We start from the raw sequence: 230,686 nt of genomic DNA on the forward strand, positions 1-230,686 counted from the left end.
TAGCAGCTAACAATCTGTTTAAGAGTGATTCGCAACGCTTGGCATTTTTGCTATGCGTTGCGATTTGTGTTTTAGGTGGTATGCGGCGGCTTCGGTATTGCATTGCTCACACCTTAACAGGGCGTTATGTTGCCGAACAATTCAATATGGTATGGTGCTCTTTAATTATTCCTATTTTAGAGTGCCGCTATGTTTTTTGAATCACAGTCTGAATTAGACAAGTCCACCGAGATGCCTTCTGAGGATGCTCCGGCTGAACTTCATATTACAAAAGCCATCGAAAGATTTTACTATCGAAAAAATACGACTAATGACGTAAAAGTAAACGTTTTCAAGTTGGAAGAACTTTATAATATGTATCAGCAACAGCAGGTTGAGTTGAAAGAGTTGAAGCAAAAAATGAAAGATGCGAGAAAACTGCTAAAGCTTTGAGTAATCAACATAACAATCTGTTCAAGAGGGATACGCAACGCGTGGCATTTTCAATATGCGTTAGTTTTAGTGGTTAAGGTGGTATGCGGGAGCTTCTGTATTGCGTGCCTCACACCTTAACAAGGCGCTATGCAACACGAACATTTCGAATTTCGTCCCTATTCACACATATGCTACAAGTTTTGACTTTCTACTGGTGTAAGATGTGCTTCATTGTTCATATGGAGGAAGTTAAACATGGAAAAGTGTCCAGCAATTGTCGGTGTTTTTTTCGATGATAAAAGCTTAGCCGCGATGGACAGAATAAATGAGCTACATGAATTTGAGAAAAGTGCGCAATTCTTTATCTCACTTGGAAACTTAATTAATATCTTTGGTGGAAATGTAGTCAAGGGAGCAGGGAGTAGTGGTGTAACCAAAGCTATCTCTGCAATTCCAGCAAGCGATACTATACATAAAGCACGAGATGTTAGTATCGCAGTCGGTAGAGGCGTTTCTTCTGATGCAGGGCAAACCGCGTGGAATATAACCCAAGCAAACTGGGAGTATTACTTCAAATCCTACAGTGCCCTTACCGTTATTAAGCTTAGACAGATTGAAAACATTGCCACAGAACAAGCCTTAGAGCATGTAACAGACAGAAAGCAGTACAGGTTTTGGAAAGCTATATCTGATGGGTGTAAATTATGAGAATAGCTCTTACATTTTTTTTAATGGTATTCTCAATTATTTCCAATGCAGGTCAAAGTGTTGAAGATAAGCTATTCACTGACTTAAATAATGCAATAGATGCTTTGGGTTCTCGGATAGCCATTTGTAGTAAGAACTCAACGAAAAATAAACCCGATGAAGAGACCTTAAAATTTGCAAAGCAAAGACTTGAGGAACTTACTCCGGTATTAGCTCACATTAACTATTTAGCGATTGAACGCTGTAGTTTTAGTGAGAAAAAAGAACTGGCGTACAGCATGGTAATTGCAAGAAACAATGCTAAACGTCAGAGCACTTTGGAATTAGTTGAAGCGACGGAGAAATTGACATTTTCATTTAATACAGAATCGCAAGCCAAGTTTGATGCTTTAAGTGGGGACACCAAAACGTTTTTAACAAAAAGCAGTTTTTTCAGCAAGCCATTTGACGTATTAGCATTCTACGAAACGGTTGCTGACATGTAAGTGTTGCATAACAAAGTATTTAAGAGTGATTCGCAACGCATGGCATTCTCACTATGCGTTGAGTCTAGTGTTTAAGGTGGTACTCGTTGGCTTCAGTATTACTTCATTCACTCTTTAACGCGGTCCTAAAGTTGGCGTAAAAAACGTTATGCTCAGTTTCATTTAAGTTAGTGATGCCTCTATTAACGATAAGACGGATCTGTTGCAGCAAGACTATTCTGTTAATTTCATTGGTTTTATAGCTAAGGTAAGAGCAATGAAAAAACTAGATTAAGTTAAATTAAATCTAAAACGAATAAAGCAAATGGGGGAGACAACGTTAGGGAAGTTGACTATTGAGGGCGTGAGTAAAAGTTGGTTTGTATTGGAGCCTGCTGGACCAGATTCCATAATTGAGGGATCCGACAAAAGGATCAAAGCCGGCACTTATAAATTACTCCCTTACAGCTCACCGAAGTATCCAAATGTATATGAACTACGAAATGTTCCGGGTAGAACGTATATTCTAATCCATGCTGGAAATTATCACAAAGACACTCTTGGGTGTTTGATGCCTGGTAAAACGTGGGGGAGTGTGACTAAGTCACATTATTACGTGGGTAATAGCAAGTCGGCGCTAAAAGAAATTTTTACTGAAATCGCTAGCTATAAAAAAATCTCCATAAATATATCTAATCAGTTGGAGCAGCAATAATGATGAGGAATATAGCAATGCTTATGGTGTCTGTTTTTTGCTCAGGCTTACTGTATGCTAAACCCCCAGAAGTAAGTCTCTTACATAACTGGATGATAGAAAACTACAAATCTATTGAATTAAACCTTTCAGAAAGAAAAACTACGGAAATGGTTCCTACACTCTTTTCTTTGGTAGAAATTTGGAAACATAGAGACGGAGCTATTTCTGGAGAAGTTTCGCCTTTGCTGTTGGTTGCGTTAGCAGCAGAGCCTCAGAATACTCTACTTTTACTATCCGGAAGCCCTGAGTCTTTTGATAAATGGTTAAATGAGTTAGAAGGGATGGTGTTTACTGATCACACAGGCAGGGAGATGGTTCGATTAGAAAAGCTAAGACTTGATGTACTAGCAACAATGAAATCTTACTCTAAAAAACAACCGGATAATTTTAAGCCAATGGTTGAAGCACTAATTGAAAGGCTGGAGGTTATAAAAGTAAGCGTGGTAGATTAACCTAGTATTAGTAACCAGCTAACAGAGCATTTAAGAGTTATTTCCGTCCGTTCAAGATTGAGTTTCGGTTTACAGTGTAATGGTTTGGCTTGGTGGTCGCGTTGCTCACATTTCAACAACGCCCTATGTTTTAGGAGAAAACATGAAGATTGAGGTGCATGAAATATCACCCAATGAAAAGGAATTGATTCAAAACTTGCTGCAATTTTACGAGTACGAATTCTCAATATATGAAGAAGATGATGTTGATGAGAAAGGTTATTTCGAGATTGCAGATGTTGATGAATACTTCGAAATTAAAGAGTACACACCATTAGTAGTGCGAGTCTTGGGACAACCAGCTGGTTTTGTCATTGTTAATTCAGACCCTAGTGCTGAACAAGGAAGATACTTAATTGAAGAGTTCTTCATAATGAAAAGGTTCCAGCAAAAGGGCGTGGGGAGTGATGTAGCAAGTCAGGTTTTTGATATGTTCGGCCAAGATTGGGTTGTTAGGGTGATAAGTGAAAACGTAAAAGGTCAATCATTCTGGAAGAAGGTAATAGACCATTACACTGCTGGAAACTTTTCTGTTGAAGTTTTCAATGATGAATCGTGGGAAGGACCGATATATACATTTAGTAAGCCAAAGTAAGGAACACATCACTTGTGGTTTAACAGAACGTCCTAGTTATGGAAGGACAGTCGTTAAAAGGATTTTATATGCTAAACATTCGGCAAGCTCATACCGGAGATATAAGCACCTTAAAGAAGTTACAGATTCAACTTCATGAATACCATCAAGCGAATTTACCAAATGACTTCTTATCACCTGATGAAATAGAACAAAATATCGATTTATATAAAATCATCGAAAGTGAAAGCTCGATTTTTCTTGTTGCTGAAAATGAAGGGCATTTAGTGGGTTTTGTTTTTGGTGAGTTATGGGATCGTAAGTCTTGGACTTTAAGGCAGCGTAAGATTGCAAGTATTGAACAGATTGCGGTGGATTTAAGCTTTAGAAATCAAGGCGTCGGGCTGAGGCTAATCGAAGCATTTGAGGAGCGGGCGATTTCTAAAGGTGGGGAAGAGCTTTGGTTAGAAGTTTACTCTTTCAATGAAGCCGCATTGAGTTTGTATCGCAAAGCCGGTATGGAACCCAAAATCCAAATTGGCCAAAAGGCGTTAGTCCGATAATTCAATGAATAAATGATGTCATGAGCCTGTTGAGATGGGTATTTCCCATGCTCGTTGTGAAGTACAACCTCTGAGACTCCTGTCGCGGAATGGTTCTCCACTCTTGTCATGAAAGAGCTGGTACGTCTGTGTTCGATGTATAACAATGCATTGAAGAACTTATGGAAAAGTATCGTTGATAATCTGAGTATTAATCTCCGCGATACAAACAAGGATGACACATGGACATTTTGATTTTTTGTTTAATCGTTGCTGCTTTGCTTCCTTATATTGCAAAAATACCCCTTGCAGTTGCTATGCACAAAGCTGGGGGCTACGACAATAACTATCCTCGTGAACAACAGGCTGAATTGAAAGGATTTGGTGCTAGGGCGTTAGCCGCGCATCAAAACGCCTTTGAATCTTTAATCGTATTTGCCTCGGCGGTTCTTGTTGCTATATCGACCGACACTATAAACGCGAATGTTCAGTTCCTAGCGTTGACACATATTGTCTTCAGAGTTGCCTACCATGTACTTTATTTATTGAACCTGGGCATTTTGCGTTCGATATCTTGGGCAATTGCGATGGGCTGCGCGTTTGGCATTATGGGGCAATGTCTTTCTGGTTAATCGTTCGAGAAGAATTATATTGAATTAAAGAAAAACGGCCCGTCAGGGGAGTTGGGCCGTTACAAGTGTAAAGCTGATTAACGTTCAGGAGTCGTTAACAGTCTCACTGCGCTGTCTACCGCATTGTCGATACCTTGTCGGCTCTCCAACTTACCAGAACTCGCAGGGCCAAGCGCGCATGCGTAAAGAGCAAGCTGTTTATCAAATGGCAAATCCAATTGCTCATAGAGATTTTGGCGGATCTTTGCGTGGTGTTCAGGTTCTTGGTTAGCAAGGTTGACAAGCGTGTCGTAAATAAGCGTTTTCATATAATTCCTTTTTTATTGCACGGGGTGCATATGTATTGTATTCGATTACAATCAGAAATTAAGAAGCACCAATCACAGAAAAATGGTCTGATATAAATTCGCTAAGCGAAGTAACTTCGATATGGCAGGAATTTAAAATTCAATAAAATCAATAATATAAATGAAACTCTGTGTTGGTTGTTTTGCTGATTCTATACACGTCAATGCTATGAAAAAGAGCACTAATTTTGCGAGGCGAATGGTCGTAATTCAGGCTCTAAAAAGCTTACTTTCTTGAAGCCAAAATGGTTCAGTGATTGTCTTTTGTTATTGACGAATGCCTTAACAAAAACAGATGAATAATGCTCAAGTTTGATTTTGAGAACTTCGTACAGTGAGAAAAAAGGAGCGGTCAATCGCTCCTTTTTCTATTTATGAAAGTACTAACCATCCAGGCGCTTAAACACATCCTTAATCAGGCGCTCTCGGTCATTTATCGCTCTGTCGAGAAAGTCTTTTGGTGCGTTTGTCTCTGGAGCGTACTTACTACTCCAAATCATCATTTCTAGAAGAATAGGCAGCATATCCTTGCCTTTTTGTGTCAGAGAGTAGACCTTTTTTCGCTTGTCAGAAGGGTCTACTTGTTTCTGAACTAACCCTTCTTTTTCAAGATTTTCTAAGCGACTCGACAAAATGTTTGTGGCGACTTTTTCTTCTGAGCCTTGTAGCTCGGAGAAAGAGTGTTTACCAAAAAACATCAGATCTCTCAGAACAAGCAGGCTCCATTTATCACCAACGATGTCCAGGACATTGGAAATTGGGCAGTCGGAACGTCTAGACATGATATTCCTCGATTTAATCTTGATAACTGTGGTTATGATAATTGACTTGCAAAATGCAAGCAAATTATTTAACTTGCAAAGTGCAAGCTAAATTAAGGCCACGAGGAAGTGGTCGACGAGAACCGAAATTGGAGCAACTTATGACTAATTCAAAAATTGAGTTTGAATCCTTTATCAAGGCTCATTGGAATCAGGAAGAAAAAGCGAATGCAGAGGCTGCGTTGACGTTTGTACAACAGATAATGAACGATCATGATTTTGACGCCATCCGAGATCGCTTCAAAGGTAAAAACTATAAACAGCACAATCGCAATATGGCAGATGGTATCGAGGGCGTTATCACAACCATGAGTGATTTGGTGAAAAATGCACCAGAGTTTAGTTACGATGTGAAGTACGTTTTTGTCGATGGAGCACACGTCATTGTGCATTCTCATGCCACGCTTAAGGCAGCACATCGTGGTGATGATTCAAAAGGGATGAACATCATCGATATATGGAAAGTGGAAGATGGTGAATTAGTAGAACATTGGGATGCAGTTCAAGGAATCAGCATGGACATGCGACTGTATAACCTGTTTGCTGGCGGTAAGGTACGGAATACAAATGGGGTGTTTTAAAACGCTCGTATTTCCGTTTCCGAACATGGAGTGTAAAGGGTTTTAAGCTCTTGCGTTAGCTCTCCATTCTGTTCATCACAAAGCATGTTTTTTAAAGGACTAAAAGAGCACTCGTATGGAGAAACATTGCGTCGTTCTTGGCGGAGGTGGTTGGATGATGGGAGAGATCCCAAGCCAACTCGACCAGTACATCTTGTCTTTAACAGGCAAGAAGAACCCCAAAATCTGTTATCTCTCAACTGCTACTGGCGATGCGGAAGAGGTCATCACCCGCTTCCACAATGCTAAGTTGAGCGAACACCTCACGCACTTTCCTCTGTTCAAGTTAGAGAAAGGCTGGCGAACCAAGTTGTTCGAGCAAGATGTGATTTACGTTGGCGGTGGCAATACCCGTTCTATGTTGGCTCTATGGAAAGAATGGGGCATCGATGACATTCTCAAAGAGTGTTACAACCGCGGCATCATACTTAGCGGGATGAGTGCTGGCGCTATTTGTTGGTTCGATTATGGGATTACCGATAGCGATCCAGAGGCTTACTCCATCATCAAAGGGCTCGGTCTTTTGAAAGGTTTAGCATCTGCTCATTTTGTTGAGAACGACGAAAAGCACGACCTGTTTGAGCGCTTTGCTCATAGCCATCTTGATGTGATCTGCTACGGCCTCAGTGATTATGCCGCACTGCATTTTGTCGATGGTAATCCAAGCAAAGTCATATATAGCGATGAGAATGCTCAAATCACAATCCGAAATGGCAATGATGAAATTTCAAAGAGATAAACCCAACTTAGATGGGCTCTCTCGACTGGTCAAAAGCGGGAGTAGATGTTTTCTCTTTTGGCTTCGAAGGCAGCCAGAGGCGTCACAATGGCAGCAGATCTTGTTGTCTGACAGCTTAAGAGTGCTAGGCAACTACCAAATCTCAATAAACATCGGAGAGCGTGTCGCGAAAAGCGCTTTGAGTAACAAGCATCATTTTTGGGCTTTGCACGTTTTGGCAACATCAAAACAGTACATGGGCGACTATGATGAAGCGATAAGCTTGTTCATACAAAGTCAGGCGTCTGCCACTGAGCTGTATTTGAGCTTTAGTTATCAGCATTTGGGCAAGTTGTATGTAGAGCAGGGGCGATTGAAAGAGGCAGAAGCGCTGTTTAATGAAGCACTTAACATCAGACGAAAATACGATAAGCCGCTTCTGGAGTCATCGACGTTAAAAGCGCTCCAAGGATTGGAAGAGTTAAGGAAGAACAGTACAAGGAACGTATATGAACCGTAAGATTTGGCTTTTCATTGCCATTGTATTGCTAAGTGGACCTACCGTGTTACCTATTAGCCTAGAAGCATTCTTCCTTGTTGAGCTCGTTGGCTTTCTAGGAATATGGTCAATTTGTTCCAGCTATGTGTATGCTATCTGTGCTCACCCTTATACACGACGCTTTTGGGTATGTTTTACAAGCCCGGATCAGCATTGGCTTACTCATTTTCCAATGATGGAACTGAAACGTCATCCGTCTCTCCTCATTCATATGTTGCCATATCGAAGCGTTGTAGCGTGGTCCATTCCTATACTGGTTAGTGTTCAGCTTATGGCAGGTTTTCGTTTTTAGTTGTGATTTGCGACCGGTTAGAAAGAGGTGGTGTAATTGAACTAAATATCAGTCTGTTTCTAATTGCTAGTCTCTCCAAACTCTTTATATGTCCTTTTGACTAACTTATCGCTAGTGGTTTGATGAGGGCATAGGCGACTCAGGGAGGAGAGTAATGGAAGCACATTGGAAAGTAATAGAAGCCTTAGCGAATGGCACGAATCCAATAACAGGAGAGGTGCTGCCAAGTGAATCTCTTTACAACGATCCTATCGTTATTCGAGCAATGTTTGCTGTTTTGCAAGACTTAAAGCAATCATCAAAAGTGAACAAAACCAAAAGAACCATTGAGCAAAGACAGTTAGAAAATGAATCGAATGGTTTACCAAAGAACGCGGGATTGCCTTGGACACCTGAGCAGCGTGAGCGTTTATCTGAGCAGTTTTCCTCTGGTACAACAATAGCATCGCTCGCAGAAGAGCATGGTCGAACCCGTAATGCCATAACCGCGGAGCTAAAAAAGCAAGGGCTGATAGAAGCTTAACGTCTCAATAAACATTTTCGGAAATAAAGAAAGCCCCGCAAATAGTACGGGGCTTTGCAGCGACAACCATGCTTTAAGAAGGGTCGATACCTTTGATACTTTCGACTTTTTCCTTCTTCGTTTTCTTCAAAGAGTAGCCCGCGTAACCAGCAACTCCCATTGCGACGAAGATAGAACAACCACGCATAAAGTTAATTAACATAGGCGCATCGTCAGTAAAGGCGTTGATTCCCCAAAGCATCACGAGAGAGAACACAAACATAACAAGTAGGCCATAACACGGGGCGTCGATTTTACCGGGAACGACATACCACCCATCTTGCTTGATTGGTTTATTTAGACGAGCGTACTCCGCTTGTTGGCCTTTCACTGTGTAAAGGTGCATTTCATCTTGTTTACCCGTCAGAAGAAGGCTGGCGACATAAGCGACAACAGCATTCACAATCACGCCAATCACGCAGTACCAAGGCCACGCAATATCGGTCGCAACGGCCACATACCAAATCACCAAGAAGCTAGCAGCAACGCCAATTAACAAGCCTTTTTCCGTAATGTGTTTTGAGTAGAAGCCAAGGACGAACATACAGAAACTCGCACCGACAAAGTAAGAGCCAGCCTTACTCAGCACTTCCAATACAGAACCTGTGCTGGTGGCAAACATTATCGCTGGGATGATGACCAGAATCGCCCACGCAACCGTGAAGAAGCGCGATACTTTCAAGTAGTGCTCTTCTGATTCGTTTTGTTTGTAGAAACGCTTGTAGAAGTCAGCCACTGACACCGTCGCCATTGAGTTAAACGCGGAATCGAGACTCGACATACTTGCCGCCAGAATCGCTGCTGCAATGATGCCCATCAAGCCTGGCATTCCATATTCACTCGCATAATGAAGAATGATGGTGTTGCCATTTTCAAACTCTTTACCGTCGTAATAAGCGTTGAACAGTACGCCCAGCAAGATAAAGACAAAGTAAATAAAGAAGGCCACGTAGCCCATCATCAACATTGCCTTTTTCGCATCGCCCATGTTTTTAGCGGCCATACAGCGCTGTACCATCATTTGGTTACCACCATACACGGTGGTGTGGAACATGGTCATTGCGATAACGCCGGTCCAAACCGTCGTTACTTGGCTTAGGTCAAAACTTGTTTGTAGGGCATCTGTCATTCCTTTCGCTTTGAGTTCTGCCATTACCTCCGTCATCGGGGCAGGCATGCCATTCCATACGGCTTCGATGATGATGAATGCGCCAATAAACAAGATCACAGCTTGAATCACATCGGTCCAAATGACGGCCGCGATACCACCCATTACGGTGTAGATGAGGGCAATTGCAGTGACGATCATGATGCAGTACATCACGTCGATACCTGTGATGAACTCTAAAATCATCGCTGTCGCATAGAGTACGGCTGCTGAGCTCAATGCTTGTTTGATAAGGAAGATAAACGACAATGTCAGTCGTGAAGCCTTGCCGAAGCGTCGCTCTTGATACTCGTAGATAGAGGTTAAACCGTTATTGTAGAAAAACGGCATAAACACAGCCACGATGAAGAAGATCACGAGAGGGTAATTGAGGTGAATCGCGATAACCGACAGACCTTCTTTGTATGACCAAGCCGGCCCACCAAGAAACGACATAGCACTGACGTAAGTACAAACGACTGAAATACCGATCGCCCACCAAGGAATGTTTTTGTCACCCAAGGCGAATTGGCTCGCAGAAGTCACTCGCTTACCAATTACCGCGCCCAGTACTAACGTTAGGGCAATGTATCCGCCAAGGATGCTCCAGTTAAGTGCGCCAAACTCATGCATAATTAGATCCTTCTAACTGTTCTTTCATTTGTGCAAATACGTCATAACCAAGTTGCAGCAGGATATGAACGATGTCGATCGCCACCCAGTTTTCCTTCAGTAAATCGCCTTCGCGTCGCCAAATGTCCATAACGCGAAGTTCGATGTGTTTTCCGGTTGGAGCAAGACCGAGCCAGCCACTGTGACCAGTATGAGTACCGTGCATATGTGGCCAGCCACCTGTGGATACGTAGTCATTTTTGGCCAAAAAATTGACCTCAATATCTACACTTCGATCAGGGAAGGCGAACACGAATGGTGCTTGATGGTGGTTACGGAAACCTTTGATACCGCGCGTAGTGCCAATACCTGCTGGGCCGTACCACATAAAGTCACTGTGCCAGTAGTTTTCTAAATCCATCGAGAAGAGATCTTGACCATCAAAACGACCCAAGCAAGACAACATATCTTCGACTAATTGGGCGCTCTTCTCACTTTCTTTCAGAGACACAACAGAATGTTGGATACCGTTTGACGTCGCAGGAGAAGGGACTAAGCCATCGTGGCCTAAGCTTTTTCTAAGAGGGTTGCTTCCCGCTTGATTCATCGCATCGATGAAGTCTGGAATCATGTATGATTCGGTGATTTGGTCGTTCTCCACACACACCATTTCGGTGTAACGTAAGTAGAGTGTTTTCCCTGTTGCAGGGATGTCAAACAGTGGCTGTTCAAACGTACCGATAAAGTAACCAGTAGAGTTGTACCAAGTGCGGCCTTCGTATTCGCCGTGCATCACAATCATTGGTCGGCGCTCGGCATCAGGTAAAGCATTAACAAGTGGTGAGAGGAAAGATTCGTGGGTTGCATCTGGGCCATTGAGATCGTTCACAGGGTGCGCCACGCACCATTTTACGTCAGGGTTCAAAGCTTGCAGAGCTGCCTGTTTTTGCTCTTTATCTGCGGCTTTGAAGTAGTTCTGGTAGAACTGTTCGATGATGTTGAGTGACATATTGCTTCCTTACTGTCTGTGATTTGAATGAATAGTGTTTAATCAGCCGTTAGCCTTGCTGTAGCAGGATTTGCTTCCAGATTGCGGTCTCGTCAAACAAAGTGAATTCGCGACGAAGACCCCAAGGGCCAAACTCAGCGTGGCTGATCCCCATGATGTAAACCTCTTTCCCCGAAGGCTTACCAAACATCCCATACCCTTCATGCTTACCGTGCAAAGACCAGCGAATTGCAGCGCGTGGTGACATCATGTCGTCATCTCGGCCGATACGATGGTGAACGGAAAATTGAGCATTAGGAAAGGACGCGCGAAGTGCCATCCAAAAATGGTCGACTTCCGAGTGTGATAGGGCAGTTTGACCGCCAGTGTATTCGCCGATACAAGCGCGATCGTACTCTTTTGGTACGGTCGAGAACTCGGCGTTCATAAGACTTCTTAGAATTGCTTCGTAACGTTGGCCGTATTCATTGTCATTGCCTACGCCCAAATAGGGGCCTGGAATATCGGCTTTAGGTGTGAATGGAAATGGGCTTGATTCCACGCCACCCTCGAATTCGATTTGCTGGCGTGCAAACTCTTCTGATGTCATGCCTAATTGCTTCGCGATATCGGCTTGATCGCGAATCAACCATTCGTCATTGATTTGGTTATTAATAGCGTGGCAGTCCGCGATAATGCGGAAACGAAGCTTACGGTTCGAAGCTTGTCCATAGAAGCCGTTTCCGCTGTGCGTTGCGGTAGAGATGATTCGATGAGAAGAAAGCATGCCTTGTTCTGGCGTACCAGACCAAATGACATCTTCGCCATAGAGAGTTCGATCCGGAAATTCCGCAAGCGTCGCCATCGTAGCACTGATAACTCCCTCGTTTCCTTGGACGATAGAGAGTGGAGTGCGAACAACAATGTCAGGAGAGTAGTAGTGTTCCAAGGTGTTCAAACCACGATCTTCCCAAATCTCTTTTGTGATACCAAGAATGTAGTCGGGAAAGTCACGCCACTTTTCATCGAAGCCAACCATGGCCATAAATCACCTCCTGAGCTGAATAGTTATGTATTGGATTAAAATTGATTACGTATCCAAAACTAACTCATGTTGCAAACTTGTCAATGGATTGTTTGCGTGGTGTGTAAATAGCGTGCTGATGATCAGATTTTTAACAATTGATCGAAAAATAAACACGATAAATGTGGTGTTGTAAGAAAAGTCTGACCTTTGTTGAGTGAATTTATAGGCAGGATTAAGATGCATTTTTTGTATGAATTTCTTTCTAATGCTCTGTTTTTAATGATTTAACTAGGGTGGTTGCGTTTGTTTTAAAGAAATAGTTAGAGCAATCAGTACTTAAGGTGCTTTTTGGTTTCGCTTTATGGGAACCTTAGTTATTTTTCTCTGTTTTGGTGCAAGTCTTACCAAAATGAGACAGGAGTGAGAGTTAATTGCATACGAATGCTAAGGGCTATAAAGCCGCCACTAGCGCTTGTAAAAACAAAAAGAGCCACTAGAAAGGTGCATACCTAGTGGCTGGAGAAATTATTACGGGCCTATGAGGTTTGGGGTCAGGATAAAAGCGCAGGCAGCGATAGAGAGATGGCAGGGATGAAGGTAATCAACATCAAGGCCACTATCATTGCTCCAATCCAGCCCATAATGGCTTTAGAGAGCACCTCTATCGGTACTTTGCCTACCTGACTTGCCATAAACAGGTTGGCACCTAAAGGAGGCGTAACAAAGCCAATGGCCAAGTTCACGATCATCACGATACCAAAATGAACGGGGTCCATGCCGAGTGCTGATGTAATGGGTAGCAGAATTGGCGTGAGAATAACAATGGCCGCCAGCGTTTCCATGAAGGTACCAACAAGCAACAACAGAACATTGATGCAAAGCAGTATCAGAAGTTTGTTTTCGGTAATCGATAGAATGAACTGAGCGATCTCTGTTGGTAGACGTTCTAGCGTCAATATGCGGCCAAACGTCACGGACGCACCCACAATGACGAGCACAGCGCCAACTAACAGTGACGATTCTAGAATGATTTTCACCACTTGCGCTGGTTTGAGTTCTTTATAAACGAACATGCCAAAGAACAAGCCATAGAGCACACCAATAGCGGCTGATTCGGTAGGCGTGAAGATACCGGAATAGATACCACCGAGAATAATAACGGGTAGTAGCATTGCCCAACTGGCTTCTTTTAGCGCATCAAGACGCTCTGCCCAAGTCGCTTTGCGCTCATTACCAGTGTAGCCCCGCATTTTGGAGACAATTAGACAGTAGCCGATCAATACCATACCGACGACCAAGCCAGGAATGATGCCCGCCATGAACATCTTGGTGACTGAAACCTCAGCTGTGATCGCATAGACGATCATCACCACAGAAGGTGGAATAATGACACCAATTCCGCCAGAAGAGGCGATCAAGGCACCGGCAAAGCTGCGGTCGTAGCCTTTCTTCACCATGGATGGAATCATCGTCAGGCCGATAGCGGCAACGGTGGCAGACCCTGTACCAGAGATGGAAGCGAAGAACATACACGCCACAATGGCGACGATGCCAAGCCCACCAGTAAAGTGGCCAAAGAAGACCTCCGCCACGTGTAATAACCTTTTTGAGATCCCTCCTTGGCTCATGAGGTTGCCTGCCAAGGTAAAAAGAACGACGGCAAGGAGAGGGAAGGAGTCGAGCCCTGTCACCAAGCCTTGTACTAAAAACTCGATGTTAAGGAATGGCAGGCTTAATATCGCGACCATACTGGCTGCCGCCAGAGCAATACCGACTGGAACGCCAATGAGCAGAAGCAGGCCAAAGCTGCCAAACAAAAGTGCAGATGTCATGCGTTAAGCTCCAATAGTCGGTTAGAAGTACGATACTTGGCTTTAAGATGGCGATAGCGTTGACGTGAAAAGCGTATCCGTTCGCTGGTATTCGAGAGAGCACTAGTACGTTGATAAATGCTGGTTAACAAGCGCACGCAGCTTAAGATTGCGCAAACCAAAACGGACGCATACAGGCAAGCAATAGGTATTTCCATTGCGGGAGCAATCTGACCGAGTTGCAGGCTTCGGTTGATGACCTTAAATCCAAACCAGGCGACAGTGGCACTAAAGGCAAGGTAGATAAGATCAGAGACAATCAAACTGAATTGCGTCCAATTGCCCGGAAGTTTATCGATGAACACACGAATACGGATGTGTCGATCATCTCGGATACAGTAGCTGATGCTCAGGTACATCGCCCATACGAATAAATAACGAGCCAACTCTTCAGCCCACGCGATCGTTGCGTCAAATAGGCGTAGTGCGATTTGCAAGCACAGTAAAGTTGTCATCGTCGAGATCGCGATAACGATAAGGGTAGGTTCTAGGTATTTGTCTAGTAAGCGAAACCACTTCATATTCACCTCCAAAACGGAAAGCACGACCTGTTTACAGATCGTGCAAAAGAGTGGGAGTTATAGGCGTTCTATCTCGGCAATCACGTTGTCAAACAAGTCTTCACCTGTCTTGCTACGCAGATCTTGGTACACGGCTGCATTCATTTTTTCTTTCATGATGCTGCGTACGTCATCTGGGACGATGTTAACCGTCATGCCTTTCGCTTCGAGATCTTTGATCACTTCTTGATTTTGCTTAGCGGCGAGCTCGCGCTGCTTAGCGATGGTTTCTTTGCTTACTTCACTGATCAGCGCCTGTTGCTCTGCAGGCAGTGAATCCCAAAACGATTTGTTCATGAACAGTACGTAGTTGGTGTAAATGTGGTTGGTCAAAGAGAGGTACTTCTGCGCTTCATAAAAGCGTTCGGCATAAATCGAATAGATGCCGCTTTCTTGAGCGTTAATCAGACCTTGTTGGAGCGAGGTAAATATTTCACCCCAAGAAAGAGGCGTTGGTGCCGTGCCCACGGATTTCCACGCACTGATCTGAGTTGGGTTCGACGCAGAACGAATCTTCAGCCCTTTCAAATCTTCAATGCTATCTATCGGTTGTTTGTTATTAGTCACGCTACGAAAGCCGACCTCCATGAAGCCCAAGCCGTGAAAACCCTTTGATTCCATAGCATTCAGCAATGGTTGTCCGATCTTCTCGCTGTCGAGCGCTTTGTGTGCTTGCTCTTCGCTATCAAAAAGGTAGAACACGTCGAGCACGTTAAATGCTGGGACATAGGGAGAGAGTAAAACAGACGCTCCAAACGTCATCTGTAAGTTGCCTTGCTGCACAAGTTCCGTGGTCTCACGCACATCGCCCAGTTGTCTCGCAGGGTAGATTTCGACCTCTATCTCACCATTTGAGCGTGCTTCCACTTCTTGTTCGAAATAGAGCATTGCTTTGTGTACCGGAGACGTTTCTTGGCTGTCGTGAGCAAGACGAATAACGTTGCTTGCAAACGTATTCATGCTGCTCAGTGCGAATCCCAGTGCGGTAAGCGAAGTTATGATTGCTTTCTTCATCGTTCTTCCTTGTTTCTGGTATGACCTGCCATAGGCATTCGTCGGCAAGACACACTACTTGTTATGTTTTTATAAATTAATTGAGCAATTCATATCCATTTTGCATACGAATTCAAAATAAAACATTCAAGTAACAAGTCAATAACAAGGTCAGAAAATTGAAGCAGAATTGAATAATGATTGGCTAAAATTTAATCGCGCTCACAGAAAAATACCCCGCTCGAAAGCAGGGCATTTTGTTTATTAGGAATGAATAAATATGAATTTATTAAAGGGTGCTGCTGCGTTCGATCAAGGTGCCTTGTTCGAGAAGATACTCACCCGTTGCGTCCTGATTGCCATTGATGCGGTTCATCAGATCTTCAACTGCGCGCTGAACAATTTTGTCGACGGGTTGAGCGATGGTCGTCAGATCATAACTAGGCCAAGCAGACATCGGAATGTTATCCACGCCCATCACGGAGAAGTCTTGAGGGATCTTTGCTCCGGCTTGGCGTAAACCATCCATCACACCCATGGCGAGGATGTCGTTTGCACAGAAAATCGCGTCGGGTTTACTTGTATGTGACAAGATTTCTTTCGCCGCTTCTAGGCCAGCTTCAAAACTGTATTTGGCTTGAATAAAGGTCGGGGATGGAGCGCCGAGCTCTTGCAGCTTTGAAGAGAAGCCAAGCCAGCGCTCTTCACTGGTCATTGAACCTGCATCACCACTGATGTAAGCACATTGTTTCGCGCCTTTCTGTGTTAAATACTCAGCTGCTTGTTGGCCCGCTAATCGGTTATCAATACCAGAGCTGTTGGCATTAATGCCTTCGGCATAACGGTTGATCAGGCTTAAGTGAACGCCAAATTTTTCACATTGGGCAAACGCGCGTGAGGTCAAACGGCTGGTGGCGATAACGAGCCCGTCTACTTGATACTCAATAGCACGAGAAATGGCGAGATCGAGGTCGTCCTTGTCGATAGGACAAAGCACGACTTGCCCACCACGCTTTTGAATTTCGACTGCCAAAGCACGAGATTGCATGTCGTACATTGGGTTTGATTCGCTATCAAGCGCAATCGCCACTAGACCCGAGCGATTCGAAATCAGGCTTCGTGCGATTGCGTTCGGTGTGTATCCGAGCTTAGCTGCGGCATCCATCACCATTTTGCGTTTCTTCTCGCTAATACTCGCGGTTGGGCTAAATGCCCGAGATACCGTCGATTGAGAGACGCCGAGCATCTTCGCGACGTCTATCGAAGTTACTTTCGCTTTAATGGTGATACTCCTTATATAAGGTCATTGGACCTTTCCATACGTGATGAGTGTATGGGCTAGGGGATTTATGTGTCTAGAGCATTACATTGATAAGGCGTAAATATCGGAGAAAACTCAAGAATTCATCACATTTCTCTCTTGTTTAAAGCCATCAATGATCATTTTGTGTTCAGACCCAACGCAAAAGAAGTTAACGCCGAGTTCACGCCATTCCCGAGCTTGTTGAGCTGTGGCGACAAACATGCCAACAGGTTTATTGGCTGCTTTGGCCGCTTCGATTACTCGCATACTTGCTTGCGCGACTTTTTCGTCATGAACGCTATCTGCCCCATAAGCGACAGTGAGATCGACTTGGCCAATAAAGAGTGCATCAATACCTTCAACATTGGCAATCGCTTCAACATTTTCGACCCCTTGAGGATCTTCAATTTGGGCAATGACAATCGTATTCGCACAGCTGTCTTTTAAGTGTTCAACCATGGGTTTAGTGGCGTATTTCGCTGCTCGACTGGAACCTGCATACCCTCGGCCACCTTCTCCGTAATGGCAGATTTTCGCCAATTGTGTTGCTTGTTCAGCAGTACAAACATGGGGGATTTGTACACCCGCCGCACCACAGTCAAGCGCGTTCAAAATGGTTGAAGGGGCGCTGTCTTGTACTCGTACCACGCACGCGAGGTCATTCGCTCTGGCCGCCATGATGCACAGATCAAGCGAGGAGCGATCGAAAGGCGCGTGCTCGGCATCCAGTACCACAAAAGGCAACTCTGCCAGTGCCAATACTTCGATAATGTGAGGGTGAGGGGTTTTAACAAATGTACCTAATAGCGTTTCTTGATTCAGACGTTGCTTAAAATTGCTCATGATTCTCTCCTTTGCAAAGGTATGCAAAAACTAACATGGCGAACTGTAAATGATGAGTGAAAATGATGTGATCTAAAACTCATTTTTGATTAAAAAGTAAACGTCACCAAAGTCGAAATTACTTTCTATGGCATGTTTAAATTAGTTAATACAAAGACTTAAAGGTGGTTTTTGTTGTTTGTTGACTTAACTTGTCAAATGTTAATTAATTGTTTAATCTGATTTTGCATTCGTATCCAAAAACATAAAAATAACCGTTCGTCAGCCTCAATGTTCAAGGAGAAACCCAATGGCACGCATTTTAAAAAACGGAATCACTGAAGAAGCATCAGCATCAAACGACGCAAAAGTGCGTCAGATTGTCGAAAACATTCTTGCTGATATTGAATCGAAAGGTGATAGCGCTGTACGTGAGTTGTCTGAAAAGTTTGATAACTGGTCGCCGGAGCAATTCCGCTTATCAGAAGAGCAGATCCAAGCCTGTGTGGATGCGCTTGATGAATCGACTCGACACGATATCGAGTTCGCTCAACAACAAGTTCGAAACTTTGCTCAAATTCAACGTGACTCAATGAAAGACGTCGAAGTAGAAACCATGCCTGGTGTGGTACTGGGGCATAAGAATATTCCAGTAAACAGCGTGGGGTGTTACATCCCTGGCGGTAAATACCCATTGGTTGCATCCGCTCACATGAGTGTATTGACGGCGAAAGTAGCCGGCGTAAAACGTGTTATTGCTTGTGCGCCTCCGTTTAATGGTCAGCCAAATGTCGCGATTGTCGCTGCGATGGCAATGGCGGGTGCGGATGAAATCTACTGCTTCGGTGGTGTTCAGGCGGTAGGTGCAATGGCATTGGGTACGGAGACGATTGCGCCAGTCGATATGATTGTAGGGCCGGGTAACGCATTTGTGGCAGAGGCGAAACGTCAGTTGTTTGGTCGCGTTGGTATCGATTTGTTTGCAGGCCCAACGGAAACTCTTGTCATTGCTGATGAGAAAGGCTGTGACCCAGAATTGGCAGCGGCGGACTTGCTTGGTCAGGCCGAGCACGGTTACAACTCTCCAGCTGTCTTGTTGACCAACAGCGAGACATTTGCACAAGAGACCATCAAAGAGATTGAACGTCAGTTAACCATTCTCCCAACGGCGGAAGTTGCGGGTAAAGCGTGGGCAGATTACGGGCAAGTGATCGTATGCGATAGCTACGAAGAAATGGTGGAAGTGGCAGACGATATCGCTTCTGAACACGTACAAGTGATGACGGAAGATCCTAAATACTTCCTGGATAACATGACCAACTACGGTGCCTTGTTCCTAGGTCGTGAAACCAACGTTTCTTACGGCGATAAATGTATTGGTACCAACCATACACTGCCAACGAAGAAAGCGGCGCGATACACCGGTGGTCTTTGGGTAGGGAAGTTCATCAAGACCTGTACTTACCAGCGTGTGACGGAAGCGGCATCCTTGAAAGTCGGCGAGTACTGCTCTCGCTTGTGTGCACTAGAAGGCTTTGCTGGTCACAAAGAGCAAGCGGATATTCGTGTACGCCGTTACAAAGGCAAAGTGGAAGAGGCGTAATATGTCGAAACTTGCCTTAGTCACAGGCGGCAGTGGCGGACTTGGTGCCGCCATTTGTCGCAAGCTAGCTCAATCTGGATATCGTGTAATTTTGACTTACAACAGTAATCAGAAAGCAGCCGACGACGTGCTTTCTTCGTTACAACGTAATGAACATTTGGCATTCAAACTGAACGTGGCAGATTCGGGTGAGATTGAACAGCTTAAACATCAAGTCAGTGAAATGAGCGACAAGCTAGATTTGTTGGTCAATTGTGCGGGGATGACGAAGTTTGTCGCGCATGCCGATCTGCAAAGTTTGGATGACCAACTGTTTGATCAAATTTTCCAAGTGAACGTTCGTGCGCCTTTTGCCATGGTTCGAGCGTTTGAGCCTTTGCTCAAGCAAGCCAATGGTTGTGTGGTGAACATTACTTCTATCGCGGCACAGACTGCGATGGGCAGCAACATTGCATATTGTGCGAGTAAATCTGCCGCAGAAAACATGACCCGTTCTTTAGCTCGCGCATTGTCTCCCGAGATTCGCGTTTTGGCTGTAGCGCCTGGGCTTGTCGACACCGAATTTGTCAAAGGCTTGGACGATGCTTGGCGTAACCAACAAGAACAATCCACACCGCTCAAGCGTTTAGCCAATGATGAAGAGGTTGCTCAAGCCGTGTACGCCGCGGCAGAGGTTCTGACCTTCTCGACAGGCAATACCATCGCGGTTGATGGTGGGCGACCTCTAGGACTGTAACTAACGCTCGGTTTGTCACTAACAGTCGTTTTGTAACTAACAATTCAAGGCTAGGTTCAAACAAGGACAACAAGGATTCCCTATGACTCTACAAACAAAAATGAATGACAATCTGGTCCGCTATATGGAGCTGATTCCGGGTACCAGCGCGTTTATCGATGCGCGTACACCTGGCAGTGATCTGAAAGATAACTTCTGCATTATCGGTGCAGGGGTGGCAGAGAGCAGTCGTCAACACGTTCACATTCGTGATACTGCGGGCTTTAACATTGGTGCGGCAGGCCAACCGCCGGGCATCAAAAATTCGTTGCACTCTCATCGTACCGCTGAACTTTTCTTGGTTTTCAAAGGCCAATTCCGTTTTTATTGGGGGAACGATGGGGAACACGAGGCGGTGCTGTCTCATGGTGACGTCATCTCGATTCCAACCAATCTCTTCCGTGGTTTTGAAGTGGTTGGCCGTGATTACGGGTTTATGTTCTCGGTACTTGGCGGCGACGATTCAGGTGGCGGTGTTATTTGGCATCCAAACGTTATTAAAGATAGCCAAGGCCACGGCTTGTACTTGAAAGCGGATGGCACGTTGGTGGACACCATTGATGGCGATGCCGTACCAAATGAGTCGGAGCTGATGCCGCTTCTTACCAAAGAGGAGCTAGCCAAGTTCGATACTTACATCGCAGAAGAGATGATGCCGTTCGTTGCTCTGCAAAAAGATTATCGTGCAATCAAAGGTGACTTCAGCACTAGCAACGTCAAACAATACGCGGTAACTGGTCACCCTTTAGCGGGCTATGATTTCCAAGTTAAGAGTGAAGATGAAGTGAGCATCATGGCTTACGAGCTTTCTGAAGGAGGCTCGATTCCTCAACACTGCCGAGAAGAAAAACAAGTGCTGATCAACTTTGATGGTGATACGGAAGTAGTCCTCACGCATCAAGGCGAACAAGCGAATGTTGTTTTAACGCGCGGTGATGTGCTGAATGTTCCAGAAGGTGCGTCTTACTCGCTGACGAACTTACGTGGTAATAGTTTGACGTATTGCATTCTTGGTTCTGATCAACCAAAGCCGCTGACAGGAGCATAAGATGACGCAATCCACCTCACTCGTTTGGCTGCCCGGACTACTTTGTGATGGCACATTGTTTGAGGACATCAATCAAATGATGCCAAGTTGGGTCGAGCCGCAATGCCCGACACTGGCGTCAATGCCTTCAATGGAACAGTTAGCGCAGAAAGTCTTGCAAGATGCACCGCAAGAGTTTGTGCTCGGTGGCTTATCGATGGGTGGGATTCTTGCCTTTGAGGTGTACCGCCAAGCGCCAAATAGAGTCAAAGGTTTGGTGCTAATGGACACCAACGCGGCGGATGAAAAGCCAGAGGTGACACAAAAGCGTGACGCGCTGGTTAGTCGAGCGTTAAGTGGTGAGTTTGAAAGCATTACGCCTGAAACTCTGATGCCCGTGCTGATTCATCCAAGCCTTTTGCAAGACAAAGCATTAACTGAGCGTATAGAAGGCATGGCGATCAATGTGGGTTTGGAAGCGTTTGAAGCGCATGCCAAAGCGCTCGCTACTCGCCCAGATGCTCGACCTTTATTGGCGGATATTCAGGTGCCGACTTTGGTAATAACGGGTAAACAAGATTTGCTTTGTCCTATCGATAATCACCTTGAAATGGCGCGCCACATTAATGATGTTGCGTTGCACGTAATACCAGATTGCGGGCATCTCTCTTCGATGGAAGCGCCAGAACAAGTGGCTCAGATTATCTCAAACTGGCTGGAGCTGAATCGAGTCAAATTCTAGTGTTTTACTCCGTTCTTAAATTTTCAAAGCCCTTCTAAACAAAAAGCGCCATATCGTCATGGCGCTTTCTTTTTTTATCTCTCGATACTTTTCCTAAAACTAGGCGATAGCTGGCTTAAAACTTGGTTTGTTTCGCTCAACCACGCTGATTGAAATCGCTAAGAACAGAATGTCTTTCACAAGGAAAAAGTTCGCAATCAAAACACCGTCGGAAACTTTCCAAGTATTTGGTGTCGTAACTAGGAAGCTCAGTGTCGCGAGGAAGATAACGCTTGCAGCAATACCAGAGTAGTAAGCAACCGTTGGTTTTTTCAATCCAACCAATAGGCCGAGTGCGACGATGATTTCGGTTAAGCCAATGATATTAGATACAGCTTGAACGGAAATGATGCCATATAGCCAAGACATGGCAGGGTGATTAACCACCAAAGGTTCAATTAATTTGGCTTCAGTTGGGGTGAATTTATAAATACCCAACCAGATAAGAACAAGGGCAACGCCAAATACGCCAAGGTAGTAACCAAATTGTGTCGGTTTTTGGGAAACAGATGATGCATGCATAATAACTTCTCCTATAAAAGCATGTTTTCAAATGACCGACAGTTGAATTATAAAATTCTTGAATTTATGGTTATATAAAATAACTAATGTCTATATAGAAAAAAGACGAAGAATAAAAAGGATTGGCTTAGATGGAATTTATTCCTGTAGATTTATCACGTCATTTGGATTTGTGTATCGCGTTTCGAAAAGACGCTTATGAGGTCAGTTTTGGCCATCAGGATGGGTTTGATGTTCAAGAAATCACTTCTTGGTTTCAATCGATCGTCAATGACAACGAAGCAGGATTCTTCCATGTCATTAAAGATGGTCAAATCATCGGGCAACTGGAGTGCCGACATCCGGTTTTGGACGATGAAGGGCTGCGATTTGGTTACATTAACCTGTTTTACTTGAAGCCAGAGTTCCGCAATCAAGGGCTAGGGAAGCAGTTACAAGACTTCTTATTGAAGCGTTTTGTCGATGGTGGTTGTGCCTACGCCAGATTACGCTACATTCCGGGCAATGATGTCGGTGAACGTTTTTATCGAAAACATGGCTGGTATCCAGTGGGAGAGCCGAGTGGGCGAGGGCAACTCATGCAGATTGATTTATTGAGGGGCGTTTGATGATTATCCGTGAATTTCGTGAGCAAGATGCCCCGATACTGTGGGCACTTTTCTACAACACTATCCGCAACATTAATCTTAGAGATTACACCGAGCAACAAGTGAAAGCTTGGGCACCGGACGAATTTGATGCACAACTGTGGCTAAAGAAAATGACCGCTATCCAGCCTTTTGTTGCTGAGCTAGATGGCGTTATCGTTGGCTACAGCGATGTTCAGCCAAGTGGGTTAGTCGATCACTTTTTCTGCCATCATGAATACCAAGGGCAAGGTGTAGGACGTGCATTGATGACTCATGTAATCAAGCAAGCAGAAGAAAAAGGGCTGGATAGGATCTATTCAGAAGTGAGTATTACCGCTCGTCCTTTCTATGAGCACATGGGTTTTACTGTTGTGAACGAGCAGCAAATCGAAGTCCGTGGTGCAACGTTAACCAACTATGTAATGGAAAGGCATCTAGACGAAAAGGATGTGTGATCAATAAATAATCCTCGCTCAATTAGTGAGCTTGAACACAGATACCGCATGTTTTCTGCGGTGAATAAGAGTTCATTGATCTAACACCAGAATTCCTCCTCAAAAGCGCGCGCATAATTTCTCTTCGGAGTGGCGAAAGGAAGCCAGTTAAAACAGCTCCTTACGTCAGTTATCTCACGGCAAACCATCTCAGGAAGAGAAGTAGTACTATGCGCCCTTATCTCAAATACATCATCCCAACGGTGATCCCTTTGCTCATTTTGCTGATGCCACTGTCAGCGTTTCCATTCGAAGGTATGACCATCATTCAGCAGCGCGTTATCGCGATATTTTTGCTCGCTGCACTTTGTTGGGTATTTGAACCGATCCCAATTTACGCCACTTCTGTGGTGATCATCGTGCTTGAGTTGTTGCTCGTTTCCAATAAGGGCATCATTTTCTTTCGGCTTGATGAAGGACAGCCTCATTTTGGTGAGTTGCTGCAATACAGTGACATTATGGCGACGTTTGCCAGCCCAATCATCATGCTGTTCTTAGGTGGATTCTTCCTCGCGATGGCGGCAACAAAGTATCGATTGGATGTGAACTTAGCGCGCGTACTGCTTAAGCCGTTCGGACAAAACCCGAAATACGTCATGCTGGGCTTAATGCTGATTACGGCAATCTTCTCGATGTTTATGTCGAACACAGCAACGACGGCGATGATGTTGTCCATTTTGACGCCAGTTATCGCGGTGTTTGGCCCGAAAGATCCAGGACGCATTGCGTTTGCGTTGTGTATCCCTGTCGCCGCAAACATCGGCGGTATTGGTACTCCAATTGGTACGCCACCAAACGCGATTGCATTGAAATACCTAGTGGGTGACAACCTTATTACCTTCGGTGAATGGATGGTGTTTGGCGTACCGTTTGTCATTGTGATGATGGCGCTAGCATGGTTCCTGATCGATTTTCTCTACAAAGCTGAGACGACCAACATTGACCTCAACATCAAGAGTAAATTCTTGAAAACGCCGAAAGCCATCATTGTTTACATCACGTTTGCAGGCACGATTCTGCTTTGGTTGATGGGCTCGGCGCACGGTATGAACTCATACACGGTAGCGTTGATTCCGGTCGCGGTATTTTCACTGACGGGCATCATCAACAAAGAAGATCTTAAGAAGATTTCTTGGGATGTGCTTTGGTTGGTATCGGGCGGTATCGCGCTAGGTCTAGCACTTGATAAAACAGGTTTAGCGAGGCTGGTGGTTCACAGCATTCCATTTGATGAATTCTCGCCTTATGTGGTGCTGTTCGGTGCGGCGTTCTTATGTTTGCTGATGGCGAACTTTATGTCTCATACCGCGACAGCAAACTTGTTGATGCCAATTATGGCGGCGCTCGGCACCTCAATGGCATCGCTAACACCACTCGGTGGTGAAGTGACGTTGATTCTTGTGGTGACCTTTGCGGCATCGCTTGGTATGTCTCTGCCAATCAGTACACCACCAAATGCGTTGGCTCACGCTACAGGTCATGTGCAAAGCAATCAAATGGCACGCGTTGGTGTCGTGTTAGGTGTGGTTGGTGTGTTGCTGAGTTTCTTGATGGTGTGGATCCTTCACACCGTAGGGCACATTGGTTAAGCCATGTACGAGAGCAAATTAGATACGCTGGTAGAGCGTTACTTCAATCATATCGAGCGTCGCATTACGGTGTCGGCAGGCTCGGTATTGATTGAACAAGACGGCTACAACGAGCGGCTCTATTACGTATTGTCTGGCGAGCTTGCTGGCTATTTCTCTGAGGATGGCAAAAAGCAGACGCAAGTGTTTGCGGCATCTAAGAGCGCGTTTATTGGCGTGCACAGTTTCTTCTCTGGAACGTGGACCGCTTCTTCAACGGTGATTGCACAAACGGACGTCGAGTTGGCGTGGATTGAGCGCAATACGCCAGCGGTAGAAGCAGGTAAGTACGGCCCTTTAACCGCGCAGTTTATGCCAGTAATGGTTAACGAGCTTTCTCGTCGTCAACGTCGAGCGATGCAAGAAGCGTTGGGCAAAGAGAAGGCATTGCAAAAACTGCATACCGCAGAGCAAATGACGACACTTGGCCAGCTTGCTGCAGGCATTGCGCATGAGCTTAACAATGCCATTGGTGTGGTGAGCAGTAAGTCAGAGCGCTTGGAATCGGTGATCATGGGATTGCTTGAAGAGGTGCATCCTGAGGCGAGCCAGTTCTTTGATTTTGGATTGATGCAAGGGCAAAAAATCTCTTCAAGTGAAGCAAGAACACGAGGGCGACATTTCGAGAAATATTACGGTCTGCCTAAAGATTTAGCCCGTGAGTTAGCGCGTGCTGTCCCGACCGATTACCTTAACGAGCACTGGTTAAAGCGCCCAGAAGAAGCGATTCGTTACTGGCAGATGGGGCGTGATTTGCACGATTTGCGCATTGCTTCAAAACATACCGTTGGCATCGTGAAATCAGTGAAACAGCTAGGTCGTACCGACATAGACAAAGAAGAAGGGCTCAGAGTCAACGACTCAATAAACCAAGCGCTTGCTTTGCTACAAAGCGATTTAAGACGTGTAAGTGTGCGCTTTAGTCCGGCTGATTTACCTCTGTTTGTAGGCTCACAAACAGAGTTGGTGCAGATTTGGGTCAATATTTTAAAGAACGCTTGCGATGCCATGAGAGAAACGGACTCGCCAGCGATAGAGATACAAACACGCGTGAGCAAAAATAAGATCTTAGTAACCATTGCAAACAACGGTCCCGAGATTGATGAAGCCACACGCAGAAAGATTTTCCGACCAAACTTCACGACCAAGAAAGGTGGGTTGTCGTTTGGCTTAGGGCTAGGGCTGTCAATCGTGAAGCGCATTGTGGCGGGCTATAACGGTTCGATTGCAGTGAAAAGTGACAGCGAAAAAACCATATTTAGAATTAAACTACCGGTAGAGGACGAACATGGACAAGCTTAATTTAATTTGCGTTGATGACCAGCGAGAGGTGTTAAGCGCGGTTCTGCAAGACTTACAGTCGTTAAGCCAGTGGCTCAACATTGAAGATTGCGAGTCTGCCGATGAAGTACTCGAATTAATGGATGAGTTAGACGCGGAAGGCGAGATGATTGCGTTGATCATTTCTGACCACGTGATGCCGGGTAAAACCGGTGTTGAGCTGCTAACAGAGATTTCCAATGACAGCCGATTCATCCGTACGCGCAAAGTGCTGCTTACCGGGCAGGCGACGCACACAGACACCATCAATGCGATCAACTCTGCGGGTATCGACCGTTACTTCGAAAAACCGTGGCAGGCAGAGCAATTGGTGGAGTGTGTGAGAAGCTTGGTGACGAAGTACATCTTCGATATGGGCTTAGACTACACCGAATACCACGAGCACTTAGATCAGAATATTGTGTTTGACCGCCTGAGATAACCGCTGAAAACGATAAAAACTGAGCTAGAAAACTCGCTAGCTCAGTTAGATTTTGTCGTTGTTTAAGAAGCTATTGGTTTAAAAAGAAACTACTGGCTTAACGTGTATCGGCTAGCACTGGCCACCGATAGGGGTTTCGAGAACCAATAACCTTGCAGGTAATCCACGCCCATTTCCGCAAAGAAATCACACATCTTCGCGTCTTCAATGCCCTCAATTACCACTTCGATATTCTGTTCACGACACATGGTGATCAAGAATTTCAAATACTCATGTGATGAGCGGTTGGTCAGGGTTTTCCACGCCATTGATTTGTCGATCTTAATTTGCGTCATTGGCAAATCAAAGAAGCAGTTTAACGAGCTGTATCCGGCACCAAAATCATCTAGTGAAAGGGCAAAACCAAGCTCGCGCAGTGTATTCAAAGGTGCGATGGCGGCTTGGTTATTGTCCAGAATAAAGGTCTCGGTTAGCTCAAGCACAATGGCTTGCGGCTCTATGCCGACTGCATCTGTCATTGCTTTGATTTTGCTCGGGAACTCGCTATTGAGAAGCTGTAAAACAGACACGTTCACATTCACGCGAACTTGATTTTGATAGCGTTCGCGATAACTCTTAATGAACTGACATGCCTTCTCAAATACTTGGTAGCCAAGCTCGACAATCAAGCCTTTGTTTTCCGCTACAGGGATAAACTCATCCGGGTAGATTTCGCCAAACTCTTTGCTGCGCCACCGTACCAGAGATTCAAAACTCATCACTTGTAGATCGGATGCACTGACGATTGGCTGAAATTTTACGCTCAGCGTTCTTTCTTCCAGTGCGTTTTTCAAACCTTGCTCAATAAAGAAATAACGGTCCACGGCATACTGCGTTTTCTGGCTGTACACCGCGATGCGATCTTTGTTCTTCTCGTTCGCGTATTGGCATGTGCGGGCTGCTTTACGCACGATCTCTTCGGCTGAGTGTTCTGGGTCAACACAAGGGTATAAGCCGATGCTAATGTTGCTGCCGAGGTACTGGCCTTCTTCCACGACTGCTTCGTGATAGTTTTGCTTGATGGTCTGAGCGTAGGCTTGAAGCGCTTCCAGCGGCACATCATCAAGCACGAGGATGGCAAAGTCATCATCGTGAACCCGATAAACGGTGCAGTTAGGAGAAGGGAGGTGGCTTAAGGTTTGCAGCAATTTCTCAACCAAGCCGTCGACAAGCTCACTGCCGTATTGGTTGAGGTAGGATTTGATCTCTTCAATCTGAATGTAAAAAATCGATGCGTGAGTGCTTTGCGATTTCACTAACTCATTAATGTTCAGCAGCAGGTGCGCTCGGTTTGCCATACCAGACGCGTTATCATGAAAGGCGACCTGATGGATGTAGCTTTCCATCAGTTTTCGCTCAGAAATGTCTCTGTGACTACCAACCATGTAATGACCTTGTTCTGTCTCTTTGGTCATTGCGACGCCTTCAATCCAAACGTATTGGCCATTTGGTTTGCGCAGGCGGTAGGTTGTCGTTACGCGTGTGTTGTCGGTATTGATGTGGGCGTCAACGCGTTTAGACAGGCGTTCTCTGTCTAACGGATGCACCAAATCAAGCCATCTATCGAGGTTAATACGGCCCGCATTGATACCAAATTGCTCATAGAAGCGCTGGTTGTAGAAAACCATGGTGCCAAACTCATCCATGTAGAAGAGTCCTTCACTGAACACATCGAAGATATGGATGAAGCGTTGTTCAACGATCTGCAAAAACTCGCGATCGTGCTCAGAAATGGTTTGATCAACCTTGTTGGTCAAGATACTGCCCCCGCAATCCAAATTGCTGTGGAGATAAGTATATAAGTCGGGCTACACGCAAATGACATATTTTTGAAGTTTGTCCTTTTACACTGCAAACGAAGCTAGTCGAATCAGATTGGCAGTCTGTTGTGTTAATGAGCTTAAAAAGTTTCTGTGTAATAGAGTAATTATTAGAATAATGCGACTAATAATCGGTACTTATAAAACTTTGGTCAACAGTAAATACTATTTGTATTAAGTAGTTATTGATTCAACACCCAAATTATCGAAATTCTTACCACTTGTGATGAATATTTGAGCTAAGCCCATAAATTAAAAGTGGTTTATTGAATGGTGAACGTCTCATATATTGACTGAATGCTCATTAATTTTAAATGATAGCGAATTCTTATCACAGTGAATGGTCAGATCTCTTATAATGCGTCTGCTAAATAACAGGTGTTAAAAGTTTCGCGATATGCAGTACAAACCAGAAGACTCAATAAAGATAGCCATTGCAGATGTAAGTATCGGTATGTTCGTGACTGCAATCGAACAAAATAAACGCGTTAATCTCGCCAATGCGGGACGTGTTTCCACTGCGCAGGGCATTCAAAAGCTGCAAGCAAGTGGGGTGAAGTTCGTTTGGGTCGACCAGAAACTTTCTGCTCAAGAGTGCGTGTTCAAACCTGTTGAAGAAGAACACGATGTCACCTTAGCAGCCTCTGAGGTGATGACTACGCCAAAAATTCAACGCGCGTTTCGTTCTCGCGAAGCGCAGCATAAACGTGCCAAAAAACTGATCGCGGAAGCGAAGTGTTTGGCGCAAAAACTGCTCAACCAAACCTTTGAAGGCAAGGTCATTGAAGTCAACGAGATTGAATCGTGGGCGGATGACATGATCGACAGCGTCTTTATCGACTCAGACGCGCTTCAGTGTGTGTCGGCGCTGCGGCAAAAAGACAGCTATTTGCTTGAGCACTCAGTGAACGTCGCTTGCTTGCTGGTTTCCTTCGGTAAGCATTTGGGCCTCGACAAAGACACGCTCAAGCAGTTGGCGATTGGTGGCATTATTCATGATGTGGGTAAAATCAAAGTCGATGACGAGATCTTACATAAGCCAGCGCGTTTAACGCCGGAAGAATTTGAGCACATGAAACTGCACCAAGTGTTCGCAGGTGAAATCATTCTTGGCGTAAAAGGCCTGAGTGATGTCAGCCGAGATGTGTGTTTGATGCACCATGAGAAGCTCGATGGTACTGGTTATCCATTGGGTTTGTCTGGCGACCAGATCCCAATGCACGGGCGCATGAGTTGTATCGTGGATATCTACGATGCATTAACGGCAGACCGCGTCTACAAAAAGGGCATGAGTTCGGCTGAAGCATTTAAAATCTTGTTGAGTTTGACGCCATTCCATCTCGATCCAGATTTGGTGTACAAATTCATCAACTGCATTGGTGTATACCCAGTCGGTTCGATTGTTCAATTGAGCGATGGTCGAGTCGGCATTGTTTGGACATCCAGCGATTCGCAGCCGCTAAAACCAATCGTGAAGTGTTTCTACTCACGCAAATACAAGCGTTACATCGATGTGGCGATGGTGGATTTGAAAAACAGCTCTCACTCGATAGAAAAAGCCATCGCACCTTCATCGTTAGAAGTGGACCCAAAACCTTTCTATGACTAACGTACAGTGACTGCTTATTTGATGCGATCTGCGAATGATCTTGTCGAATAAGTAATCACTTTACACGATTGCATATTCCCAGTATGTTGATTGAATAACTAGACGGTTCAAAGTGACCTAGTTGAGAGATAAACGAAGGCGTGTTTTCTACTTTGGCTTTTTGCCGAGACTCTTTACTCTGATCGCTTTGTTGAAGGGCTTGTTTGGCTGTTAATCTGTTCAGTTATGAACCGAATGATGTGGTACTTTTCTATAAAACGTTTCATGGATTGAAACGTAGATTGAAGTCGTTATTCCACGTAATTCACCCATTCATCCGTACATTGGAAAGGAGCGCCAATGCAACTCGATACTTGGATCTACTATACCCTCGCGATATTTGTTCTGACCGCCTCTCCAGGCCCTAGCTCGTTACTTTGCTTGAGCAAAGGCGTCAGCAGCGGCTTTCGCCAAGCGTTTGTGACTGCGCTTGGCAGTTTAACCGCGATTACCATCATTCTTACTTTGTCTTTCACCGGCCTTGGTGTTGTGATTGCTTCTTCAGAGTTCGTATTTAACATCATCAAATGGTGTGGTGCGGCGTATCTTATTTGGCTTGGTATTCAAGCGTTGCGATCAAAACAAACCGATTTCTCACAAGCAAAACCAGAACAAGCATCGTCCGATTATTTGAGTGCATTTACTAGCGGCTTTATTGTCGGTTCGAGCAATCCTAAAGCGATCGTGTTCTTCACGGCACTGTTTCCTCAGTTTATTGATCCTTCTGCATCGCTATTCACTCAATACATCATTTTTGCTAGCACGTTTGTGGTGTTCGAACTGAGTTGGTTAACCTTTTATGGCTTGTTAGGTGTGAAGACATCGGACTGGTTATTTGCCAAAGGGAGAGCTAAGTTGTTCAACCGTCTGACTGGCGGCGTATTCATCAGTGCAGGTGTTGCTCTATCGACGGCGCATCGAAGCTAAGTATCTGCAAGGTAAGCTAAGCAACAGCAAGTTAAGCTAAGTTATTAAATCTTAGGCTAAATTAGAAAAACCTTATTTCCAAAATGGAAATCGGCGTTTTGGTTTTTTTCATTAGTGGCAAAGACTCTTGGCGCGTAGAATTCAACGTGTCCCTTCAAGATTGATTTGAAATCAACAAATGATTAGAAGGGGCGTATCCGTTGTATTTTCTTCAGGAACATCTTAGATGACTCAAAGCCTTTCTGATCTTCAGCAGCGCTTCCTTGCTATCGCGACAGATAGCAATTTGTCTCCAAAACAGAAATCGAACTTTCTTGCTTTGGAAGCGGAAGCCACTATTCCATATATGACTATCTCTGATGAGGTAAGCCAAGCAATGCAGCAAGGCGTCATATGTGACATGTTTGAAGGTCACGCGCCGTTTAAGCCGCGCTATGTTTTGCCAGATTACGCAAAATTTCTTTCTCAAGGTTCTGAATACTTGGAGTTAGCTCCAGCAGAAGATTTTGATGATGCGATCAACATGTTGACCATCATTTACCATCATGTTCCTTCGGTAACCAACATTCCGGTTTACCTTGGTCAGTTGGATGATGTGCTCATGCCTTATGTCGGTGATCTTACTGACGAGCAGATTTACAAAAAACTGAAACACTTCTGGATTATGCTGGATCGCACATTACCAGACGCGTTCATGCACGTGAACATTGGTCCGACGGACAACATTATTTGTCGTACGATTTTGAAAGTAGACGCTGAGCTAAAACAGATCGCGCCAAACCTAACGTTCATGTACGACGAAGCAGTCACACCAGACGATCTGTTAAAACAAGCAACGCAAAACATTTGTGAGTGCAGCAAGCCACACATTGCGAATTACCCAATGCACGCGAACGCGTACGAGGGTGCTCGCTTTGGTATCGTGAGTTGCTACAACTCTCTGCCGTTGGCTGGTGGTTCAAACACACTTGTGCGTATGAATCTTAAAGAAGCGGCGAATCGTGCAGACAACTGTGATGACTTCTTCATCAATGTGCTGCCGGAATACCACGGTTTGATGGTTGAGCTGATGGATGCCCGAGCTTCACACCTGCATGAGAAATCTGAGTTCTTTAAAGGCTTCCTGACTCAAGAAGGTTTGATTGAAGAATCTCGTTTTGCGCCAATGTATGGCATCTACGGTATGGCAGAAGCGGTAAACGTATTGCTAGAAAAAGAGGGCAATGCGAGCCGTTACGGCCAAGATGCTGTTGCAAACGAGCTAGGTCATAAAATCTCCGCTAAATTGGCTGAATTGGTAGAAAACACGCCAGTGAAGTTTGGCCTAGAAGGCAAAGCGTTACTGCATGCCCAAGGTGGAATTAGCCTTGACTTGGATGTGACACCGGGCGTTCGAATCCCTTATGGCAACGAACCTGATCCAGTGTCTTACGTACAGGCAACGGCAGGGCATCACCAGTACTATCGTTCTGGCATCAGCGACATTCTGACCATCGACGAAACGGTGAAATCAAACCCTGAAGCGATGTTCAACCTTTGTAAAGGTGCGCTCAACGCAGGCTACCGTGAGTTCACGGCAAACGTTGCTTCAAATGACTTGGTTCGCGTAACAGGTTATATGGTGAAGCTGTCTGATATCGCTAAATACGATGCGGAAGGTTCACGTACCAATACTACATTCCTAGGCGCAGAAGCAGCGAAGAACACCGGTATTTTAGGGCGTTCACCACGCGTGGTGAGCCACGAAATGTCACCAACTTACGTTAAGTAACGAGTGACAAATAAGAATAAGATGACTAGACGATCAGTAAACCTCTTGGCTAAGGTCACTCGAATCCTTCCGTTCTCTTGTGTTGATGGACCGGGAAGCCGTCTAGTCATCTTTCTACAGGGTTGTAACTATCAGTGCATCAACTGTCACAATCCGCACACCATCAATCACTGTAATCATTGTGGTGATTGTGTGAGCGAGTGTCCGGTTGGCGCGCTGAAGTTCGACGAAAGCAACAACGTTGTTTGGCTTAAAGAGGAGTGCACCCACTGCGATCGTTGTACAGAGATATGTCAGCACCAATCTAATCCAAAAATTACTGACTACTCTGTGGAGGCAATGCTCGATTTGATACGCAAACAGCGCTTTTTTATTAGCGGTGTTACTGTATCCGGTGGGGAATCTACCTTACAGCTTCCTTTCATTACTGCGCTATTTAAAGGGATCAAACACGATCCTGAATTGCAGCATCTCACTTGTTTCATCGATAGCAATGGGTCTTTATCAACCTCGGGTTGGGAAAGAGTGTTGCCGTATATGGATGGGGCGATGATCGACCTCAAATCTTGGCAAAGTGAAACGCATCATTGGTTGGTCGGACGTGACAATCATCGTGTGTTTCAAACCATTCAATACCTGGCGCAAGTAGACAAGCTTTATGAAGTGCGATTACTGCATATTCCCGGAAAAAGTGATTTAGATACTGAGGTCATGATGCTGGGGCATTATCTGCAAGCGCTGCCAGAATCAGTCAACATTCGCCTGAACGCGTTTCAACATCACGGCGTGGTTGGTGAGGCGCAGGAATGGGAGAAATGCTCTAAGGGTGAAATGGAACGCTTTCACGCTCGATTAAGTCAGTTTGTCAGCAGGCCAATGACCATGCCATCGGTCTACGTGTAGCGCAGTAAAGATAAACTAGTTTAGAGTTTATTCACTCTCGGTTTGCGACATCCACCGAGGGTTTCACAAGCCTTAAGCACTTGTTGTTGTAGCCACCTTAAAGCGGGATCGTTCAGGCTCGCTTTATTCCACACCAAACTATACGCCACTTGTCCGTACTCAAACGGCAAAGGTCTCTCTACCAACCCCTTGGCTTGCAGTGCCATACGCGCCCAAAGTTTTGAGCAAGTGAACAGATAATCAGAGTGGTGGCACATTACCGCTGCCGATCCAAAATCGGCCACGTGCATGGCGACGCTGCGTTTAGCGTATCGCTGAGTTAGGTTCTGCTCAAAGTAAGGCTGGGATAGGTCTTTATCGTGAATACCAATGTGTCTCGCACATAAATAGTTCTCTACTGAAAGTTCTTCTTTCACTAGCGGGTTATTGCTGCCCATTAAACAGATCATTTCGTCTTCTAGAATCGTCTGCCAAACCAAGTCTTTGTTGTGCGTTGGTGGTTGGCTGATGTCGTGCGGGAGAATCATAAAATCGACCTGACCACGGATCAGAGAATCAAAACTCATTTGTTCTTTGGCATACACGTTGAGTTGTGCGCGACTCCCCATTTGCTGAGATAAGTCTTGCAGCATAGGTGCGAAGATCTCGAAGGTACTTTCACGCATTGCCAAAGAAAAGCGACCTTCGTAATACGCGGGATTAAACGAGCCTTGGTAAAGCAAACCGTTCATGCTGGAAAGAATGCCATGAACAGAAGGGCCGATGTTCAAAGCAAATGGAGTCGGGACTAAACGAGTGCCATCGCGGTAGAAAAGGTCGTCTTTAAGAATGTCGCGCAGTTGGCTGAGCGTTTTGCTCACGCTGGAAGGGGTCACGCAGAGCTGTTCCGCCGCTTGAGTCACGCTGTGTGTCGTGAGCAGCATGTGCAATACAGTAAGGTGTTTAAGGCTAATGCGTGAGAGTGTTATGTAATCCATTCGCAAGGCTAATTCGTGTGATTTTTCTCAGTATATCAAAATATTATTATGAAACATTTTTTTACGATTGTTGAAGCACGTAAAAAGAGGCGTTTCAATTCGAGCTCGATGCAATAGTTTGGCTCAACTCGGCACTTGATGGGGTGAGTATGGCTTATAACCCTTAGAGGACGAAAGATGCTTTACACAAGCCTGACAAAATAAGGGATTGCGTACAAAGAGAGGAGGTGATTTACTCGCGTTTCCTAAGTAACAGAGGTTTTAAAAACTTAATGGACGACCCCTTTAGTCGACTGAACAATTCATCGTATGGCTTCCAATCACCGGAGGCGTACTCATGTTAGAACTTTTCATGCAACCAGAAGCGTGGGCTATCTTCGCTACCTTGTTTGCTCTTGAAGTTGTCTTAGGCGTTGATAACGTCGTATTCATCTCCGTTCTGTGTGAACGATTACCGCAACACCAGCGTAAACTTGCCCGAAACCTAGGTATTGGCCTAGCGGTGATGGCGCGTATTGTTTTGGTGTTCTCGATCTCTTGGATCATGCAGCTTACCCAGCCATTAATCAGCTTTAGCGACTACGCGTTTACTGGTCGTGATTTGATTATGATTGCGGGTGGTGCATTCCTACTAGCGAAAAGCTTGAAAGAGTTGTGGAGTTGGTTAACGCACACTGAACACGGTCACTCGACTCATGTTCGTACTGGCCTAGCAGTGGTTCTGCTTCAGATCGTTGCGGTTGATGCTGTGTTCTCGATGGACTCGGTGATCACTGCGGTTGGTCTAACGAGCGAAGTGCCAATCATGGTGGCGGCGATCATTTCGTCAGCGATTGTGATGGTGTTGACGGCGGAGAAAATCAACAACCTAGTGACGCGTTACCCGGGCTTTAAGACCCTTGCACTGCTGTTCCTAGTATTGCTAGGTGGTCTGTTGATGGCAGAAGGTTTTGCAATTCACATCAACAAAGGTTACGTGTACTTCGCGATGGCGTTTGGTCTAGTGCTGGAAATGTGTCATATCCAGCTTAAGAAAAAACAACGCCCAGTGATTCAACGAATTCGTCCAATCCGACCTCGTTCTATTGCGCTTCAAACTCGATAATTGAAACGCAGCAACTGAACCTATTAGAGCCGCTCACGAGAGCGGCTTTTTTACGTCTGCATTCTGCGATTTATGTGGATTTGTCGTGTCGATAGAAAATGGAATTTGTTGTTGTAGCACGAATTTCTTATATAGACCGCCCAAACCCACACGAGTGAACAAAATAGAATGAACAAACTGATCGACGCGTTATCGACGCACGGATACTACATCTGGGATGATTTTATTTCTCAAGAGGAAGTGGCTGAGCTGCGTGACTGTATTCCTGATGATTGGAAGAAAGCACGTATTGGTCGTAACGACGACGTGACTCGTATTGAAACCATTCGTAGCGATAAGATCCAATGGTTGAAACGCGACATGGGTGCACCAGTGGCGTCTTTCTTAGATAAGATGGAAGAGATTCGTTTAGAAGCAAACCGCTACTTTTTCCTTGGTTTGTTCGAGTACGAAGCGCACTTCGCGAAATACGAAAAAGGTGACTTCTACCAAAAACACCTCGATTGCTTCAAAGGCAATGAAAACCGCCGTCTAACTACGGTGTTCTACATGAACGAATCGTGGAGTGAAGAAGACGCTGGTGAGTTGGTGGTGTACGATTTGAATGATAATGAGCTCGCGAAGATTCCACCGCGTTCAGGTCGTCTGTTCGTATTCTTGTCTGAGCAATTCCCACACGAAGTATTGCCGACAAACGCGGAGCGATTTAGCATCGCTGGCTGGTTCCGTATCAACGGTGTGAAAGACAACCAGTTGGACATCGCACACTAAGCCATCTAAACGTGCTTGTTTGTAGTGTTTAAATGCTTTCAAAACAACAAAGGGACGCCAATACTGGTGTCCCTTTGTTTATTCAGCTTATTGGCTCTAGCCGACGCTAAACTTCCGTGGAGAGCTGGTAACACGCCTTTATGTCGGCAGATAAAACCTGATAAACATCGGAGCACAGTTTGCCTGCTTCAACCTGCTCATCCATGATGACGGCAATCTCTTGCTGCGTCATGCGGCCTCGATATGGGCGATCTTGAGAAAGCGCTTGAAAGACATCGACAACGGCAATGATACGAGAAGGCACATCCAACGCTTCCGCTGTTTTATGATAAGGGTAACCAGAGCCGTCTAAACGTTCATGATGGTTGGAAGCCCATTCAGCGATTTTCGCATTCGGGAATACCTTGTGCAGGGCTAGTTCAGTATCAATCGTATGGCGCTTGATGCGTGTGTATTCTTGCTTGTCCAGTGGGCCTTCTTTGTGAAGGATCTCATCAGGGGTTTTGAGCTTGCCAATATCATGAACCAGTCCCGCAATAAAAATCATCTCTTGCTCGTGTTCATCCAACCCCATTTTCTTCGCTAAGTAACGAGACAGTTCTGCCACTTTTTGAGAGTGCTGATAAGTAAAAGGACTCTTGGCATCCACAATACGCGCTAAGAACAACCCTAAGCTGTTCATGTCTTCGATGGTGAGTTGCTTCTGCAGCCAATCAATGTTCTCAAACTGAAGTCCAATGGTTTCTATGTGTTCAGATTCCATCGCAAACCAAAATGCATCCGTCATGATCAGCTTAACCATGGCATCGCACATATGTGGGTTAAACAGTGTGCCTGCGTTAGCCATCACACACTCGGCAATCAACTCTTCGTGCAAAGTAACCAAGTCGCTATGACAGTTGGAAACGTAATGCGCGCGCATAAAATCGAGACGATCAGAAAGGTAGAGTAGAGCAGCGACGTCTTTTTCAAATGCTGGAATATCGATGTGTTCGAGGTCGATCCAATGAGTGTGGTGATAAAGTATCGGGGTTGAAAATTGGGTGAGTAATCGACACTGCTTAAGCGTGTGGTAGCCACGAATACAGTGCGCTTTGGCGTCTTGAGGAACGAGCTGTTCGAGCAACATCATGTGCTCGCGGGTTTCTGAGACGCCACAGTCGTGAACCATGCCTGCAAAGTAACAGAACTCTGCTTTTTTAATGTCCCAACCAAGAGTGAGTGCACATTGATATGCGATGTACGCGACTCGATGACTGTGGTGCGTATCATCCACACCTACGTAATCTAACGCGCGCGCCACCCAGATGAGGGCCTGTTTTAGATCGACTTCAAATCCCGAGGCAGATTGGGAGTAGGAAGATTGCTTCATTGTTAATACCGACGTTTCTACTGCCTATGCGTTGATTATTATGTTGTTTTTAGGGGAATGCGGCAGCGAACTGGAACCTAAAAACACGTGCATAAGGCTTAGTTATAGTTATGCCGAGAATGATACTGGTTGTCGCACGTAAATTTCATCCGTAGCTCGGAACTATCGATCATTTATTTGAACTACGTATTGATTTGGAAAGAATTTTCTCACTTCGATTGACATCTTTTGAAAACCCCTTAAATAGTGATGTAAAGTATTCTCATTATCATGTTTGTAGTAAAAGGTAAGTTATGAAAAGAGTCGTAGTGTGGGGCGCAAGCAGCGGTCTTGGTTTGGCAATTGCACAATATTTTGCAGAGAAAGGTGCTGAAGTTGTCGGTGTGGCGAGAAATCCAGACAAAAGTCCAGAATTAAAGGCGATTTGTCAGTCAACGTTTGCATGTGATGCCACGGTTGCTGAAGAGGTTGATCGCGTTGTTGAGCAGCTTAATCAAGAAGATATCATCATCAGCACGATGGGCAGTTTCCGTGCAGACATCCCAGTAGATTACCTTGGTCATCGTCACCTTATCGATGCTGTCTGTAAAGCATCACTCAAGCGTTTTGTTTTGGTGACGTCACTTGGTTGCGGTGATAGCTGGAAATACCTTTCTGACCGTTCTAAAGCGGGTTTTGGCGGTGTGGTGCGTGAGAAGTCATTGGCGGAAGCATGGCTACAAACCAGTGACTTGGATTACACCATCATTCGTCCTGGTGGCTTGAAAGATGGCGAAGTGACAGGCAATGGTGTGTTGGTGGAACCTAAAGAAGTGCATGGTTTGGTATACCGTCAAGAAGTGGCTCGTTTACTGTTTGAGATGCTGGTAAATGGTCAAGGAAGCGGGGAGATCTTCCATTGTATCGACCCAGATCTGACTTACTAAGCTGACTCGATAAACTGAATAACCCGCAGGGGCGGAGCTTAGGCGCTGTCTCTGCTTTCGTTTGAATAGAGTACGACTTGGTCGCGGCCCAGATCTTTCGCGGCATACAAGGCTTCGTCTGATTCATCTAACAAGCGGTTTGGGTCTATGATGTCGGCTTGCGCGCGTTCTGAAAGGCTAATACCAATAGAGATGGTTAGATACTTGATGGTTGGTTCATCATGATGAATGATTTCCAGTTGTTTAACCCGCCCGCGCAGTTGGTTGCCTCGCGCTAACGCCTCTCTCGCATCATGCACAGGAGCGAGAACTACAAACTCTTCCCCGCCTAATCGCAAAGCGTAACCATGCGTTTGCACCGCGAATGACTCTAAGGTTTTGGCGACTTTTTGTAGCGCTTTGTCTCCTTGCAAATGCCCGCGGTGATCGTTGAACTCTTTAAAATGGTCGATATCAATAAAGAAGCAGGCGATGAACATTTTGTTGGATTGGTAGCACAACGAACGGAAAGAGGCTTCAAGCGAACGACGGTTATACAGACCAGTTAAGGGATCGTGCTTCACCATGTCATCTAACTCTCGGTTCTTGCGGACCACTTTGTCGACAAGATGGCTAAAGGCGCGTGCTAAATCTCCGATTTCGTCTTTCCTTTTGGTGTTCGGGACTTGAAACAGGCTAATGGTTTCAAAGTTCTGGCGCATAAAGGTCGACAGATTATTGATTGGCGATGAGATGTGGTAAGACAGTAAAAGTAACAATGGGTATGAGATCGCCATGCCGAGGACGATTTCACGAATCGAATCCACTACAAACTCATCACGAATCTCACGCACCAATTCAATGTCGTACAGCAGTTCTATGTTGCCTTGAATGTCACCAGTTAATGGCAAAGTGATGTAGAGAATGTCTTTCTCAAAGCTCAGGTGACTTTTACCGATTACCCGACAAGGATAGAGATCGAGAGTGAAATCTTCTTCGAGTTCCTTGCTCATGTAATACTGCTCACGTGCGTCATTGAGGCGAGCCAATAAATACTTCACTTTCACATTGGCTTGGGAACCGGTTTTCTTGACCGAGGTGAGCCTAGCGATGCGCTGGTCTAGGTCTTGCTCGAAAGTTGGGGGGTAGTCTGAACGCCAGATTTCTTTTGCGTCACGATTGTAAGTAACAGACACAGGAGAGTTCGTCACGGAGGAATACCCGTTAACGTACAAATAACGCAAGTCGGTGTGCATCTCTAGCTCATCTTTAAAGCTGGGCAGCATGAGATTGGCGTAGTTACCGCCATGTACCGCATCACTGACATGATGAACCAGTGCGCTTGCGCTTTGCTCGCGAGACACAATCGTCGTTTTGATGATGGTATCCATTGAGTTATGAAAATTGTAATAACCCAAACCACCTATCATGAGAATGACGAGAACAAAGTGCGAGAGGAAGATCTTTATTCTTATTGATGTTCCCACGTAATGAACTACTCGTTAAACACATCAATGATGGGTACGGCACATGTCCCATTGATGCAAATGTCCTTATATCCGTTATGACAGCGGTAGCACGTTTCAATCCTCAATGACGGATGACGATCTGATATGTCATTTCCCTGCCGATCATAACTCCCGTAAAGCACTTCACCAGCAAGATGCTCGGTGACAAAAATAATGTTTTCTTCTTCGTAAACTGCAACTGCCGTTAAGCCATCGGAATAGGGGCCGTGCTTTTTATAAGCATCTACTTTGTGTTTCGGAACATAAATACTCAGGTTGGTGCCTTTACCTTGATTCGTCCAGTTGTACATCTTGACGGTCTCTTGAACAAACGTGGGCGTATCTGGCGGCAATACCACGTCTCGCCCAGGGATAACACTTTGTTTAACAAGCACAAGTTTGTCGAGGTTTTCTGGGAAGCTCGCCAATGAGCCCGCAAAAACGGATCCTGAAAAGACCAACAAAGCAAATGGCTTGTATCCCATGGCTCGTCCTCAACCATTAGTACTTAAGTTATAGAATAGTAGATAAATATTGGTTTGGTCGGCTTAGGCGCGTAGTTGGATGAATACGGAATTCTGTGAACCCACTATCTCGAATTGAAGAAAAAAGCATCTAGAATGAATACTCAAAAACAAAAGGACTTTGTATGTTGAAACATCTGCTTTATCGCGGTTACACCAATGGACTGAAGGTGGCCGCTTACGTTCTTCCTCTGCCAAAACCAACGTTATTTTCAGGCCCCGGTAGCATTCATGAGCTCACGGAAGCTATCGCTGATCTTGGATTCAAAAAGCTGCTCCTTGTCACCGACGAAGGGCTAGTAAAAATAGGAATGGCAGAGCAAGTAGCAGAAAGTGCCAGAACGAGAGGTTTAGACGTCGCACTTTATGCAGAGGTAAAACCTGACCCTACTTATGATCAAGTTGAACGTGGATTAAATGTCTACCTAGAATCCGGTTGTGATGCGATTTTGGCGCTTGGCGGTGGTTCTGCAATGGATTGTGCCAAAGTGATTGCGGCCAGAGTGACCAACAAGAAATCCATCAAGAGATTGGCCGGCTTGTTTCGCGTGTGGAGAACACCTGCGCCATTATTTGTGATTCCTACAACGTCAGGTACCGGCTCTGAAGTTACCGTCGCGGCGGTCGTTTCCGAACCAGATACTCACCACAAAACCCCTCTAATGGACCCGAAGTTAGTACCTTTGATGGCAGCGCTCGATGCCAATCTACTCGTTGGTTTGCCTGCAAAGATAACGGCTGACACCGGCATAGATGCTCTGACTCATGCGATTGAAGCCTACATATCCCGCAACGCGACGACGGAAACTAAAGCGTATTCAGTTGCTGCTATTAAACTCATATTCCAATATCTCCCTCGTGCAGTAGAAGAGGGCAATGATATTCAAGCTAGGCAAAAAATGGCGATGGCGTCTTACTATGCTGGGTTAGCCTTTACCAAAGCGAGTCTTGGTTACGTTCACGCATTCGCGCATAACTTGGGTGCCAAGTACGGCTTGCCTCATGGAATGGCAAATGGTCTTGCTTTGCTGCCTGTGCTCCGGTTCTCTTTCTCTGAGATTGAGCCACAACTGACTGCACTAAGCGAAGCGTTAATCGATGCGCAAAGTGAAGCTATGCCAAATGCACAAACGTTCCTTGAGAGATTGGAAGGGCTGTACAACGAGATTGGCATTGAACAAACGTCGTCACTGTTGAAAACCTCTGACACTGACGAGTTGGTGACTTTGATACTTAAAGAAGCGCATTGGAACTATCCTGTGCCTAAGTTCATGAATGAAGAAGAGTGCGCCCAATTGCTTGCGGAAATCAGAGTTTAACCATTGTTGTATAAATTTATTTACACATGTGGGTTTTTATCCTTACACTTTGCTTGATCTTATTAGAAAGATCCTACAGAATCGTCATCATTCCAAATATGGTGTTAGGTTTGGTATGCTGTAGCCCGATCTGATGCTGATAAATCTTATTAAGCTGTAAAGATAAATATACAATGAGTCGATCTAAAGTGTTTGGTAGCACCCTGATTATTGCAGGGACTACGATTGGTGCTGGTATGCTGGCGCTTCCTCTTGCGTCTGCAGGTATTGGTTTCTCAACCTCTCTTATTATCATGTTGGGATTGTGGGCATTAATGGCGTTTACGGCGCTATTGATGCTTGAGCTTCACCAATATGCGGACAGCAGTGCAACCCTTCATACTTTGGCGAAGCAAATCCTTGGTCAAAAGGGTAAGTGGGTTGCGAGCTTTGCGATGCTGTTCTTGTTCTACTCATTGTGTGCCGCTTACATTGCTGGTGGTGGTGCTCAGTTTGGTGACCGTCTAACAGAGTGGTTTGGGCTGGATATTTCAGGTTCGACTTCTACCATCATCTTTACTCTTATCGTCACTATGGTTGTGACGGTTGGTACAGGAACGGTGGACAAGGTTAACCGAGTGCTGTTTGGCCTAAAGATGGTGACGATGATCGCTGTGCTGTCTTTCCTTGCGCCAAACGTGACGGAATCTTACTTGCTGAGCATGCCAATTGAACAAGGCCTTATCGTTGCAGCAATTCCAGTCATCTTCACCTCTTTTGGTTTTCACGGCAGTATTCCTGCGATTGTGAACTACCTAGATGGCGACACCTCGTCTCTACGTAAAGCCATCATCGTTGGTTCTACGATTCCTTTGGTTATTTACATCTTCTGGCAAATCGTGACGCTTGGTGTTGTGAGCCAAGATACACTGATTGAAAACGGCGGCTTAAGTGCGCTTATCGGTCAATTATCTCAAACGGTTCACCAGTCAAACCTTGGTAGCGTCGTGGGTGTGTTTGCTGACCTTGCTCTTTTGACGTCTTTCCTTGGTGTGAGCTTGGGTCTGTTTGAATTCTTGGGCGACACCATCAAAGGCGACAGTGAAAAACCAAACCGTCTGGTTGCTGCTGTAATTACTTTCACACCGCCATTAGGTTTTGCATTGTTCTACCCACAAGGCTTTATCATGGCTCTGGGTTACGCAGCGATTGCTCTGGCTATTCTTGCTATCTTCTTACCATTGGTGATGGTGGTGAAAGTGCGTCGCTCCGATGAGTTTACAGGAGAATACCGCGTGGCAGGTGGTCAGGGAGCACTATTAGTAACGGGCATTGCAGGTACAGGTATTGTGATGGCGCAGCTACTCATTACTCTGGGCGTGCTTCCTGCGCTGGGTTAATCACCAAGCTGATAGATAACGAACAACTCATCATGTATTGAAAAGCCAGTGTACGAAAGTGCGCTGGTTTTTTTGATCTGGATTAAATTACCGTAGAATATTCGGTGAAAAGATTGGCGAAAATCTGTTTTTATTTCGTACACTTAAGTTGTGGTATGTCGATAATTTAGGTGGAGAAAAGCCGCTCTAATCACATCAAATACGCTGACTTTCATGAGCCTTTTCTTCTGGTTTCTCTACTTGGTGTGGAGGTGAAGTATGGCGCACCGGAGCTTTTACCCGTTTGCAAAACCGCTCAATGAGCAAATGCAAACACTGAAGAATAGGATGCAGGCACATTTACCGTGTGTCGATAGGGTGTCTTTTGCAAAATACCACCCAAAACAAGGCATGCTAAAATCCTTTGCTGAGAGTGAGTTCGACACTTGGTGTTTGGCTCATCATGAAGCGCCACTTCGTAAACTTCATAACTTAAGCATTGCTGCTGACAATGCCATTCCTCGTCTTGTGAACGATCTCTACGACATTAACCACTGTCCGCGCATTCAAACCTTATTGAAAGAAGGTTATCACTCATCTGTTGCGATCCCTTGTTACGATCGTCAAACATTTACTGGCTTCGTCTTTCTCAATTCGATTCAGCCCAATGCGTTCAGTGCAGAAGCTTTGAATGGGTTAAAGCCTTACTTTGAAATGGTGCAGTTCGCGGTGGAGTCGGAAGACCATGTCGTTAACGCTATAGAGCTGTTAGCGGAAAGAATGCAGTGCTTGATGCCAGGTTATTCACCAGAGGTTTACTCGCACAGCAAACGAATGGGCATGTACGCTCAATTGATTGCCACCCAACTTGCTGATACATACCAATTCAGTGACGAGGTTGTGGAGCAAATCGGCATGTTCACTCGTTATCATGCTCTAAGCGACATTAAGCTTCCGGCAGATATCGTGTGCAATCGTCGCTGTGTGAATGCAGAACAAGAAGCGTTGTTAACGGAGCACATTGAGCAATGTGTGGAATCAGCCGATAACATTGTGGCAAGAATCGGCAATCCGGTTCATCCGAGTGTCACTTTGTTCCAACAAATCATTTCTTACCAACATGAAAACCTGGATGGCTCTGGTTATCCGCATGGGCTTGAGCATTCAGGTATTCCAATCGCTGCGCAAATAGCAGCCGTCGCCAATGTGTTTGATGTCATGACCACCCATCATCCATATCGTCAAGCGTGGTCAATTCCGTATGCCTTGTTAGAACTAGAGAAACGTGTGTATCAAGGCTTGTTATCCCGAGAGTGCGTGAATGCCTTGCGCGAACATCAAGGCTATCTAAAACAGATCATTCATAAGTACCCAGAGCACTACGCTGGTATGGGTTTAATGTGAGAGTAGAGGAGCAAACCGTGAAGGGAATCAAAATATTGACTAGGAGGTCAGAATAAATAATACTGTATATATATACAGTAACTCGTTTGGAGGTGAAGTATGTTGTGGGAAACCCTAGAAAGAGTAAACCGCTTACGCCAACAAGCACTTGCGAATGCTGAATTCGTAGAGTCTGCAAAGGAACATGAAGAAGCTTTGCAAGACCAAGAGTATCATTACCAACCAAGAAAGCGTTCAGCCAAGGACAAACAAGGTAAGAAGTCACTGGCCGATATCTATAAAGAAGTAGAGTTTGGCGCTGACGCTCGTCATTAACTGGTTCAACAATGCTGCGACTCTCATCCTACTTTTCTCACCGTCGCAGCTCGTCCGTCAGCGAGCGCTGTACAATTGCAACGCTCGTTGCGTTAATAACAATCCTGATTTAATCTCTTCGTGACAATGTCACTATTAACGTATCGAAAGCATAAAAAAATCCCCCGAACAGTCGGGGGATTTTTTAGAAATCTGCTTTGCGTACGTAATGGGGGTTTTTGTACTTTTTCTCGGGACCAAAAGTAGACACCACTAATTTATTCCACAACGCTTTATCAAACTCGCCTTTAGGAATCGAAGGGTAGAGGGTTTCTTCCTCTTCTCTTGCAAAGTTCATGTACTGCTTTTTCTTGATTTGGTTGTACTTCTTAGCAATTTGATTGTGCTTTCTTACCCATTCAAGTTTGTACTCACGCAGGACTTTTTCACCTTTCTCTGCATCCATACGAGACAAGAAAAGACGCTTGTACGACACTTTTCTATCCAGCATGGTACGCATGACGGTTTGAATGTACTTACCGTGATGAGTAATGGTGATGTCATTCTCATCAATAGGCGTGATGCACCAGCTCTTTGGCAAAAAGCTTGGTTTCTTAAATTGCTTATTACGTTCCATCAGCACCTGATGAAGAACTAAATCAGATGTGCCGCGGAAAGTCTTTTGCCACTTAGCGATTCGAATTTGTAACGAACCTGGCAAGCGATAGATGTTAGTAAACTTATCTTGGTCCATGGACTTCAGTCATGAAATTAATATGCAATAGAAAACGGTCCGACATGAGCTGTGAGCGAAACGAAAAACACTTTAGTGGGGATAGCTCGTGTCGATAATTAACGCGATTTTACAACGACCTCGCGGATAATAGCGAGGGGTTATGTCAATAATAGGTAAGAAATAAAGAAATTGTTTAGATTATGAATGGAACTTTCGTATAAGAAAAGCCCGCAGCATAGCTAACGGGCTTCAAGTCAGTGGTAGTGCATTATGCAGACTGTTTAAACAGCTTCCTCGAATTGCTTGTCGTCTTCCTCTTCGATTTGCTGAATATGGCGATTGGCTTGCTGAAGTTGATACATCTGTGCATATCGACCATTTTGTTTTAACAGCGCTCTGTGTGTGCCACTCTCAACTAAATCTCCGTGATGAAGAACGATGATTTGGTCGGCATCCAAAATCGTCGATAGGCGGTGAGCTATTACAACAAGCGTCATATCTTGACGAAGCACTTCAAGGCTTTTTTGAATTAACGCTTCTGTACCCGAGTCGATGTTTGCCGTTGCCTCATCCAAAATCAGAATCTTAGGCTTAGCGACAAGTACACGTGCGAGCGCAAGCAATTGTTTTTGACCTGCCGAAAGGTTCGTTTCACCTTGACCAAGTTGTGTATCTAATCCGTTCGGGTAACGACGAACCTGTTCAACAAGGCCGACTTTTTCCAGCGCATCCCAAATCTGCTCATCTTCTACCTTTCTGCCCAGAGAGATGTTCTCACGGACGCTGGCAGGGAGAATATGTGGGTCTTGCTGTACCATCGCAACGTCTTTGCGCAGCACGTCTTTGCCTAAAGATTTTAATGGACGCCCGTCAATCCGCAGTTCACCGATTTCGGTTGGGTAGAACCCCATGAGCAAAGAAGCGAGTGTGCTTTTACCGCTACCGGTGTGGCCAACAAGCGCAATAAAATCTTGATGCGACGCTTTCAGTGAAATGTCTTTCAAGACGTCTTGTTTGCCATCGTAGCTGAAGGTCAGGTTGCTAAGCTCAATCGCACCAGTTTGCAGTGGCTTATGGTCATCCCCATAAGTTTGCTCTTGCGCATCGATCAACTCGAATACACGCTCACTCGATACCAATGCTTGCTGAAGCAATGCCAACTGCTGTGTCATCTCAATCAAAGGCTCGGTCACGCGCGCTAGATAACTGATGAAAGCGTAAAGAACACCCACGCCAATCAACTCGACACCATTAAAGCCAAAGATAGCGACAAGAGAGAGTAGGGCAAGGCCTGCGAGCAAATCCATCAGAGGGCGCAATAGATAGCCATTCAAGCGAATCACTTTCTTCGAGGCAACCAGATGGTCGTCGGTGAGGCCGTTAAACTGTTTGTTGAAGCGCTCTTCTTGCAGCATTAACTGCACCACACTCATACCTTGAATGGATTCGCTTAAATTGGCGTTAATGTCTGTCAGTAGGTCACGCATGTTTCGATAGCTTTCTGTACTGAGCTTTTTGAACAAGTACATAAAGCCGATTACGATTGGCAGCAGCACCAACACGACGATGGTTAGCTTCCAACTCATGTAAAACATGACGCCCAACATCACCAAGATCATTACTGCGTTTTTCACCACAGTGGCGATCAATAACTCATAAAACTGTTGCAGCGATTCCGTATCGTTGGTGATACGAGAAACCAACTTACCCGCAGGAGTGTAATCAAATGCCGATAAAGGTTGCTTGATCACGCCAGAGAAAACCTGTTTACGAATCGTTTTGATCGTGTTGGTTGCCACAATACTAAATTGCAATGATTGGAAGTATTGAAACACCGCTGAGATAAGCTGCAAGGCAATGTAACCTGCGGCAAGTGAGATCAATATGTCACGCGAGTAATCACCTTTCGCGATGTGTTCATCAATAAAATATTGAATCAGCCAAGGTCCGCCAGCACTGGCTAACGCCGCGATAAACAGTAGCGCCAAGCCTTTTAGCATCGGCTTTGGCTGTGACAATGGGTAAGACATTAACCGTTTAAACGTTGTCGATTGCTTCATGATTAGTCCTCCATTGCCTGTTCTAGTTTCTGGTACTGGTACATCTCTGCATACCAACCCTGACGTTCCAGAAGTGCTCCATGCTGGCCACGTTCTGCTATGTGTCCGTGATTCAACACCACAATCTCTTCTGCCGCTTCTAGAGCAGTGAGACGGTGGGCAATGACAATCAATGATTGCTCTCGATAGTAAGTCTCTAAGTTCTTCAGAATTTGGTGCTCGGTACGTCCGTCAACTGCGGATAGGGCATCGTCCAATACCAACACTTGGGCATTGAGCAGCATGGCGCGTGCAATGGCGATACGTTGTTTCTGACCTCCAGAAAGGGTGATGCCTTTTTCGCCCACTTCTGTTTGATAGCCTTCAGGAAACTTCTCAATATCGTCGTGGATACAAGCCAGTTTCGCCGCTCGATAAACGTCTTCTTTTGATGCGCTAGGGTCGCCCAGAGCGATATTGTCGAAGATAGATTTAGAGAACAAAAACGGGCTTTGATTAACAACAGCAAAGCGGTCTCGCCACTCTGGCAGGACAGCGTCCTTGATTTTGATATCACCAAACTGAATCGTACCGTTATCCATGTCATGTTGACGAAGCAGTAAGGTTAGTAAGGTTGATTTACCACTGCCAACTGGGCCTGCAATGCCGAGCATTTTTCCTGGCTCAAGGGTGATATGGACATCAGCTAGTGCTGGTGGCAGATCTTTAGACCAGTGGAATTCATCAATCTTGATCTGCAAAGGCAAAAGTTGAGTGCCTAATGGTGTTTTACCACTGACGATCTCTGGCTTTTCATCGAAGATTTCTTGCAGACGGTTCCACGCGGCAGAGCCTCTTTCCAAGATGTTAAATAGGAACGCGAATGCCAGCATAGGCCAGATCATAAGACCCAAATACATAGTAAATGCGGTTAAATCCCCAAGTGTGATATCACCTTGGTCAACTAAGTAGGCACCAGACGCCACGCTCAAAAAGAAAGACATACCAATAGTCAGCTGAATGGCTGGATCAAAGCGCGCATCGATACGGGCAACGGCGATGTTCTTCTCGCCAGTATCATCCACAACCTCTTCAAAACGTTGCTGCTCTTGGTTTTCTAACCCGAAAGCACGCAGCATACGCACGCCATTTAGTGACTCTTGAGTCATGTCAGACATAGTAGAGAAGGCTTCTTGTGCGATTTTGAATCGTTTATGCAGAATACGAACTATGAAGAAGATGATGATGGCAAGAAACGGCATCGGCAATAATGCCATTGCAGTCAGCTTCCAACTGATTTGCGTCACCATGATGATCAGTACCGCGATGCCAGTGATCAGAGAATCGGCAGCAGTTAACACGCCTTCACCTGCGGTCATAACAATGTTGCGAACATCGTTCGTACCACGAGCCATTAGGTCGCCAGTTTTGTAGCGTTCAAAGAATCGAGGGGGCTGAGTAGAGACATGACGATAAAGGCGATTACGCAAAATGGTGCCTAGTTCCCAACTCGCGCCAAATAGCCAAATTCGCCACAGTATTCGACAACCATATATCGCAAAAACCAGCACGATAAGGCCTAATAACCACATCACTAAGGTACTGGTTTCAAGGGTATTATCGACCACGCCATCGACAATAATGCCGACCGCTTTGGGAGGGACAAGCTGAAGGGCGGAAATGACGGCAAATAGCAGGATGGACCCCACATATTGTTTCCACTTTAGTTGGAAATACCAACGCAGCTGCCAGAATATTCTCATTTCGCCTCCTGCTTAAATTATTGAATTTGTTATGGAACCATTATTGAGCGAATTGATGAGTTTACAAGCATAATTTTTGAGCGAAATGAAAAACAACACAATGTGTCGATTTTATAGAGGCTCGATGAATAGCCGCCTTATGTATTGCTGAAAGGGGATGATGTAACAAGATATTGTGAAATTAATGTTAATTGCAGTTTTGAGGGGTTCCGTCTCAAACAGAAAAGAAAGCTTCAAAAGTAACACTCTTGAAGCTTATTTTTACCGGTTTTAGCAGTCTCTGGTTTGAATTCCGTACTTTATTTGACCACCTGCTGTTTTCGGATAATAGACTTCTACGTAGCAAAGGTTGAAGATGTCGACAGGCTTATTAGCAAAGCCAATTAAGAAATAGGGTTCATCTTCATCGTCCACTCCGTACCAACGATTGATAGTCAGTTTTGGGTCAAACCCGGCGAGCTCTTTTGCTGGAATCACATTCTTGATATATCCGTAGTAGCCAATCAGATCGTTGACGCCATCGTTATTCAAATCAATGTTCATCAGTTCACCAGCGTCGACGTTCTCTTGTGATTGGAGCACGGCTTTTGCGTAGACTTGATTGTTGGCTGTCATCAGCGCCTCACGGGCACCATACAAGACAGCAATGCGGGCATCCTTCTGGAGACCAAGAAATTTTGGGAGCGCAACGACACTGACCACCCCAAGAATGACGATACAGACCACCAATTCTATCAGTGTAAAACCTTTGGTATTACGCACAACCAACCTCCGAATATGTATTTTTATAGTCTGCTATTCTGGAGCAAAATTATGGCTGGAAAGGTATTGAAAAAGAATGAAGTTATGCGATGAATGATTCGGTTCTAATATATAAAACAAGTTGCTTAAAATTGCATTCGGAATTTATTCAATCTCACACAAAAAGTAAGTGTAATCTCAATAAGAAAACGCCCCAATCCTATAAAGATATGGGGCTTTAAATCATCGCTTTATGAGGTGCTTGTGGCTGCGTGTGAGCCTTGTTTGAAAACAAAACGCCAAATGAAAAGAACCACGGCTATGTAAGCTAGACCAACGCCAAGCGCTTGCCAGTGCATGCCGTTATACATCGCGATTGGCATCAAAGAGATGATGAAGATGTCAGTGATTGAGCCTGGGACATAAGCGATGGCGTAATCATCAAGTACCTTGCTACGCATCTTTGGATCAACAATACGAAGTAGAGCAATACCCATAGCTACCGTACCGGTCAACCAACCCCAAGAGAAGATGCCTTTCTCAAACCAATCTTCACCCATGATTCGCGGCGCTACCCAAAAGATTAACCAAAGTGTGAAACTTACACCGCCAATTGCTAGTACTACCATAGGCATTAAGTACTGGGCTAAGACGGTAATCTTGATGGCTGAGATACCAAAGATAATCAAATAATCGGTACTGATGCCCGCAGCGTGTTTGAATGCACCGTCACAAAGATAGCGTGAAGCTTTGGTTTGTTTCGCGATGATTCGCACAAGCATGCCGCCAAGGAAGCCAGTTACAAACGTCGGGATCTGCACCTTATCGTGGAAAGAAGACAAATAGTTGGCTGCGACATAAGAGAAAGCGGTTACGACAACCACTAACGCAGCGTGAATCGCGAAAGAATCAACTGACAGGGAAGACATGGTGTCTTTCATTACCGGTTCTTGATCATCAGGCTTAACAAGGCCTTTGCGTTCGTGTTCGTCCATGCTGTCGAATGTCGTAAAACTACGAATCCAACCCATCTTCAATGCAAATTGCAGCATGAGCATGCCGACAGAAATTGAGATGAAGATACCCACGGTTGCGAAGGTTAAACCTAGTGTGAAGCCATCTTCCCAGCCAAGCCCCGTGAAGATTTCACCAACAACAGAGGCTGAACCGTGACCGCCCATAAAGCCTGCAGACATTGTCACACCAAAGCCGGGATTAATCTCTGGCCAGAAGAAGGTAGTGATCGCGAGACCAAACATTGCCGCAAACAACCACTGAGAAACAGAAGCGATTTGGTTGAATGCCCACAATGAGCCAGCGCGTTGTGCGACGGTTTTAGGTGATGGAACATCCGTTGCCAGACCTAACGCAGAAAAAAGTGCAGCAGTTAACAGGCTTGCGTTAGCGGTAAAGGTATCGGTCCAAGGCAGTACGTCTAGCAGGGCTGGTCCAAAAATTAGACCGAATAATCCCGCGAGAACCGCCGATGGGATGTACATACGTTGCAGTAATGGCGTTTGAACGCGAATGACTTTTGCCAAAATCAATAGTAAGCCAGCAATGGCTAAGTCAGTCAGCATTAGACCTTTAGGCATTTTATCCTCCAGTAAATGCAGTCAAGGGGTAGCGTCCTTGTGACCAACCTTGATTGAAAAATCACTCCCAACGAAAAAAGTCACATACGTGACCAAAAGTGTTGAGAAATCAATGTCGTTTTCATAAGCAAGGGAATGTGCTTATGCAGTTTGAAATGAGTGCAAATGTCGTGATTGCGCACGAACTTGAAGAGAAATTAGATTAAATTTCTCGATGTTATTTTGATAGTTCACTCAGGAAAGGCGGCAATCCTAGTCACTTTGTCAGAGCAATGCAATTGATGGGAATCAATAAATGATGTTCACTAAATAAGCGTTCTTTACTAACGGCATGAAAAACAAAGACAATTAACAAGAAATAATATTTGTCATATCGACAATAAAAGTCGATTGAATGGCTAAATTGTCACCGCTTTATGAGGTGGCGTTAGAGATTCACATGCGAAAGAACAAAATCAACCAAGGTGCGGTTTTTAAGGGAAAGCTGTTTTGAACGGTAAAGCAGGTGGATCGGTTTTGGCTTGGGAGCATGTTGCTGGAGAATTTCTACCAAGGCACCAGATTGGATTTCCTGTTCAACTAAGATCTTTGGTTGCAGAAGAACACCAGAGCCTTTTAACGCGGCAAACTTAAGTACATCGCCATTATTAGACGTTAATCGAGTGTTGCTGTTTCCAAAGGTATTAGATGGCATGTTCACCACTTGTTGGCTTTCTCCTTGGTGATACTGAAACCCCAAACAATGATGGTGTTCAAGGTCATCAAGCGATTGGATAGGGGCATGTTGCTCAAGGTAAGAGGGTGAGGCGCAGTAAGTCATGTGGTATTCACCCAATTTTCTCGCGACTAACGACGAATCGACCAATTCACCGATTCGAATAATCACGTCAGCTTCGCTTCGATATGGGTCAATCAAATTGTTATCCAACATCAGCTCAACGTTCAAATCGGGAAATTCAGCTAAGAAGTCAGCTACGATGGGGGCGATGACCTTTTTGCCATACGTGACAGGGCAGTTAACTTTTACCGTTCCAGTTGGACGGTTGATCAGCGTCTGGATTAGGTTCTCTGCGTTGGTGATGTCTTCAATAATGCGGTGGCACTCTTGATAGTAGAGCCTGCCAGCTTCGGTCAGGGACTGTTTGCGCGTGGTGCGATGAATCAGTTGTGTACCTAAGCTTTGCTCAAGAAAGCTCACGTGCTTGCCAACCATGGTCGGTGAAATATCAAAGTGGTGTGCGGCGTTACGAAAGCTGCCATGTTCGACCACGTAAGCAAAAACTTTCATGCTTGTTAATTTGTCCATTGCACACCTAGAGTTGATAAAGAAATAACTAAAGCAGAGTTTATCAATCATATGAGGTTAATTACAGTGGCGGAATGATTAAGAATGGAGAAAGAGAGCCATCATGAGCGAGACGATTTTTGTTACCGCCGAACTGAAAATGAATGCCGATAAGCCAAGACAACAAGTGGTTGAAGCCATTGAACAATTTTGCCTTGATATGCAGAGCGAGGCTGGGTGTTTGCAAGCGAATGCGACCTACGATTCGAAAGACCCACTGCGTGTGATTCTTTGGGAGCGATATGAAAGCCGCACCGCGATTGAAGCGCATTTTGCTATGCCGCACACACAAGCGTTCATTGCGGCTGAAATGGCAGAGTTAGTCCAAGCATTCGAAACCCAAGCGCAATAGGAGACGTGAACATGAAATGGGGCATTTTAGGCACAAGCTTTATCTCAGGTGTCATGGCTGAAGCAATCCAAGGTGATGACAAGAGTGAGTTGTACGCGGTGGCTGGGCGTTCGGCACAGAACTTAAAGGCATTTGCTGAGCAATATGGCATCGAGAATACGTTCACCGATTACGATGCGTTGATTGCTGATGAGCAAGTCGACATTATTTACATCGCACTGCCAAATCACCTTCATCATGACTTTATCGTCAAAGCGGCAGAGCAGGGTAAAGCGATTCTTTGTGAGAAGTCACTTTCGGTAGATATGGGAAAAACCGAGTTGGCACTAAAAGCAGTCGAAACGCACAAGGTATTCTTTGCTGAAGGTTTGATGTACATACATCACCCATTGATCAACGAGTTGGTTTCTGTGCTTAAATTGGGAGAGATTGGTGAACTTCGCTCCATCCACACGTCTTATATTGCGTCGATTGCGCAGTTTGTTAATCCAGACAGTAAAGGTGCTTTGTATAACTTAGGTTGCTACCCAATGTCATTGGTGCATTTGGTGGTGAAAACCATGTTGGGTCAACAAGCCTTTGGAAACCGCACTATGACGGCGATTGGTCGAAGAGGCCTTGACGGTAATATCTGTGAATCGAGCTTGATGATGCAATTTGGTGAGCAACAAACGGTGAGCGTACACACTGCCGAAGATCATGGATTGAAACACCAGTTCACCATCCTGGGTAGCAAAGGCTGTATTACGCTAGATTCAAACCCATGGCTACCAACGCAAGATAACCAGTTTAGTGTGGAAATTTACGAGACGTCAAAGCGTGAAGTGTTTGTACCGGCGGCAGGGGATGCTTTCTTCTATCAAGTGCGCAATATTCGCCAAGCGGTTGAAGAGGGGCGTACCTCGCTAGAAAACCCTTGTGCAACATGGGAAGACTCTCACCGTATTATGCAGCTACTGACTGAGTGGGAATCACTGGCTTCAAAGTAAATGTGTACTTGAACCAATGAACATAAAAACGGCGCACTAAATACAATATTTAGTGCGCCGTTTCTATTTTGTGTTCAGTCTGGATTAAACACGGTTATCACCGGTGCTGAACGCAATGATTTGGCTGATCGCAGACAGGCTTCTACCACTTTCTTGCTGCCATTGAACAAACGCTTTGTTGGTGGCATCGAGCGATTTCTTCGTATTTTTGCCACCTTCAATGATCTTGCAATTGCGCAGGTAAGCCTCGACGTCGCTAGATAAGATAAAGGTATCAACGCCCATTTGACGAAGTGTGTAAGGGCCAGTATTTCCGCCTAGGCGATTACCACGTTTCTTCAAATACGCCCATAGGTCGGTGATTTTCTCTTGCGGCCAATCGGCAACCATTTTGCCAAACGAACCGCATTCGATTTTTGCTTCGTGGATCATACGAGCGTTGGCAGGAATCGACATGACTTTAGTGAGGTGGCGAATGATGCGTTTGTCGGTTGCTTTGGTTTCCCATTGCTCGTCTGACAGCATCAGCAATGGCTCAATTTTAAATCCGAAGAACACTTCTTCGAAGTTCGGCCATTTGTTGCGAACCACGCTCCATGAAATCCCACTTTGGAAAACCTTCATCGAAAAAGCGGCCAGCCAACGGTCATCTGGAATCGCAGCCAGTTCCTCTTTGCTTAGTGGATGAGACAAAAGCGCTTCAAGTTGATCTTCACCACCTTTACGCTCGGCAGCGCGCTGATAAATCGCGTCAAATTTTTCGATACTCATAAAAGAAGTTAGTCCTAGTTTATGTCGATATTTGGGAAACATACTACGCTTAAGTGGCTGAATCGTAAATTGATGGAGTGTCACAAATGAAGAAGGTCACATTAACGTTTGTCGGGGAAGGTTCGGATCGTATTGCGGAAAAATTTTATGCGTGGATGACGGACGGTGGGTTAGAAGACAGCATGATTGAGAATTTATCTGACCGTGAAATCTCAGTTGTTGGCATCAGTGATATGGATAATGAAACGCGTGATGTGGTGATCAATACGGAAATGAACTAACGAGTTGTCTTTGGTCAGCAAGTCGAATCAGATAAAACAAAGCCCTTCACGAGAAGGGCTTTGTTGCGTTTATAAGCATGGGAGCTTAGTTGTTTACCAGCGTCAGACCGCTTGGTAGTGCATCACCAAAGATACGCTTCGATTCGCTCTCAGATAGCTCTTTGACTTCTTCAACCAATGATACCCAAGATTCAGGTACCTTGCTTTGCTTCAACTTAGCCAGTACCTGCTCACGGTAGTCGTCTGAGATATCGAATAGGCGGTCGCCTGTTTTACGACAAATCATTACTGCTGCGAAAGCGATCATTGGTTCTTTCTGCCAGTTCTGCTCTAACAGTTTAGGCAACCACTGTTCCGCTTGTTCACGAGGAACGACGTTATGCTGACTGCCATACAAAGGCGTACGTGATGCCAAGCGACCCATTGCCCACCAGTGTGCTTGTTCGAACTGGTTATGGTTGATGGCTTTGCTCAAGAACCACGTAGCCAATAGAACTTTGTCTTCGACTTCTAGATGCTCCAAAGAGGCAGACAAGCGCACCATTGACTCGTAACCCATGTCTTGCGCTGCTTTGGCGGATTGTGGGTTTTTCATCGCGCCAGGGTGTAGGTATTTGGCGATGTCCGACAAGATGGTCTCTTGCTGCTCTTGGCTTAAACCACCTGCGATGCGACGCCAGAATACCCACCAGTCAGTCCAACCTTGATGGTTTTTGAACTGAATGTTTTGTTGGTATAGACCCCAAACTTGTTCAATGCGCCATGAGTCGGTTGGATCGCCAAAGCCTGGACGCAATGCAAAACCCGCTAAACGAAGCCAGTTTTTCTCGTGCTGTTCAGAGCGGCGGCGACGCTTACGACCTTGTGCAAAGGTATCAAAAAGTTGACGTAGGGTAGTGAAATCCCACTCGTCACGTTTGCCCAGTTTTTTCTCAAGATCTTTGGCTAAGGTTTTGATCTCTTTGCTTTCTGCGCTTTTCTTGTTACCGCTGTAAAGGCGAGCGATCAGCTCCTTACATTCATTCAGTTTAGGGTGAAGCTTAACTTGCTCGCTGTCATCGGTTTGCTTGTTACGAACTTCGAACTCCAGCTCCCAACGTTTGCTATCGTCTTCTGCGCTGACACATTCCATCTTAAGCGTACCGACTTCGGTCAACTGACACGCCAGTTGCACTTCTACGCGCTCTTTCTGGTTGGCTTGCAGTTCGGCACCTTCACCTTCAAGGGTGGTGATATAAGGCGGCAGAGGAGCAAATAAGTCAGGATCAACGTCCACCATCACACCGTTTTGAATGGCAGTGTTATTGGTTAAGGTGTCGTGGGTAGAAGTCAGCAGGTTAAAGCGAACGGGTTCACCTAAGGTAAGCGAGAAACGACGACCACTTAAGCGGATCTCGTGTCCTTCTTCTGTACCTTTTGCGAGCAAACAGAGTGCTTTGCCCATCTTGTTCTTCTCTTGAAGGTGCAAGAAGTAAGAACGCGCTGCACCACCACCAATTTTTAGCTGTGCACCACGACGTGCTTTACCAAACGCAACAGCACCTAGTGCAACAGACCAATCTGGATGTGGGTTATCTAATACCGTAACCGGAGCGCCTCGCCAATCGGACAGTAGGGTAGTGACACGCTCAGTCACAAGCTCACTGTTGAACACACCACCGTTGAGTAGCAAACCGACTGGAATGGCATTTTGTTTGTCGTCTTCAATGCCAAGAGCGGCACGAGCAACTTGTTGGTGCTGAGTTAAGAACTCGGCAACGTGTTTGCTCACTGCTGGGTCAGCAACGTATGGAAGACCAAACTCAACAACCGCGCTGCGACGTTTGTCTGGTACTTCACTGAAATCAGAAAGCGGGAAGAAGCCATCCAAAGCGATTTGGTGCACTTCTTGTTTGCTCAGCCCAATACTCTTTGTTCCGCCAAGAAGTTTCGATCCGCTGCCTAGCATGGTGATTTTTACTTCTTCAGGTGCATTCGCTGAAAGTAGGTTTTCTTTCGCCTTGCGAGTTTGCTGAATCAGCTTAGTCAGGCTTGCAGCAGTGAGCTTCTTACTTTGGTTGAAGCGGCTCTCTGCAAGATGTGCTAATGCTAAGTCGAGGTTATCACCGCCAAGCATCAAGTGCTCGCCAACACCAATACGGTCAAGGGCTAGTTCATCTTGAGAAGAGAAACTGGCTTCAATCAAGCTCAAGTCGGTAGTACCACCGCCCACATCACACACCAGAATCAGCGGTAACTCTTTGAGTTCATCAGCTGCGGTTTGCTGGTGGCGTGCGTACCAGTCGTAACATACGGCTTGTGGCTCTTCGAGCAGGACGATTTTCTTTAAGCCTGCCAGCTCAGCCGCTTCAAGCGTGAGCTTACGAGCGGTTTCATCGAACGACGCTGGGACGGTCACAACCACATCTTGGTCTTCTAGCCTGTTGCTAGGGTGACGGTAGTTCCATGCTTGGCGAATGTGGTTGAGGTAGCTTGCGCTGGCAATGACGGGTGAGACTTTATCTACGTCTTGCGCGCCAGCCCAAGGAAGAATGCCTGAACTACGATCCACTGCTTGGTGCGATAGCCAGCTTTTAGCACTGGATACCTGACGTCCTTCCACCTTAGCGCCTAATTCACGAGCCCATTCACCCACGATCACATTACTAATGTCGCCAGAGACAGGTTCGTTTTCCCAAGGGAGTGTTAGGTCAGAGGGAGAGATTTGACCAACCGCAGGGTGATAGCGGAAAGAGGGCAGCAATGGCTTACGAACCACTTCACCCGGACCAATCAATTGGTCGATGTCGAATAGGGATACTTCGGATTGTTCAAGGTTGTCGGTGATTTCACAGTACGCCACCACAGTGTTTGTGGTGCCAAGGTCAATACCAACAAGAAAACGAGGAGATGCCATACAAACCTTCGTGTATTTAAAAACGGCACCCGATTGGATGCCGTTTGATTTCTATTTATTCTTCTTCGTTTGAGTTGCTTTTCGCGTCTTCGCGCACATCGAACTCAACATGCCATTTTTGACCGTTATCAGCGGCAATGGCTTCTAAGTAAAGCGTACCAAGCTCAGTGACGCGAGAGGCTAGGGTTACTGGAACCACTTCGCCTTCACGACGACCTTCAGATACAGGCAGCGTTACTTGGATTTCAGGAAGCTCTTCGAGCTCTTCTGGTGCCCAGTAGTCTAGGTGAGTACCTGCTAGGTCATCACGACGAACCGTTGAGCCGAAGAATTGGAAGTTAACCGGCTGACCGATGATCAAACCAAACTCTTGGCTTGGTACGTCAACGCTTGAGCCTTCTTCCATACCAAATGGTGCGACACAAAGTGCTTCCGTTGGAGGTGCCATGCCTGGAATCGCTGGCATTGCACTTTCGATACCCACGTAGTAAGCCGAAGCAATACCACCACGAATACGGACGCCTTGTCCACGACGTACAGAGCCGTAGTAAGCTGCACCGCTAGCAACTGCAAGGTCTAGATCCACACCTGTTAGGCGTTTCGCCATTTCTGCATCTGCTTCAATTAGCCATTCGTTGATCGTGTCTTCTAGACGAGTTGCTAGAAGTTTCGATTTCAGAACACCACCGTTGAATAGGATTGCGGTTGGCTTGATGAAGTCAGCCGATTGCGCTGCATCCGCACCTGGCATACCAGGCATGTTAGCGAATGGGTTGAAATCTTGAGCTGCTGCTTCTGCGCCATTTCCTGAAGCAGAAAGGGCATTAGCTTGCTTAGACAAGAATGCAGCAATGTGACGAGTGATGCCTGCATCTTGTGCGTAAGGCAGACCCATTTGCGTTAGTGCACCACGGTTACGTTGAACAGGGTGGTCAGTAATCGCAACTTGAGGGAAGAAGCCGTCAACCAGTGTTTGTTGTACTTCTTCTTGAGTCAGTTCTGTTTTCAGCGTTGCGCCAAGCAGTTTAGAACCACGGCTTGGTACTACGATTGGCACTGACTGAAGCTCGCTGTCGTTCAATAGCGCTTCTTTCGCGTCACGACATGCGTGCGTCATCGCCTGAACTTGCCATGGCTGTAGCTCTTTGCCTTCTTGCGCTAGCTTCATCTTCAAGCGGTACGCAAGTGCAAGATCCATGTTGTCACCGCCAAGTAGGATGTGTTCACCTACCGCGATGCGGTTCAGAGTTAGGTTGCCGTCGTCTTCAGTTACTTCAACCAAAGAAAGGTCGGTTGTACCACCACCGATATCGACTACAAGCACGATGTCGCCAACTTCAACTTCGTCGCGCCATTTGTCGTTGCTGTTATCGATCCAGTTGTAAAGTGCAGCTTGTGGCTCTTCTAGAAGCGTTAGGTGCACAAAACCAACATTGCGTGCTGCTTCTGCAGTTAGATCGCGAGCAGCAGGATCAAAAGAAGCAGGGACCGTAATAGTCACGTCTTGATCGGCAAGGTTGTGATTTGGATTCGTGTGATTCCAAGCGTCTTTTAGGTGCTCTAGGTAAAGCTCTGTCGCGCGAAGAGGAGATACTTTTTCCACTTCTTCTGGGCTACCTGCTGGTAGGAAGGCATCACGACGGTTAACACCAGCGTGGCAAAGCCAAGATTTCGCACTTGCAACAAGGCGAATCGGTGTTTTTGAACCTAGGTTACGTGCAATAGCACCAACCAGAGCTTTTGGCTCGCTCGACCACGGAAGAACGCGTGATTGCGGGTTCATTTCGTGTTCGTGTGGTTGGTATAGGAAAGAGCCTAATTGGCTACGAGTTTCTACCGTACCCGGCGCAGTAAGCTGCGGGATAGGCATCACTTCAACGCGAGCGTCTTCGTCGTGAGTATCAACAAAAGACATGACACAGTGTGTTGTACCTAAGTCGATACCGACACTGAATTTAGGCGTCTGTTGAGTTTCAACAGACGCTTCTTGAGAATGGTTTTCTTGGTTCATGTGTTCCATTACAGCTCAACCTCAGCTGGAGCGATCACAGATGCATCGTAGTTCTCAGCCAGTTTAGGCAACGTCATTGATGTTGCTTTCCAACCTTTGTGAACTAGCGTGCCGTTGAATGGCGCGCTGCCTGTTACGTTGCCAGTTAGGCGGATTTCTTGTGGGTTGAAGCCTTCTTCAACCGTAATGCGAGTTTCTTCGTCTTCGTTACGAACGTGCGCTAGCGTCACGTAGTCGTTCAGTACTTTCTGACCGCCAGTGTGGATTACGCGAGCAGCTGCGCCTACTTCTTCATCAGAGAATGACGTTAGGTCTTCTTTTAAGAAGTCAATCAGACGAGCTTCTTGTTGCATGATAGAAAGCAGCTGCATTGCAGAGTCCGTTGATGCAGTTGCAAGTTTTGATTCAACTTCTACAACACGCTCTACGACTTTCTCTACTTCCACTACTTTTTCTACTTCAACGATCTTCTCAACTGGCTTCTCAACCTCGACGATTTTCTCGACCGGTTTTTCTACCACTTTCTCGACCACTTTTGATTTGCGCGATACCGCGATCAGAAGAAGCAAAACACTCGAAGCTGCCAGACCAGCATGCAGCATATCGAACGTTTGAGGAATTAGGTTCAAATCAATGTTCATGACGTTTTTTCTCTTTCTATTGATTTATTGGTGCTCAGTATTGGCTCATGTGTTTACTAAAAGGATCGTCTTTGCGACCTGCACCAAGTTTAGACATTAAAATGATGGTGGATGGTAGCATATTCAAGGCTTAAGACTGTAATAATTCGTGAATATACCGCATGATTAGCATGAAAAATCAACGATTAGACGGAGCGGCAAACGTTGTTGCTTGATGTTTACCCACATGTGGCGCAGTATTTCCATCATTATCGAAGCATTGCACGCAAAAAACGTGGAACACGAAATGACATATAGCACGGCTCAACAGAGCATTTTCAAACGATATTCTGCTTCTATTGTAGCCTTTATTACGGTCATTATCGTTACCGCTGGCATGGTTGGTGTTGCCTACAAAATACAACAGCGTTATACCATGACCATCTTTGATACCTTGGCTGACCGCCAAGCGGAGTCTCTTAAACTTGCCGTAGAAAACGATCTTGAGTTCATCGGGGCGGGTGCGAACTTTTTTCACTCCGTTGATAAGTCTTACTGGACGCAATTTCCTTACTATGCGAAACAAGTGGTGGGCAGTTCAGAGAGTTTGATTGCTTTACAATGGATGCAACGTGTTGAGCCGAGTGAGTTAGAAAGTTACCTCGTTAAAACACGTCAAACTTTCCCAGACTTTCAGATCTTTACTGTACCCAAGGATGGCGAGAAGACATTCGGATACATCCTTAAAGACGATGCGCCTGCTTATGTGGCGACCGATATCTATCCAAGAACCGCCACCAACCTGTCTTTGCTTGGCTTTTATTCCTCACGTCTGCGTTTTGAGTTGATCTTAGATGACATCATTACTCATGACAGAGCCAACATTTCAGACAAAGTTCGTCTATTACAAGATGGCTACGACCAGTCATTAGAGAAAACCGGTTTATTGGTTTATCACCCAGTATTCAGCTTCGATAAACAAGAACTGCTTGGTGTCGTCGTTGGGGTAGTGCGCAGCACAGCTTACTTCGATCAACTGATCACAAAGACGGCAACGGAATTGGATATGTCCGTCAAGGTTGAAGATAAGGGCTTTGATGCCTACGACGACCCTCTGTTGTTTAAGAGTGAAAACTGGGACGCTCTAAACGGTAAGATCATCAGCCGTACCATTCATTTACCAAACCGAGACTGGGTCATCGAGTTTAAACTTTCTGAATCCGTATCTGCGTGGGAGCGTTCAGTACTGTACGGTACTGGCATCGCGGGTTTGGTTATCGCCTTCTTGATTAGCTATATCGTTAATCTACAGTCTCGCGAGAAGGAACGACTTGCGGTGATGCTTGACAATAAAACGGTGGAGCTAAAACGCATGGCAGAGTTAGATCCGTTGACCCAATTACTGAACCGACGCGTATTTAACGATAACTTACTGCACTACATTAATAGTGACGTTAAGTTCTCTTTAGTGGGCTTCGATATTGACCGTTTTAAACTGATTAACGACAAATATGGGCACTTGGCCGGGGATGAAGCGTTATTGCACGTAACCAAGTTGGTCAACGCAAATCTGCTTGATGGCGACCGCTTTTACCGCGCAGGTGGTGATGAGTTCTGCATTTTATCGCGAGTGACGGACAAAGAAGAGTTGGCCGTCTACTTAGACAAGCTGCGTGGGATAGTGGCGAGCTCTCCGTTTGAGTACGAAAGTACGCCAATCATTTGTTCGCTGAGCATCGGTGCCGCAGTGCACAAAGATGAAGATCCTGAGAGTTTATTTCACAAAATGGACGTGCAGCTCTACCAAAGTAAGGAAAATGGTCGAAACTCTGTATCGATCGGCGATTAATTCAGCGAGCAAATTCGAGTTTTGAGATTGGTTACGGTAGAATCTCACGCTTTCAAATTTACGTTAGGAATCAAGACAAACTATGAACCATAACCGTATCGTCTGCTTCGATTTAGAAATGTGCTGCTGGAATGAAAACGGCGTGGGTCGCACGGGCGAGATCATTGAAGTTGGTTTGGCTGAAATAGATTTGTCGAAAGGTGAAATCGTAAAGCGCGCGCAATACTACGTGAAACCAGAACACGATGAAGTGTCTCTGTTCTGCGCCGAGTTAACGGGCATCACACCGCGTAAGATTGAAAAGCAAGGTCGACCACTAGAAGAAGTTCTCAAATCGATGCTGAAGAATTTTGGTGGCCGCAATAAGATTTACGCATCATGGGGACGTGATGACCTTATCTTGCTTGAAGAGTGCCAACAAAAAGGCATTGATGCGCCATTTACCGAGTTCATTAACCTAGCAACCTTGTACCGAATTCAAAATCGTCTTAAAGAAAAACGTATTGGACACAGAGCGGCGCAAGAAGCCAAAGGTATCGAGTGGGAAGGTCGTCAGCATTCCGGTTATGTGGATGCATACAACTTGGCAAAACTTGCACTGACCATGCTATAAGCTTCTGTTTTCATAAATCTTTCATTGGATTTCAGTCTGCTCGTCATGAGCCAGCTCTAAATTAGTTATTAATAAATAACAACAATGTTGGCTAGACTCTTGCGGAGATGACGATGTTTGATTCGGGCAAATCCAGACTAGAGATACAAAAAACGCGCTCATGAAGCGCGTTTTTTATTGGTTCTTATTTTTGTTGAGGCTGTATTTTATTGAGGTAGCGCTTTACTGAGACTGCAATTTCGCGCGGATAAAGTCGCTGTGGTCGACGTAGAGTAGCTCTGCTGTTTTGCGAATTACGGCATCTTCCAATGGGTCAATTTCACCGTCGGCGTACGCCACTTCCCACATACTTTTAATCAGTTCGTAGCGGGTTTCTTGTGAAAGCTCACGCAGTTGAGACGTAAAGTCATAAAGGGAAGTCGATTCACTCGATCGATTCTGAGCCTGATTCAGTAGGGTATCGGTCTCTTCTTCCGTCAGGGAAAGCAATTTCATGATCAAAGAGCGTTTGGTTGCTTGCTCTCTTTCATCGATTTGATGGTCCGCACCAGCCACTTCACAAAGCAAGCAGGCTATCGCCATATTGGGTGACAGCGTGTTGGATTGGCTAAGGTCCGAGCCTTCTATAAGTTGTTTAAATAATGAAGTAAGCGAATTAAACATGTTGAGCACCAAGCTGTTATCTATTTATTTAAGATGGTAATGGTTTGAGCAAATCTCAAGGTCTTGATGATATTTGATCAAGATCTCATACGATTGAGATGACATTTATGCTCAATACAGTATTTGACCGCCAAAAAGCGGATTTATTCCTCAACCTTTGTCGGCGGGAAATCGATTGAATCGCCTTCGCTCGTTAAGATACTGATATTATTTGGCTTTCCGTCTTCATCCAATCTCAGCTCGCCAATCGCACTTTGGTTCACGAGTCGATAAAAATTGTGGTTGCTTGGTGCGCGTTTAAAAATCTTCAAACGCTTACGTTTGGTAAACAAGTTCAATGGCGAGCGAGGGCTATACAGCAGACGATCCATTGCATCACATGCGCTCAGAAGTTGCGCTGGAAACTGGTTCTTAATCCCACTACACGTAATCTGATAGATGTTTGGACTATTACGGCGAAAACGCAATTTGATGTCATAGGCGAAAGAGTAGTGTACATCGCCAGAGAGAATCACGAAGTTAGTTGGGGTTTTGGTATGAGTGAAAATACTGATCAATGTATTCGCACTACCCGGATGCGCCATCCAGTTCTCCGCGTCGATCAACAACGGCTGACCAAAACTGGTCATGATGCGTTGCAGCGTCTCAATAAACTTCACACCAAACATGGGCGCAGCAGAGACGATGATCACTTTGTCTTGATGCATCAATTCTTGCTGGAATTCAATCAAAGCTTCCCAATCCATCAAGCCCGACGGTTTATTCATGCGTGATTCTGAACGCCAACGACGAGTACGTGTATCCAATACCACCACTTTTGGTGAGGTGTGAATCGTGTAGTGCCAATCTTCAAAACGATAGAGGTACTTTATGAACTCGTCTTGAGATTCTGAAGTCAGCTCTTCAAAGTAACGGCGCGCATGCTCCATAAAAGGGGAGTTGAATTTTTCTGGCGCGTTGCCCCAACCTTGGCACAGCCAGTAAGCGATCAGGCTGTTACCGATGATGCGATGTGAGAAGAGGTTCTCATTGGCTGCTTTTTCCCAGCCAACCGTTAGGTTCCAATCGTCGGTCACGTCATGGTCATCAAAGATCATGTAAGTAGGAACGTGAGCGAGCAATCGCTGGACTTTATCCAAGCCTTCGACAAACGCATCGATATGGACTTTCTCATCACGCCAATGTTGCTGCCATTTCGGCTCTAACGCTTTTCCGCCCGTTGTAAACTCTCTTTCCAATAAACGTTCACGATTGACTAACGTCCATGTCACTGGAGACCAAACGAGTAGGTACATCGCAAACAGCTCGGCAAAACTGATGAGATGGTTTTCGCATTCACGTGAACTGAAAATAGGGGTGCCACGATGAGGGAAGAACTTGCTAAGTAAGCTGCCATCGTCAACGTAGTGGGGCAGAATGTTATCTCGGCCATAAAAGCAATCTGGGCTTTGATACAGCTCTTGCGTGTTTTTAATTGGTGCTTGCGCGAACTCTTCATCAGGCAAGCCTAGCAACTCGACTAATTGCTCAATCGCATCCAGCATTGGACCTGCTACATGATCGGCATAGATTTGGTCGCCGCTCATGATGAGCATATCAGGGCGGTCTTCTATCGGTTGGCTAGCAACTTTTGCGTCAGCTTGAACTAGTGTGTCTTTACTAAAATGATGTGGGTTACGACATGAGCCATGCAGGACATAATCGGCTTTTTCACTGATTAGGAACTCCACACCTCGTGCTGAATCTGTGTCTTCACCGTAGACAAGGTGGGGCATCAACTCGGTTAACAAACCGGATTGGGTATGGATTTGATAGCGCAATGCTTGATGGGTAGGAAACTCACCTTGCAGCGTGAGCATGCAAACCCAAGCGCGTTTACCAACTTGTAATAGATGCTCTGGCGATACTGGTTGAGAGTAATACTGTTCCCCTGTGGTTGCATCGCTGATTTCAACCAAGCCTTCGAGAGGTTGCGTCGTCACCAACCAAATGTTCACTTCCGTTGCGGTGACTTTTCTTAAAATCGGACCGGCAACAATCAGAGGAAGAGAGGAAAGTTCGTTGGTGTTGAGCGATGTCGGCAAAGCGGTTCCTTAATATTTTGAATCAGTGTTCTGAATCTTCTTCGAGTATTTCGATAACTTGCGAACTACTAAGTTCATGTCCCATCAGAAATAAACCTAACATAGCATCGGCTTTAGATGCACTGTCGCTGTCTTCATCGAGAATTTGCTGTAGACGAGTACGGATCAGGTCGATTTCATGATCAACAAAACCGCGACCTTCTTCTTCGCCTTGGCCATCTTCTGGTGCGTTATCGAAATGCATAAACAGCATGTCACCATCAAGAGTGGTGCTTTCCAAGCGTTCTGGTAGCCATTCTTCACCCATCACGATATCGGGGTCGCTACCTTCCGGCAAGTTGTTGATTATGGAGATGAGTTCGGATGCTTTCACGATAAACTGCGGCTTTGGTCATTGGTTTTCTATTGTATCGGCGAATCTGGCAAAAATCTAAATCTCATTGCTGAGAGAAGAGAGAATTTTGACCGTTTCGTGTTTGATTGCGTGCAGAGTAATCAACCAATGAAAAAGAGCTCGTTTCCGAGCTCTTTGTTAAAGGGGGAGGTTGGGTTATTGGCAGCTGCCTTCAAAAGTCCATAGCCAATAGTTATCGAATGGATTTGCACCCCAGTTGTCTTGTGAGGCGACAAAGTGATTGCCCCAGTATTTCACCGCCGTGCCTGCAGGGTAGTAATAGTACGGAGACCATTCTTCGAGGTTTGCACATTGGTCTTGTGGAACCGGCTCTGGTTGTGGCGCTTCTAACTCTGCGCTCACTGCCACGTAAACGTCTGATGAGCCTTGAGTGTTCGCCGCGAGCACGTAGATATCTGTTCCTTTAATACCACTGAAACCGCAATACTCGTGGTTACCTTGGTTAGTCGAAACGCAGTCGTAGTCAGAAAGTGTTGCTGGACGGTCGATTGCAACATACATGTCGACATTGCCGTAGCCATTGTATGTTTGCACCCATACCTCATCAGCCGGAGACTGACGCAAGACAAACTGCTGTTCGCCATTCGGTGTGATTTCAACAGGTGTTGGCATATTGATCTCCAACTCTGTTGTCTCTTGCTCTGGATCAGGGTACGGTGTTGGCGTTGGTTGTGAATCGCCGCAGTTCATTACTTGCACCCCAACTTCTGCGAACGCTGAGGTTACCGCAGAGCCATCGTATCCAAGTTTTTGTGCTGCTTTACAAACGCCTTCCGCACCTTGTTGGAAGTTCGAGTTTGGTTGCCAGTAAAGTTGGTTAGCCGTCGCATAAGCAATAAATGCTTTCTTGATGTTCCAATTTGGGCTCATTGCCAAATGGTAGAAGGCTTTGTTGAAAATGCCTGAGCTGTGGTGCACATCGATGCCATTGTAGTATTGGTTGATATGGTCGATTGAGGAACCGTCATGGCTTGGGTTGATGAAGTAACGCATAGCTGGCGAGTATTTCATTACGTGTTCGCCCATCTTCCAATTAAAGCTGCCATGCACATATTGGCTAAGTGCTGCAGCGGCGACATCGGAAAAGGACTCATTCATTCCGCCTGACATACCGCGATATTCCAACCCAGAGTTTTGCTCGGTAAAGCCATGGCTAACCTCATGGGCAATAACGTCCCACGTTGCCAGTGGGTACATTGAGTTATTGCCGTCACCAAAAGTCATTTGGCGACCATCCCAAAAAGCATTCCCGTAGTTCGACCCGTAATGCACACGCATTGTCAGCTTTTGACGAATAGGGCGAGCACCAATCCAATCTTGGTACATATCAAATACGCGTTGACCAAAGTAATGCGCGTCATTCATTGGAGCGTAGGCGCCATTTACTTCTCGATAGTTATTCACGTTACAGTCAAAACGATGAACTTGCCCACCCCATTGTTGGTTGTTCATGTTGAGGGTAATGACGTTTTCACTGTCCATTTGGCAGTATTGATTAACTTGGAATCCACCAAACTTGGTGTTGGGGCCAAAGTAGTAACGGCCGCTTTTGCGGTTGCCTCCGGGTCCTTCGGCTTCCAAAAACGCGATCCCATCCCATTGGTCGACGATCTCACCTGATTTTGCATCTACCAAAGTGATAGGGCGAGAAGGGCGGAAATTCTTAATCTGGATTGCATCGACTTTGTAAACCAACCGCGCGGTTTGTTGCTCATCTAACCAGACCATTAGCTCTGCCTGAGCGTCATCACTTGGCGAGTTTTCATTACTTGGAGATTTGCTTGCTGCGACACCTTGATGGTTGCCCGTTGCGATCTCAATGGCTTGCTTGCCACTGATCATAGGTAGGGTTGAATCAATATCGCTCTCGATGCCGACAACAACATCACCATCGACAGGCTGAGCAAATCCTCGACTAGAAAGATCGGCCACAACGGAGTGTCCGTAAACCGGTATGCCGTAATGGAGTTGCTGTTTGCGAACCAAAATTTGGTTACCGATCTCGACTCGATTGATGTCTTGATAACTCAGCTTAGTGTTCGCCGCGGAATAAGACGCTCGTTGTGTGTTATTGAGAGCCGTAGATAGATCCGTTTGTGAATGGTCCAGAATTTGTGCTGCATGTGAAGCAAAAGCGAAGGGCGCAAGCGTTAATAAAGTGACGTTTCGCATAGTTTACCTTTTATTATGTGTATTTATTTGCATAAGGAATGCGAGTGCAGGGTAAAGATAATTAAGTGATATGTTTAAGTGCAATTAGTTGAATATTTGACGTTAATTCAAAATAAATTTATAAATTGCTCAAGGTTTGTACTGTGATATGAAGGGAGATGGAGTCTTGTAGGAATTTTTACCCGATCTTAGACCAAAGTCAGATATACTCTTTTTCAATCGAGACCTTCTCAAATTACAGTGACATAGGAGAGCTATGAAACACCTAGTGGGAGCATCGTTAGCATGTTCTGGTTTATTGCTGAGCGGTTCGGCGTTGGCTGAAACAAAGCACGCGGAGCAAGAGTGGGGCATTGCGGCAATGTACCGAACGGCATCGATCCCGTTTTATACGGCCAATGATGACTCAACGGTGAGCACGTTTGTGCCAATGATGTTCTTTGAAAACGAACACTTGTACATCGACGGTATCGAAGGCGGTGTGTTCTTATTTGATGAGAGCGATTCTAACTGGCGTACCAGTGCCATCATGCGCTTACGCTTTGTTGATATTCCTAAATCCATTCAAAATGCGTTTGAAGGGGATCGTGTCGATTTCGGTGGTCAAATTCGTTATAACTTCGACGAAAACTGGCGCGCTGAATTTGAAGTCATGACGGATGACGAATTTCAATTTCACTCTAACTACCGTATCGCTGCTAACTATGAATTGGGCGATTGGGAGTTAGAACCCTCTTTTACCATTCGTTATAAAGATGCCGACTTCAACAGTTCGTACTACTCATTTAAAGATTCAACGGGTGAGAAAATTGGTGCGGGTATTGATGCGAATTTGGGTATCAAAGCACGTTACCACGTAATTTCTAACCTGTATCTATTGGGTGAAACCAGCATCACGCGTCTGGATAGTGAGGCGTATAACAGCCAAATCGTAGAAGATCGTTACCAAGGTGAAGTGTTCGTCGGCTTTGGCTTCTTCAACGATAAAGGCAAAGAGCGTAAGTCAGATCTGCGTAATCGTCCGTATCTCCGAATTGCACACGGTTGGGCAACACCTTCTAACATGGGTGACATCTTTAAGTTCAATGCTGAGAAAGATGAATACAATAACCAACTGACGTCGTTCTTCTACGGGCATCCGCTGACAGACGAGCTATTTGGCTTACCTCTAGATATCTATCTAACCCCAGGTCTTGTTCACCATTGGTCGTCAGACGTGCAATCTTCTAGCACTGAATATGTGATGGCGATTAAAGCGTATTACACCTTTAATTGGCCTACGAAATGGCGTTTTGGTGTTGCAGAAGGCATGTCTTACATCGATAACATTACCTATATCGAAGGGACAGAGATGGAAGAGAAGGGCTACACACCAAGTAACTTACTCAACTATCTCGATTTCTCATTGGATGTAAACGTTGGTGACCTGTTCAACCAAAAAGATTGGGAGAACATGTGGGTCGGTTACTCACTGCATCACCGCAGTGCGATCTTCGAGAACGCCTCTCAGTTTGGCCGTATCAAAGGCGGCAGTAACTACAATACGATCTACTTCCAGTACGATTTTTAAGCTTAGCTAAAAACAAATATGAATAAGCCTCATCTTGACATGAGGCTTATTTACTTCCTGTTAATTGGTAATTATTCTTATTTCTATTCTTCTGTATTCGTATTAATTATCTATTCAATTTAAAAACCATTCTAATATTTAATTGAATTGACACCTCTCTGACCTATTAATATTTCATTCATATAAAACGACGAATTGAAATATAAGATTGCATTTTGTATTTTTTAATAATTGACTGTGGTCAAGATTATCACCCCTTAAATCTACAAGGATATTAATAGTGGCGGGTGGCCATGCCTTAGTTGCTCAAGGCCTGTGCTATCTAGCTTAATTGATGGTTTTGTAGAAATGTTGCTTTGATTTGCCTTGTGTATTAATTAAAGCGAAATTAGATATTTTCAATGAATGCCTATTTTGAAAATACAATCTCTATGTCTTTTATTTCTAACGAGTGTTCTTTCCCCACTTAAAGCCATTAATTAAGCGCCACGACCAAATTCAAAAACGTAATTTAGGAAAAAACCATGAGTCAAAATGGTAAGTTTAATATTACTCGGCGTGATGCTTTAAAGGGCGGTTCTGCACTTGGCGCTTTGGCGTTAGCAGGAAACGCGCTTTCTCTCCCGTTTGCAACTAAAGCGGTTGCCAAAGAAACACCAGCAAAACCAAACGAAAAAATTGTCTGGTCGGCATGTACCGTAAACTGTGGTTCTCGTTGTCCACTTCGTATGCACGTGGTCGACGGTGAAATCAAATGGGTAGAAACCGATAACACGGGTGATGATGTGTACAACCACAATCACCAAGTTCGCGCTTGTTTGCGTGGTCGCTCTATGCGTCGCCGTGTTTACTCACCAGACCGTTTAAAATACCCACTTCTTCGCGTTGGTAAGCGTGGTGAAGGTAAGTTCAAACGCATCACTTGGGACGAAGCCTTTGACCTCATTGGTGATAACCTAAAACGCATCATTAAAGACCACGGTAACGATGCGGTGTACCTAAACTACGGTACAGGTACGCTTGGTGGCACAGTAACTAAGAGTTGGGATCCGAGCGCGACATTGGTTGCTCGTATGATGAACCTTTGTGGTGGTTACCTAAATCACTACGGTGACTACTCTGCAGCAAACATCGAATGTATGTCGGAGTACTTCTACGGTTCGTTCGTTGATAACAACTCGATTGACGATGTTCAAAATGCAGACCTATGTCTGATGTTTGGTAACAACCCAGCAGAAACCCGTATGTCGGGTGGTGGTCAGGTTCACAACTATGTGGATGCGAAAAACATCAGTCACACTCGCACGATTTGTATCGACCCTCGTTACACCGACACCGCAGCTGGCCGTGAAGACCAATGGATTCCTATCAAGCACGGTACAGATGCCGCTTTAATTGCAGCCATCGCCCATGTATTGATTACGGAAGACAAAGTCGATCAAGACTTCCTTGACCGTTACTGTGTGGGTTACGACCGTAAAACGCTTCCTGCATCAGCGCCAGAAAACGGCAGCTACAAAGATTACATCATGGGTAGTGGCCCAGATGGTATCGAGAAAACCCCAGAGTGGGCACAGCCTATCACGGGCATTCCTGCGGATGTGATTTTGAAACTTGCACGCGAAGTTGGCGATGCTAAACGCATTTACATTACCCAAGGTTGGGGCTTACAACGCTCAGCAAATGGTGAGCAAGCGTGTAAAGCGGTCATGATGTTGTCATTGCTACGTGGTCAAGTTGGCTTGCAAGGTGGTGGTACTGGTGCTCGTGAGGGTAATCACTCATACCCATTCCAACGCTTCCCGAAAGTGCCAAACCCGATCAGCGCATCTATCCCAATGTTCCTTTGGACAGACGCGATTTACCGCGGTACGGAAATGACAGATCTGACCGACGGCATTAAAGGCGTGCAGAAGCTACAAAACAACATCAAGTTTATCTGGAACTATGCAGGTAACTGTCTGATTAACCAACACTCAGACATCAACCGCACACACGAAATTCTTCAAGATGAAAAAGCGTGTGAAATGATTGTGGTGATCGACAACCACATGACGTCTTCTGCGAAGTATGCCGATATCGTATTGCCAGACTGTACAACGTCAGAGCAATCGGATTTCTGTATGGATGGTGCAGCTGCATCAATGCCTTACTTCATCTTTGCAAGCCAAGCGATTAAACCTCGTTTCGAATGTAAACCTATCTACGACATTATGTCTGGTGTGGCGAAACGCATGGGCGTGTTTGATGAGTTTACTGAAGGTCGCACTCAAGAAGAGTGGCTGCAATGGATGTACGCTCAGACCGTTAAACAAAATAACGATCCAAACTTGCCGTCTTACGATGAGATGAGAAAGCAGGGTATCTACAAGAAGCAGTTCGACCGTCCACACGTGGCGTACGAAGACTTCCGTCGTGACCCAGAAGCGAACCCATTACCATCGCCATCGGGCAAGATTGAAATCTACTCAGAGACGTTAGCGAAGATCAACGAAGAATGGGAACTGGACGAAGATGAATCCATCAAGCCACTACCAGAATACGTTTCGACGTTTAATGGCTGGGATTCTCCTGATCGTAAAGAGTACCCACTTCAGCTGACGGGTTTCCACTACAAAGCTCGTGCGCACTCTACGTACGGCAACGTCGACATCCTAAAAGCAGCGGCACCACAGGAACTTTGGATTAACCCGATTGATGCCGCGTCACGCAACATCGATAACGGTGACTTGGTTAGCGTGCGCAGCAAGTTCGGTGAAATGAACGTTCGCGTAAAAGTAACCCCACGCATCATGCCACACATCGTTGGCTTAGGTGAGGGCGCATGGTACTCACCAAATGGTAAAGGTGTTGACCAAGCGGGTTCAATCAACGTACTGACGACACAACGTCCAAGCCCGTTGGCAAAATCGAACCCGAGCCATACCAACCTCGTTGAAGTGACGCTAATTAAGAAAATGGGGGCTAAATAATGAGCACAGCGAAGCAGTATGGCTTTTACATTGATTCAAGCAAATGTACTGGCTGCAAAACATGTCAGCTCTCTTGTAAAGACAACAAAGATCTGGGTATCGACCGTAACTTCCGTCGTGTTTACGAATACGTAGGCGGCAACTGGACAGAAGAAAACGGCGCGTTTCGTCAAAACGTGTTCGCGTACTACCTATCGATTTCTTGTAACCACTGTACTAACCCTGCGTGTACCAAGGTTTGTCCATCAGGTGCAATGCACAAGCGTGAAGAAGATGGCTTTGTTGTTGTTGATGAAAGCGTGTGTATCGGCTGTAAATCTTGTCACATGGCGTGTCCTTACGGCGCACCTCAATACAGCGAAGAAAAAGGTCACATGACTAAGTGTGATGGCTGTTACGAACGTGTCGCAGAAGGCTTAATGCCAGTGTGTGTTGATAGCTGTCCATTGCGTGCGATTGAGTTTGGTCCAATTGATGAGCTACGCGCGAAATACGGTTCAAACGCGGATGTGGCACCACTGCCAGACTCTCGCATTACGAGCCCGAACCTGATCGTGAAGCTAAATCCAAATGGTCGCCCAACCAATGACCGCACTGGTTTCCTACAGAATCCAAGAGAGGTGAAATAATGTTATACGAAGCACCATTAGTTGCCTTTACGGTTCTCGCTCAAACAGCGGTTGGCGCGCACTTAACGGTTAACGCGTTCGAGAAATTCGGTAAGCCACCACGCGTGACAGAACCTCGTATGAACATCGCACGTTTCGCAATTTTGGTTGTGATGGGGTTGGGTTTCTTGTTCTCAACCACTCACTTGGGTAGCCCACTTCGTGCCTTCAACGCATTAAACCGTGTTGGTAGTGCGGCGCTATCTAACGAGATCTTAACGGGTGCAAGTTTTCTGTCTCTAGCGGGTTTGTACTGGTTGTTAACGATTCTAAAAATCGGCAGCGAAGGCGTGCGCAAAATCGTGAACTGGTTGTCTATCGCGGTTGGCGTGATTTTCATGTTCGCGATGGCAAATGTTTACCAAATCGAGACAGTGCCAGCATGGTACTCACCAATGACCACGGTAGCGTTTTGGTTCACGGTCGTGACTTCGGGTCTGATGTTTGGTTACACGCTGATCAACGTATTGGACGTGACGGCTGAGAAAACCAATCGTCGCCTAATGTGGGCCGGTGTGAGCTTGATTGCGCTGAACCTAGCGTTCTCAGTAATGCAGACCATTTACTTTGCAGGTATCTCAACGGCGATTCACAGTGGCTTGGATCAAATCACCATGCTATCAGGCTATGTTGCTGGTCACGTGTTGTTGCTTGTGGTTGCTGCTGCTCTTTGGGTATTCGCTGAGTTGTTTACCGCAGAAGGTCGTCAGAAGAACTTGCTGGTTATCGTGGCATTCGTTGCCTTGTTCGTCGCAGAGATTCTGGGTCGTAACGTGTTCTACGGCATGCACTTTACATCTGGTCTGTACTGATAGCCGTTATTTGTGCTGATAAACATTATTTGTACTGATAACAATTAGCAGAGTGGGGCGAGTGTTCGTCCCACCTCTTTTCCGTTTTACTTAATCGAAGAATAAAAACACCAGTCATCAAAGGTACTTCATGCAAATTTCTCAACTTGAACCACAAGATACCAGCATCGTTCTTAAGCTGTTTGGTGCACTGTTTTACTACCAGCCAAAAGATTACCCGGCGGCAAATCTCGATACGTTGCTGAGCAATACTGATACGCCAATCGAAGCGCTCAATGACATGCTACGCAGCTTTCAAAACGAGAGCGAAGAGGCTCTGCAAATGGAGCACGATCGCATGTTTGCCGGTATTGGTGAGATGCCAGCGCCACCTTGGGGTTCGGCTTATCTGGATAAAGAAGCGGTGTTGTTTGGTGAATCAACCATTGAATATCGTTACTTCTTGCAGCGTTGTGGTTTTGCTTTGGAATCTGACCAACGTGAGCCAGAAGACCAGATCGGCTTGATGCTGATGGTGTTAGGCATGTTGATTGAAACTGATCAACAAAAACTGGCGGCTGAAATGCTACGCGAACACTTGATGACGTGGTTTGGTTTTTTCAACAAACGCTTCAAAAAAGCGGTGACGCTCACGCCTTACTCAAAACTGTCGAGCCTTACTGAAGAATTACTTCAATCCTTGAGTGAGCAATACCAAGTCGTTGTGCCTGCAAAGAGAGATTACTCGGATGCGCCAGTCTGAATCGGTTGATCTAAGTAAGCGACGTCTGTTTTCGTTTCGTCGCGCACCAGTGGAACAAGCTCAAGAGCCTCGTGTTAAAGCGAGACCGCCTTATGCGGTGGAAGAGTCGATGTTCACTCGGCTTTGTGATGGATGCGGAAAGTGCGCTTCTGCATGTCCGAGCCAAATCATAGAAATGGTTGATGGCGTTGCCGCGTTAGACATCAGCTACTCGGCATGTGATTTATGCGGCGCGTGTAAGTCGGCGTGCCCTACATTGGCGCTTTCAAACCAAACAGAGTCTACAGGCTTGATAGCAACTATCTCGAACAGCTGCGAAAACTTATACGGTTATTGCGGCAGTTGCGAGGACAGTTGCCCATATGATGCTTTGCAATGGCAAGATGATGTCAAACCTAAAATTGACGCCGCCAAGTGCAAAGGTTGCGGACAATGCGCGCAAAGCTGCTACAACAGCATGATCAACTTTGACTTAAAACGATAAAAAAGGGATTGGCGCGAACCAATCCCTTTTTGTTTGTACTCAATTCTATTTAATCTTACGCCAAGGTTGCCAATTGGCTTTGCGCGTCTGAAATGCCTTTTGCTGCTGCGTCTTCGCCCATGTTTAGCGCTTCTGCGTAAACAAACTCCACATCCGTAATACCAACAAAGCCCAATACTGTGCGTAGGTATGGTGTCATGCTGTCAGTTGGGGAGTCTTTATGAAGACCGCCACGGGTGGTGACTACGATTGCTTTCTTACCTTCAATCAGACCTTGAACGCCATTTTCTGTGTATTTGAATGTCACGCCTGCACGAGCAATCAAATCAATCCAGTTTTTAAGCTGAGTTGGAATCGTAAAGTTGTACATTGGTGCTGCGATAACCAAAGTATCTGCTGCTTTGATTTCTTCAATTAAGGTATCAGATAGGTCAACCACCGCTTGTTGCTCTTGTGAAAGATCTTCTGTTGCACGTAGTGCTGTTGCAACTGAAAAGTCTAAAACTGGCAGTGGATTTGCAGCTAAGTCACGAACCGTTAGCTTATCTTGGTCTACATTTTTGATGAAGTCTTCAACCAGTTTGTTTGATTGAGAGTAATCGCCAAGGATGCTTGATTTAAGAGCTAGTACACGAGACATATGGATTTCCTTTAATAAGTGCTTTCGGCTATGTGATGCATTATAGGCAATGCTCAGCGACTCAAAACCCGATGGATTTGCTTAAGTTGTTCGAAAAAATTGAATGATTGCCGGATGCTGCTTTCCGTTATCTTGTTCTAGCCCTTATGTGCTACAATCCGCGCAGTTTTATGTAATGAAAAGAATAGGAAACGCTTTGACTTCGTCACAGCCCCCAAAAAAGAATCCCGCTGAAGAGCAAGCGACACCGTCAAATGGTGTGCAAAATGCCAAAGCGAAGCAGGCTAATGCATCTCAAGCACAAGCTTCTCAGAATGCTGCGCCTCAGGCTCAAGTAAATAACGCGGCGTCACTGCGCAAGGCTCTTAACCAGTGCATGATGCGTGACCGCTTCCGCTTGAGTAAACGAATCTCTGGTGCAAGCAAAATCAAAAAAGACGCAGCGCGTAACGCTGTGTTTGATGAAATCGCATTAGACATCGCCAAATCCATGATGGTTGTGGAGCAACGTAGTAGCTACAAACCAACGATTGAATACCCTGAAATCCTGCCAGTCAGCCAAAAACGCGACGACATTGCGAAAGCGATCGAAGAAAACCAAGTGGTTATCGTTGCGGGTGAAACTGGTTCAGGTAAAACCACTCAGCTGCCAAAAATCTGTGCTGAGCTTGGTCGCGGTAAGTTTGGGCTGATTGGTCATACTCAGCCTCGTCGTCTTGCGGCGCGTTCGGTTGCGAACCGTATTGCCGAAGAGATGGAAACCAAGCTTGGTGAGTTTGTTGGTTACAAGGTTCGATTCAACGATCAGATCTCTGAAAACACCCAAATCAAATTGATGACGGACGGTATCTTGCTGGCTGAAATTCAGCATGACCGTTTCTTGAATCAATATGACACCATCATTATCGATGAAGCGCACGAGCGCAGCCTGAACATCGATTTCATCTTGGGTTACTTGAAAGAACTGTTGCCACGTCGTCCTGATCTGAAAGTGATCATCACGTCGGCAACCATCGACCCTGAGCGTTTTTCAAAACACTTCAACAACGCACCAATCATTGAAGTGTCAGGTCGTACTTACCCAGTAGAAACGCGTTACCGCCCACTAAGCGGTGATGACGATAATGATCGTGACCAACTTGAAGGTATCTTCGAAGCGGTAGATGAATTGTGCGATGAAGGTTTAGGTGACATCCTGATCTTCATGAACGGTGAGCGTGAAATCCGTGATACCGCTGATGCACTGTCTAAACGTAATCTGAAGAGCACGGAAATTGTGCCGCTTTACGCGCGTTTGTCGGCGGGTGAACAGAACAAGATTTTCCAACCTCATGCAGGTCGCCGCATTGTACTGGCAACCAACGTAGCGGAAACCTCGTTGACGGTTCCGGGCATCAAATACGTTATCGATCCGGGTACGGCGCGTATCAGCCGATACAGTTACCGTACTAAGGTTCAGCGTCTTCCAATCGAGCCAGTTTCTCAGGCGAGTGCGAACCAGCGTAAAGGTCGTTGTGGTCGTGTGGAAGAGGGTATCTGTATCCGTCTGTACTCAGAGGAAGATTTTGAGTCACGTCCAGAGTTTACCGATCCTGAGATCCTGCGTACTAACCTAGCGTCGGTTATCTTGCAGATGACCGCACTTGGTTTGGGCGATATTCAAGCCTTCCCATTTGTGGAAGCGCCTGACAAACGCAACATCCAAGACGGTGTTCGCCTTCTAGAAGAGTTAGGTGCAATCAATTCTGATGCGAAAGAATCGAAGAAACGCCTAACCAGCATTGGTCGTCAACTTGCACGTCTTCCAATCGACCCACGTTTAGCACGTATGGTATTGGAATCACCAAAGCAAGGCGCATTGAAAGAAGTGATGATCATCGCGGCGGCATTGTCGATTCAAGACCCGCGCGAGCGTCCAAGTGACAAGCAGCAATCATCAGATGACAAGCACAAACGTTTCTTCCATGAAGACTCAGATTTTCTGACGTTTGTGAACCTGTGGAACTACATCCAGAAGCAGCAAAAAGCGCTAACGGGTAACCAGTTCCGCAAGCAATGTAAACAAGATTACTTGAACTACTTGCGCGTGCGTGAGTGGCAAGATGTGTACTTCCAAATTCACCAATCGATGCGTGAAATGGAATTCAAACTGAACGATGAGCCTGCGTCTTACCATGGCGTACACAGCTCAATCTTGGTCGGTTTGTTGTCACACATCGGTATGAAAGACCAAGAGAAGAATGAATACCAAGGCGCGCGTAACGCTCGTTTCCATATCTTCCCTGCATCAGGTCTATTCAAAAAACAGCCTAAGTGGATCATGTCTGCTGAGTTGGTGGAAACCTCAAAACTTTGGGGTCGCATCATTGCTAAGATTCAGCCTGAGTGGATTGAACCATTAGCGAAGCACTTGATTAAGCGCAGTTACAGCGAGCCGCATTGGTCGAAGAAACGTGCTGCGGTTATGGCACACGAGAAAGTGATGCTTTACGGCGTGCCAATTGTGCCGAAGCGTTTGGTGAACTACGGCAGTATCGGTCCAACCGTCAGTCGTGAGCTATTCATTCGTAGTGCGCTGGTGGAAGGTGAGTGGGAAACCAAGCACGCGTTCTTTAAGCAAAACCGTAAGCTTCTTCAAGAAGTGGAAGAGCTTGAACACAAATCTCGTCGCCGTGACATCTTGGTCGATGACGATGAACTGTTTGATTTCTACGACCAACGCGTTGGCACTGAAGTGGTCTCTGGCAAACACTTCGATACATGGTGGAAAAAAGCATCGAAAGACAACAAAGAGCTGCTGAACTTCGAGAAAGAGATGCTGTTCAAGGGCGATGCAAGCCACGTTACCGATTTGGATTACCCGAACTTCTGGCATCAAAACAACCTCAAGCTTAAGCTGAGCTACCAGTTTGAGCCGGGTGATGACAGTGACGGTGTGACGGTACACTTGCCGCTGCCGATCTTGAACCAAGTCGAGCCTGCGGGCTTTGATTGGCAGATCCCAGGTTTACGCCATGAGCTTGTGGTGAGTTTGATTAAATCGTTACCGAAGACAGTGCGTAAGAACTTTGTTCCTGCGCCAAACTATGCCGATGCTTTCTTAGCTCGTGCAACACCAATGGAAGCGCCGCTGCTGGACTCATTAGAGAAAGAGCTGCGTCGAATGACGGGTGTAGAAGTTCTGCGCGAAGATTGGAATATGGATCAAATTCCGGAGCACTTGAAAGTGACTTTCCGCGCGGTTGACCATAGAAATCGCAAGTTGAAGGAAAACAAAGACCTTCACGAATTGAAAGAGAGCTTGAAAGACAAAGTCCAAGAAACCCTTTCAAAAGTTGCGGATGACGACATCGAGCAAGAAGGTCTGCATACGTGGAGTTTCGGTGAACTGCCTAAGGTATACCAACAAAAACGCGGTGGTTACGACGTTAAAGCGTACCCAGCGATTGTGGATGCCAAAGACAGTGTTGAAATCAAACTGTACGAGACCGAATACGAGCAGGTCACGGCAATGCAAGCGGGTCAGCGTCGTCTAATCTTGCTGAACGTGCCGTCGCCAATCAAATACCTGCACTCTAACTTGCCAAACAAGTCGAAGTTGGGTCTGTACTTTAACCCTTACGGTAAGGTGCTGGATCTGATTGATGACTGTATCGCATGTGGTGTCGATAAGCTTATCGAAGAGCAGGGCGGTTTGGTTTGGGAGCCAGAGAAGTTTGATGCACTGAAAGAACACGTTCGTGCTGAGCTGGGTGATACGGTGGTGGGCATTGCACAGCAAGTGGAAACTATCCTGACGACGGCTTTCAACATCAATAAGAAGTTGAAAGGCAAGATCGATTTCACCATGGCGTTCGCGCTATCGGACATCAAAGCGCAAGTCGAAGGATTGATCTTCAAGGGCTTCGCGACAGAATGTGGCTGGAAACGCCTGCCAGATATTCTGCGTTACATGCGTGCGATTGAGCGTCGTATGGAGAAGCTGCCGATCGATCCAAACAAAGACCGTTTGCACATGCTGAAAGTGGAATCAGTGACGAGCGACTACAAAGAGCTGCTCAACAAAATTCCGAAAGGCATGGTGATTCCTGAGAACGTGAAAGAGGTCCGTTGGATGATCGAAGAGCTTCGAGTGAGCTTCTTTGCTCAACAATTGGGGACTCCGTACCCAGTTTCTGATAAACGTATCAAAAATGCGATTGATGCTTGCTAAGCGATCGGTACAATAGCGGCAGTTTTTTTCTTGTGGGGTTTGCTGAGTAATCAATGGTTTGTCCAGTGGCAAGCTCGATTGGTACAGTAATTGCAGTTATTTACCCACAAGTGATTTTAAGTCACAAGGGAGGCAATGGTTCGCCTCCCTTGTGTTTGCAGTACCAACCTCTGCTTGATGCAGAAGTGGGTAATAATAAAGAGTAAAGGTTGATGATGAAGAAAACTCTATTGGCAGTGGCACTTCTAAGTGCTTCTTCTGCAGCAATGGCAGATTCATGGATTTATGGTGGTGCTTCTGTAGGTCAGTCTGACTACAAAGGCGAAACAGACACGTCTTACTCTGTACACGTAGGTACAGGTATTCTGCCAATCATCGGTATCGAAGCGGGTGTTACTCAACACGGTGAATTCAAGATCGCTGGTCAAGAAACTAAACTGACTTCTTACTACGCTGCGCTTAAACCAAGCATCGACTTCGGTCCTCTGCATGTTTACGCGAAAGGTGGTATCCACCAGTGGGATAAGAAAGTTTCTGGCGGCAAAGACGACGATGATGTGGATCTAATGTACGGTGTAGGTGCGGAATACTTCATTTTCGGCCCTATGTCTGTTGGCGCAAGCTACATGAACTACACAGCGGGCAAAGACGACATCGGTACGTTCTCTCTAAACGCGACACTGCACTTCCTATAATCGTCGAACATTTCGAAGATTTATTTGATAAACACCGGCAACGCGCCGGTGTTTTTTTGTCTGTAAATCACACAAATAGACATTGAACAGAAATTATTCATTTCTTATTCTTAAAACCTGCCACTTTTTGAATATAGTATTTACCTAGATACATAAGGAACGCGATGCAGTTCGCGTGATGTTCCGTTCAGGAATCGAACAGGAAAGGTATAACTATGAAAACAAAACTCTCGTTATTGGCTTTGGCGCTATGCTCAACATCTGCACTTGCTGACTCTTGGCTTTATGCTGGTGGTCAAATTGGTCAATCAGACATCGATAGCGAAAACGACACCACTTATGGCATTCATGTCGGTACGGGGATCTTGCCGTTGATTGGTATTGAAGTGGGCTACTTCAATCATGGCCAGGTGGATTTAAATCTTGGTGGTAACCGAGGTGATGTGGATTTCTCTTCCTTCTACTTAGCCGCAAAGCCAAGTATCGACTTTGGTCCTCTGCACGTTTACGCGAAGGGTGGTATTAACGCGTTTAACGTCGAATACAATGGTAACCTGAGCAGCTTGGACAAAGACGATGGCGTGTCTTACATGTACGGTGTTGGCGCGGAATACTTCTTGTTGGACAACATTTCTGTCGGTGCAAGTTATCAAGCGTTTGGTGTTGATATCGATGGGGACAGCGATACAGTAAGTAGCATCACAGGTAACGTGACGTTCCACTTCTTATAATATGACTTTAGACTGAGTCGTTCGAATCGTAAGATTTGAATAGGAAGAATGAGAAAAGCCCGCCGTTATTTTTGAATAAAGTAACGACGGGCTTTTTGTTTAGTCCTGAATCGGATTAGGTCGGCATTGTATGTTGGTTAGAGGGACAAACTTGTCGTCTTTCTCGTAATAAACGCCACATTCCTCTTCACGAAGTTGCAAGGTGTATTGATCGGGCAATTCTGTTTCTGCGCCGTTCAATGGCATGTTGTAACTCTCCATCAATTGCCCAGAAACGATCAACAAATGTGAGTTTGTTTCGAAGGTATTTGACGCAATTTTTGGCGGCACTTGGTTGCCTTGAATCGTTGTGATAGCTTGCTGGATTTCCGTAACGGTATCGCCAGAAGTCTTAATACTTAAAGCATTCACCATATCGTCATTGTGATTTGATGATGAACATCCCATTAGCATCATGCTAAAACCCGCACCGGTAAGCAAGGTCAATGTTTTAGTTAATTTTGACATGAATAGCCTCTTGTCGCAGTGGATCAAGCTGTTGATTTAGTGGAGTACCACCCAGCATAGGCATCGCTCTTGGAGCTGCCGCCACAGCCGGTGCAGGAGGACAAGTTCCTGTGTTCATGTAGTTTAGCGCTGCAGACAGCATGCCTTCAGAGCTGTTACCCAATGGCTTGGTCAAGTCATCTGCTACAACACAGCCTTCCACTTTGTCATCTATACCAATATTAGACGATACTAGACTTTTTGCTGTCGGTGTAAAGCCATCGGCAAAATCACCAAAGCCTTTTGCGTTAGAAGACTTGAACTGAATGGTGTAGTACATGTTGCCGCAGTTTTGTTCTGGAGAGAAACCGTATGGCTTACCCGTTGTCGTGGTACCAATTTGAACCACGTCAACATCAATACCGCGAAGACCATTGATGAGAAGTTCACTTGAAGACGCGGTGTTGTCAGTAGTCAGAACATAAACGCGTTTCGCAGTTAATGTCGGTAGGGCAATGTCAGTCAAGATACCTTTACCCCAATCAATTTCAGTATCGACAAAGTTATAAACGTTATTTTCTACCTTGCCAGAGTTCATGATCTTGTCGTTGTAAATCAGCTCAGCGAAAGTGGCATTAGAATGTGTGCCAGCCAACATGTAGCCGACTTGCGCAGACTGCCAAACTAAACCACCACCGTTGTAGCGTAAATCCATCACGATCTCATCAACGTTTGCCGCTGACAGCTGATTAAACGCATCGATAAGTGGCTGTTGCGCAGTCACTTCAAAAGCGTTGTATTGCATGTAACCGACTTTTGTTCCGTTGTTGTCGATGACTTTTACATTGCGAACTGGGCTTGTTGCGACATCTGCCGATGTCAGAGTCACCACCTTCGGAGCGCCATCAACGGTTTCAAACGTGAAGGTGTAGTTTTGACCTAGCGTAGGAGAGAAAAGCGTATTGTTGATGAAATCAATCTCAGAGCTCGAAGAGGTGTTCACAACATCAACATCATTGATTTTCAATAGCTTGTCGCCTCGAGCAACGCCATTTGAAGAGGCTGGAGAGTTATCTTCTGTGTAAGAAATGATGATTTCTCGCGGTTCATAGCTTTGAACGAATTTCCAGTTAAAGCCGAAACCAGCAACAAGACCCGCTTGTTGTGATTTCATGAAATCGTCGTAAGAGCGAGTGAAGTGGAATCGATCCTTGTATTGACCAGTAGCCGTTCTTTCTGTAGTCACCAGTGAATCAAAATAAGCTGCAACGGTAGGGAAGTTGTCCGGGTTGATATCTGGGATCTCGTCATACCAAAGGTAGGTATCATTACTGAACGCACGTAAGAACATTTTTTCTTGCAGTGCTGAACCTGCTTGGTCTGGATAATAATCCCCTGTGTATGGGTCAATACCTGTTCTAGCGATGCTACATTTATTTGCAAACTCGCTAGCTGGGGTAGAAAAGTCTCCTGCTGACCAGGTTATGTTATTGCCGACTGCAGTGCTAGAGCTATCTCCACCGCCGCCTCCACAGCCTTGTAATAATAGAAGAGGGAGAGTTGCCACCAACGCTGTGTTCTTATACTTCAACATAAATTTCCTTATTTCTGTGACATTTATAGATTTGAATTGTTTTTAATAAATTGCCTATAAGTCACTCGAATGTATAGATCTTGTTCGTTACTGTGCAAACACTAAGCAAATTAGTGTGATTGGTATCATATAAATTAGAGTAAATAATCAGTTTACTAATTTAGTTAAATCTAAAAAATCATTAATAAATTAGCAAGTTAGTGCTATTTGTGACGCGAAAATTCACGATGACACTTCAGTAATTTTAGACGATTGAAAGTGGTTTCAGAAAAGCATTAAACGATAGAAGAATGCTAGGCAAACAGTCCGAGCATGACGAGAGTCGACGCTTTGTGGTCGACTCTTTGAGTTTTTGGAATTAAGAAATTTGATCGAGTTGGTACTGATACTTTCGCTCTAAGGCTTCATTGCCCGCAGCGCGTTCTAGTTCCACCATTAGGCGGAGAGAGGGTTTCTTGACTCCGTACATTTGGTTAAAGCGCATCAAGCGAATACGGGCATCGGTGTAGTTTCCGCTGTCGATCTCTAGCTTAGCTAACTGAAGGATAGATTTGGGACGGTGAGGGTCATGGTCGATAGCGCGAGTGAAGTAGTACTTCGCTTTTTCAGCTTGATTCGACTTTAGTGCACAAAATCCAGCGTTCTCGTAACTAGCAGGGATAAGGTAATAGTAAGGCTGCTCGATCGCTCGATTGAACATTTTATCTGCTTGACTGTATTCACCTTGTTTACACAGGAAGGTGCCGTAATTGTTCAGTACGTTACCATTTTTGGGATGCTGGCGAAGAGAGCGTTTGTACATCTGTGCTGCTTTGGAATCTTCACCTACGGTTTCGTAATAGTGCGCCATCGATAGTTGTGCACGATAATAGTTTGGTGCGTGGGTAAGGGCTTGCTGCAGATTATCGTGTGCTCGGATCATACTGCCACTTTCTAAATAGCCGAGACCGAGAGCGATTCGCGACTCTGCCATAGAAACCGGATCGGCTTTCACGACCGGACTGTTTCCATCTTCATTGACGGTGACACATCCAACCAAACCTAGTTGGCTTGCTAAGACTAATGCACCGAGTTTTCCAAGCTTCATATTTCTGCCCCACATCCCTGATTCACACAGCATGATATGAATTACGATGCAAAAGCCTATTGGGGAAAAAATACTATGCGATCAGGTTAGCAAACTGATACAAAAAAGCCGCCAGTTGGCGGCTTGGTTCACACTCTAAATTCAGGCAGTTAGTCGTCTTTAGTGAAGGCGTCTTCGCTGAAATGATCCAGATCGTACGGCGTTTGTTGGTAAACGCAATAGTTCAACCAGTTCGAGAACAGCAAGTGTCCATGGCTACGCCAACTCGCACAAGGTGGATTGTCTGGGTTGTTATTTGGGTAGTAATTGATTGGAATAGCAGGTTCCATCCCTTCGCCCAAATCTCGAATGTATTCGTTATGGAGTGTATGAGAGTCATACTCTGGGTGACCAGTGACAAACACATTACGCTTGTCTTTTGTGGTTGCTAGATAAACACCCGCGACATCGGACGTTGCGAGAATATTGAGGTCCGTATGTTCTTCTAAAAACTCCGGTGAGAAATCTGCATAGCGAGAATGTGGTGCTAAGAACGTATCATCGAAACCACGCAGAAGAGGGTGGTACTGATGGTGGATAGAGTGATGGTACACGCCTGATAGCTTTTCTTTGCGTGTTTTCTTTGGCAAGTTATATAGAAGTTTCAAACCTGCTTGTGCAGCCCAGCAAACATAAAGTGTGGACGTGACGTGATCTTTTGCCCACTCCATAATGGTCTTCAAGTGATCCCAATAAATCACATCTTCAAATTGGACCAAACCTAATGGAGCACCAGTAATGATAAGGCCATCGAAGTTCTTGCCTTTTACCATTTCAAATTGACGATAAAATGTGTCTAGGTGTTCCGTTGGTGTGTTCTTACTTGGGCGATTATCGATTCGTAATAGCTCCACGTTCACTTGAAGTGGGCTATTAGAAAGTAGGCGAAGAAACTGAGTTTCTGTCTCAATCTTCTTTGGCATCAAATTGAGAATAAGCACTCGCAATGGACGGATTTCCTGACTCGCCGCTCGACTTTCGCTCATCACAAAGATGTTCTCTGTCCTTAATACATCGCTAGCGGGTAACTGATCTGGAATTCTAATTGGCACGGCTTTCTCTCCCTAAGCTTAACTTTTTAGACGTCTATACTTCTAAAGCTAACGTAATTAGTAACGGATGTCGATATGAAATGTGACTTTGAACCGGATTTCTTTTGTTCCTACTTTCATCTCACACAGGAGCCAAACACACAAAAGGGGCTCTACGTTTGAAAATAGTGCTCGTTAGAATAAAAAACCTAAGTCGAACTGTTCTAATTTTAAATATGCCAATCACTTTTTTCAGTAAGTGAATACTTGATTGCGCTAGCAATCCGGAAGGTTAAATTATACTGAAGTAAGATAATTAAAATTATTAATTCGTTTAATTTAATTGGATTATATTCTAACTCTTGTTTTTATGTGATGTCTTGTTAAAGGTTATGACAAGTTACTTTGTCTTTTATCGAATGATATGCTAACAACTAATTTTTAATATCTAGAATTTGGCTGTGTACGATTGAAATTGATGAAGTAATAAATTAAAGTTTGAATTTATAGGAAACAACGACCCCTATAAAGTTATTGTAGGAAAAAGCCGAATAATGATCTTATTAGTAAGTTGAGAAGCTAGAGAGGGCTGAGTCTTTTTGAAGCCCAATCAGGAGAAGGTTTCAACGCAAGTGAGCTTCTAGAGGCAGGTGAACGTTTGTCTTGTCATCATAACCTACTCATGTTGACCTACTTACGTTGCTAGACACCGTTTTCAACACTCTTAGATCACAATTAGGATGAGCCTTAGATAAGAACTCTATTTAGATATTGTGTGATTTAAATAGAACAAAGATTGATAAGATTAAATTAGAAATAAAATATAGGCTTGTAAGTTAGTTCTGATATATAAACATATTAGTGACAAAATTTTTGATTCTTGATGTTGGATCTATTTTGATGATTGAGAATCATACATTATGCATCATTCATTAACACGTCAGTTAGTGTAGGTGGTTTATTAAAAGGTGATGACAGGAATAATATAATGATATTGAAACTATTTCTGTTGATGCAGTGGAAACTCACCTTGTTGATATAAACCGGAAAAAGCCCAGCGTTCGCTGGGCTTTTTTTTTATGTGTCTTATGCCAGTTGGTCATTACCTTCGATCAAGTAGTGATTACTGATTGAACCTGCGGTTCTAGCGTTTAGATGAGGCACATACTCTGGGTCATTCATAAAGTCGAGGGCTGCTTGGCGAGAAGGCCATTCAATGATAATGCGAAGCGCCGGAGCTTCACCATTGCCTTCTAGTCGTTCATGCACGTTAGTTCGTGCGATGTACTTGCCACCGTGTTTTTCCACCAGTGCGTTCGAGACGCTGACATAAGCAGGTACCCAGTCTTGGGCTGTAGGGGTTACATCTAATACTGAATAGTAAGTCACGGTATGCTCCTTGATTGCACGTTAGCCGATGAAATTTAGCTTAATGCAGTCTGGTCATTTCGATAAGAGAGAGCGGGCTCGAAACACTTTTTAGATTCCATTGAAAATCCAAATCGATTCAGGGTTATTGCTCAATTGGTATGAACTATCGACTCAAACTGACGCTCTGCAATTGTGATTGCGGCAAGATTTCTGAGTACATTTTTGTGTAACGAATACGGTAGCGTTTGAAGAGAATTATGAGATCGAGTTAGTATAAATTTTGAGCCTTAATACCAATAAAGACACTAATTGGCTCGCCAGCACGTACTTAAATACGTTGTATGGAAAATCATCGTCAGTGGAGGACATTATGTTCGGTATGTTTAAAAGAAAAGAGACCATTCAGAGCATTGCACATCAAGTTCCTAACGTCTTGCTTAGGGAGTTTGGCGATAAGGACGTTTATCTGCCAGACGAAGTCGACCAAGCGTTGGCCGAACTTGGGCACGACAAATTGGAAGACATGACGCGTTATCAATACGCTTACGGCATGTTCACCAGTTTGGCGAGCTATGAGCAGTTAGGTTTAACAGAGGAGCTTGGTAATTACGGCCATTTCCAACGGGAGGTTGGCAAAATGCTTCTCAACACACCAGAACCGATTGATATGCACATCTACTTTGAGCTTTCACAGCAGCATCACTTTAACCATGCCAAAGCGGATGTTTGCAATGAAGCGACTGTGGTCGATAGTGCAGATGGTGGCTATTAATAGTGGCAGAAAGGGCATTCCAAATTCACTTTCTCGCTGACTTCCCCCATGAGTCTGATCTTATTGCACAATGGTACTTTGATGAGTGGGCTTACACTGTTCCTGGTGTGACGCCCGCTCAAGTTCGCGAGAAGGTTTTACTCAAAGCCAATAGCCGCCATGCATTTCCACTTTCATTTGTGGTTCATGACGAAAACAATGACCTTGTAGCAGTCGCTGAACTCAAGATCCGAGAGAACATTCATTTCCCTGAGTATGAGCACTGGCTAGGTGGAGTCTACGTCGATGCCTCATCACGCGGTAAAGGTTATGCTGCTGCGCTGGTCGTTCGTGCACAAAATCACGTGTTTCAACTAGGCATTCCAAAATTGTTTTTGCAATGCGAGCCGCATAATGAAGCTTTGTATCTGAAATACGGTTTCCGTCCTCTGCATAACGCTTCACACAACGGAGTCCAGACTATCATTATGGTTTGGGAGTCATCCGAGCTAAGTTCTTGATATCTTTCATCCCCCCCATGTTAGTGCAATTTAAATCGCCATTAGCTAAAAGATAAGCAGGCTATAAGTAACTATGTGCATATTTTGACGTTGGTCAAAAATGTGCCACTTTCTCCGTCGTTTTTATTCAACTTGTTCAATACTCATTTGAAGTTGGATGTCGAGTTTTGGAATGAAGATCATGGAGAGGGATATGCGAAAGTGGCTAGGTGCACTCACGCTCACTGGGTTATCAGCGTGCAGTTTATCTGATGATATCTACATGGAAGGGCGAACACTTTACTTTAATGGCGAAATAACCGCGGAGAGCGTGCGAGAAGCCATCGAGCTTGCCAATGTTCAACCCCATGGTGTTGTTGCCTTGATGATAGACAGCGACTCAGGCGAGTATCGACCAGCTATGGAACTAGGACGTTGGGTTTACAACAATCAGGTTCATTTAATCGTCAATGGAACGTGTGCCTCTGCCTGTGCGAACTATGTTCTAACAGCGGCACCGAGTACTTTGGTTATGAAAGGCTCGGAAGTGCTTTGGTTTGGTGGCGCCATGCAAGATGAATGGGACACCGATGGCTTTGATCAACAAGAACTCGAACAATGGCATCAATCCTTAAGTTTATGGCGTCAGCATGAAGAAGCCTTTTTTGCGTTGGTGGCGGTAAATCCAAAGATCACCATGTTTGGGCACTTGAACAAACGTGAAAAATTACACAAAGCAGGTTGCGATACCAGCAACGCAGCTTGGATGTATCACATTGATGATATGCAAAAGTTGGGGTTGGACAACATCGTTTATGCGGACCCAAATTCGTTACTCACAGCCAGAAATGACGCGTCTGCCTGCGTGATTAATTTGGAAGAGACCGACTTCTAACTGCGATTATTACGCTGGTGTAAATGTGAGTTGCATCACTTTTTATAGCGTACTGACGGATTTTGATTATAATGCGCCGCTCAGAGATTCGATATGTCATCGAGTTCAGGTTAATTGAGCGTTGTTTGCCTTATGTTCAAAATGCTTGTTTCTATGCCTCCACTGGTTGCGCTGTCTATTGCTATCGTGTGTGAGGTGATTGCGACTTCTTCTATTCCAAAGACAGAACAGTTTACTAAGTTGATGCCGAGCACCGTGGTTATAATCGGTTATGGTATCGCTTTTTTCCTACTGTCTGTGACCGTAAAAAGCATGCCAGTTGGTATTGTATATGCGATCTGGAGCGGGGCGGGGATTGTACTTGTGGCTGCTGTTGGTTACTTCCTATACGGACAAAAGCTCGACCTTGCTGCGCTTGTTGGTATTGGCTTCATCCTCACTGGTGTGATGATTGTTAACTTGCTGTCTAAGACGGTTGGTCACTAACCTAGAAATTCCAAACACAAAAAAGCCGCGATTCGTTCGCGGCTTTTTGCTATCTGATGAGGGGGATGAACTAATTCACCATCACCTCAATCAACTGACCTTGTCGGCGACGTTTGCGGTTTCGGTACATCACGGCCCCAATCGCTGGCAAACTAAAGGCAATGAAACCAAGAATCAATGCATAAGCACCTGTCTGAGCGCTTATACCTGCTGGTACATCGAATGAAACGAAGATGGTCACCAGACAGCTCATCAAACCTAAAGCAGCCACCAACATCATGCCAAACTTGCCGCCAGGCACACGGAATGGACGTTCAATATCCGCATGTTTACGACGTGACACCAAGAAGCTGACGAAGATACAGATGTACATCACCATGTAGAGCTGAGTCATGAGTATGTTCAATAGCCACATGCCTTGGTTTACGTTTGGTACCAAGATAAATACCAAAGAGAGCACGCTGACGATGGCACCTTGCAGGAGTAGCAATGGAACCGGCGCTTGGTTCTTGTTCTCTTTCGATAGCGTCAAAGGCATGAAGTGGTCTTTTGCTGCAACATGCAAGCTCTTGGTCGGAGCAATAATCCAGTTGTTTAGGCTCGCTAAGCTACCAAATACAATTGCTAGAGCGATAACTGGCAGCATGAATGACATGTTCAAATCATCAAAGAATGCTTTGAACGCCAGTATCACGCCTTCACTCAAGCTTGAATGATCGCTGGATACCACGGAAGAGATGGAAAGCGAACACGCGGTCAGAGATACCAGAATCAACACGGTGGAAGCGATCAGTGCTTTTGGGTAAGTCTTTTGCGGATTATCGACTTCACTCGCGTAAGAGGTGGTGATCTCAAGCCCAGTTAGGGAAAGCACAACCGCAGTAAAGCCCGCACCAATACCGTCTTGTGAGAAATCAGGTAACCAGTCAGATGCATGACGAAGTGAAATATGTGACTCGCTTGGGTTGGTATAAGCCCAGTAACCACCTAAGCCGATGATCAGCAGGATAGGGAAGATAAGCCCCAAAGTGCCAAAGACGTTGGTAATGAGGGAGGACAAACGCAAACCAAATATGTTGACCAAGGTCAGTGCCCAGAAAATCACGTTAATCATTATCAACATGAAGATATTGTTCTGTGCCAGTTCAGGAAAGAAAGGATATGCGCCCGTCGCAACAATAAAGGAAATGAGCGGTGGGTAGTAGACGATGTTCTCTGCGTACTGATACCACACAGTCGCAAAACCAAAGTTTGGCCCAAGGGTCTCTTTACCCCATAAGTACACACCGCCCTGTTGCGGGTAAGTGGTGCTCAACTCTGCACAAACTAATGCGGTTGGAACGAAGAAGCAAAGACCTGCCAATAAGAAGAAAGAGATGGCGTGACTACCAAATAAGGCGGCACCCGGAATGTTCCTTATGCTGTCGACGGAAGTAACCGTAATCATGATGACAGAAAAGACACTGAGTTTGACGGCGGATTTGGCGATATTGCTCATTCGATACCTTTAATGATCGAGCCACGAGCCTCGGATGGAGAGCCCGCGTGCTACAAGTAAGACGGGCGTATTGTAGGGCTGTGAGAATCTGTGGGTATATAGCCAAAAACGGTATGTATTTACCCAAAAATGAAGCGAAATGCCAATGGTTTATTCGTAATCAATTTAAACGTTTGCTCTGGTTAAAAAACGCAAAATCGATTTAAAAAATGCATATTAAAAACGTGTTTATAGCGAATTATTTATTACCGGAACTCGAGAAATTGATGGGAAGCTAGCCAAAGTTTGACTCTGACCTTGGGGGAAGGTCTAGATTAAGAGCAGTTAGCGTGATTCAGAAAGTGGAGAAAACCATGGGATGTTGTAATCAAGCGCCAAAGGGCGGCACTGGCAAGCTCTCGTATTTGTTGGGGTTAGTCGCGGTGTTGTTTGTTGGGATCTTGGTGTTAGCCGCTGTTTTTGGCTAAGTCAGAGACAATAAAAAACACGCTCGTGGGCGTGTTTTTCGTATCTTTAGTCTGGCTTTAAAAACGGGTATTAGCTAAACCGATGCCGAAGAAAATAAACAAACCCCCACTTACGTAGTTCAGCCACTTGCTGGTTTTCGAAGAAGTGAGCATGGCCTTAACCTTAGTGGCAAAGAAAATCACAAACAAAAACCAACTAGCAACGATGCTTGCCTGAAGAGCACCCAACATGATGCTTTGCTCGAGAATGTGTTCAGGTTGCACAAACTGAGGGAAGATAGAGAGGTAGAACAACACGATTTTTGGATTAAGCAGGTTAGTTAATAGCCCCTTCACAAAGGCTTGCTTGAGAGTCTGTTCCTCGATTTTACGGTCGAGTTTTAACTTTTGGTCTGCCAGTTTAAGTCCACTTCTTAGGTTATTGATGCCCAACCAAATTAAGTACGCAACACCCATCCACTTTAATATATTGAACGCCAGCGCTGATTGTGAAAGCAACAAGCTCAACCCTTTTGCGGAGACAAAAGCGTGGATCAGAAAGCCAAGTGCCACACCGAAAATATTGGCAATAGCAAAGCGACGACTCTGCGTCAGTGCGGTAAACAAAATCAGCAAAGCGTTAGGGCCGGGTATCACAGCGAGAAAGAAAACGATGCCGCCAAACGCCAACAAGGTATCGAGGTTCATACTTGTTCCAATTAAAGAGAATGTCTCATAGCTATTATGGCGAGACTTTACACCCACATGTGTTGAAAAACAAACGATTAGAGTGCGACGTCATCGTCAGTTTTGACCGGATAAAAACGCTTCGATATAAGACTTTTTCTCTCTTATAAAATCGATAAACAATTGCGACTTCTGCGGTAAGTGTTTTCTGTCCTGATATACCAAGAGCATGGTTTTATCTTGAGGGACCCAATCATCCAAAATCACCGTAAGCTGTTGGGCTTGCAATTCTTGGTAGAGCATAGACTTTGGCAGATAACAGACGCCTGTGCCATCCAAGCAAAGTTGTTTGCTAACAAAGAAATCATCGGTTGTGACGCTGCCAGCTTCGGTCACTTCTACCACTTCATCTTTCAGGCTAAATCGCCAAGGTAAAAAGTATCCTTCCACGTGATTGCGGATGCACGGCGCTGCATTCAATTGACGCGGGTGTTCGAACTTGGGGAGAGCGTTAGCCAGAGCATTTGAAATGGCCAAAACATACTTCACGGGAGAGAGCGGAATCGCCACCAAAGAAGAGTCGTTCAATGGGCCTAAACGAAAGGCGAAGTCCAAACTCTGCTTCGTCATATCCTGATATCGATTCGACGAAGCAAGGTTGATCTTAATCGTGGGATAGCGCGCTTGAAATTCCGCAAATAGGGAGGCGAGTAGATTCTGACTGAGTGCACGAGGCGCAGTAATATTGAGTGTGCCAATCGGCTTGCTCGCGGCATCCTCCGCTTCATGATAAAGCTCGCTGACCGTATCTGCGATTAACTGTGCTTTGGGCAAGACTTGTTGGCCGAGTTCAGTGAGCGACAATGAGCGAGTGGAGCGATTAATCAACTTGCCGCCAAGCTCAGCTTCCAACTGCTGAATCTTCCTACTCACGGTTGTTGTCGGCACATTGAGTTGCCTTGCCGCTTCAGCAAAGCTATTGAGCTCAATGACGCGCGCAAATAAAGGCAAGGCAGATATCTCTTTCATGTTAACTCTATTTTTCTTCATCCCGAATATGGGATAGTGAAGCCAAGATTAGCTGTCTAGTCAATTCTTACGGGATTAACTAAAGTTACTCCATACCGCAGCGGCATGCTGCAAATACAGAACATACGCTCAATCTCGGTAGGAGAACATCATGGACATTCTAGTTTTAGGCGCAACTGGTAACACAGGCTCTGAAGTGGTTCGTCAACTACAACAAACAGACGCAGATTTTGGTGTCATGGTAAGAGGTGCCAGCTCAACAGCGACCATGAATCTTCAGCCAGAACAAGTTCGTGAGGGTGACTTTACCGACGTTGCTGCGATGGAAAAAGCGATGCAGGGTGTGAAACGTATTTACGTTTCTATGCCGATTCATCAAGACAATAAGCTTTGGGTGGAGAACGTCATCGCAGCGGCAAAAGCAGCGAATGTTGAACATGTTGTTAAGCTATCGGGCATGGGTGCTAAGAGCGATGCGGGTTCAGAAATCATTCGTACCCATGTGGTGACCGATGATTTAGTCAAAGCATCAGGTTTGGCTTGGACCATTATTCAGCCGAACTCTTTTTTCCAGAACCTCTTTGGTAGCTTAGCGACCATCAATGCAATGGGTAAATTCTTCTTACCGCTCGGTAATGCAAAGCAAAGCGTGGTGGATATTCGTGATGTAGCGGCAGTTATTGTTGAATCGCTTATTGGAGAAGGTCACGATGGCCAAACGTATTTACTTTCTGGCCCTGAAGCACTGACTTTTGCACAGCAAGCCGAAGTGATCTCTCAAGCGTCAGGCAAGCAAATCGAATATGTGGCTGTTTCTGAACAAGACGCCGCCGCAGCGATGAAAGAAGCAGGAATGGATGAATGGTTCGCCAATGCGTTGGCTGAAATCATGGCTTGGTTCGGAACGGGGGCTTACACAGAAGTGACAGACACCGTTGAGCAAGTGACTGGTAAGCCAGCACGCAACTTCGATGACTTTGCGAATGAATTTGTGCATGCCATTGAGAAATAACATCCTAAGAATTTAATGACAGGGGAGCCAAGTGCTCCCTTTGTCGTTTTTTGAATGTGAGATTTCAAACAACCTTATCTTCTCTAAAGCTTTATAATCATCAAGAGATTATCAAATAGGATTAGATAATATGTTGCTTGAAGATCTTCAAGTAGTGCTCAAAGTCGCTGAGTTTCGTAGCATTACAGGAGCCGCGACCGCATTAGATATGAGAACCGCCACGGCCAGCGCGGCGGTAAAAAGAGTCGAAGCTTCTTTAGGGGCTGAGTTGTTTGTGCGAACCACGCGCCATTTGCGTTTATCCAGTGCGGGTGAGCGTTATCTTCCTCAGTGTGAAAAAGCACTCGAACTGTTAGAACACGCGAAACAAAACATGCGTGAAGATCTCGATATTATTGACGGGGAAGTGCGAATCGCGCTTTCTTCCGATTTGGGACGAAACTTAGTTACGCCTTGGCTCGATGAGTTCATGGACAGTTATCCGCAGGTGACGCTGAGAAGCAACATCAGTGATAGCAACGTGGACTTCTATCGAGACTCTGTCGACATGGCACTGCGTTACGGTGCACCGACAGATTCCAGCATGTACGGGTTTAAAATCTGCAATGTGCCAAGGTTATTGTGCGCAACGCCAGAATATCTTGCGGAACATGGAACGCCTAAGCATCCACAAGACTTAATCGAACATAATGGTTTGTTGTATCAACTTCACGATACGTTGCAGGATGTTTGGGGATTCAGTGATGGTGATAGTGAACACAAGGTCAAACTCAAAGGCAATCGAGCTTCCAATGACGGCGATTTAGTCCGACGTTGGTGTGTCTCTGGAAAGGGCTTGGCTATCAAATCGTGTTTGGATATGTCGCAAGATTTGCTCAAAGGCAATGTGGTGAATGTCATGAGTGAATACAAACCAACACCAACGGAACTGTGGCTGATTTGTCCGAGCAGACAATCAATTACGCCAACCGTAAGATTACTGCGCGATCTGTTCAGAGAAAAAACTAAAGTCATTCTTACTGATCTGGTTGAAAGTGGTTTATTGGAACAAAGCGTACTTAAAAACTGACTCAACAAGGGAGCCTTTTCGCTCCCTTTTTCCTTTTATTGGGCGATAGACGAGAGAGGTACTCTCGGGTCGCTCACTCTGTCAACATTCATTTCTCGAAACGCAACTACTCGCTGCGGCGGAACTACCGCTTGCCGTCAGTACAGTAAGCCGCATTTTTATTACAATTCGACGAAAATCACGGCATTTTTCTTAGATTTGATAAAGTCGCCCGCAATCTCCGAAAGTTCCTATTGTGTAGCGTGTCAAAGAGCTCTACACTCCGCGCGCTTTAGTTTTTAATAAGCACAGTCAATGATAATAACTTTTCGTATTTATCGTTGTTTTTAAGGATTTTTATAGACGAATTCGTCTGATGACACACTCATGAACAAGCACAAAGCACCAAAATTCAAGGCAGAATTTTTGGCACCTCGCTACTGGGGCACATTGATCATAATTAGCATCATGTACCTTCTTAGCCTCCTTCCATTTCGTGTACAACTCGCGCTAGGAAGCGGAATTGGTCGCATTGCGATGCGATTAATGAAAAAACGACAAGTCACGATCAAACGTAATTTAGAGCTGTGTTTTCCTAGCATGAGCGACCAAGAGCGTGAGGCGATAATAAAAGAAAATATCGATAACGCGGGCATCGCACTGTTTGAAACCGCGATGGCGTGGTTTTGGTCAGACAAACGTGTCAGTAAGCATGTCAACATCGAAGGGATGGAACATATCGAAGCGTTAGAACAACAAGGTAAAGGTGTTCTGATGTTAGCGGTGCATTCTATGAATCTAGAACTTGGTGCGCGAGCATTTGGGATCCAAAAGTCGGGTTCTGGTGTTTACCGCCCAAACAACAACCCATGTTTTGACTACTTCCAATACAAAGGACGTTCTCGCTCGAATCGTACTTTGATTGATCGTAAAAATGTAAAGGGCATGCTGGAAGCACTGAAGACAGGCCAGCGTGTTTGGTATGCTCCTGATCACGACTATGGCACACGTCGATCGACGTTTGCGCCTTTGTTTGCGGTAAAGCGCGCCTGTACAACAACGGGAACCAGTTTGCTGGTGGATGCTACGGATTGTGCCATTGTGCCATTTACTATGGTTCGTGAAAGCAATGGGCAATACACTTTAACCATTAGCGCGCCAGTTGAAGGCTTCCCTAAAAACGATCCAGACCAAGCGGCAGCGTTCGTAAATAAGATTGTCGAGAAGTCGATCATGGCATGCCCTGGGCAGTACATGTGGCTGCATCGTCGCTTTAAAACTCGTCCGGATGGGGAATGTTGTTTGTATAAACCCCAACTTGTACCTGCGATTTAACCTACGAGCCCAGACATTTGTTCTGGGCTTTATTTTATCTGTCGATTCAATTCTGCTTGGTTGTTTGCCACAATAGCGACGTTTGATGACCAAGGATGAACCATGCTGACAGGATTGAACCACATTACGATAGCGGTGAGTGATTTAGAACGCTCGCTCGATTTCTATATCAACGCGCTCGGTTTTAAGGGACACGTTAAGTGGAAACAAGGCGCGTATCTTTCTTTGGGTGATCTATGGCTTTGTTTATCGGTCGATAAGCCAGACGAGAAGAGTGATTACTCCCACATCGCTTTTTCTATCTCACAGCAAGACTTCACTGACTTTTCTCATAAGCTTATCGAGCTCGATATTGCTCAATGGAAAGAGAACAAGAGTGAAGGAGATTCGTTGTATCTTCTAGATCCTGATGGGCACAAATTAGAAATCCACAGTGGTGATTTGTACTCGCGATTAGAGAACATAAAGCATCAACCTTATGAAGGTTTAGAGTGGTTGTAGGAGCGTTTTGATGAGATTATTTTTCGCACTGACGTTTGATCAACGCAGTAAGTCACTGCTCAGGCAAATCCAAGATAGACTTCAACAACAAGGGATAGCAGGGCGCTACACTTGCGAAGATAATTTTCATATCACGTTGGCCTTTATCGGTGAATCGACAGAAGAAGAAACGCAGCGTCTTATTGATATTCTTCATCAACTTAGCTGCCGTTGTGAGCAGATTACGGTCGATCACCTAGGTTCATTTCGCCAAAGTGGCAGGCAACTGGCTTGATTGGGGATTAAAGATAATTTAGCGGTTACAACACTGCAAAACGAACTCATAGAGGCATTAGAACTGCATGGCTTTGTGACTGAGTCACGTGACTATGTTCCTCACATCACACTTGCTCGCCACGTCGATAAACAAGCACCACTTGATGCTATTGAGATATCACCTCTACCACTCCCTGTATACTCAATCGCTTTAATGGAAAGCAAAACGGTTGATGGGAAGCTCGTTTATCACGCGCTAGAAGAAGTGGTGTGCTAGCGCTTTCTATACATCAGTTCAGCCAGTAATCCATAATGGCTGAGCTGATTTCTAAATGATTACCGTTTTTTAGCTTGGCTTTTTCGACAGGTTTTCTGCCAGTTTCCCAGCGACAAGTTGGAACGCTTCTAGCTCTTCCTCAGACACATTTAACGTCATCTTTTGAAAGATCTCAGCATCAACGGCTTTGATCTTCGCCAACACCTCATTGCCTTTTTCGGTGGTCAACAAACACTGGCTGCGTTTATCTTCTGGATTCGGTTTCTTCTCAATAAAGCCTTCTTCAATCAACGTCTTAATTAAGCGTGTGACTTGTGCTTTATCTCGGTTTAAGAAGTTCACCACATCCATTGCCGTACATGGTGACTGTTTGCTAATGATTTTTATCACCCGCACATGCATAGGCGCGATAGGGAGTTCTAGTTGCTCAATTTGCTCGTGCAATTGACGCTTTAAGATGTGCACAAGATGGAACAGATTATCCAGCGATTTTGGATTCGACATGTAACACTCCAAACAAAAGTGGTTGACAATGTCAACCAAATAACTATAGTTGACATTATCAACTTAATTGAGAGTAACTTCAAGAGCGAGAATTGAATGACAGAATCCTTGACCATGTCGAATGAACTGACACAACCGGCGAAGACGCCACTGATTCATAAAATTGCTGTTGTATTAGGGATGATGACACTAATGGGAGGGACACTGACAGGCGTAATGACTTACATGAACGTAGGCTATTCCGATTCTTTCTTCAGCGATTGGTTGCGCTCATTCTTAATGGCGATTGTTGTCCTTATGCCAACGGGTATGGTGATGATGACGCTAATGACCAAACTGGTTGGCAAGCTATTCAGCCGCGCCAGTGAAAAGCAGAAAAACCTTGTGGTTGGTGTCTTTATGGCGCTGATTATGGAATCCGTCATGGCGTTTATCACCGCCGCTCACAACATAGGGTTTGAGGACGTATCCGTATTTGGATCTGCTTGGTTAAAAGGACTTTTCGCTGCGTTACCTGTAGCAATGGTGTTGATGACCATTACATCCATGACCATCAAACCAAAGATTGAACGCTTTCTAAAAAGCGAGTGAATATTGATTGGAGAAATGAGATGAGAAAAGACAACCACTACCGCATTACTATTGAAGAAGTAAACGTAGAAGAAGGCCGTGAAGCAAAAAGCTTGAGCTTTGAAGTTCAAGATCGCGAAGACATGTTGAACATCGTAGATAAGATCGGCCAGGGCAGTGGACTAGAATCTGCAGATGCGACACGCGTTGGTGTTGCACTTCGTCTGCTTGGCCCTGTGATGATGAAAGATCGCAAGCATCCGTTATTCGCTGATTTCATGCCGCATTTCAGAAACTTCATGCAAAACTTGAAAAGCACAGTGAAAGGGAATCAAGCTTAATCTGGACCTTCTCAACACTTTGAGTCGCTTCAAACACAAATAAAAAGGCTGGTATTAGACCAGCCTTTTTATTTGTGTGATGACTTGGCGAAATTTATTTACCCAAGTATCGGCTTTCTAGATGTGCTTTGAAGTGCTTCGCGTTTAATACTTCACCTGTTGCTTGAGTCACCAAATCATCGGTCGAGAACAGGCTACCTTTGCTCCAGATCTTGTCTGATAGCCAAGTAAAGATTGGTGACAGATCGCCAGAGCGAATCGCGGCATCTACGTCCACGGTTTTCTGCATCGCTGCCATAAATTGCGCCGCGTACATCGCGCCAAGCGTGTATGATGGGAAGTAACCAAAGGCGCCATCTGTCCAGTGGATATCTTGCATACAACCGTTCTTAAAGTTGCCTTCTGTTGACAGACCCAAGTAAGCCTTCATCTTTTCATTCCAAAGCTCTGGAACGTCAGTGTGCTTGATTACGCCGTTCATTAGGTCGCGTTCAATCTCGTAACGTAGGATAACGTGAGCAGGATATGTCAGTTCGTCAGCGTCAACGCGGATGAAACCTTTTTCTACGTGTGTGTAGATTTTCGACAAGTTGTCTTGAGCAAACTCAGGACCTTCAAAGTGGTTAGAAGCCAGACGAGCAAGGTGCTCAACAAATGCTTGGCTGCGGCCCACCTGCATCTCGAAGAACAGAGATTGAGATTCGTGGGTGCCCATTGAGCGAGCTTGGCCAGCCATTGTGCCTGCTAACGATTTTGGCAGGCCTTGCTCATAACGCGCGTGACCTGTTTCATGCACGATGCCCATCAATGATTGCACGAATTCTTTTTCATCGTAACGGGTGGTAATACGAACGTCTGTAGGAACGCCACCACAGAATGGGTGAACACTTTCATCAAGACGGCCGTGTTCAAAGTCGAATTGCAGCAGCTTCATGACTTCCAAACCCAGTGCTTTTTGCTTTTCAGCAGGGTAATGACCGTTCGGAAGCAGGATGTTATTGGCTTTTTGCTTTTCGATGGCTTCGTCAATCATTGATGGTAACCAGGTTTTCACATCCGCAAATAGCACGTCTAGAGAGGCTGACGTTGTACCTGGTTCGTACAGTTCTAGCATTGCATCGTAAGGTGATGTGCCAGTCGCTTCTGCGCGAATTTGCGCTTCTTCTTGAGACAGCTTAACCACTTCAGCCCAGTTCTTTTCGAAGCCAGCCCAATCGTCATTGCCGCGTTGGGTACGCCAAGCATGCTCACACTTAGAGCCTGCTAATGACTGTGCTTGCACCAAAGATTCAGGCAGCAGGTTTGCTTGTTGCCAATCGCGTTTCATTTCACGCAGTACGGCTTGATCTTGCGTTGATAATGACTCTTCTTCTGCTTGTGCAAACAGGTCACCTAAATGAGGTTGAGTCATAAGAGAGTGCATATGCACCTCTAGTTCAGCCATCGCGTTAGAGCGAGCTTCCGCACCGCCTGCTGGCATGACGGCAGCTTGATCCCACCCTACGATTGCAGATAGGTGACCAAAGTTAGAGACTTTTTTTGAATGTTCGACGAGTTTTTGAAATGCGCTCATGTGACTACTCTTTGTTATGTTCTTTCCTTAAACGCCCCAAATGGGGTCCTTGAACGTACGTTCATATCTCTCGACACCGATGCAGAGAAAAAGGCAGCATCAAGACAATGCCGATAGAGAAGTGTGTCTAATTTACTATTTATTAACAAATAATGCAGGTCTATTGTGCACAAATTCAGTCACTTGTATAGCACACCGCAAAAGTTGCTTGCGAATCAAGCGGATTGACGGTATTGATGGGTGATACACAACAACTTATTAAAAGAATATGGATATTTTAAATTTTGAGGCATTTCTTATTGCCATTACGATTTTGACGCTCACGCCGGGATTGGACACCGCATTGGTGATTCGCAATACAAGTCGCGCAGGTCTTAAAGATGGTTGTACAACCAGCTTGGGGATCTGTTTCGGGCTATTTGTTCATGCGCTATTTTCTGCTGTGGGTATTTCTGCCGTTCTTGCTCAATCTGCTGAACTGTTCCAAATGGTGAAAATGGTGGGCGCCGCTTACCTAATTTGGCTTGGTTTGCGCAGCCTACGTGCACTGATGAAGACAAATGGCGGTATTGCGGTTTCTGAGCAAGCGCATCAAGCTTACAGTGGCAAACGCTCGTTCCGCGAAGTTTTCCTTTCTAATGTATTGATCCCAAAAACCGCCGTGTTTTATCTCGCTTTCTTGCCTCAGTTTGTTAACCCGGAAGGTTCTCCGTTGTTGCAATCAATGATGATGGCTTCAATCCACTTTATTATTGCGATGGTATGGCAATGTGGTTTGGCTGGCGCCTTGAACTCAGCAAAAACGCTACTGAAAAACGCGAGCTTTATGAAGTGGATGGAAGGAGCAACAGGTGCCGTGCTTGTTGCGCTTGGTATTAAACTACTTGTAGAAAAGCCAGCCTAATGCGTGTTCTTATTCGAATTGTCATCGCTTTAGTTCTATTTATTGTCGTCTTACTCGGGATCGTCGCATGGAAGACGGTTCCTCAGTTGAACTTCGCCGAGAAAGGAATGAGGTGGGATTGGCACTGGGCTTACTTTGAGCCGTTTTCCAATGGTATCCAAGCCACGCGCACGCAAGATACTAAACAGCTGTTGTTACGTCGCGTTTACTTAAAAGAGTCAACCGCAGTATTTGTCGGAACCACACTAGACAACAAATTCGAGATTGATGTGGTTAACCAAGAAGCGTGTAAGCCTGAGAGCAGCAAGTGGGTATCTGTATCAGTTAATGGTCAACCTATGTCTCATGTCCCAATGCTTTGTGAAGATTCGGGAGAGAGCTACATTTACCGCTTTGTTGGCAGCAAGCTAAGAAGCTTAGAGTTTGGTATTGAGGATGACTTCATTCGCGAAGACTTCAGTCAATGGCCGATTTCAGAGATAAAGGCGGACCAGTTCAAGCAGCAACACTCTTCTTTCTTTAACAAGCAAGGTGATGGTGAAGAGCACCAATGGTTGCGAGATTAAGTTTCTGGTGAAACTTTGAATAGAAATATAAAGAGACAAGCGTTGGTGCTTGTCTCTTTTTATTTGTCTGGAGGTTGAGTGCTAGATAAGCATGAAGCTTTTTACTCTAACCACTTAATCACGTTATCCCACAGGATTGGGTCTACGTTCCTTGCATCGACTAACTCTTTGTCCATGAAAGGTTGTTGATACACTTCGGACTCGCTCATGATGCCTAGTGTTTTGAACTGGCGGAAGAAGCGCAAAAGACGCATAACGCGATCGAGTCGTTCGTCTTGATGAACGCAACGGTTGATGACAAAACCAATTTTGATTTGGCGAGACTTAAAGATGTGTTTCTCGATCAGCGTATTGATGAATGGCAACGACGCATGCAAATCAATAGGTGACGGTTGCATTGGTATGACTATGTAATCAACGTATCTAAGGTAACGCACTAAGTCGCTCTCTGAGAAGTTTGCCGGAGAGTCGATCACCACGTAATCCGTCGCGTTGCTGACCTTAAGCGTGACAGCAATATTAGACAAACTGCGAAGGGAAGGGTTGTAGCTCTGATTCGGTAGTTCATCAATGCCATCGGCCCAGCGATTGGTAGATTGCTGTTTATCGAAATCTATCAATTCTACCGTATGTCCATTTCCGATGAGTTTGCTGGCCAAACTGGCAGAGAAAGTCGACTTTCCCACACCACCTTTGAGATTTAAGACGATGATCTTTTTCGCTTTCGAGTAAGCGATACTGGTTTGGCGTTGTTTTACAAGCGGCAGCAAACTGTTTTCCCCAAATTACTAAATCAGGGCATTATGTACAAATTGTTAACTTAATTGGTTGGCATCCCATAAAATCATTCCTTGCTAATGCTTATTCTGAAGCTCGTTTTCCCGTATTTGATCAGTGCTCAAAGCAAAGAGTGGTCTGAAATGAGTAAAAAAACCCGCGATGGGGAGTCGCGGGCAAGTTGTTGGTGATTCGTTGTAATTATTATTGAGAGTTAGTCTGCTGCCTGAACGGTCATCTCTGCACCTTCAAACCCAAGTGCGCTTAGCTCATTAGCATCAAAGTTGGTGATAACTTCCACATCGCCCACGCGCTGAGTGTTACCTTGCGGCAAATCGTTCGCTGAGCGAGTGCTGATTCCAAGTGGACTCGCTTGGCCAATTTCAATGGTGCCTGCGTATTGAGACTCTGCATAAAAATCACCGGATACGTAGGAATAGAAAGGTCGTAAGCTCGCACCAGTGGCGTATTGCATGCTACTCAAACCTGCTTCTTTGATTGCCCAACTCCAATCCCACCATTTCACTTCACCCGGAATATAACGGTGATCCCATTGGTAACGAATATCCGCCGATTTATCGCTGCCGCGTCCCATAGTAAAGGTGTGGCTTCGGTATGGACGATTGTCTGGGTGTGTATGCCATGCGTTGCCGCCCCAACGAAGGAATCCGTAGAAGTTCACGTCATAGCTAACGTCGGCATTGAATCGATATGGGTAAGAGATAGTAGAGCGGTACAACTCAACACGCACTGGTAGCTCAGAGTTCGCAGGCACCATTGGACGAGCTTGCAGCGTGACTTGCTCGCTGGTGGATGCGCCGTTCGAGTTTGAGAAGCTTTGGTTTGCTTCAAGCGTAATACTCAGCTTGGTATTACCAACTAATGGCCATTTGAACTCGTTTTCTGTCTTCACTTGCTGGGCAAAGCCGTAGCTGTTGGTCTTCGACCAGTTGGTAGATTCGTCCAGTTTCAAATCCACTACGATTTGCTGCGGCGTGTTACTGTAGTTTCTCGCCATAGCCGTGATGGTTTTAACAAGCTCTCGATCCGATTCAACCACATCACCATGCCAGAAGTTTTTGTCGTTGAGGGTGTAGGTAAAGTTGTCGACGGTGATTTTGGTTTTTTCACCACAACGGTAACCACTGCAAGAGCCACTGTTGTTACCTTGAATCACCCAGCGGTCACCCACGCGGTCAACTTTCATGTCTTCACCCACGTATTGGCTATTGTTGCCGCCAACCCATGCGTAACCAAGATTATGCGCAAGATAACTTAATGGGCGAACAAAGGCAGAGCGATCGGTGACTAACTCATATTGAACATCGATTTCATCGCCTTCTGGAATCGCACGAGCTGGATAGTTCGGGATTTCTGATTGTGCTTCGTCCGGGTAACAGAAGGTTTTGCCATTCGGAGTATCACGTTTAATTAATCCATGATAACCCGGTCCCATGATCACCCAATCGCCTTTGAGGCCCGTGATCTGCCATTGACCCATACGAGCAAGTAGGGCACTTTTTTGCTCTTCAGCTTCATATCGGTCAAGTGGACGATAACCTGCTCGGCAGACATCTTCACCTAACTGGTCGAAGACGATTTGGTCTGGATATATCTTTGCATTTACACCACTTGCGAATGTAGACAGGATGGCGGCGGACAATAAACTAATGTTGATGTTTCGCATGAACGTTCCCTCATGGCTGTATTTTTATTTGTTTTATGTGCTCCGATCTCGAGGACAGGTTTACTGTTCCATGCTGATAGGATTGATAGTACTGAAAATAGTTGAAATATTATTACTGTAACGAATCAGTGAGTTGTATTATTGCATCTGTCATTTTCAACTAATGAAATCGATTGCCTTTTGAAAATAAGAGCAATAGCAGGTGGGTATATTCATTAAAGATTAAAATAGAATATTTACTCAATGACGAGGCTGAATATTGTCAGAATAATTTAAAAATCGATTTATACGAATTTAATGAAAGCTAGACTTCAATTTATATAAGTAAAACCTAATTAAGAAGTTTTTCTCAATTGAACAATGCAGACTTAAATATTAGTAATAATTAAATTTACTAATACTTAATTAGAAGTAAATGAAGTAATAGGGAGTGAAGTCTTGTAATGAGTGACTTTTCAGCGAATAAAACTCACTCATTACAAGGCGAATATCAAAAGGGTTATTTCAAGCGCAAAGCTTATCGCTTAGCTAACAGTTTAGTGCGGCCAGTTTGTTTATCTCGGATAAGAGAGAAGGTTTCAGTTTGAAGCAGTACTTCGATATCAAAATAGATAGGGTCATCATTTAGCACGAGATAGGGCGAAAGAAACGAATCATTTAACGCAGGGCGAATTTCTTGCACCGATAACAGGTTCATTTTGCCCGAGACTGACAAGCTCGTATCCGAATAAGGCCGCGACTTGCCCTTAAAGCTGAGGATGATGGGGTTCGACATTGATTCGTCTTGTAACGAAGCGATATGAGTAATAACGCGGTGATTAACCCGGGTTAAGCCATCAATCCGAACGGTGTGTTCATGGGGGAGAATATCGACCACACTGTGGTGATAGCGTTTATCTTCAGTATCGTGATAGCAAGGTAGCTTCCAAGCGCCGAAAAAGACCACGCAAGAGAGTGCGACGGCAATATACGCCTTCATTGGCTTTCCTCCGCAATGAACTGACCGATCGCTTGAGAGGCTTGTTCGAGCTGACCTGCTGACCTGCCGTATAGAACACATTGATGGATTTTCGCGTGTGCTTATTCAACCAAGACAACTCAGAGAACTGCTCGTTTTCCTCGATGTAAACCACGCAATGACACTGATGTTGAGCCAGTAACTGTTCAAGGTGCGTTGATAACTGCGTATTGGGATCGGTGTATACCTCTAGTGTCCCAATAGTGTGTTCATTTAAGGCTTTGTTGCGTTGAGGGTGACTGTATTTGCTATGAAACTTACTCGCACTTATTAGACTGGCCGCAAATAGAATGCCCAATGAAACGATATAGCACGCTAAGTTTTTATAGTTGGTTTCATGTTTGTTCGGCAGTGGTGGTGTTGGCTGCTGCACTGATTTCTGTTGTACTTTTTCATCTGGTGGAGTCGCAGCGACAAGGCATTCGTTCAGCAAGATGCCTTCAACTAAACGATACCCGACTTTAGGGACAGTAACGATAGGGGATTCTTTTATTCCCACTTTGGTAAAGGTCTGTCTGAGTACACTGATGCTCTTCGCCAACGAAGTTTCACCAATGTATTCGTTACCCCACGCAAATTGCACAATGTCTCGCTTTTCAACAACTGCAGGGGAATGTTCGAGAAGCAAAGTGAGGATTTGTGATTCACGATACCCAATTTTTACCGTTTTATTGCTGTTAGAAAGCGTGTTTTTAATAGGGTTATATAAGATCATACGATTATTTTTGTTTTTATTATAAAGCGAAAGAGACGAGTAGAAAGAAACCACTCATCTCTGTTATATGAATAAAGATTAAAATTAGGTCACTTTTATTTTGATGGTTTTAATAGTTAGCTACCTATTGATAGAAGAAACCATAATCATAGTAAAACATCAACTTTGTGCCATGTTAATCTTTCATTTAGTGATATAGCTTCAATGAAAGAACCAAAATAATCACACAGCAATAATATGGTTTAGGGTTTACTAAATAACAGTGATGCTGACATTTAATTTAATATTGTCACACATGTCATTATAAGTTTAATTATTTGATAACTTGGTGGGAATTATTAGCCGAGTGGAAAATAAAAAGTGAAGAGTTAAATAGAATGAAAGGAATAATGGGAAAGGGGTATATAAAAAAGCCCGCTGAGTCAGCGGGCTTAAAGTTTCTAGCTTGGATTATGCTTTCACTGCATCAAAATCATCCGATTGAGATGACGGCTTGAAGAACAGTTTTGTTTCTTCCAACACCACATGGCGCAGAGCAATCAAACCAATCAGGTTAGGAATTGCCATCAGACCGTTTACGATATCAGCCAGTAGCCAAATCATATCAAGGTGAAGGAATGCGCCAGATGCCACCAAACCAACGAAAATCAGTTTGTATGGAAGCACAGCTTTGGTACCGAATAGGAACACAACGCAACGCTCACCGTAGTAGTTCCAACCAAGAATGGTGGTAAACGCGAAGAACATAAGACCGATAGACACCAGCATTGGGCCTAATGTCTCTGCGTTCAAACCAACTGCAAATGCGTGTGTTGTCATCGCTGCACCTGCAAGGTCACTTTGCCATGCTCCCGTAAGGATCAAAGCAAGGCCTGTCATGGTACAAATGATGATGGTATCGAAGAAGGTACCCGTCATTGAAATCAGACCTTGTTTAACACAAGAATCCGTTTTCGCTGCTGCGGCTGCCATTGGCGCACTACCCAAACCTGATTCGTTTGAGAATACACCACGTGCGATACCAGATTGGATTGCTAGCATAATGCTTGCACCCAAGAAACCACCGGTTGCTGCGGTTGAAGTGAATGCAGACACCAACACCAACTCAACTGCGTTTAGCAATTGGTCCGCGTTCATGATGATCACACTCAAGCACGCCAACACATAAAATAGCGCCATTGCTGGAACCACTTTACCTGCTACGCTCGCAATCGACTTGATACCACCCAATGTAACGAATGCCACTAGCAGTGTCAGGATGAAAGCCGACAGTTCACGGTTTACACCAAGAGAAATCTCGCTTGCATCAAGAATCGCATTCACTTGTGGGAAGGTACCGATACCAAAACAGGCAACGCCTAATGCAAATACCGCGAACATGATAGCCAGCGCTTTCGAGCCAACACCATATTGCAGATAGTACATAGGACCACCAATCATTTGGCCTTTGTCGTCAACACGACGGTATTTCACCGCAAGAAGACACTCAGCGTATTTGGTTGCCATAGCGAATAGGGCAGCAAGCCACATCCAGAATAGGGCACCAGGGCCACCAAGTTTGATTGCGGTAGCAACACCAACGATGTTACCTGTACCAATGGTTGCAGACAGCGCAGTACATAGCGCTGCAAAACTAGAAACGTCACCCTGTTTATCAGATGACTTATCTTTACTGAATACCATCGCTAACGCAGTTGGTAGGTGTTTAAATTGGATCAAGCCTAGGCTAAAAGTGAAGTAAACACCGGTACCCACGAGCAAAAGCAGCAGTGGTGGACCCCAGACAAAGTTATCAATGGTTTGAAGTAAAGATTGTAGGTCGTTCATGATTTCCCCTTAATAAAACAACTAATAAGGAGAAGAGGGAAAGGACGAGATCAAAGATCTCGAATAGCCATGCTATTCAAAATAAGGCGGGAACGCCAAATAGTTAGGTTGTTACTTTCCACTCCTCTGTCCTTTTGCCTGAGAGTTTCACCCCGCACACATGTGCAGGACTTGCTCCTTCGGCGACCGATTTAACGGTTCTCTCCAGAGGTTCCTCCAACTACAGTCCCCGCTACCAAGGTAGCACCTGAAATAGTTAATTCTTCGGCGAGTTACTCTAACCAAATGTTAAAATTTGGTTAATAACCACTCTCCTGCAGTCTTCATCGGAACATTTACTCAATCAAATGAGTAAAGGTTAGTTAATGATGCTGGTCACCATTAACGTGTGAACTCTATCATGTTTTGTTACCATTTCAACACCCAAATGAAGATTTATTTTCAACACATTATGCGGGTTTTGTTGTCTTAGTTTCATAGGCTTGCTGATTAATTAAACAAATAACTCTCTATGTTGGTCATTCTTGGTATGTATGGAAGGGAAGAGACCAATGGAAGGATTTGATGAGAGTTCTCTAGGCTGGTGATAAGTTGTTCAGTTTAGCACAGAAAATTGAGCAAAACGGGAGCAATCGCTTCAAAATCTACGCTAAGTTGACCGTAAGCTACGTAGAAATAGGTTACAATGATTCCTTGCGCAACTGTCTATGGAATCGGATAAGTTCTTATTATTGGACAAGGAGACGGTATGACCAGATTGTTAGCCATAGCGGTATTGATTGGAGTAGCGTTTGTGCTATTTCGTTATCGTACCAATGAAAAAGTCCAAAAGGCGACCGTGATTACCTTGATCGGCGCATTCTTAATTTATACCGCGTCAATCATGATTGCGGAACTCACTCGCTAGCAAACCAGTAGAGTCCTTGGAGTAAGATACGGTGACTTCTCAAAATAATATTGAAGACCAAGACGAAGTAGTTGTCATTGAGGAGCGCGATAAGCGTACTCACATTTATATCGCGATTGCGGCTGTATTAGGTTTAGCGTTCGGTGGTTTGGCTGGTTCTGCAATGACAGCAAGTAAGTGGGAGTCGACCTATCAAGTGCTGGAAGAAAAGTACCAAGCACTGGCACAAGACAAAACGAACTTGGTCTCTCAAGTAAAAACACGTGAAGCGGGCTTAGATAAAGAGATCGACGCTAAAGTCGCGACACTGTTGGCAGAGAAAGAAGAAGCGCACAAAGCGGAACTCAAAGCACTTCAAGAGCAACTGACTGAAGTGGAGAAGGTGAACTTGTCTCTTGAGTCTCAAGTGAAGGAGCAGAAAGCAACGTTGAACACGACCAAGAGCGAGAACGACAAACTTAACCGCCAAGCAGACATGCAAGCGACCATGTTTGAACGTTCACGTGAAGTGTTCCGTAAAGAGCTGCAAATCTCCCAAGAGCTTGAGTCACTAGAGAAAGAACGCCAAGCGCTGTTACCGAAAATCGAAACGCTGAAGAAAGAGTGTGATGTTTTCTTAGAAGGTAAGTCTTGGGATGTGAAATCTGACGCCTGTGACAAACACGATGAAGCGAATTCACGACTCAGCCAAGTTGACCAGCTGATCGAAGTTCACAAGATGGACTTGAAACAAATTAAAGAAATCACTGAAGACATGGGGCTGTAGCGTCAAAGCATAGAGCGATTAAGATCTTCAAAGATTTAGAAACAATATTCGCATAGATACAGAAACAATAAAGGAGCTCAATGAGCTCCTTTTTTATGCGCGATGTTTCGCTAGAACTGTTTGTCGTTGGGGCAATTGCTAGGGATCAGATGCGAGACGCGTCGTAGCCAGAAGCCAACAGCAATTCACGCTCGTGCTTGATCAGCTGAGCACGATCCTCAATCAGTTCGTTAAGTGCTTGAGAAGGTTTCCCTGCCAGCGTTTTAAATGCATCAAACGTCTCAGCACTGTCAATTTCATCAATCATGCTGCTGATGACGTTACGCGCTTCGCAAGGGTTATCATCGGTGGTGAAGTACTCTACTTGTTTTGCCGCAGACTTCATTTCGGTTAGCAGTTCTAACGGGCTACTTTCTTTTGCCACTGCCATGTAGTTATCAAGTACACGCTTCGCATACAACAATTCTTTTAGTGGGATATCTCGGCCACTTACAATCAGCGATTCATTAAGGATCATACTTGAGCTCATTGGCATTCCTTTTTTATCAATAATTCAAACTTCTTGGGCATTCGCTTGAGTCTAATTTATTGAAGTCTGAATGGGAATGCCTAAAAAGCACATTATTAAACGATTTTTCTGATTATTTACGCTTTGCTAGTGACTAAGTACGCAAATCGTGTGTTTAGTAGAATCTTCAGAAGATAGGTCAGTCAGGTGCTATGAGTGTTCGATTGCTCTCTGAGTGGATCAAATGTGGCGTTATCGGTTCTCAATATTCAACATTAATTCATGAAGAAGCGACCTGGCGTCACCCCAAAGCTTTGTTTGAATAGATGATTAAAAGCACTCACGCTGGTAAAACCACACTCCAATGCAACGGTGGTGACCGGGAGGTTTTGCGCCAACAACGTCAAAGAGTAGAACAACCTTGCTTGTTGACGATACTCGATGAAGGACATGCCAACTTCATTGCGAAACAAGCGGCTCAAAGTGCGGCTACTAACGTTAATTTCTTCTGCCCATTGTTTCAATGAACGATTATCCGCAGGCTCATCCAACAGTGAGTTACAAACCAGTCCAAGCTTGGCATTGTTGGGAAGAGGGAGCTGAATGGACGCTTGCGGCGCGACTTTCAGCTGATCTAACAGAACTTGAACAATATGCCAATACGCCTTTGTGCTTGCTGAATCGGCTGGTTGCTCAGAAAGATGAATGATCATCTCACGCAGCATTGGCGACACGTTGAGAACATCACTCTGGTTTGGCAGTTCAGTGTCGATGCTTGGCAACAAGTAGACGTTTTTCATTGCCGCATCACCATACATGTAGACCTTGTGGCTCTCATGCGCTGGGATCCACACGGCTCTTTGAGGCGGAACGACCCATAGCTTAGATTCTGTCTCGACCGCCATCACACCGCTGCTTGCGTACACCAGTTGGTTGTGCTCATGGCAATGCCAATCAATCACGTGTCCATTGGGGTAGTGCTTGGGAATGACCACAGCCTCCAAGCGATTGATGCTGGCGTCCAAACTGATGGCTTTGATGTTTTGGCTCATTTGAGCAATAACCTGTCTTAATAGAACCTATAAGCCAAATGCTAGCCAGATAAACTGAGCTTGTCATTAATTAGCTATCCGTTATTTGGTTTGGAGTCGAGATGAACCGTTCCTTTCACGCAGGTGTCCTCAATGTGGGCCATGCGCTTAATCATTACTTCTTGCTTATTTTTCCTTCTGTCGTACTAACGCTGCATAAAGAATGGGACATGAGTTATGCAGAGTTGCTCCAAGTGGGGAGTGGGGCAATGCTGGTTTATGGTGTGATGTCCCTACCTGCAGGTTGGCTGGCGGATCGTTGGAGCCGAAAAGGCATGATGCTCGTGTTCTACTTTGGGATGGGCACCTCTGCGTTACTTACCGCTCTCGCGCAAACGACATGGCAAATGGGATTGGGGCTTTGTGCCATAGCCTTGTTTGCCGCGATTTATCATCCCGTCGGTATCGCACTTATCTTCAGCTCTGCAAACAAAACAGGCAGGGCTATCGCAGTAAATGGACTAGCAGGTAACTTAGGTTTGGCATTCGCTGCAATGGGAACCGCTTTGTTGTGCCAGTGGTTCTCTTGGCAAGCCGCATTTTATGTTCCAGGCCTTGTGTGTTTATTAACTGGGATCGTGTATTGGTATGCATCGAAAGGTGTTACTGATATCGAACATGCGAAAAATATACGTGACGTCGTAACGATATCTTTGCGACAACTCAAAGTGCTGTTCGCTTGTGCTGCGGTGGTTGTCTTCTTTGGTGGTTTGGTCTTTCAATCTACGACGACCTCGTTGCCTAAAATTATGGATGCACAATTTAGCCAATCATTGAGCCTTTCAAGCACATTAACCACATCGATTTTTGTTTGTGCTGCGTTCATTCAGCTTGTTGTGGGTGAGTTGCTCGATCGCGTTGATATCAAGAAGCTGCTCGCCTGCATTGCTGGTGGGCAACTGTTATTCCTGCTATTGGCGACGGTTACTCATGAATGGTCATTGGTTCTTGTGTTTGTTGGTTTGATGCTGTGTACATACGCGTAAATACCAGTGAATGATTGGCTTATTGGCCGTTATTCCGATGCGAAATGGCGCGCCAGAGTCTACGCCGCTAAGTACACATTAAGCTTTAGTACAGGACCTATCGCATATTGGCTTATTGCTACGACCTACGCTTACACACAAGAGTTTGTATTGATGTATTTCATCCTTGCCGGTGGGATGGGGCTTGCATCACTGAGTGCAATGATGATGCCTTCCTCACGCAAGAACACCGAAGCACAACCTGACCTCGCACAGTGACTTTGAACGTATTTTGATTTGTGCAAATTCTGCATAAGTGATGTACCGCGCGTGTGGTTTTTCCATTTCGAGCGCTCCCTATAATGCTCCTCAATCGCTAAGGCGAATCGAATGATATGAGGAAAGCAATATGAGCGACCAATTCAAAAATGCAGTACTTGACGACCAAGCATTGATCTCAGGCTTGAAATCCATCAACGAAACGTGGGGTGACTTAACGGTTCGCGTTGCTGGTGAAGTATGGGGCATGCCACTTATCGATCAAAAAACCAAAGCACTTATCACGATTGCCATCGACCAAATGGCATTGAATGTAACGGGTGATGGTAATCCATTTGGCGCGCACGTTGATATGGCGTTGAAGCAAGGCGCCACTTACGAAGAAATTGAAGAGCTGATCGTCTTTGCTTCTGCATACACAGGCTTCAACAAGGGTGCGACCACCATGGGTGCACTGAACAAAGTGCGTCACGATCGAGGAGACATCTAATGGCAATTCCAGGATTAAAAAAACCAGACCACATTGGTTTTACTGTACCGAATTTGAATCAAGCGATTGCATTCTTCCGTGAACATTTTGAGTTTGAACTGGCTTACGAGTTTGGTCCATTTGCGTCGGATGATGACTGGATGACGCAGCATTTAAATGTTGATGCTCGCGCACAAATTACCAAGATTGCCGTGATGAGTGCGAAAGGCATCAATCTGGAGATCTTCGAATACGCAGACAACACCGAGCGTCGTTATGAAGCGCCAAACAATGCCGATATTGGTGGCCACCACCTTGCATTTTATGTTGATGATATGGATGCAGCATTGGCTTATCTGAAAGAGCAAGGTATCAAAGTGTTGGGAGAGCCTTCCGTGATGACCGATGGCCCAACAGCAGGTGAAAGCTGGGTTTACTTTATGTCGCCTTGGGGCATGCAGCTTGAGTTGGTGTCTTACCCGAATGGGAAGGCGTACCAACGTAACAGCTCTGTGGCTTTGTTTGATCCACGATGAATATTCTGTTTGTTTTCTTGGTCGTGGTGTCAGGAATGGGCCTGTCGTTTGAGGCAGGTCTTCTTGGCCCACTGGGTGAGCAAGTAGGGCACTTATGGGCAACGTTGAGCATCTTCGCTGTAGGCGCAGCTCTGCTTTGGCTGATTCGCCTGTTCGTTCCTACTCACCATCAGGTTGAATGGCACACAATTCCGAAGTGGCAGCTTATTGGTGGCTTTCTTGGGCCTATCTATGTGGTGGTGCTCACGTTGTCGACTCCATTATTAGGTGTGGCAATGACCATGATTTGTGTGTTGTTTGGTCAAATCGTTAAGAGCTTTGCGATCGATTACTTTGGCTGGTTTTGTATGGATAAAAAGCCAACTAACCCACTAAGAATGCTTGGTCTTGGCTTTATTTTACTCGCGCTGTGCTGCGTGTACATGGGAGCGCAATGATGGTTTTTGTCATCTTACTGGCGATTATTTCAGGCATGGCGTTGAGTGCTCAAGCGGCTATCAATGGCAAATTAGGCGCAAAAGTGGGCGTGATTCAAAGTTCATTTTTAACCTTTGGTGTCGGTACGATTGTCACCGCCTTGCTGATTTTCTTTTTCGAACCAGCACAAAGTACAACTTTGTTGTCCGTGCCTAAATGGCAATTAACGGGGGCGTTATTTGGCATTGTCTACATGGTGGTAATGGTCGCTTCAGTACCGAGAATCGGAGTGGCGATCGCAACCGTCGCCACCATTTTAGGGCAAATGATCATGAGCTTAGTGATTGATACGCAAGGTTGGCTAGGAAATACGCCTATCGAGCTAAATTACTGGCGCGTGGCTGCAATGCTGAGCATCGCAGGGGCGTTGGTCTGCATCTATTTATCGAACAAAAAGCAGGAGCAATAAAGTGGCGAACAAAACTCTTATCGTATTTTTTAATCTTAAGCCGACCACATCGGAAGCCGAGTATTTGAATTGGGCAAAGGCTGTTGATCTTCCAACCGTAAATCAACTCAATAGTGTGTCTTCGTTTGAAGTGTTTAAAGGCGAAACCTTGTTTGGTCAGAACCAAGCATCGCCTTGGCAATATTTTGAAGTGATCAATATCGAGTCAGAATCCGCGTTTGCAGAAGACATCCAAACAGACGTGATGCAGGCGGTGGTTGAGCAGTTTCAGCAGTTCACTCAAGACGCGCACTTTGTGGCGACGACCAATATTCGCGATCTGCATTCGTGAACGGTAAAAACGTACTGGTTAAAAACATGGCTTCGCATGCTGCGTTAACGCGTTAACTTGACCGTTTAAAAAGGTAAGTAATTTGATTGCTTGCCTTTTTCTCGTTTTGACCGTTACGCTTAGATCGATTGATATGGAGATACTCTGTGAATTACGACGTTTCGTTGCTTGAGATAAAGCTGTTTTTGATGACCACTCAGTTTGGTAACTTTTCTGAGGTTGCTCGCAGGCAGGACATGACGCCTTCTTCGGTATCGCGAAAAATGGCGCATCTAGAAGAGAAGGTAGGCACAAAACTACTGCATCGACACACTCGCTCTATCTCATTAACGGATGAAGGCACTGCGTTTGCCAAGTACTGTGCGGAAGTGATTCAGCAGTACGAGTTGGTTGTTGAACGCATTGAGCAAAGAGCAGACACGCCTCGTGGAATGGTAAAAATCAGTGCGCCGGTCGCATTTGGACGGCAGCACATTGCGCCTTACCTCTCTGAACTGCTTGAGCGTTACCCGCTGATCCAAATTGAGATGCAGCAGACGGATCATTTTGTTGACCCAGCAGCCGATTCGATTGACTTGCTGATTCGTATTGGCGTTCCTCAAGATTCTTCCATGAGAATGAAACGCTTTGGGAATCAACATTATTTGATGGCGGCCAGCCCAAGCTACCTCAAAGTGCATGGTGAGCCTCAATCACCACAAGAGTTAGCGCAACACAATTGTTTGGTGTTCAAAGGCACCAAAGGGCTACAACGTTGGTTTATTGGTAAAGATAAAGAGAAGCTGGAAGCGTTTGATGTGAGTGGGTCACTCTACAGCAACAATGCTGAAACGTTAGTATCGGCCGCGGTTGGGGGCTCGGGGATTGTTGTGTTTCCGAGTTGGTTAATTGGCGAAAAGATCAAATCAGGCAAATTGAAAGCCATCATGATCGAACATCAAGTCTCGACCTCTTCAGAAGAGCAGATCATCAGTGCGCTGTATTTGGAGACTGACAACTTGGCGGCGAAGGTTAGGGTAGTGATTGATTTCTTGTCGGAAAAATTCGGCACACCTTGTTACTGGGACAAGCTGTAAACACAATAAACCGAACAAGAAAAAGGAGCGCATTGAGCGCTCCTTTGTTGTTTTTATTGTATTGCTTTTGAGTTGTACCAGTCGTTTTGGTATGCCTTAGAGGCAAACAAAGCGTTGGCCTTAGCGCGTTCAACGATTGTTGGATCCACTTCAATAGGCTTCATTGTTTGGTTATCGAAGTTGTACTGCATGGTCGATACCTTTTCGCCCGGCGAGAACACAACGAGATTGTCTCGGGTTAAGTAACCAAAGTTCTTGTCGTATTGCATCATGGCACGTTCGTCTTTGCGTGCGAGAGGCTTAGTAAGATCACGGCCAATCATCGGCGTTTTCGCATCCACACCAATCAAAGAAAGGAGCGTAGGTGGCATATCTAGGTTATTGGCAATACGGTCGTCTTTACGTGGCTTAATGTCTTTACCAAGAATCAATGCTGGGATGTGGAAGTGCTTCACTGGCACTAAGTTAGCTCCGGATACACGGGCATCGTGGTCAGCAATGATGATGAAGACCGTGTCGTCCCAGTAAGATGATTTCTTCGCTTTATCAAAGAAAGTACCAATCGCGTAATCAGAATATTTCACCGCATTATTACGCGTCATGTATTCAGAGTCGTAAGGCTCAATCTTACCTTGAGGGTATTCGTAAGGGCTGTGGTTGCTCGAACTAAATACCAAGCTAAAGAAAGGTTTACCGGTTTTTGATAGACGTTCGAACTCTTGATCTGCCTTGGTGTAAAGGTCTTCATCACTCACACCCCAAGAACCAACAAACGATGGGTTTTCGTAGTCTTTCTCTTCGATGATTTGGTCAAAGCCGTTACCAAAGAAGAAGGTCTTCATGTTGTCGAAATTCGCTTCACCACCATAAATGAATTCTGTGTGATAGCCATTGGCTTTCAGAAGATCTGCAATCGTAAAGAAGTTGGTTTGACTCTTACTCAGCTTTACAACCGCACGGGATGGCGATGGTGGGAAACCCGTTGTCACCGCTTCAATACCGCGAACAGAGCGAGTACCGGTTGCGTACAGTTGAGTAAAGCTCCAGCCTTCCGTCATTAGCTTGTCGACGTTTGGAGTCAGTGGTAGCCCGCCCAGTGAACCCACGAACTGCGCTCCTAAACTCTCTTGCAGCAAGATAACCAAGTTCTTTGGCTTGCCTTGATAGCTCGCTTCGTTGCTGTTCATGGTTGGCAGAACTGACGGATCAAAATTCGACTTAGCAGAAGAAGCACGAACGAGGTCTAGCATCTTCTGGCTATCCATTTTTCCGTAGAACTCTTCCGCGCTCTTTTCTGATTTCATATTGTTTACAGCAAACAACAGAGAGTATGAGGAGTTTAGTGCCAAATCATTCATCAGTGGGTCGTTAGAAAATGCCACCATTGCAGGGTTTAGAGGGCGATGTCCCAAAGAAGAACGTGCACCTGCAACACCAATTAGAACCACTAAAATGGCAAGAACAGGACGCCATTTCCAGTTTACTTGTTGTGCGTTGTCGGTGAGCTTTTTACTCCATTTCCAACCAAGGAAAAGGGTAAGCGCTGTGCCTACAGCACCAATAAAGAGCTCAAGTTTGTAACCAGTCCAAAGCATGCTGAACACTTCTTTTGGATAAATCAGGTATTCAACAAACAAGCGGTTTGGGCGTAGGTCGTATTCTTGAATAAACGGAGCAGTGGCCAATTCCATGTAAACCAAGATCCACAAACCTGCGACCATCCAACAACGTAGAACCCACTTCCAACATTCGCCGACCTTACCTTGAACAGGCAATAGAGCAGAAAGTAAGCCCGGAAGAATGAACAGCCAGCAGATAGTGGCAAAGTCTACGCGTAGGCCCTGACCCAAAATATAGATAAGGTCGTTAAAAGATTCGATTCGGTCAGAGAGCCAAATGGCGAGTAAAATCCGCGAAACGGAAAGAAAAGCAAGCGAAAATAGCGCAAATACAGCAATAGGCTGCAAAGGCCCAAATGCGGGCTTCTTCATAAATATTCCCTAATTTACTGATGTAACTGATTTTTATGGCGTGTCTTTTTTCAAAGAAAACGTGAAAAAAAAGTGAAATATAAGGCTTATTTATAAATTTAATTGTAATGATTAGTACGGCTTTGTAAGGGGGTGTAATGCCATACGGCATGCGCAGTTCGGTTTGTCGCCACGAAACGCGTCAAAATCGTAGGGTTGATTTCTATAGATTTCTTATTTAGGGTGTTGGGTATGAACTATTTAGCTATTTCTATCTCAACCAACTGTTGTTGCACCTCCCAAGACGTGCGGCGGCTTTCGCGTAGCTATTAGTTAGCAAAAGATCATACAGACATATTAAAGGCCGCCGATGTTTTCATCCGCGGCCTTTTTGCATTTAAAGGAATAACAATATGAGTCAGTCAAAATTACAACTATTCAATACACTGGGGCGCACCCTTGAGCCGTTCAACACCATCGAATCCGGTAAAGTTGGTTTGTACGCTTGTGGTCCTACGGTTTACGACTACGCGCATGCAGGGAATTTGAGAACCTACCTTTTTGTTGATGTACTAAGGCGCACGCTAGAGCTCAACGGCTACGATGTAAACCACGTTATGAACATCACGGATGTTGGTCACTTGGTGTCTGATGCCGATACCGGTGAAGATAAAATGGAGAAGGGCGCGAGAAAGCAGAACAAGTCTGCTTGGGAGATCGCAAAGTATTTTGAAGACGCGTATTTAGATGATCTTACTAGCCTCAACATCACTAAGCCTTCCATCATTTGTCGCGCTACCGAGCACATTCAAGAACAGATTGAATTCGTCCAAGAGCTTGAACAAAAGGGCTTTACCTATCAAACCTCCGATGGCGTTTATTTTGATTCAGCCAAACTTCCAGATTACGGAAAACTTGCCAAACTGGATCGCGAGGGGTTAGAAGCGGGCATTCGTGTCGAGATGGCAGAGAAAAAGAGTCCAACCGATTTCGCCCTCTGGAAGTTTAGCGGCGACACACCAAGACAAATGGAATGGGAAAGCCCTTGGGGAGTGGGTTTTCCCGGTTGGCACATTGAATGTTCTGCGATGGCAGAGAAGTACCTTGGGGAGGTGTTCGATATTCATGTTGGTGGGGAAGACCACATCCCAGTTCACCACACCAACGAAATTGCCCAATGCCAAGCAAAGAATGGACACGTTCAAGCGAATTACTGGCTGCATGGCTTCTTCCTTCAATTGAATAAAGAGAAGATCTCTAAGTCCGGAACGTCACTTCGTCTTGATACGTTAATCGAAAAAGGTTATGACCCGCTCGCTTACCGTTACTTGGTGCTGACCAGTCATTATCGCAGCCATTTGAGCTTTACGTGGGAGAGCTTGGACGCCGCACAAACGGCTTTAAAGCGCTTGAAAGCGAAAGTGTCGGTATTACCAGAAGGTGGTAAAGTCGACCAAACGTATGTTGAGCGTTTTATGTCACTCATCAACAACGATTTAGCCATGCCACAAGCGATCGCTTTGATGTGGGAGTTGCTTGGAAGTGCATTAAACGATGCAGATAAAAAAGCAACGGCGCGCTACTTTGACCGTGTGTTTGGTTTAGAGCTTGATAAGGTAGAAGAAGAGGAAATTCCTCGCGAGATCATGGAATTGGTAGAGTTGCGTTTGCAAATGAAAAAGCAGAAGGAATACCAACAAGCTGACGAAATCCGCCAGAAAGTCACCGAGCTCGGTTATAGAATCAACGATGCTGGCGATAGCTCAACAGTAAGTAAACAAGGCTAGCAAGCTGGAAAACAAAAAGGCTCACTGCGATAGTGAGCCTTTCTTATTGAAACGATAAACGCCTCGTCGTTATTGAATCGCTAACTCAGGTTGCGAAGCCGTATTAGTTTCTGCGGTTTGATTGTACTTCTTAATCACCAGCGTCAAGCGAATCAGCATTGCAATTGCTGCGGTGGTTAAGCCGGTCACGATACCAATCCAGAAGCCTTCTTCGCCCATTGCAGGAACGATTTCATCTGTGATACCCAGTAACATACCCAGTGGAAGCGCCAAGCCCCAGTAAGCAAGAATTGCCAGAATCATCGGAACTTTAGTATCTTTATAGCCACGCAGAGCGCCGTTTGCAGACGTCTGTAGCGCGTCGCTGAATTGGTACATTGCAGTAAACATCAACAGAGTAGCCGCCGTTGCGGAAACTACAGGATCTGTGGTGTACAAACGAATGATCCACTCTGGGAACAGCAAGAAGAAACCGACTGAAATCAGCGACAGTAGTGCTGCGGTAATAATACCCACCAAGCTGCGGTGAGAAGCTGTTTCAAGCTTTTGTTCACCCAAGGCATGACCAACACGAATCGTGATACCAAAGGAAAGGCTCATTGGGATCATGTACGTCATGCTCGAGATGTTCAGGGCAATCTGTGCTGCGGCAACGTTCTCTGCACCAATACGACCAATCAATAGCGCAATCACTGCAAAGATGCTGCCACAAACCGCGATGTTCAAACCAATCGGCATACCGAGTTTGAACAGCTGTTTGATCTCTTGCCATATCGGCTTTAGCTCAGCGAAGTGCAGAATGTTTTTATAGTGATGATGGCGTTTGATGTAGCTAAACAACAGGGCAGACATCAGCCAGTAAACCAAGCTCGTAGCCCAGCCACAGCCAACGGCACCTAATGCAGGCATGCCGAATTTACCGTAAATAAGAATGTAGTTAACAGGGATGTTTACCAACAAACCAATCACCGAAATCAGCATGGGTGCGCGGGTGTTGTTCATCCCTTCGCAAAAGCCATTCAAGGTGTAGAAAAGCGCAATGCCGGGAACACCAAATGCCAACGCAACAACATAATCACTAGCGATAGGAATGATCTCAGGCGCAACGCCTAAGCCAATCAAAATGCTTTCACCAAGCAGCAAGTAAACAATCAAAATTGCGCTAACGAACGCAGACAACCAAAGCATCTGAATAAACGCGATACGCACGTTATCCAAACTTTGTGCGCCACGGTGGTAAGCCACGACAGGTGTTAATGCCATGATGATGCCGCGAAGCAATAGCGAAACGGGTAGCCATAAACTGGTGCCAAGTGCGATCGCAGCTAGGTCGGCAGCACTCACTTGGCCTGCCATTGTGGTATCGATAAAGCCCATCGACTGAGTGGCAAGCTGCATCAGAATGATAGGGATCGATAGGTGTAACAAAGCGCCCGATTCTTTAAAAAAGCGAGAAAAAGAGGAAGGTTTGTTTTGCATGGATGTAATTAAACACCAATATCAATGCACCAGTGGAAGCAGGATGGCGTTGTGCATTGTAGGGTGTGCCGCGTAGGCACGCGCAATATACGGATTTTTGTTATGAGGTTCAATGTGTAATTTAGATCACAAGAAAACGATTGCTTTGGCTGCTAATTGTATTATTTGTTTTGTGAATGTATTGCGTTTTTTACTGCTCATTTTTAGATGAAAACAAGCGATTTTCGACACACTCGTTTCAATAATAATCAGTCATTATTCCGCTTTTCGATGGTTACAAATCTTTTTATCTGACGTCTCGATTTATTTATTGTGTGATTATTTTCTTGGTGATATTTATCGCCTTAGTTTAGGCAATGCATGGAATAAAGAATGGAAGCCGAGCAATTAGAAGTACTCAATTTCATTAGCCAATACCCACCTTTTGATGACTTACCGGAAGAGCACTTAAGAAACATCGCAATGAATGCTGAAGTCGCGTATTACCGCGCAGGGACGGACATTCTCAAGAAAGGCGATGATATTCGTGATTTGTACATGATCCGCAGTGGTGTCGTGGAAATCTTCCGCCGCAAAGGCGAGTTGTACAACCGTATCGACGCTGGTGGCTTGTTTGGACAAATGGGGTTGTTGATGAACAACCGTGTCCGTATGCCAGCCAAAGCGATAGAAGACACTTTGGTTTACTGCATTCCAGACAAGATCTTCACTGAGCTATGTGACGAGTTTGAAAACTTCGCTGATTTCATGGAATTGGAAGACAGCGCGAGGCTGCGCACTGCTGTATCAAACCACTCAGATGGGAATGACTTTACTACTGCGAAAGCACGCAAGATCTTAAGCCGCGAGCCAGTAACGTTAGAAGCCAGTGCGACGGTGCGTGAGGCTGCAATTTTGATGGCGGAAGAGGGCGTTACTGCGCTTTTGATTGTCCGCGCACAAGAAGACATTACTGAAGACGACGATGACCAACTGCTTGGTATCTTGACCGAGAAAGATCTGTGCGTTCGCGTTTTAGCTGAAGGTCGAGACAGCGACATTCCTGTGAGTGAAGTGATGAGCTACGACGTTGTGTCGCTCGATTACAGCGCTTACGTGTTTGAAGCCATGCTGACAATGCTGCGTTACAACGTTCACCATCTGCCAATCTTAAAAGACAAAAAGCCGATTGGTGTGATCAGCATGACGGATATCGTCCGTTATGAATCGCAAAACAGCCTGTTGCTTGTGAGCTCTATCTTCCAACAAAACTCAGTCGAAGACCTCAAAGCCGTTTCTAAACAAGTGAAGGACTGCTTTGTCCGAATGGTGAGTGAAGACGCAAACGCCCACATGGTTGGACGGGCAATGTCGGTGATCGGCAGCAGCTTCAAACAAAGGCTGGCAGAGTTAGCAGAGCAAGAATTAGGTCCTGCGCCAATCCCTTATTGCTTATTGGCGATGGGCTCCATGGCGCGTGATGAACAACTTATCGTCACAGACCAAGACAACGCGCTGATTCTGGATAACAGCTACGATCCAGCTCTGCATGGTGAGTACTTTGCTCAGCTCGCAAAATTCATTTGTGATGGATTAGCCGAATGCGGTTACACCTACTGTACTGGCGACATCATGGCGACCAACCCAGAATGGCGCAAAACGCGTTCAGAATGGGAAGAGTGCTTTGCGAACTGGATTGATGATCCAACGCCAGAGCGACTTCTGAACAGCAGTATTTTCTTCGACTTACTTGGTGTACATGGACGTGTGAAATGGGCAGAGCAACTGAGCGGCTTCATTGTACGTCGTGCTAAGAAGAACAATCGATTCTTAGCTTGTATGGCTTACAACGCGATTCGTCGTACGCCACCACTAGGTTTCTTCAAAGACTTTGTAATGGAGAAAGACGGTCGTCATCGCAATTCAATAAACTTGAAGCGTCGTGGCACCGCGCCAATGGCGGATCTGATTCGTGTGCATGCTTTGGCTATTGGCTCACGTTCGCAAAACTCGTTTGAACGTCTGGATGACATCAACAATGCGGGCATCTTACCGAAAGGCCGTGGCATGGACTTAAAAGATGCGATGGAGTTGATCTACATGGTGCGAATCCGACATCAAGCACTGGATATTGAAAATGGCGAAGAGCCGGATAACAACATCGAGCCAGAAGAGATGTCGGAGTTTGAGCGTCGCAACTTAAAAGCCGCTTTCCAAATCCTAAGCAACGCGCAGAACTACATTAAGTTCCGTTACCAGAGAAGTGGCAAATGATGTGGTTTTCAAAACAAAAGCAAGATATCACCGATTTGCTTGATACCAGTCAGACTCCTGATTGGCCGATCTTCTTCGAGCAACTTGCCGAGCAAGCGAACGATACTCGATTAAAACGTTATTACTCTACGCCTATTGTGAATGGTGATACGCCATTAAAAGAGGTACCGTTTGTCTCCGTCGATTTTGAGACCACGGGTTTAAACGCCGAGGAAGATGCCATTCTCACCATAGGTTTGGTGCCATTTACGCTAGGGCGAGTGCAGTGCAGCGGCTCTCGTCATTGGGTGGTGAATCCAAATCGAGAACTGAATGAAGAGTCAGTTGTGATCCACGGTATTACCGATTCCGAAGTGAAGAATGCGCCGCAACTTGAACAAATTCTGAATGCCATTCTTGATGAGTTAGCCGGAAAGATTGTAGTGGTGCACTACAAAAATATCGAGCGTCAATTCTTCAATAATGCGTTGTTAAACAGCGTAGGTGAGGGGATTCAATTTCCAGTCGTTGATACATTGGACATTGAATACGCGATTCAACGCCGTGAGTGTGAAGGTTGGTTAAACAAGCTCAAAGGTAAAAAGCCGGGTTCTGTGCGACTCGGCCACGCCCGTGAGCGCTACCATTTGCCTGCTTATCAGCCACATCATGCGCTGACCGACGCTCTTGCTACCGCTGAGTTGCTTCAAGCTCAGTTACAGTATCACTTTGATGGTGACATGCCACTGTCCGTGATATGGCAATAACTCATGTATATCGTTTATGAATTGGCGATAAATTTTATTAGTCGTCCTGATAACAAAATGCAATGCGATATCAGGACGATTAACGCTAAAATTACAAAGTAGAGCAACCCTTCTAAAAGCGACGTAACGATCGCAAATAAGCTTTGCAGTAAGTGACGCAAGAAAGCCATCACTCAAAGTCCTACACAGATTTTAATTTGGTCACGTATTTTAAGGAGATAAATCGTGAGCACCGACAACAATGGCGGTATCCAACGCCCCGACGGTAAAGTGAACCCGATCGATACTGATTACCAGATCGGTCAGGATAACGTCGCGCTAAAAGTAGGTCCTTTTGGACTTGATATTCACAACCGTGTGTTCGCTATTTCAGGTATGTCGATCATCCTGTTCGTAGTGTTAACACTGACATTCAGACAACAAGTTGAGCCGTTCTTCGCGGGTCTACGTGGTTGGCTTGTTTCTAACCTTGATTGGTTCTTCCTATCTGCGGGCAACGTGTTTGTCGTGGTGTGTTTGATCCTGATCGTAACACCACTTGGTCGCGTTCGTATCGGTGGTACAGAAGCAACTCCGGACTATACGTACGCAGGTTGGCTAGCGATGCTGTTCGCGGCTGGTATGGGTATCGGTCTGGTATTCTTCGGCGTATCTGAGCCTATGTCTCACTTCAGTGCTGCTCTTGGCGGTGTGAACGTTGAGAATGGTGTTCGTACTGACTGGGCTCCACTAGGCGCAGCAGAAGGCGATACATCAGCGGCGTCTGCACTTGGTATGGCAGCAACGATTTACCACTGGGCACTTCACCCTTGGTCAATCTACGCACTATTGGCACTTGGTTTGGCGATCTTCTCGTTCAACAAGGGCTTACCTCTAACGATGCGTTCTATTTTCTATCCTCTTTTTGGCGAGCGCGTTTGGGGTTGGACTGGTCACATTATTGATATCCTAGCGGTAGTTGCGACGGTATTCGGTCTTGCGACGTCTCTGGGTTACGGTGCATCACAAGCAGCAACAGGTCTAAACTTCCTGTTCGGTGTACCAATGACAGATATGACGCAAGTTGTGATTATCGTGATCATCACAGCACTTGCTTTGATCTCGGTAGTTGCTGGTCTGGATAGCGGTGTAAAACGCCTGTCTGAAATCAACATGGGTTTAGCGGCGCTATTGCTTTTGTTTGTGATCGTCGTAGGTCCAACACTCGCAATCATGACTGGTTTCTTCGAGAACATCATGTCTTACCTAGCGAACGTTCCAGCGCTATCAATGCCATTCGGCCGTGAAGACGTGAACTATTCTCAAGGTTGGACTGCGTTCTACTGGGCTTGGTGGATTTCATGGTCACCATTCGTAGGTATGTTTATCGCGCGTGTATCTCGTGGCCGTTCAGTTCGTGAGTTCATCGTGTGTGTAATCCTAATCCCATCAACCGTGTGTGTATTATGGATGACGGCATTCGGTGGTACGGCGATCAGTCAATACGTGAACGATGGTTACCAAGCGGTATTTGATGCAGAGCTTCCACTTAAACTGTTCGCGATGCTAGATGTGATGCCTCTTTCTCAAATCACGTCTATCGTAGGTATTATTCTGGTTGTGGTGTTCTTCATCACATCAGCGGACTCTGGCTCTCTTGTAATCGATACGATTGCAGCGGGCGGTAAAGTAGATGCACCAACACCTCAACGCGTGTTCTGGTGTACGTTCGAAGGCTTAGTTGCAATCGCGCTAATGCTTGGTGGTGGTCTAGCGGCTGCACAAGCGATGGCGGTAACAACCGGTCTGCCATTCACTATCGTATTGTTGGTTGCAACGGTATCTCTAGTGAAAGGTTTGATGGATGAGCCTCGCCCAACATCAAAATCAATGAAGAAAGCGAAAGCGTAATTTAAGCTTCCTTCATAACAACAAAAAAACGGCATGCTTCGGCGTGCCGTTTTCTTATCTGAATTCTTCATCTTTAGCCATCAATCGGCTGCCATTTTCTTCTTGCTCGAAACAATTCCCCAGTGCGAAATTGACGATGTTTTGCTCATTTGGCTTCAATTTATTTTTTACCCTATAAATACATTAGAGCTCAAACTATTTTTAAAGTCATGCTCATTTGGTCTTAGTGCGACATAGATCAAATAAGTAAGGTTTATAAGCGGCTTTGTTTGATTTTTATGCACAATCAGTGTGCATAATAAAAAGGAAATTTAATTAGTGTACGAAGGATATGTATCTACACATGATTACCTCAGCCCCTTGGGTTATGTATCCAGAGATTGGAGAAGACCCAAGCAAAAAATGGATTTTTCGTGAACCTGTCGTATCTGATGGCGACGATATTTATGGTTTGATCGCAGATTGTCCTCCGCTCGATATGAACTCTTCATATTGTAATTTTCTTCAATCTAGCCATTTCAGCAAAACTTGTATTTTGGTCGAGCACAAAGGCGAGATTGCAGGGTTTGTTTCTGGCTATCAGAAGCCGGATGAGCCTAGCGTGCTGTTCATTTGGCAAGTTGCGGTTGCCCCTCGTTTCAGAGGAAACGGTTTGGCGTCTCAAATGCTTGAACGCTTACTAAAGCGAGAAGGGCTTGAAGACATCAACGCTATCGAAACCACAATCACTAAATCCAATGATGCATCTTGGGCGTTATTCAAAAAGCTCGATGCACAACATGGAAACGCTGGTGAAGTGACGACTTTCTTGGATGAAAAGGATCATTTCAAAGGCAAACACGATACCGAGTATCTGTATCGTATTCCCCTCAAGTAATCCCCACAAAATAGGAATCAAATAACGGTCTCATCATGGATATTTTCAAAAAGCAGGAATCCAACGTACGTTCATACTCAAACAGTTTTCCAGTCGTCTTTCGTAAAGCAAAAGGCTCCTGGTTAGAAACAGAACAAGGCGAACGCTACCTCGATTTCCTTGCTGGAGCGGGATCTCTAAATTACGGTCATAACAATCCAGTACTTAAGCAAGCGCTCCTTGAGTACATTGAAATGGATGGCATTACACACGGCTTGGACATGCATTCAGAAGCCAAAGCCGCTTTTCTTGAAGCACTAAATCAATACATTCTTGAACCAAGAGGGCTGGATTACAAAGTTCAATTCACAGGCCCAACGGGAACCAATGCTGTAGAAGCAGCAATCAAGTTGGCAAAAAAAGTGAAGGGACGCAGTAGTATCGTTGCCTTCACAAACGGTTTTCATGGCTGTACGGCAGGTGCTTTAGCGGCAACGGGCAATCAACATCATCGCCAAGGAGCGGGTTCTAGCTTAAACAACGTTACTCGTATTCCTTTCGAAGGTTATGCAGATATTGATGGCCTCAAATTGTTTGAAACCATGTTGTCAGATAACTCGGCAGGCATGGATAAACCAGCTGCAGTTTTATTAGAGACGGTGCAAGGTGAAGGTGGCCTTAACGTTGCGTCTAACCAATGGTTGCAGCGTCTCAGCAAGCTTTGCAAAGCTCACGATATCTTATTGATTGTTGACGATATTCAAGCAGGCTGCGGTCGCACAGGCACTTTCTTTAGCTTCGAGCCATCGGGCATTAAGCCAGACATGGTAACGCTGTCAAAATCGATTGGCGGTTATGGTCTGCCAATGGCCATCGTTCTATTAAAACCTGAGTTGGATAAATGGAAACCAGGCGAACATAACGGCACATTCCGTGGCAACAATCATGCGTTTGTGACAGCAGCGAAAGCAATCGAAACATATTGGTCAAATGACCATTTTGAAGCGCATATCAAACGTTGTTCGAGCATGGTTGATGAAGTCATTCAGCGATCGGTAAAACGATTCCCAGAAATGTTTATACAGCGCAAAGGTCGCGGGATGATGATTGGTATTGAATGTAAGAACGGTGAAATCTCTGGTGATATTGCAAAAGCGTGTTTTGAGAACGGAATGGTGATTGAAACCGCAGGACCAAATGATGAGGTGGTGAAGTTCTTTTGCCCATTGACCATTTCTGAAGCCGAACTTACCCAAGGGCTTAATATCTTCGAGGGCTCGGTTGAAGCCATCGCAAGCAAACTTTTCAAACAAGCATCATAGCAAGGAAAGAATTATGATCGTTAGAACACTCGATGAGTGTCGCAATAGCGAAAGACGAGTTGTGTCTGATAACTGGGAAAGTGTCCGTATGTTATTGAAAGACGACAACATGGGCTTTTCATTCCATATCACGACGATATACGAAGGAACCGAAACACACATTCATTATCAGAACCATTTGGAATCTGTATTTTGCATGAGTGGAGAAGGGGAAATTGAAGTCGTTGGCGGCGAAACTTACCCAATCAAACCGGGTACGCTATACATACTAGACAAGCATGACGAGCATTACCTACGCGCCTATAAAAATAAAGAAATGGTCATGGCGTGTGTGTTCAATCCCCCAATCACGGGTGCGGAAGTTCACGACGAAAATGGCGTTTATCCTCTGGTGGAATAGCCCACTGATGTTTTAGAGGGGTGATGTTTCACCCCTTTTTCTTATCCATTCTTTTAAATTACCAATCATTAAGGCCCCCTCATGACATTTACCGTAGAAAAAATCGGCGGTACATCTATGACAGCATTCGATGCTGTACTCGACAACATTCTTCTTCGTCCACAAAATCCATATAACCGAATTTTTGTTGTTTCCGCGTATGGTGGTATGACAGACGCCCTATTGGAATGCAAAAAAACCAGTAAACCAGGTGTCTATCAGCTTATCGCTAAACGAGATGAAGCTTGGCAAGACGCACTAGCGTATGTTGAAAGCCGTATGCTGCTGACAAACGAACATATTTTTGCCGATCCGATGAATCGTATGCGTGCGGACAAGTTCATTCGTTCTCGCATTTCAGAAGCAAAAATATGCGTAACCAATATCCTAGAAACTTGCCAATACGGGCAGTTTTCTCTGCGCCAATACTTACCGCAAATTCGTGAGTTTCTTTCGTCAATTGGTGAAGCACACAGTGCTTATAACACCGCCTTAAAGCTAAAGAACATGGGTATCAACGCGACCTTTGTTGATCTATCCGGTTGGGATAACCAACAACCTCGTAGTTTAGATGAGACGATACGTGAAGCGTTTGAAGGGATAGATGTGACTCAAGAGCTGCCGATCGTAACGGGTTATGCGTATTGCAAAGAAGGGTTGATGCACACTTATGATCGTGGTTACAGCGAGATGACTTTCAGCCGAATTGCTGTAACAACCAAAGCCGATTTAGCGATAATTCATAAGGAATACCATTTAAGCTCTGCAGACCCAAGGGTTGTTGGTGTTGAGCGTGTCAATCCAATTGGAACCACTAATTATGATGTGGCTGATCAGTTAGCGAATCTGGGTATGGAAGCGATTCACCCAAATGCGGCGGCAGGATTGCGCGAAAGTGGGATTGAATTGCAGATCAAAAATACGTTTGAGCCAGAACATAAAGGAACACTGATCTCTGCTGATTATCGTCCGGAGAGTGATCGCATTGAAATCATTGCCGGTAAGCAGAAAGTATTTGCGCTTCACCTATTTGATCAAACCATGGTTGGAAAGGTAGATAACGTCAGCTACGAGTTGATGGAGATAATCGCTGATGCTCGCGTCAATCTCATAGGGAAGGAAATGAACGCAAATTCTATCACCTATTACCTAGGCGGCAGTGCAGAGAGCTTAAACAAGGTGCGCTACAAAGTAGAGAAACGCTACCCACAAGCCTCGATTAATGGACGCATGGTAGCGCTCATCTCTGCAATCGGTTCTCAAATCGATACTAATAAAACGTTAGCTAAAGGCGTTTTTGCACTGATGAATCGCGACGTGACACCCATTGCTCTCCACTCATCAATGAGAAACGTTAACGTGCAGTTTGTTGTGAGTGACGACGAGTATAAAGAAGCGATTTGCGCGCTACATCAAGAGTTCTTTGAACAAGACAGCGATACAAGTAAGTCGGCGAATGTTGCTTGAAGTTGATTGACGGCAGTTAACTGTTAGGCAACGGTTAGCTGCTAATAGAAAAGAAGGGGCGTGTTTATCGTCCCTTTTTTGGGTCCGTCAACAAAGATCAAGACACTTGAACATATAGGGTTAGCTAGATAGAATTTTTGTTCCTCAGTATTTACCTCAACTAACACATGAAACTTATTCGCTGACGACACTAACCTGATTTTTCAAACTTCACGTTCTACTCTGATATTCGGAGGGAACAAACTCGAATTAAATTAGGTAAACATCATGAATAAGAATCAAACCATTCAATCAGGTCATTACCACCTTAAAACTATCGTTCGTGGCAGCGGTATCCCTTTAATTATTATCGGCAGCGCAGATTACTATTTGCGTGTCATGCCAACTGCATTGTTCGACCATTTCCAATGTGTTTTTGTCGATCATCGAGGCTTTGCTGAGTGTGACGTTATTCCCAATACATCTGACGCAACGTTAGAAGCCATCAGTGCTGACATTAAAGTGGTCATGGATAAGCTCGGCATCGAAAAAGCGTGGATGTTTGGTCATTCTGGGCATGCACTAATGGCAACCCATTTTGCCGTGACGTTTCCTCAATATGTTGAAGGTTTAGTGCTTGCGAACATCTCGCCAAATTTGTCACCACAAATGCAGGCGCTCCAATTTCAATGTTTGGAACAAGAAGCGGACGAGGAGAGAAAGCAAGTTTTCGAACGTAATTTCCCATTACTTGAACGCGACATTGAGCAAAATCCGGAGCGAAAATTCGTCCACTTGTGTCATCGGTTAGGCGCGATGCGTTGGTATGATCCTGACTTTAATGAACTGCCGTTGTGGGAAGGGTTTCCGACCCATACTGCTTTGTTAGATAAGCTTTGGGGAGAAGTGTTCGCTGAATTTGATACGGCGATTTATCAGCAACTTCCCGCTGTACAGGTATTAGTGATCAGCGGAGAGAAAGATTTCAGCATTGCTCCAGTTTCAACATGGGATCAGATTGATTTTGGAGAGGCAGATATGAAGCTCGAAATCATTGCAGAATCTGCTCATACACCAATGTTAGAGCAGCCAGAACGATTTGTGAAAGTGATGAGCGAATTAGTCGCAACGAGTTAATTCACTTCTATGTGTACAGGCAAATAAAAGCAAAGGAGCCAAAGCGGGCTCCTTTTTCTATTTTAAAATGAATTAACCTCGAGGAGAGTTATGCATCCCATTTAGGTGCTAGACCTTCTGGGTCAACCTCGCGGCCATTGCATTCGAGCGCATCAATACGAGCTATCTCTTCATCAGTTAGCGTAAGCTCTAACGCTTGCAAGTTGCTCGCTAGGTTTTCGCGCTTTGTTGAAGACGGGATCACTGCGATACCTTTCTGCATTGCCCATGCCAGAGCCACTTGAGCCGTGGTCGCACCTTTCGATGTTGCGATGTCATTAATCACTTCATCTTTAAGAACTTTGCCATAAGCCAGTGTCATGTAGGATGTCACCGTGATGCCTTTATCGTTCATGAACTCGACTAACTTGCGGTTTTGCAAATATGGGCTCAGTTCCACTTGGTTGGTAGCAATATTATCGAAGCCAACCACATCTGCAGCTTGTTCTAGTAGCTCGATATTAAAGTTAGAAACCCCAATCGCTTTGGTAAGGCCAAGTTCTTTTGCTTTTAATAGCTCTGGCATGTATTCATTCACGTCAGTGCCTTCGCCTGGCCAATGGACAAGTGTTAGGTCAACATGGTCAGTTTTAAGTTTCTCTAGGCTTGCTTTCAAGCTTGGGATAAGGTCTTGTTTGTTAAGCTTATCAACCCAGATCTTGGTGGTAATATAAAGCTCATTTCTCGCTACGCCACTTTCCTCAATCGCTTGACCGATTTCAGTTTCGTTGTCATAGATTTGAGCCGTGTCGATCACGCGGTAACCAAGGTCTAGTGCGTTCTTTACTGAATCGATTACAACCTGACCCTTAAGGCGGAAGGTACCCACGCCAAATGCAGGAACTGTCATACATATCTCCTAGTTTTTAGATTTATTTTAGTCGTTGAATTCGTTTCGATGAACCCAGTTTGCATGATTCTAAAATTGATATAAAGTCACATAAAATGAAAATACTTTTGAATCAAACGCAATAATGAAGGCAACGTTAGATGAAATGAATGTGTTCGTGTCGGTGGTTGATACTGGCTCGATCAGTGCTGCGGCCGAGTTGCTCTCTTTGACAACCTCTGCGACCAGCCGCGCGTTGGCAAGGTTAGAATCTAAGCTCAATACCACCTTACTTAACCGAACCACAAGGCGAATTGAACTGACCGAAGAAGGGCAGTTGTACCTTGATCGCGTTCGTAAAATTCTGGCGTCGGTGGACGAGGCAGAAGATATGCTCGTCGGTGATAAAGGTAAACCATCGGGACTTTTGAGAGTCAATGCTGCTTCACCATTTATGCTTCATGTTGTGGCTCCGCTGGTTGCGCAGTATCAACAAGAATACCCAGAGATTGAGCTTGAACTGACCAGTAATGAAGAGAACATTGACTTGCTTGGTAAGCGAACCGACATTGCAATTCGCATTGGACAACTTAAAGATTCCACCATGCGTGCCGCGCGTCTAGCGACCAGTAGCATTCGTGTTTTAGCAAGTCCCGAATACCTGGCGCAACATGGCAATCCAAAGTCAGTTAAAGAACTAGAGCAGCATCGATTGTTAGGCTTTAGTCGTTTCGAATTCTTAAATGATTGGCCACTACAAACCGAAGAGGGCGAACTGCTTCGTATCAAGCCAGTGGTAAAGGCGGAAAGTGGAGAAACGCTTCGAGTGATGGCATTAAAAGGAGACGGCATTGTTTGCCTGTCTGACTTTATGACTCAAGGTGACCGACGTAATGGTCGATTGGTTGAAGTGTTGCCAGAGTCTCGCTTAGATATTCGACAGCCTATCCATGCTGTCTACTACGCTAACGCGGTGGCTTCTGCTCGAGTACGTTCATTTATCGATTTCTTAAAGCGTCATATGAATGATGAAGGTTTCGAATAGAGCGAATTCAATTACTTGAAATGAAAAACAAAAGGAGCCACACAAGGCTCCTTTGAAGTATTTCATTTACCAACTTAGATATTTGGACGTGCCGTCTCGTTGGTTGATGGTGGCAGATGAGGTAGCGTAACCTCTGGTTGGTCACCCGTTAATGAGCGTAAGAACTCAGTAATCTTGACCGATTCTTCTTTCGTCAGTTTCTGACCAAGCTGAAGATCAGCCATCATGGCGACCGCTTCCTCTAGATCCCAAACCGAACCGTCGTGGAAGTACGGATAGGTGAGTTCGATGTTACGTAGTGTCGGAACTTTGAAGACAAACTTATCGAAATCATTACCCGTGATCGCCTTACGTCCAATATCTGGGTTATCCGTTGCAAACGGCTTCACTAAGCCCATCTTTTGGTACATTTGACCACCCGCGAGAGGGCCGCTGTGACACGCTGTACAACCTTTCGCTTTAAACAAGTTGTAGCCTTCGACCTGCGCTGTTGTTAGTGCTTTATCGTCGCCCTTCAACCAAAGATCGAACGGTGCGTTTGGCGTACGTAAGGTTTGCTCAAAGGTCGCAATGGCATCAGTCACGTTATCAATGGTGATCGTCTCACTGCCGTAGGCTTGTTTAAACCACTCGCGGTATTGAGGAATCGACTTGAGCGTGTCGATCGCAAGCTGGTGACTAAAAGCCATTTCGAGTGGGTTTTCGATCGGGCCAGCCGCTTGTTCTTGCAAATCTTTTGCACGTCCATTCCAGAACTGAACAAAGTTCAAATCCGAGTTAAACACCGTTGGTGAGTTGATCGGGCCAATTGCCCATTTGTGACCAATGGAGCTTGGTAAGTTATCGACGCCACCTTTTGCGATGTTATGGCAAGAGTTACAAGAAATGGTGTTGGAGGCGGATAAACGAGGTTCAAACCACAACGCTTTACCCAGTTCTACTTTCTTCGCATCAAGTCCAGCAACTGGCTCGATTACCTTGATAGGCTCTGCGGATTGGCGCTCTGCGTAGGCACCGAAAGATAGGACTGACAAGACGCTCACTGCTATAAGAGTTTTCATAATAACTTCCTTTTTAAGTGATTTTTCACTCTCACTAGGGCGGCGTACTTCTTATTGGTACGCTCTGGAAGCCACGGTATAGCAATCGTTTTATTCGATAAAATGCAAAAAATCGATGGTTTTTATGACAAAAAACGATGTTAAAAACGCACAAACTTTGCACGATTTGATTTTGCTAGCTTCCCAAGCAGTTGGTCACCTTTCATTTACAAATATGCAAAGAATATAAACGACAGGTTCGTTGATTTAGGTCAATTATGCAATCAAATGAACCTTGGTAGGCGAAAAAACTAAGATATAGGAGAAACTAGGTTTTTATTGCGTAAATTATCGGTAAGAATGGGGTATATAACAGGCAATGAGTCAGTTGTGTAGAATTATTCCATTTTAGGGATTTTGCTCTAAGTCCAAATGAATCTTTGCATTTCAATTTCAATTTCAATAAAGCTTGGTTATTGATCATGTTTCTGAGTATGTAAATTATTATCAATTATGCATATGATTGCTCATTGTCTAGTTTGATTTCTGTAACGTCACTGCAGCACGTATTGAGCGTACTACGCTGATTGTCTGTGTTTTCGTGTTGACAGTTTGGTACTAGGTAAAAATCAACAAGACTATGATTTCAAGGAACATTTTATGTTAAAGAAACTACTAAGTTGTTGTATCACCTCGGCACTCTGTTTTCATTCTTCTATCGCTTTTTCGCAATCTAATGAGATGGCGGACAGTGCAGAGTTACAACAAGCTCCCGACGCATTGCCTGCCACTTTGATGCTTGCACCGGACGACATCGCCATTGCAGATCGCTACATAGTGGTATTTCAACAACCACAAATGATGGCGAGCAACTCAACGGGATTCGAGCAATTCACGCAACAGTCTGTAGACCGCATGTCCGGTTTATATTCGATACAAGTGGAGGCGGTTTTTGATCACTCGATCAGTGGATTTGTCGCTAACTTGAGTCCTGAGCAACTAAAAGATCTGCGTTCTGATCCTCGTGTGGACTACATTGAGCAAGACAGAATCCTATCGCTTGACCCTATAGTCTCGGCAGACGCAAATCAAACCAATGCCATTTGGGGACTAGACCGAATCGACCAACGTAACTTACCACTCGATAACAACTACAGTGCCAACTTTGATGGGACTGGGGTAACGGCTTATGTTATCGATACTGGTGTGAACAATGCACACGTTGAGTTTGGTGGGCGGTCGGTTTCTGGGTATGACTTTGTCGATAACGATGCCGATGCAAGTGACTGTAATGGACATGGTACACACGTTGCGGGCACCATTGGCGGCAGCTTGTATGGTGTTGCGAAAAACGTCAACCTTGTCGGCGTGAGAGTATTGAGCTGTAGCGGATCGGGTTCTACATCTGGTGTTATCGCCGGTGTGGATTGGGTGGCTGCGAATGCTTCCGGACCTTCAGTCGCCAATATGAGTTTGGGTGGAGGTCAATCTGTCGCTCTCGATAGTGCGGTGCAAAGTGCGGTTCAATCGGGTGTCAGCTTTATGCTTGCTGCAGGTAACTCCAATGCCGATGCGTGTAACTACTCTCCAGCGCGCGTTGCTACTGGTGTCACTGTCGGCTCGACTACCAGCACGGATGTACGTTCGAGTTTTTCAAACTGGGGCAGTTGTGTGGATGTGTTTGCACCAGGCTCACAAATCAAATCTGCATGGTATGACGGTGGCTACAAAACCATTAGTGGTACATCGATGGCGACGCCACATGTAGCGGGTGTAGCAGCACTGTATCTTCAAGAAAACAGTTCGCTGTCGCCAAGCCAAGTAGAGGCCTTAATCGTTAGTCGCGCAACAAGTGGAAAGGTGACGGACACAAGAGGCAGCGTGAACAAGCTACTTTATAGCTTAACCGAGGCAGATTGTGGCCAAGACTGTGGTGGCCCTGATCCAACACCGGACCCAGAAGGCAAGTTAACCTCGGGTGTGCCAGTGAGCGGTTTAAGTGGTTCAACTGGTCAAGTCGCGTATTACTATGTTGATGTAGAAGCGGGGCAGCGCTTAACAGTACAGATGTATGGCGGTACTGGCGATGCTGACTTGTATCTCCGTTTTGGTGCAAAACCAGCACTGAATGCATGGGACTGCCGACCTTTCAAATACGGTAACAATGAGACATGTACGGTCAGCGCAACACAAAGTGGACGTTACCACGTCATGATTCAAGGTTACTCAAACTATAGTGGTGTCAGCATTCAAGCAAGCTACTAGTTATTATTCTCGTTATTAGAAGAGAACAAAGCCCACTTTTTGGTGGGCTTTTCTTTTGGTAATACCGTGCTTAGGAATTACTGAGTTTCATCGGAGACGTTCGACGCTATTCAAACGCATTAGTCTTTTGCTTCAAGAATTCGATGAGAGTGCGAACTCGAAGCGGCATCAAGGCTTTCTCTTGATACACCGCATAAATCGGAATCTCTAAATCGTGCACATCGGGTAGAATGCGAACTAAATCTCCTCGCGCTAATTCTTCCGTCATCATAAAGCTTGGCATGATGGCAAACCCAAGATGATTCAAAACAAACTCTTTGACTGTCGCAGCGGTTCTCACTTGCACTTTTGGACTGTGAGCCAAGCGCGTGACATGACCTTGGCTGTTGGTCATCGTGAGTTGCTTATCACCGTGAACGATATGGTGGCTAATCCAATCTAGCGAGAGAAGATCTTCCGGTACCGAAACCGTTTCTACCTTGCTGAGGTAGGTTGGCGTAGCGCAAATCATGTCGCGAAAATAACCCAGTCTAACCGCATATAAACTCGAATCTTCTAAAGCGGAAGAGGCTCGTAGTGCAATATCACAACGAGATTCAATCAGATTGCTGTAACTGTCGCTCTCAATAATATCGAGTTTGATTTCCGGATAGAGGTGTAAGAACTCACTCAATAAATCGACTAAGGCTGAGCTAGGCGTGGAGATACGAATCGTCCCACTTGGGATTTGATTGGCATCTTGTGTTTCTGCGTTAGCTTCAGATGCAATATCACCAATCAGTTTGCACTTTTCGTAGTAGCGTAAACCTGCATCAGTCAATGAGAGGGAGCGTGTCGTGCGATGCAACAGACGAGTATTCAACGCTTGCTCAAGTTTAGAGACGATTTGTGAGACGCGCGCTTTACCAATATCAAGATCATCTGCTGCTTGAGTAAAGGATTGTTTCTCTGCCACTTTGGCAAAGACCATCATGTCATCGAGTGAGATCATACCGATTACTTCCCAAAAGCTATTTAGTATTGTTTAGTCAAAATGAACAATTAGTTTAATCAAAGGCTAATTATCTATCAATCATCAAACGATATAGTGTCTCCATCGACAGCGGGAAGCCAAAACAGCTTGGTCATTTCCGCCTTATTCAGAAAGAAATAATGTAAGAATTGAATGGAGAAACCATCATGTCAGATCGCAAAATTCTAGTAACAGGCGCATCAGGTAAACTCGGCTCACAAGTAGTGAAAGCATTGCTTGAAGACCTCAATGTACAACCAAGCCAATTGATTGTGACCACTCGCAATGCAGACAAACTGCAAGCGTTAGCAAGCCAAGGTGTGGATGTTCGCGAGGCAGATTTTTCAAGCCCTGAGTCACTAGAGCAAGCCTTCCAAGGAGCAGGCAGCATGCTATTGATTAGCATTGACGCCTCTGGTCCTCGCACTCAAGCGCACTTGAATGCTGTCGCAGCAGCAGAACAAGTAGGGGTGAGCCACATTGCTTACACGTCAATGCCTTCGGCAGAAAGCTCGCCAGTGATGTTCGCTCATGAGCATGAAGCGACCGAGAATGCGATTAAACAAAGCAGTATCGCTAATGCGACCATCATGCGTAACAACTGGTACTTCGAGAACTTGGCAGAATACTTTGCGAGCATTCTACAATCGGGTCATTGGTTGACGTCGGCAGCAGAAGGGCGCTCTGCACAACTATCACGCAAAGATCTCGCTTTTGCTGCGGCATCTGCTCTCGTGAAACCAGCGCAGGGCAAAGTGGTACTGCCAATGAACGGTGCGCAATCTCTAACGCACGCAGAAATGGCGAAAGTGATAGATAAAGTTATCGGTACGTCTATCAATATGGTTAACCTGTCTGACGAAGATTACCAAGCACAGCTTGAGTCGTTTGAGTTGCCTGCTCCTATCGTAGAGTTGTGTGTGACAATGGATAAGCACAACCGCGGAAACTACTCAGATGGTACAAGTGAAGCGTTTGAACAACTGACAGGCAAGCAGCCTCAGAGTTTCGAAGCTTGGTTAGAAGAGAACAAAGCAGAGCTGCAAAAAATCGCGAATACTTAAGATTATTTGAAGCTACCAAGGGACTCGTTTGAGTCCCTTTTTAAATATTAGAGCCTATTAACTCTTACTTAGTTTATTAATGAAAAATAAATTAGATAATACTTATTTAATTGCGAACTAAATTATTTATTACTCATGATAAATTAGAGTAAATATACAATAATTTATATTTAGTCGTATTTACCGTGCTCGTTACCATTATATAGAAGAGAAAATAATGTGATTTTCCCCTTCATAATGAGCTTTTAATTAGTAATAATATCTTATTGAGCGGTTACTTCATCACCACTATTTATTCTAAGTGTCAAATTTATCATATTGTAACAAATTCTTACATTTGATAATTAGGGCCAACTTAATGCGATATCAATCTTCTCCAAGTGATCACACAGAACAAGTACAACAAACTGTTCAAGAACGCGCGACCCAACAACGTCTAGCTCGTAAGGAAGAGCTCAAAGTGACACAAGCAGACAATAAACGCTGGGCAGCAAATCGAGAAAGAGTCATTGCTGAACGCAGCAACGAAAACACCGACGTAGCACTAACACCATTAAAAGAAAATAAGAAAAAGAGTGGACTGAGTTCTTTGTTGTGCGCGAAACCGAGTTTTCCAAGCTACCAACCAAGACCGTTGCTTATTGTTGGGTTAATACAAAAGCGGAAAGTGGTGAAGACAATATTATTCCAAGTGTTGAAAAGGAACATGGCCTACTGAACGTCATTAGTAATGCCAAAATTACCCCAAAGGTAAAACACGTTATATATGTTGATAGACGTACTAAAGGGCGAACTTGTTACGACTCACGCGTCGAGCTTCCAGATAATGTTAAGTTCGTTTCAGTGAATGAATTGCTGAAGAAGAAAAACATGGAGACGCCAGTCATTGCCGAGAAGATGACAAAATTGTATGAGGCAAGCATCAATCACGGTAGCCCAGCTTTTGTAAAGAACATGGTCTCTTTACTGGCTCTAAATGCCGGAGATTACTTCTTCGATATCGGTGTTAGCATCAAGCCCGATGGTAATTTAGCTAAGCACCTTAATGGCCAGAGCAAGTTTTCCGGTGGTGCGGTAGGTAACGGAAGTTATCTGATGGGTGGACACAATAAAGAGGATATAGAGACAGTTGTTGAGTACCTCTACGAAATGTATACCTGTCAAAGACCACCAACGGTACATCCTAAAAAGGCGGTGGAGGTGTTAGAAAGTCTCGATAAATCGTTGCCACCCGCAGATGTCATCAGCGCAGTAACAAGCAACTCGAAATTAGACGAAAAAATCACGCCAGCGGACTTCGTTACTTACTCTCGTAAGATGGAGCAGGGATTTGCTGAGCGAGGCGTTAAGACTACAGAATGTGAATATGCTCGTCACACGGACGTTGTCTTTGGTAACAACATTGCAGTACTCACTACAAAAGTGAAAACGGGCTTTAGGAGCGGAACAGACTTCGTCAATACCCATAAGATGAGCCATATTCACAAAACTAAAGTCGAAGCGCATCACGTGCCGGTCTTATAAAGTACGCAGAAGAGTAATGACCTCACCCTAGGTACGGCGCCAAAAACAAAAACGCCCACACTCATTCAAAAGTAAGGGCGTTTATCTTTTCAACCTAAAACCCGTTGCTACTTCACAGCTTCCACTTCCAACATCGACGCTTGAGTCGCAGACAAGTTTTGTTTTACGTAACCAGTAAGTTGTAACCATGCAAACAAGCCTGCTAGAACGTTAGCAATTGTCGCCGCGATGACGATAGTAAAAATGTCACCCTGTAACGAACCAATGGCAATCGCTGGGATGTACAGAACCACCAATCTTACAAAGCAAACGAATAGGGCAGTCTTTGGTTTACCTAATGCGTTGAAGATAGAAGTAACAACCATACACAAACCTAAAGGGCCATAGCTAAACGGAATCAGCCAAAGCGCTAGCTTTAACCAGTCTTGCATTGTGTTGTCCGCCGATAGTAGAGGAACAACGATTGGTAAACTCACCACCAACAAAGTTGCGATGGCCAAGTGGAACAAAATCACAAAGCGAGAAGCCGATTGGACGAGTGCTTGGATTGAATCAAAACGTTCGGCACCGAGTTCACGGCCAATCATCGGTGGCAAAGACATGGTGAGTGCCAGCGTGAAGATCAACAAGAAGCTTTCCACTCGGTTTAATAAGCTCCAAAATGCGATTTCATTAGTACCAAGATGAGCGATGAACATAACCGTCACGAAAGCACTGACTGACGGTAATATCTGATTCATCATGGTTGGAATCGTGGTTTTGATCAGCAGCGCGACATCTTCTTTGCTAGCTAAAGCCGAAGAGAAAGGTGCGAACCATTGACGACCTTTAGCTTTGTGCATCATGTAACCGGCGCTGATAGCAAAGCCAAGCATCGAGGCTAATGCAGCACCCGCAATTCCCATGTTTAGAACGAACATAAAGACCGGATCAAGCACGAGGTTGATAAGGCTTGCGATGACAAAGACAGAGCCCGTGACTTTAGTATCGCCATTCGCGCGGTAAACACAGGTCATCAAATACAGCACGGCACTGGATAGTGCGCTCAACAGCCATAAGCCCCAGAACTGACCAAATAACGTTTCGAGCTGTTGATACTGTGCGCCGCTGTCTTTCACAGAGACAAACGCAGAAAACACACTTTGCTCCATCAACCACAACGCAATTCCGATGAGAGCGATAAAAGCGCTGCCGACCAGTAACGCAAGTGAAGCGGTATTTGTCGCGCGTTGCGTATTATTTGCCCCAAAAGCATGCGAGATGATGGACGTTGCCGCAACACCAATGCCGACTTGAATGCCAATAAAGCCAGCTTGAAACGGCATCGTGATACCTTGCACAGTAAGCTCGTTCACGCCAAGCATACCGATAAACACCGCATCGATAAGTTGTACTGACATGATCGCAAAAAGGCCGACAGTCAACGGCAGTGTTTTTTCGAGAACGGATTTTAAGGTCGAGGAAATCGCTATCATCACAAGGCTCTTGATTCGAAAGTTCGGGAACAGTGCCAGTATAGAGTTGCGATTGTTAATGATAAGAGGGCCAATCCCTAAATCAGTTTTTAGATTTGGTTAATAATCCAAATCAGCCGGCGTATTTGTGTTGTGTGTTCGACTGGTTATACTCAACGTATCTTTTTGAAAATAAGCGTATTCGTTAGCTAATCTAATATGAAAAATAGCCTCAGTATTCGAGCTTATACCAAGCAATTACAGAGCCATTCACACGGGGATTATCATCAATTGGTGCTGCCAATCCACGGTAATATTGCGATTGAGATGACAAACTTTGTCGGTAAAGTCACCGTCGGTGAGTGTGTCGTGATTCCTGCTGGCTCTGAGCATGGATTCAAAGCCGATGAAATGGCGCGTTTTATTGTTGCGGATTTGGACGTTTTACCAGAGCACTTTCTTACTGAACAATTGGCAGTGTTTTCTGTTACGCCACCACTGTTAAGCTATCTTCATTTTGTAGAAAAACAGTTGCAGCACCAAGTTGATAGTGGGTTAGAAAGTTCGATTTTGAATGTGTTCTCGATGCTTTTAGAGCAGCAGACCCACGCAAAGCCTGTTGACCCGAGGATTCGAGCAGTACAAAGCCATATTGCTGAAAACATTGATACGGCTTTGTCTATCGATGAGCTGGCTAAGATAGCTTGTTTGAGCCCGACTCAATTTAAAAAGCGATTTAAAGAAAGTCTTGGCGTCAGCACATTGCAGTACATTACTGAGTTGCGAATGGAGAAAGCCAAAGCTTTGCTCACGCATACCGACTTACCAGTTCAACTGATTGCCGAGCGAGTCGGGTACACCGATTTGTCTGCGTTCAGTCGCCGCTTTTCAATTCATTTTGGTTTGTCGCCACGCGAGTTAGCCCGTCAATAACGTCTCATTAAACGATTCTTGCGTCCTTTCTGCAAAGTCCTTTCTTCTTAATCAACGTATCCTTTTCTCTATTGAAAATCAGTATAGAGAAATAAAGCATGTCATCTGTTGCGATTCAATCGACGAGTCAATATCAAGCGGGCGTATTGGCGATCTTGTTTGCTTCTTTGTTGTGGGGAACGACAGGAACAGCCGCGAATTTTGCTCATCAAGTCAGTCCGTTAGCCATTGGCGCTTTTGCTATGGGCGTTGGTGGTATTATTCAAGCAATGTTATCTTGGCGTAGCATCCTTCATCAACTCCATCAGATTTTGCTGTTTAAGTTAGCGTTAGCAATAAGCAGCGTTGCATTAGCTGTATATCCTTTGGCGTTTTACACGTCGATGAAGCTTTCTGGCGTTGCCGTTGGTACCGTTATCTCAATTGCCAGTGCGCCTTTCTTTACTGTTTTGATACAGTGTCTTTTTAGCAAAGCTAAGCGCGTTTCTGCTCAATGGTGGGTGAGCTTCGCATTTGGTGTGGTGGGCATCATGATGTTAGTCATGGCGAAATCGGGTGGGGCGGTTGAATCAGACCAAGCCTCTTATCTATTTGGCATTGTTTTGGGGCTCATCGCAGGATTAAGTTACGCCATTTATTCGTGGGTTGCTAAGCGAATGATTGATGGCGGAATCAAATCGCAAGCGGCGTTAGGTAGTATCTTTGCTGGTGGTGCTCTGTTGTTATTGCCCAGCTTAGTGTTTACCGGAGAGAACCTATTCAACGGTATCACGAACGCTTCTGTTTCAGTCTATATGGCGATCGTTCCAATGTGCTTGGGTTATCTCGCGTATGGGTATGGATTAAGGCACGTTGATGTTAGCAGTGCCAATCTTCTCACGTTGTTTGAACCAGTTGTTGCGGCGGTGCTGGCGGTTTGGATTGTCGGGGAGAAGATTGCTATCTCTGGTTGGATTGGCGTTGGATTGATTGGTGTATGCCTGATTCTTCAAACCTTAGATAAAGATGCGAACAAACCAAAACAGGTGACATGATTTCCTAGCGAATAAGGTTCCCTCACTAACGGGAATAGTTTTCTAATGAAAGCTAACGGACACAGATGGAAAGCGTTAACTCGCATGCATATCGGTTTTTCGTTTTCTATGAAATAGAACTGCCATTGCTACGGTCTGTCTTAATCAACGTATTATCAGTTCGCTATTTACTAAAGTATGAACACATTCGGGGAAGATTATGTGGATTAAGAAGAATCATCGCTGGGCTTTATCTGAAAACGAAGCGACGCCAGAGTCCGTCTATAAAGAACGTCGCGAAATACTGAAAAAGCTTGGCATTGCGGTTGTCGGTATGCCGCTCGCAGCGAATGCACAAGCGGGTATTTTGGATATCTTCTCGTCAAAGGAAAAGCCAGTCTCTGACAATCGAATTGACCTTAGCGCGGCGAAGCCACAACAATACCAAGCGGATCTTTCTCTTACTCCTGAAAGTAAGGTTCTGAAATACAATAACTTCTATGAGTTTGGTACAGATAAGTCTGATCCTGCGAAAAACTCTTCTGAATTTGTGTCTGACCCATGGACGGTTGAGATCGATGGCTTGGTGAATAACCCGATTAAGCTCGACTACGACGACATCTTTAACAAGTTCACACTAGAAGAGCGTATCTACCGCTTACGTTGTGTGGAAGCGTGGTCTATGAACATTCCTTGGATTGGTTTTCCTTTAGCGGACATCATCAAAATGGCGGACCCAAAAAGTAGCGCGAAATACGTGGCTTTTGAAACCCTCTACGATCCAAAACAGTTCCCAGCTCAAGGCTCGTTCAGCAGTATAGAATATCCTTACGTCGAAGGGCTTCGTCTTGATGAAGCAATGAACCCGCTCGCGCTGATTTCTGTGGGTTTATACGGTAAGACGCTTGCGCCACAAAACGGTGCGCCACTTCGCTTAGTTGTGCCGTGGAAGTACGGCTTCAAGAGCATCAAGTCTATTGTTCGAATTCGTTTAACCGACCGAGAACCGCCAACAACGTGGAATCGTTTAGCACCGAATGAATACGGTTTTTACGCTAATGTAAACCCAAATGTTGATCACCCACGCTGGAGCCAAGCAAGTGAGCGTTTCATCGGTGAGGGCAGTGTGCTCAGCACTCGCAGACAGCCAACATTGATGTTCAACGGCTACGAAGAAGAGGTGGCACATCTCTATAAGAATATGGATCTGAGGAAGTTCTATTGAGAAAGCTGACGCCAAAACACATCATTGCGCTTAAAGTCCTGATACACCTTGTCTCTCTCGGTTTCTTAGGTCTGCTGGTTATTGCGATTAATACCGACAACTTAGGTGGCGACCCTGTTCAAGGCATCATTCATTACACGGGTATTAGCGCGCTGAATACGCTGTTTATTACCTTGCTGGTTTCTCCGCTTGCGCGTTGGACCAAGCAGGGTTTGTTAGTTCGAGTTAGGAGACTACTTGGGCTCTACAGCTTTTTCTGGGCAGTGCTTCATTTGGTTGCTTTTACTGTGCTCGATTTAGGATTAGATTGGAGTTTGCTTGCCTCTGAAATCGTCAAACGCCCTTACTTGACAGTTGGTGCAGCAGTGTGGGTCATCTTGTTACTTTTGGCGGTGACGTCGACTCAATCCATTCAACGTAAAATGGGTTCTAAATGGCAAAAGCTGCATAACTGGGTTTACTTAGCTGCGATATTGGCGCCGATTCATTTTTATTGGTCGGTGAAGTCAGAGGTAGCAGAGCCAGCCATCTATATCTTAATCGCCATTGGTTTGTTGCTGGTGCGCTGGAAGACATTGAAGCAGCGAGTGTTTCGAAAAATGTTATCCAGTTGATGCGCCGTTAGACCAATTGCGATAAATGAATCAACGGAAAAAAAGGGGCTACGTGAGCCCCTTTCTTCATTGGATAAAAAGCCGCTAACCCAAGCCTTCTGTTGCTGTTGGCTCACCACGCTTCCACACCTTTCGTTCGCTCTCGCCAAAGACCTTAGGCTAGGTCTATCCAATCCCACCACAACGCTCATACCGTAAGCTCGAACCCTACGACTAATGTCTAACCACCTGAGACTATTTGTATTTTTTCGTTTGGTATAAGGTACTAGCAACTGAATTTTAAGAGTTCATAAAGATCAGTCATCGAGTTCTCGTAGCAGAGAATTTATAGACAACGACTCGCTTAATCTTCGTTTAGTGAGTAAACAACGTTGGTTGGAAAAACACACCTTAGAGTGTGAACGAAAGGAATCACAATGAGCAGCACTTTAGAGTCCGTACATATTGGAACAGATAAGCCTAAAGCCGGTGAGGATGAACTCACTTATGAACAACAACATAAACCTAGCTCGGAGTTTGAGTCCCGAGAACAATATTTAGAGCACGAGTTGCAAATCATGGCGCCTAAACGTTGGCGTCCCAATTTGCCGTTTAAAGACTATCGATTCGAGGTAGAAGACACCATCCCAGCTATGGCCGCGACCATTGGTAAAGTCGTTATGGTGGGAGCAATCGCAGCAACCTTTGCCGGAGCGCTAGGGCTGAATGAAGGCTTTATTTTAGAAAACGTTCGTTATGAACTACTTATCGCCTCTGTTTTCATTATTCTTTTTTCAGGCTTTCTACTGCCGACCGCAAACCTCGCGGGTACACACGGTCCGCTCATCCCATTAATTCCTATCGTCGTTGCTGCTGGTGGGCACCCTATGGCCTTTGGTCTGCTGATTGGTGCTTTTGGCATACTGTTAGCCATCAGTAAAGGTGGCAGTATGCTGGCAAATCTCACCAGTAAAGGTGTGTGTGGCGGTTTGCTGCTTTACTTAGGCTTTGTTGGAACCGTCTCTCAAGTGAAAAAACTGTTCGCTTGGGCAGAGGGAATAGGGATGAGCCACATCGCTTTTGTCGTGATCTTTTGCACCATTATTTTATATGCATTACTGGAACATTTTCGTAAGCGTTGGCTAGCTGTCCCTCTTAGTTGCTTGCTAGGCGGCACGTTAGCTTTTGCCATGGGCGCCCCGTTTTCTTTTCAAACCGAGCCCGGCTTACCCAACATGAACCCTATGTATTGGTGGGGAGAAGATACAGGCTGGATGCTAGGGCTACCGACGATTGAACACTTCATGGTCGTACTGCCTTTTGCCATTTTGGCCGTAGCCATGTGGTCGCCAGATTTTTTAGGGCATCAAGTGTTTCAAAAAATCAGCTATCCAGAGCGTACAGAAAAAGTACATATGAACATCGACGATACCATGACCACCGCTTCCATTCGTCAGACGTTCGGTTCTTTGCTCGGTGGTACCAACTTTACGTCTTCTTGGGGCACTTATATCGTTCCGGCGGCTATCGCTAAACGTCCAATTCCTGCTGGAGCTTTGCTGACGGCGCTGTTTTGTATCATCGCCGCTGTTTGGGGCTACCCGATGGACTTAGCGATCTGGCAACCTGTACTTTGTGTTGCGCTCATTGTAGGGGTATTTGTGCCTTTACTAGAAGCAGGAATGGAAATGACGCGTGAGGGTAAAACCACTCAATCGGCAGCGATTGTTGTATTTTCTTCAGCGCTCGTTAACCCTGCATTTGGCTGGTCGCTCACTATGCTGTTGGATAACTTAGGCTTAGTCGGCTGTAAAGAACGTAGTGGGGAGCTGAGTAAAATGAGCCGCTGGGTGTTGCCTGGCATTATGTTTGTTGTGCTAACGAGCGTAATGGCGTTGGTTGGTCTATTACCGGGAATTCCAGCGATTATCCCGAGTTTTCGTTAGATAGGCTCATCGTACGATTTATGGTTTGAAGAACCTTTTCAAACCTGATAGACAAGAGACACCGGGATTGCGGTGGTTCTTGTTTTTAAATTTTCGATATCATCTAAACACCTCTGTAGAGGCGAATGCTGTCATGATGACGCCAGTAAGTATTTACACCCGTAAAGTTCAAATGCAAAACCACATAAGGTGTAATATTTATGATAAAAAAGGTTCATATAATCTAAGGTAAGTAAGCTAGGTAATAATACATAGGGATAGCGCTCAGTGAAGACATTTATGTCCGGCCAATAGACATTCTTAGATTCCGAGAGTGCTGAATATTTTTGGATAAGGTGGATGGTTGGAGAGAGATATGCTGTGAATAAGGTTTGTGGTGCCATCACAAAAGCTTTTGGCGGAGAGCAAGAAACATCCGCAGCGATGCTAAATGTCGCGCTGGGAAAACAAACAAAATACTCATTGGTGAAACTGGTTAAAAGCAAAGCCCTGTGCACATGTAAGAAAAAGCGCCAATTAAAGCGCTAAAGCAATGTTGCTAAGAACTGACATGGAGTACAAGATGTTTGTACAACCCAATGATGAAGCGACATTGTTACATCCCTCTGACTGCTTGATGAAAATACTGTTTCATGTGATAACCATGACATTACGCAACCAGTAGTTAGCTGAACTTATCCTAGAAGGGCATCCGATTGGATGCCCTTTTTTGTAGGTGAAAATTGAGCACTTCTAGGAGTGCTCAACTCATATTTAATTAGTTAACTGAGTTATTAACTAGATCTCGAAAAATACGTTGCTCTAGTGAACTGTGCTCAATAACATCACCTAAATGCAGTACAGGGGTGATATATTTAGCTTGTGGGTGATCCACAAAGTACGCTTTAAGGTCATAGTTTAAGGTGCTCACATTGTGGCTGTTCGATTCATCATAACTGTGTTTGGTTTCAATCTGGATTGTATCGGCAGTGTGAACAATGTAGCTAAAACTATGGTTCTGGTCTGTTGTTAAGTCTAGCTCATAGCCGTTTGCATAAGCATTATCTAAAATTAGGTCATAATCCTCAAACGATGGGATTTGACCTAAATAGTCAGAATGTAGCTTTGAATAAGTAACAACATTTGTTGTTAGGTTGATTGAAACAAAGTCCTCTAACGATTTGGATACGGTAACAATTGCTTCATTATCAACTACGTTTAGAGATAAACCTGCAACCTTAGACAAATGTTCTAGATCGTATAGTGCTGATCCGGTTAGGTCTGCAAACTTGCTAAGTTCTTCACTGTATGGTGTTGCATGAGGGATCAGAACTTCATACAGGATAGAAAGGTAAGTGTTACCTGTGTTGTATACGTTATATGAGTTATTAAAATATGCTTCTTCGTCCGTTATTGTGTTGATTGCATCAAACCCTAGAATCACATTAATTAACTGACCAGACTTTAAAAGAGCTTCAAGCATAGCGTCATTGTATTCAAACTTAACGGCTGCACTCACATATTCTAAATCGTAGTAACCACCACCGATTTGCTCAGTTTTAACGTGTTTCAGTTCTAGAGTTTCATACTCTGAAACATCCATAATGATAGAGTAACCGTCTGTAACCGTTACCTTGTTCACTACTGAACTCAGACCATACAGAGGTGCCTCTGCTACGTAATCAGCGCCACCTACACGCAACGTAGAGTTAAGAACGTCAAACTCAAAACCTTCTGCATACATACCAGACTGTCCAATGTATACCAATGGATCACCGTTCTCGTTCAGCTTCCAACCAATACCAGTGTGAGAACCAAATAGCATTTCTAAGTGCTTCATATCACCTGTGTAGCCTATCTTGTCAGCGAACACACTAAGAGGGATTGGTTCACTTGGTACTAGGTCGGTAGCTGACTTATTTTTAATGACAATTGGATAACCAATCATTGCATTGTATTCACCGTCCGACACACTCAAACCAAACGTATGATCCCCTACATGCTCAGAAGTTGGTGCAATAGTCAGAATGTTATCTTCTAGAGTGATAAAGCCTAAACCGTCTTGTAGCTCTACCGTTACCTTGTCACCGTCTGGATCGCTTGCTTGCACTTGAAGCTGAACTGTTTTGTCTGCTTCGATTTCCATCATAGGGGTGTAACCAACTAGATCTAGTGTTGGTTCTTGGTTCACTGGTTCACTAGGTTCTAGGTCAGTAGCTTCTAAAAGAACCTTAACAATTACATTAGTTGAAGTTGATAGTTCACCATCTGAAACAGTTACAGTTAGTTCATAGTTTCCGGCTTGATCTGCAAATGGTGAAATAATCAGATAACCATACTTATCAATTGTTGAGAACTTTGCAGCACTACCAGATATAGAGTAAGAAAGTTCTGTTTGTTCCTTGTCACTCGCTACAACTTGATGAAAGTGACTCAAACCACCAAGAACACGTATTTCATTAATCTTATCCACTGTAGGAGCTGTGTTAATTGGTGTACTTGGTTCAAGTGGAATCAATGGCTGATCTGGTTCAACTGGTTTGCTAGGCTCTAGCGGAATTAGTGGCTGATCTGGTTCTTCTGGTGCAACAGGTTTAGAGGGTTCTAATGGGATTAGAGGTTGATCCGGTTCTGGTGTTGGGATTTCTGGACCGGTTGTCTCGTTATAAAGTTCATCGTTCTTTTGCAGAAGCATAGAGAACGCAGCTTTAAAACCTTCTGAACTTAGTTCACGTTTGTATGTAAACCCACGGTTAGAACCATCTGACATTTTAAGGCTTAGATTTGAAACTAGGTTAATCTCTTCCTTGTTACCTAGAAGGGTTAGAATCTCGTTCATATCGTTAGTGTAAACATCAATGAATGAATCAAGGTCTACAAGTACCTTATTATTTTCGTTATCTAGCTCTAGTGAATCAGGTGCAATCATTACACTGAAAAACTTGTTAGTTTCCGATGTAACTAAGTTAATCTCTAGCTTAGAACCAAACTCAGCAACCTTAGCTAAATCAATTGGGTTATGGTTATCAAAACCGATCAAACCATCATTCCAAAACTCACCATCTGAGTTAGTACCAAAACCTAGAAGAAATTCTTTATCAATCAAAGAAACTGTTTCACTAGATTTAGTTCCTTGGTTCACTGAACACTCAAAAGAAACATCATTACAAACAGCACTCACAAGTGCAGGGTCGAAGTTTAAAGCATCTGCAATACCTTGGATTGTCTCTTCTGGAATTGTTGGCTTAGGAGGTTGTACGGGCTCACTAGAACCACCGTCTGAACCTCCACCACAAGCGGAAAGAAGAACAGATATGGATATAGCTAGGATCGATTTTTTCATGGTTATTCCGATTAATAGTTATTACATGGCTTAATACATTCTTAAATGCATTAAGTGATGGAATAAAAAGAGCACCTAACTTAGGTGCTCAATCTATTAAACTAATACTTCATTAACTGATAGTGTAGTCGTCAACAAATTCCGGACACTAACTTAAGCCGATTTTCGGCAGTAACTGGCGACAGCCCATCATTTGCTTGATGAGGCCGTTGCCTATTGTAGTAGTCCATCAAGTAATAGCTGATATCTCTCTTTGCTTGAGTTTGAGTCAGGTACCCATTAGCAGGTATCCATTCGGTTTTTAGGCTTTTAAATAGCCTTTCCATAGGAGCGTTGCCCCATCAGTCATCTCGACGACTAATGTTCTTAGTTATGCGATATCGCCAAAGCCTTTGACGGTATTTTAGGCTACTGTATTGGCTTCCTTGGTCTGAATGGAACATCACGTTGCTAGGTCGTCCTCGTTGTTCCCAAGCCATATCCAAGGCTTTGCAAGTCGACTCTGCATTGGGTTTGTCTGATAGCGCCCAACCCACTACACGGCGGCTAAATAAGTCGAGTACAACAGCCAGATAACTCCACTTTGAACCAGACCAGATGTAAGTAATATAGCCACACCAAACCTCATTTGGAGTGGTAACTGAGAACTCACGCTTCAACCTATTAGGGATATCTGGGCGCTCTAGCTTAGCCTACTTATAGCGATGTGAGCCAGGTTGTTTGCTTATCAGCTCAGCTTCTTGCATAAGCTTGCGTACTTTGAAGCGTCCGACTACCAGCAGAACCACGGCTCATGTTAAAAAGCTGCTTAACTCGGCTGGTTAACCGAATGCGGTTGGCATCCGGCTTTCGTTGTTTAAACTCGTAGTAACAGGAACACGCCATATCGAATAGCTCACAAAGAACTTTGACCGGTTCATACTCCCTCAACTGGTCAACTAACGAGTTCGTCAGACATTAAGAGAGCTGTAGCTTTTTTTAGTATGGATTTTTCTCTTTCTAAGCGATTAATCCTAGCTTCTAACTCTTGGATCTTCTGCTGTTCTGGCGTTAGAGCTTTAACCGTTGGCGTTTCTCCACCAAGTTCAATCTTTAGTTGATCGACCCAGCGTCGTAAAGCCGTATCACCGATGTCTAGAGAGCGTGCCGCCTCAGATATTGAGTAACTTTGATCAAGAACCAAGCTCAAAACCTAATAAATTTTTTCAAACTCTGATTTCTTTCCTAATTGTTAAGGAGCTATTTAATCGAACCCATCAGAGATGTTTTACTCTCTCTTGTTTCGATGGGTGCACTATGCATATGGGACTGAAAGAGGACAAATCAGGTAATTTGTCGTTCTGATAAAAGTTACTCATAAAGCGTGACCTCTGTCACAAAACTCTGAGTAAGAAAAAGCCTCATTAGAAAGGGGTAGGATTTAATTATCTGCGTGGTATATGGCTATTGCTCTAATCAATTGTACGGTTTAGTGCGCAATATCTAATCTGCTTTTGTCCATAAACGAGCCATTGATTCTTCAGCCCAACTCAGTCATTAGAACATCTACGCAAACAAAAAGGGGCTACATGAGCCCCTTTCTTTATTGGATAAACAGTCGTTAACCTAAGCTTTCTGTTACTACTGGTTTGGTATTGCGTTTGGCAATCCAGTAGGCAACGCCGCCCCAAAGTACGGTAAGCACCCAAAGAGCAGTCCAGTGTTTTGCGACTTGTTGCCACGTTGCGCCCATTTGGTTGAGTGCTAAAAAGCCTTTGATTGCCCAAGTGCTCGGGCTCAAGTCTGCAAACCAAAGTAGCGGGGCAGGGATCGACTCTACAGGCCAAATAAAACCTGCTAAGAAGATTAATGGCATTGAGCTAACCAGTACGACTAATGTCACTAGCTCGCGTCTTGGTAGCAAATACCCAAGCCACAAACCTAAGCCACAACAGCCGAGCAAGAACGGCAACAGCAAGGTCAACAATTCGCCTGCGTTGGCAACATGGTTGACGTTCAAGCGTTCAAAACTGAAGCCAAAGTAGTAGGCGCTGAGTAGGTAGTAGATAGCTACGAAGACCAAGGTTCTGGCAAGTAGCAGAGCGCACGTTGGCACTTGAGACCAATAACCGCGACCATGACGTTGTGTAGCCGTTTGTAAGCCGACGGCCATGATCAATGTTTGTTGAAGGATTAGAACAAACACCGCTGGCACCACGTATTCGATGTAGCCCATGGTTGGGTTGAAGGTTGGCTTCATATTGAGTTTGATTGCAGAGTAGTCGTGGCTTGCCATACTCAGTGGAACGCCATCGATCACCATCTTGCTCACTTTTACTTGAGCACCAAGCGTACCGCCTGCTGTTGCTAAACCTTCTACCACGGTGCCGTAAACCAAGAAGTAGGAAGCGTCGGCGGCATAAGCTAGAGTCGGGCTGCTGCCAAGCATCAAGTCTTTGTAGAAGTGTTCTGGAATCACCAAAAAGCCGGTGATTTCACGATTTAAGAATGCCTGTTTTGCATCGGCAATCGTGTGTAAACGCGTTACTACCTTAACCTGAGGCGTCGCATCGACCATACGCTCTAGAGTTAAACTGGTTTGGCTACCATCGAGATTTACAATCGCAATCGGCTGCTCTCTTGGCGTTTGTTGCGCGTATGGAAGCGGGTACAAGAATGAGTAAAACACCACGCCACCAAAGACAGTCAGTACTACGACAGGATTGGTCATCACTGAGCGAAGTTCTGTTTTAATCAGTTGCCACAGTGTCATACTGCCTCCTGCTTGCTATCTGTTGAAGAGGCGCTATTTAACAAAGCAGTGTTGCGATGTTTTGCCAACAAAGCCGCCGTCATCAGTAGCGGGATAATGTACCCAATCATCGGCCAGAGTGAGCCAATAGATTGTGCCGCACTTGCGCCGTAGCTTGCTTGGTCCACTTGAACTTCGATGTAATGCGTAATTGGCAGTAATCCTCGCCATGCTTGCGCTAACGCGTTCATGTCGGAAACCGGGAAGGTTATCCCCATAAATGCAAAGCTCGGTGCGGTAAATGCGCCAGCAAAGCTCATCGCACGTGCTGGGTCCATCGATAGGAAGAAGAACAACGCCCCCATGATGATGCATGCGATAGTCGTTACGAACTGCGCCAACAGCATCACCAAATAACTACCTTCCATCGGCCAATCAAGCACCACATAGAACCAGACTAAGAACAGTGCGCTTTGTGCCATAAAGACAGGAATGTACTGGCTTAGAATTTTGCTTAGTCGAGTGAAAGGGCGAGCGCCTAAGAACGCGAAGCTGTTGTTGCCATTTCCATAAAGACGAAAATGCGCTGCGAGGATCAAAATGGTGCTGACTACGACACAGATCTGCCAAATCGCAGGAACAATCGCTGTCACCAAGAACTGAGCGTAGTTGGTGTTACGGTTGAACAAGGCCGTAATCTGAGTCGAAATTGGCACGGCTTGGCCAATAGCAGCAAGTGTTGTGGTGTTGCCTTTTGCTAGGTTACCCATTGTTTCTAGCTGAGCATCAAAATACCCTTGAGACTGCGCGATCGCCGAGTTGATCAGTTTTGCAACCAAAATGTATTGGCTGTTGAAGAAGACCGATAGCTGCGGTTGCCGATGCAAAAGAATGTCTTGGTCAAATTGAGGGGGAATCACAGCATAAGCGTAGATATCACCCTCGATCATTGCGTTCTTCGCTTCTGTTGAACTGGTGTAGTGATAATCAACAGAAAGAGTGGAAGAGGCATCAAGAGACTGAATCATCTTGCGTGACAATTGCGAGTGCTGCAAATCGACCACACCAATCGGGAGATCTCTGGCAATACCTGCAGAGAACACGCCCCAAATAGTGACGGCCAATAAGATCGGCACCCATGTCAGGCAAGATAACAACCATTTATCGCGCCGCAGGATTTGTCGTTGTGAGATTTGAATCGTCATAGTCTTAAGCCAACGCGATTACAGCTCAACCACAACGCTCATGCCCATGCGTAGCTCAGGCTCTGGCTGGGTAGGGCGAGCTTCCACTTCAAATGTGCGAAGATCAAAACCTTTCGATGCGTCAGTCGCGCGCCATGTAGCAAAATCACCCATTACAGCAACGTGAGTCACTTTAAATTCAACGTCTTTATCCAGCGCTGGTAGGTACGCTTTAAAGGTCGTGCCTTTGGTAAAGTGTTTGAGCAAGTCTTCGCGTACGTTCAGTGTCGCCCAAGAATCTTGCGTATCAATAACCGTCACAACCGGGAAGCCTTGAGGTGCAAGTTCGCCGCTTTGCAATAGAACTTGAGAGACTTCACCATCAAACCAACTGAAGATTTGCGTGTCTTTGGCGTACGCTTCTACTTCCGCTACTGCGCCAGCCGCCATGCGTGCTTTCTCTGCTGCAGCGACTTTGGTTTCGCTACGCGCGCCTTCTTTTGCCATGTTGTACATTTGGAATGCAGCGCTTTCGGTGTATTTCGAAGCTTGCCATTGCGTCATCGCTTCATCGCGTTTTTGCTCTGCGACTACACCATCTTTATAAAGGTTGTTTACACGTTGGTAGGTTTTCTCCATCAAATCTGCAGCCGCTTTCGCTTTCAACCATTGGTCTTTTGCGGCTTGAATTTGTTGCTCACGTGCGCCTTTTTCTGCTTCTAATGCCAGTGCGCCAGCGGCTTTTTCACCCGCTTTTGCTTGCTCCAGTTTTGCTTCGATTTCTGGGCTGTGAAGGGTAAAGATCAACTGACCTTTTTCGACATCATCGCCTTTACGTACCATGACTTCATCAATACGACCTGGGACTTTAGAAGAGATGCTGTACTGCTGCGCTTCAATCAACCCTTGTAAACGTGCTGGTTCTGGTTGATACGCTTGGTAGAACTGGTAACCAACCCAAGAAGCGACACCCAAAGCGCAAAGTGATAGTAGAGCGGGTTTTAGAGATTTTGCTGCCATGACTTATTTTGCCTCTTTGGATGCTGATGTTGGAACGTAAGCAGTGTGTTGGTATTGAGCAAAGCTGTTCATTTCGCTGCTCAGTGCTAATAGTTTGGTTAAAGAAATCAGATAACGGAAACGTGCTGCTGATTGCTGTGTTTCTACGCTGGCGACATACAGTTGCGCGTCGACCACATCCAAAGATGACGATAAGCCCTGAGTGAAGGCTTTTTCGCGCAAGCGCAGGTTCTCGTCTGCAAGGGCGATGCTCGATTCTAGACCTTGCACTTCATCAATGGCTTGTTGCGCTTCTAGATACGTCTTTTGTACCAGAAGTGACAAATCTTGCTTCGCTTGTGATTTTAGTGCATCGACTTGGGTGACCATGCTTTGCGCCGCTTTTACTTTTTCGCTGCGACCAGTGGATTCGATCAGCGGGATGTTTACGCCCACACCAACTAACCAATCCGGTTTCATTTGGCTGGCAAGAGAGTCATCTTCATACAGGCTGTAATCACCGTATAGGTAAACTTCTGGGTAGTATTTGCCTTTCTCGGCTTTGATTAAGCTTGATGCTTGTTTGTGTTTGGCATCCAACAAATCTAAGCCTGGGTAGGTCAGCAGTGTTTGATCAACAAACGCGTTCAACGGCGGCAGGTTATTGTTGATAAACAGCGTTTCTGAAGGTTCTACAGAATCGTTCTGCGCTAAGATCTTGCCAAGAGCCGCTTGCGCGATACTCAGATCACTGGCCGCTTTGCGTGTTTCGACTTTGGCCTTGTCTAATGAGGCTTCGGCTTGAAGGCGTTCAACGTGGGCGATTTGGCCTTGTTCTTCCATCTTAATCGCAAAGTCACGGTGTTTAGTTAAGCCTTTTTCTACCGCTTGTCGTGTTGCTAATACTTCTTTTGCTAGGACAACGGAGAAGTAGTACTTGGACAGGTCTTCGAAGCGGGCTTGTTGCTCCATCGCGAGCTGGCTTTTCGCCTCATCCGTTTTACCTTCTGCTGCTGATTGAGCGGCATTGATTCGACCACCTGTAAAGATTGGCCAAATAGCACGAATAGAAGAGGAGAAGATGTCACGTTCAGTGATCGTCGATGTGGTATTCGCAAGCGCACTAAAAATAGGTTGGAAAACAGGTGGCACGCTAATGTGTTGCCCAGTGCTATCGAGAATTTGCTGTCCAGACAAGGTGACGTCCGTATCTAAACGCGTGTAGTTTGCGCCGATGCTTACTTGCGGTAAGTTGAGGTTATCTGTCGCGCTTTGTTGGTATTCATAACTTTCTACGTTGGCACGTTGCGCTTTAAGGGAATAGTTGTTTTCTAACAACACTTTCCATGCATCATCGAATGTGATGGGAGCCGAGTGGCAGGCAAGAGAAATCGAGCTGCTTAGAAGGCCCAAAATCCAGAACTTTCCGGTTTGTTTCATAGTGGCTACTTTGCTTTAGAGTATTAGCTCTAATATAAAGTATTCATTAGAAAGTGTTAAGTGATTGGATAAAAGAATTGTTGGAGAAATGTTGCGCCCAATTAAGTGGGGCTTAGTTGGGCGCAGCGTTATTACGTATTTTCTACTGTTTCACTTCATGGAAGGGCAGTGAAATTCTGCTCTCCACTCAAGCTGACGAGAACCTCGCATCGTATTCAGCAAGTCTTTACCACTCATCTGTGGGAATGACAGCAGCACCTTAAGATCGGCGGAGCTAGTATCACTCTTTTCATAAGCCCTGACGTGTGTAAACGTTGAATACATATTCTCTGACAGCATGGCCTTATTCAGGCAAATTCCAAATGTATCGCGTTCCATGTTTTGGTGTTCCTTCTAACTATAAAAGCACCTCTGTTTATAGTTATTGCAGTGCAGATGGTGTCTAAGTGTTTGTCCTACAGTCAGTATTTGTATTTTTATCAATGTGTCTTCAAACTTTCTGACGCAAGTGCTGAGCGTTAAATAGACTTCCAGTTGGCTGCTTTCTTTGTTCGAAGCTCTAGGAGGCTTCTTGACTAAAAATTATACGACGGAAAGTCTAAAAACGCCTCAAAAACCGCTAAATTTGGTGTGATCACGTTCAAGATTTGGATGGCAATTTATGTATGATGTTGAATAAATAACAACATTATTTTGCTAGCGATATGATTTGTTTTTGATATTTCACGGCGGCTATAAATTGAGCGTTGAGACTGCGGTTAAACGCGCCGTGATTCAAAGTGACGAAGACACCGAGTTGGGCAGTTTCACCAAGTTGAAAACGTTGCTGTTTTTTGCGGAGTGTCAGAGTTTTAATCAACGATGGTCGCTAGATTAGACTCAAGTATTCCCATTGCATTTCTTCGCTTCTCTCATTTTTAAGCGCTAAAGGTACCAGCTTCATGACCACGAATTCTTATAATTTCACCACAACGTTAGATCGAAAAAACAGCTTTGCTGCAAAGACAAACCACCAGATAGTTAAAGATTTTTTAGGGGTGAATTATTACGATGACACCATTTCCCTCTGGGTGGCTGATATGGATTTTGAGTGCGCGCCAGCAATCACTCGCGCACTGACTAACCGAGCGATGCAAGGCACCCTGGGTTACACGCAACAGACTGAGCCGTATTATGACAGCATCATCAATTGGTATGGCCGACGTCATAATATGTCGATTGAGCAAGATTGGATTGTGTACAGTGCCGGAACCGTATCTGCGGTTCGTAACGTGATTCGGGCCTTCAGTAAAGAAGGGGAAGGCGTCATTATTCAGCCTCCGGTGTATTACCCGTTCCAATTGCAGATTCAAGAGACCAATCGTGAAGTCGTGCGTAACCATCTGATTAAAGATCAGAACAACCAATACAGCATCGATTTGGTGGACTTTGAAGAGAAGTGTAAAGACCCGAACAACAAGATCTTTATTTACTGTAACCCTCATAACCCGACTGGCAATATTTGGTCTGCGGAAGTCACGCAGTCTCTTCTCAAGATTTGTGCAGACAACGATGTGCTGTTTTTCTCGGACGAAATACACGCGGATTTGATTCGCAAAGGCAGCTCGTTTACTTCTGCCCTTAACTTGGAACACAGTGAAAATACCATCATCGCAACGGCGGTAAACAAAACGTTTAACGTCGCTGGACTGCATATTACGAACTTGGTCATCAAGAACGCATCGCATAGGGAGACATTGAACAACTACACAGGAAAGGTGGGCATTTCTCCGTTTGCGTTGGACGCGACGATTGCCGCATTCAATGAAGAAGAGCAGTGGGTGGAAGAGGTCAATAACGTCATCGACACGAATTTGGATTTGATGGCGTCTTTCATTGAGCAACGCATTCCAAAAATCCAATTTTATGTCCCTGAAGCGACGTATCTGGCGTGGCTAGATTTCTCTGAGTTTGGGTTAGAAGAAGCCGAGTTGCTTAATCTATTGGCTGATGAAGCGCACTTGGTTCTAGAAGGTGGCAGCATGTTTGGCGAAATGGGACGAGGCTTTATTCGCATGAATGTGGCTTGTCCGACTGCAGTGATTGAGGAAGCATTGGAGCGTTTAGAGCGCGTTTTTGCTTCTCGATAAAACCAACAAGGTCAGGTGAGATGCATGAGCGCCTGACCGCTTATCTTTCTGTTTCTGCGTCTTATTTCATCAAGTTTTTTCTCACTTTTGAAGTGCTTGTGCTTCTGCTCGCTTAGTTATTAATCGGAAACACACGAGATCATTTCGTTCGTTCACAGATTTGTCATTTAGTAAAAGCCTCATTGTTAACTCAGTGTTAATTTAGAATAAGTCTCCACAGTGACGTGGAATGTTCGCAACGGTAAGGGATGTATCAATGAGTTGGAGTTCAATCAGCTTTCGTAAGCGCATGCTCATTATTATGACGTTATCGGGTTTGATTGAACTTCTTATCCTTGTGGCTGCCGGCTTTACTTACCTTAAGTTCGATCAAGAACAAGAGATGGGTGAAAAAGCACTGGGCGTTGCGCGTTTCTTATCGACATCCCACATCGTCATCGAGATGATCGAATCTCAAAACCCTGAGCCATACCAACAGCGATTTCGTGAAATGACCGATGCGTTAGGTGCTGCGTTTATTGTTATCGGCGATAAAAATGGTGTGCGTCTGATTCACCCCGTCGACGAACGTATTGGCAAGCCGATGAAAGGCGGTGATAACCAAAGAGCGCTGGTGGAAGGACAGTCCTATATCTCAACGGCTCAAGGTTCATTAGGCTATTCCGTTCGTGGTAAAGCGGCGATTTTTGACCAGCAAGGCAACATCATTGGGGTAGTTTCTGTCGGTTATCTGTTAGAGCGCCTGCAAGACCGCATCGAGCCGTTTCTTGCTTTTCTCATTGTAATGGCACTGGTTGTGGTTGCAGCCAATGCTGTTGTCTCTAACTATGCGTCACGTAAGTTCCAACGAGCGATCATGGGCTTTGAGCCGGAAGAGATTGGTCGTTTATACGGTGAATTGGATGTGACGATGAGCACCATTAAAGAAGGGGTGCTCAGTGTTGATGCGCAAGGTGTATTACGCTCAATCAACCGTAGCGCATGCCAAATTCTGGGTATTGAACGAGAAACCGCGCTCAACAAACCTTTGACCGATACGCTCCGAGATAGCGACTTGTATACGGTGTTAGAAACAGGACAAGAAGATCACGACATCGAGATCTTCCTCAATCACAAACGCTTAATCGCAAACCGCTCCCCGATCTTTGTGGATGGTAAAATCGTCGGCGCCGTATCGAGTTTCCGTTTACGTGATGAAATCAACGAACTCACCGAGCAACTTTCGCAAACCAAAGAGTACGCGGATTTGCTTCGCTCACAAACGCATGAACACAGAAACAAGCTCAACACCATTAGTGGCTTGGTTCAAATGGGTGAGCTAGAAGCGGTGCAGCAGCTTATTGGGCAAGAGACGGCGCACTACCAAGCGATGATTGAGTTCTTGCGAGACACCATTAAAGATCCGCTTATCGCTGGCATGCTTTTAGGCAAGACAGAACGAGCCCGGGAGCTTGGTTTGCAGCTGGTGGTCGAAGAAGGTAGCCGTCTAGAACCGCTACCGGAATGGCTCAACGCCGAAGATTTGGTGACCATTCTTGGCAACCTTGTTGATAACGCATTTGACGCAACTTTGTCTGCTATTCGTGTCGAATCTGCGTTTGCGTTAGAGCGTCGCAGCATTGATGTTTCGATCAGTGATTACGGAAACGAAGTGATTTTAGAGGTGGTCGACCAAGGTTGTGGGCTACCGGAAAACATTGAGCCACAAGAGCTCTTGAAAAAGGGCATTTCAACTAAGTCGCGTCAGAATCGAGGGGTAGGGCTACACCTTGTGAATCAACTGGCGACACGTTATCACGGTTATGTTGAGATGCTACCAAATACAGGACATGGAACGAGAATTACCGTGTATTTGCCTAAGGAAGAACAAGTATGAATACGGCAACGCGAGTCATGATCATCGAGGATGATATTGCCATTGCAGAGCTTCACCACAAGTATCTGAGCCAACTCTCCGGTTTGGAAGTGGTGGGCATTGCAACGACACGGATGGAAGCAGAAATGCAGTTAGAGATCCTTAAACCAGACCTGTTACTGATGGATGTTTATCTACCAGATGGAACGGGGTTGGAGATTCTCAATACGCTGCGCTCAAACAATCAAACTTGTGACGTGATTTTAATTACCGCGGCGAGAGACGTGGACACGCTTCAACAAGCGATGCGAGGCGGGGTGGTTGATTATCTACTCAAGCCCGTTATGTTCCCTCGATTAGAGGCGGCATTGCAAAAGTACATATCTCAACGTCAACAGCTGAACGTTGCAGAAAGCTTAGACCAGAATTTGGTTGATAAGATGCTGCAATCAAATACAGGATCAGACAATGCGCCACAACGCTTACCAAAAGGAATCGATGGCGTAACTCTAGACAAGATTCGTGCTTTGTTTGTTGGAGAAGGCATGTTTACGGCGGACGAAGCAGGCGAGCAGATTGGTGCCAGCCGAACAACGGCCAGACGTTATCTTGAATACCTCATTAGTTCGGGTGAACTGGAAGCCGACTTAAACTACGGAACCGTAGGGCGACCAGAGCGCAGTTATAAAAAAGTGATAAGGTAATCATTGTCGTTTTAACTCATAAAGTGGTGGCTTTTATCTAGCCATCCTTTCATTTCTAAGTATTAACCACTACCTCTCTAGCTGCTTTCCGATAGAACGCTCGGTTATAATTCATTAAGTATCATTCTCAACGAGTTGCGAATTGAGGAGTAAACTCCACCTGAATCGCATTACTTATGTAATGGATTGCAAATTTGAACATTTATTCTTCAATTTAGAGTTTTTGCTTAAATTTTATAACTCTCGAAAGGTTATTGATTACTTCTTATTATTCAATGCTTTGTTGCGTATCGTGTAAATTATTTAAACGTTTGCACCACCAAGTGTTGATGTAAATCAAATAGTCGTAGACAATACGCCCCCGTGTCGGAAATCTCCTCCGCAGAGTGCAAGGTTGTACTCGAGAGACATAAGCGTTCTAAACGACCTACAAATGTTGAAATCCAGACTACGTTTAAGGGGCTCAGCAGTTGCAGTGATTTGGGACTATAGGCTTTACCTATCAACGTAATAGGTAAGACCAATTTTCTATTTTGGGGTGCCATTGATAGGGTTGGCTCAATCCTTTTAGCCGTATCCGGGCACACAATAAGTACCTCGTTTTTAAGGGAAAGATGATGGTAATACCAGAAAACAGCAGCATCGTTATTTTTGGTGCTTCAGGCGACCTTACATACCGTAAGTTAATTCCTGCTCTATACCACCTCTATGCGAACAAACAGCTTCCAGAGAATTTTGCCATTCTTGGCGTAAGTCGTACTGAATACAGCGACGATTCTTACCGCGAAAAGCTGAAAAAATCGCTTCAGGAAATGGAGAAAACTGAGCCAGAAACGCTTAATGCATTTATCAACCACCTGCATTACCAAGCAATCAATACTTCTGACACACAAGATTACAGCAAGTTGGCGACTCGTTTAGACCAACTGGCAGACGAATACCAATTCGAACAACGTAATACGCTTTTCTATCTTGCGACGCCACCAAGCCTTTACAGCGTGATCCCTGCAAGCCTTGCAGCACACGGTCTGAACAACGAGGAAGATGGTTGGAAACGCCTGATCATCGAGAAACCTTTTGGTTACGATCTTGAATCAGCGCGTACGTTGGATAAAGAAATTCACGAGCACTTCCAAGAGCACCAAATCTACCGTATCGACCACTACCTAGGTAAAGAAACGGTTCAAAACCTGCTTGTTCTTCGCTTCTCTAACGCGATGTTTGAGCCGTTGTGGAACCGTAACTTCATTGATTACGTGGAAATCACAGGCGCAGAATTCTTAGGCGTAGAAGAGCGTGGCGGTTACTACGATGGCTCAGGTGCGGTTCGCGACATGTTCCAAAACCACTTGCTACAAGTGTTAGCAATGGTGGGTATGGAGCCGCCTGCACAAATTAATGCTGACGCGATGCGTGATGAAGTCGTGAAAGTGCTTCAGTGTCTTAAACCACTGGATGAAGACGCACTTCGCAACGACCTTGTATTGGGTCAGTACACGGCGTCTGAAGTTCGTGGTCAACAACTCCCAGGTTACCGTGAAGAGAACGGCGTAGCAGACGATTCTCGTACTGAGACTTACATCGGTCTGAAAGCTTACATCAACAACTGGCGTTGGAATGGCGTGCCTTTCTACGTACGTACAGGTAAGCGTCTACCGACTCGCGTGACAGAAGTGGTTATCCACTTTAAACAAACACCACACCCAGTGTTTGGACAAAACGCACCAGAGAACAAGCTGATTATTCGTATTCAGCCAGACGAAGGCATCCAAATGAGCTTTGGTCTGAAAGAGCCGGGCGCAGGCTTTAAAGCGAAGGAAGTGAAAATGAACTTCCACTACGCTGATCTGCAAGAAACCCAAATGCTAACTGCTTATGAGCGTCTACTTCTTGATGCCCTAAACGGTGATGCAACGCTATTTGCTCGTAGCGATGCGGTTGAAGCGTGTTGGAAATACGTGCAACCAATTCTAGATTTCAAGCAAGACCCACAAGCGCTATTCGGATACGCATGTGGTACATGGGGACCGAAAGAAGCGGACGACTTGCTACAGCGAGCTAACCGCGCATGGCGCTTCCCTTGTAAAAACCTAACAGATACGGACTACTGCGAACTATGATCAACCATAAGATCTACCAAACAGCAGAGCAGGTAGTAGAAAGCCTTGCTAACGACATGAAAGCGTTTAGCGAAATGGGCCGACCTGTTCACATCTCTCTTTCTGGCGGCAGCACACCTAAAATGCTGTTTAAGCTATTGGCAACAGAAGCTTACGCGACGTCAATTCAGTGGCAAAACCTACACTTCTGGTGGGGTGATGAGCGCTGTGTTGCTCCTGATGACGCAGAAAGCAACTACGGTGAAGCAAATACGCTACTATTTAGCCAAGTGAACATTCCAGCTGAGAACATCCACCGCATTCGTGGTGAAGACGAGCCAGAAGCTGAAGCACAACGCTTTGCGAAAGAGATGGCAGAAGTGATTCCAACTGAAAATGGCACTCCTGTGTTTGATTGGATCTTACTTGGTGTTGGCGCAGACGGTCATACCGCATCGCTGTTCCCAGGTCAGACAAACTACGATGATGAGAACCTATCAGTATTGGCTTCTCATCCTGAGTCTGGTCAGATTCGTGTATCGAAAACGGCACGCGTATTAGAAGCAGCGAAGCGCATCAGTTACTTGGTACTTGGCGCTGGTAAAGCAGACATTATCGAAGAGATTAACAGCTCACCAGCACGCGTACTTCCATATCCGGCAGCGAAGATCCAAGCGAAAGCGGGTCTGACGGAATGGTATTTAGATTTAGACGCAGCGGCAAAAATCGCTTAATGCGGCCGCTGGTCGAATAAAAGACAATTGGAGAGAAACAATGAAAGGTGATATCGGTGTAATCGGCCTTGCTGTAATGGGTCAAAACCTTATCCTAAACATGAACGACCACGGCTTTAAAGTTGTGGCTCACAACCGTACTGCTGCTAAAGTAGACGAGTTCCTGGAAGGTCCAGCGAAAGGCACAAACATCATCGGTGCATACTCTCTAGAAGAACTAGTAGAGAAGCTAGAAACACCACGTAAAGTGATGCTTATGGTTCGTGCAGGTGACGTTGTTGACACGTTCATTGACAACCTAATTCCGCTTCTAGACGAAGGCGACATCATCATCGACGGTGGTAACACTAACTACCCAGATACAAACCGTCGCGTAGCACATTGCCGTGAGAAAGGCATTCACTTCATCGGTACTGGTGTATCTGGTGGTGAAGAAGGTGCACGTTTTGGTCCTTCAATCATGCCTGGCGGCGCGGCTGAAGCTTGGGAAGCGGTTAAGCCAATCTTCCAAGGTATCTCTGCAAAAACTGACGCTGGCGAGCCATGTTGTGACTGGGTTGGTAACGACGGTGCTGGTCACTTCGTTAAGATGGTACACAACGGCATCGAATACGGTGATATGCAGCTTATCACTGAAGCTTACCAGTTCATGAAAGACGGTCTTGGTATGTCTGCAGACGAGATGCAAGCAGTATTCGCTGATTGGAATAAGACTGAGCTAGACAGCTACCTTGTTGAAATCACTGCTGACATCCTTGGCTACAAAGATGAAGACGGTGAGCCTCTAGTTGAGAAGATCCTAGATACAGCTGGCCAAAAAGGTACTGGTAAATGGACTGGTATCAACGCACTAGACCTAGGTATTCCACTAACGCTTATCTCTGAGTCTGTGTTCTCTCGTTGTCTATCTGCACTGAAAGACCAACGTGTTGAAGCTGAATCTCTATTCGGTAAGACAATCACTCCAGTTGAAGGCGACAAGCAAGAGTGGGTTGATGCACTACGTCAAGCGCTACTAGCTTCTAAGATCATCTCTTACGCTCAAGGCTTCATGCTAATGCGCGAAGCGTCTAACGAAAACGGTTGGGACCTAAACTACGGTAACGTAGCTCTAATGTGGCGTGGCGGTTGTATCATCCGTTCTGCATTCCTAGGCAACATCCGTGATGCGTACGAAGCGAACCCAGATATCGCATTCCTAGGTTCTGATGAGTACTTCAAAAACATCCTACAAGGCAGCCTAGCAGCATGGCGTAAAGTAGCAGCGAAATCTCTAGAGTCTGGTATCCCAATGCCATGTACGATTTCTGCGCTATCTTTCCTAGACGGTTACACAACAGCTCGTCTACCAGCGAACCTGCTTCAAGCTCAACGTGACTACTTCGGTGCTCACACTTACGAGCGTATTGACCGTCCACGTGGTGAATTCTTCCACACTAACTGGACTGGTACAGGCGGCGACACAGCGTCTACAACGTACGACGTTTAATTCGCAGTCAGTAAGCTGATCAAAGCAAAAGGATGCCCAAGTGGCATCCTTTTTTATTACCTGCAATTCATGAGAGAAATACTACTAAAACCAACAGTTTCACAATGATTTGAAGTCAAACGCAGTTCTCGCAAATGGAGAAGAACCTTTCATCACTATCCTTAAAATACTTCTCAACATCAGGTTTGGGAATAAGAGTATGGCAAGCGATAGATTTCAGTGTTTGAGCAAGAGAAACAAGGCACAGAGAGATAGCTGCCTGAAACATATAAAAGAAAATGAGCTGGATATTTATGTTCCAGACAGTAAAGCGTTTGTTGATTTATGGGCTTTCGAAAAGAGTGCCAAACTAGCAGTTGATGGTATCAATCAAGAGATTGTAAGTCGAAAATCGATAAGCCAGTTCCAACGTTCTACCACCAAGGCGATTTTCTTATGATAGAACAGAAGCACCCAGTGCATTTGGCTTTGGTTTTGGGAATGTTTATTTTATTGGGCGTGTTCTCATTTTATCGTTTATATGAGTATGTCACGTTGGAATCTCTTCAGCATCAAATAGGCAGCAACTTTTCAGTCATATATTTAAGTACATCTCACATGGTGAATATCAGTGGTTTGATCCTAATGCCTACTTTAACGTTATTCATGGCCTCTCGTGTTATTTTTAAATCTTCGGCTATGTCTGTTAAATGGATAGGTTGCGCAACCGCAATTGCTTTACTCGTTGCTATTCCTGGAAGGTTAATTGAGTTTGGGCGATTACAAAACATCGCAGAGATTAACGGCTATTCGGCATGTCCACCTTTTACGCTTGCTTCAAGCGGGATGTTTGTAGAGGCCATGGTGAAAGAACGAAGATATTGCATAGAACCAGAAATCAATCGCCTCGGAATGTATGGTTACTATCACGAGTTGGAGAGAATCGATAAGTTCATCAAAGAGAATATGAGCACCAATTCGGATGGATGATATGAAGTAACTCAAAGAGCGCCTAAGCGCTCTTTTCTTTTACATTGCCTTTTGGGTGATGGCCGAATCTGTCATTCAAGTAGAGAAGTCCACTGACGAAAAGTGCCACAACGGAAACCGTAAAGAGGGCATACATACTTAATACCCAAGCGAATGTGGCTGTCAGAAAGGCAATGAAGGAAAACATTCTGCTGAATGACATTACATGACCTAATTTTTTACTTTTCATAACGCCTCCCAGAGCTTAGTGGGTAGAGCCAGAGTGCTTTCACTCCGCATTTGTATTGTCTCTTTTTTGCTCAGAAAATGCCCAAAAAGTGGGCTAAATATTTCTCAAAAAAGATTAAATATTGACCTGGTAGACAGTTTTTAATAGCCAATTGTTGTGAGTTTCATTGCATAGCGTTTTGGACAGCATTTTTGATTCTGTTGAGCGTCAAAAATGATTTTTATCTTTGGCTAAAGTAAATGCATCCCAACTGAAAACGCAGGAAACTCTTATGTTAAAGACTCAACTTAAACGTGTCGCATTGATTACCAGCCTATTGGTTTCATCATCAGTGATGGCAAGCACAGGCGCTTACAACACTGACATTCCATCAAGCATCATGACACCTGATAAGGTTGAAACCAGCATTGGTACTCTGAATTTCAAGGATGGCGTGCCAAGCCAACAAACCATGGATATGCTGTACGACAATCTCGATACCATGCGTGCGACAGAAGTGTTTATGAACGCGATTCCTATGGCCTCTATGGAAGCGTTGAGAGTCGGGCATGAGAAGATGGGGCTAACGAATTCAAATCAGGTGATGCTGTTTGATGATCTGATGGATTCAAACCCTCTATTTTTAACGGGAAACACGGATACGGTTTACGCATCGGCGTTTCTTGATTTAGAACGTGATGGTCCAACGGTTGTGGAAATCCCACCGGGCATGGGGCCAACTACAGTCAATGACGCCTTCTTCCGTTTCGTGACCGATATGGGCGTTGTCGGTCCAGATAAAGGTCAGGGCGGTAAATACCTTATCTTGCCACCAAACTACGAGGGCCCAGTACCTGAGGGTTACCATGTTTCGCAATCGACAAGTTATACCAACTGGTTTATTGCGCGTGGCTTCCTGAAAGATGGTAAGACGGATGCCGCAGTGAACTCATACCACACAGGTTTGAAGATTTACCCACTGGCGAAGAAGGGTGAACAGCCGAAGATGGAGTTTATCTCTGGTAGTGGTAAGTCTTTCAATACTATCCATGCGAACGACGACCATTTCTATGATGAAATCAAAACGGTGATCGACAAAGAGCCGATTGAGTTCATCGACCCAGAAATGCGTGGTTTGATTGCGACTATCGGCATTCAGAAGGGCAAACCATTTGCACCGGATGCTCGCATGCAAAAGATCCTTGAAGATGGTGCTGCTATTGGTAATGCAACGGCACGTGCACTGATGTTTAACCCACGCACCGAGAATGCATATATTTGGAACGACCGTAACTGGAAGACCGCATTTATTGGCAACGACTACCAGTGGTTAATTGAAGAAGGTAACGGTGGACGAAACCTAGATGCACGTACCTATTTCTTCTACATGGCAACGGTTAACACGCCTGCAATGGCATTGAAGATGGTTGGTAAAGGATCGAAATACGCGATTGTTGATAAGTCTGCACAAGGCGAGTACTTTGATGGCGGCAAGAATTACAAGCTGACGATTCCTGCCAATGTGCCTGCGAAGAACTTCTGGTCTGTGGTGGCTTACGATACGCAAACACGTTCGGAGCTACAAACGAGTCAACCATTCCCAAGTAAGAACGACAAACGTGATGAGATGATTGCTAACTCAGATGGCTCGATAGATTTGTACTTTGGCCCGAAAGCACCAAAAGGCAAAGAAGCAAACTGGATTCAAACCGCACCCAATAAAGGTTGGTTCACCATCTTGCGTGTATATGGTCCACTAGAACCTTGGTACGACGGTACTTGGAAACCAAGTGATATCACCGAGGTTAAATAAGATAAGAGCTTAAGTCCTAGAAGCGGAAGAAGTAAGCCGACCTGTTTATTGGTCGGCTTTTTTGTATTCGTTGACGATGTGGCAATTGAATTAAGTGGATTAGCTAAGCGCTCGTTTAATAAAGGCTTCTACTTGCGCAATGATTGGATGTTGGTAGAAGGCACGATGGTACTGAATACCTACGTCAAACATCATGGGTTTACCTTCTAACTTCAAAGGTAATCGACGAATGCCTGCGGGCAACTCTTGATCTTCGATGTACATACCGACAAATACATACGGGCTGACTTTGACGCAATCTAGCGCAGCACTCATGGAGGAGACCGTCAGTTTTTGTTCTAGATTCACGCCAGTTACCTTACGCATTCGCTCGTAATAAGCGCTCACATCGAGCGATCCCATTGAGACGCGCACAGTATCTAGGTTCTCCATATCGCTCAGCTCTATTTCTTGCTGTTGACTGAGTGGGTGTTGATCATTGACGTAAGCGAAAATGGGAACGGAGCTGACTTTGCGTTCTACCATCCTTTCATTGAGTTCATTCGGAAAACCACCAATACCAATCGCGACAGCACCACGTTTGGGGTTTTCTATGCTTTCAATCGACCAATCAATAAAGGCGATCTTAGGCTTTTGTTCTTCTGTTGTGAGGGCGGTGACCAAAGGAATCGTCAACATGGCAGAAAGAGGATTGATAATACTGAATAGGTATTCGTTAGCATGCTGATTCGCATTGTAGCTTTGTGCCAGTTGCGGTATCTGCTCAAGTTGTTCTAACGGCTCGCTTATGGCTTCACATAGCTGCTGGCAAAGGAGAGTGGGGGTGTAGAACCCTTTCTCCGCATTGAACAGTTCGTTATCAAATCGCTGGCGACATTCGGCGAGTTGTCGAGTAAAAGTCGCTTTGCTGATGTCGAGGGTGTGACACACTTTCGCCTGCGTTTTTTGCTGGCTGAGCAGGTAAAGAAAGCGATACAAATTTAAATCAATGGTATTTTTCACGAAGTAAGCGCCTCAAAACATTGAGCTTTAAGTATCAACGCCTCTCATCCTCTGTTCCAATAAAATCTGCATCATTTTTTTCTTTTGTGACATAGAGTTAGCTCGTAAGGGTATGGTGTGTCAATACTGATATCGAAACTAAGATTACGTAAAAGATGAAAAACAGTGTTAGGTAAGCCCTTGATCTCCTCCTATAATTAGCTTGCATATGGAGGATGTTTAGTAGTCAAACATCCTCTATTTTTTGAAACCTACAACAAGGAACCGGCATAAGTCGTTTTTGCTGGTGTTGTTTACATTTACCAAGAAGGTGATTTAACACTATTAATTGAGGTTCTTACGATGACTCTTAACAAGTACTTTGTTTTCATTCCGGCAGATATGGATCAGGAAACGCACAAGGAACAGAAAGTGAATTCTGAAACGGAAACTCAACGTCAGGCATTAGTAAAACAGGCGCAGCAAGAAGGCGGACTGTAAGGCTAGGTTTCAAAATGAGAAGAGCACCCAAAGAGGTGCTCTTTTTTTATCTTCCACATTTTATCATTTCAGCATACCAAGGCTCTTGAGCTTGCGATAAATGGTATTGCGGCTCAGACCCAGCATGCGTGAGGTTTTACTGATGTTGCCTTGGTTTGCTTGGTAGGTTTTCACCAACTTATCTTCCACAGTCGTACGCATGTCTCTGGTTTTTGACATATCCACTTGTTCGATAGCGTTTGTTTGGCTTAGCTTTTTGGCAAGGTGGTTCGGTACGTGGCTAAGCTCGAGTTGCACTTCTCCTTGCGCCATCAAGGCTGACACTTTGATTAAGCTGTCGAGCTCACGCAGATTCCCCGGCCAACCATAGCCCAACATTAATGACAGTAGGTGAGGGCAAATGCTTTGTTCAGACTCGGCGTGACGACGATGAATGTTCTCAATCAGCGCTTGTTTGTCGCTACGTTCTTGGAAACGAGGCAATTCGACGATGAGTCCGTTTAGGCGGTAATAAAGATCCTGACGAAATTCACCTTGTTCGACTAATCGCTCTAAGTCTTTGTGTGTTGCGGCGATGATTTGTGTATCCACTTGGATGGTTTGGTTTGAGCCGACAGGCAACACGGTTTTGTCTTGGAGAACATGCAGCAGTCGGCTTTGCGCTTCTAATGGTAAGTCTGCGATTTCATCTAAGAACAAGATGCCTTTGTGCGCTTGACGGATCTTACCTTGGTAGCCTTTGTTGTTTGCTCCGGTGAAGGCACCTGCGACATAACCAAACAGTTCGGATTCGACCAAGTCTTTCGGTAGCGCACCGCAGTTCACGGAAACCAAGGGGCCGTTTTTTCTCTGGCTGTTTTTATGCAGAGCTTTAACGAACTCATTTTTACCTACGCCCGTCTCGCCAAGGATCAACAAGCTAATGTCTTTATCGATAACGCGATTGGCTTGCTGCCAACTGTGCTCGACGGTGGTGTCGCCGTAATGCAGGTCATTCGAGGCAGAAATGGCACGGGATGATGCTTTTCGCTCCGATAGTGGCTGAGTTTTGAAGACTAAAGATTGGTTACTGGCAGAATCGTCGAGTATGGAGGCGAGTTGTTGTCCAACAACGTTGGTTTGATCCAGCAGTTGTGAGGCGACTTGGTTATGAGCCAGAATCTGACCCTCTTCATTGGCGATGATGATGCCTTGCCAACCGCTATTCAGTAGACCTTGCTCACAGGCTAAATCCACTCGAATATGCCCTTGAGGAATTTGGTTGAGCAGTTGATTCTCCACTTGTTGAACCATGTTTTGCACTAAAACCTGTGTTGAAAAGTCATGCTTCTTTTGTTCACTGGTGATGTCCAGAACCCCAATTAAGTTACCCAAATGATCAAAGATAGGGCTTGCTGAACAACTGATGAAACGGTGATGTTGTATGAAGTGTTGGTCTCCAATCACAGAGACCGGTGTTGCTTCTACTAATGCTGTACCAATGGCATTCGTTCCTTTGAGCTTTTCTTGCCAGCATGCACCAGAACTGAGAGCAATCTCTGTCAACTTTTCACGGAATTTAGGTTGTCCCCAACTTCCAATGATCACGCCCTCCGCATCGGTCAATATTAGGCGACTGTCGCTGTGCGCAAACAACTGGTTAAACAGGGGCAGAGCGAATTGTTTTACCGAATCGATCAAGAAATTGAGCTGGTGGCGTCTGTCTTCAAGAAACGCGGAAGTTACGCGAATATCGTCTGGCCGACGTCGCTGTTTTAAACCGGCTTGCTCACTTCTGTCCCATGAAGTGGAAAGCCAATTGCTGTTGGTAATGTGTTGAAGTTCCATGACTGTACCATTTTGTCACAGTGAGGGTGTGCCATTTTGGAACACTTGAACACTGGTGTTCACACCATACATCCGCTCAAACGTCACTCACTTGGTTTGTTATCGCTTGGTAATCATAGTTTTACATTTAATTAACAACAAGACGCGCGTTGTTGGCATGTGACTTGAGTAATGAAGTGAACAAAACAACAGAGTTGAACACTCGGTTGTTTAAAACAAAAAACTGAACGAGAACAAAAGGAAGAGTTATGATTTATGCACAGCCAGGTAGTGAAAATGCCATCGTTAATTTCAAATCGCATTACGACAACTACATCGGTGGCGAATGGGTAAAACCAACGGGTGGTGAATACTTCGACAATACATCGCCAATCAATGGCAAAGCGTATTGTAAGGTGGCTCGTTCCGGAGAAGCAGACATCAACCTTGCATTGGATGCTGCACATGGCGTAAGAGCGCAATGGGCGAAAACCAGTGTGACTGAACGTTCGAACATCCTACTTAAGATTGCAGATCGCATTGAGCAACACCTTGAAGAGTTGGCTGTGGCAGAAACATGGGAAAACGGCAAACCCGTCCGTGAAACGCTAGCAGCAGACTTGCCTTTGGTCGTCGACCACTTCCGTTACTTCGCAGGTTGTATCCGTGCTCAAGAAGGCAGTGCGGCTGAGTTAGATGAGCATACCGCAAGTTATCACTTCCCTGAGCCGATTGGGGTTGTTGGGCAGATCATCCCTTGGAACTTCCCAATGTTGATGGCAGCTTGGAAGTTGGCTCCAGCATTGGCTGCGGGCTGTTGCGTGGTGCTTAAACCTGCCGAGCAAACGCCGACTTCGATTCTCGTTCTGATGGAAAAAATCGGTGATCTTCTGCCTGCTGGCGTGGTGAACGTAGTCAATGGCTTTGGCTCGGAAGCAGGGCAAGCACTGGCGACGAGTAACCGAATCGCTAAGTTGGCATTTACGGGTTCAACGGAAGTCGGTAACCATATTCTGAAATGTGCCGCAGAGAACCTTATTCCATCAACGGTTGAGCTTGGTGGCAAATCTCCAAATATCTACTTCCCAGATGTGTTTGATCATGAAGACGAATACCTAGATAAGTGTATTGAAGGCACTTTGCTTGCGTTCTTCAACCAAGGCGAGGTGTGTACCTGTCCATCACGTGTGTTAGTGCATGAGTCTGTGTACGACAAGTTTATCGCTAAAGTCGCAGAACGCGCGCAGACAATCAAGCAGGGTAACCCACTCGATACCGATACTCAGGTTGGGGCTCAAGCCTCGCAAGAGCAGTTCGATAAGATCCTGAGCTACCTAGAAATCGGTCGCCAAGAAGGCGCGAAAGTAGTGTTTGGTGGCGATGTAGCGAAACAAGAAAAAGACTTGGAGCAGGGCTACTACATTCAACCGACTTTGTTACAAGGTCACAACAAGATGCGCGTATTCCAAGAAGAGATCTTTGGCCCGGTCATCGCAGTGACCACCTTTAAAGATGAAGCGGAAGCACTAGCGATTGCCAATGACACGGAATATGGCTTGGGTGCAGGTGTGTGGACGCGAGACCAAAACCTTGCTTATCGCATGGGACGAAACATCGAAGCAGGGCGTATTTGGATTAACTGCTATCACGCATATCCTGCACACGCTGCGTTTGGTGGTTACAAGAAATCAGGTATCGGCCGTGAAACCCATAAGATGATGCTTGATCACTACCAGAACACGAAAAACCTACTCATTAGCTACGACGTCAATCCGCTAGGCTTCTTCTAAATAAATCGCCTTTTAAGGCAACAGAAAAAGCAGTAAAACAAAGCCCCGAGTTTTCGGGGCTTTTTATGTTCACTTATGCGGTCGCGCAAGGGTAATCGGTGTAACCTTTTTCATCACCGCCGTAGAAGGTGGAATGCGCATCGTAACCAACTGGCGTTAGCTCGATGCCGTTTTCCACGCGGTAGACGAAGTCTGGGTTAGTGATGAACGGTTGGCCGAATGCCACTAAATCCACTAAGCCAGAGTCTAGCAACGCTTGGCCTTTTTCTGCGGTGAGTTTACCTGCAACCATGATTGGGTTCGGGTACACCTCGCGAACTTGTTTGCGAAAGGCATCCGTTGCTTCAGTGTAGTTAGAGATATTCTCACTGAAGTGAATGTAAGCAAGGTTCATCGGTGCAAGCTTCTCTAGTGCCTTCACTGTTAACTCAACAATTTCGTCATCAACGATGTTTGAACCTTCGGTAACGAAAGGAGACAGGCGGATAGCTGTTTTATCGCCGCCAATTTCTTTTGCGATCGCTTCGGTCACTTCCAACATAAAGCGCATACGATTCTCTTGAGAGCCACCGTATTGGTCATCACGTTGGTTAGATGCTTTGCGCATAAACTGATCAAGTAAGTAACCATGAGCACCATGGATCTCAACGCCATCAAAGCCAGCTTCCATTGCGTTTTTTGCCGCTTGCACAAAATCTGCAGTGGTTTGTTTGATGTCATCTTCATTCATTGAGCGTGGCATTGATGTTTCGATCATACCAAACCCGCCTTCTGGAAGAGGGCCAAATACCATGTCTGGTTCTTTGATTGCAGAAGCCGATACAGGTTGTTCGCCAGCGATCGTGTCGTGGCTGCGACGACCAACATGCCAAAGTTGAATAAAGACTTTACCGCCAGCCTTATGTACCGCGTCGGTGGTCTTTTTCCAGCCTTCAATGTGTTCTTGAGTGTAAATACCCGGTGTCATTGAGTAGCCGCGACCTACTGCTGAAATTGGTGCGCCTTCAGTAATGATCAAACCTGCTGTGGCGCGTTGTTGGTAATAAGTCGCCATCATATCGTTTGGCACGTCGCCCGGTTGTGAAGTGCGTGAGCGAGTCATTGGTGCCATTGCGATGCGGTTGTTTACAGCAAAATCGCCGAATTTGAATGCGTTGAAAAGTGCGTTGCTCATAAGAAGCTCCTATTTCGAATTACCCTCAGTCTACTCTTTTGATGATTTGCAATTAACGGCAGTAATGGCAAAAGGCTTTTGTTAAAACAACAAAAGTCGAAAAACTTCACGATCTTTTTCATGTAATTAAAACTAAAGGCTTAAGCGGTTCATAATTGCTTACCGATCAAAGCCTTTTGCGGCGTCGTGATTATTCTCAGGATGTGATCTCGAACGTTATCAACTTGTTAACGGTTGCTATACTTATCTGGCCATAAACAAAGGAAAAAATAAGGACGTTCAATGTTAAAGCTCAAGCAAATTGCTGTCGCGGCTTCTCTGGCTGCACTAAGTGCAAGTTTTTCAGTTTCTGCTAAAGATACGTTCGTAACCATTGGTACGGGCGGTGTAACTGGCGTGTACTACCCAACGGGTGGTGCTATTTGTCGTTTGGTGAACAAATCACGTGCTGATCATGGTATTCGTTGTTCAGTAGAAAGTACCGGTGGTTCTATCTACAACATCAATACCATTCGTGCAGGTGAGTTGGATTTAGGTATCGCTCAGTCAGACTGGCAGTACCATGCTTATAACGGTACGAGCAAGTTTGAAGATAAAGGACCATTCAAAGAGCTTCGTGCAGTGTTTTCTGTACACCCAGAACCATTCACCGTTGTGGCTCGTAAAGACGCGAACATCAAATCGTTTGATGATTTGAAAGGTAAACGCGTTAACATTGGTAACCCTGGCTCTGGTCAGCGCGGTACGATGGAAGTGCTGATGAAAGAGTACGGCTGGACGAATGACGATTTCAAACTCGTATCTGAGTTAAAAGCATCAGAGCAGTCTAAAGCGCTGTGTGATAACAAGATCGATGCGATGATCTACACAGTAGGTCACCCAAGTGGTGCGATTAAAGAGGCGACTACCTCTTGTGACAGCAACATCGTAACGGTAGCTGGCCCACAAGTTGAGAAGTTGGTTTCTGATAACAGCTTCTACCGTATCGCAAACGTACCGGGTGGCATGTACCGCGGTTCAGAAAACGATGTACAAACCTTTGGTGTAGGTGCAACGTTTGTTTCTTCAACGGCAGTGCCAGACGAAGTGGTTTACAACGTAGTGAAAGCGGTATTCGAAAACTTTGACGATTTCCGCCGTCTACACCCAGCATTCGCCAATTTGAAGAAAGAAGAAATGGTGAAAGATGGTCTATCTGCGCCACTTCACCCAGGTGCTGAGAAGTACTACAAAGAAGTAGGTTTGATTAAGTAATCTCTAGTCAGAACCAATAAAAACGCCATCGTAATATGCGATGGCGTTTTTGTTTGTGTGCTATTCGTGCTTGGCTTTGGTTATATCGTGGTATTGAGTTAGGCATATACATCTACGAAGAAGTAAATGGTAATCGCGATAGAAGAGAGGGCAACGAAGCCTTTTACGTGACTGGGATTTAATTGGCGAGATACACGCGCTGCCAAGTAACCACCCACTAATGTGCCAACCATCACAACGCTCCCTTTGGTCCAATCGATTGAACCGTTAGCGACAAAAATCACGATGGCAATCAAGGATACACAGGTCGAAACCAGCAGCTTAAGCCCATTCATTAGGTTGATGTCTTGGTGTCCTGCAACCACCAAATAACTCAACACGATCACGCCCAGTCCCGCGTTAAAGAAACCACCGTAAGCAGAAACTCCAACTAATAGCAGGCTCAAAGCAATTATGCCTAAAATGCCCGCGTGTTTAGTCTCCTTGGTCAGAGATTTAATCAACGCTGTCATGCGTGAGCCAGTCAAAAAGAGTACGGTTGCGAATAACAGTAGCCATGGAATCGCTTCAAGAAAAACAGATTCTGGCGTATTCAGCAGAAGATAAGCACCGACAGCGCCACCAATCAAACTGAAAGAGATAGTGAAAGCCAGCTCTTGCTTGTTCTTCATGATTTCTTCGCGAAAGCCGACTGCACCACTGATGTAACCTGCGCAAGAAGCATAAGTATTCGTCGCATTCGCCATGATGGGAGGCACGCCAACCGCCATTAATGCAGGGAAGGTAATGAAGCTACCACCACCGGCGACGGAGTTCATGATCCCACCAACGACGCCCGCAGCAAACAAGAGAGCAAATTCCAGCAGCATAAAAAATCCTTTTTTGTTCTTATAATTTTTGTGTCTGAACGGTTAACACTACGCAACTCACCCAAAGAAATAAAGTAACGATTAGTCCAAGAAAAAAGCCACCGCAGAGGGTGGCTTGGTTTCAAAGGTCTATCTTGAGGGAGAGATAGAATGCTTATTGCTCAACTTTCATTGGCTGTGCTTTAAGCTTTTGAAAGAGTTTTACAAACAGGGGGCTGCCAAGTACCAATACCGCAAGCACTGTGAATGTCAGCGTGATTGGGCGTTCCCATAAGAAGCTCAGTTCTCCGTCGGAAATCATCAATGCACGGCGCAGGTTTTCTTCCATTAATCCACCAAGGATAAAGCCAAGCAACAGCGGTGCGAGAGGGAAGTTTGCCAGCCTTAGTGCGATGGCAGCCATTGCCACAAGTAACATCACAAACACATCCATGGTGTTGAAAGAAACCAGATACACACCGGTGATAGAGAAGAACAGAATCATTGGCAACAACACGGTTCTTGGTACTGCAAGTAGCTTCGAGATGTATGGGATCAACGGTAGGTTAAGAATCACCAACACAATGTTGCCGAAGTACATGGAGATAATTACCGACCAGAACACATCCGGGTACTCAACAAACAGGCGAGGGCCCGGTTGAATACCGTATGCGATTAAAGCACCTAGCATGATTGCGGTTGTACCAGAACCCGGGATACCAAGAGTCAATAGAGGAACGAAAGAACCACTTGATGCTGCGTTGTTTGCAGACTCTGGAGCCACCAAACCTCGGATGCTGCCTTTACCAAACTGTTCTTTTTTATCCTTTGGAGCAAGATTACGTTCCATGCCGTAGCTTAAGAAGGCGGCGATGGTTGCACCTGCGCCCGGAAGCACACCAGTAAAGAAGCCAAGGATTGAAGAGCGAATAGAAACCGGTGCTACTTCTTTGATTTCTTCCTTGGTGACTTTCATCGAGCCAATGTTGCTCAGCTTATCTTGTTCTTCATCACGAGTGTCCTCGGAAGGCTTCAAAATACCCATCAACGTTTCACCAAGCGCAAAGGTCGCCATTGCTAACAATAGGAAGCTGAAGCCGTCCATTAAATCCGTTAGACCAAAGGTGAAGCGTTCAACACCGACGCCTTTATCAATACCGACGGTAGATAGCATCAAGCCTAGGATAGTCATCATCCATGCTTTGATCACTTGTCCTTTGCCAGCGAACGCAGCCACTGCGGATAAGCCAAGAAGCATTAGCGCAAAGTAGTCAGAAGATTGGAAGCTTAACGAGACGTTAGCCAATACAGGTGCCGCCACAAGCAGCATTATTGCTGAAAGCGTGCCACCAGTGAAAGAAGAGTAAGCCGCCAGTGCAAGTGCTTTACCTGCTTGTCCTTTCTGCGCCATTGGGTAGCCATCAAACGCGGTAACTACGGTTGAAGAACAACCCGGCGCGTTGATAAGAATAGAAGAAGTTGAACCACCAAATACCGCACCATAGTAAACACCTGCCATCAGAATCAGACCCGACGACGGATCCAAACCATAGGTGATAGGGATCATCAGAGCGATGGCAGAAATAGGACCAAGCCCCGGTAGCATGCCGATAAACGTACCAACAAAACAGCCAACAATCACCATCATGATGTTCATTGGCATCACGGCGGTGGATAAACCTTGCAGAATTCCATCTAACATAATTCAGTCCTTTCTTTTGACTACCAGATGGTGAAAATCAGACCAGGCTCAAGGTAGATATCCAGACCTTGAGTGAGCAACAAGTAAAACGCGATAACGAACGGGAATGAGGCTCCAAACAACACCGACTTACGTCGTTCGCCAAGAAGGTAAAAGCCCGCAATCAGGAAGAATCCTGTCGCTAATACAAAGCCGATGTAAGTCAAACCCAGACCATAAAGCGCCATCAAAACTAAAAAGGCGATGAGCAGTTTCCAGTTGAATGACATCACAGCGCCGCTTTGTTTATCGGGCTGACCAGTGACCAATAGCATAAGCGCTAAACCAATCCCGACGTAGGTCAGAATGGTCGGTAAGGTGCGAGCCGTGAAGGGTTCGTATTCATCCCCCGGAAAGAGAGGGATTTGCGTAGTTTGGTAGCCATAGCATAGGCAAAACAACAAAAAGATCATCGCACCGACACGATCGCGGCACAGCAAATTCTCTTTGGTAAAAATATTGGTTGAATGAGACATATCCAACTCCTAGAACAACAGGAAAAGACCGTATATGGGCGTTAATGAAGAAGGGTCAAGTCATTAACAATTAAGCATCTCGTTGCTAGTCGAAGTGCTTAGAACCAATAAACAAAGGAGTTTTTACTTGTCGATTATCGACAATGCCCATATACGGTGAAATTAGAGTGCAAATACAACTGGGGCCAGGGATAGCCAACCCCATAAACTCGGATGGGAGTTATTACTTCTTAAGGAAACCTAATTCGCGCATTAGATCGCCCATTTGCTGCTCTTGCTCTTCTAGGAACGCGAAGAACTCTTTATCCGCTTTGTAGTTGTCAATCCAACCATTGCGGTCACGAACAACTTGCCATTCGTCCGTTTTGTACATTTTGGTCAGAGCTGCGTTCCATTCGTCGAGCTTAGCTTGGCTTGTGCCAGGAGCGGCAAAGAAGCCACGCCAGTTCGCGAACACAGTCTCATTGCCATATTCTTTCAGGGTAGGGATGTTTGGTGCAGCGTCTAGACGTTTTGGTGCCGTGATCGCCAGTACTTTTACCTGACCAGATTTCGACATCTCTAATACTTCGCCAAGACCGGTTGAAAGCAATTGTGTTTCGCCAGATAGAAGCGCTGCCATTGCTTTGCCGCCAGCATCATACGCGATGTAGCGAACTTTACGTGCGTCAAAACCTTCGCCTTTAAATGCGGCTGCGACAACTAGGTGATCCATCGAGCCTCGAGCAGAACCGCCAGCGATTTTTACTTTACGTGGGTTAGATTCGAAATCTTTGACCACATCTTCCCATGTGTTGTACTTCGAATCCGCGGAAGTCACGATAGCGCCGTAATCAGCAATCGTTGCGGCTACTGGCGTCAGATCTCGGAAAGATTGCGGGAAGATACCCGTCAGTGAACGAACAACGATTGGAGTTGAGTTCACCATCAACGTATCAGGTTGGCGCTCAGCGGTTTCGATGAGGTGTGCAATGGCTTTACCACCACCGCCACCAGAGAGGTTTTGGAAAGAGACATTCTCAACGATGTCGGATTTAACCAGAACATCACCTGTGCCGCGAGCTGTCATATCCCAACCGCCACCAGCACCACCAGGGATTAGGAAATGGAGCTTTTCAACATCAGCAGCAAAAGCGTGGAAAGAAAATGAGGCTGCAATGATGGATGCGGCGAGCTTTGGTTTGAGTACCTTTAACATGTTTCACGTTCCTTATGTTGGTGACTCTCTTGTTTTGAAGAGCCTTATTATTTGTTCTCCTAACGAGGTAGGGTGACTCGCTAGTGATGAGCCAAAGGTTAATAAGGTGTTAACGTGATGTCTCTAATGCGTAGATAAAGAGAATATTGAGCATAAACGACGTTTTGTTCATAAAGTTCATGAAAAAGGGGTCCAGGCTGGATTTAATAAAAGACTAGATTGGTCACATCAATTGGGCGCCTTAAAACGCCATAATAATGGAGGTTTAATAGGGAGTGACAGCGATGAAAGGAACCTGTTTATGTGGCGCTATTGAAGTGACCGCACCTCAGCACAATGAAGTGAGCTTTTGTCATTGTGATATGTGCCGAAAGTGGTCAAGTGGACCTCTGCATGCGGTGCATTGCGGCCCCGGTGTGACATTTAGTGGTGCTGAGCCCAAACGCTATCAATCATCCCAATGGGCAGTACGAGGTTTTTGTGCTGAATGCGGCACGAACATCTATTACCACTTGTTGACAACAGATGAATATATTCTTTCTGCGGGGTTATTTAATGAGCCAGATTTCAAATTGAGCTTAGAGATCTTCACGGATGAGAAGCCTGCGTACTATGATCTGCAGCCGCACAGCAAGAAAATGACAGCTCAAGAAGTGTTTGATCAATACGCGCCAGAAGAGTAGGTAATCATGAAGTTTCTTTGGTTAAAGGTATTACTGACAGTAGCAGTATTTGCTGGTTTGTTTTTGATTGTGTATCAGCAAGTACAAAGTGGCGTAAGTTGAACCATAAAAAGCCGAGTATTAACTCGGCTTTTCGCTCTTTGCTCATGTGCTCGTTTGATTACTTAAGCATGTGAACATAGTTATAAAACTCGACATCTCGTACATAACCGTGTTTCTCATACACGGATTGTGCGGTTTTATTATCAATACCAGTGCTTAACATAACAAAGGCAGAGTCGGTCTCTTTTGCCAGTTGGTCCGCTTGTTCCAATAAGCGTTCACCAATCCCTCGTTTTCTCTGTGATGAATCCACATACAAATCGTACAGAAGCCAAATCTTACGCATTTCTAGCGAACAGAAGAGTGGATAAAGCTGCGCAAAACCGAGCGTCCGCCCACTTTCATCCGTTGCGTAGTACACGACTGACTCTTCATTCTCAATACGAGCTTTGATAAAAGCCTCTGGGTCTTTACCTGAAACATCGACTTGGTAGAACTCAAGATACTTCAGGTAAAGCGGGGCAATTTTCGCAACGTCAGAGGCGTCTGCTTTTCTTACAACGATCATAATAAAACCTCAAAGGCATACAGGACGTTGGCAAGCATACGCCCAATGCGCAGTGAGGCTTTCCGGTAATCTAATGTCTCTAAAATGATGAGCTAGCAATAGTCGTAGAATTTAATCACTCTCAGTTCATCCATGGCCACGATGCCTTCTCCATCGAAAGCCGTGAAGGGGCGATTAATATTGATAAAGCAGCCCGAGTCTCGGATCTGTTGTAAGGATTTTTCCTTACCTAAATAGACCAGTAATGAGGGTGTTTCCGTAGAGCCTGTATTGGCAAGGTTGAACCCGTCAATTTCCATTGCATTCGCCACGTTAAAATCATCCAACGCGAGCGAACCCATACGAATATAAATGTCATGGTCTGACAGTTTTGCCAACGGTTCCTTTTCAACGCCTTGTATTTTGGCCTTGGTCATCACGACCTCATTGGTAGCATGAAAAGCACCAACGAATGCTTCTAGGGTATTGATTCGAGCCTCGCGTTGCATTTGCATCATCTTAGGTGCAGAAAACAGTCCAATGATCGCCAGTACTACAACCGCAACCACCACTTCTGTTAGGGAGAATCCTTTTTGTTTCATAGAGATTTCTTATATATGGGGTGTAACACAAAAGAGGCGACATGGTAGCGAGCGAAGTGCTCAGGATAAATTTGAGATGAACGATTGTTTCAACAGATAAAACCTATCAGTGCTTATTCTCATCCAAATACAAGCGATGCTTTTTTCTTATTTTCACGACAAGCAGTGTGTATTGATTCCCACTAGTATAAACATTGAGCTTATTAGAAAGGTGGTGTCTATGCGGGTGTTGTCTGGTTTTGTGAATGCCTTTTGAAGAATGGATTTGCTTGCGATATGCATCAAAAAATAATCGCTGTTAACCATCAATTTGAGTCAATTAACAAGTAATAAATTTGGTTCTGTGAAGGACAATCTTATTTATCGGATCGTTTTAAACATAGGTTTTGCAAAATTGATAGCAAATATTACGTTGTATAAGTCTACGCTTATGTATGGGGTTATTTAGTATTTTGATAGTAAATGGTGATGTAAAGCCGACAGTTTTGGCACTTTATGGTGATGCCGGGGCGCAAGAATGAAACGCAGTTCTGAGCTAAAAAGTAAATATTCAATCAAGTTCATTGTAAGTAGCATGTTCATGTTAGTGACGGCACTTACGGCGATCTTTGCTATGGGTATGCAGTATTACTTTGGGCAGAAAATGTCGCAGGAGCACGTCATCTCAAGGTTGAGTACGGCGGCGGCAGATGTAAGTGAATACATTCACCAAGTCGATAGCAATGCGATCAGCAGTACAAGAATGCTCAAGAGCTTTCTTTCTATGTCTGACCACAACTTTTCTGAAAAAGAAATTCTCACCTTGTTTGCTCAAGTTTTGGATGAAAACCCGTTCATTCAAAGCTTGTATGTGGGTAGCGAGAATGAAGATTTCTTTCAAATCATCAACCTAAAAACCTCGGTAACGATTCGCGATAAGATGAGCGCCGATGTGGTAGATCGCTGGGCTATCGCTAAAGCCACTGGCATTGGTCCGGATAGACAAATGATCGTGTCGTACGTGGACAGCAGCTTTAATGTGAATCGAACCGTTGCGAGCAAAACGTCATTTTATCCTACCCGCAGACCATGGTTTATCGGTGCGACAGAAACAAACGTCTACAAGACCGAACCTTACCTGTTTAAAAATATGAAGGTCACGGGTCAGAGCTATGCGATCCGCAGTGGTAAAGATGTTATCGGTATCGATATTGAACTGTCGACACTGAATTCTAAAATTGCGTCAACCGCACTGGGTATGAGTTTAGAAAGTGGGGCAGAGTCTTTTATCTTCAACCATAAGGGTGAAGTGATCGCGTCGAACATTGATCTAGAACGCGATATCGAAGTGCCACCGTCTGAACCATTGACGCTGACTGAGCCTCAACGTGCGCTTGTGATGAACTCACCGGCATTATTGGTTTCGAACCAAAACGACTGGGGACCTTATGACTTTTCTCAAGCTGGTGAACCTCAAGGTTATGCGGTCGATTTGTTGAGAATTCTCTCTCAGCAAACCGGCTTAGAGTTCGATTTTATCAATGGTTTTGAATCGATCACGCTGTCGAAAAAGTACTTGAGAGGCACCATTGATGTTCTGCATTCCGTGTCTGGTGAAGTACCTGAGTACGGCGAGCAAAGCGCTACTATGTACATCGCGGACTTGGCGATAGCTGGGAAAAGCCAACGCTTCATTCCTACCTCACTTAAAAATTTCACTGATGAAGTGGGCGTTGTTTGCGGATTTGGCATGAAGGAGTGGTTACAAGAAAACTACCCTAAGCTGAACATCGTTGAATTTGAAAGCTTAAGTGATGCAAAAGAAGCGCTAGAGAAAGGCGAGATCCCATATCTGGTTGATACCTATCTGACGTTGGATGAATTGAATGGATTGGAGAAAACGTCGACCGTCACGGTAAGAAAACTGGATGCGAAACCAGTGCCTTATCACATTTATATTAACCAAAAGCACGCTGGTTTGTTAGAGGTGCTCAATCTTGCTATTGAGTCGATTACAACGGAGCAAAGAGAAGCATTAACGCAAAAATGGTTGGAATCAAACCATTGGCGTGGAACGTTTGTGCCATACCCTGAAGTATTTCAACTTTCGAAAGACACATCTAACTACAACACCATGGTGAGACGAAGCATTGAAGGGCAAAACTACTTTGTTTATGTCACGCCAATTTCAAGCTCCAGCGGCGGTGATGACTACTTTTTGGGAGTGATTTCAAAAGAAATCGTCACCGATGCAGTAACAAAACGCTTGTTTAACTCGCTGTTGTTTACTGCGCTGGTCATGTTAGGTCTTTTCCCTCTTGCTTGGCGACTTGGTACACCAATGACGCGCTCAATTTACGCGTTGAAAGCAAGAACGAGAAAGATCCGTGCTCGTCGCTTCGATAAAGTGTGGCCGATGACGACGCGAGTAAAAGAGATTGATGAACTCTCAGATGCCATGATGGAAATGGTGGCTGAGATTCAGACACACGAGAAGCAGCAAGAAGAGTTTGTTGAAGCCTTTATTCGCCTTATAGCACAAGCGATCGATGACAAATCCCCATATACCGCGGGGCATTGTAACCGAGTTCCAGAAATCGGCATGATGCTGGCGGAAGCGGCTGAAAAGTGTCAAAGCGGTAAATTCAAAAACTTCGCCTTCCAAAATGACGCAGAGCGAAGAGAGTTCCGCATCGCAGCTTGGCTACACGACTGCGGCAAGATCACCACACCAGAGCACATCGTTGATAAAGGCACCAAGCTAGAGGCGAACTACAACCGAATCAATGAAATTCGCACTCGATTTGAAGTGTTACGCAGAGACTTAGAAATAGAATACCTCAATACCTTGTTGCGTGGCGAGGTAGACAAAGACGTCGCAAAAGCCGAGTTTGAAGAAAAAGTACGTCAGCTCAACGATGACTTTGAGTTTATCGCCAATGCAAACATTGGTGGTGAGTTCATGAGTGAAGATAAGATCGAGCGCGTGAAGCAAATCGCTGAGAAAACGTGGTTACGATACTTTGATGACCGCTTAGGTTTGTCACCATTTGAAGAAATGAACAAGCCAACTTCCAACACGCAGTTGCCGGTTAGGGAAAAACTGTTGGAAGACAAGCCAGAACATATCATCAAGCGTATTCGCCCTGTTGAGTTTGCGCCGGAGCATGGCATTCAAATGCAAGTACCGGAGCATCAGTACAACATGGGTGAAGTTTATAACCTGACGATTTCTCGCGGTACGCTGACACCAGAAGATCGCTTCAAAATCAATGAACACATGATCAGTGGCATTAAGATGCTAGAGGCCTTGCCGTTCCCACCAGAGCTAAGCAATGTTCCGCGTTATGCGTCTACTCACCACGAGACGCTAAAAGGGACAGGATACCCTCGTAAGTTGAATGCGGATGACTTGTCGATTCCAGAGCGCATCCTAGTGATTGCGGACATTTTTGAGGCATTAACGGCGGGAGACCGACCTTACAAGAAAGCGAAGCCAGTGAGTGTGGCCATCGACATTATGTATAAGATGGCGTTGGATGAGCACTTGGATATGGACTTGTTCTTGTTGTTCCTAGAGAGCGGCGTTTACCTCGAATACGCGAAGAAGTTTATGCCAGAAACGCAAGTAGATGAGGTTGATATTCAAAAGTATCTCTTCCACTGAGTCGCAATGATTTAACCCTCCCAAACACATCAGCAAAGAGCGGTACTTCGGTATCGCTCTTTTTATTGTGTAAAAGTGATCTGCGCCCTAACGCAATGCAAGTGTATGAAAAATATGTACTAGACTTGAAGTGCATGTAACTCAAGATGTTCTATTTTAAAAAAGAGTTACTTAGTTTGCTGTTGAAGCCATCGGAGGGCTTTATTACGTGAAAACTAAATCAGGTACTCCTCGCAAGTTTTCCATCAAGTTTACGGTAGGTAGCTTATTTATCATCGCTACGGCAGTGACTGCATCACTTGGTCTCGGGATGCAGTATTACTTCGGCAAGCAAATGTCGGAAGAACACATCCTGACGCACTTAACCATGACAGCCAAAGACGTCAGTAACCATATTCATCAAATTGATGCGAGTGCGACGAGTAGCGCGGGAATTTTGCGAAGTGTGGCGGATTTTAGTGATTCCGAGTTTAGTGAAACTGAAATTCAACGGGTATTCATCCAAACTCTGATCGACAACCCTGTCTTTTACAGTATTTATTTTGCTGACAATGAAGAGTTTTTTTATCAGGTCATCAACTTAGAATCTTCCCCGATTGTGCGTGGACAAATCGATGCATCAAATGAAGAACGTTGGGTTGTTATCAAAGTAACGGGCGAAGGTGAGCAGCGTTCAAAACAGACATTTTACTACTCTGAGGGACTGGACCTCGTTCGTCAATCTGAAGAGAAAAGTAACTTTTATCCATCACGAAGACCTTGGTTTGATAGTGCTTCAAGAGATAGCGTTTACAAAACGAATCCTTATCTGTTTCAACACTTAAAGATCACGGGGCAAACCTACTCTGTCCGTAGTAAAGGAGCGGTAATCGGTGTTGATACTGTACTGTCATCATTGAGCGAGAAAATTAGTGCGACCGAGCTTGGGATGAAGAAAGAAGATGGTGTTGAAGCCTTCATTTTCAATGACCGCGGTGAGGTGGTTGCCTCAAGTGTTAATGTTTTTCACGAGGTTAAGATCCCGGACTCGTCCCTCTTGGCACTGAATGAACAGCAAAAAACATTATTCAACCAACGAGAGTTTGTGATTTCCAATCAAAATGATTGGGGGCCTTACGACTATACGCAAAGTGGTGAACCTGGAGGGTACGCAGTTGATGTGCTCAACTTAGTCTCTCAGAAAACAGGCATGATTCTAGAATTTGTGAACGGTTTCAGCTCTGAAGATCTAGTGAGAAAATACCGTCAGAGTGAAATCGATATTCTGCAGCCTGTACTCGGAACACCTGATGGCTTAGGTATAAAGAGCACTCCAATTTTTACCGGCCAACTTGCGATTGCGACTAAAACAGAAAACCCGATGCCTACGTCCTTGAATGAACTTAGCAATCAAACGGTTGGCGTCGTCGCTGGTTTTGGCATGAAAGAGTGGCTACTTGAACGCTATCCAACACTCAACATTATTGAGGAACCCAATTTAGATCTGGCTAAACGGGCTTTACATATGGGGGAGATAAAGTATCTCGTTGATAGCTATTTGACCATGGTTGAAATAAAGCGATTGGTCAGACTCACTCATGTACATGTTGCTAAACTGGACGCACCGCCGCTCGAGTATTCACTTTTTATGAAAAACAAAGACAAAGCGGTCGTCGAGGTTATCAACCAAGCCATTGCTGCTATTACTCCTGAACAAAAAATGGCCTTAAAGGAGAAGTGGCTTAAGCCTCACCAGTGGCGAGGTAGTTTTGTTCCATATCCTGAAGTTTATGAACTCGTGATTCAGGAAGAAAAACATGATGCGATGAACAAGGTAAACATCGAGGGTGAAGATCGCTTTCTCTACATTACAAAGCTGCAGTCGACACGTGGCACGAACGATTACTTTGCGGTGCTTGTTTCTGGCAAAGTTATCACTGATGCCGTAACCAGTCGTTTGTCGAAAGCGATAGTGATTACCGCTTTTGTGATGCTTATTTTGTTTCCATTGGCATGGAAGGTTGGTGCTCCAATCGTTCGTCCTATCTTGGCGTTACGTCGAGAGACAATAAAGATTAAAGAACGCCAATTTGATCGTTTGGTTCCAGTTGAGACGAGAATCAAAGAAGTCTCTGATTTGTCCGATTCGGTCACTGAAATGACGCAAGAGATTCAGCATCACGAGCAACAGCAAGAAGAGTTTGTTGAAGCCTTTATTCGCCTTATCGCGCAAGCGATCGATGACAAGTCTCCTTATACTGCGGGGCACTGTAATCGTGTTCCAGAAATTGGTTTGATGTTGGCAGAGGCGGTAGAGAAGTGCGACACCGGTAAGTTCAAAGACTTTAAGTTCAACAATGACGATGAACGACGTGAATTCCGTATCGCGGCTTGGTTACATGACTGTGGCAAGATCACCACGCCAGAACACATCGTTGATAAAGGCACTAAGTTAGAAGCCAACTACAACCGCATCAATGAAATTCGTACTCGTTTCGAAGTACTAAGGCGAGATGCTGAAGTGGAAATGTGGAAGTCTATATCTACTGGTGAACTGTCAAAAGAAGAGGCGCGAGCCAAGTTCGACCAGCGAGTTGCGCAGTTGGACGAAGACTTCCGATTTGTGGCCAACGCCAACGTGGGTGGCGAGTTTATGAGTGATGATAAGATTGAGCGCATTAAACAAATCGCCCAACAAACTTGGTTGCGTCACTATGATGATCATCTTGGTCTTTCTCCATTTGAAGAAATGATTAAGCCAAAATCTGACGTGACGCTACCCGTGGTTGAAAACCTTTTAGCGGATAAGCCTGACCATATTATTGAACGCGTTCGCCCAATGGAATTTGCACCCGAGCATGGCATTAAGGTGCAAGTGCCAGAACACCAATACAACTTGGGTGAAGTGTATAACCTGACCATTTCTCGCGGTACGTTAACACCAGAAGACCGCTTCAAAATTAACGAGCACATGATCAGTGGCATCAAAATGCTGGGGGCACTGCCATTCCCTCCGGAGTTAAGCAACGTGCCGCGTTACGCTTCGACACACCATGAGACGCTGAAAGGCACAGGCTATCCGCGTCGGTTGAGTGCAGAAGATTTATCAACCCCAGAACGCATCTTGGTGATTGCGGATATTTTTGAAGCGTTAACCGCAGGGGATCGACCTTACAAGAAAGCCAAGCCAGTGAGCGTTGCGGTCGACATCATGTACAAAATGGCACTGGACGAGCATTTGGATATGGATTTGTTCTTGTTGTTCTTAGAAAGCGGGGTTTACCGTGAATATGCCAACAAGTTTATGCCAACCGAACAGGTTGATGAGGTGGATATTGCGAAGTATCTGAAGTCGAAATCATCAGACGCGTAAGCCAGTGAGCTTAGAGCGTTGAATCCCTATAACTTCAAAGAGTGGCGCATTCGTTGCCACTCTTTTTGTATCAGAACTTGGTAGCGCGTTGGTAAATCAATGTTGCTTGGGGCAGGTAGCAATTCTGCCACTTCTTGTAGCGAGAGACCGGCAAAGGGATGTTGATCGTGGCAACTGAGCAAGGTCATTGTTAAGGCATAAAAATCATCGTTCTTACTTGCCTGACCGATACGCAGAGAGGGGCGTGTCGCACTGTAGGCTCGGCTAACGGTTGTATGTGTATGCTCTCGGTATTTAGCCTCAACTCGAATCACACTGCCAAAGTCGATAAGCCGAACTTGGTTGTTTGACGCCACGATGACGTTATGTGGCTTGATATCGCCATGCAGATATCCCGTTTTGTGTAGATTGAGCAAAGCGAATTCAAGCTTGGTTATTATATCTTGCGGTAATAAATCAGGTTCTATTGCGTTAAGTGTTTTGCCTTCCAGATATTGGCTCATTAACCAGTCGACGTGGTTCTGTGAGCCGTAACCATGAAAGTTCGCCCAGTAATCCGACGCGTATTTGGATAGAAAGTCTGCTTCCGCCATCAAAGCCCGTTTCTCAGCTAAACTGCGCGCTACCTTGATGACCACAGTGCCATAAAGCTTGTGCTCGCATTGAAATACGTTTTCGCTCAAAGGCGCTACATAAGTAACGCCACAGGCTCTAAACAGGGTTTGATTGGCGAACGTGTTCATCACTAAATGCTCGCAGGTAACACAAAGCCCGCAAAGAAGTTCGGTACGAACGGATTGTTCTGACCTTGAGTTTTAATCGTTAAGCGAACCTTATCGCCATTGTAATCAAACTCAAGTTGGGTACTTTGCGAAGAGGTTGAAGTGACACGCGGCTCAATCAAGCGGAACCATGCCCAACTGCCTTTAAACTGCTCATTGGCAATCGGCGTTGCTTGTTTTTGTAGACGCACCGTTAGTGCATCTTGCGCGACAGAATCGCCTTTCCAGCTTTGTTGAGTCCACAGCATCGGACCGTGTTGATAGGTGAAAATCGGTTTTTCAGCCCGAATGGAAAACTCAGTCAGTGCCGAGCTCATCTCTGTTGGTTTCATCTGGAATTGAATCGCGACGTTTTTCGGGTCAGCTAAAAACAGGGCAGAGCGAATGTCTTTGGCTTTATCAAACATCAGCCAAATTGCAGGATCTAACGCAAAGCCAGTATTTGGCAGTAAGCCGGACATAAACGGCGCACGTTGCTCTGTTGAGAAGCCTTTCAACATGGTTTGATAGAAGGTGTCCAATGTGCCATCAGTTTTAAAGAAGGCAGCAACATCCGCGGTGCTAGCATCGCTGTTGGCACTTTTCTTAAACGGGTAGAAAGCCGCGATGGTGTTTTCATAAGGCTGGTAGACTTCGCTGTTCCACATACTATTAAGATATTGGTGAGCTAAGTTCATCACCAACTCATTGGTTTGCACTGTCACATAGTCAATCACTTCACCGGATAGTGGTGGCTGGGAATCGGTCAATGACGCCAACTGTGCGACCGGGTTTTGCGCCTTTAAACCTGCAGATAACGTTTCGTAAGCCACTTTGTCTGGCGTGTTGGATTTGTAAAACTGATCGAGCCATTTGGCCGTGTTCGCAAAACCTTCCAGAACGGAATCTATTGGTTTCTTACCCTGATCGTCTGGCTTCACTTGTTTGTGGAAATCATTAAACGTCAGTGTGATTTGGCGAGCTGATTCCTTTTTCTCGTTGTCTTGCGCAGCATCGGCAATCTCTTCATCGGTCTTCTTCTTCGCATCTTTTGGCTCAGGTAGAAGAACCGAAGTGTAGTTGCTGATGGTGGTAAACAGCTTAGACATTGGATTGTTTGAGGCATTGTTGAGCACGTTCAAGCTGGCATTCAACTGCTCAGAACCGGAAATGGTTTTCACCTCGATGCTGTTAATAAAATCGCGCCAATAATTGATGTAATCGTTCTGATACATGCGCTTCAAGTCGTGGCTGATTCGGTGCATTTCTAGTGCACTTGGGGCTTGTCCTGCGATGCCTTCATAAGCGGATAACGCTTCGATAAGAAGAGGGGATTCCACCGAAAGATCCAGCTCGTTAAAGCCAGTCGGTGTGTACAAGTAAGGCACGAAATAACCAACGTAGCCAGGTTTGAATTGGTATATCTGATTGAAGTTAGAGCCAAGTTCTTTACGCACATCAATGCGCTTCTCGTACGCATGATCGTTCAAAATGTGTTGGTAGAGTAGCGTCTCGATATTGGATTGATTGATGACTTGCTTCGCCAACCCCTCAAGCTCTTGATTGGCAGTTGTCGCCACTAAGTGCTGGTTAAACACATCGTCGAGCAGCACTTTAAGCTGAGCAACGTTGGTTTTGTCCGCTTCGCCTTGATGTTCTAAGTTTGCTAGGAAGTAGCTTTTGAGCTCTTCAATGTTGGTGCGATTTTTATCAAACAACAGTCGATAGTCGTTCAACAATTCGAGTGTTCTGGCTTGATCTTCCAAGTTCACATACACATACAAGTCGCTCTCAATGGTGTGCGCCATAGAAGGGATCAGCACTTGTTGCAGCTCTTTAGTGTAAGCCGCTTCAACTTCTGGCTTGATGGTCGCATTCGGTAGGAATGGCAATGTATACCAAGGTTCAGGCTCCTGATATAGCGCGTAAATGCGATGCATGGTGTACAGGTTTGGAATGTTACCCACCAAATCTTCTTTGCTGTATGGCTGTGCTGCGATCGCTTCTTTGTAACGCTCTAACATGCCATCGGCTTTGGCTTCACGATTGGTTTGATAATCGAAGTCGAGCTTGAGAATAGTCAGTGTGCCAACCAGTAGACCGAGCCAAATTAGGGTGTAGGCGGTTTGGCTGAACCACAACCAATTCTCTTTATGGCGGTTAACCCCGACTAAAGTGTTTTCATTTAGCACAACATGAGACATCAAATGCTGAGCAAACAAAGTTTGTTGAACGGGCATTTGTTGGTGTTGCTGATATTGCTCATTGCCGAGGGATTGATTGACCACGTTTGCCAGTAAATCATGCTGTGCGAAATCACTGCCACTGTGGGTAAAGTAGAAGCCGCGGAAGTTGAGCCCATCTGTGTATTGGTCACCTCGATGCAAGCGCTGTAAGAAGTGCCACAAATTCTGTTTGAGCAGACCAAATTGGTATGGCGCACCACAAATGGCATTACGGAAATCTTGGTTGAGCTGTGCTCCCAACGCGTTGCTCATGTTCGAAATTAACTGACCGATGAGGTGGTCGTATTCGTCATTGAACCAATCGGCATCAATGCCACCGTGTTTTTGCACTGGACTTGTGGCGCCGAACACTTCATTGCGTCTCGCTTCATCAAACGCAGAAAAGAACTGACAGAAATCGCTCACTTGGCCCATGTTGGTCAGGACATTGTAGACAGGTAGGTTCAAACCAAATGAACGATTAAATGCTTTGATTTGCGATTTCAATTGGTCGGCTTTTTGTGAAAGGGTTTCACTATTGCCAACTAACTGTTCAATTTCTGTGGTGAGCAACAAGCCGTTAATCGCTTGTCTCGGGCGCCATTTATTAAGGCATTGGCACAGTGTTTTTAAGTAAAGCGGTTGCTGATCGTCGCCCATGCTGACGGAAATCAGAATTGAGTGTTCACTGAGCCAAAATAGAATCGGGAACTCGATGTCGTTGCCAAAGTCATCGACTTTATAAGCTTCATAACCCATCTGCGTGATGATGCTTTTGTCTTTGCTTGGGGTGTCACTGAGTAACAGGTAAATCGGCTGATCGTAACGGCTGGTTAAGCGCTTTTTACGTTTTTGTACGCCGAGCATTTTCTTGAAGTGGAAGGCGAGTAACTTGGAGCGTTTGATAATTAGTGCACGTTCTTGGTCTTGCTCAAGACTCTTTTTCACCTTGCGATTGATTAACCAAAAGCAAAGCCCAGCAGAGAGCAATGACACAATGGTTGTCGTGATGACACCTGTCCATAAGAAATCAGGATACGCAACAAACCAAGTCAGTAGGCCGCCTAAGATTGCCAGAAGCAGAAGGGTAACAAGGCTCCAAATGATTGCCTTTTTTCTTGTCGGTGTATTTGGGTTGTCTTGCGTCATTGTGACTCAACCTCGCTTTGTTTATTTTTGTTATGCACCACTAAGCCGTTGACGTTGGCATTCTCTCGATACCAATTATTGATGGTTTTAGCTTGTTCTGAGTTGTCACATCGAACGATGACGCGAACGTAGGAGTTGATGTTATCCGCGACAGGTTGATAGTTGGATGTCGGCAGTTGGGCGATAAACTTCTCGGCGTTTTTAAGGTTAGAGAAGGTCGCAAGTTGCACCAGCCAATCAGTGTCCGCTGCAGGGTTCGTCGTTGGATTGCTCGTTGTCTCTGGCGTCGAAGTTTTCGCTTGTGGCGTCACGGCTTTTGGTTGGCTCGGGACTGGACGAGGTGGTTGAGTGGTATTTACCGCGACTTTATTGCCTTTTAAATCGTCGTCAGTGCTGACATACACGATGTCTTCTGCACGACCAGATTCAATATAGCGCTGGCTGTACTCACCAAGCTGAACAAAATCTCGCGCTCGCTGTGGTTTGGTTTTGTTGTACCAGAAATAGGTCAGAGCAACGCTCAAACCAATGATAGTTAGGAAAAATAGTGTGGTGACAAGGTAACGTTTTTTGCGCGTTGGCTTACGTGTTTTAGGTACCGAAACCTTAGTATGACAATAGATTCCACCGGCTTGTCGGTACTGACTTAAAATCTGCTCTAAGCGGTAGGTAAAACTCTTTAGCTGTTCGCTGCCCGTTTCGCGGTACTGACCTTTAAACCCGATATTGAGAAACAGATAAACCACTTCTAATAAGTCGATCAGCTTGTGCGGTTGGCGCGCTGCTTTCTCTGCCACAGTAAAGAAAAGCTCGCCACCGTTGCGCATACCAAACAGTTCACTGAGTAAGGTTTTGTTCTCCCACCCACGTTTCTCACCCCAATCGGTGTAGACAATCAACTCATCCAAAACCACGGCATACAAGAAACACAGCTTGTCGATCACGGCGACTGGGTAGGTCAGCTCTGCGCCTTTGGTTTTGATCTCATTGATGGAAGCCACCAGTTGATGCCTGAGCGTGGTGATGTCTTCGGGCTCCGGCAAAGTGTTGATCTTGAGCGTGACAGCCAGTAACTCAGAACTGATGTTGATCAGCTGATTCTCGGCTTTATCGAAATGATGTAAGAACCCTATGTTGGCTTGCGCAGCGTTGACCGAATGCCACTTTACGTCTGGCATGTCGGTGTCTTTACTCACGAAGTCGTTTTCGCTGCTATCCCAAACTAAGGTGTCTTCGTCCAAATAGTTCATAACTTACTACCTCAGTGCGTACAGCATCACTTCTAGGTCGCCTACACGTGTATCGACGTGCAGCGCAAGTGCATCGCGGTTTTCAATCATTTCTAACCAATTGCGGTCTGACGTATCCACTTCAAAATACGCTGTGCCTTGCATCGGTTTTAGTTCGCTTGGCGCAACAGGAAGCGGCGTCAGTTGCACGCCAGAAAGGGCATTACGCACGATCTCGACAATTTTGTTATTGCTACTGAGTTTGGCAGCGGCAGGGAACAATTCGTTAAGCTCGGTGCTGCTGATATTGGAACGGACACTGAGAACGAATCGGCGATCGGACAGGTTGTGACCATCTTTTACCAACGTGCGAAGCAAGCGGCGTCGTTCAAACAACGAAGTGTCGAACGCAAACTCAATCACTGAGTCTTGTTGAACCAGCGTGAGCATATTGCGCAGATTCGAAAAAAGCGGATTAAAGCAATCATACAGACGATGGAAATCCAACGGTTGACACGGCTCTGGAATCGCGGGTGTAGATGCCATGACTTGCGCTTCAAACTTACGTAGCTCCAAATAAAGCTGATGGGTTTGAAACTTTGGATTCGACAACGACAAATCAAACCACGGAAGCCAAGTGTTGAGTGTTTGCAGCCACAGGTAATCCTGCATCATCGACTGTGGACTCTTTTGCCCTTGTCCGGCTTGAATACGTTTGAGCAAGCTGGTGGCACGGTTGGAGGTGAGGGCATGAATCTCTTTCAAACGCTCAACCAATAACTGTGATGCACCATAATGCAAACACGCAGGAATAAAGGAACGGTCTAGCATCACTTCGCCCGTTTCACTGCATTCCAATACTTTGGCGAAAGGAATCAGGGTAAAGCCCGAAGTGTCTTCGCCTTCGAGTTTTATCGCGATGTTGAGCTGCGCGACGTCCACTTCAACGCTGGCATTTTCAGAGGTTGAAGTATCAAACACATTGATTGTGCGTGTGAGATAGCGGCTTTGTTCCGATTCATCATTGGCGTAATCATTATTGCCTTGCAGAGAAACAGGCAGCGCTAAGTAAGCCATTTTCTCAATCGTACCGTGCGGCACATCTCTGGCGACTTCGCGTTTCAGTTCGAAATGCGTGCCATCTGGGAACAAACCCGCGCTTGAAGAGACGGAAAGCTTGCCAATTTTAAGTAGATCGTGATTGATCACCAAGTCGGTCACACCATAGTAAGGGGCATAACCAGCAAGCGTTTCGACGTTTTGTCTGACGTAGTTTTGTGTGTATCTGTCTTGTTGTTGAAAGTGTTGTGGGGCAATGAACATACCTTCTTGCCAAACGACTTTTTTATATGCGTCCACGTGATTTCCCTATCTACTGAATCGAGTTAAAAGACATCCCACCAAGGCGAATCTGGTGTCACGGTTTGCAATGCTGCCTTGTTACCGCTGATCTTTAACTGGATATATTGTTCTTCTTCCTGAGGCGTGGTTGTCACTACCGTCGCCGTGCTTGCATCATATTCGGCAAATTCCACCAATACGCCGATGTATTGAGTGGTCTTGTTGATGTCTAAGGTTTGTTTGCTATTGCTGTCTGGCATCACCACGGGCAGAACTTGTTTCGACACCAAGTTTGCGCCCAATAGGCTCACGTCATCGTTGTACAAATCGATAAACGGCAATTGCTTAAACTGCTGTGCATCGGTCAGTTGATACAAGCGTACTACTACGGGATTAGTACTGTTGTTAACACTTGGGTTAATCGTCTTCTCGGCGCTCACCGCCAATTGATATTGCGTCACAACCGGTGTTGGGTCAGATGAACATCCCACCAAAGCGAAAGCGAGTAAACTAAGCCAAATCTTCATCAGCTTTCCTCGCTTTGCTTTTGCATGTTTTCCATAAACATCGCTTTGAACTGGCGACGAAAATCACCGTTGTCTTGTCGATGTTGGAAGTGCTTGCGGTAGATTTTCCAATACTTCTTGTCTTTGCTACTGAACAGTCCGCCAGACACAAATTCGCTAAATTGATTCTCTAGTTGGTTCGGCGCGAATTCGTTGAGGAACTGATCGAGTGTTTTGTCCAACGCATCAAACAAAGCATCATGTGCAAGCGGTGGGTTGCGAAGGTATTGTTGATTCTTCTCGGTAATCGTAATCAGCTTTTCGATGGAGGCTTCCAGCTCTGACGTTGGAAGGTGGTCTCCCGGAAGATACTCAATCTCCGTAGAACGCTCCATTGCTTGCTGCTGTTTCGACACCTCATCCACTTCAAAGTGATCCGCCAGTTCGTCATCGTCGATGTCTTCAAACGGGTCGGAGGAGAAGGGGTCATCGCTCATTACATTTTGGTGAGAGTAATGAACTTCCGATTTCACGGGTTCGACGATATCTCCTTCATCGAGAAAATCGACATTGTCTTCCAGTTGCAGGTCGAACTTGGTCGCAAAGAGGTCATCGGATTGCTCTTCGACAGGCGCTTTGCTCGACGTGAGTGTTGATACCAACATTGAATAGCTTTCGATCTTTAAAATGTCGCCATCGTTGAGTGGGTAATCTTTATCTCTCACCATGGCTTTATCGTTGAGGCGAGCCGGGTTCTTACCAGTGCTCTTCACCAAATAACCTGTTTCAGTGAGACGAATTTGTCCGTGAATACGCGAGATGCGTTTTGATTGATCGGGCAATGCCACTTCACAAGAAGCAGAACGCCCAAACTGCCCGCCAGACTCGGGCAGATAGATGACTCTTGAAGTCACCACCTCTTCAGAGGGTACAGAAATCAAATGTATGCTGATCGCCACTTGTTATCCCTCGCATTTAGCCAACGCTGTGTTGAAAGCGGTTAAGAAACCAGAATATTTGTCCAAAAAGCGGTTAGAGAAATACACGCCCATTGGCTTAGTTTCGAATACTTGAGAATAGAAGTAATCGCTTGGAAGAGAGGCTTGGCTTATTTCCGTGTGGAACACTCGCTCATCTTCCAGTGCGACGTCAATTTCTCTTTGTTTTAAAAGCCTTAGTAAAACCTTAGCATCTCGTGGCTGCTTAACGACGTTGTATCCATTACGTTTCAGCCAAAACCATGTACTTGAGCCAAATTCTGCCGAGAACTTAAGGTTCAACTTTGACAAATCATCAAGCTTAGGCTCTACACCGGGACCAAAATACCAACGCAGTTTTTGCTCGGTAATGGGAGCAGACAACGTTGCGTAGCTGTCATGTTCTCTGGTTTTCGGCGAGACGAAAAAGCCATGCTGTTGACCACTGTGTACGTGAAGCTGTGCGTCAGACCATTCCGTCATGGTCAGTTGGTAAGGTTGTCCCATTTCGCCCAGCGCGCATTTGACGCGATTGAGCGCAAACCCATCCATGTTTTGATTTTGGTGAGTTTGGTACGGTGCCCATTTGTGAGTCGCAAGCAGCAATCGGTCGGGACCAATCCAAACTTGCGCCCATGCTTCAAACGAGAATAGGGCACCAAGCAAAATAAACAGCGATGAAACCAGCTTGGTTATTTTGCGGAAAAAGCTCACCCCACAGCTGACCACCGCCTCTTGAACAAGAATTGAGGTGGTGACGAGATGGGGTGAATGTATGCTTCTAAACATCATGATTCGTTACTACTGAATATCCAGTTCAAAGCCCTGTGGCGTCGATGCTGCGGTGACCGTCACTTGGCTAATCGGTTGTTGTGCGCTCAGGCGCGCGATGCATTCTTCTGCCAACTTCGGCATCAAAGAGCGGTTAATGATTTGCTCAACCGCGCGACCACCTGTCGTAGGGTCGGTGTTTTTGCTGACAACCAAATCCACAAAACCTGCATCCCATGTAAAGCTCGCTTGATACTGTTCTGCCAGTTTTTTGCGAATGCGGTTTAGTGCGATTTCGGTGATCTTCGCTAGTTCATCATCGTTGAGTGGGTAATAAGGCACGATGGTGGTACGTCCTAAGAACGCAGGCTTGAAGTAACGTTGTAGATCGGGACGAATTGCTTCGAGCAGCTCATCGTTGCTGATGCGTTCGGCGTTTTCATCACACACATCGCAAATCGCTTGGTCTGCGGCGTTAGAAGTCATGATGATTAAGGTGTTTTTGAAATCCACCGTGCGACCTTCACTGTCTTTGATGTGTCCTTTATCGAAGATTTGATAGAAGAGGTCATGAACGCCCGGATGCGCTTTTTCCATCTCATCCAAAAGCAAGACAGAGTAGGGATTGCGACGAATCGCCTCGGTTAACACGCCACCTTCACCAAAGCCAACATAGCCGGCAGGCGAGCCAAGTAACATGGAGATTTTGTGTTCTTCTTTAAACTCGGTCATGTTGATAACCGTGAGATCGTTGTTGCCTCCGTAAAGTTGCTCCGCGAGTGCCATGGCGGTTTCCGTTTTACCGACACCACTTGGACCACACATCAAGAACACACCGATTGGTTTGCGATTGTCGGTCAAGCCTGCGCGTGAGATTCGAATCGCTTTTGCCAGTTCTTGCTTCGCCACGTTTTGACCGATAACGCGTTTATCCAGCTCTGATTCTAGTGACAATAGGCGAGCGATTTCGTCACTCATCATGTTACCGATTGGAATGCCTGTCCAACCGGAAGTGACTTGAGCAATGGTCGCATCATCCACCATTGCATTAACTAACGGCTCTTCGCCTTGAAGCTCGTGCAATTGGTCGAGAAGGGCATTCAATTGGGTTTGCTGAGCTTCGTCCGGCGTTTCGCTTTCTGTGATGCTTTGTTGAAGCGCTTTAATCTCATCAACCAAGGTAATCTCTTGCTCCCAACGAGTTTGGTAGTCAGCTAATTGAGATTGGTTGGTGGTGATTTCTTGCTTCAATTCGGCGATCTCTTCTGCGCCTGTGCCAAACAAATCAAACTCTTTCTCCAAAGCAGACTGCTCGTTTTGTTGATAACGAATGGTTTGCTCTAACGCTTCAATCACTTCTGGTTTCGCACCTTGAGTTAATGCAATACGCGCACTAGCCGTGTCGAGCAAGCTGATCGCTTTATCTGGCAATTGGCGAGAAGGTAAGTAGCGAATGGATAGGTTGACTGCGGCATCGATCGCGGATTCAGTGATAAACGCGCCGTGGTGCTTTTGCAATGAAGCCGCAATGCCACGCAGCATTTGTTTGGCATCTTCCGCATTTGGCTCTTCTACAGTCACGATTTGGAAACGGCGAGTCAGGGCAGGATCTTTCTCGAAGTACTTTTTGTACTCTGCCCATGTTGTTGCGGCAATGGTTTTGAATTCACCACGTGCAAGAGCGGGTTTCAATAGGTTAGCAGCATCATTTTGTCCTGCTGCGCCACCTGCGCCGATCAGCGTGTGTGCTTCGTCAATAAATACAATGATTGGCACATCGCTGTTTTTCACTTCGTTGATGACGTCTTTCAGGCGATTTTCAAATTCGCCTTTTACGCTGGCGCCTGCTTGTAACAAACCTAAATCAAGCGAATGGAGTTGGACGCCTTGCAGCGCACTTGGCACTTCATCTGCTGCGATTCTCAGCGCTAAACCTTCGACGACAGCGGTTTTACCCACGCCCGGCTCACCAACGAAAATAGGGTTGTTTTGGCGTTTACGACAAAGAATGTCGATGGCTTTTCTCACTTCAGAATTACGCCCAGAAATCGGGTCGATATTGCCTTCAATCGCTTGTTGAGTCAGGTTGATGGTGTACTTGCTCAATGCGTCGCTCGCGCTTGCTGTGTTTGCGGCTGAACTTGCTTCACCTGTGCTTTGTTGTGTTGCTCGCTTAACCGGCGTTTTGTTGATTAAACCTTGCAGGGACTCGGTCGACACGTTCTGTAGTGATTCGAGATTGTTGCTCGATACGCCCATGACGTTCTGCTGCAACAGCGCTTGAACGAGATGCAAGCTGATGATTTCACCATGTCCATAGTTAACGGAGGCAATCATCCAAGCGTCTTTTAGAAGTTCAGTCAGTGCATGGCTGAGCGTTGGTTGGCTGTCTTGTACTTTTGGCAAGCGCTCGATACGATTTGCCAGTTCACTAGCAAGTTGATCTAGGTTGATCTTCTGACTTTCAATCAGAGTTTTTAAGTGCGCGTCTTGCTGATTCAATAGCGTGAGCAACCAATGTTCTGGCTCAATGGCAGCAACGCCTTGGTTCATAGCTGCACCCGCAGAAGCTTCCAATGCGCGTTTTAACTCTGGCGATAACTTGGCGACTAAATTTGTCAGCGTTACTTGTGTCATAACCTTATCCTTGTCTTTTGCGCGATAACCTTCTTTGTCGTCGCGGTGTCTACCTAGCTATTTCAGAAGAATCCGAATCCGCTCTGTAGGTTTACGTTCTGGGGCGAGGCAATCCACTTCACCCAATTTCGCGGCTTGATCTGGTTGAGCAGACAGCCTTGGTTTTTCGAGATAAGCACGCTTAACGTTGAGATAAATAGAAATCGGCGTGGCGTCTCGTAAATAATGTTGAATGAGCTGGCGCATGTGGCTCGCCAACTGAGTATCTCTATGAATTTGATGTAGCTCTTTGCGGTTGGCAGGTTGGATACTCACTACAAGATGTTGGTTGTAAGTCATGCACGTTTTGCCAATGAGGAAGCCTTGTCCGATTCCGCTGTTATAGTCATCTCTCTGTCCTAAACGGGTAAGAGAACTCGCGGGTAACTGACGACGTTCATGGCTCTTAGTCGACACATCGATTTGGTAAGGGAAGTAGTCGTTAAGGATCTGCTCTAACGTTTCTAAGTTACGATGCCCTTGAGCGAACAACAGCGAATACTGGAACAGCGCGCCGTGTTCGTGTTTCAGGTTCGCCAGTTGTTTGAGTAAATCGGTTTTTTCTTTCGCCAGCTCTTTCTGAACCAAGAGGTGAGGAGCGAGTTCTAGCTGCGCGGCAAGTTCAAAATGGCGTTGATTGAATACGTCTAAAAAGTCCTTGAGTGCGTGATCGTCGTTATGCAGTGCAAACAACAATTCCTCATAGATGTAGTTTGGGATAACCCCTTGTGCACCAGATAGTGCTTGCTGCGCAATACGAACCTTGGCGCTGTGGTCACTGAACGAGAAGTATTGAATATCGTCGGCATCACCATGAGGCATGGCTTCCGCTTTGAGCTCTAACTTCAGCTTATGCCCAGACTGTTTTGCCATTTGCATCAGCAATCGCATTGCTTGAGCAAAGTCATACTCATGTGGGTTCGCTTTCAAATCGTTAATCAGTGACATCGACATCATCTATCTTCCACGCTACATCGAGCGCTGGCTCCCGTGGATTTTTGGATAACGCCTCGCAATACCATCTTTGCCATAAAGACGAATTGTGAGCTGAATGTAGCGATCAAAACTACAAAACTGTTGGAAGAAGCGATTCAACACATCGGTGAAAGTCAGATAGTTGCCAGAGGTGTCGAGAGTGATTTCAATCTCTGTGCCCGGAGAGAAGACGTTCTTGTCTAGAATGCGCATCGATGAAACTTGCGAGCGCACTTTTACTGACTGAATCATCTGAATTTCATCGCTTACCAACTGATTACGACTACACAATTGCAGCATTTGCTTAAGCTGCTGAGTCGGATCTTCAGAGTGCAAAAGTGACGAGAAGTTACTGTTCAGAAGCCCGATAAATTGCCAGTGCATATTAGCGTCAGATTCCCGTTCTATCGGAGCCGACGGCGGGTAGAGCGAATGAAAATCGCCGGGTAAATCGATTGGCTCTAAACATGTCATCTCACCATTTATGGTGCACGCTTGTTTGCCATTGGTACAAAGAAGGCGAGTGCCATAGAGTTTGTTGAATTCGAGCTCTTGGTTGGCGTTCAGGCTGATCGCCAATCGCAGTTCACCTGTGGAATCTTTTCGGCTTTGCCAGTAATCGCAATGTGGGTCGCTTTGGTAACTGTCTTTAAACAGTGGCGTCAGCAGTTTTTGACCGCTCGACGTAATCTCAAACACATCCAAAATGTCGACCACTTGAATTTCATTATCGGTATGGGCATCGGCATTAACGGGAATGGTCAGGCTGCGTTGGTCATAGCTGGTTGGTTCGCCTGTTTGTTCGAATAAGTTCACCGCAGGCACCACATTGAGCTTAAACACTTGGTTATCGAATAAGCGGATAAACTCCATCGGCAAAGAGTGCATGAACAGGTTTAATACCACAGTGGAGCAATCATGTTGCTGACAGGCTTCACCAAAGCCTTTAAGACGGAAGAACTGACGTTTCTCTTTGAAGAAGAAAAATTCGTTCATCAAATGGTAGCCAGAAAATTGATTGCCTTTTTGTGGTAGAAACTGAAACTGATTATCGCTGATTCGGCTCTTTAGCTGGTTCGCCGCCAAGACAGCGTGATTCTCACCATTGATGTCGGAAATCGATATTGCACGCGCTTCACTGAGCAGCAGTTCAACCAAGGAATCCGCATTGTTCTCGAAACCTTGAACGAAGAAGTCGAGATCTTCTAACGCTAATTGACTAAAGTGCACATCATCATCGCCAGTAGACAGAGTGAGCTGAATAACGGCGGTCGTTTGTTCACTGCCTTGTGGGCGATTGAAGTCAAAGGGCGCGCTGCTTGCCTTGGTGTCAATCAGTGCAAATGGTGTCGTTTTGAGCTCGTCCGTTGTGGTGAACAAACATGTTTTGCCTTGTGACTCGGAAGAAAAGCGTGTGCCTTTGGGAAGCGTCGTGCTGTCAGTGGAAGGGGCATCTGTGCTCATTTCTAGATACGCCACACTTGGCACAGTTTGAATGTAACTTGGGTAGAGTACGCCAAGTAATCCTTCGACAACTTCAGGGATTTGCTCAGATAGACGTTTTTCGACGTTGGCATTCAGTAGTGCCACGCCATCCAATAAGCGGGCTAAACTCGGGTCTTCGATTTGTCCCTGATGGATATTGAGACGTTGTGCGTGTTCTGGATGTTCAGAGCCAAATTGACCGAGAGCACGGCGAACAAAAGTCAGTTCTTGCTCGTAATAACGCAGTAGAGGATCACTCATACAAATCCTCCTTCATATCGGTGGTCATGTCGCTTAATGAAATCTTGGAATCAAAAATCAGCTCTTTTTCGCCCTGTGCCGTTTTGGCTTTGGCGACAATATTGAACGCGATGGTGTTTTCTCCCGCTTTACGCTCAACCAGTTCAACCATGACTTGGCTAAGGCGTGGCTCGAAATGTCGAATGTAGTTTTCTAGTTTGAGGGCTAATTGCTGGTGGTCGAGACTGGCACTCAACAGGTGCACATCCTCGATGCCAAAACGGTAGTTAGAGCGCTGCACTTCGGTTAACCGATCATCAATGCTCATCAGTGAGGCTTCCGAATCGAACAGACGAGTCAGGTGATATTTAATGTCCTCGATATCATCTTGACGAGTGGTAGGGGCAGTTTGCACAAAAGTACGCCAAAAACTCATTACGCCACCTCATCCAATTCTGTTGTCAGCACCACTTCGCCGCTGAAATGGTCGTATTGATACTGCGGTACGATGCGCAAAGTACAGACGAAATTGCCCGGATGATGATCAGAGTCGCACACGCTGATCTTTGCAAAACTCAATGGGTATTTTGATAGGGTTTCTTCGTTGGCATACGCGACGTTGCTAGAGAATTTTTCAACCCATTGGGAGAGGAATAACTCACACTCAGCAGCTGTTTTGAAGCTACCGATCATTTCGCGTACTTGTACTTTGAGATAATGTGCAATACGACAAGACATCAACGAGGTTTGGATTTGAGTAAGGACTTTCTCGTTATCAGACTCGCTGTTGTGCCAAATCGAATTGTTACCATTGAAGTAAAACTTATCGCTCAAAGGACTCTTAGTTAGAGGGATAAAACCGCTGCGACTGTAGAAGGTCGACAGTTGCCCAAACAAGGTCACTTTGGTTTGTGGTTGAATCAGAAAATGGCTATCGCTTTGGTTTTGATTGACCACGGCACCTTGGTTGTTGTCGTTCCAGCGAGATTTTAAGAAGCCAAACCAACTTACACGTTGATGCTCTCGCATAATGGTGGATACAAACGCAAAGCCCGCATTGCCCCAAAGCCCGTTTTGCTTCTCGTTGTAGATGAATCCCACTTTGGCGTTTTGATAACGTGTACGCATACACATTTCTGGCATCACTAAACCGACAAAACGCGCAGAGGACTTACTGCGTAAGGACTGCCACGATTGGTAATCAGGACTAGCAAGGATCTTCTCGATTCGGTTGATGTCAGACAGCCAGTCTGCGCCTGATTCGACAAAGAAATCGCGATTCGGAGCAAATAGCATTGGGCATAACGTCGCTTCTCCCAAGCGGCTTAATAGCTCCACAGTGAACAAATCATCGTAGTCAGATTCGAAATCCATATCTGCTGCTACTGGCTGTGTGAATAACAAGCAACCGAATGGATGTCCGCCCAAGGTGTTTAACTCTTGGTTACCGATCTTGTTGTACAGCTCAGACGTTTTGGTGCTGTAGGCTTGATTGACGTCGGAAGACACTTCTTCCCAACTCATATTGAGTAGCTTGAGTTGAGTGCGTTGGTAATTAACGGGCAGGGTGGCTAAGCCTTGAAGCCCTAGCCAATTGGTTTGCAGTGCCTCAAATTCTGGATGATGCAGTAAAGTATCCATCTGTTTCGAGAGCTTATTGTCAATCTCTGCAATTAGGCGCGAAACATGTGTGATAAGAGCATCTGAATTGTCTAGCGCGGAGCGAGACACTTGAGACAGTAAAGAGAGCGCCTCTTGTAAAAAGTCGCTGTCTTTATCGTCTAGCTGTGTAAATTGGGTCTGCCAACCTGAGTGATAAATCTTACTCATACTATCCTTGTGACCTAAATTGAATTGGCTTGGTCGAAGCATCCTACTCCGACCAAGCTTTATTATGCGTATACCGATCGTAGTAAATAACTGGTCATTCTAGCTGGTTATAACGCTCGATAACTTCGTTTAAAATTTTGATTGTAGAATAACTACTTACCGAAAATTTTAGCCTTGTTCTCAAGCGTTATTCCTGCTCTAACTCTGACCACTTACTTACTGTGATCGGTATTAACCCGGGATCTTCGCTACCATGCGAACCGACGTAGTCAGTTCTTCAAGTTGTAGCCAAGGTCTTAGGTGAGCAACGGCTGAATACGCGCCCGGTTTACCCGGTTGTTCAACCACTTCTATGCGAGACTCCGCCAACGGCGTTTTCGCTCGTTGATCGTTACCAATTGCACCAGCGTTGGTGTATTGATCGATCCACAACTGAAGTTCACGTTGAATGTCTGGTGCTTCTAGGTTTGAACCTAGCTTGTCGCGGCCCATGACTTTCAAGTAGTGAGCGATGCGACCACTTGCCATGATGTAAGGAAGACGCGCTGAAATCGCTGCGTTTGCTGTTGCATCTGGATCTGTGTACGTCTTCGGTTGCTGTGTTGTTTGACCACCGATGAACACACCGTAGTTTGAGTTCTTGTAGTGAACCAGTGGCAAGAAGCCTAGGTCACTTAACTCTTTCTCGCGTTCGTCGGTTAGGTTCACTTCTGTTGGACATTGCTGAACCAAGTCGCCAGCTTCGGTTTTGTACGTTAGGTTTGGTAGGTTTTCCACTTTACCGCCGTTATCCAGGCCGCGAATTGCTGTACACCAACCGTACGCAGTGAACGCTTGCGTCATTTTCAGACCCAACTCGTAAGCGGCATTTGACCAAACCAACTCATCATTGCTTGATGGATTCGGGTTGCCATCTTGGTCAGTGTTTAACTCTTCGTAGCTAAACAGCTTGGTGCCAAGACCTTTCTCACCGTAAGGAAGGCGAGCCAGTGTACGAGGTAGTGTTAGAGTTACGTAACGTGCGTCGTCACTTTCACGGAACGAGTTCCATGCAGCGTAAGCCGGAGAATCAAAACCAGCCGCGACAGGTTTACCTTCTTCAAAGGTAGTGAAGTCATTGAACTCAAACATTTCTGCGTTTGCTGCGGCAACGAACGGAGCGTGACACGCAGCGGCTACTTCACCCATGTAGCGTAGTAGGGCGACGTCTTCATCTTTTGCGCTGAACTCGTAGTCACCGATGAAGGTGCCGTATGGTTCACCACCTGCTGTGCCGTATTCGCCTTGGTATACCGCGTTAAACAGTGGGCTACGGTCGATGGCTGGTGCATCTTCAAACTGATCAAGCAGCTCGTCTTTGGTGTAGTCGACCATTTTGATTTTCAGTGAGCGTCCTAAGTCGCTCTCTTTAACCAGTTTTTGCAGACCACGCCATGAACCTTCTAGCTTTTGGAAGTCATTTTCTTGCATGACTTTTGATAGCTGTTTAGAAAGCTTTTTGTCGATCTCTACGATGGCGTTTTCAATCGTTTTGGTGACGTTCTTGTCCCATGTTACCGTGCCGCTTAGCGCTTGCTCTGCCAACACTGAGAACAGTTCTTTTGTTGTGTCCGCTGGCGTTTGTGTGGTCGCTTCGATTGCACGATCCAGAAAGCTCAGCGAAGCTTCAGCCGCTTCTGCTTGTGGTTGGTTTTCAACTTCCGTCGTCATTATTCTGCTCCTTCTTTCTGGATGCCTAGCTCATCGGAAAGGGCGTTGATAGTGTCTGCGCTTTGCAGCACTTCCTTGAGTAGTTTCTCTAGATCACGAGAACGGTCCGCTTTTGAAAGCAGTACTTTGAGTTGGTTACGAGTCTCAACAAGCTTCTTGAGCGGTTCAACTTGCTCAACGATGGCTTCAGGCTCGAAATCTTTCATTGATGAGAATTTCAGACTCGCTTCGATTTGGCTGTCGTCATCAACCAAAACGTTGTCCACTTTGAGTGATAACTCAGGGCCAACACGCTTCATAACAGTATCGAAGTTGTCTTTGTCGACGTTATAGAAGGTGCGATCTTCTACGTCTTCTTTGTCTTGCTTGTGACCCGAATAATCACCAATGACTCCCACCACAAAAGGGAGTTCTTTGGTTTCTACTGCGCCATTCGTCTCGACATCGTAAGTAATACTTACACGGTTTTTGCTAACTCGCTTGTGTTGGGAGTTCAGTGCCATAATGGTATCTCCTTATTCCATTAAGAAGCTGTCGAAGTAACTTTCGCTGTCGTTGCGTCAAAGCCCACTTCAGGACCTTTCTCGATTTTGCCGCCTTCGCCTTCGATGTAGTACGCTTTTGAAATCTCGGTGTATGTCAGGCTGAATGATTCATTTGGCAGGTGACCATCCGACGCGCCCATGTTGTAGCTCGACATACGTGCTGCGCTCAGTGTCAGGATTAGGTATGGATCTGCACCAGAACCTTCACGGTTTGGCTTAGTCATCACGATTTCGATGGTTTTGCCTTCACCACCTGGCGCGTAAAGGAAAGTCGTTAAGTACGGTGTCGCACCATCACAGCCACGAGAGATGTTCACTTCACCTAGCGCGACCATGCCTTGGTCTGCGTTGTTCGCATTACCGACGTCGATGCCAACGCCACGAACGGCACTCCAGTTCACTGTATCAATAGCAAAAAATCCATCCTTGCCACCGATCTTTTCTACCGTTGCAGCACCTTTTGGTGTGGTGCCATCAATTCTCATGTAAATAGAAGCCATTTGGTTCTCCTTTGCTTTTTAGCATTTTTTGCTTCACCACTCGAAATCGGTAATACCGCTCGACGATTGAGTAGTTTTTACTTCTGGTTGGTTGGTTGTATTTGGAGTGTCGCTTTGCTCTGACGTTGTTGTTTCAATTGACGTTGCACTTTGAGACTCCTCATTAGAGGCAGTTTGAACCTCAGTCGCAGGTGGTACGGTCGGAACCGACTCTGGCACTGATTGTGGTTCAGGAATTCTCTTCAGAATGGTTTGTTCTAAATTGTCCATTCCTGTGAGTTGATTGATATGGTCGAGCACTTGGTTGTTGCCACCAGTCATTTCTTGGAGTAGTTCTGGTAAGCTCAGATAACCCCAACGAATTGCGCGCTCTAGCAAGAACGGAACAGGGCTGTGTGGCTCGGTTTGTTTGAAGTAGTCGGCGAGCTTTCTAAGTTCATGAAAGGCGTGGTCGCGATTGTGTACTTGAACATCGATGCTAACGGAAGGCGCTTGGATAAGGGGGTGAGTCTGTGTGGTTGAAGTGGGGGGCACAGAATCGATTTGCTGAGTAGAAGACGTTTGGCTCGTTTCTTTACTCGCTTGACCCGTTGTTTGAGCAACTGATTCCAATATGTTATCAGTCGGCTCAACAGCACTTACGCTTGGTAGTTCTATCTCAGCGTCTTGTGGTTCATCTTTTAACAGCCTAAATTTTTCGTCTAACGGCCACTTGGAAAAATTATCTTCGGTGAGGTAACGAATCGCATTTATAAGTTCAGCGATGTTTTCTTTGATGAATTTGAAACTTACTGGCGTGGCGTTAATTGGTTGGCAATGCTTCGCGATGGCTTGTTCTGTAGTATCAAGATTCTTATACGTTTGCGCCAGATCCATTAAGATGTCTTGCGTGTCTGCGCTGAAAAGGTTTTGCGCTTTCGTTTTGATTTCGCCAAGCGAACCGTTGCGCTCTGCACGTAGGTAATCTGCAAAAGTGATGTCATCAATCAAGCCGATTAACTGCAAAGGCATATACAGGGCAGTTGTATCATGAGTTTCGCCAACAAGCTGTAGCAAAGGCTTCATACGGAACTCAGCACGTTCTCTCGCTATGCCAGACTCCTCAGCGCTTTTTAGTTTGTCTTCAGGAAGGAATGGATTGAGAGAGTCCCAAAACTGCTCCACGGTGCTTAGAAGAACTTGCGTTGCGTCGGCAAGGTTTCGATAGGGTGCGTCGGTGAACAACTGACTGGTGATATACCAACCTAGTAACTCCAAGTCTTTGCTTGACTGGGTGAGAGCGTGAAATGTCGCGGTACGCAGTTGCGTCCAGTTTTCATCATTACTCTCAAGTAAGGATTCATCACTGGATGCTTCGGGCGTTTCCACCAACTGGCGAAATGACGATTGCGCCGCATTGTAACTGTTTCTCAGTGCTCGATAGGCACTTCTATCGAGTTTTAGATAGACGCCACTCGGCGATCCATCTGTGATCGGTGCCAAAAGACTATCAATATCAACCATATTCAATCCATGAATTATTGTTTTATTAAGCCAGAGATAATTCCGTTCCTCTGGTTTCATAGTTTGTAAACTTCAGTCTAGTGAGGATTTTCCTAAATAGCCGATAAAAATTAACTATTTAATAAAAACTAAGATGTCGATCCAAAAAATTGGTCGGAGGAATACACCTATCAATATAATATCCTGATTTATAAAGAGGTTTTATCCCCCTATAAGCACTGTGGGCATACCGGCAACAATACTGCCACCATGAGAAGTGGTGTCTCCCATTCGGGCGGCAGGCTTATTGCTTAATAGCACGGTCGTGCTTCCCATCGCGATAGAATCTGGGGTTCCAACGCACACGCAAACGTCACTTACTGTCGCGGCCGGTAAGCTACCGATCAACACAGTAGGTGCCCCGGGGCCGGTGACCGGACCACCCACATGAGGAATTGGTGGGGTTGCTGGTGTCTGCATTGGGCATACATGCATGTCAGTGATACGAGCAGCAGGTAACGTCATCGTACTTCTCCTTGTACTGCAGTTTGTGATTGGCTATCTGAAGTACCTTGACCGCCCGCAGCAATATTCAGAGCCATCGCGATTGCGGCTTGATAATAAGGTTTAGTTTTGTCCCATTGAGGCAAAGCGGCTGCGTGATTTATCGCGCCTGCAGTCGCTTTGGCATACAAAAATGGATCAGGCATAACGGGTGGAATATCTGGTGCAACGATGCTGCCAGAACCATTCCAAAATACCGCTTGAGCAAGCCAAGATGGGCCGCAATTCAGTTCCAATCGATGAGAGAGATGTTCGGCTTTGCGGCGCAATTCTTCGGAGGGTGAACGCACCCAAGCCATACAAGTTTCGACACTTTGTTTTTGAAGTGGTGACCATTCTTGATTACGTTGATTTAAACACAGTGCTCCCCACCAGATGGCTTCACGGACGGGCAGAGCGTGCGTCAAAAACTGTACGAGATCGTTGTAGAGCTCTTTGTCTGTGAGAGATTGAATTGCATCGCTGATGCTGGTTTCCTCGTCGAGTAGTGCCTTTGCTTCGTCACTGGCTTTGAATCTCGGTAATATTTGCCCAGCCGTCTGGTATGGAATTTTCTTATATTTCATTAGTTAACCTTTACAATTGCGCCTTTCACTTCACCCATTACGCCACCATCGAATGTCGCTTTAAGGCCTGATTTAAACTCCGCACTCAAAGAGCCTTCAGCAGAGAGCGTGGTGTCCGCTTTGATGGAAATACTCAGGCCAGAAATGCTGTTTGAACTGGTTGCATCAAGCGCCGTCGTGGTACCTGAAACCTTGTTGGCTGAAGTGGCTTTGCTGGTGACGTTGGTCCCTTCCAAATTCAGCGCGCTGCTGGCTTTGACGTCGATATTGGTTGCTTCAATGGCAATGGATGATGAGGACAGGGTTATTTTGCTTGAGCCAACTTTGAGCTCGATAGAATCGTCAGCTTCAATCGAAATCGACTTGGCTTTTTCGCTAAGTGCTTTGGTTACGCTCAGCGAGTAGTTGTCTTCTGTCGACACTGATACCGCTTTGGTGACCGTCTGGCTCAATTCGCCCTTGATGGTTTCGGTTTGGTTGTTTTCAACTTCTTGCGTCAGGTCTTTGGCTGCATGAAGGTACAGCAGTTCATTGTCTTTTTTATCATCGAAGTAGAGCTCGTTACTCTGTCCAGAAAGTTGAGTTTTGATGCCAGACTTTGCTGTATTGGCTTCGGCATAAGGCGGGGCATTTTTGCTGTTGTAAACGCTGCCCGTGATGATAGGTCTATCTGGATCGCCATCGATGAAAGAGACCAGCACTTCTTGTCCGGCACGCGGCACAAATTGAGCACCGTAACCACTTCCCGCAAGCATTTGTGCGACACGAACATAACAACTGGTTTTGTCGCCAGTTGCGTCTGTATCCCATTGGAACTGAATACGCACACGACCTTGTTCGTCCTGATTAATATCACCCGCGGTTGAGCCTGCAACGACTGCGCTTTGCAAGCCCTGAACCACTTGTTTTGAGCGAGGTTGCGGGTAGTGAGGGGTATCTTTTGGGATCACTTTCAGTCTGGTGCTGCTCTGTGCACTTTCAGTGTATTCCACTTCCATACTGATGACCGAAAAGTCACCAAGTTGATCTTTGTCTAGATGGCTTGAGAGCGAGAAGTAAGTACCGAGCTCGAAGAGATCATGTTTTGCGCTGGCAATGACACTTTGGTAATCCTGCTCGACATACTCGATTCGACGTTTGGCAAGATTGCTTGAGAGATCCGTCATGTCCCCGCTGATACCCAAAGTCGGGTAACGCGTGCTGGCGAGTTTAGTGTTGTTGGCAATGGTATTGCTGGAGGTTTTACTGCCGCTGGTGATGAGTTTCGTCTGCGAATAATCGTAGCTTGATAGTTCGACACTCGCGCCATGAAAGGCAACGGTAGGGCACCAATCTTCAAGCAAAGGAAGTGAGCCTGTCGGCGTTTCCTTCATATCAAATTTCGCTGTGCTGGCTTTATCAAATGGGGTTTGAGCATCTTGCAAAATCATGGTGTGTGAACCACTCGCATGCTCAAAATAATAATGAACGCCTTCTTCAGCGAGCAGGCGAGAAACGAAGTCAAAATCCGATTCGTTATATTGCAAACAATATTCACGCTTGGTCGAAGGCATGCTGGATATTTTATAGTTACCTTTGAAACCTGCGTTATCGAAAATATCACTGACAATTTCTTGTGTGGATTGATTTTGATAAACCCGGAAAGAATGTGTGTGTTTTAATAACCAAAACCACGGTTTGAGCGTTATTTCGTATTGGTGATTTTGCAAATTAGAATCCATTCCTAAATGTTGGATCAATGTCACAACTCCATTGTAGGAACGATTGAGTGTATTACTGCCAGATTCGTTGAAATAACGGTTTATTGTAAGGAACTGACCTAGTTGATCTTGCATGTCAAAGCCACTGGATACCAGCATTGCTTTGATTTCAAAAGGCTCTGATAAGGCTTGCTTTATTGTTGCATTACTTATGATATGTTCTTGATTACTTGAGTCTTTTGCAGACATCAAACTAGCCGAACTGCTGTATTTATCAGCCATTGCATATCCTTATGCTTGAACTTTTCAATAATAAAAATTTTAAATATAAATACTATTATTAATCAAATTACTCAAAAAATAGCAGTATTAGATCTTATTCGCTATTCGATTTATTAAAAGAAAAGGAGTTCTTTATGGCGAGTCAAAATGCAAAAAAGATGGCGAAAGAATTTTTGCAAAATGTAGAAAAGGACAGTAAGTCATATCACAAAAGTTGGGCGAGAAAATTCGGTAATAAATACCAATCTGCCAAGAACTGGGTAAAACGTGACAAGAAAATGGTCGCGATGGATATTGCGCAAAAAGGGGTAAGGACTGGTATCGGGATGATTCCATTTCCCGGCTCGAAAGAGGGGGCAGCCCTGTTGGAAGTCGCAGGTGGCGCAGCGTTAAAAGCCGCTTCTCGCAAAGCGTGGGAAGAAGGCTCAAAGAAAGGCGTTAAATCTCTTCTTAACAAAAAAATTGAATCTGCTCGCAAGCAACTTAAAACCAACTCGGTAGGAAAAGTCGATCACGAGTTCTTGGCGCTTTCTGCGCGTAAGCGTGATGAACACATTCATGCGATTCGTAAACTCGTGAAGTACGAGGTGAAGCTGTTACCAAAGCGTTCTGATGAGCTCAGTTTGCGTTTATTCAAGCTCAAAGAGGCGATCAATGAATCCCGTGTGAAACTCAACAAAACCACCATGTCTTCCACATCGGCTATCGATAACATGCAAGCTTGGACGGAGTTCTTTTCTGCTATCAAAGAGGTGGAGCACTACCAAGCGAAATTGCGTGAAAGCTTGATTCAAGTGCAAGAAATCACCAAGGATGTGGAGTGGTTCTTGGCGGCTTCTGAAGCAACGACTGATCAGATGAATGCACAAAACTTACCGCAACTAGAAGAAGCGTTTGACCAGATCCGCCGTAGTTACGGCAACATCAATTCGCTGAAACAACTGCAAGATATGATGTTGGAGAGAAACCTCGTTGAATCCGGTTTGTTGGATGAAAAAGACTTAACCTACAAGCTGGTCAACTAGGCAAATCTGACCGTTCGTTAGCAAATTAAACCCAAGTAGGGAGCTGTTGTGCTCCCGAATTCTTTTTACTTGCTGAATTTATTGATTTTTTATTGTCGACAATTTCTGGATTTTTTCATTAATTTATCTATTTATTCACTCACAAATCACTCAATAACACTATACCTTAGTCTAAATTGTCGACAATTTGCTTGATTGTCGACAATCTGATCGTCTATTTTATATTCAAGTTAACAAATTGTTGACACTTTGATTTCTAAATACGAGTGCCTTGAATATGAATACAGAATTGAAAACTCGTCATAAAGTGATTGTCTCTGAGAAGGAGCACACTAAATCTGAATCGCTGACCGAATCGTTAGTGGAAGCGATCGTGAGTGGTGAAATTGAACCGGGTAGTAAAATCTCAGAGCCAGAATTAGCCAAGAAATATCAAGTGAGTAGAGGCCCTTTACGTGAAGCCATGATGCGCCTAGAAGGACTTGGGTTGATTGAACGCATTCCGCATGTTGGTGCTCGTGTGATCACTTTCTCTCCAGAAAAGCTCATCGAATTGTATTCCGTCCGTGAAGCGTTAGAAGGCATGGCTGCAAGGCTCGCGGCTCGCTATATCACTCAAGAAGAGTTACTGAGTTTGGAAATGCTATTGTCGACACATTCCAAACATATTGACGAAGTTGAAGGATCGTCTTACTTCCACCAGCATGGTGACTTCGATTTCCACTATCGAATCATTCAAGCGAGCAGAAACAGCAAGCTTATCTCTCTGCTTTGCGACGAGCTGTATCACTTGTTGCGCATGTATCGCTACCAATCACCGCGTGCACAATCTCGTCCTAATGAAGCACTCAACGAACACAAATTCATTCTGCAAGCGATTCGCAACCGTGATGAAGAGTTGGCAGAAATGCTGATGAGAAGGCACATCTCAGGCAGCCGAAAACTTATCGAATTACAGATTCTACATTCTGAAAATAAAGATAGAGAACAAGACTAGAAGGAAATTGTCATGAGCTTATCTCCGGGGGCGAAGTTCAGACTCGCCATTGAGCAAAATAACCCGCTGCAGATCGTCGGCACCATTAACCCATACTGCGCCATGATGGCGAAAAACTTGGGTCACCAAGCCATCTATTTGTCGGGTGGCGGCATCGCCAACGCATCTTACGGTTTGCCAGATCTTGGCATCACAACATTGAACGATGTTTTGGTGGACGTAGACCGCATCACCAACGCGTGTGATTTGCCGTTATTGGTTGATATCGATACGGGCTTTGGTGGTGCTTTTAACATTGCACGCACTATCAAAGCGATGGAAAAAGCGGGTGCGGCGGCAGTGCACATGGAAGACCAAGTGGCGCAGAAGCGTTGTGGTCATCGCCCAAACAAAGCGATTGTTAGCCAACAAGAAATGGTCGACCGAGTGAAAGCGGCGGTGGATGCGCGTAATGACGAGAGCTTTGTCATTATGGCTCGTACTGATGCGTTAGCGGTGGAAGGCATGGATAGCGCGATTGAACGAGCGATTGCATGTGTGGAAGCGGGCGCAGATATGATCTTCCCTGAGGCAATGAATCAGCTCGACCAATATCAACAGTTCTCGGCAGCGCTTGAAGACGAGACAGGGAAGCACGTTCCAATTCTTGCCAACATTACTGAGTTTGGACAAACGCCGCTATACGGCTGTGAAGAGTTAGCCCAATCCAAAGTGGACATGGTTTTGTACCCATTGAGCGCATTCCGTGCAATGAACAAAGCGGCTGAGATGGTTTACAAACACTTGCTTGAAGTTGGCAACCAAGAAGCGTTGCTTGATTCAATGCAGACACGAAAAGAGCTGTATGAGCACCTTAATTACCACGACTACGAGAATAAGTTAGACAAGCTGTTTTCGGAGGGTAAATAAGGTCAACAAAGAAACAAACGGAAGCCCAAGAAAAGAATCTCTAATCCAATAACGTGAAAATTGTCTGATTCAAAAGAGCCCATTAAGAGATCCAAATCAGACAGAAAAGGAGTTCAACAATGCCTCATTCTGTAGAAAAGAAAGCTGAGATAGGTGGCGCAGGTCTACGCGGTCAAAGCGCTGGAAGCACAGCTTTATGCACTGTCGGTAAAACGGGGACAGGTCTAACGTATCGTGGTTACGATATTACGGACTTGGCAAATCATGCTCAATTTGAAGAAGTCGCGCATTTGCTGTTACGCGGTCACTTACCTAATCAACAAGAGCTAGACGCCTACAAGACACATCTATTGAGCTTGCGTGGCTTACCAGCGGAGCTTAAGCAAGCGTTAGAGCTGATCCCTTCTGATGCTCACCCGATGGACGTTATGCGCACAGGTTGCTCTATGCTGGGTAACTTAGAGCAAGAAATGGACTTTGAGCAACAGCTCCATGCTACTGAGCGAATGCTGGCGCTTTTCCCTGCCATCATTTGTTACTGGTATCGCTTCAGCCACGATGGCGTACGAATCAAAACGCACGATAACAGCGAAGACTGCATAGGCGGCTACTTCCTAAAACTTCTTACTGATAAAGCACCAAGCGAAACGCACAAAAAGGTGATGCACTGTTCTCTGATTCTTTATGCAGAGCATGAGTTTAATGCCTCAACATTTGCGGCGCGCGTGTGTGCTTCTACGCTTTCTGATCTTCATTCTTGTATCACAGCTGCTATCGGCACGCTACGTGGTCCACTTCATGGCGGTGCAAACGAAGCGGCGATGGAGATGATTCAAGATTGGCAAACGCCAGATGAAGCAGAAGCCAACATTCTTCAGATGTTAAAGAACAAAGACAAAATCATGGGCTTTGGGCATGCGATTTATCGCGAAAGTGATCCTCGTAATGCACTGATCAAGCGTTGGTCAGAAGCGTTATCGAAAGAGGTGGGTGACACACATCTTTATGCGGTCTCTGAGCGTGTGGAATCCGTCATGAAGCGCGAGAAAGGTCTGTTCTGTAATGCCGACTTCTTCCATGCTTCGGCTTACCACTTCATGGATATTCCAACCAAATTGTTTACGCCAATCTTTGTGATGAGCCGACTGACAGGCTGGGCGGCGCACGTGTATGAACAACGCGCGAACAACCGAATCATTCGCCCAAGTGCGGATTATACCGGACCGGATCATCAAGACTGGGTGCCAATCGAACAACGCTAGCGCGTGACGCCTCTTTGTGAGCTTCGTCTTTCATGGCATTCACAAGGGGCGTCTCTTTCACCGCGAATCCATTTCAAAAACAGTATCGCGGTGCGTTCAGGCACAAGATGTACACTAAAGCGGAAGCAAGCCCATGAGCATCACCACAAATATAAATACTCAATATCGTAAGCCGCTCCCGGGAACCCAACTCGATTATTTTGATACCCGAGAAGCAGTTAACGATATTTCTCCTGGAGCCTATGAAAAGCTCCCTTACACCTCACGCGTTTTAGCAGAGCAGTTGGTTCGTCGCTGCGACCCAAATACGCTCACTGATAGCTTAAAACAGTTGATTGAACGCAAGCGTGATCTTGATTTTCCTTGGTATCCGGCGCGCGTAGTTTGTCATGACATCCTTGGACAAACGGCATTAGTCGACCTCGCTGGTCTACGTGATGCGATTGCCGAACAAGGCGGTGACCCAGCGAAAGTAAATCCTGTGGTTGAAACGCAGTTGATCGTTGACCATTCACTTGCGGTTGAACATGCAGGCTTTGACCCAGAGGCGTTTGAGAAAAACCGCGCGATAGAAGAGCGTAGAAACGAAGACCGATTCCATTTTATTGAATGGTGTAAGACGGCGTTTGAGAACGGCAGTGTTATTCCTGCGGGTAACGGCATCATGCACCAAATCAACTTGGAGAAGATGTCTCCAGTGGTGCAAGCCAAGCAAGGCATTGCTTACCCAGATACCTGTGTCGGCACGGACAGTCACACTCCTCACGTTGATTCACTTGGCGTTATTGCGATTGGTGTCGGCGGTTTAGAGGCGGAGACGGTTATGCTTGGTCGTCCGTCGATGATGCGTTTGCCAGACATTGTTGGGGTGAAGCTGACTGGTAAGCGTCAACCGGGTATTACCGCTACCGATATCGTGTTGGCGATTACCGAGGTTCTACGCAATGAACGCGTGGTTTCATCCTATCTCGAATTCTTTGGCGAAGGGGCGCGAGATCTAACCATTGGTGACCGCGCGACCATCTCAAACATGACGCCAGAATACGGCGCAACCGCTGGGATGTTCTACATTGATGAACAGACCATTAATTACCTCAAACTTACGGGGCGCGATGATCAACAGGTCGACTTGGTCGAGAAGTACGCTAAGCAAACCGGCCTATGGGCAGATGATTTAGATACTGCCGTTTACGAACGCGTACTTGAGTTTGATTTGTCCCAAGTCGGCCGCAATCTGGCAGGTCCATCTAATCCTCATCGTCGTTTACCTACCTCAGATCTTGCTGAACGTGGTGTTTCTGGCGAGTGGCAAGAGAAGGAAGGCGAACTTCCAGATGGCGCGGTTATCATCGCGGCGATTACTTCTTGTACCAATACCAGTAACCCAAGAAACGTTGTTGCAGCGGGTCTGGTCGCTAAGAAAGCGAATGAGCTTGGATTGGTGCGCAAACCTTGGGTGAAGTCTTCATTTGCTCCGGGTTCTAAAGTTGCTCGACTCTACCTTGAAGAATCTGGCTTACTCCCTGAATTGGAGAAGCTTGGTTTTGGTATCGTGGCTTATGCGTGTACAACCTGTAACGGTATGAGTGGCGCACTTGACCCGAAAATCCAACAAGAAATCATCGACCGAGATCTGTATTCAACGGCGGTACTTTCTGGGAACCGCAACTTTGATGGTCGAATTCATCCTTACGCAAAACAAGCATTCTTAGCATCGCCACCTTTGGTCGTTGCATACGCGTTAGCCGGTACGATTCGTTTTGATATCGAACGTGATTCTTTAGGCACAGACAAAGACGGCAAGCCGGTTTACCTCAATGACTTGTGGCCAACGGATGAAGAAATTGATGCTGTGGTGGGTGAGTACGTTAAGCCTGAGCAATTTAATCAAGTCTACATTCAAATGTTCAAACTGAATGATGAGGCTCGTAACCCGAATCCACTCTACGATTGGCGTCCGATGAGTACGTATATCCGTCGACCGCCCTACTGGCAAAAAGAGGGGGAAGGTGCTTTAGCTGGTGAGCGAACTCTGTCTTCAATGCGTCCTCTCGCCGTTTTAGGCGACAACATTACGACCGACCATTTGTCGCCATCGAACGCAATTTTGGCAAGCAGCGCAGCAGGTGAGTACCTCGCGAAGATGGGCGTGCCAGAAGAAGACTTTAACTCATACGCGACTCACCGAGGCGAGCACTTAACCGCGCAGCGCGCTACTTTCGCTAACCCGAAACTGTTCAACGAAATGGTCAAGGAAAACGGCGAAGTCGTGCAAGGATCGCTGGCAAGAGTCGAACCTGAAGGCAAAGTGACACGCATGTGGGAAGCGATTGAGACTTACATGAATCGCAAGCAGCCGCTTATCGTGGTCGCAGGTGCGGATTATGGTCAAGGATCGTCCCGAGATTGGGCGGCGAAAGGCGTTCGCTTGGCGGGTGTAGAAGCCATTGTTGCTGAAGGGTTTGAGCGTATTCACCGTACCAATTTAGTTGGCATGGGTGTACTTCCTCTGCAATTTAAAGATGGCGTGAACCGAAATACGCTCGAATTAGATGGCACTGAGCTTTATGACGTTATCGGCGATATCACTCCAGGTGCTGATTTGGCGTTGGTGATTACCCGTGCAAATGGCGACAAGGTTGATGTGCCGGTGACTTGTCGACTCGATACCGAAGATGAAGTTCACGTGTACAAAGCGGGCGGTGTATTACAGCGCTTTGCTCAAGATTTCCTCTCGCAATAGATAGCGCAATAACGGAGCAAGATATGGATAGCAAGATGCAAAGCCAAATCAAAGTCCCAGCGACTTACATGCGCGGCGGTACGAGCAAAGGTGTGTTCTTCAACCTTGAAGATTTGCCACAGCCAGCGCAAGTTGCAGGTGAGGCAAGAGACAAGCTGCTACTTCGTGTGATTGGTAGCCCTGACCCGTATGCCAAACAAATTGATGGCATGGGTGGTGCGACTTCCAGCACCAGTAAAACTGTGATTGTGTCGCGCAGTCAGCGAGTCGATCACGACGTTGATTACCTGTTCGGGCAAGTATCGATAGATAAGCCGTTTGTCGATTGGAGTGGTAACTGCGGCAACCTTTCTGCCGCAGTCGGACCTTTCGCCATTCATGCAGGGTTGATCGACCAAGATCGTATTCCTCAAAACGGCATCGTTACCGTTCGTGTATGGCAGGTGAATATTGGCAAAACCATATTGATTCATGTGCCAATCGTAAATGGTTTCGTTCAAGAAACAGGGGAGTTTGAGCTTGATGGTGTGACGTTCCCTGCAGCTGAAATCCAAGTTGATTTTGTCGACCCTGCTGATGGTGAAGGCAGCATGTTTCCAACCGGTAATCTAGTCGACGATTTGGTCGTGCCAGATGTTGGGACGTTCAATGCCACCTTTATCAACGCAGGCATACCGACGATCTTCGTAGACGCAGAAGCGCTCGGTTACCAAGGCACTGAGCTTCAAGATGACATCAATAACGATGAATCAGCCCTTGCGAGGTTCGAGTTCATTCGTGCTCATGGCGCGTTAAAAATGGGGCTTATTGATTCGCTCGAAGAGGCTCAAACACGTCAACACACGCCTAAGATTGCGTTTGTTTCTCAGCCTAAATCCTATTTATCGTCGAGTGGTAAAGCAGTAGAGGCTGGTGAGGTCGATATTCTCGTTCGAGCTTTATCTATGGGCAAGCTTCACCATGCCATGATGGGAACCGCAGCGGTCGCCATTGCCTCGGCGGCATGCGTCCCAGGTACTTTAGTCAACTTGGCAGCTGGTGGCGGAGAGAAAGAGTCTGTGACGTTTGGGCATCCATCAGGAACGCTTAAGGTGGGGGCGAAAGCCAAACAAACAGAACAAGGTTGGGTGGTTGAGAAAGCCATTATGAGCCGCAGCGCGAGAATACTGATGGAGGGCTTTGTGCGTGTTCCCTCCAATGTCTTTGAATAACACAATTGCATGGTAGTGATACTTAAGAAAAGCAATGTCAGGACATACTGGAGGAAGCAATATGTCTGCATATCAAAAAGAATACCTTTGGGCGCAAAATGAACCGGAAAACTTTTGGCGTGCTCAAGCTGAAAACATCGATTGGTTTGAAGCGCCAAACACCATCTTACAAGCTGACGAACATGGGATTGAACGTTGGTTTCCTGATGGCGTATTGAACACGTCATGGCTCGCGTTGGATTATCATTGCGAGCAAGGAAGAGGCGATAAAACCGCCCTGATTTATGATTCGCCAGTGACGGGGCAAAAACAAACATACAGCTATCAAGCTTTGCGCGACCAAGTGGCAAAGATCGCGGGTATGCTTTCTAACCAAGGCGTAACCAAAGGCGATCGTGTGGTCATCTACATGCCGATGATCCCAGAAGCGGCAATGGCGATGCTGGCGTGTGCTCGATTGGGGGCGATTCACTCGGTCGTGTTTGGCGGTTTTGCCCCGAATGAGCTCGCCGTTCGAATTGAAGATGCGGAACCCAAAGTCATTATGACGGCATCTTGTGGCATCGAAATTAATAAGGTGATTCCATACAAACCCATGGTCGACAAAGCCATTATGGACAGTCGTTGGAAGCCAGAGAAAGTCTTTGTTCTTCAGCGCCCACAGTGCGAAGCCGAACTTAATCTTGAGCGTGATTTAGATTGGCAGCAAGAATACGCGCAAGCTTTGCCTCATGCGTGTGTCCCTGTGCTAGCGACAGATCCTCTTTATATTCTGTATACCTCTGGCACAACAGGTAAACCTAAAGGCGTGGTACGTGACAATGGTGGCCATGCCGTAGCGATGAAATATTCGATGACGTCGATTTATAACATCCCTCAAGATGGTGTGTTCTGGGCGGCATCGGATGTTGGGTGGGTTGTTGGTCACTCTTACATTGTGTACGCGCCGCTGATTCATGGCTGTACAACTATTCTATTCGAAGGCAAACCGGTGAGAACACCGGACCCGGGTGCATTCTGGCGTGTTTGTGACGAATACAAAGTGGATGTGCTTTTCTCCGCGCCAACCGCTTTCCGTGCAATTAAGAAAGAAGACCCAGAAGGCGAGTTCATTAAGCAATACGACTTGTCCAATCTCGACTCTATCTTTATGGCGGGCGAACGCCTTGACCCACCAACACTAGAATGGGTAGAAAGCAAAGCAGATAAACCGGTCATTGATCACTGGTGGCAAACCGAGACTGGATGGGCGATCGCGGGCAATCCGACCGGTATCGAGGTAATGCCGGTAAAAGCAGGCTCTGCTACCAAGCCGATACCTGGCTATCAGGTCGAAATTCTCAACGAAATGGGCATGCCAGTAGGTGCAAATCAGCAAGGTTTTGTGGCATTGAAACGCCCATTACCACCAAGCTGCCTACCGACTGTCTGGCGCAACCATGATCGCTTTGAAACAGGTTATCTCAGTCAATTCCCGGGTTACTACGTATCGGGAGATGGCGGTTACCTAGATGAAGATGGTTACCTGTTTATCATGGGTCGTATTGATGACGTAATTAACGTCGCAGGTCACCGTCTATCTACTGGTGAAATGGAAGAAATCGTTGGCGGTCACCCAGCAATTGCGGAATGTGCGGTAGTCGGTATCCATGATGAGTTAAAGGGTCAGCTACCGCTTGGTTTCGTGGTTCTTAAAGATGGTGTGAAGATTGATGATCTAACGCTAGAAGGTGAGTTGGTGGGTAAAGTGCGCAACGAGATTGGCGCTGTGGCTTGCTTTAAACATGCACTGGTTGTTGACCGTTTGCCAAAGACCCGCTCAGGTAAAATCTTACGCAGGACCATTCGTCAAATAGCCGATGGCGAGCAATACGTGGTGCCATCAACTATTGATGACCCATCCAGTCTTGGCGAAATCGAACGAGTGCTTAAACGTGGCTAGCTAAGTAAGATCTTAATTAAGTGCGCCCTTAGGTTATCTATGAGCAAGCACAAACACCGGAGCCTCTTGCTTTGTCGGCAAGAGGCTTTTGCATTCCTGCTTGCTTAATCTTGTGTTAAAACACACACTATATGGATTCCTGTTTTTGGCTTCTTTTCCTATGTCTACTTTTGTAATCAAACCAGCGCTTTTTGACGATCTTGAACAACTCAATGATTTGATGTTCGAGCTACATGATGAGCACCATATCCAATCCCCAGAGCTGTTTAAAACCGCAGAAGAAATCGAACAAGAAAAGAGCATTGCTCGTTATCTCGATAATCCTGAATGTTTGGTGTATGTCGCTAGAGTAGAGGATGAGATCATCGGCTTTGTATCAGGGCATTTCTGCGAGCTTATTTCTACGGTTAGTAAACCTGTGATGATGGGGAGCGTTGATGAGCTATACGTTTTACCCGAGTATCGCAAGCAAGGCACTGCGAAGGCTTTGATTGAAAAGATAGAGGCGACATTCGTCGATTACGGAGTGAAACAGATGTTTGTTGAGGTTTGGGACTTTAACCAGACAGCGATTTCTCTCTATGAGAACCAAGGTTTTGGGCATCATATTCATTGGTTAAGAAAGTCGTTATCTGAACGTTAATTAATGCGTAGCTAAGACGGTAACTTAGTGACTTATGTAAGCTGATGATGCAAAAGTTGAGTCTACTAGTCAGTATTTGCTATTAGTTTCGTCGCAATGTGCGGCGACTCATTCTCATCCAAATTGGTGATGTTGTTTTTGTTTGCTTGTTTTGTAAGTGGCACATGAATAGTGCCTCATAAAACAAGAGGAAAATAACATTGAATCTATCAAAAACCTTACTTGCAACGGCGTTATTGCCAATGTTGGCAAGTGCAGATCAAGTCACGCAGACACAAAACAATGAAATTCAGCCGGATATCGTGGGTGGTATCACGGCAAACCCCAATGACTGGAAATTTTATACGCAGATAGTCAGCCGCAATGGTAATCGTTCTTTTTGCGGGGCGAGTTATATTGGGGGCGGTTTCGTACTTACTGCTGCCCACTGTGTTGACGGTGACACACCAAATCAAATAGCGGTAAAAATTGGTGGTGTGATTTATAACGGCACTGATGGCGTACGTTCCAATGTCAGCCAGATCTATATTCATCCTTCTTATAATGCTTCTACGCTTTCTAACGACATCGCATTGCTTAAGCTCACTTCAATTCCTTCTGGTGTTGCGAAAGTGGATATAGCAGCAGGCAGTGTCTCGCAATATGCAGGCGTCGGTGATTGGTTAACCGTCGCTGGCTTAGGCCGAACTTCGGAGGGGGGCAGTTCACCAATCGCGCTGCAAGAAGTGGATGTTCCTCTGGTCTCTGATGCGACTTGTCGACAAGCTGGCGGCAATTACACCACAGTTGGCTCCGTATCATTCTGTGCGGGTGTTCCGCAAGGTGGCATTGATTCTTGTCAGGGAGACAGCGGCGGTCCCATCGTTGTTAAGAACAACGGTCTTGTCACTCAGCTAGGTATCGTCAGTTGGGGTATAGGTTGTGCCAGACCGGGTAAGTACGGTGTGTACAGTGACATTGCAGCGTTGCGTAGTTTTGTTGATGGTGTAATAGGTACGACAACGCCTCCGACAGATAATGTTTCTGTTGGTTACACGGCAAATCAGACTTTAAGTTCTTTTAAAGTGGGTGAGCTGAAGCAGCACAGTTTCAGTATTCAAAATATCGGTAATGTTGCGTTTACTGTCGAAAGTGTGGGATTGCAAAGTTCTGGCGTCACGAAATCTGTGATGATCACCAGAGACCAATGTTCACAATCGACACTCAATGCAGGCGGCTCATGTCGTGTCGATGTGGAGTTTGGCGCTTCTCAAGCAGGTGAGGCGAGCGTCGCTTTGGCTTTTGGTATCGATAAAACGAGTACTACATACCAAGCAGTGGCTACAGCTTCCGCCACTAGAACAACGACACCGCCTTCTGGTAGTTGTGACAATGAATGGAAAGCGAGTGGTGTATACAACACGGGTGAAACCGTTACTTGGGCTGGTCAATTATGGCAAGCACAATGGTGGACTCAAGGCGATAACCCATCAGAATCTGGTCCGTGGGGAGTATGGCAGTCAATAGGCAGTTCAGATTGTTCTGGGACTAATCCTCCAACAGAGCCTACGCCACCAACGCCGCCATCTTCAGGTGATGCTTACCAAGCGGGTACGAATTACTCTGCAGGGGATGTAGTGACGAATAATGGTGCAAGTTACCAATGTAAGCCTTGGCCAAACAGTTTGTGGTGTGGCTCAACTCCAAGTGCTTATGAGCCGGGTGTGGGCTCAGCTTGGACAGATGCATGGTTAAAGCTGTAAAAGCATAAGTGAACCATAAAGAGAGTTTATTTGTTGTCGACAATAAGCTCTCTTTCTTGTTTCAATTCTGAGAAGGCGTAAAATCCACGTAAATTCCTCTGACGTTAACTTAATATAACTGGCAAAATCGCAGCCAATATTTCGAGTTATGTCTGATTTTTGTCAGAACTATTTTGAAGAGTGTCGCAAAGCGTTTTTTGACATGTGTGCTAAATGTACAACTGGTTACTTAATTTATGTCGAAAAATATTGGTAATCCTGCCATCATAGCTGAGTGATTCTTCTTTTTTGTTAAAGGTCGTATTTTGTGCTGAGACAGCTGTTTTTTCTCATCCTGTATTCCATTTCTTTGTTTGTATCTCCTACATCTGCCGCGAATCCTCTTCCTGAAGACGTTAAAGGGGCGCTTTGTATTGTCCGCGCAGATGACAAACTGGTTTTAATCCATGAAATATTAACCAATAAGATTTCTCTTCCTGGTGGCACTGTTATTGAAGGTGAGTCACCAAAGCTCGCTGCTCAGCGAGAAACTTGGGAAGAAACTGGCTTAGTTGTCACCGTTGGCGAGGAGCTAGGTAGAACGGATACAGCTGTATTCTATGATTGTGTCTCTGATTCAGAAGTGATTGCGTTTTCGATGACCAACACTTTAGATGGGAACGAGCTTCCAATTTGGTTTGCGCCGCATTATGGCGTAGAAGTCGCCTCTGCAATGATTGCAAACCCGAGCAACATGTCAGCGTCTCTTTACCGTTATCCCGCGCAGTGGAAAGAGGTGGCTGAATTTTATTCGCGAGCGACAAATCAATCAGTCGTTTATGTTGACCAGTTGATAGATTCCGCACCGGGGTTTCGTCAACTTGAGCTTTCTTGGATGGTTGATCTACAAAGCTGGATCGCGTCATTTTCGTCAGCAAGCCGTGAAACAACCTGTGAAGTTGCGAAATTGGTAACGAGCATCAGTAATCCAACGTTTCTGCTGTTCTTGTTCCCGTTTGTCATGATGAAGTTTGATAGCCGTTTCGTTTACCGTCTATTTTTCTCTATCACTGCGACTTCTCTAATGGTATTGGTTGCGCAACAGGGGTTCTCGCTACCAAGGCCGCACGTTTATATGCCGATCACAGAGTTAACGCATAGCTTTGGCTTTAGTTTCCCAAGCTTGCCGATCGCGATTTGGTTCTGTGTGATGACCTTCTTATTCCAAAGAACGAAGAGCTTTGGTTTAAATCGAGTCACTTTGTTGACGGGCTTGGTCACTTTAACCGTAATGTTCTGCAAGTTCTTCTTAGGGACTGCGTTTATTCTGGATATGTCTGTTGGTGCGTTGCTGGGCGTTCTAGTGGCATGGCATGTTTTACGTTTGGAAGATAATCCAGAAATCGATGTCGATAGACTGCTCACCTCGAAAGGGGTTTGGTTCACCATGACAGCAATTACGGCGGTGATTTCTGTTATCTGGCCATTGCCTGTGTTCACCAGTTGGTTAGCGATTTTAATTACAGCGTCTGCACTGGTTATGACATTTAAAGAGTCGGATATTCGATTTGAGCGCCAGCAGATGTTGTTCGTTATTTTGGCCTTGTTGTTGGTTGATCAACTCTATCTCTACTTGGGAACAACGGTTTCGTTCAGTGGGTTCTGGTCTCTGGTCTTTAATACGTTCCATTATCCGTTGCTAATGCTGACTTTTATTACGTTAGCTAGAAAACTGACGTGTGGAAAGCGTGCGAAACAAGGCGCTTAGCTAGAAAATGGATAACAAAAAGCCTCGCTCAAATGCGAGGCTTTTTTACATCAATTCAGTTCGATTCAGAGGATTACGCGTTAAGCACAAATTTCTCGATCGATTTTGCTACACCGTGCTCGTCGTTGCTGACTGTGATGTAGTCTGCGATTTGTTTGGTTTCTTCCATTGCGTTCGCCATTGCGATACCAAGACCTGCGTATTCAAGCATGTGGTGGTCGTTTTCGGCATCACCCATACAAATCACTTCTTCAGCTTTGATGCCTAAGTATTCTGCGATGGCCGAAACGCCGACGCCTTTGTTACTTGATGGATTCAAAAATTCCAAGAAGAAAGGCGCACTTTGCACAACGGTAAACTCTTGTTTTAGCTCTGCTGGTAGTGCTGAGATAACTTCAGTTAGTTTGCTTGGCTCTGCAACCATCATTGCTTTAATGATCGCGTGATCATCTTCTAGCGCATCAAAGTTCATCTCAGTGACTGCTACGCCATTGATTTTTGCTTCGATGTCGGTGTAAGGGTTGTTTTCTTCTGTGATCAGACCATGCTCTTGGCTGAATGCGTGAACATAAGCGCCAAGCTCGCGTGCTTTGCGTGCAATTTTCTTCGCAGCTTCGCCATCAATGATCTGCTGGTGGATGATTTCATTGGTGCCAATGTTTTTCACCATAGAACCGTTGTAGTACAAAACAAAGTCTTTGTCAGAGTTGATGTTTAACTCGTCTAGCTTGTCTTGCATTCCCTCAAGAGGGCGGCCAGAAGCAAGGACAACGGTAACACCCGCTTCGCGTGCTTTTGCAATGGCTTGCTTGTTCTCTTCAGAAATTACTTTGTCGCTGTTTAGCAACGTGCCGTCCATGTCTAGGGCGATCAGCTTGTACATCTTTACTTACCTTAAAAAATGGGGAACCTGCGTATGAAACTACAAAACGACCTATTTTAACAATTTATTTTTGGTTTAAATTGACCTGAGTGCGCCTCTCCATTAAGGTCTTCGCCTCGAAGTATAATGAGTTGAGTGAGTTCTACGTTGTATAAGCTAAATGAGATGTTTGAAACCATCCAAGGGGAAGGGGTTTTCACTGGTGTGCCAGCGGTTTTTGTGCGTTTGCAAGTATGTCCGGTTGGGTGTTCTTGGTGCGATACTAAACAGACTTGGTACGCAGAAGAAGAAGACCAGCGCCAGATCGGTGATATCTTGGTGAAAACAGAAGATTCTCCAACATGGTGTTTCGCCTCGGCAGAAGACATCGTAGCTGAATACAAAAAGCAGGGCTTCAATGCGAAGCATATTGTGATCACTGGTGGCGAACCATGCATTTATGATTTACGTGCGTTGACGGCTGCATTTGAAGAAATGGGTTGCCAATGCCAAATCGAAACCAGTGGTACTTCAGAAGTAGTGACTTCAGAAAGTACATGGGTGACGGTGTCACCTAAAGTCGCAATGAAAGGGAAGCTACCAGTACTCAAAAGTGCATTAGAACGCGCAAATGAGATCAAACATCCTGTAGGCACCCAAAAAGACATCGATCAGCTTGATGCATTGTT

General features: G+C 45.4%; 204 protein-coding genes, 2 pseudogenes and 1 riboswitch (1 of these 207 cut by a window edge). Of the genes and pseudogenes, 115 read left to right on the plus strand and 91 right to left on the minus strand.

What is annotated here, in order from left to right; all coding sequences use genetic code 11:
- The 9 genes from ATB78_RS29950 to ATB78_RS09195 all read left to right on the plus strand — a co-directional run.
- Window positions 1-200 (plus strand): hypothetical protein (locus tag ATB78_RS29950; protein WP_208990574.1); only part of this gene is annotated, 200 nt, incomplete at its 5' end.
- Window positions 190-432, plus strand: a complete 243-nt coding sequence (locus ATB78_RS09160; RefSeq protein WP_061008471.1) for a hypothetical protein — start codon at window positions 190-192, stop codon at window positions 430-432. The genes ATB78_RS29950 and ATB78_RS09160, both read left to right, overlap by 11 nt.
- A 237-nt stretch (window positions 433-669) precedes the next feature.
- The gene (locus ATB78_RS09165) at window positions 670-1,122 is read left to right on the plus strand and encodes a hypothetical protein (RefSeq protein ID WP_061008472.1); all 453 of its coding nucleotides are present in this window, start codon (window positions 670-672) and stop codon (window positions 1,120-1,122) included.
- Window positions 1,119-1,607, plus strand: coding sequence for a hypothetical protein (locus ATB78_RS09170; protein WP_061008473.1), 489 nt, complete (start codon window positions 1,119-1,121; stop codon window positions 1,605-1,607). Before ATB78_RS09165 ends, ATB78_RS09170 begins: the two co-directional genes overlap by 4 nt.
- Before the next feature lie 295 nt (window positions 1,608-1,902).
- On the plus strand, window positions 1,903-2,301 hold the full coding sequence (locus ATB78_RS30075) for a DUF5675 family protein (protein WP_276278719.1): 399 nt from the start codon (window positions 1,903-1,905) through the stop codon (window positions 2,299-2,301).
- A 17-nt stretch (window positions 2,302-2,318) separates the two neighbouring features.
- Complete coding sequence (locus ATB78_RS09180; protein ID WP_141654572.1) at window positions 2,319-2,795, plus strand: hypothetical protein; 477 nt, start codon at window positions 2,319-2,321, stop codon at window positions 2,793-2,795.
- A 79-nt stretch (window positions 2,796-2,874) separates the two neighbouring features.
- Window positions 2,875-3,429: a GNAT family N-acetyltransferase gene (locus tag ATB78_RS09185; RefSeq protein ID WP_240537381.1), complete on the plus strand. Its 555-nt coding sequence runs from the start codon at window positions 2,875-2,877 to the stop codon at window positions 3,427-3,429.
- Between the two features lie 68 nt (window positions 3,430-3,497).
- The gene (locus ATB78_RS09190) at window positions 3,498-3,971 is read left to right on the plus strand and encodes a GNAT family N-acetyltransferase (protein ID WP_061008692.1); all 474 of its coding nucleotides are present in this window, start codon (window positions 3,498-3,500) and stop codon (window positions 3,969-3,971) included.
- A 221-nt stretch (window positions 3,972-4,192) separates the two neighbouring features.
- Complete coding sequence (locus ATB78_RS09195) at window positions 4,193-4,582, plus strand: MAPEG family protein (RefSeq protein ID WP_010649630.1); 390 nt, start codon at window positions 4,193-4,195, stop codon at window positions 4,580-4,582.
- Window positions 4,583-4,659: 77 nt separating this feature from the next.
- Here the strand turns inward: ATB78_RS09195 and ATB78_RS09200 are convergent, their stop codons facing one another.
- The gene (locus ATB78_RS09200) at window positions 4,660-4,890 is read right to left on the minus strand and encodes a PAS factor family protein (protein ID WP_005442035.1); all 231 of its coding nucleotides are present in this window, start codon (window positions 4,888-4,890) and stop codon (window positions 4,660-4,662) included.
- Window positions 4,891-5,312: 422 nt separating this feature from the next.
- A complete protein-coding gene (locus tag ATB78_RS09205; protein WP_081096580.1) occupies window positions 5,313-5,711 on the minus strand; it encodes a helix-turn-helix domain-containing protein in 399 nt (132 codons plus the stop codon).
- A gap of 140 nt (window positions 5,712-5,851) precedes the next feature.
- On the opposite strand from ATB78_RS09205, the gene ATB78_RS09210 reads away from it, so the two are divergent.
- The 4 genes from ATB78_RS09210 to ATB78_RS09230 all read left to right on the plus strand — a co-directional run bounded on the left by ATB78_RS09210 (window position 5,852) and on the right by ATB78_RS09230 (window position 8,462).
- Window positions 5,852-6,331 (plus strand): ester cyclase, encoded by a 480-nt coding sequence (locus ATB78_RS09210; RefSeq protein ID WP_061008476.1) that lies wholly within the window; start codon window positions 5,852-5,854, stop codon window positions 6,329-6,331.
- A gap of 115 nt (window positions 6,332-6,446) precedes the next feature.
- A complete protein-coding gene (locus ATB78_RS09215) occupies window positions 6,447-7,109 on the plus strand; it encodes a peptidase E (RefSeq protein ID WP_061008477.1) in 663 nt (220 codons plus the stop codon).
- Between the two features lie 103 nt (window positions 7,110-7,212).
- Complete coding sequence (locus ATB78_RS09220) at window positions 7,213-7,608, plus strand: tetratricopeptide repeat protein (protein WP_228558682.1); 396 nt, start codon at window positions 7,213-7,215, stop codon at window positions 7,606-7,608.
- 485 nt (window positions 7,609-8,093) lie between these two features.
- On the plus strand, window positions 8,094-8,462 hold the full coding sequence (locus tag ATB78_RS09230; protein WP_045411394.1) for a hypothetical protein: 369 nt from the start codon (window positions 8,094-8,096) through the stop codon (window positions 8,460-8,462).
- Between the two features lie 73 nt (window positions 8,463-8,535).
- On the opposite strand, the gene ATB78_RS09235 is transcribed toward ATB78_RS09230, so the two are convergent.
- From ATB78_RS09235 to ATB78_RS09270, 8 genes are all read right to left on the minus strand, one after another.
- On the minus strand, window positions 8,536-10,281 hold the full coding sequence (locus ATB78_RS09235; RefSeq protein WP_061008479.1) for a sodium/solute symporter: 1,746 nt from the start codon (window positions 10,279-10,281) through the stop codon (window positions 8,536-8,538).
- Window positions 10,274-11,269, minus strand: coding sequence for an ester cyclase (locus tag ATB78_RS09240; protein WP_061008480.1), 996 nt, complete (start codon window positions 11,267-11,269; stop codon window positions 10,274-10,276). The genes ATB78_RS09235 and ATB78_RS09240 overlap by 8 nt, the downstream gene beginning before the upstream one ends.
- Window positions 11,270-11,318: 49 nt before the next feature.
- Window positions 11,319-12,293 (minus strand): ester cyclase, encoded by a 975-nt coding sequence (locus ATB78_RS09245; protein WP_061008481.1) that lies wholly within the window; start codon window positions 12,291-12,293, stop codon window positions 11,319-11,321.
- 533 nt (window positions 12,294-12,826) lie between these two features.
- A complete protein-coding gene (locus tag ATB78_RS09250) occupies window positions 12,827-14,107 on the minus strand; it encodes a TRAP transporter large permease (RefSeq protein WP_061008482.1) in 1,281 nt (426 codons plus the stop codon).
- A complete protein-coding gene (locus ATB78_RS09255) occupies window positions 14,104-14,667 on the minus strand; it encodes a TRAP transporter small permease (RefSeq protein ID WP_061008483.1) in 564 nt (187 codons plus the stop codon). Before ATB78_RS09255 ends, ATB78_RS09250 begins: the two co-directional genes overlap by 4 nt.
- A 57-nt stretch (window positions 14,668-14,724) precedes the next feature.
- Window positions 14,725-15,720, minus strand: coding sequence for a TRAP transporter substrate-binding protein (locus tag ATB78_RS09260; RefSeq protein WP_061008484.1), 996 nt, complete (start codon window positions 15,718-15,720; stop codon window positions 14,725-14,727).
- Window positions 15,721-15,988: 268 nt separating this feature from the next.
- Window positions 15,989-16,945, minus strand: coding sequence for a substrate-binding domain-containing protein (locus tag ATB78_RS09265; protein ID WP_061008485.1), 957 nt, complete (start codon window positions 16,943-16,945; stop codon window positions 15,989-15,991).
- Between the two features lie 150 nt (window positions 16,946-17,095).
- Entirely contained in the window at window positions 17,096-17,845 is a 750-nt protein-coding gene (locus tag ATB78_RS09270; protein ID WP_045367143.1) for an aldolase/citrate lyase family protein, read from the minus strand.
- A 289-nt stretch (window positions 17,846-18,134) separates the two neighbouring features.
- Between ATB78_RS09270 and hisD the strand changes: the two genes are divergently transcribed.
- The 4 genes from hisD to ATB78_RS09290 all read left to right on the plus strand — a co-directional run bounded on the left by hisD (window position 18,135) and on the right by ATB78_RS09290 (window position 21,971).
- A complete protein-coding gene (gene hisD / locus ATB78_RS09275) occupies window positions 18,135-19,427 on the plus strand; it encodes a histidinol dehydrogenase (RefSeq protein ID WP_005374756.1) in 1,293 nt (430 codons plus the stop codon).
- Between the two features lies 1 nt (window position 19,428).
- Window positions 19,429-20,163: an SDR family oxidoreductase gene (locus tag ATB78_RS09280; RefSeq protein WP_061008486.1), complete on the plus strand. Its 735-nt coding sequence runs from the start codon at window positions 19,429-19,431 to the stop codon at window positions 20,161-20,163.
- 82 nt (window positions 20,164-20,245) lie between these two features.
- Window positions 20,246-21,250, plus strand: coding sequence for a cupin (locus ATB78_RS09285; RefSeq protein WP_061008487.1), 1,005 nt, complete (start codon window positions 20,246-20,248; stop codon window positions 21,248-21,250).
- A 1-nt stretch (window position 21,251) separates the two neighbouring features.
- Window positions 21,252-21,971 carry an alpha/beta hydrolase gene (locus ATB78_RS09290; protein WP_061008488.1) on the plus strand — a complete coding sequence of 240 codons (720 nt, stop codon included), beginning with the start codon at window positions 21,252-21,254 and terminating at the stop codon, window positions 21,969-21,971.
- Between the two features lie 99 nt (window positions 21,972-22,070).
- On the opposite strand, the gene ATB78_RS09295 is transcribed toward ATB78_RS09290, so the two are convergent.
- A complete protein-coding gene (locus ATB78_RS09295) occupies window positions 22,071-22,532 on the minus strand; it encodes a DUF417 family protein (protein ID WP_061008489.1) in 462 nt (153 codons plus the stop codon).
- Between the two features lie 131 nt (window positions 22,533-22,663).
- Between ATB78_RS09295 and ATB78_RS09300 the strand changes: the two genes are divergently transcribed.
- The 5 genes from ATB78_RS09300 to ATB78_RS09320 all read left to right on the plus strand — a co-directional run bounded on the left by ATB78_RS09300 (window position 22,664) and on the right by ATB78_RS09320 (window position 27,045).
- Window positions 22,664-23,140: a GNAT family N-acetyltransferase gene (locus tag ATB78_RS09300; protein ID WP_061008490.1), complete on the plus strand. Its 477-nt coding sequence runs from the start codon at window positions 22,664-22,666 to the stop codon at window positions 23,138-23,140.
- Window positions 23,137-23,616: a GNAT family N-acetyltransferase gene (locus ATB78_RS09305; RefSeq protein ID WP_061008491.1), complete on the plus strand. Its 480-nt coding sequence runs from the start codon at window positions 23,137-23,139 to the stop codon at window positions 23,614-23,616. Before ATB78_RS09300 ends, ATB78_RS09305 begins: the two co-directional genes overlap by 4 nt.
- A gap of 209 nt (window positions 23,617-23,825) precedes the next feature.
- On the plus strand, window positions 23,826-25,244 hold the full coding sequence (locus tag ATB78_RS09310; RefSeq protein ID WP_061008492.1) for an SLC13 family permease: 1,419 nt from the start codon (window positions 23,826-23,828) through the stop codon (window positions 25,242-25,244).
- Window positions 25,245-25,247: 3 nt separating this feature from the next.
- Window positions 25,248-26,585: an ATP-binding protein gene (locus tag ATB78_RS09315; protein WP_061008493.1), complete on the plus strand. Its 1,338-nt coding sequence runs from the start codon at window positions 25,248-25,250 to the stop codon at window positions 26,583-26,585.
- Window positions 26,572-27,045 carry a response regulator gene (locus tag ATB78_RS09320; RefSeq protein ID WP_061008494.1) on the plus strand — a complete coding sequence of 158 codons (474 nt, stop codon included), beginning with the start codon at window positions 26,572-26,574 and terminating at the stop codon, window positions 27,043-27,045. The genes ATB78_RS09315 and ATB78_RS09320 overlap by 14 nt, the downstream gene beginning before the upstream one ends.
- 89 nt (window positions 27,046-27,134) lie before the next feature.
- Here the strand turns inward: ATB78_RS09320 and ATB78_RS09325 are convergent, their stop codons facing one another.
- Complete coding sequence (locus tag ATB78_RS09325) at window positions 27,135-28,841, minus strand: EAL domain-containing protein (protein WP_061008495.1); 1,707 nt, start codon at window positions 28,839-28,841, stop codon at window positions 27,135-27,137.
- A 460-nt stretch (window positions 28,842-29,301) separates the two neighbouring features.
- Here ATB78_RS09325 and ATB78_RS09330 point away from each other — a divergent pair, with 460 nt between their 5' ends.
- From ATB78_RS09330 to ATB78_RS09345, 4 genes are all read left to right on the plus strand, one after another.
- On the plus strand, window positions 29,302-30,513 hold the full coding sequence (locus ATB78_RS09330; protein ID WP_005442074.1) for an HD-GYP domain-containing protein: 1,212 nt from the start codon (window positions 29,302-29,304) through the stop codon (window positions 30,511-30,513).
- Between the two features lie 339 nt (window positions 30,514-30,852).
- The gene (locus ATB78_RS09335) at window positions 30,853-31,479 is read left to right on the plus strand and encodes a LysE family translocator (RefSeq protein WP_061008496.1); all 627 of its coding nucleotides are present in this window, start codon (window positions 30,853-30,855) and stop codon (window positions 31,477-31,479) included.
- A 226-nt stretch (window positions 31,480-31,705) separates the two neighbouring features.
- The gene (locus ATB78_RS09340) at window positions 31,706-33,250 is read left to right on the plus strand and encodes a YjjI family glycine radical enzyme (RefSeq protein ID WP_061008497.1); all 1,545 of its coding nucleotides are present in this window, start codon (window positions 31,706-31,708) and stop codon (window positions 33,248-33,250) included.
- A 21-nt stretch (window positions 33,251-33,271) separates the two neighbouring features.
- Entirely contained in the window at window positions 33,272-34,153 is an 882-nt protein-coding gene (locus tag ATB78_RS09345) for a YjjW family glycine radical enzyme activase (protein WP_061008498.1), read from the plus strand.
- Window positions 34,154-34,173: 20 nt separating this feature from the next.
- On the opposite strand, the gene ATB78_RS09350 is transcribed toward ATB78_RS09345, so the two are convergent.
- Window positions 34,174-35,130, minus strand: coding sequence for a LysR family transcriptional regulator (locus tag ATB78_RS09350; RefSeq protein WP_042605818.1), 957 nt, complete (start codon window positions 35,128-35,130; stop codon window positions 34,174-34,176).
- 337 nt (window positions 35,131-35,467) lie between these two features.
- Between ATB78_RS09350 and ATB78_RS09355 the strand changes: the two genes are divergently transcribed.
- Together ATB78_RS09355 and ATB78_RS09360 are read left to right on the plus strand one after the other, a co-directional pair.
- On the plus strand, window positions 35,468-36,235 hold the full coding sequence (locus tag ATB78_RS09355; RefSeq protein ID WP_012128162.1) for a TerC family protein: 768 nt from the start codon (window positions 35,468-35,470) through the stop codon (window positions 36,233-36,235).
- A gap of 168 nt (window positions 36,236-36,403) precedes the next feature.
- Window positions 36,404-37,006, plus strand: coding sequence for a 2OG-Fe(II) oxygenase (locus ATB78_RS09360; protein WP_061008499.1), 603 nt, complete (start codon window positions 36,404-36,406; stop codon window positions 37,004-37,006).
- 106 nt (window positions 37,007-37,112) lie between these two features.
- On the opposite strand, the gene ATB78_RS09365 is transcribed toward ATB78_RS09360, so the two are convergent.
- Window positions 37,113-38,378 carry an HD domain-containing phosphohydrolase gene (locus ATB78_RS09365; protein WP_061008500.1) on the minus strand — a complete coding sequence of 422 codons (1,266 nt, stop codon included), beginning with the start codon at window positions 38,376-38,378 and terminating at the stop codon, window positions 37,113-37,115.
- A 293-nt stretch (window positions 38,379-38,671) separates the two neighbouring features.
- Here ATB78_RS09365 and ATB78_RS09370 point away from each other — a divergent pair, with 293 nt between their 5' ends.
- Entirely contained in the window at window positions 38,672-39,304 is a 633-nt protein-coding gene (locus tag ATB78_RS09370) for an SDR family NAD(P)-dependent oxidoreductase (protein ID WP_061008501.1), read from the plus strand.
- A 38-nt stretch (window positions 39,305-39,342) separates the two neighbouring features.
- On the opposite strand, the gene ATB78_RS09375 is transcribed toward ATB78_RS09370, so the two are convergent.
- Both ATB78_RS09375 and ATB78_RS09380 read right to left on the minus strand, forming a co-directional pair.
- Window positions 39,343-40,674: a GGDEF domain-containing protein gene (locus ATB78_RS09375; protein ID WP_020195942.1), complete on the minus strand. Its 1,332-nt coding sequence runs from the start codon at window positions 40,672-40,674 to the stop codon at window positions 39,343-39,345.
- A gap of 104 nt (window positions 40,675-40,778) precedes the next feature.
- Entirely contained in the window at window positions 40,779-41,276 is a 498-nt protein-coding gene (locus ATB78_RS09380; RefSeq protein ID WP_005442105.1) for a hypothetical protein, read from the minus strand.
- A gap of 164 nt (window positions 41,277-41,440) precedes the next feature.
- Here ATB78_RS09380 and ATB78_RS09385 point away from each other — a divergent pair, with 164 nt between their 5' ends.
- The 4 genes from ATB78_RS09385 (at window position 41,441) to ATB78_RS09400 (ending at window position 45,711) form a co-directional block, all read left to right on the plus strand.
- Complete coding sequence (locus ATB78_RS09385; RefSeq protein WP_061008502.1) at window positions 41,441-42,634, plus strand: iron-containing alcohol dehydrogenase; 1,194 nt, start codon at window positions 41,441-41,443, stop codon at window positions 42,632-42,634.
- Between the two features lie 173 nt (window positions 42,635-42,807).
- Complete coding sequence (locus tag ATB78_RS09390; protein WP_009704250.1) at window positions 42,808-44,013, plus strand: aromatic amino acid transport family protein; 1,206 nt, start codon at window positions 42,808-42,810, stop codon at window positions 44,011-44,013.
- A gap of 258 nt (window positions 44,014-44,271) precedes the next feature.
- Window positions 44,272-45,396 carry an HD domain-containing phosphohydrolase gene (locus tag ATB78_RS09395; protein WP_038896487.1) on the plus strand — a complete coding sequence of 375 codons (1,125 nt, stop codon included), beginning with the start codon at window positions 44,272-44,274 and terminating at the stop codon, window positions 45,394-45,396.
- A 99-nt stretch (window positions 45,397-45,495) separates the two neighbouring features.
- A complete protein-coding gene (locus tag ATB78_RS09400) occupies window positions 45,496-45,711 on the plus strand; it encodes a hypothetical protein (protein ID WP_005442113.1) in 216 nt (71 codons plus the stop codon).
- A 184-nt stretch (window positions 45,712-45,895) separates the two neighbouring features.
- Here ATB78_RS09400 and ATB78_RS09405 read toward each other — a convergent pair whose 3' ends face one another.
- The 6 genes from ATB78_RS09405 to ATB78_RS09430 all read right to left on the minus strand — a co-directional run bounded on the left by ATB78_RS09405 (window position 45,896) and on the right by ATB78_RS09430 (window position 53,870).
- Window positions 45,896-46,444 carry a hypothetical protein gene (locus tag ATB78_RS09405; RefSeq protein ID WP_020195938.1) on the minus strand — a complete coding sequence of 183 codons (549 nt, stop codon included), beginning with the start codon at window positions 46,442-46,444 and terminating at the stop codon, window positions 45,896-45,898.
- 263 nt (window positions 46,445-46,707) lie between these two features.
- A complete protein-coding gene (locus ATB78_RS09410) occupies window positions 46,708-48,486 on the minus strand; it encodes an ABC transporter transmembrane domain-containing protein (protein WP_061008503.1) in 1,779 nt (592 codons plus the stop codon).
- A 2-nt stretch (window positions 48,487-48,488) separates the two neighbouring features.
- Window positions 48,489-50,228, minus strand: coding sequence for an ABC transporter transmembrane domain-containing protein (locus ATB78_RS09415; protein WP_061008504.1), 1,740 nt, complete (start codon window positions 50,226-50,228; stop codon window positions 48,489-48,491).
- A 270-nt stretch (window positions 50,229-50,498) separates the two neighbouring features.
- Window positions 50,499-50,990: a type II secretion system protein gene (locus ATB78_RS09420; protein WP_061008505.1), complete on the minus strand. Its 492-nt coding sequence runs from the start codon at window positions 50,988-50,990 to the stop codon at window positions 50,499-50,501.
- A gap of 230 nt (window positions 50,991-51,220) precedes the next feature.
- Window positions 51,221-52,564 carry a sodium/glutamate symporter gene (locus ATB78_RS09425; protein ID WP_061008506.1) on the minus strand — a complete coding sequence of 448 codons (1,344 nt, stop codon included), beginning with the start codon at window positions 52,562-52,564 and terminating at the stop codon, window positions 51,221-51,223.
- Window positions 52,565-52,991: 427 nt separating this feature from the next.
- On the minus strand, window positions 52,992-53,870 hold the full coding sequence (locus ATB78_RS09430; RefSeq protein ID WP_032801967.1) for a LysR family transcriptional regulator: 879 nt from the start codon (window positions 53,868-53,870) through the stop codon (window positions 52,992-52,994).
- Between the two features lie 103 nt (window positions 53,871-53,973).
- Between ATB78_RS09430 and ATB78_RS09435 the strand changes: the two genes are divergently transcribed.
- Window positions 53,974-54,261 (plus strand): antibiotic biosynthesis monooxygenase, encoded by a 288-nt coding sequence (locus tag ATB78_RS09435; protein ID WP_061008507.1) that lies wholly within the window; start codon window positions 53,974-53,976, stop codon window positions 54,259-54,261.
- An 11-nt stretch (window positions 54,262-54,272) separates the two neighbouring features.
- The gene (locus ATB78_RS09440) at window positions 54,273-55,250 is read left to right on the plus strand and encodes a Gfo/Idh/MocA family oxidoreductase (protein WP_061008508.1); all 978 of its coding nucleotides are present in this window, start codon (window positions 54,273-54,275) and stop codon (window positions 55,248-55,250) included.
- Window positions 55,251-55,334: 84 nt separating this feature from the next.
- On the opposite strand, the gene ATB78_RS09445 is transcribed toward ATB78_RS09440, so the two are convergent.
- On the minus strand, window positions 55,335-56,021 hold the full coding sequence (locus ATB78_RS09445; RefSeq protein ID WP_061008509.1) for a DNA-3-methyladenine glycosylase I: 687 nt from the start codon (window positions 56,019-56,021) through the stop codon (window positions 55,335-55,337).
- An 86-nt stretch (window positions 56,022-56,107) separates the two neighbouring features.
- On the opposite strand from ATB78_RS09445, the gene ATB78_RS09450 reads away from it, so the two are divergent.
- Complete coding sequence (locus ATB78_RS09450) at window positions 56,108-56,302, plus strand: hypothetical protein (protein ID WP_005377692.1); 195 nt, start codon at window positions 56,108-56,110, stop codon at window positions 56,300-56,302.
- 85 nt (window positions 56,303-56,387) lie between these two features.
- On the opposite strand, the gene ATB78_RS09455 is transcribed toward ATB78_RS09450, so the two are convergent.
- The 3 genes from ATB78_RS09455 to ATB78_RS09465 are packed head-to-tail and all read right to left on the minus strand — an operon-like array spanning window position 56,388 to window position 61,850.
- Window positions 56,388-59,198 (minus strand): Hsp70 family protein, encoded by a 2,811-nt coding sequence (locus tag ATB78_RS09455; protein ID WP_061008510.1) that lies wholly within the window; start codon window positions 59,196-59,198, stop codon window positions 56,388-56,390.
- Window positions 59,199-59,253: 55 nt separating this feature from the next.
- Window positions 59,254-61,218 (minus strand): Hsp70 family protein, encoded by a 1,965-nt coding sequence (locus ATB78_RS09460; RefSeq protein WP_061008511.1) that lies wholly within the window; start codon window positions 61,216-61,218, stop codon window positions 59,254-59,256.
- Entirely contained in the window at window positions 61,218-61,850 is a 633-nt protein-coding gene (locus tag ATB78_RS09465) for a DUF2760 domain-containing protein (RefSeq protein WP_005442696.1), read from the minus strand. Before ATB78_RS09465 ends, ATB78_RS09460 begins: the two co-directional genes overlap by 1 nt.
- A 286-nt stretch (window positions 61,851-62,136) precedes the next feature.
- Here ATB78_RS09465 and ATB78_RS09470 point away from each other — a divergent pair, with 286 nt between their 5' ends.
- On the plus strand, window positions 62,137-63,678 hold the full coding sequence (locus ATB78_RS09470) for a sensor domain-containing diguanylate cyclase (protein WP_061008694.1): 1,542 nt from the start codon (window positions 62,137-62,139) through the stop codon (window positions 63,676-63,678).
- An 82-nt stretch (window positions 63,679-63,760) separates the two neighbouring features.
- Entirely contained in the window at window positions 63,761-64,291 is a 531-nt protein-coding gene (locus ATB78_RS09475; RefSeq protein ID WP_005442698.1) for a 3'-5' exonuclease, read from the plus strand.
- Window positions 64,292-64,513: 222 nt separating this feature from the next.
- Here the strand turns inward: ATB78_RS09475 and ATB78_RS09480 are convergent, their stop codons facing one another.
- The 4 genes from ATB78_RS09480 to ATB78_RS09495 all read right to left on the minus strand — a co-directional run bounded on the left by ATB78_RS09480 (window position 64,514) and on the right by ATB78_RS09495 (window position 69,625).
- A complete protein-coding gene (locus ATB78_RS09480; RefSeq protein ID WP_005451837.1) occupies window positions 64,514-64,954 on the minus strand; it encodes a TerB family tellurite resistance protein in 441 nt (146 codons plus the stop codon).
- 143 nt (window positions 64,955-65,097) lie between these two features.
- On the minus strand, window positions 65,098-67,038 hold the full coding sequence (locus ATB78_RS09485; RefSeq protein ID WP_061008512.1) for an alkaline phosphatase D family protein: 1,941 nt from the start codon (window positions 67,036-67,038) through the stop codon (window positions 65,098-65,100).
- A 22-nt stretch (window positions 67,039-67,060) separates the two neighbouring features.
- Entirely contained in the window at window positions 67,061-67,411 is a 351-nt protein-coding gene (locus tag ATB78_RS09490; protein WP_005442702.1) for a hypothetical protein, read from the minus strand.
- A gap of 177 nt (window positions 67,412-67,588) precedes the next feature.
- Complete coding sequence (locus ATB78_RS09495) at window positions 67,589-69,625, minus strand: M4 family metallopeptidase (protein ID WP_061008513.1); 2,037 nt, start codon at window positions 69,623-69,625, stop codon at window positions 67,589-67,591.
- A gap of 256 nt (window positions 69,626-69,881) precedes the next feature.
- On the opposite strand from ATB78_RS09495, the gene ATB78_RS09500 reads away from it, so the two are divergent.
- The 6 genes from ATB78_RS09500 (at window position 69,882) to ATB78_RS09525 (ending at window position 76,873) form a co-directional block, all read left to right on the plus strand.
- Window positions 69,882-71,195, plus strand: coding sequence for a MipA/OmpV family protein (locus tag ATB78_RS09500; RefSeq protein ID WP_061008514.1), 1,314 nt, complete (start codon window positions 69,882-69,884; stop codon window positions 71,193-71,195).
- A 524-nt stretch (window positions 71,196-71,719) separates the two neighbouring features.
- Window positions 71,720-74,167 carry a DmsA/YnfE/YnfF family dimethyl sulfoxide reductase gene (locus ATB78_RS09505; RefSeq protein ID WP_061008515.1) on the plus strand — a complete coding sequence of 816 codons (2,448 nt, stop codon included), beginning with the start codon at window positions 71,720-71,722 and terminating at the stop codon, window positions 74,165-74,167.
- A complete protein-coding gene (locus tag ATB78_RS09510) occupies window positions 74,167-74,796 on the plus strand; it encodes a DMSO/selenate family reductase complex B subunit (RefSeq protein ID WP_005433785.1) in 630 nt (209 codons plus the stop codon). The genes ATB78_RS09505 and ATB78_RS09510 overlap by 1 nt, the downstream gene beginning before the upstream one ends.
- The gene (locus ATB78_RS09515; RefSeq protein WP_009703242.1) at window positions 74,796-75,647 is read left to right on the plus strand and encodes a DmsC/YnfH family molybdoenzyme membrane anchor subunit; all 852 of its coding nucleotides are present in this window, start codon (window positions 74,796-74,798) and stop codon (window positions 75,645-75,647) included. The genes ATB78_RS09510 and ATB78_RS09515 overlap by 1 nt, the downstream gene beginning before the upstream one ends.
- Window positions 75,648-75,777: 130 nt before the next feature.
- The gene (locus tag ATB78_RS09520) at window positions 75,778-76,389 is read left to right on the plus strand and encodes a molecular chaperone TorD family protein (RefSeq protein WP_061008516.1); all 612 of its coding nucleotides are present in this window, start codon (window positions 75,778-75,780) and stop codon (window positions 76,387-76,389) included.
- On the plus strand, window positions 76,376-76,873 hold the full coding sequence (locus ATB78_RS09525) for a 4Fe-4S binding protein (RefSeq protein ID WP_061008517.1): 498 nt from the start codon (window positions 76,376-76,378) through the stop codon (window positions 76,871-76,873). The genes ATB78_RS09520 and ATB78_RS09525 overlap by 14 nt, the downstream gene beginning before the upstream one ends.
- Window positions 76,874-76,928: 55 nt before the next feature.
- Here ATB78_RS09525 and ATB78_RS09530 read toward each other — a convergent pair whose 3' ends face one another.
- Window positions 76,929-77,513 (minus strand): FMN-dependent NADH-azoreductase, encoded by a 585-nt coding sequence (locus ATB78_RS09530; RefSeq protein WP_005433839.1) that lies wholly within the window; start codon window positions 77,511-77,513, stop codon window positions 76,929-76,931.
- Between the two features lie 196 nt (window positions 77,514-77,709).
- Here ATB78_RS09530 and hrpA point away from each other — a divergent pair, with 196 nt between their 5' ends.
- The 3 genes from hrpA (at window position 77,710) to ATB78_RS09545 (ending at window position 83,152) form a co-directional block, all read left to right on the plus strand.
- Window positions 77,710-81,726 carry an ATP-dependent RNA helicase HrpA gene (gene hrpA, locus ATB78_RS09535; RefSeq protein ID WP_179947000.1) on the plus strand — a complete coding sequence of 1,339 codons (4,017 nt, stop codon included), beginning with the start codon at window positions 77,710-77,712 and terminating at the stop codon, window positions 81,724-81,726.
- 215 nt (window positions 81,727-81,941) lie between these two features.
- Entirely contained in the window at window positions 81,942-82,421 is a 480-nt protein-coding gene (locus ATB78_RS09540; RefSeq protein WP_009704276.1) for an outer membrane beta-barrel protein, read from the plus strand.
- A gap of 215 nt (window positions 82,422-82,636) precedes the next feature.
- A complete protein-coding gene (locus ATB78_RS09545; protein WP_038896506.1) occupies window positions 82,637-83,152 on the plus strand; it encodes an outer membrane beta-barrel protein in 516 nt (171 codons plus the stop codon).
- A 99-nt stretch (window positions 83,153-83,251) separates the two neighbouring features.
- On the opposite strand, the gene ATB78_RS09550 is transcribed toward ATB78_RS09545, so the two are convergent.
- From ATB78_RS09550 to ATB78_RS09570, 5 genes are all read right to left on the minus strand, one after another.
- Window positions 83,252-83,659 (minus strand): hypothetical protein, encoded by a 408-nt coding sequence (locus ATB78_RS09550; protein ID WP_061008518.1) that lies wholly within the window; start codon window positions 83,657-83,659, stop codon window positions 83,252-83,254.
- Window positions 83,643-85,232 (minus strand): S41 family peptidase, encoded by a 1,590-nt coding sequence (locus ATB78_RS09555; protein ID WP_061008519.1) that lies wholly within the window; start codon window positions 85,230-85,232, stop codon window positions 83,643-83,645. The genes ATB78_RS09550 and ATB78_RS09555 overlap by 17 nt, the downstream gene beginning before the upstream one ends.
- Window positions 85,233-85,590: 358 nt before the next feature.
- On the minus strand, window positions 85,591-86,319 hold the full coding sequence (gene pilW / locus ATB78_RS09560) for a type IV pilus biogenesis/stability protein PilW (RefSeq protein WP_061008520.1): 729 nt from the start codon (window positions 86,317-86,319) through the stop codon (window positions 85,591-85,593).
- A 149-nt stretch (window positions 86,320-86,468) separates the two neighbouring features.
- Window positions 86,469-87,410, minus strand: a complete 942-nt coding sequence (gene metA, locus ATB78_RS09565; protein ID WP_061008521.1) for a homoserine O-succinyltransferase — start codon at window positions 87,408-87,410, stop codon at window positions 86,469-86,471.
- Window positions 87,411-88,475: 1,065 nt separating this feature from the next.
- Entirely contained in the window at window positions 88,476-88,778 is a 303-nt protein-coding gene (locus ATB78_RS09570; protein WP_005442737.1) for a DUF1330 domain-containing protein, read from the minus strand.
- A gap of 352 nt (window positions 88,779-89,130) precedes the next feature.
- Between ATB78_RS09570 and ATB78_RS09575 the strand changes: the two genes are divergently transcribed.
- The 4 genes from ATB78_RS09575 (at window position 89,131) to ATB78_RS09590 (ending at window position 91,392) form a co-directional block, all read left to right on the plus strand.
- Entirely contained in the window at window positions 89,131-89,532 is a 402-nt protein-coding gene (locus ATB78_RS09575; protein ID WP_061008522.1) for a hypothetical protein, read from the plus strand.
- Between the two features lie 2 nt (window positions 89,533-89,534).
- On the plus strand, window positions 89,535-90,032 hold the full coding sequence (locus tag ATB78_RS09580) for a GNAT family N-acetyltransferase (protein ID WP_039989251.1): 498 nt from the start codon (window positions 89,535-89,537) through the stop codon (window positions 90,030-90,032).
- A 193-nt stretch (window positions 90,033-90,225) separates the two neighbouring features.
- Window positions 90,226-90,906: a hypothetical protein gene (locus tag ATB78_RS09585; RefSeq protein WP_081096583.1), complete on the plus strand. Its 681-nt coding sequence runs from the start codon at window positions 90,226-90,228 to the stop codon at window positions 90,904-90,906.
- A 132-nt stretch (window positions 90,907-91,038) separates the two neighbouring features.
- On the plus strand, window positions 91,039-91,392 hold the full coding sequence (locus tag ATB78_RS09590) for a multidrug efflux SMR transporter (RefSeq protein WP_009704286.1): 354 nt from the start codon (window positions 91,039-91,041) through the stop codon (window positions 91,390-91,392).
- A 70-nt stretch (window positions 91,393-91,462) separates the two neighbouring features.
- On the opposite strand, the gene ATB78_RS09595 is transcribed toward ATB78_RS09590, so the two are convergent.
- Window positions 91,463-92,890 (minus strand): APC family permease, encoded by a 1,428-nt coding sequence (locus tag ATB78_RS09595; RefSeq protein ID WP_012128124.1) that lies wholly within the window; start codon window positions 92,888-92,890, stop codon window positions 91,463-91,465.
- Window positions 92,891-93,219: 329 nt separating this feature from the next.
- Here ATB78_RS09595 and ATB78_RS29380 point away from each other — a divergent pair, with 329 nt between their 5' ends.
- Complete coding sequence (locus ATB78_RS29380; RefSeq protein WP_155483759.1) at window positions 93,220-93,357, plus strand: hypothetical protein; 138 nt, start codon at window positions 93,220-93,222, stop codon at window positions 93,355-93,357.
- A gap of 57 nt (window positions 93,358-93,414) precedes the next feature.
- On the opposite strand, the gene ATB78_RS09600 is transcribed toward ATB78_RS29380, so the two are convergent.
- Together ATB78_RS09600 and ATB78_RS09605 are read right to left on the minus strand one after the other, a co-directional pair.
- Window positions 93,415-94,044, minus strand: a complete 630-nt coding sequence (locus ATB78_RS09600; protein WP_061008524.1) for a LysE family translocator — start codon at window positions 94,042-94,044, stop codon at window positions 93,415-93,417.
- A gap of 96 nt (window positions 94,045-94,140) precedes the next feature.
- Complete coding sequence (locus ATB78_RS09605) at window positions 94,141-95,052, minus strand: LysR family transcriptional regulator (protein WP_061008525.1); 912 nt, start codon at window positions 95,050-95,052, stop codon at window positions 94,141-94,143.
- 151 nt (window positions 95,053-95,203) lie between these two features.
- Here ATB78_RS09605 and ATB78_RS09610 point away from each other — a divergent pair, with 151 nt between their 5' ends.
- From ATB78_RS09610 to ATB78_RS30085, 6 genes are all read left to right on the plus strand, one after another.
- Window positions 95,204-96,064, plus strand: coding sequence for an SDR family oxidoreductase (locus ATB78_RS09610; protein ID WP_061008526.1), 861 nt, complete (start codon window positions 95,204-95,206; stop codon window positions 96,062-96,064).
- A 130-nt stretch (window positions 96,065-96,194) separates the two neighbouring features.
- Complete coding sequence (locus ATB78_RS09615) at window positions 96,195-97,133, plus strand: LysR family transcriptional regulator (RefSeq protein ID WP_020197648.1); 939 nt, start codon at window positions 96,195-96,197, stop codon at window positions 97,131-97,133.
- A 366-nt stretch (window positions 97,134-97,499) separates the two neighbouring features.
- Entirely contained in the window at window positions 97,500-98,447 is a 948-nt protein-coding gene (locus tag ATB78_RS09620; RefSeq protein WP_061008527.1) for an LpxL/LpxP family Kdo(2)-lipid IV(A) lauroyl/palmitoleoyl acyltransferase, read from the plus strand.
- Between the two features lie 102 nt (window positions 98,448-98,549).
- On the plus strand, window positions 98,550-98,948 hold the full coding sequence (gene fos / locus ATB78_RS09625; RefSeq protein ID WP_061008528.1) for a fosfomycin resistance glutathione transferase: 399 nt from the start codon (window positions 98,550-98,552) through the stop codon (window positions 98,946-98,948).
- Window positions 98,949-98,958: 10 nt separating this feature from the next.
- Window positions 98,959-99,222: a 2'-5' RNA ligase family protein gene (locus ATB78_RS30080; RefSeq protein ID WP_240537382.1), complete on the plus strand. Its 264-nt coding sequence runs from the start codon at window positions 98,959-98,961 to the stop codon at window positions 99,220-99,222.
- Window positions 99,223-99,480 carry a 2'-5' RNA ligase family protein gene (locus ATB78_RS30085; protein ID WP_240537383.1) on the plus strand — a complete coding sequence of 86 codons (258 nt, stop codon included), beginning with the start codon at window positions 99,223-99,225 and terminating at the stop codon, window positions 99,478-99,480.
- Window positions 99,481-99,549: 69 nt separating this feature from the next.
- On the opposite strand, the gene ATB78_RS09635 is transcribed toward ATB78_RS30085, so the two are convergent.
- Window positions 99,550-99,984 (minus strand): MarR family transcriptional regulator, encoded by a 435-nt coding sequence (locus ATB78_RS09635; RefSeq protein WP_061008529.1) that lies wholly within the window; start codon window positions 99,982-99,984, stop codon window positions 99,550-99,552.
- Window positions 99,985-100,080: 96 nt separating this feature from the next.
- Between ATB78_RS09635 and ATB78_RS09640 the strand changes: the two genes are divergently transcribed.
- Both ATB78_RS09640 and ATB78_RS09645 read left to right on the plus strand, forming a co-directional pair.
- Complete coding sequence (locus ATB78_RS09640) at window positions 100,081-100,575, plus strand: DUF2798 domain-containing protein (protein ID WP_061008530.1); 495 nt, start codon at window positions 100,081-100,083, stop codon at window positions 100,573-100,575.
- 20 nt (window positions 100,576-100,595) lie between these two features.
- The gene (locus ATB78_RS09645; RefSeq protein ID WP_061008531.1) at window positions 100,596-100,895 is read left to right on the plus strand and encodes a DUF3861 domain-containing protein; all 300 of its coding nucleotides are present in this window, start codon (window positions 100,596-100,598) and stop codon (window positions 100,893-100,895) included.
- Between the two features lie 94 nt (window positions 100,896-100,989).
- On the opposite strand, the gene ATB78_RS09650 is transcribed toward ATB78_RS09645, so the two are convergent.
- Window positions 100,990-102,468, minus strand: a complete 1,479-nt coding sequence (locus ATB78_RS09650) for a carboxypeptidase M32 (RefSeq protein ID WP_061008532.1) — start codon at window positions 102,466-102,468, stop codon at window positions 100,990-100,992.
- Between the two features lie 268 nt (window positions 102,469-102,736).
- On the opposite strand from ATB78_RS09650, the gene ATB78_RS09655 reads away from it, so the two are divergent.
- Window positions 102,737-103,372 (plus strand): LysE family translocator, encoded by a 636-nt coding sequence (locus ATB78_RS09655; protein ID WP_061008533.1) that lies wholly within the window; start codon window positions 102,737-102,739, stop codon window positions 103,370-103,372.
- Window positions 103,372-103,938, plus strand: coding sequence for a hypothetical protein (locus tag ATB78_RS09660; RefSeq protein WP_038894035.1), 567 nt, complete (start codon window positions 103,372-103,374; stop codon window positions 103,936-103,938). Before ATB78_RS09655 ends, ATB78_RS09660 begins: the two co-directional genes overlap by 1 nt.
- 101 nt (window positions 103,939-104,039) lie before the next feature.
- On the opposite strand, the gene ATB78_RS09665 is transcribed toward ATB78_RS09660, so the two are convergent.
- The 5 genes from ATB78_RS09665 to ATB78_RS09685 all read right to left on the minus strand — a co-directional run bounded on the left by ATB78_RS09665 (window position 104,040) and on the right by ATB78_RS09685 (window position 109,962).
- Window positions 104,040-104,708, minus strand: a complete 669-nt coding sequence (locus tag ATB78_RS09665; RefSeq protein ID WP_054823518.1) for a ParA family protein — start codon at window positions 104,706-104,708, stop codon at window positions 104,040-104,042.
- A gap of 221 nt (window positions 104,709-104,929) precedes the next feature.
- The gene (locus ATB78_RS09670) at window positions 104,930-106,402 is read right to left on the minus strand and encodes an aerolysin family beta-barrel pore-forming toxin (protein ID WP_061008534.1); all 1,473 of its coding nucleotides are present in this window, start codon (window positions 106,400-106,402) and stop codon (window positions 104,930-104,932) included.
- 517 nt (window positions 106,403-106,919) lie between these two features.
- A complete protein-coding gene (locus ATB78_RS30090) occupies window positions 106,920-107,177 on the minus strand; it encodes a hypothetical protein (RefSeq protein ID WP_240537384.1) in 258 nt (85 codons plus the stop codon).
- Window positions 107,178-107,301: 124 nt separating this feature from the next.
- On the minus strand, window positions 107,302-108,135 hold the full coding sequence (locus ATB78_RS09680) for a winged helix-turn-helix domain-containing protein (RefSeq protein WP_240537385.1): 834 nt from the start codon (window positions 108,133-108,135) through the stop codon (window positions 107,302-107,304).
- Window positions 108,136-108,585: 450 nt separating this feature from the next.
- A complete protein-coding gene (locus tag ATB78_RS09685; RefSeq protein ID WP_061008535.1) occupies window positions 108,586-109,962 on the minus strand; it encodes a sodium:alanine symporter family protein in 1,377 nt (458 codons plus the stop codon).
- A gap of 116 nt (window positions 109,963-110,078) precedes the next feature.
- Window positions 110,079-110,180: riboswitch (glycine riboswitch) on the minus strand.
- 530 nt (window positions 110,181-110,710) lie between these two features.
- Between ATB78_RS09685 and ATB78_RS29385 the strand changes: the two genes are divergently transcribed.
- Window positions 110,711-110,869, plus strand: coding sequence for a hypothetical protein (locus ATB78_RS29385; RefSeq protein ID WP_005434065.1), 159 nt, complete (start codon window positions 110,711-110,713; stop codon window positions 110,867-110,869).
- 31 nt (window positions 110,870-110,900) lie between these two features.
- The gene (locus ATB78_RS09690) at window positions 110,901-111,635 is read left to right on the plus strand and encodes a chromosome segregation ATPase (RefSeq protein ID WP_005443528.1); all 735 of its coding nucleotides are present in this window, start codon (window positions 110,901-110,903) and stop codon (window positions 111,633-111,635) included.
- A gap of 145 nt (window positions 111,636-111,780) precedes the next feature.
- On the opposite strand, the gene ATB78_RS09695 is transcribed toward ATB78_RS09690, so the two are convergent.
- On the minus strand, window positions 111,781-112,164 hold the full coding sequence (locus tag ATB78_RS09695) for a hypothetical protein (protein ID WP_009704311.1): 384 nt from the start codon (window positions 112,162-112,164) through the stop codon (window positions 111,781-111,783).
- Between the two features lie 254 nt (window positions 112,165-112,418).
- On the minus strand, window positions 112,419-113,195 hold the full coding sequence (locus ATB78_RS09700) for a helix-turn-helix transcriptional regulator (protein ID WP_061008536.1): 777 nt from the start codon (window positions 113,193-113,195) through the stop codon (window positions 112,419-112,421).
- A gap of 101 nt (window positions 113,196-113,296) precedes the next feature.
- Here ATB78_RS09700 and ATB78_RS09705 point away from each other — a divergent pair.
- The 7 genes and pseudogenes from ATB78_RS09705 (at window position 113,297) to ATB78_RS09735 (ending at window position 117,776) form a co-directional block, all read left to right on the plus strand.
- Window positions 113,297-114,478, plus strand: a pseudogene (locus ATB78_RS09705) (MFS transporter).
- A gap of 130 nt (window positions 114,479-114,608) precedes the next feature.
- Window positions 114,609-114,968 (plus strand): carboxymuconolactone decarboxylase family protein, encoded by a 360-nt coding sequence (locus tag ATB78_RS09710; protein WP_045411238.1) that lies wholly within the window; start codon window positions 114,609-114,611, stop codon window positions 114,966-114,968.
- Window positions 114,968-115,483, plus strand: coding sequence for a VOC family protein (locus ATB78_RS09715; protein WP_061008537.1), 516 nt, complete (start codon window positions 114,968-114,970; stop codon window positions 115,481-115,483). The genes ATB78_RS09710 and ATB78_RS09715 overlap by 1 nt, the downstream gene beginning before the upstream one ends.
- Complete coding sequence (locus ATB78_RS09720) at window positions 115,480-115,920, plus strand: DMT family transporter (RefSeq protein WP_061008538.1); 441 nt, start codon at window positions 115,480-115,482, stop codon at window positions 115,918-115,920. Before ATB78_RS09715 ends, ATB78_RS09720 begins: the two co-directional genes overlap by 4 nt.
- Window positions 115,917-116,369, plus strand: a complete 453-nt coding sequence (locus ATB78_RS09725; RefSeq protein ID WP_042979524.1) for a DMT family transporter — start codon at window positions 115,917-115,919, stop codon at window positions 116,367-116,369. The genes ATB78_RS09720 and ATB78_RS09725 overlap by 4 nt, the downstream gene beginning before the upstream one ends.
- 1 nt (window position 116,370) lies before the next feature.
- The gene (locus tag ATB78_RS09730; RefSeq protein WP_061008539.1) at window positions 116,371-116,700 is read left to right on the plus strand and encodes a hypothetical protein; all 330 of its coding nucleotides are present in this window, start codon (window positions 116,371-116,373) and stop codon (window positions 116,698-116,700) included.
- 146 nt (window positions 116,701-116,846) lie between these two features.
- Window positions 116,847-117,776, plus strand: a complete 930-nt coding sequence (locus ATB78_RS09735) for a LysR family transcriptional regulator (RefSeq protein ID WP_020197627.1) — start codon at window positions 116,847-116,849, stop codon at window positions 117,774-117,776.
- 53 nt (window positions 117,777-117,829) lie between these two features.
- Here the strand turns inward: ATB78_RS09735 and ATB78_RS09740 are convergent, their stop codons facing one another.
- Entirely contained in the window at window positions 117,830-119,767 is a 1,938-nt protein-coding gene (locus ATB78_RS09740) for an LTA synthase family protein (RefSeq protein ID WP_020197626.1), read from the minus strand.
- Window positions 119,768-120,159: 392 nt separating this feature from the next.
- On the opposite strand from ATB78_RS09740, the gene cysS reads away from it, so the two are divergent.
- The gene (gene cysS / locus ATB78_RS09745) at window positions 120,160-121,533 is read left to right on the plus strand and encodes a cysteine--tRNA ligase (RefSeq protein WP_061008540.1); all 1,374 of its coding nucleotides are present in this window, start codon (window positions 120,160-120,162) and stop codon (window positions 121,531-121,533) included.
- Between the two features lie 69 nt (window positions 121,534-121,602).
- On the opposite strand, the gene ATB78_RS09750 is transcribed toward cysS, so the two are convergent.
- Window positions 121,603-123,012: an MATE family efflux transporter gene (locus ATB78_RS09750; protein ID WP_061008541.1), complete on the minus strand. Its 1,410-nt coding sequence runs from the start codon at window positions 123,010-123,012 to the stop codon at window positions 121,603-121,605.
- Window positions 123,013-123,384: 372 nt separating this feature from the next.
- On the opposite strand from ATB78_RS09750, the gene ATB78_RS09755 reads away from it, so the two are divergent.
- The 8 genes from ATB78_RS09755 (at window position 123,385) to ATB78_RS09790 (ending at window position 133,101) form a co-directional block, all read left to right on the plus strand.
- Entirely contained in the window at window positions 123,385-125,265 is a 1,881-nt protein-coding gene (locus ATB78_RS09755) for a DUF294 nucleotidyltransferase-like domain-containing protein (protein WP_061008542.1), read from the plus strand.
- The gene (locus ATB78_RS09760) at window positions 125,262-126,011 is read left to right on the plus strand and encodes a 3'-5' exonuclease (protein ID WP_061008543.1); all 750 of its coding nucleotides are present in this window, start codon (window positions 125,262-125,264) and stop codon (window positions 126,009-126,011) included. The genes ATB78_RS09755 and ATB78_RS09760 overlap by 4 nt, the downstream gene beginning before the upstream one ends.
- Window positions 126,012-126,236: 225 nt before the next feature.
- Entirely contained in the window at window positions 126,237-127,901 is a 1,665-nt protein-coding gene (locus ATB78_RS09765; RefSeq protein WP_009704320.1) for a BCCT family transporter, read from the plus strand.
- A gap of 343 nt (window positions 127,902-128,244) precedes the next feature.
- Window positions 128,245-128,778 (plus strand): diaminobutyrate acetyltransferase, encoded by a 534-nt coding sequence (ectA, locus tag ATB78_RS09770; RefSeq protein WP_061008544.1) that lies wholly within the window; start codon window positions 128,245-128,247, stop codon window positions 128,776-128,778.
- A gap of 35 nt (window positions 128,779-128,813) precedes the next feature.
- On the plus strand, window positions 128,814-130,079 hold the full coding sequence (gene ectB, locus ATB78_RS09775) for a diaminobutyrate--2-oxoglutarate transaminase (protein ID WP_061008545.1): 1,266 nt from the start codon (window positions 128,814-128,816) through the stop codon (window positions 130,077-130,079).
- A 13-nt stretch (window positions 130,080-130,092) separates the two neighbouring features.
- Window positions 130,093-130,479 (plus strand): ectoine synthase, encoded by a 387-nt coding sequence (locus tag ATB78_RS09780; RefSeq protein WP_010448383.1) that lies wholly within the window; start codon window positions 130,093-130,095, stop codon window positions 130,477-130,479.
- Window positions 130,480-130,560: 81 nt separating this feature from the next.
- The gene (locus ATB78_RS09785) at window positions 130,561-131,985 is read left to right on the plus strand and encodes an aspartate kinase (protein ID WP_061008546.1); all 1,425 of its coding nucleotides are present in this window, start codon (window positions 130,561-130,563) and stop codon (window positions 131,983-131,985) included.
- A 267-nt stretch (window positions 131,986-132,252) separates the two neighbouring features.
- Entirely contained in the window at window positions 132,253-133,101 is an 849-nt protein-coding gene (locus tag ATB78_RS09790) for an alpha/beta hydrolase (protein ID WP_061008547.1), read from the plus strand.
- Window positions 133,102-133,189: 88 nt separating this feature from the next.
- On the opposite strand, the gene dkgB is transcribed toward ATB78_RS09790, so the two are convergent.
- Complete coding sequence (gene dkgB, locus ATB78_RS09795; RefSeq protein ID WP_061008548.1) at window positions 133,190-133,990, minus strand: 2,5-didehydrogluconate reductase DkgB; 801 nt, start codon at window positions 133,988-133,990, stop codon at window positions 133,190-133,192.
- Window positions 133,991-134,114: 124 nt separating this feature from the next.
- Between dkgB and ATB78_RS09800 the strand changes: the two genes are divergently transcribed.
- Window positions 134,115-135,014 (plus strand): LysR family transcriptional regulator, encoded by a 900-nt coding sequence (locus tag ATB78_RS09800; RefSeq protein ID WP_061008549.1) that lies wholly within the window; start codon window positions 134,115-134,117, stop codon window positions 135,012-135,014.
- Between the two features lie 74 nt (window positions 135,015-135,088).
- Here ATB78_RS09800 and ATB78_RS09805 read toward each other — a convergent pair whose 3' ends face one another.
- Window positions 135,089-136,075, minus strand: a complete 987-nt coding sequence (locus ATB78_RS09805; RefSeq protein WP_061008550.1) for a cytochrome-c peroxidase — start codon at window positions 136,073-136,075, stop codon at window positions 135,089-135,091.
- A 639-nt stretch (window positions 136,076-136,714) separates the two neighbouring features.
- Here ATB78_RS09805 and ATB78_RS09810 point away from each other — a divergent pair.
- Window positions 136,715-138,319 carry a S8 family peptidase gene (locus ATB78_RS09810; protein ID WP_061008551.1) on the plus strand — a complete coding sequence of 535 codons (1,605 nt, stop codon included), beginning with the start codon at window positions 136,715-136,717 and terminating at the stop codon, window positions 138,317-138,319.
- Between the two features lie 106 nt (window positions 138,320-138,425).
- Here the strand turns inward: ATB78_RS09810 and ATB78_RS09815 are convergent, their stop codons facing one another.
- Window positions 138,426-139,310 carry a LysR family transcriptional regulator gene (locus tag ATB78_RS09815; RefSeq protein WP_061008552.1) on the minus strand — a complete coding sequence of 295 codons (885 nt, stop codon included), beginning with the start codon at window positions 139,308-139,310 and terminating at the stop codon, window positions 138,426-138,428.
- Between the two features lie 188 nt (window positions 139,311-139,498).
- Between ATB78_RS09815 and ATB78_RS09820 the strand changes: the two genes are divergently transcribed.
- Entirely contained in the window at window positions 139,499-140,395 is an 897-nt protein-coding gene (locus ATB78_RS09820) for an SDR family oxidoreductase (protein WP_061008553.1), read from the plus strand.
- A 594-nt stretch (window positions 140,396-140,989) separates the two neighbouring features.
- Window positions 140,990-141,919, plus strand: coding sequence for a hypothetical protein (locus tag ATB78_RS09825; protein ID WP_240537388.1), 930 nt, complete (start codon window positions 140,990-140,992; stop codon window positions 141,917-141,919).
- Window positions 141,920-142,026: 107 nt separating this feature from the next.
- Here the strand turns inward: ATB78_RS09825 and ATB78_RS09830 are convergent, their stop codons facing one another.
- Window positions 142,027-143,394, minus strand: a complete 1,368-nt coding sequence (locus tag ATB78_RS09830) for an MATE family efflux transporter (RefSeq protein WP_061008554.1) — start codon at window positions 143,392-143,394, stop codon at window positions 142,027-142,029.
- Between the two features lie 198 nt (window positions 143,395-143,592).
- On the opposite strand from ATB78_RS09830, the gene ATB78_RS09835 reads away from it, so the two are divergent.
- The 5 genes from ATB78_RS09835 to ATB78_RS09855 all read left to right on the plus strand — a co-directional run bounded on the left by ATB78_RS09835 (window position 143,593) and on the right by ATB78_RS09855 (window position 149,083).
- Window positions 143,593-144,306: an AraC family transcriptional regulator gene (locus ATB78_RS09835; RefSeq protein ID WP_061008555.1), complete on the plus strand. Its 714-nt coding sequence runs from the start codon at window positions 143,593-143,595 to the stop codon at window positions 144,304-144,306.
- 98 nt (window positions 144,307-144,404) lie between these two features.
- Window positions 144,405-145,340, plus strand: coding sequence for an EamA family transporter (locus tag ATB78_RS09840; RefSeq protein ID WP_061008556.1), 936 nt, complete (start codon window positions 144,405-144,407; stop codon window positions 145,338-145,340).
- Window positions 145,341-145,539: 199 nt separating this feature from the next.
- A complete protein-coding gene (gene msrP / locus ATB78_RS09845) occupies window positions 145,540-146,544 on the plus strand; it encodes a protein-methionine-sulfoxide reductase catalytic subunit MsrP (RefSeq protein ID WP_005442855.1) in 1,005 nt (334 codons plus the stop codon).
- Window positions 146,541-147,158 carry a protein-methionine-sulfoxide reductase heme-binding subunit MsrQ gene (gene msrQ / locus ATB78_RS09850; RefSeq protein WP_061008557.1) on the plus strand — a complete coding sequence of 206 codons (618 nt, stop codon included), beginning with the start codon at window positions 146,541-146,543 and terminating at the stop codon, window positions 147,156-147,158. The genes msrP and msrQ overlap by 4 nt, the downstream gene beginning before the upstream one ends.
- A gap of 416 nt (window positions 147,159-147,574) precedes the next feature.
- Complete coding sequence (locus ATB78_RS09855) at window positions 147,575-149,083, plus strand: DUF3360 domain-containing protein (RefSeq protein ID WP_045389537.1); 1,509 nt, start codon at window positions 147,575-147,577, stop codon at window positions 149,081-149,083.
- Window positions 149,084-149,840: 757 nt separating this feature from the next.
- Here ATB78_RS09855 and ATB78_RS09865 read toward each other — a convergent pair.
- From ATB78_RS09865 to ATB78_RS09895, 7 genes and pseudogenes are all read right to left on the minus strand, one after another.
- Window positions 149,841-152,405: a hypothetical protein gene (locus ATB78_RS09865; RefSeq protein ID WP_061008559.1), complete on the minus strand. Its 2,565-nt coding sequence runs from the start codon at window positions 152,403-152,405 to the stop codon at window positions 149,841-149,843.
- Between the two features lie 131 nt (window positions 152,406-152,536).
- Window positions 152,537-153,594, minus strand: a pseudogene (locus ATB78_RS28285) (IS3 family transposase).
- Window positions 153,595-154,005: 411 nt separating this feature from the next.
- Window positions 154,006-155,157, minus strand: a complete 1,152-nt coding sequence (locus tag ATB78_RS09875) for an ABC transporter permease (RefSeq protein WP_061008561.1) — start codon at window positions 155,155-155,157, stop codon at window positions 154,006-154,008.
- Window positions 155,154-156,341 (minus strand): ABC transporter permease, encoded by a 1,188-nt coding sequence (locus ATB78_RS09880; protein WP_061008562.1) that lies wholly within the window; start codon window positions 156,339-156,341, stop codon window positions 155,154-155,156. Before ATB78_RS09880 ends, ATB78_RS09875 begins: the two co-directional genes overlap by 4 nt.
- Before the next feature lie 18 nt (window positions 156,342-156,359).
- Window positions 156,360-157,340, minus strand: coding sequence for a biotin/lipoyl-binding protein (locus tag ATB78_RS09885; RefSeq protein WP_005442193.1), 981 nt, complete (start codon window positions 157,338-157,340; stop codon window positions 156,360-156,362).
- Window positions 157,341-157,343: 3 nt separating this feature from the next.
- Window positions 157,344-158,759 (minus strand): TolC family protein, encoded by a 1,416-nt coding sequence (locus ATB78_RS09890; RefSeq protein WP_061008563.1) that lies wholly within the window; start codon window positions 158,757-158,759, stop codon window positions 157,344-157,346.
- 150 nt (window positions 158,760-158,909) lie between these two features.
- Entirely contained in the window at window positions 158,910-159,137 is a 228-nt protein-coding gene (locus ATB78_RS09895; RefSeq protein WP_012128083.1) for a hypothetical protein, read from the minus strand.
- Window positions 159,138-159,700: 563 nt separating this feature from the next.
- Here ATB78_RS09895 and ATB78_RS09900 point away from each other — a divergent pair.
- From ATB78_RS09900 to ATB78_RS28290, 8 genes are all read left to right on the plus strand, one after another.
- Window positions 159,701-160,888, plus strand: coding sequence for a PatB family C-S lyase (locus ATB78_RS09900; RefSeq protein WP_061008564.1), 1,188 nt, complete (start codon window positions 159,701-159,703; stop codon window positions 160,886-160,888).
- A gap of 256 nt (window positions 160,889-161,144) precedes the next feature.
- Window positions 161,145-162,764 carry a sensor histidine kinase gene (locus tag ATB78_RS09905; protein WP_061008565.1) on the plus strand — a complete coding sequence of 540 codons (1,620 nt, stop codon included), beginning with the start codon at window positions 161,145-161,147 and terminating at the stop codon, window positions 162,762-162,764.
- Window positions 162,761-163,447: a response regulator gene (locus ATB78_RS09910; protein ID WP_020197499.1), complete on the plus strand. Its 687-nt coding sequence runs from the start codon at window positions 162,761-162,763 to the stop codon at window positions 163,445-163,447. Before ATB78_RS09905 ends, ATB78_RS09910 begins: the two co-directional genes overlap by 4 nt.
- 617 nt (window positions 163,448-164,064) lie before the next feature.
- Window positions 164,065-165,567, plus strand: a complete 1,503-nt coding sequence (zwf, locus tag ATB78_RS09915) for a glucose-6-phosphate dehydrogenase (protein WP_038894102.1) — start codon at window positions 164,065-164,067, stop codon at window positions 165,565-165,567.
- Complete coding sequence (gene pgl, locus ATB78_RS09920) at window positions 165,564-166,280, plus strand: 6-phosphogluconolactonase (RefSeq protein WP_041060009.1); 717 nt, start codon at window positions 165,564-165,566, stop codon at window positions 166,278-166,280. The genes zwf and pgl overlap by 4 nt, the downstream gene beginning before the upstream one ends.
- A gap of 40 nt (window positions 166,281-166,320) precedes the next feature.
- Complete coding sequence (gene gnd / locus ATB78_RS09925; RefSeq protein WP_005442184.1) at window positions 166,321-167,769, plus strand: decarboxylating NADP(+)-dependent phosphogluconate dehydrogenase; 1,449 nt, start codon at window positions 166,321-166,323, stop codon at window positions 167,767-167,769.
- A 199-nt stretch (window positions 167,770-167,968) separates the two neighbouring features.
- Complete coding sequence (locus ATB78_RS09930; RefSeq protein WP_061008566.1) at window positions 167,969-168,208, plus strand: hypothetical protein; 240 nt, start codon at window positions 167,969-167,971, stop codon at window positions 168,206-168,208.
- Window positions 168,205-168,738: a hypothetical protein gene (locus ATB78_RS28290; RefSeq protein ID WP_033006658.1), complete on the plus strand. Its 534-nt coding sequence runs from the start codon at window positions 168,205-168,207 to the stop codon at window positions 168,736-168,738. Before ATB78_RS09930 ends, ATB78_RS28290 begins: the two co-directional genes overlap by 4 nt.
- 22 nt (window positions 168,739-168,760) lie before the next feature.
- Here the strand turns inward: ATB78_RS28290 and ATB78_RS09940 are convergent, their stop codons facing one another.
- On the minus strand, window positions 168,761-168,967 hold the full coding sequence (locus ATB78_RS09940) for a hypothetical protein (RefSeq protein ID WP_020197504.1): 207 nt from the start codon (window positions 168,965-168,967) through the stop codon (window positions 168,761-168,763).
- Between the two features lie 271 nt (window positions 168,968-169,238).
- Between ATB78_RS09940 and ATB78_RS09945 the strand changes: the two genes are divergently transcribed.
- Window positions 169,239-170,759, plus strand: coding sequence for a DUF1254 domain-containing protein (locus ATB78_RS09945; protein WP_061008567.1), 1,521 nt, complete (start codon window positions 169,239-169,241; stop codon window positions 170,757-170,759).
- 99 nt (window positions 170,760-170,858) lie between these two features.
- Here the strand turns inward: ATB78_RS09945 and ATB78_RS09950 are convergent, their stop codons facing one another.
- Window positions 170,859-171,761 (minus strand): LysR family transcriptional regulator, encoded by a 903-nt coding sequence (locus ATB78_RS09950; RefSeq protein WP_061008568.1) that lies wholly within the window; start codon window positions 171,759-171,761, stop codon window positions 170,859-170,861.
- 342 nt (window positions 171,762-172,103) lie between these two features.
- On the opposite strand from ATB78_RS09950, the gene ATB78_RS29845 reads away from it, so the two are divergent.
- Complete coding sequence (locus ATB78_RS29845) at window positions 172,104-172,241, plus strand: hypothetical protein (protein ID WP_009704374.1); 138 nt, start codon at window positions 172,104-172,106, stop codon at window positions 172,239-172,241.
- Between the two features lie 63 nt (window positions 172,242-172,304).
- Here ATB78_RS29845 and ATB78_RS09955 read toward each other — a convergent pair whose 3' ends face one another.
- Window positions 172,305-174,068, minus strand: coding sequence for a sigma-54-dependent Fis family transcriptional regulator (locus tag ATB78_RS09955; protein ID WP_061008569.1), 1,764 nt, complete (start codon window positions 174,066-174,068; stop codon window positions 172,305-172,307).
- A 248-nt stretch (window positions 174,069-174,316) separates the two neighbouring features.
- On the opposite strand from ATB78_RS09955, the gene ATB78_RS09960 reads away from it, so the two are divergent.
- Window positions 174,317-175,837 carry an aldehyde dehydrogenase family protein gene (locus tag ATB78_RS09960; RefSeq protein ID WP_061008570.1) on the plus strand — a complete coding sequence of 507 codons (1,521 nt, stop codon included), beginning with the start codon at window positions 174,317-174,319 and terminating at the stop codon, window positions 175,835-175,837.
- Between the two features lie 73 nt (window positions 175,838-175,910).
- Here the strand turns inward: ATB78_RS09960 and ATB78_RS09965 are convergent, their stop codons facing one another.
- On the minus strand, window positions 175,911-177,011 hold the full coding sequence (locus tag ATB78_RS09965) for an alkene reductase (RefSeq protein ID WP_061008571.1): 1,101 nt from the start codon (window positions 177,009-177,011) through the stop codon (window positions 175,911-175,913).
- Between the two features lie 282 nt (window positions 177,012-177,293).
- Here ATB78_RS09965 and ATB78_RS09970 point away from each other — a divergent pair, with 282 nt between their 5' ends.
- Window positions 177,294-178,265: a TAXI family TRAP transporter solute-binding subunit gene (locus tag ATB78_RS09970; protein WP_061008572.1), complete on the plus strand. Its 972-nt coding sequence runs from the start codon at window positions 177,294-177,296 to the stop codon at window positions 178,263-178,265.
- A 98-nt stretch (window positions 178,266-178,363) separates the two neighbouring features.
- On the opposite strand, the gene ATB78_RS09975 is transcribed toward ATB78_RS09970, so the two are convergent.
- The 4 genes from ATB78_RS09975 to ATB78_RS09990 form a co-directional block, all read right to left on the minus strand.
- Entirely contained in the window at window positions 178,364-179,134 is a 771-nt protein-coding gene (locus tag ATB78_RS09975; RefSeq protein ID WP_061008573.1) for a sulfite exporter TauE/SafE family protein, read from the minus strand.
- A 154-nt stretch (window positions 179,135-179,288) separates the two neighbouring features.
- Window positions 179,289-180,815, minus strand: a complete 1,527-nt coding sequence (locus ATB78_RS09980; RefSeq protein ID WP_061008574.1) for a tripartite tricarboxylate transporter permease — start codon at window positions 180,813-180,815, stop codon at window positions 179,289-179,291.
- A 20-nt stretch (window positions 180,816-180,835) separates the two neighbouring features.
- Complete coding sequence (locus ATB78_RS09985; RefSeq protein ID WP_005530996.1) at window positions 180,836-181,330, minus strand: tripartite tricarboxylate transporter TctB family protein; 495 nt, start codon at window positions 181,328-181,330, stop codon at window positions 180,836-180,838.
- 223 nt (window positions 181,331-181,553) lie between these two features.
- Window positions 181,554-182,528 carry a tripartite tricarboxylate transporter substrate binding protein gene (locus ATB78_RS09990; RefSeq protein WP_061008575.1) on the minus strand — a complete coding sequence of 325 codons (975 nt, stop codon included), beginning with the start codon at window positions 182,526-182,528 and terminating at the stop codon, window positions 181,554-181,556.
- Window positions 182,529-182,812: 284 nt separating this feature from the next.
- On the opposite strand from ATB78_RS09990, the gene ATB78_RS09995 reads away from it, so the two are divergent.
- Complete coding sequence (locus ATB78_RS09995; RefSeq protein ID WP_061008576.1) at window positions 182,813-183,211, plus strand: GFA family protein; 399 nt, start codon at window positions 182,813-182,815, stop codon at window positions 183,209-183,211.
- Window positions 183,212-183,371: 160 nt separating this feature from the next.
- Here ATB78_RS09995 and ATB78_RS10000 read toward each other — a convergent pair whose 3' ends face one another.
- Together ATB78_RS10000 and ATB78_RS10005 are read right to left on the minus strand one after the other, a co-directional pair.
- Window positions 183,372-183,821, minus strand: coding sequence for a GNAT family N-acetyltransferase (locus ATB78_RS10000; protein ID WP_005442164.1), 450 nt, complete (start codon window positions 183,819-183,821; stop codon window positions 183,372-183,374).
- Window positions 183,822-183,913: 92 nt separating this feature from the next.
- Window positions 183,914-184,402, minus strand: a complete 489-nt coding sequence (locus ATB78_RS10005; RefSeq protein ID WP_005442162.1) for a prepilin-type N-terminal cleavage/methylation domain-containing protein — start codon at window positions 184,400-184,402, stop codon at window positions 183,914-183,916.
- A 517-nt stretch (window positions 184,403-184,919) separates the two neighbouring features.
- Between ATB78_RS10005 and ATB78_RS10010 the strand changes: the two genes are divergently transcribed.
- Entirely contained in the window at window positions 184,920-188,048 is a 3,129-nt protein-coding gene (locus ATB78_RS10010; protein WP_061008577.1) for an HD domain-containing phosphohydrolase, read from the plus strand.
- 208 nt (window positions 188,049-188,256) lie between these two features.
- Window positions 188,257-191,400 (plus strand): HD domain-containing phosphohydrolase, encoded by a 3,144-nt coding sequence (locus ATB78_RS10015; RefSeq protein WP_061008578.1) that lies wholly within the window; start codon window positions 188,257-188,259, stop codon window positions 191,398-191,400.
- Window positions 191,401-191,426: 26 nt separating this feature from the next.
- On the opposite strand, the gene ATB78_RS10020 is transcribed toward ATB78_RS10015, so the two are convergent.
- The 19 genes from ATB78_RS10020 to tssI form a co-directional block, all read right to left on the minus strand.
- Entirely contained in the window at window positions 191,427-192,143 is a 717-nt protein-coding gene (locus ATB78_RS10020) for a protein kinase (RefSeq protein WP_061008579.1), read from the minus strand.
- A gap of 2 nt (window positions 192,144-192,145) precedes the next feature.
- Window positions 192,146-195,535 (minus strand): type VI secretion system membrane subunit TssM, encoded by a 3,390-nt coding sequence (gene tssM, locus ATB78_RS10025; RefSeq protein WP_061008580.1) that lies wholly within the window; start codon window positions 195,533-195,535, stop codon window positions 192,146-192,148.
- Complete coding sequence (gene icmH / locus ATB78_RS10030) at window positions 195,532-196,785, minus strand: type IVB secretion system protein IcmH/DotU (protein ID WP_061008581.1); 1,254 nt, start codon at window positions 196,783-196,785, stop codon at window positions 195,532-195,534. Before icmH ends, tssM begins: the two co-directional genes overlap by 4 nt.
- Before the next feature lie 6 nt (window positions 196,786-196,791).
- Entirely contained in the window at window positions 196,792-198,123 is a 1,332-nt protein-coding gene (gene tssK / locus ATB78_RS10035; RefSeq protein ID WP_009704391.1) for a type VI secretion system baseplate subunit TssK, read from the minus strand.
- Window positions 198,124-198,149: 26 nt separating this feature from the next.
- Window positions 198,150-198,632 carry a type VI secretion system lipoprotein TssJ gene (tssJ, locus tag ATB78_RS10040; protein WP_005451918.1) on the minus strand — a complete coding sequence of 161 codons (483 nt, stop codon included), beginning with the start codon at window positions 198,630-198,632 and terminating at the stop codon, window positions 198,150-198,152.
- A complete protein-coding gene (locus ATB78_RS10045; protein ID WP_009704392.1) occupies window positions 198,632-199,570 on the minus strand; it encodes a type VI secretion system-associated FHA domain protein in 939 nt (312 codons plus the stop codon). Before ATB78_RS10045 ends, tssJ begins: the two co-directional genes overlap by 1 nt.
- Window positions 199,571-199,573: 3 nt before the next feature.
- Window positions 199,574-200,377: an ABC transporter substrate-binding protein gene (locus ATB78_RS10050; protein WP_240537389.1), complete on the minus strand. Its 804-nt coding sequence runs from the start codon at window positions 200,375-200,377 to the stop codon at window positions 199,574-199,576.
- Window positions 200,378-200,389: 12 nt separating this feature from the next.
- Window positions 200,390-202,996 carry a type VI secretion system ATPase TssH gene (gene tssH, locus ATB78_RS10055; protein WP_061008582.1) on the minus strand — a complete coding sequence of 869 codons (2,607 nt, stop codon included), beginning with the start codon at window positions 202,994-202,996 and terminating at the stop codon, window positions 200,390-200,392.
- 57 nt (window positions 202,997-203,053) lie between these two features.
- The gene (locus ATB78_RS10060) at window positions 203,054-203,992 is read right to left on the minus strand and encodes a type VI secretion system baseplate subunit TssG (protein ID WP_173400135.1); all 939 of its coding nucleotides are present in this window, start codon (window positions 203,990-203,992) and stop codon (window positions 203,054-203,056) included.
- 12 nt (window positions 203,993-204,004) lie between these two features.
- Window positions 204,005-205,756, minus strand: coding sequence for a type VI secretion system baseplate subunit TssF (tssF, locus tag ATB78_RS10065; RefSeq protein WP_061008583.1), 1,752 nt, complete (start codon window positions 205,754-205,756; stop codon window positions 204,005-204,007).
- The gene (gene tssE / locus ATB78_RS10070) at window positions 205,749-206,171 is read right to left on the minus strand and encodes a type VI secretion system baseplate subunit TssE (protein ID WP_061008584.1); all 423 of its coding nucleotides are present in this window, start codon (window positions 206,169-206,171) and stop codon (window positions 205,749-205,751) included. Before tssE ends, tssF begins: the two co-directional genes overlap by 8 nt.
- Complete coding sequence (locus tag ATB78_RS10075) at window positions 206,171-207,565, minus strand: type VI secretion system contractile sheath large subunit (protein ID WP_061008585.1); 1,395 nt, start codon at window positions 207,563-207,565, stop codon at window positions 206,171-206,173. The genes tssE and ATB78_RS10075 overlap by 1 nt, the downstream gene beginning before the upstream one ends.
- 231 nt (window positions 207,566-207,796) lie before the next feature.
- Window positions 207,797-209,275: a type VI secretion system contractile sheath large subunit gene (tssC, locus tag ATB78_RS10080; RefSeq protein ID WP_005451931.1), complete on the minus strand. Its 1,479-nt coding sequence runs from the start codon at window positions 209,273-209,275 to the stop codon at window positions 207,797-207,799.
- Complete coding sequence (tssB, locus tag ATB78_RS10085) at window positions 209,275-209,778, minus strand: type VI secretion system contractile sheath small subunit (RefSeq protein ID WP_061008586.1); 504 nt, start codon at window positions 209,776-209,778, stop codon at window positions 209,275-209,277. Before tssB ends, tssC begins: the two co-directional genes overlap by 1 nt.
- 20 nt (window positions 209,779-209,798) lie before the next feature.
- On the minus strand, window positions 209,799-210,320 hold the full coding sequence (locus tag ATB78_RS10090) for a type VI secretion system tube protein Hcp (RefSeq protein WP_005426582.1): 522 nt from the start codon (window positions 210,318-210,320) through the stop codon (window positions 209,799-209,801).
- A gap of 33 nt (window positions 210,321-210,353) precedes the next feature.
- A complete protein-coding gene (locus ATB78_RS10095) occupies window positions 210,354-211,823 on the minus strand; it encodes a type VI secretion system ImpA family N-terminal domain-containing protein (RefSeq protein WP_061008587.1) in 1,470 nt (489 codons plus the stop codon).
- Window positions 211,824-212,024: 201 nt separating this feature from the next.
- Window positions 212,025-212,327 (minus strand): PAAR domain-containing protein, encoded by a 303-nt coding sequence (locus tag ATB78_RS10100; RefSeq protein ID WP_005426629.1) that lies wholly within the window; start codon window positions 212,325-212,327, stop codon window positions 212,025-212,027.
- Window positions 212,324-212,932: a hypothetical protein gene (locus ATB78_RS10105; RefSeq protein ID WP_061008588.1), complete on the minus strand. Its 609-nt coding sequence runs from the start codon at window positions 212,930-212,932 to the stop codon at window positions 212,324-212,326. Before ATB78_RS10105 ends, ATB78_RS10100 begins: the two co-directional genes overlap by 4 nt.
- Window positions 212,932-214,914: a type VI secretion system tip protein TssI/VgrG gene (gene tssI, locus ATB78_RS10110; protein ID WP_061008589.1), complete on the minus strand. Its 1,983-nt coding sequence runs from the start codon at window positions 214,912-214,914 to the stop codon at window positions 212,932-212,934. The genes ATB78_RS10105 and tssI overlap by 1 nt, the downstream gene beginning before the upstream one ends.
- A gap of 134 nt (window positions 214,915-215,048) precedes the next feature.
- Here tssI and ATB78_RS10115 point away from each other — a divergent pair, with 134 nt between their 5' ends.
- From ATB78_RS10115 to ATB78_RS10160, 10 genes are all read left to right on the plus strand, one after another.
- Window positions 215,049-215,939, plus strand: a complete 891-nt coding sequence (locus tag ATB78_RS10115; RefSeq protein WP_005426534.1) for a hypothetical protein — start codon at window positions 215,049-215,051, stop codon at window positions 215,937-215,939.
- 277 nt (window positions 215,940-216,216) lie between these two features.
- The gene (locus ATB78_RS10120; RefSeq protein ID WP_050921643.1) at window positions 216,217-216,936 is read left to right on the plus strand and encodes a GntR family transcriptional regulator; all 720 of its coding nucleotides are present in this window, start codon (window positions 216,217-216,219) and stop codon (window positions 216,934-216,936) included.
- A gap of 12 nt (window positions 216,937-216,948) precedes the next feature.
- Window positions 216,949-217,845 carry a methylisocitrate lyase gene (gene prpB, locus ATB78_RS10125; RefSeq protein WP_061008590.1) on the plus strand — a complete coding sequence of 299 codons (897 nt, stop codon included), beginning with the start codon at window positions 216,949-216,951 and terminating at the stop codon, window positions 217,843-217,845.
- Between the two features lie 119 nt (window positions 217,846-217,964).
- The gene (gene prpC, locus ATB78_RS10130) at window positions 217,965-219,107 is read left to right on the plus strand and encodes a 2-methylcitrate synthase (protein ID WP_038894135.1); all 1,143 of its coding nucleotides are present in this window, start codon (window positions 217,965-217,967) and stop codon (window positions 219,105-219,107) included.
- Window positions 219,108-219,240: 133 nt separating this feature from the next.
- Window positions 219,241-221,850, plus strand: a complete 2,610-nt coding sequence (acnD, locus tag ATB78_RS10135) for a Fe/S-dependent 2-methylisocitrate dehydratase AcnD (RefSeq protein WP_061008591.1) — start codon at window positions 219,241-219,243, stop codon at window positions 221,848-221,850.
- A 23-nt stretch (window positions 221,851-221,873) separates the two neighbouring features.
- Complete coding sequence (prpF, locus tag ATB78_RS10140) at window positions 221,874-223,061, plus strand: 2-methylaconitate cis-trans isomerase PrpF (protein WP_061008592.1); 1,188 nt, start codon at window positions 221,874-221,876, stop codon at window positions 223,059-223,061.
- 61 nt (window positions 223,062-223,122) lie between these two features.
- A complete protein-coding gene (locus ATB78_RS10145) occupies window positions 223,123-225,003 on the plus strand; it encodes a propionyl-CoA synthetase (protein WP_045419140.1) in 1,881 nt (626 codons plus the stop codon).
- Between the two features lie 160 nt (window positions 225,004-225,163).
- Complete coding sequence (locus tag ATB78_RS10150) at window positions 225,164-225,646, plus strand: GNAT family N-acetyltransferase (RefSeq protein WP_005443631.1); 483 nt, start codon at window positions 225,164-225,166, stop codon at window positions 225,644-225,646.
- 200 nt (window positions 225,647-225,846) lie between these two features.
- On the plus strand, window positions 225,847-227,388 hold the full coding sequence (locus ATB78_RS10155) for a trypsin-like serine protease (RefSeq protein WP_061008593.1): 1,542 nt from the start codon (window positions 225,847-225,849) through the stop codon (window positions 227,386-227,388).
- A 307-nt stretch (window positions 227,389-227,695) separates the two neighbouring features.
- On the plus strand, window positions 227,696-229,135 hold the full coding sequence (locus ATB78_RS10160) for a bifunctional NUDIX hydrolase/phosphatase PAP2 family protein (RefSeq protein ID WP_045494885.1): 1,440 nt from the start codon (window positions 227,696-227,698) through the stop codon (window positions 229,133-229,135).
- A gap of 73 nt (window positions 229,136-229,208) precedes the next feature.
- Here the strand turns inward: ATB78_RS10160 and ATB78_RS10165 are convergent, their stop codons facing one another.
- On the minus strand, window positions 229,209-230,018 hold the full coding sequence (locus ATB78_RS10165; protein ID WP_061008594.1) for a Cof-type HAD-IIB family hydrolase: 810 nt from the start codon (window positions 230,016-230,018) through the stop codon (window positions 229,209-229,211).
- Window positions 230,019-230,183: 165 nt separating this feature from the next.
- On the opposite strand from ATB78_RS10165, the gene queE reads away from it, so the two are divergent.
- Window positions 230,184-230,686: the 5' portion of a 7-carboxy-7-deazaguanine synthase QueE gene (gene queE / locus ATB78_RS10170; protein ID WP_061008595.1), read on the plus strand. 148 nt of this gene lie beyond the right edge of the window; the window shows 503 of its 651 coding nt (coding positions 1-503); its start codon is at window positions 230,184-230,186; the stop codon falls past the right edge of the window.

Origin of the sequence: Vibrio sp. CUB2 (assembly GCF_001557945.1) — a bacterium.
Classification (GTDB): Bacteria; Pseudomonadota; Gammaproteobacteria; order Enterobacterales; family Vibrionaceae; genus Vibrio; species Vibrio owensii.

Excerpts from the sequence above, each read along its gene's own strand:
- ATB78_RS09160 (WP_061008471.1), top strand. The coding sequence starts at position 190 with ATGTTTTTTGAATCACAGTCTGAATTAGACAAGTCCACCGAGATGCCT.
- ATB78_RS09165 (WP_061008472.1), top strand. The coding sequence starts at position 670 with ATGGAAAAGTGTCCAGCAATTGTCGGTGTTTTTTTCGATGATAAAAGC.
- ATB78_RS09170 (WP_061008473.1), top strand. The coding sequence starts at position 1,119 with ATGAGAATAGCTCTTACATTTTTTTTAATGGTATTCTCAATTATTTCC.
- ATB78_RS09180 (WP_141654572.1), top strand. The coding sequence starts at position 2,319 with ATGCTTATGGTGTCTGTTTTTTGCTCAGGCTTACTGTATGCTAAACCC.
- ATB78_RS09185 (WP_240537381.1), top strand. The coding sequence starts at position 2,875 with ATGGTTTGGCTTGGTGGTCGCGTTGCTCACATTTCAACAACGCCCTAT.
- ATB78_RS09190 (WP_061008692.1), top strand. The coding sequence starts at position 3,498 with ATGCTAAACATTCGGCAAGCTCATACCGGAGATATAAGCACCTTAAAG.
- ATB78_RS09195 (WP_010649630.1), top strand. The coding sequence starts at position 4,193 with ATGGACATTTTGATTTTTTGTTTAATCGTTGCTGCTTTGCTTCCTTAT.
- ATB78_RS09200 (WP_005442035.1), bottom strand. The coding sequence starts at position 4,890 with ATGAAAACGCTTATTTACGACACGCTTGTCAACCTTGCTAACCAAGAA.
- ATB78_RS09205 (WP_081096580.1), bottom strand. The coding sequence starts at position 5,711 with ATGTCTAGACGTTCCGACTGCCCAATTTCCAATGTCCTGGACATCGTT.
- ATB78_RS09210 (WP_061008476.1), top strand. The coding sequence starts at position 5,852 with ATGACTAATTCAAAAATTGAGTTTGAATCCTTTATCAAGGCTCATTGG.
- ATB78_RS09215 (WP_061008477.1), top strand. The coding sequence starts at position 6,447 with ATGGAGAAACATTGCGTCGTTCTTGGCGGAGGTGGTTGGATGATGGGA.
- ATB78_RS09230 (WP_045411394.1), top strand. The coding sequence starts at position 8,094 with ATGGAAGCACATTGGAAAGTAATAGAAGCCTTAGCGAATGGCACGAAT.
- ATB78_RS09235 (WP_061008479.1), bottom strand. The coding sequence starts at position 10,281 with ATGCATGAGTTTGGCGCACTTAACTGGAGCATCCTTGGCGGATACATT.
- ATB78_RS09240 (WP_061008480.1), bottom strand. The coding sequence starts at position 11,269 with ATGTCACTCAACATCATCGAACAGTTCTACCAGAACTACTTCAAAGCC.
- ATB78_RS09245 (WP_061008481.1), bottom strand. The coding sequence starts at position 12,293 with ATGGCCATGGTTGGCTTCGATGAAAAGTGGCGTGACTTTCCCGACTAC.
- ATB78_RS09250 (WP_061008482.1), bottom strand. The coding sequence starts at position 14,107 with ATGACATCTGCACTTTTGTTTGGCAGCTTTGGCCTGCTTCTGCTCATT.
- ATB78_RS09255 (WP_061008483.1), bottom strand. The coding sequence starts at position 14,667 with ATGAAGTGGTTTCGCTTACTAGACAAATACCTAGAACCTACCCTTATC.
- ATB78_RS09260 (WP_061008484.1), bottom strand. The coding sequence starts at position 15,720 with ATGAAGAAAGCAATCATAACTTCGCTTACCGCACTGGGATTCGCACTG.
- ATB78_RS09265 (WP_061008485.1), bottom strand. The coding sequence starts at position 16,945 with ATGCTCGGCGTCTCTCAATCGACGGTATCTCGGGCATTTAGCCCAACC.
- ATB78_RS09270 (WP_045367143.1), bottom strand. The coding sequence starts at position 17,845 with ATGAGCAATTTTAAGCAACGTCTGAATCAAGAAACGCTATTAGGTACA.
- hisD (WP_005374756.1), top strand. The coding sequence starts at position 18,135 with ATGGCACGCATTTTAAAAAACGGAATCACTGAAGAAGCATCAGCATCA.
- ATB78_RS09280 (WP_061008486.1), top strand. The coding sequence starts at position 19,429 with ATGTCGAAACTTGCCTTAGTCACAGGCGGCAGTGGCGGACTTGGTGCC.
- ATB78_RS09285 (WP_061008487.1), top strand. The coding sequence starts at position 20,246 with ATGACTCTACAAACAAAAATGAATGACAATCTGGTCCGCTATATGGAG.
- ATB78_RS09290 (WP_061008488.1), top strand. The coding sequence starts at position 21,252 with ATGACGCAATCCACCTCACTCGTTTGGCTGCCCGGACTACTTTGTGAT.
- ATB78_RS09295 (WP_061008489.1), bottom strand. The coding sequence starts at position 22,532 with ATGCATGCATCATCTGTTTCCCAAAAACCGACACAATTTGGTTACTAC.
- ATB78_RS09300 (WP_061008490.1), top strand. The coding sequence starts at position 22,664 with ATGGAATTTATTCCTGTAGATTTATCACGTCATTTGGATTTGTGTATC.
- ATB78_RS09310 (WP_061008492.1), top strand. The coding sequence starts at position 23,826 with ATGCGCCCTTATCTCAAATACATCATCCCAACGGTGATCCCTTTGCTC.
- ATB78_RS09315 (WP_061008493.1), top strand. The coding sequence starts at position 25,248 with ATGTACGAGAGCAAATTAGATACGCTGGTAGAGCGTTACTTCAATCAT.
- ATB78_RS09320 (WP_061008494.1), top strand. The coding sequence starts at position 26,572 with ATGGACAAGCTTAATTTAATTTGCGTTGATGACCAGCGAGAGGTGTTA.
- ATB78_RS09330 (WP_005442074.1), top strand. The coding sequence starts at position 29,302 with ATGCAGTACAAACCAGAAGACTCAATAAAGATAGCCATTGCAGATGTA.
- ATB78_RS09335 (WP_061008496.1), top strand. The coding sequence starts at position 30,853 with ATGCAACTCGATACTTGGATCTACTATACCCTCGCGATATTTGTTCTG.
- ATB78_RS09340 (WP_061008497.1), top strand. The coding sequence starts at position 31,706 with ATGACTCAAAGCCTTTCTGATCTTCAGCAGCGCTTCCTTGCTATCGCG.
- ATB78_RS09345 (WP_061008498.1), top strand. The coding sequence starts at position 33,272 with ATGACTAGACGATCAGTAAACCTCTTGGCTAAGGTCACTCGAATCCTT.
- ATB78_RS09350 (WP_042605818.1), bottom strand. The coding sequence starts at position 35,130 with ATGGATTACATAACACTCTCACGCATTAGCCTTAAACACCTTACTGTA.
- ATB78_RS09355 (WP_012128162.1), top strand. The coding sequence starts at position 35,468 with ATGTTAGAACTTTTCATGCAACCAGAAGCGTGGGCTATCTTCGCTACC.
- ATB78_RS09360 (WP_061008499.1), top strand. The coding sequence starts at position 36,404 with ATGAACAAACTGATCGACGCGTTATCGACGCACGGATACTACATCTGG.
- ATB78_RS09365 (WP_061008500.1), bottom strand. The coding sequence starts at position 38,378 with ATGAAGCAATCTTCCTACTCCCAATCTGCCTCGGGATTTGAAGTCGAT.
- ATB78_RS09370 (WP_061008501.1), top strand. The coding sequence starts at position 38,672 with ATGAAAAGAGTCGTAGTGTGGGGCGCAAGCAGCGGTCTTGGTTTGGCA.
- ATB78_RS09375 (WP_020195942.1), bottom strand. The coding sequence starts at position 40,674 with ATGGATACCATCATCAAAACGACGATTGTGTCTCGCGAGCAAAGCGCA.
- ATB78_RS09380 (WP_005442105.1), bottom strand. The coding sequence starts at position 41,276 with ATGGGATACAAGCCATTTGCTTTGTTGGTCTTTTCAGGATCCGTTTTT.
- ATB78_RS09385 (WP_061008502.1), top strand. The coding sequence starts at position 41,441 with ATGTTGAAACATCTGCTTTATCGCGGTTACACCAATGGACTGAAGGTG.
- ATB78_RS09390 (WP_009704250.1), top strand. The coding sequence starts at position 42,808 with ATGAGTCGATCTAAAGTGTTTGGTAGCACCCTGATTATTGCAGGGACT.
- ATB78_RS09395 (WP_038896487.1), top strand. The coding sequence starts at position 44,272 with ATGGCGCACCGGAGCTTTTACCCGTTTGCAAAACCGCTCAATGAGCAA.
- ATB78_RS09400 (WP_005442113.1), top strand. The coding sequence starts at position 45,496 with ATGTTGTGGGAAACCCTAGAAAGAGTAAACCGCTTACGCCAACAAGCA.
- ATB78_RS09405 (WP_020195938.1), bottom strand. The coding sequence starts at position 46,444 with ATGGACCAAGATAAGTTTACTAACATCTATCGCTTGCCAGGTTCGTTA.
- ATB78_RS09410 (WP_061008503.1), bottom strand. The coding sequence starts at position 48,486 with ATGAAGCAATCGACAACGTTTAAACGGTTAATGTCTTACCCATTGTCA.
- ATB78_RS09415 (WP_061008504.1), bottom strand. The coding sequence starts at position 50,228 with ATGAGAATATTCTGGCAGCTGCGTTGGTATTTCCAACTAAAGTGGAAA.
- ATB78_RS09425 (WP_061008506.1), bottom strand. The coding sequence starts at position 52,564 with ATGCCTAAAGGTCTAATGCTGACTGACTTAGCCATTGCTGGCTTACTA.
- ATB78_RS09430 (WP_032801967.1), bottom strand. The coding sequence starts at position 53,870 with ATGGACAAATTAACAAGCATGAAAGTTTTTGCTTACGTGGTCGAACAT.
- ATB78_RS09435 (WP_061008507.1), top strand. The coding sequence starts at position 53,974 with ATGAGCGAGACGATTTTTGTTACCGCCGAACTGAAAATGAATGCCGAT.
- ATB78_RS09440 (WP_061008508.1), top strand. The coding sequence starts at position 54,273 with ATGAAATGGGGCATTTTAGGCACAAGCTTTATCTCAGGTGTCATGGCT.
- ATB78_RS09445 (WP_061008509.1), bottom strand. The coding sequence starts at position 56,021 with ATGAGTATCGAAAAATTTGACGCGATTTATCAGCGCGCTGCCGAGCGT.
- ATB78_RS09450 (WP_005377692.1), top strand. The coding sequence starts at position 56,108 with ATGAAGAAGGTCACATTAACGTTTGTCGGGGAAGGTTCGGATCGTATT.
- ATB78_RS09455 (WP_061008510.1), bottom strand. The coding sequence starts at position 59,198 with ATGGCATCTCCTCGTTTTCTTGTTGGTATTGACCTTGGCACCACAAAC.
- ATB78_RS09460 (WP_061008511.1), bottom strand. The coding sequence starts at position 61,218 with ATGGAACACATGAACCAAGAAAACCATTCTCAAGAAGCGTCTGTTGAA.
- ATB78_RS09465 (WP_005442696.1), bottom strand. The coding sequence starts at position 61,850 with ATGAACATTGATTTGAACCTAATTCCTCAAACGTTCGATATGCTGCAT.
- ATB78_RS09470 (WP_061008694.1), top strand. The coding sequence starts at position 62,137 with ATGACATATAGCACGGCTCAACAGAGCATTTTCAAACGATATTCTGCT.
- ATB78_RS09475 (WP_005442698.1), top strand. The coding sequence starts at position 63,761 with ATGAACCATAACCGTATCGTCTGCTTCGATTTAGAAATGTGCTGCTGG.
- ATB78_RS09480 (WP_005451837.1), bottom strand. The coding sequence starts at position 64,954 with ATGTTTAATTCGCTTACTTCATTATTTAAACAACTTATAGAAGGCTCG.
- ATB78_RS09495 (WP_061008513.1), bottom strand. The coding sequence starts at position 69,625 with ATGCGAAACGTCACTTTATTAACGCTTGCGCCCTTCGCTTTTGCTTCA.
- ATB78_RS09500 (WP_061008514.1), top strand. The coding sequence starts at position 69,882 with ATGAAACACCTAGTGGGAGCATCGTTAGCATGTTCTGGTTTATTGCTG.
- ATB78_RS09505 (WP_061008515.1), top strand. The coding sequence starts at position 71,720 with ATGAGTCAAAATGGTAAGTTTAATATTACTCGGCGTGATGCTTTAAAG.
- ATB78_RS09510 (WP_005433785.1), top strand. The coding sequence starts at position 74,167 with ATGAGCACAGCGAAGCAGTATGGCTTTTACATTGATTCAAGCAAATGT.
- ATB78_RS09515 (WP_009703242.1), top strand. The coding sequence starts at position 74,796 with ATGTTATACGAAGCACCATTAGTTGCCTTTACGGTTCTCGCTCAAACA.
- ATB78_RS09520 (WP_061008516.1), top strand. The coding sequence starts at position 75,778 with ATGCAAATTTCTCAACTTGAACCACAAGATACCAGCATCGTTCTTAAG.
- ATB78_RS09525 (WP_061008517.1), top strand. The coding sequence starts at position 76,376 with ATGCGCCAGTCTGAATCGGTTGATCTAAGTAAGCGACGTCTGTTTTCG.
- ATB78_RS09530 (WP_005433839.1), bottom strand. The coding sequence starts at position 77,513 with ATGTCTCGTGTACTAGCTCTTAAATCAAGCATCCTTGGCGATTACTCT.
- ATB78_RS09540 (WP_009704276.1), top strand. The coding sequence starts at position 81,942 with ATGAAGAAAACTCTATTGGCAGTGGCACTTCTAAGTGCTTCTTCTGCA.
- ATB78_RS09545 (WP_038896506.1), top strand. The coding sequence starts at position 82,637 with ATGAAAACAAAACTCTCGTTATTGGCTTTGGCGCTATGCTCAACATCT.
- ATB78_RS09550 (WP_061008518.1), bottom strand. The coding sequence starts at position 83,659 with ATGTCAAAATTAACTAAAACATTGACCTTGCTTACCGGTGCGGGTTTT.
- ATB78_RS09555 (WP_061008519.1), bottom strand. The coding sequence starts at position 85,232 with ATGTTGAAGTATAAGAACACAGCGTTGGTGGCAACTCTCCCTCTTCTA.
- pilW (WP_061008520.1), bottom strand. The coding sequence starts at position 86,319 with ATGAAGCTTGGAAAACTCGGTGCATTAGTCTTAGCAAGCCAACTAGGT.
- ATB78_RS09575 (WP_061008522.1), top strand. The coding sequence starts at position 89,131 with ATGTTCGGTATGTTTAAAAGAAAAGAGACCATTCAGAGCATTGCACAT.
- ATB78_RS09585 (WP_081096583.1), top strand. The coding sequence starts at position 90,226 with ATGCGAAAGTGGCTAGGTGCACTCACGCTCACTGGGTTATCAGCGTGC.
- ATB78_RS09590 (WP_009704286.1), top strand. The coding sequence starts at position 91,039 with ATGTTCAAAATGCTTGTTTCTATGCCTCCACTGGTTGCGCTGTCTATT.
- ATB78_RS09595 (WP_012128124.1), bottom strand. The coding sequence starts at position 92,890 with ATGAGCAATATCGCCAAATCCGCCGTCAAACTCAGTGTCTTTTCTGTC.
- ATB78_RS09600 (WP_061008524.1), bottom strand. The coding sequence starts at position 94,044 with ATGAACCTCGATACCTTGTTGGCGTTTGGCGGCATCGTTTTCTTTCTC.
- ATB78_RS09605 (WP_061008525.1), bottom strand. The coding sequence starts at position 95,052 with ATGAAAGAGATATCTGCCTTGCCTTTATTTGCGCGCGTCATTGAGCTC.
- ATB78_RS09610 (WP_061008526.1), top strand. The coding sequence starts at position 95,204 with ATGGACATTCTAGTTTTAGGCGCAACTGGTAACACAGGCTCTGAAGTG.
- ATB78_RS09615 (WP_020197648.1), top strand. The coding sequence starts at position 96,195 with ATGTTGCTTGAAGATCTTCAAGTAGTGCTCAAAGTCGCTGAGTTTCGT.
- ATB78_RS09620 (WP_061008527.1), top strand. The coding sequence starts at position 97,500 with ATGAACAAGCACAAAGCACCAAAATTCAAGGCAGAATTTTTGGCACCT.
- fos (WP_061008528.1), top strand. The coding sequence starts at position 98,550 with ATGCTGACAGGATTGAACCACATTACGATAGCGGTGAGTGATTTAGAA.
- ATB78_RS30080 (WP_240537382.1), top strand. The coding sequence starts at position 98,959 with ATGAGATTATTTTTCGCACTGACGTTTGATCAACGCAGTAAGTCACTG.
- ATB78_RS09635 (WP_061008529.1), bottom strand. The coding sequence starts at position 99,984 with ATGTCGAATCCAAAATCGCTGGATAATCTGTTCCATCTTGTGCACATC.
- ATB78_RS09640 (WP_061008530.1), top strand. The coding sequence starts at position 100,081 with ATGACAGAATCCTTGACCATGTCGAATGAACTGACACAACCGGCGAAG.
- ATB78_RS09645 (WP_061008531.1), top strand. The coding sequence starts at position 100,596 with ATGAGAAAAGACAACCACTACCGCATTACTATTGAAGAAGTAAACGTA.
- ATB78_RS09650 (WP_061008532.1), bottom strand. The coding sequence starts at position 102,468 with ATGAGCGCATTTCAAAAACTCGTCGAACATTCAAAAAAAGTCTCTAAC.
- ATB78_RS09655 (WP_061008533.1), top strand. The coding sequence starts at position 102,737 with ATGGATATTTTAAATTTTGAGGCATTTCTTATTGCCATTACGATTTTG.
- ATB78_RS09660 (WP_038894035.1), top strand. The coding sequence starts at position 103,372 with ATGCGTGTTCTTATTCGAATTGTCATCGCTTTAGTTCTATTTATTGTC.
- ATB78_RS09670 (WP_061008534.1), bottom strand. The coding sequence starts at position 106,402 with ATGCGAAACATCAACATTAGTTTATTGTCCGCCGCCATCCTGTCTACA.
- ATB78_RS30090 (WP_240537384.1), bottom strand. The coding sequence starts at position 107,177 with ATGTCGAACCCCATCATCCTCAGCTTTAAGGGCAAGTCGCGGCCTTAT.
- ATB78_RS09680 (WP_240537385.1), bottom strand. The coding sequence starts at position 108,135 with ATGATCTTATATAACCCTATTAAAAACACGCTTTCTAACAGCAATAAA.
- ATB78_RS09685 (WP_061008535.1), bottom strand. The coding sequence starts at position 109,962 with ATGAACGACCTACAATCTTTACTTCAAACCATTGATAACTTTGTCTGG.
- ATB78_RS29385 (WP_005434065.1), top strand. The coding sequence starts at position 110,711 with ATGACCAGATTGTTAGCCATAGCGGTATTGATTGGAGTAGCGTTTGTG.
- ATB78_RS09695 (WP_009704311.1), bottom strand. The coding sequence starts at position 112,164 with ATGAGCTCAAGTATGATCCTTAATGAATCGCTGATTGTAAGTGGCCGA.
- ATB78_RS09700 (WP_061008536.1), bottom strand. The coding sequence starts at position 113,195 with ATGAGCCAAAACATCAAAGCCATCAGTTTGGACGCCAGCATCAATCGC.
- ATB78_RS09710 (WP_045411238.1), top strand. The coding sequence starts at position 114,609 with ATGAGCGACCAATTCAAAAATGCAGTACTTGACGACCAAGCATTGATC.
- ATB78_RS09715 (WP_061008537.1), top strand. The coding sequence starts at position 114,968 with ATGGCAATTCCAGGATTAAAAAAACCAGACCACATTGGTTTTACTGTA.
- ATB78_RS09720 (WP_061008538.1), top strand. The coding sequence starts at position 115,480 with ATGAATATTCTGTTTGTTTTCTTGGTCGTGGTGTCAGGAATGGGCCTG.
- ATB78_RS09725 (WP_042979524.1), top strand. The coding sequence starts at position 115,917 with ATGATGGTTTTTGTCATCTTACTGGCGATTATTTCAGGCATGGCGTTG.
- ATB78_RS09740 (WP_020197626.1), bottom strand. The coding sequence starts at position 119,767 with ATGAAGAAGCCCGCATTTGGGCCTTTGCAGCCTATTGCTGTATTTGCG.
- cysS (WP_061008540.1), top strand. The coding sequence starts at position 120,160 with ATGAGTCAGTCAAAATTACAACTATTCAATACACTGGGGCGCACCCTT.
- ATB78_RS09750 (WP_061008541.1), bottom strand. The coding sequence starts at position 123,012 with ATGCAAAACAAACCTTCCTCTTTTTCTCGCTTTTTTAAAGAATCGGGC.
- ATB78_RS09755 (WP_061008542.1), top strand. The coding sequence starts at position 123,385 with ATGGAAGCCGAGCAATTAGAAGTACTCAATTTCATTAGCCAATACCCA.
- ATB78_RS09760 (WP_061008543.1), top strand. The coding sequence starts at position 125,262 with ATGATGTGGTTTTCAAAACAAAAGCAAGATATCACCGATTTGCTTGAT.
- ectA (WP_061008544.1), top strand. The coding sequence starts at position 128,245 with ATGATTACCTCAGCCCCTTGGGTTATGTATCCAGAGATTGGAGAAGAC.
- ectB (WP_061008545.1), top strand. The coding sequence starts at position 128,814 with ATGGATATTTTCAAAAAGCAGGAATCCAACGTACGTTCATACTCAAAC.
- ATB78_RS09780 (WP_010448383.1), top strand. The coding sequence starts at position 130,093 with ATGATCGTTAGAACACTCGATGAGTGTCGCAATAGCGAAAGACGAGTT.
- ATB78_RS09785 (WP_061008546.1), top strand. The coding sequence starts at position 130,561 with ATGACATTTACCGTAGAAAAAATCGGCGGTACATCTATGACAGCATTC.
- ATB78_RS09790 (WP_061008547.1), top strand. The coding sequence starts at position 132,253 with ATGAATAAGAATCAAACCATTCAATCAGGTCATTACCACCTTAAAACT.
- dkgB (WP_061008548.1), bottom strand. The coding sequence starts at position 133,990 with ATGACAGTTCCTGCATTTGGCGTGGGTACCTTCCGCCTTAAGGGTCAG.
- ATB78_RS09800 (WP_061008549.1), top strand. The coding sequence starts at position 134,115 with ATGAAGGCAACGTTAGATGAAATGAATGTGTTCGTGTCGGTGGTTGAT.
- ATB78_RS09805 (WP_061008550.1), bottom strand. The coding sequence starts at position 136,075 with ATGAAAACTCTTATAGCAGTGAGCGTCTTGTCAGTCCTATCTTTCGGT.
- ATB78_RS09810 (WP_061008551.1), top strand. The coding sequence starts at position 136,715 with ATGTTAAAGAAACTACTAAGTTGTTGTATCACCTCGGCACTCTGTTTT.
- ATB78_RS09815 (WP_061008552.1), bottom strand. The coding sequence starts at position 139,310 with ATGATCTCACTCGATGACATGATGGTCTTTGCCAAAGTGGCAGAGAAA.
- ATB78_RS09820 (WP_061008553.1), top strand. The coding sequence starts at position 139,499 with ATGTCAGATCGCAAAATTCTAGTAACAGGCGCATCAGGTAAACTCGGC.
- ATB78_RS09830 (WP_061008554.1), bottom strand. The coding sequence starts at position 143,394 with ATGATAGCGATTTCCTCGACCTTAAAATCCGTTCTCGAAAAAACACTG.
- ATB78_RS09835 (WP_061008555.1), top strand. The coding sequence starts at position 143,593 with ATGAAAAATAGCCTCAGTATTCGAGCTTATACCAAGCAATTACAGAGC.
- ATB78_RS09840 (WP_061008556.1), top strand. The coding sequence starts at position 144,405 with ATGTCATCTGTTGCGATTCAATCGACGAGTCAATATCAAGCGGGCGTA.
- msrP (WP_005442855.1), top strand. The coding sequence starts at position 145,540 with ATGTGGATTAAGAAGAATCATCGCTGGGCTTTATCTGAAAACGAAGCG.
- ATB78_RS09855 (WP_045389537.1), top strand. The coding sequence starts at position 147,575 with ATGAGCAGCACTTTAGAGTCCGTACATATTGGAACAGATAAGCCTAAA.
- ATB78_RS09865 (WP_061008559.1), bottom strand. The coding sequence starts at position 152,405 with ATGAAAAAATCGATCCTAGCTATATCCATATCTGTTCTTCTTTCCGCT.
- ATB78_RS09875 (WP_061008561.1), bottom strand. The coding sequence starts at position 155,157 with ATGACACTGTGGCAACTGATTAAAACAGAACTTCGCTCAGTGATGACC.
- ATB78_RS09880 (WP_061008562.1), bottom strand. The coding sequence starts at position 156,341 with ATGACGATTCAAATCTCACAACGACAAATCCTGCGGCGCGATAAATGG.
- ATB78_RS09885 (WP_005442193.1), bottom strand. The coding sequence starts at position 157,340 with ATGGCAGCAAAATCTCTAAAACCCGCTCTACTATCACTTTGCGCTTTG.
- ATB78_RS09890 (WP_061008563.1), bottom strand. The coding sequence starts at position 158,759 with ATGAAACAAACCGGAAAGTTCTGGATTTTGGGCCTTCTAAGCAGCTCG.
- ATB78_RS09895 (WP_012128083.1), bottom strand. The coding sequence starts at position 159,137 with ATGGAACGCGATACATTTGGAATTTGCCTGAATAAGGCCATGCTGTCA.
- ATB78_RS09900 (WP_061008564.1), top strand. The coding sequence starts at position 159,701 with ATGACCACGAATTCTTATAATTTCACCACAACGTTAGATCGAAAAAAC.
- ATB78_RS09905 (WP_061008565.1), top strand. The coding sequence starts at position 161,145 with ATGAGTTGGAGTTCAATCAGCTTTCGTAAGCGCATGCTCATTATTATG.
- ATB78_RS09910 (WP_020197499.1), top strand. The coding sequence starts at position 162,761 with ATGAATACGGCAACGCGAGTCATGATCATCGAGGATGATATTGCCATT.
- zwf (WP_038894102.1), top strand. The coding sequence starts at position 164,065 with ATGGTAATACCAGAAAACAGCAGCATCGTTATTTTTGGTGCTTCAGGC.
- pgl (WP_041060009.1), top strand. The coding sequence starts at position 165,564 with ATGATCAACCATAAGATCTACCAAACAGCAGAGCAGGTAGTAGAAAGC.
- gnd (WP_005442184.1), top strand. The coding sequence starts at position 166,321 with ATGAAAGGTGATATCGGTGTAATCGGCCTTGCTGTAATGGGTCAAAAC.
- ATB78_RS09930 (WP_061008566.1), top strand. The coding sequence starts at position 167,969 with ATGGCAAGCGATAGATTTCAGTGTTTGAGCAAGAGAAACAAGGCACAG.
- ATB78_RS28290 (WP_033006658.1), top strand. The coding sequence starts at position 168,205 with ATGATAGAACAGAAGCACCCAGTGCATTTGGCTTTGGTTTTGGGAATG.
- ATB78_RS09940 (WP_020197504.1), bottom strand. The coding sequence starts at position 168,967 with ATGAAAAGTAAAAAATTAGGTCATGTAATGTCATTCAGCAGAATGTTT.
- ATB78_RS09945 (WP_061008567.1), top strand. The coding sequence starts at position 169,239 with ATGTTAAAGACTCAACTTAAACGTGTCGCATTGATTACCAGCCTATTG.
- ATB78_RS29845 (WP_009704374.1), top strand. The coding sequence starts at position 172,104 with ATGACTCTTAACAAGTACTTTGTTTTCATTCCGGCAGATATGGATCAG.
- ATB78_RS09955 (WP_061008569.1), bottom strand. The coding sequence starts at position 174,068 with ATGGAACTTCAACACATTACCAACAGCAATTGGCTTTCCACTTCATGG.
- ATB78_RS09960 (WP_061008570.1), top strand. The coding sequence starts at position 174,317 with ATGATTTATGCACAGCCAGGTAGTGAAAATGCCATCGTTAATTTCAAA.
- ATB78_RS09965 (WP_061008571.1), bottom strand. The coding sequence starts at position 177,011 with ATGAGCAACGCACTTTTCAACGCATTCAAATTCGGCGATTTTGCTGTA.
- ATB78_RS09970 (WP_061008572.1), top strand. The coding sequence starts at position 177,294 with ATGTTAAAGCTCAAGCAAATTGCTGTCGCGGCTTCTCTGGCTGCACTA.
- ATB78_RS09975 (WP_061008573.1), bottom strand. The coding sequence starts at position 179,134 with ATGCTGCTGGAATTTGCTCTCTTGTTTGCTGCGGGCGTCGTTGGTGGG.
- ATB78_RS09980 (WP_061008574.1), bottom strand. The coding sequence starts at position 180,815 with ATGTTAGATGGAATTCTGCAAGGTTTATCCACCGCCGTGATGCCAATG.
- ATB78_RS09985 (WP_005530996.1), bottom strand. The coding sequence starts at position 181,330 with ATGTCTCATTCAACCAATATTTTTACCAAAGAGAATTTGCTGTGCCGC.
- ATB78_RS09990 (WP_061008575.1), bottom strand. The coding sequence starts at position 182,528 with ATGTTAAAGGTACTCAAACCAAAGCTCGCCGCATCCATCATTGCAGCC.
- ATB78_RS09995 (WP_061008576.1), top strand. The coding sequence starts at position 182,813 with ATGAAAGGAACCTGTTTATGTGGCGCTATTGAAGTGACCGCACCTCAG.
- ATB78_RS10000 (WP_005442164.1), bottom strand. The coding sequence starts at position 183,821 with ATGATCGTTGTAAGAAAAGCAGACGCCTCTGACGTTGCGAAAATTGCC.
- ATB78_RS10005 (WP_005442162.1), bottom strand. The coding sequence starts at position 184,402 with ATGAAACAAAAAGGATTCTCCCTAACAGAAGTGGTGGTTGCGGTTGTA.
- ATB78_RS10010 (WP_061008577.1), top strand. The coding sequence starts at position 184,920 with ATGAAACGCAGTTCTGAGCTAAAAAGTAAATATTCAATCAAGTTCATT.
- ATB78_RS10020 (WP_061008579.1), bottom strand. The coding sequence starts at position 192,143 with ATGAACACGTTCGCCAATCAAACCCTGTTTAGAGCCTGTGGCGTTACT.
- tssM (WP_061008580.1), bottom strand. The coding sequence starts at position 195,535 with ATGACGCAAGACAACCCAAATACACCGACAAGAAAAAAGGCAATCATT.
- icmH (WP_061008581.1), bottom strand. The coding sequence starts at position 196,785 with ATGAACTATTTGGACGAAGACACCTTAGTTTGGGATAGCAGCGAAAAC.
- tssJ (WP_005451918.1), bottom strand. The coding sequence starts at position 198,632 with ATGAAGATTTGGCTTAGTTTACTCGCTTTCGCTTTGGTGGGATGTTCA.
- ATB78_RS10050 (WP_240537389.1), bottom strand. The coding sequence starts at position 200,377 with ATGTTTAGAAGCATACATTCACCCCATCTCGTCACCACCTCAATTCTT.
- tssH (WP_061008582.1), bottom strand. The coding sequence starts at position 202,996 with ATGACACAAGTAACGCTGACAAATTTAGTCGCCAAGTTATCGCCAGAG.
- ATB78_RS10060 (WP_173400135.1), bottom strand. The coding sequence starts at position 203,992 with ATGATGTCGATGTCACTGATTAACGATTTGAAAGCGAACCCACATGAG.
- tssF (WP_061008583.1), bottom strand. The coding sequence starts at position 205,756 with ATGAGTGATCCTCTACTGCGTTATTACGAGCAAGAACTGACTTTTGTT.
- tssE (WP_061008584.1), bottom strand. The coding sequence starts at position 206,171 with ATGAGTTTTTGGCGTACTTTTGTGCAAACTGCCCCTACCACTCGTCAA.
- ATB78_RS10075 (WP_061008585.1), bottom strand. The coding sequence starts at position 207,565 with ATGAGTAAGATTTATCACTCAGGTTGGCAGACCCAATTTACACAGCTA.
- tssC (WP_005451931.1), bottom strand. The coding sequence starts at position 209,275 with ATGACGACGGAAGTTGAAAACCAACCACAAGCAGAAGCGGCTGAAGCT.
- tssB (WP_061008586.1), bottom strand. The coding sequence starts at position 209,778 with ATGGCACTGAACTCCCAACACAAGCGAGTTAGCAAAAACCGTGTAAGT.
- ATB78_RS10090 (WP_005426582.1), bottom strand. The coding sequence starts at position 210,320 with ATGGCTTCTATTTACATGAGAATTGATGGCACCACACCAAAAGGTGCT.
- ATB78_RS10095 (WP_061008587.1), bottom strand. The coding sequence starts at position 211,823 with ATGGTTGATATTGATAGTCTTTTGGCACCGATCACAGATGGATCGCCG.
- ATB78_RS10100 (WP_005426629.1), bottom strand. The coding sequence starts at position 212,327 with ATGACGTTACCTGCTGCTCGTATCACTGACATGCATGTATGCCCAATG.
- ATB78_RS10105 (WP_061008588.1), bottom strand. The coding sequence starts at position 212,932 with ATGAAATATAAGAAAATTCCATACCAGACGGCTGGGCAAATATTACCG.
- tssI (WP_061008589.1), bottom strand. The coding sequence starts at position 214,914 with ATGGCTGATAAATACAGCAGTTCGGCTAGTTTGATGTCTGCAAAAGAC.
- ATB78_RS10115 (WP_005426534.1), top strand. The coding sequence starts at position 215,049 with ATGGCGAGTCAAAATGCAAAAAAGATGGCGAAAGAATTTTTGCAAAAT.
- ATB78_RS10120 (WP_050921643.1), top strand. The coding sequence starts at position 216,217 with ATGAATACAGAATTGAAAACTCGTCATAAAGTGATTGTCTCTGAGAAG.
- prpB (WP_061008590.1), top strand. The coding sequence starts at position 216,949 with ATGAGCTTATCTCCGGGGGCGAAGTTCAGACTCGCCATTGAGCAAAAT.
- prpC (WP_038894135.1), top strand. The coding sequence starts at position 217,965 with ATGCCTCATTCTGTAGAAAAGAAAGCTGAGATAGGTGGCGCAGGTCTA.
- acnD (WP_061008591.1), top strand. The coding sequence starts at position 219,241 with ATGAGCATCACCACAAATATAAATACTCAATATCGTAAGCCGCTCCCG.
- prpF (WP_061008592.1), top strand. The coding sequence starts at position 221,874 with ATGGATAGCAAGATGCAAAGCCAAATCAAAGTCCCAGCGACTTACATG.
- ATB78_RS10145 (WP_045419140.1), top strand. The coding sequence starts at position 223,123 with ATGTCTGCATATCAAAAAGAATACCTTTGGGCGCAAAATGAACCGGAA.
- ATB78_RS10150 (WP_005443631.1), top strand. The coding sequence starts at position 225,164 with ATGTCTACTTTTGTAATCAAACCAGCGCTTTTTGACGATCTTGAACAA.
- ATB78_RS10165 (WP_061008594.1), bottom strand. The coding sequence starts at position 230,018 with ATGTACAAGCTGATCGCCCTAGACATGGACGGCACGTTGCTAAACAGC.